The sequence below is a fragment of the Streptomyces sp. NPDC005483 genome (assembly GCF_040606035.1).
GTDB lineage: Bacteria > Actinomycetota > Actinomycetes > Streptomycetales > Streptomycetaceae > Streptomyces.
Window position 1 is genome coordinate 54921 of sequence record NZ_JBEXEA010000015.1, and the last position, 208351, is coordinate 263271.

Annotated in this window: 170 protein-coding genes, 1 tRNA gene and 7 pseudogenes (1 of these 178 running past the window's edge); 72 read left to right on the forward strand and 106 right to left on the reverse strand. The window is 70.8% G+C overall.

All coding sequences use genetic code 11. From position 1 onward, the window contains the following. Positions 1-474, reverse strand: partial view of an FAD-dependent oxidoreductase gene (locus ABZT06_RS27385; protein ID WP_355746209.1) — the 5' end (the start) only. It extends 1326 nt beyond the left edge of the window; the window shows 474 of its 1800 coding nt (coding positions 1-474); the start codon lies at positions 472-474; its stop codon lies off the left edge, out of view. Between the two features lie 140 nt (positions 475-614). Between ABZT06_RS27385 and ABZT06_RS27390 the strand changes: the two genes are divergently transcribed. Next, a complete protein-coding gene (locus ABZT06_RS27390; RefSeq protein ID WP_355746212.1) occupies positions 615-1574 on the forward strand; it encodes an LLM class F420-dependent oxidoreductase in 960 nt (319 codons plus the stop codon). Positions 1575-1629: 55 nt separating this feature from the next. Here ABZT06_RS27390 and ABZT06_RS27395 read toward each other — a convergent pair whose 3' ends face one another. Together ABZT06_RS27395 and ABZT06_RS27400 are read right to left on the reverse strand one after the other, a co-directional pair. Continuing rightward, a complete protein-coding gene (locus ABZT06_RS27395) occupies positions 1630-2646 on the reverse strand; it encodes an SDR family oxidoreductase (RefSeq protein WP_355746215.1) in 1017 nt (338 codons plus the stop codon). Between the two features lie 33 nt (positions 2647-2679). Beyond that, positions 2680-3186, reverse strand: coding sequence for a phage holin family protein (locus tag ABZT06_RS27400; protein WP_355746218.1), 507 nt, complete (start codon positions 3184-3186; stop codon positions 2680-2682). Between the two features lie 125 nt (positions 3187-3311). On the opposite strand from ABZT06_RS27400, the gene ABZT06_RS27405 reads away from it, so the two are divergent. Further along, positions 3312-3662, forward strand: coding sequence for a VOC family protein (locus ABZT06_RS27405; protein WP_355746221.1), 351 nt, complete (start codon positions 3312-3314; stop codon positions 3660-3662). 14 nt (positions 3663-3676) lie between these two features. Here the strand turns inward: ABZT06_RS27405 and ABZT06_RS27410 are convergent, their stop codons facing one another. Together ABZT06_RS27410 and ABZT06_RS27415 are read right to left on the reverse strand one after the other, a co-directional pair. Further along, a complete protein-coding gene (locus tag ABZT06_RS27410; RefSeq protein WP_355746224.1) occupies positions 3677-5596 on the reverse strand; it encodes a DUF5107 domain-containing protein in 1920 nt (639 codons plus the stop codon). Positions 5597-5636: 40 nt separating this feature from the next. After that, the gene (locus ABZT06_RS27415; protein ID WP_355746227.1) at positions 5637-6536 is read right to left on the reverse strand and encodes an arginase family protein; all 900 of its coding nucleotides are present in this window, start codon (positions 6534-6536) and stop codon (positions 5637-5639) included. A 59-nt stretch (positions 6537-6595) separates the two neighbouring features. Between ABZT06_RS27415 and ABZT06_RS27420 the strand changes: the two genes are divergently transcribed. After that, positions 6596-6943, forward strand: a complete 348-nt coding sequence (locus ABZT06_RS27420; protein ID WP_355746230.1) for a DUF6204 family protein — start codon at positions 6596-6598, stop codon at positions 6941-6943. Here ABZT06_RS27420 and ABZT06_RS27425 read toward each other — a convergent pair. The 5 genes from ABZT06_RS27425 to ABZT06_RS27445 are packed head-to-tail and all read right to left on the reverse strand — an operon-like array spanning position 6915 to position 12530. Beyond that, the gene (locus ABZT06_RS27425; RefSeq protein WP_355746233.1) at positions 6915-7478 is read right to left on the reverse strand and encodes a GNAT family protein; all 564 of its coding nucleotides are present in this window, start codon (positions 7476-7478) and stop codon (positions 6915-6917) included. The genes ABZT06_RS27420 and ABZT06_RS27425 overlap by 29 nt on opposite strands. Positions 7479-7513: 35 nt before the next feature. Next, positions 7514-8437 carry an LD-carboxypeptidase gene (locus ABZT06_RS27430; protein ID WP_355746236.1) on the reverse strand — a complete coding sequence of 308 codons (924 nt, stop codon included), beginning with the start codon at positions 8435-8437 and terminating at the stop codon, positions 7514-7516. Next, entirely contained in the window at positions 8434-10395 is a 1962-nt protein-coding gene (locus ABZT06_RS27435; RefSeq protein ID WP_355746239.1) for an LpqB family beta-propeller domain-containing protein, read from the reverse strand. Before ABZT06_RS27435 ends, ABZT06_RS27430 begins: the two co-directional genes overlap by 4 nt. A 4-nt stretch (positions 10396-10399) precedes the next feature. Then, positions 10400-11704: a M20/M25/M40 family metallo-hydrolase gene (locus ABZT06_RS27440; protein ID WP_355746242.1), complete on the reverse strand. Its 1305-nt coding sequence runs from the start codon at positions 11702-11704 to the stop codon at positions 10400-10402. Beyond that, positions 11697-12530 (reverse strand): M55 family metallopeptidase, encoded by an 834-nt coding sequence (locus ABZT06_RS27445; protein WP_355746244.1) that lies wholly within the window; start codon positions 12528-12530, stop codon positions 11697-11699. Before ABZT06_RS27445 ends, ABZT06_RS27440 begins: the two co-directional genes overlap by 8 nt. 185 nt (positions 12531-12715) lie before the next feature. On the opposite strand from ABZT06_RS27445, the gene ABZT06_RS27450 reads away from it, so the two are divergent. Further along, the gene (locus ABZT06_RS27450) at positions 12716-13792 is read left to right on the forward strand and encodes an acyltransferase family protein (protein WP_355746247.1); all 1077 of its coding nucleotides are present in this window, start codon (positions 12716-12718) and stop codon (positions 13790-13792) included. A gap of 21 nt (positions 13793-13813) precedes the next feature. On the opposite strand, the gene ABZT06_RS27455 is transcribed toward ABZT06_RS27450, so the two are convergent. From ABZT06_RS27455 to ABZT06_RS27470, 4 genes are all read right to left on the reverse strand, one after another. Next, positions 13814-14539: a class I SAM-dependent methyltransferase gene (locus ABZT06_RS27455; protein ID WP_355746250.1), complete on the reverse strand. Its 726-nt coding sequence runs from the start codon at positions 14537-14539 to the stop codon at positions 13814-13816. Between the two features lie 137 nt (positions 14540-14676). Beyond that, complete coding sequence (locus tag ABZT06_RS27460) at positions 14677-17169, reverse strand: SpoIIE family protein phosphatase (RefSeq protein ID WP_355746253.1); 2493 nt, start codon at positions 17167-17169, stop codon at positions 14677-14679. A gap of 132 nt (positions 17170-17301) precedes the next feature. After that, positions 17302-19656 (reverse strand): MFS transporter, encoded by a 2355-nt coding sequence (locus tag ABZT06_RS27465; RefSeq protein ID WP_355746675.1) that lies wholly within the window; start codon positions 19654-19656, stop codon positions 17302-17304. A gap of 160 nt (positions 19657-19816) precedes the next feature. After that, entirely contained in the window at positions 19817-20260 is a 444-nt protein-coding gene (locus tag ABZT06_RS27470) for an SRPBCC family protein (protein ID WP_007385839.1), read from the reverse strand. Between the two features lie 134 nt (positions 20261-20394). Between ABZT06_RS27470 and ABZT06_RS27475 the strand changes: the two genes are divergently transcribed. The 5 genes and pseudogenes from ABZT06_RS27475 to ABZT06_RS27495 all read left to right on the forward strand — a co-directional run. Continuing rightward, entirely contained in the window at positions 20395-21432 is a 1038-nt protein-coding gene (locus ABZT06_RS27475; RefSeq protein WP_355746257.1) for an Rv2578c family radical SAM protein, read from the forward strand. 135 nt (positions 21433-21567) lie between these two features. Continuing rightward, a complete protein-coding gene (locus ABZT06_RS27480) occupies positions 21568-23154 on the forward strand; it encodes an alpha/beta hydrolase (RefSeq protein ID WP_355746259.1) in 1587 nt (528 codons plus the stop codon). Between the two features lie 57 nt (positions 23155-23211). Beyond that, a complete protein-coding gene (locus ABZT06_RS27485; RefSeq protein ID WP_355746262.1) occupies positions 23212-23610 on the forward strand; it encodes a RidA family protein in 399 nt (132 codons plus the stop codon). Positions 23611-23651: 41 nt separating this feature from the next. Beyond that, the gene (locus ABZT06_RS27490) at positions 23652-24182 is read left to right on the forward strand and encodes a GNAT family N-acetyltransferase (RefSeq protein ID WP_355746265.1); all 531 of its coding nucleotides are present in this window, start codon (positions 23652-23654) and stop codon (positions 24180-24182) included. Positions 24183-24259: 77 nt separating this feature from the next. Next, positions 24260-24412, forward strand: a pseudogene (locus ABZT06_RS27495) (LysR family transcriptional regulator); the annotation flags it as partial. Positions 24413-24573: 161 nt separating this feature from the next. On the opposite strand, the gene ABZT06_RS27500 reads toward ABZT06_RS27495, so the two are convergent. Beyond that, positions 24574-25149, reverse strand: a complete 576-nt coding sequence (locus tag ABZT06_RS27500; RefSeq protein ID WP_355746267.1) for an adenylosuccinate lyase — start codon at positions 25147-25149, stop codon at positions 24574-24576. A 376-nt stretch (positions 25150-25525) separates the two neighbouring features. Here ABZT06_RS27500 and ABZT06_RS27505 point away from each other — a divergent pair, with 376 nt between their 5' ends. The 10 genes from ABZT06_RS27505 (at position 25526) to pssA (ending at position 37135) form a co-directional block, all read left to right on the forward strand. Beyond that, on the forward strand, positions 25526-27331 hold the full coding sequence (locus ABZT06_RS27505) for a 3-hydroxybutyryl-CoA dehydrogenase (RefSeq protein ID WP_355746270.1): 1806 nt from the start codon (positions 25526-25528) through the stop codon (positions 27329-27331). A gap of 142 nt (positions 27332-27473) precedes the next feature. Then, on the forward strand, positions 27474-28307 hold the full coding sequence (locus ABZT06_RS27510) for a TetR family transcriptional regulator (RefSeq protein WP_355746273.1): 834 nt from the start codon (positions 27474-27476) through the stop codon (positions 28305-28307). A 167-nt stretch (positions 28308-28474) separates the two neighbouring features. Next, positions 28475-29047, forward strand: coding sequence for a hypothetical protein (locus ABZT06_RS27515; RefSeq protein ID WP_355746276.1), 573 nt, complete (start codon positions 28475-28477; stop codon positions 29045-29047). 342 nt (positions 29048-29389) lie between these two features. Beyond that, positions 29390-30727, forward strand: a complete 1338-nt coding sequence (gene ccrA / locus ABZT06_RS27520) for a crotonyl-CoA carboxylase/reductase (RefSeq protein ID WP_355746678.1) — start codon at positions 29390-29392, stop codon at positions 30725-30727. 10 nt (positions 30728-30737) lie between these two features. Next, positions 30738-32786 carry a protein meaA gene (locus ABZT06_RS27525; RefSeq protein ID WP_355746278.1) on the forward strand — a complete coding sequence of 683 codons (2049 nt, stop codon included), beginning with the start codon at positions 30738-30740 and terminating at the stop codon, positions 32784-32786. Further along, positions 32783-33748: a CoA ester lyase gene (locus ABZT06_RS27530; RefSeq protein ID WP_007385825.1), complete on the forward strand. Its 966-nt coding sequence runs from the start codon at positions 32783-32785 to the stop codon at positions 33746-33748. The genes ABZT06_RS27525 and ABZT06_RS27530 overlap by 4 nt, the downstream gene beginning before the upstream one ends. Before the next feature lie 2 nt (positions 33749-33750). Then, a complete protein-coding gene (locus ABZT06_RS27535) occupies positions 33751-34257 on the forward strand; it encodes a MaoC family dehydratase (protein WP_355746282.1) in 507 nt (168 codons plus the stop codon). Between the two features lie 4 nt (positions 34258-34261). Then, complete coding sequence (locus ABZT06_RS27540) at positions 34262-35467, forward strand: acyl-CoA dehydrogenase family protein (RefSeq protein WP_355746285.1); 1206 nt, start codon at positions 34262-34264, stop codon at positions 35465-35467. A 170-nt stretch (positions 35468-35637) separates the two neighbouring features. Continuing rightward, positions 35638-36294, forward strand: a complete 657-nt coding sequence (locus tag ABZT06_RS27545; protein WP_355746681.1) for a phosphatidylserine decarboxylase — start codon at positions 35638-35640, stop codon at positions 36292-36294. Positions 36295-36316: 22 nt separating this feature from the next. Beyond that, positions 36317-37135: a CDP-diacylglycerol--serine O-phosphatidyltransferase gene (gene pssA, locus ABZT06_RS27550; RefSeq protein ID WP_355746684.1), complete on the forward strand. Its 819-nt coding sequence runs from the start codon at positions 36317-36319 to the stop codon at positions 37133-37135. Positions 37136-37241: 106 nt separating this feature from the next. Here the strand turns inward: pssA and ABZT06_RS27555 are convergent, their stop codons facing one another. Beyond that, positions 37242-38360 carry a glycerate kinase gene (locus ABZT06_RS27555; protein WP_355746687.1) on the reverse strand — a complete coding sequence of 373 codons (1119 nt, stop codon included), beginning with the start codon at positions 38358-38360 and terminating at the stop codon, positions 37242-37244. A gap of 168 nt (positions 38361-38528) precedes the next feature. Here ABZT06_RS27555 and ABZT06_RS27560 point away from each other — a divergent pair, with 168 nt between their 5' ends. The 3 genes from ABZT06_RS27560 (at position 38529) to ABZT06_RS27570 (ending at position 41000) form a co-directional block, all read left to right on the forward strand. Next, the gene (locus ABZT06_RS27560; protein WP_355746287.1) at positions 38529-39602 is read left to right on the forward strand and encodes an ADP-ribosylglycohydrolase family protein; all 1074 of its coding nucleotides are present in this window, start codon (positions 38529-38531) and stop codon (positions 39600-39602) included. 111 nt (positions 39603-39713) lie between these two features. Further along, a complete protein-coding gene (locus ABZT06_RS27565) occupies positions 39714-40208 on the forward strand; it encodes an NUDIX hydrolase (protein ID WP_355746291.1) in 495 nt (164 codons plus the stop codon). A gap of 57 nt (positions 40209-40265) precedes the next feature. Further along, positions 40266-41000 carry a Sir2 family NAD-dependent protein deacetylase gene (locus tag ABZT06_RS27570; RefSeq protein ID WP_355746294.1) on the forward strand — a complete coding sequence of 245 codons (735 nt, stop codon included), beginning with the start codon at positions 40266-40268 and terminating at the stop codon, positions 40998-41000. Between the two features lie 77 nt (positions 41001-41077). Here ABZT06_RS27570 and ABZT06_RS27575 read toward each other — a convergent pair whose 3' ends face one another. The 3 genes from ABZT06_RS27575 to ABZT06_RS27585 all read right to left on the reverse strand — a co-directional run bounded on the left by ABZT06_RS27575 (position 41078) and on the right by ABZT06_RS27585 (position 42891). Continuing rightward, positions 41078-41602, reverse strand: coding sequence for a hypothetical protein (locus ABZT06_RS27575; RefSeq protein ID WP_355746297.1), 525 nt, complete (start codon positions 41600-41602; stop codon positions 41078-41080). 220 nt (positions 41603-41822) lie between these two features. Further along, a tRNA-Trp gene (locus tag ABZT06_RS27580) sits at positions 41823-41899 on the reverse strand. A 263-nt stretch (positions 41900-42162) separates the two neighbouring features. Next, on the reverse strand, positions 42163-42891 hold the full coding sequence (locus ABZT06_RS27585) for an SDR family oxidoreductase (RefSeq protein WP_355746299.1): 729 nt from the start codon (positions 42889-42891) through the stop codon (positions 42163-42165). 76 nt (positions 42892-42967) lie between these two features. Here ABZT06_RS27585 and ABZT06_RS27590 point away from each other — a divergent pair. Next, a pseudogene (locus ABZT06_RS27590) lies at positions 42968-43136 on the forward strand (MerR family DNA-binding transcriptional regulator); the annotation flags it as partial. A 155-nt stretch (positions 43137-43291) separates the two neighbouring features. On the opposite strand, the gene ABZT06_RS27595 reads toward ABZT06_RS27590, so the two are convergent. The 3 genes from ABZT06_RS27595 to ABZT06_RS27605 all read right to left on the reverse strand — a co-directional run bounded on the left by ABZT06_RS27595 (position 43292) and on the right by ABZT06_RS27605 (position 47297). Then, positions 43292-43774 carry a methylated-DNA--[protein]-cysteine S-methyltransferase gene (locus ABZT06_RS27595; RefSeq protein ID WP_355746302.1) on the reverse strand — a complete coding sequence of 161 codons (483 nt, stop codon included), beginning with the start codon at positions 43772-43774 and terminating at the stop codon, positions 43292-43294. Between the two features lie 9 nt (positions 43775-43783). Then, positions 43784-45253 carry an AlkA N-terminal domain-containing protein gene (locus tag ABZT06_RS27600; protein ID WP_355746690.1) on the reverse strand — a complete coding sequence of 490 codons (1470 nt, stop codon included), beginning with the start codon at positions 45251-45253 and terminating at the stop codon, positions 43784-43786. Positions 45254-45314: 61 nt separating this feature from the next. Further along, positions 45315-47297, reverse strand: a complete 1983-nt coding sequence (locus ABZT06_RS27605; RefSeq protein WP_355746305.1) for a heavy metal translocating P-type ATPase — start codon at positions 47295-47297, stop codon at positions 45315-45317. A gap of 35 nt (positions 47298-47332) precedes the next feature. Between ABZT06_RS27605 and ABZT06_RS27610 the strand changes: the two genes are divergently transcribed. Together ABZT06_RS27610 and ABZT06_RS27615 are read left to right on the forward strand one after the other, a co-directional pair. Continuing rightward, the gene (locus ABZT06_RS27610; protein ID WP_057608409.1) at positions 47333-47695 is read left to right on the forward strand and encodes a metalloregulator ArsR/SmtB family transcription factor; all 363 of its coding nucleotides are present in this window, start codon (positions 47333-47335) and stop codon (positions 47693-47695) included. Between the two features lie 16 nt (positions 47696-47711). After that, the gene (locus ABZT06_RS27615; protein ID WP_355746693.1) at positions 47712-48845 is read left to right on the forward strand and encodes an MFS transporter; all 1134 of its coding nucleotides are present in this window, start codon (positions 47712-47714) and stop codon (positions 48843-48845) included. 183 nt (positions 48846-49028) lie between these two features. On the opposite strand, the gene ABZT06_RS27620 is transcribed toward ABZT06_RS27615, so the two are convergent. Next, positions 49029-49520 carry a MarR family winged helix-turn-helix transcriptional regulator gene (locus ABZT06_RS27620; RefSeq protein ID WP_355746309.1) on the reverse strand — a complete coding sequence of 164 codons (492 nt, stop codon included), beginning with the start codon at positions 49518-49520 and terminating at the stop codon, positions 49029-49031. A gap of 105 nt (positions 49521-49625) precedes the next feature. On the opposite strand from ABZT06_RS27620, the gene ABZT06_RS27625 reads away from it, so the two are divergent. Together ABZT06_RS27625 and ABZT06_RS27630 are read left to right on the forward strand one after the other, a co-directional pair. Then, positions 49626-50852, forward strand: coding sequence for an amidohydrolase family protein (locus ABZT06_RS27625; protein ID WP_355746312.1), 1227 nt, complete (start codon positions 49626-49628; stop codon positions 50850-50852). A 122-nt stretch (positions 50853-50974) separates the two neighbouring features. Then, positions 50975-51699, forward strand: a pseudogene (locus ABZT06_RS27630) (leucine zipper domain-containing protein); the annotation flags it as partial. A 30-nt stretch (positions 51700-51729) separates the two neighbouring features. Here ABZT06_RS27630 and ABZT06_RS27635 read toward each other — a convergent pair. From ABZT06_RS27635 to ABZT06_RS27660, 6 genes are all read right to left on the reverse strand, one after another. Next, positions 51730-55593 (reverse strand): glycoside hydrolase family 2 TIM barrel-domain containing protein, encoded by a 3864-nt coding sequence (locus ABZT06_RS27635; protein WP_355746315.1) that lies wholly within the window; start codon positions 55591-55593, stop codon positions 51730-51732. 217 nt (positions 55594-55810) lie between these two features. Continuing rightward, on the reverse strand, positions 55811-56149 hold the full coding sequence (locus ABZT06_RS27640; RefSeq protein ID WP_355746318.1) for a hypothetical protein: 339 nt from the start codon (positions 56147-56149) through the stop codon (positions 55811-55813). A gap of 423 nt (positions 56150-56572) precedes the next feature. Further along, a complete protein-coding gene (locus ABZT06_RS27645) occupies positions 56573-57082 on the reverse strand; it encodes an O-acetyl-ADP-ribose deacetylase (RefSeq protein WP_355746321.1) in 510 nt (169 codons plus the stop codon). 52 nt (positions 57083-57134) lie between these two features. Then, positions 57135-58547, reverse strand: a complete 1413-nt coding sequence (locus tag ABZT06_RS27650; protein WP_355746323.1) for an NAD(P)/FAD-dependent oxidoreductase — start codon at positions 58545-58547, stop codon at positions 57135-57137. A 711-nt stretch (positions 58548-59258) separates the two neighbouring features. Then, positions 59259-60104: an inositol monophosphatase family protein gene (locus ABZT06_RS27655; RefSeq protein ID WP_355746326.1), complete on the reverse strand. Its 846-nt coding sequence runs from the start codon at positions 60102-60104 to the stop codon at positions 59259-59261. A 149-nt stretch (positions 60105-60253) separates the two neighbouring features. After that, positions 60254-62083 carry a gamma-glutamyltransferase gene (locus ABZT06_RS27660; protein ID WP_355746329.1) on the reverse strand — a complete coding sequence of 610 codons (1830 nt, stop codon included), beginning with the start codon at positions 62081-62083 and terminating at the stop codon, positions 60254-60256. A gap of 287 nt (positions 62084-62370) precedes the next feature. Here ABZT06_RS27660 and ABZT06_RS27665 point away from each other — a divergent pair, with 287 nt between their 5' ends. Next, positions 62371-63363 carry a phospholipase D-like domain-containing protein gene (locus ABZT06_RS27665; protein WP_355746332.1) on the forward strand — a complete coding sequence of 331 codons (993 nt, stop codon included), beginning with the start codon at positions 62371-62373 and terminating at the stop codon, positions 63361-63363. 26 nt (positions 63364-63389) lie between these two features. Here ABZT06_RS27665 and ABZT06_RS27670 read toward each other — a convergent pair whose 3' ends face one another. From ABZT06_RS27670 to ABZT06_RS27680, 3 genes are all read right to left on the reverse strand, one after another. Continuing rightward, positions 63390-64211, reverse strand: a complete 822-nt coding sequence (locus ABZT06_RS27670; protein ID WP_355746335.1) for a class I SAM-dependent methyltransferase — start codon at positions 64209-64211, stop codon at positions 63390-63392. Between the two features lie 43 nt (positions 64212-64254). After that, positions 64255-64917 carry a response regulator transcription factor gene (locus ABZT06_RS27675; protein ID WP_355746338.1) on the reverse strand — a complete coding sequence of 221 codons (663 nt, stop codon included), beginning with the start codon at positions 64915-64917 and terminating at the stop codon, positions 64255-64257. Positions 64918-65002: 85 nt separating this feature from the next. After that, positions 65003-66121 carry a sensor histidine kinase gene (locus tag ABZT06_RS27680; protein ID WP_355746341.1) on the reverse strand — a complete coding sequence of 373 codons (1119 nt, stop codon included), beginning with the start codon at positions 66119-66121 and terminating at the stop codon, positions 65003-65005. Positions 66122-66288: 167 nt separating this feature from the next. Here ABZT06_RS27680 and ABZT06_RS27685 point away from each other — a divergent pair, with 167 nt between their 5' ends. Then, the gene (locus ABZT06_RS27685) at positions 66289-67293 is read left to right on the forward strand and encodes a carboxymuconolactone decarboxylase family protein (protein ID WP_355746344.1); all 1005 of its coding nucleotides are present in this window, start codon (positions 66289-66291) and stop codon (positions 67291-67293) included. A 151-nt stretch (positions 67294-67444) separates the two neighbouring features. After that, positions 67445-68110 (forward strand): hypothetical protein, encoded by a 666-nt coding sequence (locus tag ABZT06_RS27690; protein ID WP_355746347.1) that lies wholly within the window; start codon positions 67445-67447, stop codon positions 68108-68110. Positions 68111-68153: 43 nt separating this feature from the next. On the opposite strand, the gene ABZT06_RS27695 is transcribed toward ABZT06_RS27690, so the two are convergent. The 9 genes from ABZT06_RS27695 to ABZT06_RS27735 all read right to left on the reverse strand — a co-directional run bounded on the left by ABZT06_RS27695 (position 68154) and on the right by ABZT06_RS27735 (position 80342). Then, positions 68154-69704, reverse strand: a complete 1551-nt coding sequence (locus ABZT06_RS27695; protein WP_355746350.1) for an NCS1 family nucleobase:cation symporter-1 — start codon at positions 69702-69704, stop codon at positions 68154-68156. Positions 69705-69867: 163 nt separating this feature from the next. Beyond that, complete coding sequence (locus ABZT06_RS27700; RefSeq protein ID WP_355746353.1) at positions 69868-70887, reverse strand: TIGR03842 family LLM class F420-dependent oxidoreductase; 1020 nt, start codon at positions 70885-70887, stop codon at positions 69868-69870. A gap of 12 nt (positions 70888-70899) precedes the next feature. Beyond that, positions 70900-72300: a dihydropyrimidinase gene (hydA, locus tag ABZT06_RS27705; RefSeq protein WP_355746355.1), complete on the reverse strand. Its 1401-nt coding sequence runs from the start codon at positions 72298-72300 to the stop codon at positions 70900-70902. A 99-nt stretch (positions 72301-72399) separates the two neighbouring features. After that, positions 72400-73242, reverse strand: a complete 843-nt coding sequence (locus tag ABZT06_RS27710) for a nitrilase-related carbon-nitrogen hydrolase (protein ID WP_355746358.1) — start codon at positions 73240-73242, stop codon at positions 72400-72402. A 327-nt stretch (positions 73243-73569) separates the two neighbouring features. Further along, entirely contained in the window at positions 73570-75126 is a 1557-nt protein-coding gene (locus ABZT06_RS27715; protein ID WP_355746361.1) for a PucR family transcriptional regulator, read from the reverse strand. A 23-nt stretch (positions 75127-75149) separates the two neighbouring features. Beyond that, a complete protein-coding gene (locus tag ABZT06_RS27720; RefSeq protein WP_355746365.1) occupies positions 75150-76439 on the reverse strand; it encodes an aspartate aminotransferase family protein in 1290 nt (429 codons plus the stop codon). Then, positions 76436-77278 (reverse strand): nitrilase-related carbon-nitrogen hydrolase, encoded by an 843-nt coding sequence (locus tag ABZT06_RS27725; protein ID WP_355746368.1) that lies wholly within the window; start codon positions 77276-77278, stop codon positions 76436-76438. The genes ABZT06_RS27720 and ABZT06_RS27725 overlap by 4 nt, the downstream gene beginning before the upstream one ends. A 181-nt stretch (positions 77279-77459) precedes the next feature. Then, positions 77460-79955, reverse strand: coding sequence for a hypothetical protein (locus tag ABZT06_RS27730; protein ID WP_355746371.1), 2496 nt, complete (start codon positions 79953-79955; stop codon positions 77460-77462). 135 nt (positions 79956-80090) lie between these two features. After that, on the reverse strand, positions 80091-80342 hold the full coding sequence (locus ABZT06_RS27735; RefSeq protein ID WP_355746374.1) for a helix-turn-helix transcriptional regulator: 252 nt from the start codon (positions 80340-80342) through the stop codon (positions 80091-80093). 32 nt (positions 80343-80374) lie between these two features. On the opposite strand from ABZT06_RS27735, the gene map reads away from it, so the two are divergent. Both map and ABZT06_RS27745 read left to right on the forward strand, forming a co-directional pair. Continuing rightward, positions 80375-81142, forward strand: a complete 768-nt coding sequence (gene map / locus ABZT06_RS27740; RefSeq protein WP_355746377.1) for a type I methionyl aminopeptidase — start codon at positions 80375-80377, stop codon at positions 81140-81142. A gap of 212 nt (positions 81143-81354) precedes the next feature. Continuing rightward, a complete protein-coding gene (locus ABZT06_RS27745) occupies positions 81355-83868 on the forward strand; it encodes an ATP-dependent Clp protease ATP-binding subunit (RefSeq protein WP_355746380.1) in 2514 nt (837 codons plus the stop codon). A gap of 69 nt (positions 83869-83937) precedes the next feature. Here the strand turns inward: ABZT06_RS27745 and ggt are convergent, their stop codons facing one another. Beyond that, on the reverse strand, positions 83938-85734 hold the full coding sequence (gene ggt / locus ABZT06_RS27750) for a gamma-glutamyltransferase (protein ID WP_355746383.1): 1797 nt from the start codon (positions 85732-85734) through the stop codon (positions 83938-83940). A 144-nt stretch (positions 85735-85878) separates the two neighbouring features. Here ggt and ABZT06_RS27755 point away from each other — a divergent pair, with 144 nt between their 5' ends. Then, positions 85879-86640, forward strand: coding sequence for a hypothetical protein (locus ABZT06_RS27755; RefSeq protein ID WP_355746386.1), 762 nt, complete (start codon positions 85879-85881; stop codon positions 86638-86640). A gap of 116 nt (positions 86641-86756) precedes the next feature. Then, a complete protein-coding gene (locus ABZT06_RS27760) occupies positions 86757-88322 on the forward strand; it encodes a CocE/NonD family hydrolase (protein ID WP_355746389.1) in 1566 nt (521 codons plus the stop codon). Positions 88323-88489: 167 nt separating this feature from the next. Here ABZT06_RS27760 and ABZT06_RS27765 read toward each other — a convergent pair whose 3' ends face one another. The 10 genes from ABZT06_RS27765 to ABZT06_RS27810 all read right to left on the reverse strand — a co-directional run bounded on the left by ABZT06_RS27765 (position 88490) and on the right by ABZT06_RS27810 (position 101738). Beyond that, the gene (locus ABZT06_RS27765) at positions 88490-89236 is read right to left on the reverse strand and encodes an amino acid ABC transporter ATP-binding protein (protein ID WP_355746391.1); all 747 of its coding nucleotides are present in this window, start codon (positions 89234-89236) and stop codon (positions 88490-88492) included. 126 nt (positions 89237-89362) lie between these two features. Beyond that, complete coding sequence (locus ABZT06_RS27770; protein ID WP_355746394.1) at positions 89363-89770, reverse strand: DUF6278 family protein; 408 nt, start codon at positions 89768-89770, stop codon at positions 89363-89365. A 538-nt stretch (positions 89771-90308) separates the two neighbouring features. After that, positions 90309-91088, reverse strand: coding sequence for an exodeoxyribonuclease III (locus tag ABZT06_RS27775; protein ID WP_355746397.1), 780 nt, complete (start codon positions 91086-91088; stop codon positions 90309-90311). Positions 91089-91118: 30 nt separating this feature from the next. After that, positions 91119-91754 (reverse strand): MBL fold metallo-hydrolase, encoded by a 636-nt coding sequence (locus ABZT06_RS27780; protein ID WP_355746400.1) that lies wholly within the window; start codon positions 91752-91754, stop codon positions 91119-91121. A 33-nt stretch (positions 91755-91787) separates the two neighbouring features. Next, positions 91788-93086, reverse strand: coding sequence for a 4-carboxymuconolactone decarboxylase (gene pcaC, locus ABZT06_RS27785; RefSeq protein ID WP_355746402.1), 1299 nt, complete (start codon positions 93084-93086; stop codon positions 91788-91790). A 135-nt stretch (positions 93087-93221) separates the two neighbouring features. Then, the gene (locus ABZT06_RS27790) at positions 93222-95342 is read right to left on the reverse strand and encodes an SWIM zinc finger family protein (protein WP_355746404.1); all 2121 of its coding nucleotides are present in this window, start codon (positions 95340-95342) and stop codon (positions 93222-93224) included. An 839-nt stretch (positions 95343-96181) separates the two neighbouring features. After that, on the reverse strand, positions 96182-99043 hold the full coding sequence (locus ABZT06_RS27795; RefSeq protein WP_355746406.1) for an SNF2-related protein: 2862 nt from the start codon (positions 99041-99043) through the stop codon (positions 96182-96184). Positions 99044-99155: 112 nt separating this feature from the next. Beyond that, the gene (locus tag ABZT06_RS27800; RefSeq protein ID WP_355746409.1) at positions 99156-99740 is read right to left on the reverse strand and encodes a sugar kinase; all 585 of its coding nucleotides are present in this window, start codon (positions 99738-99740) and stop codon (positions 99156-99158) included. After that, complete coding sequence (locus tag ABZT06_RS27805; protein ID WP_123763956.1) at positions 99737-100885, reverse strand: ROK family glucokinase; 1149 nt, start codon at positions 100883-100885, stop codon at positions 99737-99739. Before ABZT06_RS27805 ends, ABZT06_RS27800 begins: the two co-directional genes overlap by 4 nt. Before the next feature lie 115 nt (positions 100886-101000). Continuing rightward, entirely contained in the window at positions 101001-101738 is a 738-nt protein-coding gene (locus ABZT06_RS27810) for a GntR family transcriptional regulator (RefSeq protein ID WP_355746696.1), read from the reverse strand. Positions 101739-101868: 130 nt separating this feature from the next. Between ABZT06_RS27810 and ABZT06_RS27815 the strand changes: the two genes are divergently transcribed. Next, positions 101869-102891 carry a Gfo/Idh/MocA family oxidoreductase gene (locus tag ABZT06_RS27815; protein ID WP_355746414.1) on the forward strand — a complete coding sequence of 341 codons (1023 nt, stop codon included), beginning with the start codon at positions 101869-101871 and terminating at the stop codon, positions 102889-102891. Positions 102892-102921: 30 nt separating this feature from the next. Here ABZT06_RS27815 and ABZT06_RS27820 read toward each other — a convergent pair whose 3' ends face one another. The 3 genes from ABZT06_RS27820 to ABZT06_RS27830 form a co-directional block, all read right to left on the reverse strand. After that, positions 102922-104109 carry a cytochrome P450 gene (locus ABZT06_RS27820; RefSeq protein WP_355746417.1) on the reverse strand — a complete coding sequence of 396 codons (1188 nt, stop codon included), beginning with the start codon at positions 104107-104109 and terminating at the stop codon, positions 102922-102924. Positions 104110-104148: 39 nt separating this feature from the next. After that, positions 104149-104838, reverse strand: a complete 690-nt coding sequence (locus tag ABZT06_RS27825; RefSeq protein WP_355746421.1) for a response regulator transcription factor — start codon at positions 104836-104838, stop codon at positions 104149-104151. Between the two features lie 82 nt (positions 104839-104920). Beyond that, entirely contained in the window at positions 104921-106180 is a 1260-nt protein-coding gene (locus tag ABZT06_RS27830; RefSeq protein WP_355746424.1) for a histidine kinase, read from the reverse strand. Positions 106181-106348: 168 nt separating this feature from the next. Here ABZT06_RS27830 and ABZT06_RS27835 point away from each other — a divergent pair, with 168 nt between their 5' ends. Continuing rightward, positions 106349-106549: a hypothetical protein gene (locus ABZT06_RS27835; protein WP_355746427.1), complete on the forward strand. Its 201-nt coding sequence runs from the start codon at positions 106349-106351 to the stop codon at positions 106547-106549. A gap of 54 nt (positions 106550-106603) precedes the next feature. Here the strand turns inward: ABZT06_RS27835 and ABZT06_RS27840 are convergent, their stop codons facing one another. Next, the gene (locus tag ABZT06_RS27840) at positions 106604-106993 is read right to left on the reverse strand and encodes a ribonuclease domain-containing protein (protein ID WP_355746430.1); all 390 of its coding nucleotides are present in this window, start codon (positions 106991-106993) and stop codon (positions 106604-106606) included. Between the two features lie 179 nt (positions 106994-107172). Here ABZT06_RS27840 and ABZT06_RS27845 point away from each other — a divergent pair, with 179 nt between their 5' ends. The 3 genes from ABZT06_RS27845 (at position 107173) to ABZT06_RS27855 (ending at position 112717) form a co-directional block, all read left to right on the forward strand. After that, on the forward strand, positions 107173-107928 hold the full coding sequence (locus ABZT06_RS27845; RefSeq protein WP_355746434.1) for an SDR family oxidoreductase: 756 nt from the start codon (positions 107173-107175) through the stop codon (positions 107926-107928). A 418-nt stretch (positions 107929-108346) separates the two neighbouring features. Next, on the forward strand, positions 108347-109405 hold the full coding sequence (gene galE, locus ABZT06_RS27850) for a UDP-glucose 4-epimerase GalE (RefSeq protein ID WP_355746437.1): 1059 nt from the start codon (positions 108347-108349) through the stop codon (positions 109403-109405). A 135-nt stretch (positions 109406-109540) separates the two neighbouring features. Beyond that, on the forward strand, positions 109541-112717 hold the full coding sequence (locus ABZT06_RS27855) for an EAL domain-containing protein (protein WP_355746440.1): 3177 nt from the start codon (positions 109541-109543) through the stop codon (positions 112715-112717). A gap of 58 nt (positions 112718-112775) precedes the next feature. Here ABZT06_RS27855 and ABZT06_RS27860 read toward each other — a convergent pair whose 3' ends face one another. The 5 genes from ABZT06_RS27860 to ABZT06_RS27880 form a co-directional block, all read right to left on the reverse strand. Further along, the gene (locus ABZT06_RS27860) at positions 112776-114605 is read right to left on the reverse strand and encodes a glycoside hydrolase family 15 protein (RefSeq protein WP_355746443.1); all 1830 of its coding nucleotides are present in this window, start codon (positions 114603-114605) and stop codon (positions 112776-112778) included. An 85-nt stretch (positions 114606-114690) separates the two neighbouring features. Beyond that, entirely contained in the window at positions 114691-114906 is a 216-nt protein-coding gene (locus ABZT06_RS27865; protein WP_355746446.1) for a hypothetical protein, read from the reverse strand. A gap of 178 nt (positions 114907-115084) precedes the next feature. Then, positions 115085-116062 (reverse strand): UDP-glucuronic acid decarboxylase family protein, encoded by a 978-nt coding sequence (locus ABZT06_RS27870; protein WP_355746448.1) that lies wholly within the window; start codon positions 116060-116062, stop codon positions 115085-115087. Between the two features lie 17 nt (positions 116063-116079). Further along, complete coding sequence (locus tag ABZT06_RS27875) at positions 116080-117405, reverse strand: UDP-glucose/GDP-mannose dehydrogenase family protein (protein ID WP_355746450.1); 1326 nt, start codon at positions 117403-117405, stop codon at positions 116080-116082. A 760-nt stretch (positions 117406-118165) separates the two neighbouring features. Further along, positions 118166-119389: an ATP-grasp domain-containing protein gene (locus ABZT06_RS27880; protein WP_355746453.1), complete on the reverse strand. Its 1224-nt coding sequence runs from the start codon at positions 119387-119389 to the stop codon at positions 118166-118168. A gap of 149 nt (positions 119390-119538) precedes the next feature. Between ABZT06_RS27880 and ABZT06_RS27885 the strand changes: the two genes are divergently transcribed. The 3 genes from ABZT06_RS27885 (at position 119539) to ABZT06_RS27895 (ending at position 122800) form a co-directional block, all read left to right on the forward strand. Next, a complete protein-coding gene (locus ABZT06_RS27885; protein WP_355746456.1) occupies positions 119539-120600 on the forward strand; it encodes an aminoglycoside phosphotransferase family protein in 1062 nt (353 codons plus the stop codon). 107 nt (positions 120601-120707) lie between these two features. Then, the gene (locus tag ABZT06_RS27890) at positions 120708-121985 is read left to right on the forward strand and encodes an NAD(P)-binding domain-containing protein (RefSeq protein ID WP_355746459.1); all 1278 of its coding nucleotides are present in this window, start codon (positions 120708-120710) and stop codon (positions 121983-121985) included. Continuing rightward, entirely contained in the window at positions 121982-122800 is an 819-nt protein-coding gene (locus ABZT06_RS27895) for a glycoside hydrolase family 16 protein (protein WP_355746462.1), read from the forward strand. The genes ABZT06_RS27890 and ABZT06_RS27895 overlap by 4 nt, the downstream gene beginning before the upstream one ends. A gap of 40 nt (positions 122801-122840) precedes the next feature. Here ABZT06_RS27895 and ABZT06_RS27900 read toward each other — a convergent pair whose 3' ends face one another. From ABZT06_RS27900 to ABZT06_RS27930, 7 genes are all read right to left on the reverse strand, one after another. Next, on the reverse strand, positions 122841-123656 hold the full coding sequence (locus ABZT06_RS27900; RefSeq protein ID WP_355746465.1) for a polysaccharide deacetylase family protein: 816 nt from the start codon (positions 123654-123656) through the stop codon (positions 122841-122843). Beyond that, positions 123653-124660: a glycosyltransferase family 2 protein gene (locus ABZT06_RS27905; RefSeq protein WP_355746468.1), complete on the reverse strand. Its 1008-nt coding sequence runs from the start codon at positions 124658-124660 to the stop codon at positions 123653-123655. The genes ABZT06_RS27900 and ABZT06_RS27905 overlap by 4 nt, the downstream gene beginning before the upstream one ends. Next, entirely contained in the window at positions 124657-125928 is a 1272-nt protein-coding gene (locus tag ABZT06_RS27910) for a hypothetical protein (RefSeq protein ID WP_355746471.1), read from the reverse strand. Before ABZT06_RS27910 ends, ABZT06_RS27905 begins: the two co-directional genes overlap by 4 nt. Positions 125929-126013: 85 nt before the next feature. Then, positions 126014-127300 carry a glycosyltransferase gene (locus tag ABZT06_RS27915; RefSeq protein WP_355746474.1) on the reverse strand — a complete coding sequence of 429 codons (1287 nt, stop codon included), beginning with the start codon at positions 127298-127300 and terminating at the stop codon, positions 126014-126016. After that, the gene (locus ABZT06_RS27920; protein ID WP_355746478.1) at positions 127297-128064 is read right to left on the reverse strand and encodes a glycosyltransferase family 2 protein; all 768 of its coding nucleotides are present in this window, start codon (positions 128062-128064) and stop codon (positions 127297-127299) included. Before ABZT06_RS27920 ends, ABZT06_RS27915 begins: the two co-directional genes overlap by 4 nt. A 219-nt stretch (positions 128065-128283) precedes the next feature. Beyond that, complete coding sequence (locus tag ABZT06_RS27925) at positions 128284-128715, reverse strand: hypothetical protein (RefSeq protein WP_355746481.1); 432 nt, start codon at positions 128713-128715, stop codon at positions 128284-128286. Beyond that, a complete protein-coding gene (locus tag ABZT06_RS27930) occupies positions 128712-130544 on the reverse strand; it encodes a glycosyltransferase (protein ID WP_355746484.1) in 1833 nt (610 codons plus the stop codon). The genes ABZT06_RS27925 and ABZT06_RS27930 overlap by 4 nt, the downstream gene beginning before the upstream one ends. Positions 130545-130829: 285 nt before the next feature. Between ABZT06_RS27930 and ABZT06_RS27935 the strand changes: the two genes are divergently transcribed. Continuing rightward, entirely contained in the window at positions 130830-131636 is an 807-nt protein-coding gene (locus ABZT06_RS27935; protein WP_355746487.1) for an alkaline phosphatase family protein, read from the forward strand. Positions 131637-131648: 12 nt separating this feature from the next. Here ABZT06_RS27935 and ABZT06_RS27940 read toward each other — a convergent pair whose 3' ends face one another. Further along, a complete protein-coding gene (locus ABZT06_RS27940) occupies positions 131649-132734 on the reverse strand; it encodes a GNAT family N-acetyltransferase (RefSeq protein ID WP_355746490.1) in 1086 nt (361 codons plus the stop codon). Between the two features lie 323 nt (positions 132735-133057). Here ABZT06_RS27940 and ABZT06_RS27945 point away from each other — a divergent pair, with 323 nt between their 5' ends. Beyond that, positions 133058-133786: a TetR family transcriptional regulator gene (locus ABZT06_RS27945; protein WP_355746493.1), complete on the forward strand. Its 729-nt coding sequence runs from the start codon at positions 133058-133060 to the stop codon at positions 133784-133786. Positions 133787-133929: 143 nt separating this feature from the next. Here the strand turns inward: ABZT06_RS27945 and ABZT06_RS27950 are convergent, their stop codons facing one another. The 5 genes from ABZT06_RS27950 to ABZT06_RS27970 all read right to left on the reverse strand — a co-directional run bounded on the left by ABZT06_RS27950 (position 133930) and on the right by ABZT06_RS27970 (position 138547). Continuing rightward, the gene (locus ABZT06_RS27950) at positions 133930-135192 is read right to left on the reverse strand and encodes a glycoside hydrolase family 16 protein (protein WP_355746496.1); all 1263 of its coding nucleotides are present in this window, start codon (positions 135190-135192) and stop codon (positions 133930-133932) included. Between the two features lie 367 nt (positions 135193-135559). Continuing rightward, positions 135560-135721, reverse strand: coding sequence for a hypothetical protein (locus ABZT06_RS27955; protein WP_355746499.1), 162 nt, complete (start codon positions 135719-135721; stop codon positions 135560-135562). A 102-nt stretch (positions 135722-135823) separates the two neighbouring features. Further along, the gene (locus tag ABZT06_RS27960) at positions 135824-136414 is read right to left on the reverse strand and encodes a hypothetical protein (RefSeq protein WP_355746502.1); all 591 of its coding nucleotides are present in this window, start codon (positions 136412-136414) and stop codon (positions 135824-135826) included. A 143-nt stretch (positions 136415-136557) separates the two neighbouring features. Continuing rightward, entirely contained in the window at positions 136558-137556 is a 999-nt protein-coding gene (locus ABZT06_RS27965; RefSeq protein WP_355746505.1) for a GNAT family N-acetyltransferase, read from the reverse strand. A 223-nt stretch (positions 137557-137779) separates the two neighbouring features. Next, positions 137780-138547: a hypothetical protein gene (locus ABZT06_RS27970; protein WP_355746508.1), complete on the reverse strand. Its 768-nt coding sequence runs from the start codon at positions 138545-138547 to the stop codon at positions 137780-137782. 284 nt (positions 138548-138831) lie between these two features. Here ABZT06_RS27970 and ABZT06_RS27975 point away from each other — a divergent pair. Beyond that, positions 138832-139043: pseudogene (locus ABZT06_RS27975) on the forward strand (IS21 family transposase); the annotation flags it as partial. Between the two features lie 496 nt (positions 139044-139539). Here ABZT06_RS27975 and ABZT06_RS27980 read toward each other — a convergent pair. The 10 genes from ABZT06_RS27980 to ABZT06_RS28025 form a co-directional block, all read right to left on the reverse strand. Then, entirely contained in the window at positions 139540-141081 is a 1542-nt protein-coding gene (locus ABZT06_RS27980) for a GGDEF domain-containing protein (protein ID WP_355746511.1), read from the reverse strand. Between the two features lie 59 nt (positions 141082-141140). Further along, a complete protein-coding gene (locus ABZT06_RS27985) occupies positions 141141-143930 on the reverse strand; it encodes a response regulator (RefSeq protein ID WP_355746514.1) in 2790 nt (929 codons plus the stop codon). A gap of 554 nt (positions 143931-144484) precedes the next feature. Further along, on the reverse strand, positions 144485-146584 hold the full coding sequence (locus tag ABZT06_RS27990; RefSeq protein ID WP_355746517.1) for an ATP-binding protein: 2100 nt from the start codon (positions 146582-146584) through the stop codon (positions 144485-144487). 22 nt (positions 146585-146606) lie between these two features. Then, the gene (locus tag ABZT06_RS27995; RefSeq protein ID WP_355746521.1) at positions 146607-148073 is read right to left on the reverse strand and encodes a glycosyltransferase family 2 protein; all 1467 of its coding nucleotides are present in this window, start codon (positions 148071-148073) and stop codon (positions 146607-146609) included. After that, positions 148070-149170 (reverse strand): HEAT repeat domain-containing protein, encoded by a 1101-nt coding sequence (locus ABZT06_RS28000; protein ID WP_355746524.1) that lies wholly within the window; start codon positions 149168-149170, stop codon positions 148070-148072. Before ABZT06_RS28000 ends, ABZT06_RS27995 begins: the two co-directional genes overlap by 4 nt. After that, positions 149167-149541 (reverse strand): response regulator, encoded by a 375-nt coding sequence (locus ABZT06_RS28005; RefSeq protein WP_355746527.1) that lies wholly within the window; start codon positions 149539-149541, stop codon positions 149167-149169. The genes ABZT06_RS28000 and ABZT06_RS28005 overlap by 4 nt, the downstream gene beginning before the upstream one ends. After that, positions 149541-149906 (reverse strand): response regulator, encoded by a 366-nt coding sequence (locus tag ABZT06_RS28010; protein WP_355746530.1) that lies wholly within the window; start codon positions 149904-149906, stop codon positions 149541-149543. The genes ABZT06_RS28005 and ABZT06_RS28010 overlap by 1 nt, the downstream gene beginning before the upstream one ends. Before the next feature lie 335 nt (positions 149907-150241). Continuing rightward, complete coding sequence (locus ABZT06_RS28015) at positions 150242-151030, reverse strand: leucyl/phenylalanyl-tRNA--protein transferase (RefSeq protein WP_355746533.1); 789 nt, start codon at positions 151028-151030, stop codon at positions 150242-150244. Then, positions 151027-154302, reverse strand: coding sequence for an amino acid adenylation domain-containing protein (locus ABZT06_RS28020; protein ID WP_355746536.1), 3276 nt, complete (start codon positions 154300-154302; stop codon positions 151027-151029). Before ABZT06_RS28020 ends, ABZT06_RS28015 begins: the two co-directional genes overlap by 4 nt. A gap of 72 nt (positions 154303-154374) precedes the next feature. Further along, positions 154375-157611: an EAL domain-containing protein gene (locus tag ABZT06_RS28025; RefSeq protein ID WP_355746539.1), complete on the reverse strand. Its 3237-nt coding sequence runs from the start codon at positions 157609-157611 to the stop codon at positions 154375-154377. A gap of 550 nt (positions 157612-158161) precedes the next feature. On the opposite strand from ABZT06_RS28025, the gene ABZT06_RS28030 reads away from it, so the two are divergent. Next, the gene (locus ABZT06_RS28030) at positions 158162-158398 is read left to right on the forward strand and encodes a hypothetical protein (RefSeq protein ID WP_355746542.1); all 237 of its coding nucleotides are present in this window, start codon (positions 158162-158164) and stop codon (positions 158396-158398) included. Between the two features lie 103 nt (positions 158399-158501). Here the strand turns inward: ABZT06_RS28030 and ABZT06_RS28035 are convergent, their stop codons facing one another. From ABZT06_RS28035 to allB, 3 genes are all read right to left on the reverse strand, one after another. Next, entirely contained in the window at positions 158502-158750 is a 249-nt protein-coding gene (locus ABZT06_RS28035) for a hypothetical protein (RefSeq protein ID WP_355746545.1), read from the reverse strand. 116 nt (positions 158751-158866) lie between these two features. After that, positions 158867-159982 carry an allantoicase gene (alc, locus tag ABZT06_RS28040; protein WP_355746548.1) on the reverse strand — a complete coding sequence of 372 codons (1116 nt, stop codon included), beginning with the start codon at positions 159980-159982 and terminating at the stop codon, positions 158867-158869. Between the two features lie 39 nt (positions 159983-160021). Next, positions 160022-161359 carry an allantoinase AllB gene (gene allB, locus ABZT06_RS28045; protein WP_355746551.1) on the reverse strand — a complete coding sequence of 446 codons (1338 nt, stop codon included), beginning with the start codon at positions 161357-161359 and terminating at the stop codon, positions 160022-160024. A gap of 263 nt (positions 161360-161622) precedes the next feature. Between allB and ABZT06_RS28050 the strand changes: the two genes are divergently transcribed. Next, positions 161623-162417, forward strand: a complete 795-nt coding sequence (locus ABZT06_RS28050) for an IclR family transcriptional regulator (protein WP_355746555.1) — start codon at positions 161623-161625, stop codon at positions 162415-162417. Between the two features lie 45 nt (positions 162418-162462). On the opposite strand, the gene ABZT06_RS28055 is transcribed toward ABZT06_RS28050, so the two are convergent. Further along, positions 162463-162747, reverse strand: a complete 285-nt coding sequence (locus tag ABZT06_RS28055; RefSeq protein WP_355746558.1) for a DUF5955 family protein — start codon at positions 162745-162747, stop codon at positions 162463-162465. 205 nt (positions 162748-162952) lie between these two features. Between ABZT06_RS28055 and ABZT06_RS28060 the strand changes: the two genes are divergently transcribed. Both ABZT06_RS28060 and aceB read left to right on the forward strand, forming a co-directional pair. Then, positions 162953-163552 carry a nucleotidyltransferase family protein gene (locus ABZT06_RS28060; protein WP_355746561.1) on the forward strand — a complete coding sequence of 200 codons (600 nt, stop codon included), beginning with the start codon at positions 162953-162955 and terminating at the stop codon, positions 163550-163552. A gap of 184 nt (positions 163553-163736) precedes the next feature. After that, positions 163737-165362 (forward strand): malate synthase A, encoded by a 1626-nt coding sequence (aceB, locus tag ABZT06_RS28065; protein WP_355746564.1) that lies wholly within the window; start codon positions 163737-163739, stop codon positions 165360-165362. 12 nt (positions 165363-165374) lie between these two features. Here aceB and ABZT06_RS28070 read toward each other — a convergent pair whose 3' ends face one another. Together ABZT06_RS28070 and ABZT06_RS28075 are read right to left on the reverse strand one after the other, a co-directional pair. Next, positions 165375-165644, reverse strand: a complete 270-nt coding sequence (locus ABZT06_RS28070; RefSeq protein WP_355746567.1) for a SelT/SelW/SelH family protein — start codon at positions 165642-165644, stop codon at positions 165375-165377. Beyond that, entirely contained in the window at positions 165641-166546 is a 906-nt protein-coding gene (locus ABZT06_RS28075; protein WP_355746570.1) for a HipA family kinase, read from the reverse strand. Before ABZT06_RS28075 ends, ABZT06_RS28070 begins: the two co-directional genes overlap by 4 nt. 176 nt (positions 166547-166722) lie before the next feature. Between ABZT06_RS28075 and ABZT06_RS28080 the strand changes: the two genes are divergently transcribed. Both ABZT06_RS28080 and ABZT06_RS28085 read left to right on the forward strand, forming a co-directional pair. After that, the gene (locus ABZT06_RS28080) at positions 166723-168408 is read left to right on the forward strand and encodes a ribonuclease J (RefSeq protein WP_355746573.1); all 1686 of its coding nucleotides are present in this window, start codon (positions 166723-166725) and stop codon (positions 168406-168408) included. A gap of 106 nt (positions 168409-168514) precedes the next feature. After that, positions 168515-169243, forward strand: a complete 729-nt coding sequence (locus ABZT06_RS28085) for a spermidine synthase (RefSeq protein ID WP_355746575.1) — start codon at positions 168515-168517, stop codon at positions 169241-169243. A 3-nt stretch (positions 169244-169246) separates the two neighbouring features. On the opposite strand, the pseudogene ABZT06_RS28090 reads toward ABZT06_RS28085, so the two are convergent. Then, positions 169247-169600, reverse strand: a pseudogene (locus ABZT06_RS28090) (flavoprotein); the annotation flags it as partial. Between the two features lie 2 nt (positions 169601-169602). Here ABZT06_RS28090 and ABZT06_RS28095 point away from each other — a divergent pair. Next, positions 169603-169908: pseudogene (locus tag ABZT06_RS28095) on the forward strand (phosphotyrosine protein phosphatase); the annotation flags it as partial. Here the strand turns inward: ABZT06_RS28095 and ABZT06_RS28100 are convergent. Together ABZT06_RS28100 and ABZT06_RS28105 are read right to left on the reverse strand one after the other, a co-directional pair. Then, positions 169899-171533: a multicopper oxidase family protein gene (locus ABZT06_RS28100; protein ID WP_355746578.1), complete on the reverse strand. Its 1635-nt coding sequence runs from the start codon at positions 171531-171533 to the stop codon at positions 169899-169901. The pseudogene ABZT06_RS28095 and the gene ABZT06_RS28100 sit on opposite strands and share 10 nt — an antisense overlap. Before the next feature lie 451 nt (positions 171534-171984). Then, entirely contained in the window at positions 171985-173502 is a 1518-nt protein-coding gene (locus tag ABZT06_RS28105) for an IucA/IucC family protein (protein WP_355746581.1), read from the reverse strand. Positions 173503-173575: 73 nt separating this feature from the next. Here ABZT06_RS28105 and ABZT06_RS28110 point away from each other — a divergent pair, with 73 nt between their 5' ends. The 3 genes from ABZT06_RS28110 (at position 173576) to ABZT06_RS28120 (ending at position 177209) form a co-directional block, all read left to right on the forward strand. Next, positions 173576-175060, forward strand: a complete 1485-nt coding sequence (locus ABZT06_RS28110) for an IucA/IucC family protein (protein WP_355746584.1) — start codon at positions 173576-173578, stop codon at positions 175058-175060. 68 nt (positions 175061-175128) lie between these two features. Continuing rightward, complete coding sequence (locus ABZT06_RS28115) at positions 175129-176394, forward strand: VWA domain-containing protein (RefSeq protein WP_355746587.1); 1266 nt, start codon at positions 175129-175131, stop codon at positions 176392-176394. Then, on the forward strand, positions 176394-177209 hold the full coding sequence (locus ABZT06_RS28120; RefSeq protein WP_355746590.1) for a hypothetical protein: 816 nt from the start codon (positions 176394-176396) through the stop codon (positions 177207-177209). Before ABZT06_RS28115 ends, ABZT06_RS28120 begins: the two co-directional genes overlap by 1 nt. Before the next feature lie 212 nt (positions 177210-177421). Here the strand turns inward: ABZT06_RS28120 and ABZT06_RS28125 are convergent, their stop codons facing one another. Further along, the gene (locus ABZT06_RS28125) at positions 177422-178048 is read right to left on the reverse strand and encodes a winged helix-turn-helix transcriptional regulator (protein WP_355746593.1); all 627 of its coding nucleotides are present in this window, start codon (positions 178046-178048) and stop codon (positions 177422-177424) included. Between the two features lie 87 nt (positions 178049-178135). Between ABZT06_RS28125 and ABZT06_RS28130 the strand changes: the two genes are divergently transcribed. The 6 genes from ABZT06_RS28130 (at position 178136) to ABZT06_RS28155 (ending at position 184021) form a co-directional block, all read left to right on the forward strand. Beyond that, on the forward strand, positions 178136-179344 hold the full coding sequence (locus ABZT06_RS28130) for a pyridoxal phosphate-dependent aminotransferase (protein ID WP_355746597.1): 1209 nt from the start codon (positions 178136-178138) through the stop codon (positions 179342-179344). Positions 179345-179447: 103 nt separating this feature from the next. Further along, positions 179448-181748 (forward strand): hypothetical protein, encoded by a 2301-nt coding sequence (locus ABZT06_RS28135; protein WP_355746699.1) that lies wholly within the window; start codon positions 179448-179450, stop codon positions 181746-181748. 8 nt (positions 181749-181756) lie between these two features. Beyond that, positions 181757-182152, forward strand: a complete 396-nt coding sequence (locus ABZT06_RS28140; protein ID WP_355746600.1) for a hypothetical protein — start codon at positions 181757-181759, stop codon at positions 182150-182152. 104 nt (positions 182153-182256) lie between these two features. Beyond that, entirely contained in the window at positions 182257-182856 is a 600-nt protein-coding gene (locus tag ABZT06_RS28145) for a histidine phosphatase family protein (RefSeq protein ID WP_355746603.1), read from the forward strand. Positions 182857-182925: 69 nt separating this feature from the next. Further along, complete coding sequence (locus ABZT06_RS28150; RefSeq protein WP_355746606.1) at positions 182926-183549, forward strand: hypothetical protein; 624 nt, start codon at positions 182926-182928, stop codon at positions 183547-183549. Between the two features lie 55 nt (positions 183550-183604). Then, a complete protein-coding gene (locus ABZT06_RS28155; protein WP_355746609.1) occupies positions 183605-184021 on the forward strand; it encodes an acyl-CoA thioesterase in 417 nt (138 codons plus the stop codon). A 1-nt stretch (position 184022) separates the two neighbouring features. Here ABZT06_RS28155 and ABZT06_RS28160 read toward each other — a convergent pair whose 3' ends face one another. Next, positions 184023-184418, reverse strand: coding sequence for a helix-turn-helix domain-containing protein (locus ABZT06_RS28160; protein WP_355746612.1), 396 nt, complete (start codon positions 184416-184418; stop codon positions 184023-184025). Positions 184419-184528: 110 nt separating this feature from the next. On the opposite strand from ABZT06_RS28160, the gene ABZT06_RS28165 reads away from it, so the two are divergent. After that, positions 184529-185959 carry an MFS transporter gene (locus ABZT06_RS28165; protein WP_355746615.1) on the forward strand — a complete coding sequence of 477 codons (1431 nt, stop codon included), beginning with the start codon at positions 184529-184531 and terminating at the stop codon, positions 185957-185959. A gap of 124 nt (positions 185960-186083) precedes the next feature. On the opposite strand, the gene ABZT06_RS28170 is transcribed toward ABZT06_RS28165, so the two are convergent. Then, positions 186084-186947 carry an NAD(P)H-binding protein gene (locus tag ABZT06_RS28170; protein WP_355746702.1) on the reverse strand — a complete coding sequence of 288 codons (864 nt, stop codon included), beginning with the start codon at positions 186945-186947 and terminating at the stop codon, positions 186084-186086. Between the two features lie 87 nt (positions 186948-187034). Here ABZT06_RS28170 and ABZT06_RS28175 point away from each other — a divergent pair, with 87 nt between their 5' ends. Together ABZT06_RS28175 and ABZT06_RS28180 are read left to right on the forward strand one after the other, a co-directional pair. After that, positions 187035-187832: a helix-turn-helix domain-containing protein gene (locus ABZT06_RS28175; protein WP_355746618.1), complete on the forward strand. Its 798-nt coding sequence runs from the start codon at positions 187035-187037 to the stop codon at positions 187830-187832. A 97-nt stretch (positions 187833-187929) separates the two neighbouring features. Then, positions 187930-188742 carry a chitosanase gene (locus ABZT06_RS28180; protein WP_355746621.1) on the forward strand — a complete coding sequence of 271 codons (813 nt, stop codon included), beginning with the start codon at positions 187930-187932 and terminating at the stop codon, positions 188740-188742. A gap of 209 nt (positions 188743-188951) precedes the next feature. Here ABZT06_RS28180 and ABZT06_RS28185 read toward each other — a convergent pair whose 3' ends face one another. Beyond that, the gene (locus ABZT06_RS28185) at positions 188952-189107 is read right to left on the reverse strand and encodes a hypothetical protein (protein ID WP_355746624.1); all 156 of its coding nucleotides are present in this window, start codon (positions 189105-189107) and stop codon (positions 188952-188954) included. Between the two features lie 68 nt (positions 189108-189175). Between ABZT06_RS28185 and ABZT06_RS28190 the strand changes: the two are divergent. Beyond that, positions 189176-189757 (forward strand): annotated as a pseudogene (locus ABZT06_RS28190) (IS200/IS605 family accessory protein TnpB-related protein); the annotation flags it as partial. 228 nt (positions 189758-189985) lie between these two features. Here the strand turns inward: ABZT06_RS28190 and ABZT06_RS28195 are convergent. The 6 genes from ABZT06_RS28195 to ABZT06_RS28220 all read right to left on the reverse strand — a co-directional run bounded on the left by ABZT06_RS28195 (position 189986) and on the right by ABZT06_RS28220 (position 193973). Then, positions 189986-191362: an 8-oxoguanine deaminase gene (locus tag ABZT06_RS28195; RefSeq protein ID WP_355746627.1), complete on the reverse strand. Its 1377-nt coding sequence runs from the start codon at positions 191360-191362 to the stop codon at positions 189986-189988. Between the two features lie 116 nt (positions 191363-191478). Next, a complete protein-coding gene (gene pucL / locus ABZT06_RS28200; protein ID WP_355746630.1) occupies positions 191479-192372 on the reverse strand; it encodes a factor-independent urate hydroxylase in 894 nt (297 codons plus the stop codon). 4 nt (positions 192373-192376) lie between these two features. Beyond that, entirely contained in the window at positions 192377-192766 is a 390-nt protein-coding gene (gene uraH, locus ABZT06_RS28205) for a hydroxyisourate hydrolase (RefSeq protein WP_355746633.1), read from the reverse strand. 2 nt (positions 192767-192768) lie between these two features. Further along, complete coding sequence (gene uraD, locus ABZT06_RS28210) at positions 192769-193281, reverse strand: 2-oxo-4-hydroxy-4-carboxy-5-ureidoimidazoline decarboxylase (RefSeq protein ID WP_355746637.1); 513 nt, start codon at positions 193279-193281, stop codon at positions 192769-192771. A gap of 84 nt (positions 193282-193365) precedes the next feature. Further along, complete coding sequence (locus ABZT06_RS28215; RefSeq protein ID WP_355746704.1) at positions 193366-193674, reverse strand: helix-turn-helix domain-containing protein; 309 nt, start codon at positions 193672-193674, stop codon at positions 193366-193368. Between the two features lie 47 nt (positions 193675-193721). Further along, positions 193722-193973 carry a hypothetical protein gene (locus ABZT06_RS28220; RefSeq protein ID WP_355746640.1) on the reverse strand — a complete coding sequence of 84 codons (252 nt, stop codon included), beginning with the start codon at positions 193971-193973 and terminating at the stop codon, positions 193722-193724. A gap of 139 nt (positions 193974-194112) precedes the next feature. Here ABZT06_RS28220 and ABZT06_RS28225 point away from each other — a divergent pair, with 139 nt between their 5' ends. From ABZT06_RS28225 to ABZT06_RS28235, 3 genes are all read left to right on the forward strand, one after another. Further along, positions 194113-194934 (forward strand): TIM barrel protein, encoded by an 822-nt coding sequence (locus tag ABZT06_RS28225; RefSeq protein WP_355746643.1) that lies wholly within the window; start codon positions 194113-194115, stop codon positions 194932-194934. 25 nt (positions 194935-194959) lie between these two features. Further along, positions 194960-195850: a 2-hydroxy-3-oxopropionate reductase gene (locus ABZT06_RS28230; RefSeq protein WP_355746646.1), complete on the forward strand. Its 891-nt coding sequence runs from the start codon at positions 194960-194962 to the stop codon at positions 195848-195850. A 380-nt stretch (positions 195851-196230) separates the two neighbouring features. Further along, the gene (locus tag ABZT06_RS28235) at positions 196231-196470 is read left to right on the forward strand and encodes a hypothetical protein (protein WP_355746649.1); all 240 of its coding nucleotides are present in this window, start codon (positions 196231-196233) and stop codon (positions 196468-196470) included. A gap of 224 nt (positions 196471-196694) precedes the next feature. Here the strand turns inward: ABZT06_RS28235 and gcl are convergent, their stop codons facing one another. After that, complete coding sequence (gene gcl, locus ABZT06_RS28240; protein WP_355746652.1) at positions 196695-198479, reverse strand: glyoxylate carboligase; 1785 nt, start codon at positions 198477-198479, stop codon at positions 196695-196697. Between the two features lie 157 nt (positions 198480-198636). Between gcl and ABZT06_RS28245 the strand changes: the two genes are divergently transcribed. Further along, positions 198637-199326: a hypothetical protein gene (locus tag ABZT06_RS28245; RefSeq protein ID WP_355746655.1), complete on the forward strand. Its 690-nt coding sequence runs from the start codon at positions 198637-198639 to the stop codon at positions 199324-199326. 717 nt (positions 199327-200043) lie between these two features. Here the strand turns inward: ABZT06_RS28245 and ABZT06_RS28250 are convergent. Together ABZT06_RS28250 and ABZT06_RS28255 are read right to left on the reverse strand one after the other, a co-directional pair. Further along, positions 200044-201630 carry an AMP-binding protein gene (locus ABZT06_RS28250; RefSeq protein ID WP_355746659.1) on the reverse strand — a complete coding sequence of 529 codons (1587 nt, stop codon included), beginning with the start codon at positions 201628-201630 and terminating at the stop codon, positions 200044-200046. Next, the gene (locus tag ABZT06_RS28255; protein ID WP_355746662.1) at positions 201627-203294 is read right to left on the reverse strand and encodes an AMP-binding protein; all 1668 of its coding nucleotides are present in this window, start codon (positions 203292-203294) and stop codon (positions 201627-201629) included. The genes ABZT06_RS28250 and ABZT06_RS28255 overlap by 4 nt, the downstream gene beginning before the upstream one ends. 116 nt (positions 203295-203410) lie before the next feature. Between ABZT06_RS28255 and ABZT06_RS28260 the strand changes: the two genes are divergently transcribed. The 3 genes from ABZT06_RS28260 (at position 203411) to ABZT06_RS28270 (ending at position 208227) form a co-directional block, all read left to right on the forward strand. Next, on the forward strand, positions 203411-204241 hold the full coding sequence (locus tag ABZT06_RS28260) for a helix-turn-helix transcriptional regulator (protein ID WP_355746665.1): 831 nt from the start codon (positions 203411-203413) through the stop codon (positions 204239-204241). Between the two features lie 162 nt (positions 204242-204403). Beyond that, the gene (locus tag ABZT06_RS28265) at positions 204404-207220 is read left to right on the forward strand and encodes an AAA family ATPase (RefSeq protein ID WP_355746668.1); all 2817 of its coding nucleotides are present in this window, start codon (positions 204404-204406) and stop codon (positions 207218-207220) included. 215 nt (positions 207221-207435) lie between these two features. Then, positions 207436-208227: a serine protease gene (locus ABZT06_RS28270; protein ID WP_355746671.1), complete on the forward strand. Its 792-nt coding sequence runs from the start codon at positions 207436-207438 to the stop codon at positions 208225-208227. Positions 208228-208351: the final 124 nt, after the last annotated feature.

Sequence of the window (208351 nt, forward strand, 5' to 3'; positions counted from 1 at the left end):
GGCGCAGGTCGCGGGGTCGCCGGCGGCCGCGGCGAGTTCCACCTGCCGGGTCACGTGGTCGCGCAGGTACAGCGCCTCGGGAAGGCCCCGGAAGCCGTGTGCGTGCTCGGCGACGCCGGGGATGGGCAGCAACTTGTTGACGCTTCCGGCGGCCAGCACCAGCCGGTCGTAGCCGAGCGTGCCGGCGGTGCCCTCGGGGTCGGTGTAGTGGACGGTGCGCCCGTCGAGGTCGATGCCGTCGGCCTCGCCGAGCACCAGCCGCACCTGGGGCAGAGTGTCGGAGAGGGAGACGGTCACCCGTCGGGGTTCCAGGATCCCGGCCGCGACCTGGGGCAGCAGGGGCAGATACAGGAAGTAGTCGGTCGGGTTGAGCAGGGTGATGTCGGCCTTGCCGCGGGCTTTTCGGGACAGTTCCTTCGCCGTCCGGTACCCGGCGAAGCCGGCACCGACGATCACGATGCGGGGTCGACTCACGGTTCGCCTCCGGGGCTGTCGCGTACCTCGGGAGCCTTCCGCGTCCCCCTGGCCAGGGCGCCCAAACGCCGGTTTCCGAACGGGCCGCCGGGTACTCGGGCGGGGCCCCTCTCATCACGGAACCGCCGGAGGTACCCCCCATGCCCGAATACGGCTATTTCCTGTCGTGCGAGGAGTTCGGTCCCGCCGACCTCGTCGAACAGGCGCGCATGGCCGAGCAGGCGGGCTTCAGCTCGCTGTGGATCTCCGATCACTACCACCCGTGGAACGACGCGCAGGGCCAGAGCCCCTTCGTGTGGTCGGTGATCGGCGCGCTCTCGAAGGCGGTGTCCCTGCCGATCGAGACGGCCGTGACCTGCCCGACCGTGCGGATCCACCCGGCGGTGGTGGCGCAGGCCGCGGCGACGTCGGCCGTGATGACGAACGGCCGTTTCCGCCTGGGCGTCGGGTCCGGCGAGGCCCTGAACGAGCACGTCCTCGGCGATGCCTGGCCGCCCGCGCACATCCGGCTGGAGATGCTGGAGGAGTCGATCCAGGTGATGCGCCGCCTCTTCACGGGTGAGGAGGTCAACCACCACGGCACGCACTACACGGTGGAGAACGCCCGCCTGTACACGGTCCCCGACGAACCCGTCCCCATCGACATCTCCGGCTTCGGCCCGGCGGCCACGGCGCTCGCGTCCCGGGTCGGCGACGGCTTCATCACGATGATGCCCGACGAGTCGATGGTGGAGCAGTTCCGCAAGGGCGGCGGCGCCGGCAAGCCGGTCATCGGCGGTACGAAGGTCTGCTACGGCATCGACCGCGACGAGTGCGTCGCCACGGTCCGCAAGCTGTGGTTCAACCAGTTCCTGCCCGGCGAGATGGCCCAGATCCTGCCCTCGCCGCGTCATTTCGAGCAGCTTGAGCCGCTGGTCACCGAGGAGATGGTGAGCAAGCAGGCGGTGTGCGGGGACGACGTCGACGAGCATGTCTCCGCGCTGAGCGCGTTCGCCGACGCGGGCTTCGATCGGGTCTACGTCAACCAGATCGGCCCCGACCAGCGCGGCTTCTTCGACTTCTACCGCACGAAGGTGCTGCCGCAGCTCCAGCAGGGGTGAACGAGTACGGTCCTCCGCGCTCCAGGACCTGGCCCGTTCCCAGGTCCTGGAGCGCTCAGCCCCGGCGCCGCAGCCCGGAGGCCACCGCGACGCCCAGTCCACCGGCTGCGGCGGCCACGAGCCCCATGCCCATCCGGGCGCGGTTGCGGGAGACCCAGTCCTGCGGGCTCTTGGAGACGGCTTCCTCGTCGAAGCGCCCGTGTGCCCCGAAGTCCCGCCCGTGCGGCCCGTCCAGGGGCGCCCACAGGTTCCCGGGACCGCCGTGCTCCCCCTCTTCCTGCTGTGCCTCGAAGTTGGTGCGGGCGAGGTAGCGGTCCAGCACTCCCGGAGCGATCGCGTTGGCGAGGAGGGTGGCCGCCGTGGACCCGCCGACCCAGTACTCCCGCCGCCGCGCGTGGAAGGCCGCATGGACGACCGCGCGTGCGGCGACCTCCGGCTGGTACACCGGCGCCACCGGACGGGCTTTCCCGGGCATCCGGTTCAACACCCAGTCGAACTGGGGGGTGTTGACACCCGGCAGCTGCACCATCGTCGTCCGGACGCCGCTGCCCGAGTGGAGCAGCTCGCACCGCAGGGACTCGTTGAAGCCCTGGATGGCGTGCTTGGCCCCGCAGTACGCGGACTGCAGGGGGATGCCCCGGTAGGCCAGCGCGGACCCCACCTGCACGACGGTGCCGCGGTCCCGCGGCAGCATGTGGCGGAGGGCGGCCCGGGTGCCGGACACATAGCCCAGGTACGTCACTTCGGTGACCCGCCGGAACTCGTCCGCGGTGATCTCCGTGAACGGTGCGAAGACCCCGGTGAAGGCGTTGTTGACCCAGACGTCGATGTGCCCGAAGGCGTCGACGACCTGCTGGGCTGCGTCGTCCACGGCTTTGGGGTCGGCCATGTCGACGCTCACGACGAGCGCCTCACCGCCTGCCTGTTGCACGTCGTCGGCGGCGGCCGCCAGGCCCTCGAGGCCCCGGGCCAGCAGGGCGACCCGGGCCCCGCGTTCGGCGAAGGCCCGGGCGGTGGCCCGTCCCACGCCGCCGCTGGCCCCGGTCACCACGACGACTTTGCCGACCTTCACGCGTGCTTCCTTCCATGCGTCGCGCACCACGCGTCAGGCCCGGTGGTGCGGCTGCTCGGGGTCGATGTCGTCCTTCCGCGGCGCCGCGCCGGATTCCGGCGTGCCCGGTGTTCCGGGGGCGACCGGCGGCATGGGCGGATACGGCGTCCCGAGCCCGTTCGGCGGCGCGGCCACCGGTGCCGCTCCTGCGGTGGCCCGGTCCGGCTGGGCCGCCGTCTCCGCCTCCTGCGCGGCCGACGGCCGGGACGCGGAAGGCCTGGCCGCACCGCGCAGCGCGTAGGCGACGGCCGCCAGGATCGCGGCGGTGATCAGCGCGGCGGCCCAGTCGGGCAGCCCGAGGGCGAGAGCGAGGCCTATGGCGAGTGCCACGGCCGCTCCCGCGTACAGCGCGACGGCGCCGGACGCGGCGTACAGCATGGCCGTACGGCGCTGCTTGCGCGTCTGTTCGCGCAGCTCGTCCCGTACGGTCTCGCGTGCCACCTGCGCCAGCTCGTCGACCAGATGCCTGTCCAGATGCTCCAGGTGATCCAAGCGCTCCATGGCCGCCGGGTACCCGTACAGGCGTGCGCATAACGCCCGGTCCACCTGTGCGGTGCGGACGGGCGGGTCGGGAGGATCGCGTGAACGATCTCCATGTCCCGGCCGCCGCAATTAGGCTCCTCCACATGGACATTCTGGGAACCACGCTGCGTGTCTGTGTCGACGATCTTGAGGCCGCGGTCGTCTTCTACGAACGGCTGGCGGGCGCCACGGCTCTCCGTTTCGAGCGCGGCGGCGTCCAGGTGGCCGCGGTGGGCTGCTTCCTGCTGATGAGCGGCCCCGAGGCCGAGCTGGAGGTGCTGCGCAAGGTCGCGGCGACCATCGCGGTGAAGGACGTCGACGAGGCCCACCAGCTCCTCAGCGAGCTGGGTGCCCGTGTCATCGCGGGCCCGGTGCCCACGCCGGTGGGCCGCAACCTGATGGCGATGCATCCGGACGGCGTGGTGTACGAGTACGTCGACCGCAACGTCACCTAGCGGGACCGGCTCCGTCAACTCTGCGGCCGCATACGGAAGTCGTAGTGCGGCGGCAGCGGTCCCTCGCTGAGCCGGCTCCACAGTTCGCCGATCGCCTCGGCGCCCTCCCGCAGGTCGGCGACCTCGAAGCCCTCGTCGAAGACGGCCCGGGCCGACTCGGGCCGTCCCTCGGCGAGCAGCAGTCCGGCCTCGATCAGCCGGAACCTGCCGCGCGCCCGGATCGCCGGGTACAGGCGCTCCCACACGGCACGCGCCTCGGCCGTACGTCCTGCCGCGACCAGCGCCTCCAGCGTCTCGCGGCCCAGCGCGGCGGTGGCGGCCGTCCACGACTCGCCGTCGTCGCGCCGCTCGTGGCACAGGTCGTCGAACGCGTCGGCGTACCGGTCGGCGGCCCGCTCGCGGTTGCCGGTCCCCTGGTCGGCGACGGCGAGACAGCGCAGCAACGGCCAGCGGGACGGCGCCAGTTCGAGTCCGCGCTCCCAACTGCGCACGGCCTGCGCCCGGTCACCGGCGTGCCACTGGGCCACTCCCAGGTGGTACTCGGTGAGCGGGGTGGCGGGCGCGGTCTCCAGCATGTCCCGCCAGTGCGGGGCGACCAGCGTCTCGCCGGGCGGCCGTACCCGCCGCGGTTCGGAGAAGGACCCGGCCCGCAGCAGCTCCAGCCAGGGCGCCTGCGCCTGCCCGAGGGTGTTCTCCTCGAAGGGCGTGCCGGGCAACTTCCAGTCGGTGCGCAGCACTTCGAGGGCGCCCCAGCCCGAGCCGGCGGCGAGGGTCTCGCCGGGTTCGGTGTCGGCGTACGGCTTCCAGGCGGCGTACGCCTCGTCGACGGCGGCACGCGGCAGTACGGTCTCCAGGCGCGCCTCCGCCTCCGCCGTCACCGGCGCCGCCGCCAAGGGCCCGTACGCCTCCAGCCACGTCACCTCGCTCTCGGGGGCCAGCCGGACGTGCTCCAGCTGGGTGCGGGCGAGCCCGGCCTGGATCTCGCAGTAGCCGCCGGTGCCGGGTTCGGTGAGCCACTCCTGCCAGCGCCGGCCTCCGCTGCCGGTCCCCCACACGAACAGCTTGCGGCCGCGCAGGAGATCGGTGGACGTCTGCACCAGCCCGTGTCCGTCGGGGTCGAGGGCGGCGATCCAGCGGCGCCGGGCGTCGGGCAGGTCGTAGAAGTAGTCCGCGGCATGGGGGCTGTCCAGCGGGTCCGGTGGGAGGGGCACCCTGCGCAGGTGGCGCTCATAGCCGAACTGCCACGCCTCCTCGGCCGGGGCGAGCACCCTGCGGCCCTCGGGCACGGCGATGTTCGACCACCAGTAGCCCGGCACCGGCCGTTCGTGCGGATTGCGGATCCGTACCCCGACGTACAGGAAGTCCGACCCGTCCGGCAGCCACAGGTCCACCTGGAAGGGCAGGTCCCGCAGTCGTTCCCACTCCCAGAGGCGGAGCATCTCCCCGCCGTCCGGAGCGGGTACGCGGGCCGCGTGCAGGGGTGCGCAGGACAGGGTGGTGTGACCGGTGGCGCCGATGTTCCACTCGATGCCGCCGGAGAACCAGGCGCCGTTCAGGGCGAAGTTCGCGGGCTGGAACACCGGGTTGCGGTACAGGAGTTCACGCCCGGTCGGCTTGTGAAACAGGGCGGCGACCCGGCCGCCGAGACCGGGCAGGACCGTGGCCCTGAGCCGGTCGTTCTCGATCACGATCGTCTCGAGCTCGCGGGGTGCGCGGTCCCTGCCGTAGCAGTCCCGGACACGGACCGGCAGCAGGCTCCCGAGCTGCCCGTAACCGGCCTGCCGGGCCATGTCCCGGGGCAGGTCGTCCCGGTCCCGTACGTCGATGCTGTGAACCTCCTGCGGGAGCAGCAGCGGGGGCAGCGGGTTGTCGGGGCCCAGCTGTGCGGCGGGCAGGGTGAGTACGTCTCGCCGGATCGTCGTCACGATCACCATGGAAACCGCTCGGCGGTGAGTCGGCCAGGGGAGCTGCCGGTCAGGATTGCGCAAAGGCGTCCACGACGATGTCGGTGAGCAGCGCGGCCGCCGTGCCCTCGGGGTCGAGATCGGGGTCGTAGATGGTGATGTTGAGGCCGGCGCAGGAGGGGGAGGCGAGCAACGGCCGTAGCAGCGCGACGAGTTCGGCGGGCAGGAGGCCGTCCGGGTCGGGGCTGTCCACGGCGGGCATGACGGCCGGGTCGAGACAGTCGGCGTCCAGGTGCACCCAGAAGCCGTCGATCTCCGGGGTCTCGAAGGCCTGCGCGGTGGCCCGGGCGAGGGCGTCCGCACCCCACTCGCGGAGATCGCCGACGGTCACGACCGGGATCTTCAGCGCGGCCAGTTCGGCGCGGTCCTCCTCGAACGCGTCGCGGATCCCGAAGAACCGCACGTCCTCGTCGCGCAGGTAGGGCTTCAGCCCCTCCAGGTCCGTCAGGTCCTCCTGCCCCCGCCCGGTGCCCAGCGCGACCTCCTCGCCGCCCGCCGCGCCGATCCGGTCGGAGTTGCCGGGGTGCCGGAAGTCGGGCGAGGCGTCGACCGCGGCCAGTCCGTAGCGCCCGACGCGGCGCAGGGCGAGCGAGGCGCCGAGCTGGATGGAGCAGTCGCCGCCGAGGACGACGGGGAAGTCCCCGGCGCGCACATGGCGCTCGATGCGGTCCGCCAGCCTGACGGTGTAGGAGGCGATCGCGGTGGCGTTGAAGACGCCGTCGCCCTCCTGCCAGTCCCCGCGGTCGTAGCGCGGCGGCACCACCACCCCGCCCTCCAGGGCGTGCAACCGCTGCACGATCCGCTGCTCACGCAGGGCCCCGGCCAGCTTGTAGCAGCCGGGGACGGTACCGGGGGCGGGCGGACGCAGGCCGAGGTTGGAGGGGGCGTCCAGCACGACGATATTCCGCATGCGGATCATCCTCGCCGACGTACCCTCGACCGTCCACGGAGATACGCGAGGGAGCGACAGTGAGTGAGCAGCACACCTACCGGGTGATCGTCCGCGGCACGTGGGAGGGGCTCACGGAGGAGGCCCGCGCCCGGCTGCTCGCCGAGGCGGCGGACCACGGCATGGTGAGCATGCGGTTCTCCGAGGAGGGCTCCCTGTCGTACGAACCGGCTCCGCTGAAGCACTTCTCGATGCGCTATGTGGTGGTGTCGGACGCGGCGGACGGCGAGGAGATGGCGGGCGCGATCGCCGAGGACCGCGCGGAGACGGCACTCAGCGAGCTCGGCTACGGCTTCCGCGACCTGAAGTCGACGGTCACCGACCTCGACACCATGAAGATCAACCGGAAGCCCGCATCTCGACGGTGAGCGCCCAGCGCTCGTGGTCCCGCCACTCCCCGTCGATGTAGAGCATCTTCGGGGAGAACCCCTCGAGGCGAAAGCCGCAGCTGCGGGCGAGGGCGAGGGAGGCGGTGTTGAGGGGCTGCGCGTTGATCTCCAGGCGGTGCAGCCGCATCGGCCCGAAGGCGTGGTCGACCACGAGGTCAAGCCCCTCGCGCATCAGCCCGCGCCCGACGGCGTGCGCGAAGGCGCCGTAGCCGAGGGCCCCGCATCGGAAGCCGCCCTCGACGATGTTGTTGATGTTGATGAACCCGGCGATGGCCCCCTCGCCCCGCTCCCCGTCCTTCTCGCAGACCAGGAACCCCGCCTTGGTCCGGTCCTCGATCAGCCGGCCGGCATACGCGAGATACGCGCTCTCGCTGTCCGGCGGGAACAGCCACGGCTGGTGCAGTTCCTTGCTCTCCCTGGCCCGGGCGGTGAACTCGGCGGCGTCCTCGTAGGTGAAGTGGCGTATGCCCACGCGGGGGCCTTCGGCGAGGTAACGGGAAGCGGTGTGCGGCATCCCGCCACCCTACGACGCGAGCCGCGGCCCCCTCGTCAGCACAGTGCGGGTTCGTCGAGGGTCAGGGTGCCCGCCTCCGCGTCGAGTTCGGCGGCTACCCCGAACGGGATCGTCAGCGCCCCCGCGCAGTGCCCGAAGCCGAACTCCTCGACGACGGGTACACCGAGGCCGCCGAGCCGGTCGAGGAGCAGCGCGCGCACCCCCTCGTACGGTTCGCACCTTTCCCACGACCCGAGGAGCACCCCGCGCACCCCGTCGAGCCAGTCGGCGCGCAGGAGTTGGGTCAGGTAACGGTCGAGGCGGTACGTCTCCTCGCCGACGTCCTCCAGGCAGAGCAGTCCGCCGCGCGCTCCCGGCCGGGCGTGTGCGGAGCCCAGTTCGGAGGCGAGCAGGCAGAGGCAGCCGCCCAGGGTGACACCGCGGGCCCGGCCAGGGACGAGGGCCGTGCCGGCGGAGGCGATCGTGCGGACCGTCTCCGGCGCGAACAGCGTGGCCTTCAGATGTTCCTGGGCCCGCGCGTTCTTGATGAAGTCGATGCCGGCGGCCATGGGACCGTGCAGCGTGACCAGGCCGAGCCGGGCGGCGAACGCCTCATGCAGCGTGGTGACGTCGCTGAACCCGACCAGCACCTTGGGTCCGGCCGCGCGCAGGGCGTCCCAGTCGAGCAGGTCGACCATGCGCATCGCGCCGTATCCGCCGCGGGCGCACAGCACGGCGTCCACGGTGGGGTCGCACCAGGCGTTCTGAAGATCGGCCGCCCGGTTGGCGTCCGTGCCCGCCAGGTAGGTGAACTCGCCGTGGCGGTCGAGGACATGGGGTGCCACGACCAGTTCCAGATCCCAGCCGCGCAGGACGTCCAGGCCGGCCTGGACGCGCTCCTCCGGCACCGGTCCGCTGGGGGCGACGACGGCCACGCGAGCTCCGGGCGCGAGTCTGGGCGGCCGTACGAGTTCTTTCACCTGGTGAGCTCCAATGTCGGGACGCCGGGCGGGTTCAGCCCGAACACCTGGGCATACAAAGACAGTTCGGCCTCCAACGCGCGGATCATCGTGTCGGCCCTGCGGAACCCGTGCCCCTCCCCCTCGAAGGCGAGGTAGGCGTGCGGCACCTGCCGGCCGGCGATCCGGGCGAGGAACCGCTCGCACTGCGCGGGCGGGCAGATCACGTCGTCCAGGCCCTGGAGCAGCAGGAAGGGCGCGGTGACCCGGTCGGCGTGCTCGACGGGCGAGCGTTCCGCGTACCGTCCGGGGACCTCGGCGAGCGGTCCGACCAGGCTCTCCAGGTACTGGGACTCGAAGTCGTGGGTCTCCCCCGTGCCCCAGCCGGCCAGGTCGAGGATCGGGTAGATGATCGTGCCGCAGGCGTAGACGTCGGTCGCGGTGAGCGAGGCGGCGGCGGTCCAGCCGCCCGCGCTGCCGCCGCGGACGGCGAGCCGGTCGCGGTCGGCGGTGCCCTCGTCGGCGAGGGCGAGCGCGACGGCCGCGCAGTCCTCGACGTCGACCACGCCCCACTGTTCACGCAGCCGGTTGCGGTACTCCCGCCCGTATCCGGTCGAGCCGCCGTAGTTGACCTCGGCGACGCCGATGCCGCGCGAGGTGAAGTACGCGATCGAGAGGTCGAGGACGAGGGGCGCGTGGCCGGTGGGCCCGCCGTGCGCCCAGACGACATACGGCGGCAGCTCGTCGGCCGGCGCCCGGTGGCCGGGGTGGTGCGGCGGGTAGACGTGGGCGTGGACGTCCCGGCCGTCCGGCCCGGTGAAGACGCGGATCAGGGGCTCGGGATAGTACGCGGGGTCGACCGGGTCGTCGTGCTCGGCGCCGATCACCCGAGCCCGGCCCGTGCGGGTGTCCACCTCCACCACCTCGTAGGCGGTGCGCGGGCTGGCGCCGACGGCGACGACCCGCTCTCCGTGCACGGCGAGGGTGGGGGCGAACTCGGTCCAGGGGCCTGCCGCGTCGACGAGTTCGCCGGTCTCGGGGTCCAGGATCCCGAGGGCGGTCGAGCCGGTGCCGTGCACCACCGCGATCAGTCCGCTGTCCAGCGGGGCGAACCAGCGGTGGCCGAGCTTCCACAGGGCGCCGCCGAACTCCTCCTCGCGCGGGCAGAGTTGCTCGCCGTCGCGGTAGAGGTTCCACCAGCCGGTGCGGTCGCTCGCGTACAGGAGCCTCCCGTCGGGCGACCAGTCGGCCTGGGCGATGGACTCCTCCGGGCCGCCGGCCACGGCGCGGGGTTCCCGGAGCGTGCCCTGGTGGACCTCGGCGACGATCAGCTCCGTGCCGTCCCAGGGCATCCGCGGGTGGTCCCAGGCGAGCCAGGCCGCGCGGGTGCCGTCGGGCGAGATGCGGGGCCCGGTGACGAACCGGTGCCGGTCGTCGGTGAGTTCGCGCACCGCGTCGCGGTCCTGCACGGCCGAGCCGTCCAGCGGCACAGCGGCGAGCACCCGGCGGACGTCGGTGGGCCCGTCGCCGGTGAACTCCTCCAGGACGCACCACACTTCACCGAGGTCGAGTCTCAACTGCGGCTCCGCCCAGCGCAGTCCGACGCCCACCGGGGAGACGGGCGTGAGGGGACACGGCTCGCTCCCGGGCTCGTACCGGTACAGCCGCTGGTCGGCGAAGTGCACGAACACGACGAGCGGTTCACCGGCCGGCACCGCCCCGGCCCAGGGGTGGCCGCCGTACTCGATGACCCGGCTGCGCACGTTCCACGGCGCGGGCAGCACCGACTCCTCGGTCCCGTCGGTGCGTCTGCGCACCAGGGTGCGGCGGCCGCCCTCGGCGGGCCGGGGTTCGGTCCACCACACCTCGTCCCCGACGAAGCCCAGCCATTCGGGATGCCCGTCGTGCGCGGCCGCGAGCGCCGCGTCGATGGGCGAGGGCCAGGAACCGTATGCCGACGTCTGCACGTTCTCCCCCACTTGCTCAGGCTGTTCGCAGGAAGCGGTCGAGTACCCGCACGCCGAAGTGCAGTGCCTCGACGGGGACGCGCTCGTCGACCCCGTGGAAGAGCGCCTGGTAGTCGAAGCCCTCCGGGAGCTTCAAGGGCGCGAACCCGTACCCGGTGATGCCGAGCCGGGAGAACTGCTTGGCGTCCGTGCCGCCGGACATGCAGTACGGCACCACGTGTCCCTCGGGCGCGAACTCCTCCACGGCGGCACGCATCCCGGCGTAGGTCGGTGAGTCGACCGGCGCCTGGAGGGCGACCTCGCGATGGCTGAACTCCCAGTCCACGTGCGGTCCGGTGAGCTGGTCGAGGGTCGCGCGGAACTCGTCCTCGCCGCCGGGCAGATAGCGGCCGTCGACGTAGGCCACGGCCTCGCCCGGGATCACGTTGAGCTTGTAACCGGCTTCCAGCATGGTCGGGTTGGCGCTGTTGCGGACGGTCGCCGCGACCAGCTCGGCCGCCGGGCCCAGCTTCTCCAGCAGCCCGTCCACGTCGGTGAGGTCGGTCTCGATGCCGTAGAGCGCGGCGAGTTCGGTGAGGGCGGCGCTGACCGTCGGGGTGAGCCGCAGCGGCCATTCGTGCTCGCCGATGCGGGTGACGGCGGCGGCCAGCCGCGTGACCGCGTTCTCCTTGTTGACCTTGGAGCCGTGTCCTGCCCGGCCACGCGCGGTGAGCTTCAGCCAGCCGGTGCCGCGCTCCCCCGCCGCGATCGGATAGATCTGCCGCCCGGAGCCGTCGTGGAAGGTGAACGCCCCCGACTCGCTGACCCCCTCCGTGCAGCCCTCGAAGAGCTCGGCGTGCTCGTCGGCGAGGAACCCGGAGCCGTCCACGGCGCTGGCCTCCTCGTCCGCGGTGAACGCGATCACGAGGTCACGCCGGGGCCGTACGCCCTGTCGCGCCCAGCCCCGCACGACGGCCAGGATCATCGCGTCCATGTTCTTCATGTCGACCGCGCCGCGCCCCCAGACGACGCCGTCGCGGATCTCCCCGGAGAACGGGTGCACGCTCCAGTCGGCGGCCTCGGCGGGCACGACGTCCAGATGACCGTGGACGAGCAGGGCGTCCGCCGACGGGTCGGTGCCCTCGATCCGGGCGACGACGTTCGTACGGCCCTTGGTGCGCTCCAGCATCAGGGGCTCCAGACCCGCCCCGGCCAGCTGTTCGGCCGCGTACTCGGCGGCCGGGCGCTCCTGGCAGTCGCCGCCGCCCCGGTTGGTGGTGTCGATACGGATGAGGTCGGAGGTGAACCGGACGACCTCGTCCAGTCCCTGCTGGTCAGCCATACTGCTCCTCCACGGCGGCCGAGACGATGGTGGTGACCGCTTTGAAGGTACGGATTCCCGCGTACATGGTCTCGTTCGTGTACGCCACCTTCCGCACCCCGATCCGCTCCACACCCGGCACCACGGTGGCGGCCATCGCCAGGTGCTCGGCATCGAACTCGACCGCGATCGTGAACGGCCCTGCCTGTACCGGTTCCTGACGGACCGCCAGCGACGCGGCCTCCTTGGCGGCGGCCCTGATGTCGGCGGCGGTACGGGCGGGTGTGCGGCACACGGCCGCGTACCGCGAGACATGGTCCTTGACGGCGACCTTCAGCGCCTCGGGGGCGTAGCCGAGGGCGTCCTCGCAGGCCACGTCGTCTCCGGTGACCAGGACGACGGGGACGCCGTACTCCGCGACCACGTGCGCGTTCAGGTGTCCCTCGCTCGCGGGGACGTCGTTCAGCCACACCCCGGTGATGGAGTTGGCGAGGTAGGTGTGGGCGAGGACGCCCTCCTGGCCGGCGCCCGCGTGGTAGCCGAGGAACGCGATGCCGTCGACGTCGCCGTGCTGGACGCCCTCGACCATGGACAGCGACTTGTGCCGCCCTGTGAGCATCTGCGCGCGCTCGTCGAGCCGCTCCAGGAGCAGGTTGCGCATGGTCCAGTGGGCCTCGTTGACGAGTACCTCTTCGGCGCCCCCGTCGAAGAAGCCGAGCACGGCGGCGTTCACGTCCGAGGTGAACATCGACCGGCACCGCTCCCACTGCGGTGTGCCCGGCAGCACGTCGGCCGGCCAGGTCACGCCGGTGGCGCCCTCCATGTCGGCGCTGATCAGGATCTTCATGGTGCGCCACGTTACGCGTCGCGGAGGTTTACGTCGCCCGTGAGTGGTGAGGCGAGCCGAATGCCGCTCACCCCCGCTTCACAGGTGGCTCATGGAAGACGCGTATCCTCCCTCGCGGGTTCCACAGGAGACGGCCAAGGAGAAGAGTGAGCGACACCGCACAGCCCGTCCGGTCTGCAGGACCCATGACGGCGACCACCGCGCCGGGGAACCCGCCCGGACGCCCGAAGCAGCGCGACGCGTTCTTCGACAACGCCAAGTACCTGGCGATCGTGCTGGTGGCCATGGGCCACGCCTGGGAGCCGCTGCGCTCCGACAGCCGTGCCGTCACCGCGCTCTACACGTTCGTCTACGCCTTCCACATGCCGGCGTTCATCATCATCTCGGGCTACTTCTCCCGCTCGTTCGACGCGAGTCCGGCGAAGATCAAGCGGCTGGTCACCGGGGTCGTCGTCCCTTACGTCGTGTTCGAGACGGCGTACACCTATTTCACCCGGTGGTCGGACGGTGTGCCGGACCGTGCGGTCAGTCTCCTGGACCCGCTGTACCTGACCTGGTTCCTGGCCGCCCTGTTCATCTGGCGGCTGACCACGCCGATCTGGCGCAGCGTGCGGTGGCCGCTGCCGATCGCCCTCATGCTCGCCGCGCTCGCCACCCTCAGCCCGTCCATCGGCCACGACCTGGACCTCCAGCGCACCCTGCAGTTCCTGCCGTACTTCGTGCTCGGCCTGTGCCTGCGCCCCGAGCACTTCTCGCTGGTACGGCAGTGGCGGGTGCGTCTGCTCGCGGTGCCGGTCCTCGCGGGCTCGCTGCTGTTCTCGTACTGGGCGGTCCCGCGCATGGACTACGCCTGGTTCTTCCACCGCGACGCCGCCGAGCACTTCGGTGTGCCCGACTGGTACGGGCCGCTGATGACGCTGGCCCTCTTCGCCTGCTCGCTCGTCCTGGTCGCCTGTTTCCTGTCCTGGGTGCCGGGGCGCCGGATGTGGTTCACGACCCTGGGCGCGGGCACGCTCTACGGCTACCTGCTGCACGGTTTCGTCGTCCAGGCCGGCAACCACTTCGACTGGGCCGGACACCGCTGGCCGCACACCCCGCTCGGCGAGATCGCCGCCACGCTCGTCGCCGGCGCGGTGGTGACCGCGCTGTGCACCGCTCCCGTGCGGCGGGTCTTCCGGTGTGTGATGGAGCCACGGATGGAGTGGGCGTTCCGGAAGACCCCGCCCGTCACGGGCGGGGTGCCCGCTCAGGTACGCCGATAGGACGCGCTGACCTCCGGGCTGTCAGGCGGTGCGGCCCACCACCCACCACTTCGACGGCAGTTCGATCCGGGTGCCGTCGGCCCGGTACTCGGTGGTGATGAGCGGCAGCTCACCGCTCGCCGCGATCGTCAGCCCGGCCGCCCCGAGGTACACGGGCACCGCTTCGTCGGCGACCTCGCCGGGTGCGATGCCGTGCCGGAAGACGGGGGCCAGCTTGGCGGGCGGTCCGTCGGGGCTCTGTGCCAGGCCCACCAGGATCGACTTGGCGGCCTCGGAGAGCTCGACGAGGAAGGCCCGGCCGCGCTCCCCGACGAGCGTGGCGATCCCGTCGACCAACTGCTGCCGGTCCTCGGGCGCGGCCTGGTGCAGCACACCCCGCATGTAGACGTTGGTGTCCCCGAGTTCGGCGTGCAGGTTCTCCGGTTCGCTCTTGTCGGAGGCGTCCAGCAGCTGGTACGTCACCTGTCCGTCGGGGTCGGCGTCGCGCGCGCGGTCGAGGGCGGCGGCGGACAGGTCGACGCCGATGACCTGGGTGAAGTGCGCGGCGAGGAAACGGCTCTGGGTGCCGTTCCCGCAGCCCAGGTCCACGAGGGGCAGGCCGGGATCGACCAGGAGCGGCTCGAAGTGGGCAAGGTGGACCCCGGCGGTCAACACCGGCTCCGCGTCCCAGAACACGGCCCCCTGCCGCCCCGGGGCCTCCCGCCAGAAGCCCTCCCAGGACTCCCGGTACCGACCAGTCACGCTCATGCCCAACTCCCCAGGATGCGACACAAACCCGCCACACTTGACGGGCCAGTACGGTGTATCGCGCCAAGGTCACGCGGACAAGCGCATGGCGCATTCCTTCACTGCCAGTTCGAGAGACACGCGCCCCCAGGCGCCCCTCAGCGACGCGGCAGGGTCAGTTCGAACCAGACGGTCTTCCCGTCCTTCGTACGGCTCGCACCCCACTCCCGGGCAAGCGTGCTGACCACCCTGAGCCCTCGTCCTTGCTCGTCGGTTGGCCCCGCGCTCAGCAGGTTCGGCAGATCATGGTCGTCGTCGTCCACCTCGCACAGCAAGGTGTCCCCCCGCACGAGCCGCAGCTGGACGGGACGGCCGTGGGAGTGCCGTACGGCGTTGGTCACCAGCTCGCTCACCATCAGCTCCGTGCCGTCGGCCAGCTTCGCCAGCCCCCAGTCGTGCAGCTGCTCCCGCACCACCGCGCGGGCGCGCCCCACCTCGACCGGATCGAGGGAGATCCGCCACTCGGCGACGTCGTCCGGCTCGATGCCGTTGAGGCGGGCCATGAGCAGCGCCACGTCGTCCTTGCGGCCACCGCGCGGGTTCAGCGCACGGATGATCGCGTCGCAGGCGTCGTCCATGGACGCGGCCGGATGCGCGGCGGACTCGGTGAGCGTCGCGAGACCCACCCCGATGTCCTCGCCCCGCACCTCCACCAGCCCGTCGGTGCACATCAGCAGCCGGTCTCCGGGCTCCACACGCACGCGTACCGCCTCGAAGGGCACCCCGCCGACGCCGATGGGCGCCCCGGTGGGCAGGTCGAGCAGCTCACTGCGCCCGTCCCGGGCCCGCACGATCACCGGCGGAATGTGCCCCGCGTTGGCGAGGTGGAGTTCGCTCGCGATCGGGTCGTAGACCGCGTAGAGGCAGGTCGCGAGGTAGGTGTCGCCGAGCCGCTGGGCGAGGTCGTCGAGGTTGCGCAGCAGCTGGGCCGGCGGCAGGTCGAGCGCGGCCATGGTCTGTACGGCGGTACGCAACTGGCCCATCATGGCGGCCGAGTTGAGCCCGTGCCCCATGACGTCCCCGACGACCAGGGCCGTCCGTGCGCCGGGCAGCTTCACGGAGTCGAACCAGTCGCCACCGACCCGCCCCAGGAGCGTGCCCGGCAGATAGCGGGTGGCGATGTCGCAGCCCGCCATGCGCGCCGGGATGTGCGGCAGCATGCTGTCCTGGAGGGTCTCGGCGACGGACTCCTGGAAGGTGTACATGCGCGCGTTGTCGAGGACGAGGCCCGCGCGGGCGGCGAGTTCGGCGCCGGTGACGCGGTCCATGTCGTTGAACTCGACGCGCTCGGGGTGCCGTAGCAGGATCATGAACCCGAGGACCACGTGGCGGGCCTTCAGCGGTACGACGAGCATGGAGCGGCCGGTGATCAGCGGCCTGATGTCCCGCTTCTCGAACTGCGAGGCGATCGCGTGCCCCATCTGTTCGCTGATGCGCGGCACGAGGACGGGCTCACCGCTGGTCATGCACTGGAAGAACGGGGTGTGCGCGGGGAAGGGCATGGCCTCGCCGACCGGCACTACGTCGTCCCAGCGGCCGGGTTCGTCGGTGTGCTCCAGGGCCACCCGGTGCCACATGGTGGTGGTGTCGGGGACACCGTCGGGGAACCCCTCGCCGGCGACGACCTGTTCACGCAGATAGGTGCCGGCGACGTCGGTGAAGCGGGGCACGACGGCCCTGCTGACCTCGACGATGGTCCGGGACAGATCGAGGGAGGTACCGATCTTCCCGCTGACCTCGTTGAGGAACTCCAGACGCTCGCGTACGGCGACGTACTCGAGGTCCTCGCCCTCGTCCGGCTCGTCCTGCGGCAGCGGGAGGCCCGCCGCGACCGCCCGGGCCGCCCGCTCGCGGCGGGCCCTGCGCTCGGCGCGCCGGGGCACGCCCCAGTCGGGGGTGACGGGCACCCGGTCGTTCTGGCTGAACTCCAGGATCGGATAGCCCAGTTCGAGGATCTGCGCGACGATGCGGGCGCTCTCGCCGACGCTCATGCTGGGCAGGATCTCGGGAAGCCCGCGGGCGAGTGCGTCGGCGCCCGGGAAGTCGGTGTGCAGGGCGAAGGCGGGCGCGATCCGCTCCACGCCCGTGCCGCCCTCGTCCAGGTCGCGATCCTGGTGATGGTTGTGGTGAAGGTCCTGCTGGAGTCCGCCCGCGTCGGCGGCCAGGACCAGCAGACGCTCCCGGCCGGGGCCCACCAGCGGGTAGGCCCACCACAGGACGTCGACGCGGTCCGCGCCGGGCACGGTGAGACGGGCACGGCCGGCGGCCGGGTAGGACAGCCCGCTGTAGAGGGAGGACTCGAGGTCGGGTCCGAGTCCGTCGTAGGCCGCGTACCCGCCGTAGGCCGGGGTGTCCTCCTCGGCGGGGAGTGCTCCGGAGACGGGCAGCAGGTCCGCCGCCGAGCGGCCGATGGCCTCCTCCTTGGCGGCGCCGAACAGCCGGCTCGCGCCCCGGCTCCAGTGCGAGACCAGGCCGTCGCGGTCCACCACGACCACGGCCAGCGGGACACGTCCGGCCGCGGCGGCTCCGTCCGCCGTGCCGTTCCCAGCTCCGCGGCTGGGAGGTGCGCCCCTCTCGGTGCCATGGTCCATGGCCCAGGCCCTCTCTCCGCAAGATCTGTGCCGCCTGCTCCACCGTACGGCGCCGGTCGGTCACGGTGTGCGGCAATGCGGGAATTGGCCCGGACCGGAGAGCCCCGGCGCACGCCCCTCACTGACGCTCCGTCAGTTCTCGTGCCCGAGCTGGAGATCGCGCTCCGTCCGACCGCCGCCGGCCACCTGGAGGACGGTGGCGACCGGCGGGTAGCCCGTGGCGATGACGGTGTACTCGCCGTGGGACAGGTCGGCGAAACGGAAGGTGCCGTCGGGGCCGGTCGTGAGGGAGCGCACCACGTTGCCCGCGACGTCCAGGAGCGTCACGCGCGCGTCCTCGACGGACCGTCCGCCACCGGCCCGCACGGTTCCGTGCAGTACCGCGCCGCCCGCGAGTTCGACGTCCTGCCTGGTCTCCCGGGAGGCCCGGACGGTGACGGGGAGCGCGGCGGGGCGGAACGCGGGCGCGCCGGCGGCGAGGGTGTACTCCCCCGCGACCAGTTCGGTGACGGCGTAGGAACCCTCGAGCGAGCTGCGGGTGGTGGCCACCACCTCGCCGTGCGCGTCGGTCAGCGTGACGGTGGCGTCCGGTACGGGTGTGCCGTCGGCGGTCCGTACCCGGCCCGTGAGCCGTCCGGCGCCGCCGAGGACGATGTCCAGGCCGACGGGTCGCTCGCCGATCGTCACGGCGACGGCCTGCGGCTGGTGGCCGCTCGCGGCGGCGATGAGGACGTACGACCCCGGCCCGGGCGCCGACAGCGCGTACCGTCCGTCCTCGCCGCTGGTACCGCGACCGATCTGTGCTCCGGCCACGTCGATGAGGGTGAGTGCGGCCCGGGGCACGACGGTCCCCTCGGAGTGCTGCACCGTGCCGCACACGGGGATTCCGGCGGTGCGCGGAGAGCGGGCCTGCGGGATCGAGGTGGTCTCCGTGTCGGCGGTGTGGTGGGACACCAGCGGTTTCTCCTCGAGGAAGAAGGCGATCAGCAGGCCGAGGAGGAGCACCGGCACGAGGTAGAGGAAGATCCTCGGCATGGCGTCGGCGTAGGCCCGGATGTAGTCGTCGCGGAGCGCCGCGGGCAGGGCGTGGACGAGCTGCGGGGTGATGGACTCGGGGTCGGGCAGCCCTTCCCTCGCGGGCAGCCGCTGCCTCAGCGATTCAGCCAGCCGGTCGGCGAAGAGCGTGCCGAAGACCGCCGCTCCGACACTGCCGCCGATCTGCCGGAAGTAGTTGTTGGCGCTGGTGGCGGTGCCGAGGTCGGCCGGGCGGACGGAGTTCTGCACGGCGAGGATCAGCACCGGCATCACCATGCCGATCCCGGTGCCGAGGACGGCCATCCAGATGCTGTAGTGCAGCCGGGGCGTGTCGACTTCGAGCCGGGACAGCAGCCACATGCCGACGACGGAGAGGGCGCTGCCGAGGACCGGCCAGATCCGGTACCGGCCGGTGTGGCTGATGAGCTGTCCGGCGATCACGGAGGCGCCGACGATACCGGCCATCATGGGCAGCATCAGCAGGCCGGACTCGGTGGCGCTCGCGCCGTCGACCATCTGGAGGAAGGTCGGCAGATAGCTCGCCGCTCCGAAGAGCGCGACGCCGGTCACCAGGCCCACCAGGCCGGTGACGGTGAAGACGGGGTCCCGGAACAGCCGGAGCGGGATGAGGGGTTCGGCGGCGAAGTGCTCGGCGACCAGGAAGAGGACGGTGGAGGCCACCGCTCCGGCCCCGAGGCCGAGGATCACCCGTGAGTCCCAGGCGTACTCGGTGCCGCCCCAACTGGTGAGCAGCACCAGGCAGGTGGACGCCGCGGCGAGCAGCAGCGCGCCGAGCACGTCGAACCGGGGCCTCACCGACGGCTTCGGAAGCTTGAGCACGGCGGTGACGACGGCCAGGGTCAGCAGCCCGAAGGGCACGTTGACGTAGAAGCACCACCGCCAGGAGAGGTGGTCGGTGAAGTAGCCGCCGAGCAGCGGGCCCGCGACGGAGGCGAGTCCGAAGGCGGCGCCGATCAGGCCCATGAAGCGGCCGCGCCGCCGGGGCGGCACGATGTCGGCGATGATCGCCTGCACGCCGATCATGAGGCCGCCCGCGCCGACGCCCTGGACCGCGCGGAAGGCGATCAGCTGGTCCATGGTCGCGGCCCGGCCGGCCAGCGCGGAGCCGGCGACGAAGACGAGGATCGCGAACTGGAAGACGCCCTTGCGGCCGAGCAGGTCGCCGAGCTTGCCGTAGACGGGCAGGCCGATCGTGGCGGTGAGCAGGTAGGCGGTGATCGCCCAGGACATCCGGTCCAGGCCGTGCAGCTCACCGACGATCTTCGGGAGCGCGGTGGCGACGATCATCTGCTCCAGCGCGGCGAGGAACAGCGCGAGCATCAGCCCGAGGAAGATCAACCGCACCTGGCGCGGGCCGAGTCGGACGGCCGGCGCAGGGGCCTCCGGTGGCGCTTCGACCCGTTCCCCGTGCGTCGCAGTCGTCACGTCCACTCCCACGCCCACGTCCCGCTCCCCTCGTCGCGCCCGCCACGCATTTCCCGCACAAGGCGACAACTACGAGCAAGCGCGACGAGTTACGGCACGCCGGTGGGCCGTGCGGAGATCCACTCGATCAGGTGGACGAGATCAACTTCCGCCCGGTACCGGGGACTTACTTCTCGACCTCGGCGGCGAGCCGGTCGAGGAGGGAGTCGTAGATCCGGCCGAGACCCTTGGGCGCGAAGGTCTTCTCGAAGAAGCCGCCGATGCCGCCGGCGCCCTGCCACGTGGTGGTCACGACGACGCGGGACTTGCCCTCGCCTGCCGGGGTGACCCGCCAGGTGGTGACCATGGAGGAGTTGCGGTCCTTCTCGACGAGCTCGCCGTCGGTGGGCTCGGTGACCTCCAGGAGGCAGTCGCGCACGCGCTTGCTGGTGGCCTGGAGCTTCCAGTGGACGAGGGTGCCCTCGCCGTCGCCGCCCTCGCGCACCTCGTACTCGCTGAACTGCTCGGGCAGCACCTTCGAGCGCGTGCCGCTGTAGTCGGCGACGGCGTCGAACACCTTCTCCGCGTCCGCCGCGACGATCCGCTCCGTAGTGGCCTCGACCTGCGCCATCGACTTCCTCCAGGACTTCAAGTTCTCGGGCTTGGAGCAAGCCAACCACCCCCGCCCACGGGCGCCCAAATCGGGGTTGCGCAGAAAATCGAACAAGTGTTTCACTCAAGGGGCAGTGCTACCGAGGAGGCCTCATGCGCTGGGAGAACCTCACCGAGTCCGCGGAACACGGACGGGCCGACGCCGCCCTCTTCGGCGCCGACGCGGTGGTCAGCCGTACCTTCGACACGCCCGAGTTCGCCGGGATCACGTTCCACGAGATCCGGGCCCGCTCGATCATCAACCGGGTGCCGGGCGCCTCCCGCATGCCCTTCGAGTGGACGGTCAACCCCTACCGGGGCTGCTCCCACGCGTGCGTGTACTGCTTCGCCCGCAAGACCCACAGCTATCTCGACCTGGACACCGGTCTCGGCTTCGACTCGCAGATCGTGGTCAAGGTGAACGCCCCCGAGTTGCTGCGCCGCCAGCTGGGCTCACGCCGCTGGACCGGCGACCACATAGCGATGGGCACCAACGTCGACTGCTACCAGCGCGCGGAGGGCCGCTACCGCCTGATGCCGGGCATCCTCGCCGCCCTGCGCGATCACGCGAACCCCTTCTCGATCCTGACGAAGGGCACGCTGATCCTGCGCGACCTCGACCTGCTCCGGCAGGCCTCCTCGGTGACGGACATCGGCGTCTCGGTCTCGGTCGGCTTCACCGACCCGGACCTGTGGCGCACGGTGGAGCCGGGCACCCCCGCTCCGGAGCGGCGCCTGGACGTCGTACGGACCCTGGGCGAGCACGGCATCGGGTGCGGGGTGCTGATGGCGCCGGTGATCCCGTTCTTGAGCGACCGGCCCGCGCAGCTGCGGGCCACCGTGCGCGCGATCGCCGCCTCGGGCGCCACGTCGGTCACCCCGCTGGTGCTGCATCTGCGGCCGGGCGCCCGCGAATGGTTCATGGCCTGGCTGAACCGGGAGCACCCGTATCTGGTACGCCGTTACGAGCGGCTCTATGCGGACGGCGCCTACGCCCCGAAGTGGTACCAGCGCCGGATCACCCGTCAGGTACATGAGCTGGCCCAGGAGTACGGCATCGGTCCCGCGGGCGCGGGGATGCCCCGGCGGATCCGGGAGCCGGAGCCCGAGGTCGAGACGGCGTCCGAACCGACCCAACTCACACTGATCTGAGCGCATTCGAGCGCTTCGGACTGACTAATCGGGTCAACTATCGTCATAACACGTTCTTCCGGGCGTACTTTCCGGGACGATGCGGCGTGGGCCGTGACCCTCACGGTCCACCACCCTCCGTCCGGGGAGGACCCCATGAGAAAGCGCGCAGCCGTGCTGTGCGGTGCCGCGGTCGTCGTGGCGGGCACCTTCACCGCCGTGCCCGCCGACGCCAGTGCCTCGCAGACCACGCACCCCACGCAGACCGCTCCAGCCGCGAAACCCACCTGGAAGAAGTGCGGCACCACCGACCACCCCACGCTTCAGTGCGCGTCCCTCAAGGTGCCGCTCGATCACGCGAACCCGCGCGGGCGGCAGATCACCCTCGCGCTGTCCCGTGTCCCGCACACGGCGAAGAAGTACCAGGGCCCGCTGCTGGTCAACCCCGGGGGTCCCGGCGGCAGCGGCCTGACGTTCGCCGGGTTCATCGCCTCCGGGCTACCCAAGGCCGTCGCGGCGCAGTACGACGTCATCGGCTTCGACCCGCGCGGAGTGGGCGCGAGCAAACCCGCCCTCGACTGCGAGCCGGGCCACTTCAAGCCGGTACGCCCGGACTCCGTGCCGAGCACACCCGCGATCGAGAGGGCCAACCTCAAGCGCGCCAGGTCCTTCGCCGCAGCCTGCGGCCGCAAGTACGCGAGCGTGCTGCCGTACATCGACACCATCAGCGCCGTGCAGGACATGGACTCGATCCGTCAGGCCCTCGGCGCCAGGAGGATCAACTACTTCGGTTACTCGTACGGCACCTATCTGGGCGCGGTCTACGCGAAGCTCTTCCCGCACCAGGTGCGCCGCCTGGTCCTGGACTCGATCGTGGACCCGACCGGCGTCTGGTACGACGACAATCTCACCCAGGACCACGCCTTCAACGACCGGCACCGGGCGCTGATGGCCTGGATCGCCAAGTACGCCTCGACGTACAAGCTCGGCACCGACCCGGAGAAGATCGAGGCCCGGTGGTACGCCATGCGGGCGGCCCTCGCCAAGAAGCCCGCGGGCGGCAAGGTCGGCGCCTCGGAGCTGGAGGACACCTTCATCCCGGGCGGCTACTACAACGGCTACTGGCCCTACCTGGCCGAGGCGTTCGCGGCGTACGTGAACGACAAGAACGCCGACCCGCTGGTCGAGGCGTACGAGCACTTCGGCGCCGTGGACGCGTCCGGCGACAACGGCTACAGCGTCTACACCTCGGTGCAGTGCCGCGACGCCTCCTGGCCGCGCGACTGGCGCCAGTGGCAGAAGGACAACTGGGACGTGTACGAGAAGGCGCCGTTCATGACCTGGAACAACGCCTGGTACAACGCACCGTGCGTGTTCTGGCCCACGAGGTCGCTGAGCCCGGTGAACATCGCCAACGGCAATCTGGCACCGGCGCTGCTCTTCCAGGCGACGAACGACGCGGCCACCCCCTACCAGGGCGGCGTCACGGTCCACCGGCTGCTGGCGGACTCCAGTCTCGTCGTCGAGCAGGGCGGCGGGAACCACGGCATCACGCTGAGCGGGAACAAGTGCCTGGACAAGTACCTGACCGCATATCTGACCGACGGCAGGGTGCCGAGGGGCGGCGGCGAGGCCGACGCGGTGTGCAAGGCACTGCCCGATCCGAAACCGCTGGCCTCCAAGGCGGCGTCGGCGTCCTCGCGCGGCGCGACGCTGCACGGGCTGCTCGGCACCCGCGGCTGAGCGCCTGACGCTCCGTCGGGGACGGGCGTTGTCAGTGCCGTGGTCCACCATGGACGCATGAGCGAATTGACCAGGATTCCCGCCCCCGAGGGGGTCGCCCCCGCGGCCCAGTACTCCCACGTGGTGCTGGGCCGCGGCCGTTTCGTCGCGGTCTCGGGCCAGGTCGCCCTGGACGAGGACGGCAAGCTCGTCGGGGACGGCGACGCCACCGCCCAGGCCCGCCAGGTCTTCGAGAACCTCCACCGCTGCCTGGCCGCCGCCGGAGCGACCTTCGACGAGGTCGTCAAACTCACCTACTTCGTCACGGACATGGCCCACATGCCGGCGATCCGCGCGGCCCGCGCCGAGCACATACCCGACGACCGGCTGCCGGCGGCCTCCGCCGTGCAGGTGGCGGCGCTGGTGCGGCCGGAGTTCCTGATGGAGATCGAGGCGTTCGCGGTGACCGGCGGATAATTCGGAGGTCTGAGCGGGGGGACGGTGCCTAGGGTGCGGCCATGGACGACGACCGCCTCCTCATCCGCCCTATGGCCCTCGCCGACTGCGACTGTGTGGCCGAGATCCGCGTCCGCGGCTGGCAGAGCGCCTACAAGGGCCTGATTGCGCAGTCGTACCTCGACGCGATGAGCGTGGCGCGGGACGCCGAGCGGCACCGCGGCCGCTTCGGACAGGCGGACGGCAGTGTGGTGAACCTCGTGGCCGAGCGGGACGGCGAGGTCGTGGGATGGGCCTGTCACGGCCCCTACCGGGACGGCGAAGTCCGCACCGCCGACGCCGAGTTGTACGCCGTGTACGTGGACCCGCGGCGCTACGGCACCGGCATCGGACACGCTCTGCTGCTCGAGGCACTGCGGAACCGCACCGCCCTGGGCCACGACCGGATGTACCTGTGGGTCCTGAGGGACAACACCCGGGCCCGCCGGTTCTACGAGCGGGCGGGCTTCGAGGCCGACGGCACCGAGGAGCCCTTCGAGGCGGACGGCGTCCCGGTGCCGGAGGTGCGGTACGTACGGCCGCTCAACGCCTGAAGGTCTTCCGCCGGCGCGGTGGGGACGGGCGGCAGGACGCCGAGCGGCGGGCGGGCCCCGGCCCACGGCCCGGGTAGTCGCGAATCGCGGGATGCCTGCGCTCCCGCGGCCAGTCGGTCGAGGTGTACGAGAGCGCCGACTTCACGCCCTGCATCGACTACCCGACCGGCGACCACCCGGCCGTGGTCGGCCCGGTGGGCGCCGGGCTCCGCGTCGCTGTCCCTCCTCGCCACCACCCACCGACCGCGCTCTCACCTCTCCGCACCTGGAAGCCACGACCGCCACCAGCACCGTCGATGAACGCCTCAGCGCCAAGCACCCGCCACTCGGCAGCACGCCGTCCGACACCGCCCCCTCGCACCCAGCCCTCAACACCTCCCCGGCCGCCCCCTCACCGCTGCCTCGGAATCCGCGCCAGCGCATGCACCGCCGCCTCCGCCAGCGAAGGATGCGCGAGGGCCTCCTTCAGTACGGGTCTGGCGCGGGCATCCTCCAGGGTGCCGAGGCCCTCCACGCAGGCGAGCGCCACGCGGCGGTAGGGGTCGTGCGGGCGCAGTCGGCGTTCCAGGGTGGTGATGAGGGCGGGGACGGACTCGGGGGCGCGCAGTTCGGCCAGGAGCCGGACCGGGTGCAGGGCGTAGGCGACCCGCAGTTCGTTGGTGGCGAGGGCCGCGGCCGCGCGGGCCGTGCGCGGGTCGTCGAGCCGGGCGAGGGCGTACGCGGCGGCGGCGCAGCGCGGCGGATCGCGGTGGTTGAGCAGCAGGACGAGCGACTCGAAGGCCCGGCGGTCCCCGGCGAGGCCCAGCCGGAACGCGGCCAGCTCCCGGGCCCACAACGGTTGTCCGGGCTCGGTGAGGACCCCGGCCAGCTCGTCCGGGTCCTCGGTCGCCACCAGACGGTCGAAGGCGGCCGACGCTCCCGACTCCTGCCGTAAGCGCTCCGTGAGTGATCGCAACTCTTCGTCCATGAACCCGAGGTTAGGGGGCTCGCCGGGGGCGCGGGACGTACATCACAAATCCGGGGGCTGGCGCGCTCGTTACCCACCGGTTAAGCTCAGACGAGCGAGTTACCCACTCGTGGAACTCCTTGCGGTGGCCTGGTGACGCAGCCGCCGCGAGAGCAGTCGGTTCGGTACCTCGGGTACCACCAGTACGACCCGGCCTGGGACAGGGCCGGTCGGATCCACCGTTCTCCGGGCCTGTGCAAGGCCCGCGACGACGGCCCGGGCGTGTGCGCTCGCAGCCCGGCAACACCCGCACTCAGCAGCTCCTCACGCACCCGGTGCGCCTCTCGGCGTACCGGGTCGCGCTCCCAGTCGTCACCCTCATTCCTGGAGTTCCGCGATGGCCACTCCCCTGTCCGACCCCTCTCTGTCCCCGCTCAAAACGATCGCCGTCGTCGGCCTCGGCACCATGGGCACCGGTATCGCCGAGGTCCTCGCCCGGGCCGGCCGCGAGGTCGTCGGCATCGACATCAGCGAGGCGCAGGCCGCCAAGGCCGTCGCCGCCCTGGAGACCGCGACCGCCCGTGCCGTGGAGCGCGGCCGGCTCACCGAGCAGGAGCGCGCCGGCCTCCTGGCCCGCGTCCGCACCTCCACCGACCTGCGCGCGGCGGCCGACGCCGACCTCGTCATCGAGGTGGCTCCGGAGTCGTACGAGATCAAGCACCAGATCTTCCGGGAGCTCGACGGGATCGTGCGGCCCGAGACGATCCTCGCGACCGGCACCAACGCCCTGTCGGTGACCCGCCTGGCCGCCGACTCGGCCCGCCCGGAGCGGGTGCTGGGCCTGCACTTCTTCAACCCGGCGCCCGCCATGAAGCTGGTCGAGGTCGTCTCCTCGGTGCTCACCGCGCCGACGGCCGTCGCCGCGGTCACCAACCTCGCCCTCGACCTGGGCAAGGAGCCGGTCGCGGTCGGCGACCGGCCCGGCTTCGTCGCCGACGGGCTGCTGTTCGGCTACCTCAACCAGGCGGCCGCGATGTACGAGGCGAAGTACGCCTCCCGCGAGGACATCGACGCGGCGATGCGGCTCGGCTGCGGTCTGCCCATGGGCCCCCTCGCCCTGCTCGACCTGATCGGCGTCGACACCGCGCGCACCGTCCTGGAGGCCATGTACGCCGAGTCCCGCGACCGGCTGCACGCCCCCGCCCCGATCCTCAAGCAGCTCAGCGAGGCGGGTCTGACCGGCCGTAAGTCGGGACGCGGCTTCTACACGTACGAGGCTCCGGGCAGCGCGACGGTCGTGCGGGACGCGCTGACGCCCTTGGAGAACTCCGCGCAGCTCACGGGCCGCGAGATCCGCTCCGTCGGTGTCGCGGGCTCCGGGACCATGGCGTCCGGTATCGCGGAGGTCTTCGCCAAGGCGGGGTACGAGGTCGTGCTCGCCGCCCGCAGCGAGGAGAAGGCGCAGACGGCGAAGTCCCGTATCGGCAAGTCGCTTTCGCGCTCTGTCGACAAGGGCCGTATGACTGCCGAGGCGGCCGCGCAGACCCTGGACCGGATCACCGCGGCGGGCTCGTACGAGGCGTTCGCGGATGTCGACCTGGCCGTCGAGGCCGTCGCCGAGGACCTGGAGATCAAGCAGCAGCTGTTCCAGGCACTGGACAAGGTCTGCAAGCCGGGTGCGGTCCTGGCCACCACGACCTCCTCGCTGCCCGTCGTCGCCTGCGCGCGTGCCACCTCGCGTCCGCAGGACGTGATCGGCATGCACTTCTTCAACCCGGCGCCGGCGATGAAGCTGGTCGAGGTCGTCCGTACGGTGCTCACGGCCGAGGACGTCCACGCGACGGTCCGCGAGGTCTGCGTGAGGATCAAGAAGCACGCGGTGGACTGCGGGGACCGGGCGGGATTCATCGTGAACGCCCTGCTCTTCCCCTACCTCAACAACGCGATCAAGATGGTCCAGGAGCACTACGCGTCCCTCGACGACATCGACGCGGCGATGAAGCTGGGCGGCGGCTACCCGATGGGCCCCTTCGAGCTCCTGGACGTCGTCGGCCTGGACGTCTCGCTCGCGATCGAGAAGGTCCTGCACCGCGAGTTCCGCGACCCGGGCCTGGCTCCGGCCCCGCTCCTGGAGCATCTGGTGGCCGCGGGCTGCCTCGGCCGCAAGACCGGCCGTGGCTTCCGCGAATATGCCCGCCGCTGAGCACGTCGGGGACTGGTTCGCAGGCGGCGAGGACTGGGGCGGACTGCTCGATCCGGGCGGTCCTCCCCCGCCGACGAGACCCGGCGGCTCCCCGCCGGTCCCGGGCGGGACAAACCCCGGACACGCGCACCAACCTGCGCACATGCAGTACGTTCGGGTCATGCCCCAGCCCGCCAAGTCGTCCCGTACACCAGCCACGTCCGACGTGCCGGAGAGCGCCGCAGGCAGTCGCGCGGCCGCCCAGCGGCTCAAGATGCGCCGAGAACTGGCCGCCGCCGCGATGGAGTTGTTCTCCACCAAGGGGTACGAGGCGACGACCGTCGACGAGATCGCGGCCGCGGCCGGTGTCGCCCGCCGCACCTTCTTCCGTCACTTCCGCTCCAAGGAAGAGGCGATCTTCCCCGACCACGACGACACCCTGGTCCGGGCGGAGGCGGTGCTGAACGCGGCCCCCGCGCACGAGCACCCGCTCGACACGGTGTGCCGCGGCATCAAGGAAGTCATGAAGATGTACGCGGCCCGGCCGGAGATCTCGGTCGCCCGCTACAAGCTGACGCGCGAGGTGCCGACGCTGCGGGAGGCGGAGATCGCCTCGGTGGCCCGCTACGAGCGGCTGTTCACGCGGTATCTGCTCGGGCACTTCGACGAGCACGCGCACGACGACGACGCGAACGACGATCCGCTGCTGGCGGAGGTGGCGGCGTCGGCCGTGGTCACCGCGCACAACCACGTGCTGCGGCGGTGGCTCCGGGCCGGTGGGCAGGGGGACGTCGAGGCGCAGCTGGACCACGCCTTCGCGATCGTGCAGAAGACCTTCGGGACGGGGATCGGGGCGGGCCGCACCACGACCGCCCAGCCACCGTCCGCCGCGACGGTCTCCACCCAGGGCGAGGTCCTGGTCGCGCTCGCCCGCACCGACGCCCCGCTGGACGAGGTCATGCGCACCATCGAGCAGGCGCTCAAGGAGCATTCCTGACGTACATGTCAAGGGCCGGTACCGGGAAAACCCCGGTACCGGCCCTTTTTCGCGTTCGAAGAAATGTTTCTCTTCGAACTCTTCGCCAAGGATGATCCAGCTCCTCCGTCGAGTTCGCGTACTGGCACCCCGACGCCCCCGGCGCGCACCACTCCCCCGACTGGACCATGACCAGCGGCTCGCTGTTCGGGCTCGGCGGCGCGGGCTGGTCGGGGCATCCCGACGGCGACCGTCCCGACACCGAGTCCGCCCGGGCCACGGACTCGGCGGTGTTCCGGCCGGCCTCGCGGCGCCGGGACTTCGGTGACACCCGCGTCTTTCTGCGGCTGCGTCTGACCGGCCTGGTGACGACAGCGCGGACCCCGGCACAGCCGTACGACGGTGTCCATCTGTGGCTGCGGTTGCACAGCGAGCAGGAGTGCTACGCGGTCAGCGCGGTCCGGCGCGACGGGCAGGTCGTGGTGAAGCGCAAGACGCCCGGTGGCCCGGTCAACGGCGGCACGTATGTGACCCTCGCCACGACGTCGGCCGCCTTCCCGCCGGACGCGTGGACCGAGGCCGTGGCCACCGCCACCGACCTCCCGGACCGCCGGGTACGCATCACGCTGGAGCTCGCGGGCCACCGGGTGCTGGGCGTGACCGACGCCTCGCCGGGAGGCCTGTACAAGCCCGGCGCAGTCGGCATCCGGGGCGACAACGCGGAGTTCCTGTTCCGTGACTTCACGGCAGGGCCGGATTGACACAAACAGGACGAACGACCTACTCACCGGTAGCTTTGATCGATCATCGCTCATTTGTTACGTAAAGATTTCATCTGAGAGCAATCTCTGGCACTCAGTGCCTTGCACGGTGGCACGCGGTGTCTTACGTTGAAGGAAGTCCGGGCGGCCGGCGTGCAGAGACCATACGTACGCCGGCTGTCCCAGCAAGTCATCGACCTGCCCGCCCGGACGCCTGCGTCACAGGCAACCTCCCGCGCCACAAAGCGCTGCCGAACAAGCATGACCGCCGAACCGACGGCACCGACGTAACCCTCAGCGTCTCCCCTCAAGACGCCATTCGCCGGAGGCAACACCGTGACCGTGAAGGACATCCTGGACGCGATCCAGTCGCCGGACTCGACGCCGGCCGACTTCGCCGCCATGCCGCTCCCCGAGTCGTACCGCGCCATCACCGTGCACAAGGACGAGACGGAGATGTTCGCGGGCCTTGAGACCCGCGACAAGGACCCGCGCAAGTCGATCCACCTCGACGACGTGCCGCTGCCCGAACTCGGCCCGGGCGAGGCCCTGGTCGCCGTCATGGCATCGAGTGTCAACTACAACTCGGTGTGGACCTCGATCTTCGAGCCGCTGTCGACCTTCGGGTTCCTGGAGCGCTACGGCCGCACCAACGAGCTGGCCAAGCGGCACGACCTGCCGTACCACATCATCGGCTCCGACCTCGCGGGCGTCGTCCTGCGCACCGGCCCCGGCGTCAACGCCTGGAAGCCCGGCGACGAGGTCGTCGCGCACTGCCTGTCCGTCGAGATGGAATCCTCCGACGGCCACAACGACACCATGCTCGACCCCGAGCAGCGCATCTGGGGCTTCGAGACCAACTTCGGCGGCCTCGCCGAGATCGCGCTCGTCAAGTCCAACCAGCTGATGCCCAAGCCCGACCACCTGTCGTGGGAGGAGGCGGCCGCTCCCGGCCTCGTCAACTCCACCGCCTACCGGCAGCTCGTCTCCCGCAACGGCGCCGGCATGAAGCAGGGCGACAACGTCCTGATCTGGGGCGCGAGCGGCGGACTCGGCAGTTACGCGACACAGTTCGCGCTGGCCGGTGGCGCCAACCCGATCTGTGTCGTCTCCTCGCCGCAGAAGGCGGACATCTGCCGGGCGATGGGCGCCGAGGCGATCATCGACCGCAACGCCGAGGACTACAAGTTCTGGAAGGACGAGACCACCCAGGACCCCAAGGAGTGGAAGCGCTTCGGCAAGCGCATCCGCGAGCTCACCGGCGGCGAGGACATCGACATCGTCTTCGAGCACCCCGGCCGCGAGACCTTCGGCGCGAGTGTCTTCGTCACCCGCAAGGGCGGCACCATCACCACCTGTGCCTCGACCTCGGGCTACATGCACGAATACGACAACCGCTACCTGTGGATGTCGCTGAAGCGGATCATCGGCTCGCACTTCGCCAACTACCGCGAGGCCTGGGAGGCCAACCGGCTCATCGCGAAGGGCAAGATCCACCCGACCCTGTCGAAGGTCTACTCCCTGGAGGAGACCGGCCAGGCCGCCTACGACGTGCACCGCAACCTGCACCAGGGCAAGGTGGGCGTGCTGTGCCTGTCCCCCGAGGAGGGCCTGGGCGTGCGCGACGAGGAGAAGCGTGGCCTGCACATCGACGCCATCAACCGCTTCCGGAACATCTGAGGAGCGCTGAATGACTGAGCGTCAGCCCGCCGAGGGCAAGCGGGAGAAGGACCGGCCGTGGCTCATGCGCACGTACGCCGGTCACTCCACGGCCGAGGCGTCCAACGAGCTGTACCGGCGCAACCTCGCCAAGGGCCAGACCGGTCTGTCGGTGGCGTTCGACCTGCCGACGCAGACCGGCTACGACTCCGACCACATCCTCGCCCGCGGCGAGGTGGGCCGGGTCGGCGTGCCGATCGCGCACCTCGGTGACATGCGCCGGCTGTTCCAGGACATCCCCCTGGAGCAGATGAACACCTCGATGACGATCAACGCCACCGCCATGTGGCTGCTGGCGCTCTACCAGGTCGTCGCCGAGGAGCAGGGTGCGGACATCACCCAGCTCCAGGGCACGACCCAGAACGACATCGTCAAGGAGTACCTGTCCCGCGGGACGCACGTCTTCCCGCCGGGGCCGAGCCTCCGTCTGACGACCGACATGATCGCGTACACGGTCTCCCACATCCCGAAGTGGAACCCGATCAACATCTGCAGCTACCACCTGCAGGAGGCGGGCGCCACGCCGGTCCAGGAGATCTCGTACGCGATGTCGACGGCGATCGCGGTCCTGGACGCCGTCCGGGACTCGGGCCAGGTGCCTCAGGAGCGCATGGGCGATGTCGTCGGCCGGATCTCCTTCTTCGTGAACGCGGGCGTCCGGTTCGTCGAGGAGATGTGCAAGATGCGCGCCTTCGGCCGCATCTGGGACCGGGTCACGCGCGAGCGCTACGGCATCGAGAACCCCAAGCACCGCCGGTTCCGGTACGGCGTCCAGGTCAACTCCCTCGGGCTGACCGAGGCGCAGCCGGAGAACAACATCCAGCGGATCGTGCTCGAGATGCTGGCCGTGACCCTCTCCAAGGACGCACGCGCGCGTGCCGTGCAGCTGCCGGCCTGGAACGAGGCCCTGGGGCTCCCCCGGCCCTGGGACCAGCAGTGGTCGCTGCGGATGCAGCAGGTGCTGGCCTACGAGAGCGACCTGCTGGAGTACGCGGACATCTTCGAGGGCTCGCACGTCGTCGAGGCGAAGGTCGCGGGGCTCGTCGAGGAGTCCCTCGCGGAGATCGACCGGATCCAGGAGATGGGCGGCGCGATGGCCGCCGTCGAGTCGGGCTACCTGAAGTCGCAGCTGGTCTCCTCGCACGCCGAGCGGCGGGCTCGTATCGAGTCCGGTCAAGAGAAGATCGTCGGCGTCAACATCTTCAACACGACCGAGCCCAATCCCCTGACCGCGGATCTCGACACAGCCATCCAGACAGTCGATCCGGCCGTCGAGGCCCGGGTCATCGCCTCGCTCCAGCACTGGCGCGACACCCGCTACCAGCCGCCCTTCAACCACCCGCGCCCCTGCAAGGCGCTGGAGAAGCTGAAGGAGGCCGCCAAGGGCACGGACAACCTCATGGAGGCCACCCTGGAGTGCGCCCGCGCGGGCGTCACGACCGGGGAGTGGGCGGGGGCCCTGCGGGAGGTGTTCGGGGAGTTCCGGGCGCCCACGGGCGTCTCGTCGGCGCCGGTCGCGGTGCCCGCGGAGGAGGGCTCGGCGATGGCCGACGTCCGCCGCCGGGTCGAGGTGACCGCCAAGGACCTCGGCGTGGGCAAGCTGCGCTTCCTGGTCGGCAAGCCTGGCCTGGACGGGCACTCCAACGGGGCCGAGCAGATCGCGGTGCGCGCGCGTGACGCGGGCTTCGAGGTGGTCTACCAGGGCATCCGGCTCACTCCGGAGCAGATCGTGGACGCGGCGCTCGCCGAGGACGTGCACGCGGTCGGCCTGTCCATCCTGTCCGGCTCGCACGCCCAGCTGGTTCCGGACGTCCTGGAGAGGCTCCATGTGGCAGGCGCCACAGATGTACCTGTCATCGCCGGTGGGATCATCCCCAATGGAGACGCCGAACAGCTCAGGGCTGCCGGCGTGGCCGCGGTCTTCACCCCGAAGGACTTCGACATCACCGGAATCATCGGCCGCATCGTCGACGAGATCCGGAAAGCGAACAAGCTCGACCCCCTGGAGGTCCCCGCATGACCACGCCCGTCAACCGTCTGCGTCCGCGACGCTCCTGCCTCGCGGTCCCCGGGAGCAACCCCCGCTTCCTGGAGAAGGCGCAGGGCCTCCCCGCCGACCAGGTCTTCCTCGACCTGGAGGACGCGTGCGCCCCGCTCGCCAAGCCCGAGGCGCGGCACACCATCGTCAAGTTCCTCAACGAGGGTGACTGGACCGGCAAGACGAGGGTCGTGCGGGTCAACGACTGGACGACCGAGTGGACGTACCGCGATGTCGTCACCGTCGTCGAGGGGGCCGGCCAGAACCTCGACTGCATCATGCTGCCGAAGGTGCAGACGGCCGAGCAGATCGTCGCCCTCGACCTCCTGCTGACCCAGATCGAGAAGACGATGGGCTTCGAGGTCGGCAAGATCGGCATCGAGGCGCAGATCGAGAACGCGCAGGGCCTCAACAACGTCAACGAGATCGCGACCGCGTCCCAGCGCGTCGAGACGATCATCTTCGGCCCGGCCGACTTCATGGCGTCGATCAACATGAAGTCGCTGGTCGTGGGCGAGCAGCCGCCCGGCTACCCGGCGGACGCCTACCACTACATCCTGATGAAGATCCTGATGGCCGCCCGCGCCAACAACCTCCAGGCGATCGACGGCCCCTACCTGCAGATCCGCAACATCGACGGCTACCGCGAGGTCGCCCAGCGCGCCGCGGCCCTCGGTTTCGACGGCAAGTGGGTGCTGCACCCGGGCCAGGTCGAGGCGTCCAACGAGATCTTCTCGCCCTCCCAGGAGGACTACGATCACGCCGAGCTGATCCTGGACGCGTACGACTACTACACGTCCGAGGCGGGCGGCAAGAAGGGCTCGGCGATGCTCGGCGACGAGATGATCGACGAGGCCAGCCGCAAGATGGCACTGGTCATCTCCGGCAAGGGACGCGCGGCCGGTATGCAGCGCACCTCCAAGTTCGAGATCCCGGAGGCTTGAGCATGCAGTTCGGACGCACCTACGAGGAGTTCGAGGTCGGGGCGGTCTACAAGCACTGGCCCGGGAAGACGGTCACGGAGTACGACGACCACCTCTTCTGTCTCCTCACCATGAACCACCACCCGCTCCACATGGACGTCAACTACGCCGAGAAGACGACGGACTTCGGCAAGAACGTCGTGGTCGGGAACTACATCTACTCCCTGCTGCTCGGCATGTCCGTGCCGGACGTCTCCGGCAAGGCGATCGCCAACCTGGAGATCGAGTCGCTCAAGCACGTGGCGCCGACCTTCCACGGTGACACGATCTACGGCCAGACGACCGTGCTCGACAAGTGGCCCTCCAAGTCGAAGAACGACCGCGGGATCGTGTACGTCGAGACCAAGGGCTACAAGCAGGACGGCACGCTGGTCTGCGTGTTCCGCCGCAAGGTCATGGTGCCCACCGAGACCTACATCAAGGTGCGCGGCGGCGAGCAGCCCAGCCGCCCGGAACTTCAGGAGGGCTGACCCCATGGCACGCCTCGCCCAGACCCACGGCCTCACGGACGTCCAGCAGGAAATCCTGTCCACCGTCCGGGACTTCGTGGACAAGGAGATCATCCCGGTCGCGACCGAGCTGGAGCACCGCGACGAGTACCCGCAGCAGATCGTCGACGGGCTCAAGGAACTGGGCCTGTTCGGTCTGATGATCCCCGAGGAGTACGGCGGTCTGGGCGAGTCGCTCCTGACCTACGCGCTGTGCGTGGAGGAGATCGCCCGCGGCTGGATGTCGGTGTCCGGCATCATCAACACCCACTTCATCGTGGCGTACATGCTCAAGCAGCACGGCACGCAGGAGCAGAAGGATCACTTCCTGCCGCGGATGGCGGCCGGCGACGTCCGAGGCGCCTTCTCGATGTCGGAGCCGGGTCTGGGTTCCGACGTGTCGGCCATCACGTCGAAGGCGGTCAAGGACGGCGACGAGTACGTCCTGAACGGCCAGAAGATGTGGCTGACGAACGGCGGAACGTCAACTTTGGTCGCCGTTCTCGTCCGAAGTGACGAAGGACACCCTGAGGGCACCGCGCCCCACAAGTCGATGACGACCTTCCTGATCGAGAAGGAGCCCGGCTTCGGCGAGGTCCGTCCCGGCCTCACCATCCCCGGGAAGATCGACAAGATGGGCTACAAGGGTGTCGACACCACCGAGCTGATCATGGATGGCCTGCGACTTCCGGCCGATCGCGTGCTCGGCGGGGTCACCGGCCGAGGTTTTTACCAAATGATGGACGGCGTGGAAGTGGGCCGCGTCAATGTGGCGGCACGTGGATGCGGTGTCGCTCAGCGTGCCTTCGAGCTGGGCGTCCAGTACGCCCAGCAGCGCCACACCTTCGGCAAGGCGATCGCCCAGCACCAGGCGATTCAGTTCAAGCTGGCCGAGATGGCTACCAAGGTCGAGGCCGCGCATGCGATGATGGTCAACGCGGCACGCAAAAAGGACTCCGGGGAGCGAAACGACCTTGAGGCAGGGATGGCGAAGTACCTCGCCTCCGAATACTGCAAAGAGGTCGTGGAAGACGCCTTCCGGATCCACGGCGGCTACGGCTTCTCCAAGGAGTACGAGATCGAGCGCCTCTACCGTGAGGCTCCGATGCTGCTGATCGGTGAAGGTACCGCCGAGATCCAGAAAATGATCATCGGTCGCAGGCTGCTCGAAGAGTATCGGTTCCAGGGCTAGATGTCCGGATACGGGGTGTTTTCTTGGAGAAGAAGATCACACCCCGTCAAGTCGGTTCAGACGCCGACTCGGCTTCCTGGCTTGCCCAGTTGTGGCCCGCGACCGGTACGATCCCGGAAAGCCGCCGTCCCCCGTCAAGTGCGCGGCATCATCCGCTACGAAGGTCATCCATGCCCCACAGCCAAACCTCTGCACATCGCGACAGCCTGGCAGGCGTACGCCTCGCGCGCGGAGCATCGCCGTGGCTCCTCCCGACCGTCGCCACCGCAGCACTGAGCCTGGTACGCGCACGCAAGTCCGGCGCCGCCAAGGCCGTCGCCGTGCCCGCCACCGCGCTGGCGGCGGGCATGCTGTGGTTCTTCCGCGACCCCGAGCGCGAGATCGCCCCGGGCCGGGTCATCTCGCCCGCCGACGGAGTGGTGCAGAGCATCATGCCGTGGAAGGACGGTCGCACCCGCGTCGCGATCTTCATGAGCCCGCTCAACGTCCACGTCAACCGCGCGCCGCTCTCCGGCACGGTGACGTCGGTCGAGCACATTCCCGGCGGGTTCGTTCCAGCTTTCAACAAGGAGAGCGAGAACAACGAGCGCGTCGTCTGGCACTTCGACACCGAACTCGGTGACATCGAGATGATCCAGATCGCCGGCGCGGTGGCCCGCCGTATCGTCCCCTACATCCCGCAGGGCACGAAGGTCGAGCAGGGTGACCGCATCGGTCTGATCCGCTTCGGCTCGCGCGTCGACATCTACCTGCCCGAGGGCGTGGAGGTCGCGGTCGAGGTCGGCCAGAAGACGACGGCTGGGGTGACTCGCATTGACCGTGATTGATCCTGAGACCCAGGCGGGCTGGGTGCCCGGGGCCGACGAGGTCGACGACGAGGAGGAGATGCCTCTTTCTCTCCGCCTCTCGATAGCGGACACCCTCACCCTCGGCAACGCCACGTGCGGCTTCATGGCGGTGTACTTCACCACCACCGGCATCCTGATCCCGCACCTGACCGACAGCCAGGAGTCCGGCATGGCGCGCAACAGCGCGGCCACGGCGGTCATCCTGATGCTGTGCGCGGCGGTCTTCGACCTCTTCGACGGCCTGGTGGCGCGCAAGCTGCGCTCCTCGCCGATGGGCGCGGAGCTGGACAACCTCTCCGACCTGATCAGCTTCGGCCTCGCGCCGGCGTACTTCGTGCTCGTCTACGGCATGGTCGCCGACGACGCGTCGCAGCGGGTGGCGGCGGTGGGGGCCGTGGTGGTGCTGCTGGCCGTGGTGCTGAGGCTGGCGAGATTCTCCTGTGTCACGCCCGCGAACGGCATGTTCCAGGGCATGCCGTCCCCCTTCGGCGCACTCACGGTGGTCGCGATCGTGCTGCTGGAGCTGCCCTTCGTGGCGACGCTCCTCGCGATCCTGGGCACCGCGTGGCTGATGGTGAGCCGGGTGGAGTACCCGAAGCCGCGGGGGCGGCTCGCGGGGGCGATGCTCGCCTGGATCGTGCTGGCGATGGGTCTGCTCGCGGCGTGGGCCTTCGGCGCCCCCAGCGGACAGCTCCTGCTCCAGACCGGCTGCGCCCTGCAGCTCGTCACGGGCGCGGTGATCCCGCTGTTCGCCACGGCCCGCAGGGTGAACAACTTCCGCGGCAACCGGCGCGAGGCGCGGGCGGCTCAGCTGCCGTAGTGCTCCGCCGCAGTACGCCCGAGGGGCCCGAACCGATGACGGTTCGGGCCCCTCGTCGTCTCTTCAGCGCTGGGCGTCGGGCTCGGCTTCTCAGGAGACCGGTCGTTCAGATCAGGAAGTCCCGGCCGATCCGCTCCGCCACGTCCTCCAGGATCGGGCCCGCCTCGGAGATGCACTTCTGGATGTCGGGCTCGGCGTCGGTGAGCGGGTAGACGCGGCGGAAGCCCGCCCGGCCGAGCGCCTCGGGGGGCAGGGCGAGGCGGCCGCACACGGCGACGACCTCCTTGTCCTTCGCGCGGGCGGCCGCGGCGACACCGGCCGGGGCCTTGCCGTGCAGGGTCTGCTCGTCCAGGGAGCCCTCGCCGGTGATCACCAGGTCCGCCCACTCCAGCGCGGGCGCGAAGCCCAGGACGTCGAGCATGACCTCGATGCCGGGGCGGAACGCGGCGCCGAGCAGGAGGGCGCCGTAGCCGATGCCGCCGGCCGCGCCAGCACCCGGCGAGGCGGCGTGCTCGGCGGCTTTCGCGCCCACGGCCTCCTCCAGCGCCTTCGCGTAGTGGGCCAGCGCGGCGTCCAGGGCCTCGACGTCGTCCGGGGAGGCGCCCTTCTGCGGCCCGTAGACCGCTGGGGCGCCCTTGGGGCCGGTCAGGGGGTTGTCGACGTCGCTGGCCAGGATGAACTCGACGGAGGCGAACCGCGGGTCCAGGCCCGACAGGTCGGCCGAGGCCAGGTCGGCGAGACCTCCGCCGCCGGGGGCCACGGGCTCACCGTCGGCGTCCAGGAAGCGGGCGCCGAGCGCGGAGAGCATCCCGGCGCCGCCGTCCGTGGTGGCGCTGCCGCCGACCCCGAACACGATCGTGCGGGCGCCGGCGTCCAGCGCGGCGCGCAGGAGCTCTCCGGAGCCGTACGTCGACGCCGTGAGGGGCGCGAAGACACCCGTCGGCAGCCGCTGCAGCCCGCTGGCCTCGGCCATCTCCACGACCGCGGTCTCCCCGCGTACCGCGAAGGCGGCCGTGATCTCCTGGCCCAGCGGCCCGGCGACCGCCACCTCCCGGCGCTCGAAACCGGCCGCGACGGCCGCGGCGACGGTGCCGTCCCCGCCGTCGGCGACGGGCAGCGACTCCACCTCCAGGCCCGGCACGACCCGGCGCAGCCCGGCCTCCACCCGCTCGGCGACCTGCACGGCCGTCAGCGAGCCCTTGAACTTGTCCGCGGCGATGAGCACGCGCTGTGTCACGTCTTCCCCTTGCTCTCCGGGCCTCGCGCACGTCAAGGCCAGTCGCGCCGCTGTGACCTTAACCGGAGACGCCCCCCGCCGTCATGCACCGACCCGACCCTGAGAAGGCGTTGCGAACCCTCTGTGCGGCGCTCCGGAATGGGGTAAACCGGAGCTATGACCCTTGTGGGCACTGAGCCAGAGCTAGCCGACCGCATCCATGGGGGCTGGCTCGGCCGGATCGCGGGCAACATGCTCGGCAAGCCGGTCGAGCAGGGCGACCTGTGGACGCGGGACCGGATCGACCGCTATCTGCGGCAGGCCGCCGCGCTTCCCCTGACCGACTACCTTCCCGAGCCCGTCGGCGAGAGCGACGGGCTCGAGCTGCGGCCCGAGTGGCGCGAGTGCGTGCGCGGCCGCATCCACGGCAGCTGCCGCGACGACGACGTCGACTACGCCATCCTCGGCCTCGACCTCCTCGAGACCCACGGCTTCGGCTTCAGCACCGAGCAGGTGGGTGACCTGTGGCTGCTGAGGCTGCCGTATCTGCAGACGTTCACCGCGGAGCGGGCCGCCTATCGCAACCTCGCCAACGGGCTGAAACCGCCGCTGACGGCGACGTACGACAATCCCTGCCAGGAGTGGATCGGTGCCCTCATCCGCGCCGACATCTACGGCTGGACCTGCCCCGGCGTCCCCCGCCGCGCCGCCGCCCTGGCCCGCCGGGACGCGGTGCTCTCGCACACCGGGAACGGCGTGTACGGGGCGATGTGGGCGGCGGCCCTGATCTCGGCGGCGTTCACCGTCGACACCGTGCGGCAGGCCGTGGACCAGGCGCTCGCGGTGATCCCCGCGAGCAGCCGCCTCGCCCGCACGGTACGCCGGGTGACCTCCCTGCACGACACCCGGATGACCTGGGAGGACACACTGACGACGGTCGCGGAGGAGACCGCCGGGCTCGGCTGGATCCACACCGTCCCGAACGCGGCCGTCCTGACCGCCGGACTGCTCTACGGCGACGGCGACTTCACCCGCTCCATCACGCTCACCGTCCGGGGCGGCCTGGACACCGACTCCAACGGCGCGACCGCGGGTTCGGTGGCCGGGGTGCTCACCGGGGCGGACGCGATCCCGGACCAGTGGAAGGAGCCGTTGGAGGACCGGGTGCGCAGTGCGGTCTTCGGGTTCGACGGCGTGCACATCACCGAACTGGCCGAGCGGACGATGCGGTTGGCGGGAGCGGAGGCCTGAGGCGACGAGCCTGGGCGGGCACGATGCCGGGGGGAGAGTACGGGAGGACCTGGGCGTGACCGACTGCTCAGCCGTCCCGGGGAACCCCGTCGTCTGGTTACCCTTCGAAGGATGACCACCACCCAAGACTTCGCCACGTACATCGCTGGTCTCCCCCGTGTCCTCGCCGCAGCCGCCGCCCTCTTCCAGGACGCGGACGGCCGGGTGCTGCTCGTCGAGCCCAACTACCGTGAGGGGTGGGCGCTTCCGGGCGGCACGGTCGAGTCCGACGAGGGCGAGACACCGCGCCAGGGCGCGCGCCGTGAGACCGCCGAGGAGATCGGCCTGGACCGTGAGCTCGGGCGGCTGCTGGCCGTGGACTGGGTACACGGGACGGCCCGCCCGCCGCTGGTCGCGTACCTGTACGACGGCGGGGTGCTCGCCGAGGACGACTTCAAGGCGATCCGCCTCCAGGAGGAGGAGCTGCTGTCCTGGCGGCTCGTGCCGCGCGAGGAGCTCACCGAGTACCTTCCGGGCGCCCTCGGCCGCCGGGTCCTGGCCGCACTGGACGCACTGGCGGACGGCTCGGGCACGGTGGAGCTGGAGAACGGCCACCGGGTGGGCTGACGCGCGGGGCGGATATCTGTTCGCCTGATCCGGATCACCCGCCCTACCCTCGACGCCATGACCAAGCCCCTCGTCGCCCTCCTCAGCGGCGCCGGTATCTCCACCGACTCCGGGATCCCCGACTACCGCGGCCCGAACGGCCTGTGGCGCAAGGATCCCGAGGCCGAGAAGCTCGTGACGTACGAGTACTACATGGGCGATCCGGAGATCCGCCGCCGCTCGTGGCAGATGCGGCGGGCGAACCGCACGCTGAAGGCCGAGCCCAACGCGGCGCACGTGGCGGTGGCCGAGCTGGAGAGGTCCGGGGTGCCGGTGCGGGTGATCACGCAGAACGTGGACGGGCTGCACCAGCTCGCCGGGATGCCCGCCCGCAAGGTCCTCGAACTGCACGGCACCGCACGGCAGGTGGTCTGCACGAAGTGCCACGCCCGCGGCCCGATGGAGGACGCGCTCGCCCGGGTCGAGGCCGGCGAGGCGGACCCGCCGTGCCTGGACTGCGGCGGCATCCTCAAGTCGGCGACCGTGATGTTCGGCGAGCGTCTCGACCCCGTCGTGCTCGGCGAGGCCGTCGCCATCACCAAGGCGTGCCAGGTCTTCATCGCCGTCGGCACCACCCTCCAGGTCCAGCCGGCGGCGGACCTCGCGGGCGTCGCCGCCGACCACGGCGCCCGGCTCGTCATCGTCAACGCCGAGCCGACCCCGTACGACGACCGTGCCGACGAGGTGATCCGGGAGCCGATCGGCACGGCACTGCCCGAGCTGCTGCGCAGGCTGGGCGCCGGGAACGACTGAGGTCTCGTCTCGGCGAGGGGCCGGTCTCACCCCGGAGGAGCAGACCGGCGCCCACGCCGAGCGGACGGGACCAGGGATCAGTTCAGGCCGAGGTTCGTCAGTGCGGTCGTCCAGTCCGTGACGATCGCGTCCTGGGCGTCGGCGAGGGTGACGGTGCCGGCGCAGACGGCCTTCTTGAGCTTGTTCTCGACGGTGTCCTTGTTGGCGGCGGTCGTGGTGCCGTACTCCGGCTCGGGCCAGAGGTTGAGCGCACTCTTGGGAGCACCGCCGAGTTCGAGGGGGACGAAGTGGTCCTCCTCGTAGTCCGAGGTGCTGGTGTCCGTGTAGCCGTACTCGACGATCTGCTTCTTTTTCAGCGCGGTGGTGTAGGAGCTCGACGGCCGGACGGTCGCGGTCCATCCGGAGACGCAGATCGTGGAGCCGATGGTGGACTGGGTGACGTCCGGGTTGAAGTCGCCGGGCTGGCAGCTGGAGTCGGGGAGGGGGAGGTAGTCCTGGCTGCAGCTCTGCGCGTGGGCGGTGCCGGCTGCGACGGTGAGGCCGGCGGTGGCGAGGGCGAAGGAGGAAAGTGCGGTGACCAGCGAGCGGGATATTCGGGGCATGGGGGCTCTCCCGGAGCGGTGCCCGGCAGGAATTCCGGGCGGTCGCGAGCATGACAACACCGGGAGCGTCTATGCGGGTAGAGCTGTTTGCCGACCGCAGAGATTCCTTGCTGAACGTTTGAGTACGGCGGGGCGGGCGGAGAGCAGGTCATGGACCGCGCTTGGTTGTCGGCACCGCGCGCCGGGCCCGTCGACGGCCCCCTCACCGGGGTCTTCACCTTGGCAGGGGCGGCAGGACTCGAACCTGCGGCATCCGGTTTTGGAGACCGGCGCTCTGGCCAGCTGAGCTACGCCCCTTCGGTAGGAGACAGCGTGGCATGCACGACCTGCTCTTCTCCAAGGGTTTTCTCTTCCGAGGGGGCGGCATTGTCGCCAGGGATCGGCTCGAAGGGCGGGTTGTGCGGCATGAGCCACACCTGACCGTCCTGTCGCCGGCGACGCGTGCTGACGCGCCCGGCGTGGACGGCACCGCACTGATCGTCGAGAACGTCGACCAGCCATCGGTACCCGCCCACCGATGGAGAAGCAGCCGACCGGAGTCCGTGCGGTCCGAGGGGCCCTCAGGCCGCCATCAGCGCCGCCAGTGCGCGATCCATCGCGGCGTTGAATTCTTCCGGCGTCAGCGGCAGACGGGACTTGACGTCCCGACTCCACTGGTCGGCGAGGACTTCGGCGGAGCCCGCCTCGACACCGTCGAGCGCCGCGTCGGCCAGGTCCGACGGAGCGATCTTGGCCACCGGCCAGCCCGCCGCCATGTCGGTGTCGGCCATGCCGAGGTGTACCGCTGTGACCAGCGTGCCCTGCTCGGCGAGCTCCAGACGGACGCCGTTGGTCATGGCCCAGGCGGCGGCCTTGGTCAGGTGGTACGCGCCCGCGCCCTTGCCCCCGAACCACGACATGGCGGAGAGGACGTTGACGATCGCTCCCCCGCCGTTCCTGGCGAGCGCCGGCGCGAACTCCCGGATCATTCCCAGGTGGCCGAACGTGTTGGTCTCCAGCTCGTGCCGCACCGCGTCCAGTGACCCGGTCACCAGGTCGGTTCCCGTGCTGATTCCCGCGTTGTTGATGAGCAGCGAGACGTCCGGGGCGGCCTCGGCGGCAGCCCTCACGGATGCGGGATCGGCGATGTCGAGGTGCAGCACCTCGGCCCCGGGCAGGTCCACGGTCTCCGGTCGGCGGGCCGTCGCGTAGACCTTGCGGGCGCCCCGTTCGAGCAGGCGCTGGGCGAAGGCACGGCCCAGGCCGCGGTTGGCTCCGGTGACAAGGGCTACGGAGTTGTTGATGTCCATGGCCGGTACGCTAAAACCTGACGCTGGCGTCAGAGGCAAGTGCTGGTCGTCAGGGCCAGGGGTGAGAGGAATCACCATGGCGGTCGCAGAGACCGCAGCCGAGCGGTTGATCCGCATCGGAGAGGTGGCACGAAGTGCCGACGTCTCAGTGCGCGCCGTGCGCCACTACCAGCAGCAAGGGCTGCTCATCGCGGAGCGCGTCCGCCCGGCGCCTGTACCCGCAGGACGCCCTCCCCCGGGTCCGTGCCAGGACTCCAGGACCCGGTCTCGCCGCAGCCCGGCCAGGGCCTTCAACCCGTCCTGCGACCAGGCATTGCGCCCACGCTGACCGACCGGACGCTGACCCGCAGGTCGTGAGCGATGACCGTCGGGCAAGGCAGGGCCGCTAGGACAGGGACCGCTAGAACAGCGCCGCCCCCCGCTCGAAGTCCAGCAGCCGCTGCTTGCGCTCCACTCCGCCGCCGTAGCCCGTGAGGCTGCCGTCGGCGCCGACCACGCGGTGGCAGGGGACGATGATGCCGATGGGGTTTTTGCCGTTGGCGAGGCCGACCGCGCGGGAGGCCTTGGGGTTGCCGAGGGCGTCGGCGAGTTCGCCGTAGGTGCGGGTCTCGCCGTGCGGGATCCGGCGCAGCTGGTCCCAGACCGTGCGTTGGAACGGTGTTCCGTGCAGGCGCAGTTCCAGGGTGAACTCCTTCAACTCGCCCTTGAAGTAGGCCTTCAGCTGGTCCTCGGCCTCCTTGGACCACGCGTCGTCCGGCTCGCCGAAGGTCTCCTCCGGCGGGCGGTGGCGCTGGTCGGTCATGTAGAGGCCGCACAGGACGCCGTCGTCGGCGACGAGGGTCAGAGGGCCGTAGGGGCTGTCGATCAGGGTGTGCTGTTTCACGGAACGTCCTTACACGGGAAGGAAGTTGATCGGGTGGCTGTCGGTCGCCCACAGGTACTGGACCGCGTAGGCCCGCCAGGGCTGCCAGGCGGCCGCACGGGCCGTCAGCGCGGCCGGGGTCGAGGGCAGGCCCAACTCCTGGGCGGCGCGGCGGATTCCGAGGTCGGTCGGGAGGAAGGCGTCCGGATCGCCGAGGGCGCGCATGGCGATCACGTCGACCGTCCAGGGGCCGAAGCCGGGGAGGTCGAGGAGGCGGGCCCGGGTCTCCGACCAGTCACTCTCCACGCCCAACCGAAGGGAACCTTCGGCCAGTTGGTGCACCAGGGTGGTGAAGGTCGTACGGCGGGTGCGGGGCATCGCGAGCGAGGCGGGGTCCACCGCGGCCAGGGCCTCGGGGGACGGGAAGAGGTGCGTCAGGCCGCCCTCGGGGTCGTCGACGGGTTCGCCGTGGGCGGTGACCAGGCGAGCGGCGTGGGTCCGGGCCGCCGCGGTGGAGACCTGCTGGCCCAGCACGGCCCGTACGGCGAACTCCGCCTCGTCGACCGTGCGCGGGACACGTCGGCCGGGCGCCTTGTCGACCAGGGGCGCCAGGAGCGGGTCCGTGCGCAACTGGTCGTCGATCGCGACCGGGTCGGCGTCCAGGTCGAGCATGCGGCGGCAGCGGCTGATGGCGACGGTCAGGTCGCGCAGGTCGCTGAGCGTCAACCGGCAGGCGATGTGGTCGGGTTGTGGTGTGAGGGCCACGATGCCGTGTCCGTACGGCAGCCGCAGCGTGCGCCGGTACGCGCCGTCCCGCCACTCCTCCACCCCCGGCACGGCGGTGGCCGCGAGGTGGCCGAAGAGGTTGTCGGGGTTGAGGGGGGCGCGGAACGGCAGGCGCAGGGAGAGGAAGCCCGGGGCGTCCGGCGCGGACCTCTTCGCGGCGCGGGTGCGCAGGTCGCTCGGTGAGAGCGCGAAGACCTCGCGCACGGTGTCGTTGAAGGTGCGGATGGCGGAGAAGCCGGCCGCGAAGGCGATGTCCGCCATCGGGAGCGCGGTCGTCTCGATGAGGATCCTCGCCGTCTGGGCGCGCTGGGCTCGGGCGAGGGCGAGCGGGCCCGCGCCGAGTTCGGCGAGCAGCTGGCGTTCGATCTGCCGGGTGCTGTAGCCGAGGCGGGCGGCGAGGCCGGGTACACCCTCGCGGTCGACCACGCCGTCGGCGATCAGCCGCATCGTGCGGGCCACGAGATCGGCGCGCTGGTTCCACTCCGGTGAGCCCGGGCTGGTGTCGGGCCGGCACCGCTTGCAGGCGCGGAAGCCCGCCTGCTGGCAGGCCGCCGCGCTCGGGTAGAAGGTCATGTTCTCGGGCTTGGGCGGAACGACCGGACAGCTCGGCCGGCAGTAGATGCGGGTCGTCAGGACGGCAGTGAAGAACCATCCGTCGAACCGCGCGTCCTTGGACCGCACGGCGCGCACACAGCGCTCGGTCTCGGTGTACATCCCCGTCTGCATGCGTCCAGCATCGGCCACCTGCGGCACCCGGGCTGGCGAGAATCCGACATCAACCTCGCGTGCCCTGGAGCGGGACCTGGCCCGGCCGCCACGCGGACGCGCGCAGCAGCCGCAGCCCGTTGAGGCCGACGAGGACCGTCGAGCCCTCGTGCCCGGCGACGCCGAGCGGCAGCGGGAGGTGACCGAGGAGGTCCCACAGGACGAGCCCGGTGATGAAGGTACCCGCGATCACCAGGTTCTGCAGGACCAGCCGGCGGGCGGCCCGGGACAGCCGTACGACCGCGGGAACGGTCGCGAGCTCGTCCCGTACGACGACCGCGTCCGCCGTCTCCAGCGCGAGGTCGGCGCCCGCACGGCCCATGGCGATGCCGGAGTGGGCGGCGGCGAGCGCGGGTGCGTCGTTGACGCCGTCCCCGACGAACAGCACCTTGCGTCCGGCGTCCTGGAGCTCCCGTACGGCGTCTACCTTGCCCTCCGGCAGCAGGTCGGCGCGGACGTCCACCAGGCCGGTGGCCTCGGCGACCCTCGCGGCGGCCCGCGCGTTGTCGCCGGTGAGCAGGACGGGGGCGGTGCCGGTCAGGGCGGTGAGCGCGGCGGTGGCGGCGGGGGCGTGCGGGCGGAGGCGGTCGGTGAGGGCGAGGGTGCCGAGGGGAGCACCGTCGCCGGTCACGAGGACGACGGTGGCGGCCTCGGAGCGGCCCGCGCCGGCGTCCGGGAAGTCGAGGTCCGCCCGCCCGACCTCGATGACCCGCCCCTCGACCACTGCCGTCACCCCGCGCCCGGGCACGGCGACGAAGTCCCGCGCCTCCGCGATCCGCAGCCCCCTCTCCTTCGCCGCCCTCACCACAGCGCGCCCCAGCGGATGCTCGCTGGGGTGCTCGGCCGCCGCGGCCAGCGCGAGAAGGGCGTCCGGGGTCAGCCCGGAGCCCGGCAGCGGCCGTACGGCCGAGATCTCCGGGGCGCCCTCCGTCAGCGTCCCCGTCTTGTCGAGGGCCACGGCGTCCACCTCGCCCAGCCGCTCCATCGCGACCGCCGACTTGACCAGGACGCCGTGTCGTCCGGCGTTGGCGATGGCGGACAGCAGGGGCGGCATGGTCGCGAGGACGACCGCGCACGGCGAGGCGACGATCATGAAGGTCATCGCAGGCAGCAGCGCTTCCGTGAGGTCGGCGCCGAACAGCATCGGCACACCGAACACGGCGAGTGTGGCGATCACGATGCCCACCGCGTACCGCTGTTCGATCTTCTCGATGAACAGCTGCGTCGGCGCCTTGGTCCGGGACGCCTCCTCGACCAGGGTCACGATGCGTGCGATCACGGAGTCGGCGGGGTCGCGCTCGACACGCACGCGCAGCGCGCCGGTGCCGTTGAGGGTGCCGGCGAAGACCTCGTCGCCGGGACCCTTGGCGACCGGGAGGGGTTCGCCGGTGATGGTGGCCTGGTCGGCCTCGCTCGCGCCGTCGAGGACCCGGCCGTCGGCGCCGATCCGCTCGCCCGGCCGGATCAACAGGACGTCTCCCACGGCGAGTTCACTCGTCGGGACCGTCTCCTCGCCGTTCTCCGTCACCCGGGTCGCCAGCGCGGGCGCGAGGTCGAGCAGGCCGCGTACCGAGTCGGCGGTGCGGGCGGTGGCCAGCGCCTCCAGGGCGCCGGACGTGGCGAAGATGACGATCAGCAGGGCGCCGTCCAGGACCTGGCCGATCGCGGCCGCACCGAGCGCCGCGACGATCATCAGCAGGTCGACGTCCAGGGTCCTCTCGCGCAGCGCCCTGAGCCCTACGAGGGCCGGTTCCCAGCCTCCGGTGGCATAGGCGAGCGCGTACAGCGGGCCGTACGCCCACCACGGCAGGCCGGCGAGGTCCAGCGCGAGAGCGAGCAGGAACGCGGCGGTCGAGGCCAGCGCCCAGCGGGCCTCGGGGAGGGCGAGCGCCCGGGTGCGGTGACTCGGTGCGGGATGCGCGGGCGCAGGGGAGCGAACGGGGGTGAGAGTCGTGGACACCCCAGCACCATACAGGAACACATGAAGACTCATTCATCTGTTCATGTGCGATGGGTAAGATACCGCCCATGGGTCATGGAGCCGTCACCACCGCGCAGGAAACCGCCGAGCGCGTACGTCTGGACGCGGCGAACGTGGCCAAGGTGGCCACCACCCTCCAGGCCCTCTCCACCCCCTCCCGCCTGCTGATCCTCGCCAGGCTGCGCGAAGGACCGCTGCCGGCCACGGAGTTGGCCGCCGAGGTGGGGATGGAGCAGTCGGCGTGCTCGCACCAGCTGCGGTTGCTGCGCAACCTGGGCCTGGTCGTGGGCGAGCGCCGGGGCCGCTCGGTGGTGTACGCGCTGCACGACCACCATGTCGCCGAGCTGCTCGACCAGGCCGTCTACCACGTGGAACACCTGCGGCTGGGGCTCAGTGACGCCACCGAGTGAGCCGCGCCGGCAGGTGATGTGGCCGCTGTACGCGGCCGGTTTCACCACGGCCTTCGGCGCGCACGGCATCGCCGCGAACCTCGGCGCGGACTCGGCGGACGCGGTCACCTCACTGCTCGTGCTGGGCGGTCTGCTCGCCCTGTACGACGGTGCCGAAGTCGTGCTCAAGCCGCTGTTCGGCACGCTCGCCGACCGGATCGGGGCGCGCCCCGTGCTCCTCGGCGGACTGGTGGCCTTCGCCGTGGCGTCCGCGCTCTACGCCCTCGCCGACAGCCCCGGCTGGCTGTGGGCCGCGCGGCTCGGGCAGGGCGCGGCCGCCTCCGCCTTCTCCCCTGCCGCGTCCGCGTTGGTGGCCCGGCTGAATCCGGCCGCCAAACGGGGGCGGGCCTTCGGGAGTTACGGCTTCTACAAGTCCGTCGGCTACACCCTGGGCCCGCTGCTCGGCGGGGTGCTGGTGTGGGCGGGCGGGCTGCGGCTGCTGTTCACGGTGCTGGCGGTGCTGGGCGCGGCCGTGGCGGTGTGGGCGCTGCTCGCCGTACCCGTCGTGCCGCCCCTCCCCCGGGCCCGGCAGACCGTCCTCGACCTGGCGCGGCGGCTGGCCGACCCGGTGTTCCTGGTCCCGACGGCCGCGCTCGCCGGGGCGACGGCCGCGCTCTCGGTGGGCGTGGGCTTCCTTCCCGTGTCGGGCAGGGTGGCGGGACTCGGCACGGTGGCGACGGGGGCCGCGGTGTCGGTGCTCGCGGCCTGCGCGGCGGTCGTACAGCCGCGCGCCGGGCGGGCGTTGGACGCGGGGCGGATCACGGTACGGGGTGGGCTGAGTGCCGGCTTGCTGCTGGCGGCGGCCGGTCTGGGCTGCGCGATGCTGCCGGGACTGACGGGTGTGCTGTTGGGGGCCGCCCTGATCGGCGTCGGAACGGGGCTGATCACCCCCCTCGGATTCGCGGCCCTCGCCTCGTCGACTCCGCAGGAACGGCTGGGGCAGACGATGGGGGCGGCCGAGCTGGGACGCGAACTGGGTGACGCCGGCGGTCCGTTGCTGGTCGCCGGGGTCGCCGCAGCGGCGACGCTGACGTACGGGTACGGGGTGCTGGCGGTGCTCCTCGCGTGTGGCCCGCTGGTGGCGGTGGGGCTGCTTCGCCGACGCGAGTGAGGCGTTTCCACGCGGACACAGGGATGCCTCACCCACGCAGTGAGCCAGGTGTATTAACCACGAGCGTTGTTGACAGTGATCAAGGTCCAAGCGTCATCCACTGTTCGGGGTCTTACCCGAGGGTGATGTGGGGGCAGGCACGGGTCCTGCACTTGGGCTTGCGCCACATCACTGCGGGGATGCTCAGTCTCGCGCGCAGGCACTCGGGTCATCCTCACTGCTGCGGATCTGGCGGGCGGACCAGGCGCCGGCGTCCTGGCTGTAGCGGATGAGGAACCGGGCGAACTGCATGCGCTCGGCCGGCTCCCATGCAGCGGTGATGTGTTCAAAGGTTTCGCGCTGCTCGGAGGCGAAGCGGTGGCGCTCGTTTTCGCCGGCCTGAGTGAGTTCAAGGACGGTGCGCCGGCCGTCTGCTTGCGATGCGGCTCGCTGCAGCAGTCCGTCGGCGATACAGGCCGCGACGGTGCGGCTGGCGACGGGCTGGGTGACGCCCATCTCGGCGGCGATGCCCCCCACTGTCATCTCGCCTGACGCGTCCGCGACCACGTTCAGGACGAGGTTGCGGGTCAGATCCCCGCGCCCGCCCGAGGTGCGCCGCCTGAGCCGCGACAGAGCGGGTCCTACCTGATCAAGGAGAGCCTTACCGCTTCCCGTGGGCGTTGATGAGCTGCTCATGCCGCCATCCTAGGGAGTTCAAGTCGCAATGCATAACCATGCCATTACGCATGTACATAGCTTTAGGTATATGTTGAGGGTCGTACTCCAGGATCGAGGTAGGCCATGTCCATGACCGTTATTACCGGTGCCCGGGTCTTCGACGGTGAGAAGACGCTGGGGGTGACCAACGTGCTCATCGAGGACGGGCAGATCGCCCGCCTCGGCGGCGACACCCCAGGAGGGGCCGAGATCGTCGACGGCAGCGGCGCGACGCTGCTGCCGGGCCTGATCGACGCCCACGTCCACACCAACCGGGACGCGCTGGCGCTGGCGCTGCGGTTCGGTGTGACGACCGAGCTGGAGATGCAGGGCACCCACACCAGAGGCAGGCGGTCCCACATCAGCGAGGACGACGCCCTCGCCGACGTGCGGTCCTCCGGTTTCGGTATCACCCCTCCAGGCGGCCACCCCAGCGAGTTGTTCCCCGAAGGCTTCCGCCCCGGCCCTCCTCCCGGTACCAGGCCCGCAGGCGAGCCGCCGCTGATGCCGTTCTCCACCACCCCTGAAGAAGCCGTCGCGTTCATCCCACAGCTGATCGAACGCGGCTCGGACTACATCAAGTTCATGGTCGACGACGGCAGCATCGAAGGGCACCCCGGCCTGCCCATGCTCGACCAGGCCACCTTGGACGCCGGCGTGGCCGAGGCCAAGAAGCACGGCATGCTCACCATCGCCCACACCCTGACCGCGGACGCCACCCGCATGGCCATCGAGGCGGGTATCGACGGCCTGGCCCACCTGTTCATGGACCAGCCCCACACCGACGAGATCATCAACCAGGTCAAGGACGCTGGGGTGTTCGTCGTCCCCTGTGTCGTCCTGAACGCCTCCATGATGGGCATCACCGGCGAAGACCTCGCCGACGACCCGCGCGTCGCCTCCCGCCTCGATGCCGACTGGGACAAGGCCCTGCGCTCCAGCTTCGGCCACTACCCCCAGGGCAAGATCGAAGACGTCCTGGCCACCGTCAAAGCCCTCGCCGACGCAGGGGTGGACCTACTGGCCGGCACCGACGCCTCCCTACCCCTTCCCTTCCTGGGGGGGCTCGCCCACGGCGCCAGCGTCCACCACGAACTGCAGTACCTGACCCGAGCGGGACTCACCCCCGCCCAGGCCCTGCGCGCAGCCACCGCCACCACCGCCCGCCGCTTCGGCCTCGAAGACCGCGGCCGCATCGCCGAAGGCATGCGCGCCGACCTCTTCCTGGTCGACGGTGACCCCACCGACATCATCTCCGACACCCTCAACATCCGCTCCGTCTGGCGCCGCGGCACCCGCCTCGTGGCCTGACCCCGCCGCCCACCACACGACGCCCTCACCCACCGCCATGAGGTCGACTGCCCCATGCGTGGCCGCACTCCCCGCCTGAGCCCAGATGGCTGATCAAGTTCCGCACCACAGCAGAGGTCCTCGTGTCTCACCTCAATGCCCGGCTGACCGTTCATGGCCGTCGACTCCTGGTCGACCGGATCCAGGCCGGCAGGCCCGTCGCCTACGTGGCTGACGAAATGGAAGTCGCCCGCTCCACAGCCCACAAGTGGGTCCGCCGCCGGCGAGCCGAAGACGCCGCCGCCTGTACGACCTCCCCAGCCGACCCCGGACAACGCCGCCGCACCGCTGCCGACATCGCGACCCGGATCTGCTAGGTGCGGCGCTGACGGAAACCCGGTCCCGCCCGCATCGGCCTGATCCCGGCGATGCCCGCCTCGACGGTCCACCGCGTCCTGACCCGTCACAACATGGACCGGCTGCAACGGATGGACCGGCCCACCGGCCAGATCATCCGCCGCTACGAACGAGCACGCCCCGGCGGACTAGTCCTCGTCGACATCAGGAAGCGATATCCCCGACGGCGGAGGCCACCGCGCCATGCCCCGGCAGCAAGCCCTCGCCAACCGGCAGACCACGACCGACGCGCGCAAGAGCGGCAGCCCCGTGATCGGCTGCAGCTTCGTCCACACCGCCGTAGACGACCACTCCCGGCTCGCCCACGGCATCATCCACAAGCGCACGCGACCCTATGCTCCGCAGACGAACGGCAAGGTGGAGCGGCTGAATCGCACCTTGCTCGACGAATGGGCGTACGTGCGCCCCTACTCCAACAACGCCGAACACCGACGCCCTGGCGGACTTCCTTCCCCCATGCAACTGCCACCGGTCGATACGGCTAGGCGGAGGCTGTCGGCCGTCGCGAGGCCGCCGTCGCCCGGGTCACGCCCGTCAGCGGCCGCAGCCGATACGTGTACGTGTAGTCGCGGTCGGCGAACAGCTTGTACTCGTCGTGGGTGTGCGCGCCCCAGCTGTTGTCGCCGCCGACGCCCATCTGCCGGTGGTTCACCCTGAGGACGACCGCGTCGCGCGGGGTGAGCTGGTAGTCGTGGCGCACCCCGTTGGACAGGTCCTCGGGCGTGAAGTGCGAGGCGTTGACCTCCAGCAGCGGCTCACCCGCCACCAGCAGTCCCACCCCGTCGCGGTCGGTCAGGGCCGCCCAGCGCACATCCGTCTTGTTGCCGTTCTCCTGCGGGCGGATGTAGGAGGTCCACTGCTCGGCGACGGTCCCGGACCAAAGGCCCACGTCCGTACCGTCGTTGCGGTCCCAGTGGTTCTCCTCGGGGCCCCGCCCGTAGTAGTGCAGCCGGTCCAGGCGGCGCGGCAGGAACAGGATCGTGCCGACCTCCGGGATGTACGGCAGTGAACTCGCCCCCGGGTGCAGGGTGTTGTCGACCTTGATCTCGCCGTTGCCGAAGACCGTGTAGGTGGTGGTGTACGTCGACTCGGTCGTCGTCGGCAGGGTGCCGCTGACCTTGATCTCGACCGCCCGGTCCCGCAGTGCCCGCACGCTCACGTCGGTCACCTTGCGATGCGCGCCCGCGTCGCGCCAGGTCTGGTTGCGGGTGTGCTGCCCGTTGCCGTGGTCGTTGTCGGTGGGCGCCCGCCAGAAGTTCGGCACGGGGCCCGAGGTGATCAGACGGGTGCCGTGGGCCTTGTACGACGCGAAGGTCCCGCTGCCCTTGTCGACGGTGACGGAGAAGCCCTTGCCGTTGACGGTGACCTGGCCGGAGGCGTCCTTGTAAGTCAGCGCCGGGATCTTCGCGAGCGGCACGAGCGTCACCGCCGGGGTGTCTGCGTCGACGGCGAGCTGCTGCTTGGCCACCTCGAAACCGGCCTTCGCCCAAGGGGTGGACTCCCGGGTGGTGAAGGAGAGTTGGAGGAAGTACTCGGTGCCGGGCGCGGGGGCGCTCGGGAGCTTGTACGGCACGGTGATGTTCTTGCTCGACAGCGGTGCCAGGTTCAGCTGGTCCCGTGCCAGCTTCCCGTGCCGCACCACCTTCCCGTCGGCGAGCAGTGTCCAACTGCCGTCGAGTTCACGCAGGTTGGTGAACAGGTACTCGTTGGTCAGGGTCACCGAGCCGTCCGGGGCCCAGGACGCGTTGACCGCCTGGTATATCTGCTTGACCTCGGCGGCCTTGCCGGTGTGGCCGCGGTCGGCGGTGACGATGCCGTCCGCGACGAAGGCGCCGTCGTTCGGGTTGTCGCCCCAGTCTCCGCCGAACGCGAAGAAGGTCTTCTGGGCGGACCGCTTCTCGGTGAGCCCCACGGTCGCCGCGTCGAACCAGAACCGCACGCCCTCGTCACCGGGGCCCCGGCTGCCGGAGGCCAGTTCGGCGGCGCTCAGGGGGCGGGCGTACACGCGCGCCTTCCTGATCGTGCCGCTGAACTCCCTTGTGGGGTTGTCGACATCGACGGCCAGCGCGAGCGGCGCGGTGTTGCCGCTCGGCCGCTGCGTCGTGCTCTTGGTCGCCCTCACCTGGCCGTCCACATGAAGGGTCAGCGTGCCCGCGGCCGCGTCGAACACACCGGCGACGTGGTGTTCCTTACCTGTCCAGTCGTCCGGGAGCGCCCAACTGGCCGTGATCCACTGACCGCCGCCGTAGACGAAGAACTCCAGTGTCCTTCCGGACTGTTTGAGGGCGTAGTGGGTGTCACCCTTGGCGATGATCGGCTGGTGATACCCCGTCACCTTCGGGGTGATCCATGCCTCCAGGGTCAGCGAGCCGGTGAGGTCCAGGCGTGCGTCGCGGGCGAAGACGGTGCCACCGGAGACGCCCCTCTCCCGGTCGAACCTGGCTCTGGCGGGCAGGACTTCGCCCTTCAGGGCGCCGGGGCCGCTCTCGGTCAGCAACTGGCGCACCGGGACGGGCTCACTGAGGGACTGGTCGACGAAGTCCCAGATCCAGCCGCCCTGGAGGACGGGGTAGCGGCGGACGATGTCCCAGTACTTCCTGAAGTTGCCGTTGGAGTTCCCCATCGCGTGGCAGTACTCGATCATCACGTACGGCCGGGTGTCGGCGGTGTCCTTGGCGCGCTGCTCCACGCGTGCGGGGCTCTCGTACATCGCCGAGCGGATGTCGCTGATGGTGGGCCGGTCGTCGCCCTCGTACTGGACGACGCGGGTGGTGTCGTACGACTTGATCCAGTCGCGCATGTTCACGAAGGTGCTGCCGCCGCCCGCCTCGTTGCCCAGCGACCAGATCACCACCGAGGCGTGGTTCTTGTCGCGGTGGACCATGTTCTGGGCGCGGGCCACGCAGGCCGCGCTCCAGTCGGGGTGGTTGCCGGGGTACTCGCCGCGGATGCCGTGGGTCTCCAGGTTGGTCTCGTCGACGAGGTACAGGCCGTACTCGTCGGCGAGTTCGAGCCACAGCGGGTTGTTGGGGTAGTGCGAGGTGCGGACCGAGTTGATGTTCATCCGCTTGATGATCGTGATGTCCTTCACGAGGTCCGCGCGGGTGAGCGCGGTGCCGCGGTCGGGGTGCATCTCGTGGCGGTTGGTGCCGCGGAAGGAGACCGGCTTGCCGTTGATGCGCATCAGCCCGTCCTTCAGGGCGAATTCACGCAGGCCGACGCGGTGCGAGAGTGTCTCGATCACCTTGCCGGCGGGGTCGCGAAGCCGCAGGACGGCGGTGTAGAGGTACGGATGCTCGGCCGACCACAACTTCGGCGTGGGCACGGCCTTCGCGGCCTGTACGGTCGTCTCGTCGCCGGATGCGAGGGCGACGGCCTGCTGGAGCGGGCGGGGCCAGACCGCGTGGCCGCCGGAGTCGTAGAGCTGGGTCTCGACCGTGTAGCGGCCCTGGTTGCCGCCGCCGTAGTCGCGCACGCTCGCGGTGACCGAGAGCTCGGCGGACGTGTGGTCGTCGCCGAGCGGGGTGTCCAGCTTGAAGTCGCGCAGGTGGACGGCCGGGGTGGAGTACAGGTAGACCGAGCGGAAGATGCCGCTCAGCCGGATCATGTCCTGATCCTCCAGCCAGTCGCCGTCGGAAAAGCGGTAGACCTCGACCGCGATCTGGTTGGTGCCCGGCTTGAGGTGCGGGGTGATGTCGTACTCGGCGGGCGTGTAGGAGTCCTCGTGGTAGCCGACGAGTTCACCGTTGATCCACACGTAGTGGGCGGACTTGACGCCCTCGAAGTGCAGGAAGGTCCGCCGCCCCGACCAGTCCTTCGGGACGGTGAAGGTGCGCCGGTACTGGCCGACGGGGTTGTAGCGGGTCGGGGCGGCGGGCGGCTGGGTCTCCTCGCCGAGGCCGTTGGGGCCCCACCACGGGTAGGTGATGTTGACGTAGATCGGGAAGTCGTAGCCATGCACCTGCCAGACCGAGGGGACAGGAATCGTGTCCCAGTCCGTGTCGTCCACGTCGGTGCGGTAGAAGTCCGTGTCCCGGTCGGCGGGGAGGTCGGCGTAGGCGAACTTCCACTTGCCGTCGAGGCTCACGCGGTACGGCGAGCGGGTGCGGTCGGCGGCGAGCGCCTGGCCGACGTCGGCGTACGGCATGAGGGTGGTGTGCGGGGGCTGGGTGCCCACCTGGAAGAGGTCGATGGCGCCGTTCCACTCCGGGGCCGGGGTGCCCTCCGCCCCGTGACCACGGCCGGCCAGGGGACCTGAGGAGAGGGCGAGAGCGCCGAGGACGGCGGCCCCGGACTCCAGCAGACGCCTGCGGCTCATGGGGGCAGGCTGGTGCGGGTGGGGCATCGGTGGAACCTTCCTCGGGACGACAGTGCGGTGTACGTACTGAGGGAGCGTCAATTCCTGTGCGCTATTGGTGACTTCGGGACACAGGATGCGACTCAACCTAGATCCCGAAGACGTGCGAGGCAATGACTCTGTCGTTCTTTGTGTGGTCCTGGGGACATGAAGACATGCGGCACCCCCGCGTGCGTTCACGCGGGGGTGCCGAGGTGCCGTCGTGTCAGCTTGCCGGCACGGCGGGCAGTCCGCCGCCGAGGAGTCCGGTGACGGTCCCGACCACGGTGCCGAGGAGGCCGGTGACCGCGCCCACCACACCGTTCAGATCCAGCGAGGTCAGCGACTTGAGCAGGTCGTCGATCGTGGACTGGAGGGAGTCCAGGAGGTCGGAGACCGGGTCGGCCGCGGCGGACCGGTCCGTGGCGGTGACGCTGCCGCTCAGCTGCCGCAGCTTTTCCCGGACCTCGGTGTTCGCCGCCTCGACGGCCTTCGCGTGGGCAGCCGCCTCGCTCGCGTCGAGCCGGCTGCCGTCCAGGGCCGGGATGTCGGTGACGGCGTCCACGAGGGGCCGGAGGACCTTGCGTGCTCGGTCCGGTCCAGTGCGTCGAGGCGGTCCGTCACGGTGCCCGCGTCAGCGGTGCCGTGTCCGGAGATCGCCTGGGCCACACTGTGGTCCGACGCGGCCGCGGTGCCGACCGGGCCGAGGATCAGCGCGGCACAGACCAGGGACGGCAGGAGGAGGCCGCGGGAGACGAGGGGGCGATGCTGGGTCCTTTCGAAGAGCTTCTTAGGGCCCACCGTGAGAACCGCCTGGGTGTCCCGCAACCGGTCCCGCAACCGGTCCCCGGACCGGTGACCGGCCGGCCACTGCCTCAAGACCGCTCTGAACAGGCACTTGTCCCCGCGTGCTCGTCCTTTGCAGCGCCCGGGACGTTCGGCCGTCAGGGTAGAGGACGTACGACGTCGGGCTACGGGCCCTGCGAGGTCAGCCGACCTGCCGCGCGAACGCCTGGTACGCCTGCTCGTCGAACAGCACGAACCGGGCCTCCTCGACCGCGGTCTCCGTCTCCCGTACGGTCTCCACCGCGATACGGGCGGCGTCGTCGACCGGCCAGCCGTAGATCCCGGCGGAGACGGCCGGGAAGGCGACCGTCCGGGCGCCCAGTTCGTCGGCGACGCGCAGTGACTCGCGGTAGCAGGAGGCCAGCAGGTCCGAGCGGTCCTCCTCGTGGCTGTAGCGGGGGCCGACGGTGTGGATCACCCAGCGCGCGTCCAGAGCGCCCGCGGTGGTGGCGACCGCCTTTCCGGTGGGCAGCCCCTTGCCGTAGTGAGAGGCGCGCAGCTTTCGGCAGTCCGCCAGGATCGCGGGACCACCGCGGCGGTGGATGGCGCCGTCGACCCCGCCTCCGCCGAGGAGGGAGGAGTTCGCGGCGTTGACGATCGCGTCGGCGCTCTCCCGGGTGATGTCGCCCTGGACGAGCCGGATGGTGGTCATGCCCACCACTCTTCCAGCCCGCGCCGCCGGGGGCAGCCTGGTTCCGATCCCCTCAGGTCTGCTGTCGCAGCCGCCGCCATACGGCCTTGGCGGCGTTGTGCCCCGACATGCCGTGCACGCCCGGTCCCGGCGGGGTCGCCGACGAGCAGATGAAGACGGCCGGGTGCGGGGTGCCGTACGGGGACAGGGAGAGCTTGGGGCGCAGCATGATCTGGAGTCCGCTGACCGCGCCGGAGGCGATGTCGCCGCCGACGTAGTTGGCGTTGCGGGCGGCCAGTTCGGGTGGGCCCGCGGTGGCACGGGCCAGGACGCGGTCGCGGAAGCCCGGGGCGAAACGCTCCAGTTGGCGCTCGATGGCGTCGGTGAGGTCGCCCGTCCAGCCGCTGGGGACATGGCCGTAGGCCCAGAAGACGTGCTTTCCGGCGGGGGCCCGGCCCGGGTCGACGACACTCGGCTGCACAGTGATCATGAACGGCCTGTCGGGTGCGCGGCCCTCCCGGGACGCGGCGCGCAGGGCGGTGCCGATCTCCGCGGTGTCGGCGCCGATCTGCACGGTGCCCGCGTCGCGCGCCTCCCTCGCGGTCCACGGCACCGGGCCGTCGAGGGCGTAGTCGACCTTGAAGACCCCCGGGCCGTAGCGGTAGCCCTCGTAGTAGTTGCCGAAGCCGGCGATACGGGCCAGGGCGGTGGGCGAGGTGTCGAAGACGTACGCGCGGGCGGGCGGCAGGTCGTCGAGCCGCTTCACCTCGTAGTCGGTGTGGACGGTGCCGCCGAGGTCCTTGAGGTAGGCGGCGAGCGCGTCGGAGATGGACTGGGAGCCGCCGCGCGCCACGGGCCAGCCGCGCGCATGTGCCGCGAGGGCGAAGACCAGGCCGATGGCGCCGGTGGCGAAACCGCCGAGCGGGGCCATGACGTGCGCCACGAGTCCCGCGAACAGGGTCTTCGCGCGCTCGTCGCGGAAGCGGCGCATCAGCCAGGTCGACGGGGGCAGGCCGACGAGACCGAAGCGGGCCAGGGTGACCGGGTCGCGGGGCAGCGCGGTCGCCGGCAGGGACATGAAGTCGCGGGCCAGGGTGTCCCACTTGGGCAGGAACGGTTCGACGAGCCTCCGGTACGTCCCCGCGTCACGCGGCCCGAACGAGGCGGCCGTCTCGGCGACCGACCGCGACAGCACGGCGGCGGTGCCGTCGGTGAAGGGGTGCGCCATGGGCAGTTCGGCGTGCAACCACTCCAGGCCGTAGCGCTCCAGGGGCAGGGCGCGGAACGCCGGGGAGTTGATGCCGAGGGGGTGGGCCGCGGAGCACGGGTCGTGCAGGAAGCCGGGGAGGGTCAGCTCCTCGGTGCGGGCTCCCCCGCCCACGGTGCCGCGCGCCTCGAAGACGGCCACGGAGAAGCCGCGACGAGCCAGCTCCACGGCAGCCGTCAGTCCGTTCGGCCCCGCACCCACCACGACCGCATCGAGCATCGACGGCACCTTCGGACCCCTTCGTCAGCCGATGGCCAGAGGATCAGGATATGCCGGGGGACCGACAGTCTTGGGGTGCGGGGGTATGTGGGGGGCGGGGTCCGTCGAGGGCGGGGTTCGTGGGAGGGGGGAGCTGGGGTCCGTCGGGGCGGGGTCGGCGGGAGCCGGGTCCGTGGTAGGCGGGAGCCGGGGTACGCGGGAGTCGGGTCCGTCGGAGGCGGGGTCCGTCGGAGGCGGGGTTTGCGAAAGCCGGGTCCGTGCGAGGCGAGGTCCAGGGGCGAGCCAAGGTCTATCGGAGGCGGGATCTGCGGGAGCCGGGGTTAAGGGAGGGGCGAGGTTCGTGGTAGCCGGGTCCCAGAGGAGGCGGGGTCCAGGGGCGTGGGCCACCCTGCCTCGCCCCTGCCCGGCTCCGACCGACCCCGACCGGCCCCGGCCGTTCCCCGGCTCGACCGGCCCGGGCCACGCCCCCTTCCATGCCCCGGCTCGGAAGCCGGTTCATCCGACCCTGCCGCGGCTCGACCGTGCCCCAGCTCCGACCCCGACCGGCCCCAGCCCCGACCCCGATTCCGCCCGGCCCCGGTCATACCTCGACCGCGCCCCCACAGCGATCCCGATACCGTCCGCCCCCGCCAAGCTCCCACGCTGCCGCAGCCCCGGCCCGAGTCCCCTCGTCCCTCCCCGCCCTCGGCCACACCCAGACCGGCCGTCGCGTCAGCCCGCGCCCGCCAGCAGCCCCCGCACCCTCCCGGCCGTCGCCGTGTCGCGGGCCGCGGTGAAGGGGAGGGTGTTTCCGCCCTTGATGCTGAACGGTGAGCCCGTGAGGGTCAGATGGGCGCCGCCCGCCTCCTCGACCAGCAGCAGTCCCGCCGCATGGTCCCAGGCGGCCTCCCAGGAGAACGCCACGGCGTCCAACTCGCCCCGGGCGACGGCGAGATACTCCAGGCCGGCCGATCCGCACGGGCGCGGCGCGACGCCGTCCGTCCACAGGCCCAGCAGGCCGCGCTTCTGTTCGTCCGTCGTGTAGTCCGGGTGCGACGTGGCCACTTGGAGGTCACGTCCCGGTACGGGAGCGCCCGCGTGCAGCCGCTCACCGTCGAGGAACGCACCCCGGCCCCGTATCGCGGTGGCCAGTTGGTCCCGGACCGGTGCGTAGGTCCAGGAGGCGAGCAGGACGCCACTCCTCGCGAGCGCGACCAGTGTGCAGAAGCCGGGATCGCCGTGCACGAACTGCCGGGTGCCGTCGACGGGGTCGACTATCCAGACCGGGGTGTCGCCCTGCAGCGCCTCGTACGACGCCGGATTCGCGTGGACCGCCTCCTCGCCGACCACGACGGAGCCGGGCAGCAGGGCGCCGAGCACTTCGGTGAGGTACCGCTCGGCCAGCCGGTCGGCGTCCGTGACCAGGTCGTGCGGGCCGGCCTTCTGGTCGACCTCGTGCGCGGCGAGCCGCCGGAAGCGCGGCATGATCTCGGCCGCGGCAGCCTTGCGCACCGCCTCTTCCACGTCGCCCGCGTATCGGTCGAGAAACTCGTCGATGGTTTCCGTCTCTTCGATCATGACTCCATGAGAGCACGCGGGTCTGACAATCCACACCCGCCTGGTGGAGGGTGGGTGGAATCGCCGTGAACACCGGGATCAGAGGCAACTGGCGCCCAATCGCGACAAATAACGCGATGTACACCAACGTCCTGTCCCGTCACCCCCCGTCACCTCCCCACCGCATACCCCTGCATCCCCCGAGGATTCGCCCCGGCCGACAGCACCCCCGTCTCCGGATCCCGCGCCACCGCGCACAACCGTCCCTCCGACCACGACTCCCCCACCGTCACGTCGTGCCCCCGCCGCCGTAGCTCCTCGACCACGCCGGGATCCGTCCGCGCCTCCACCGTGACGCTCCCCGGCCGCATCCCCCGCGGGTAGAACGACCCGGGGAAGCTGTCGTTGTGCCAGTTCGGGGCGTCGATCGCGCCCTGGAGGTCGAGGCCGCCGCGGACCGGGGGGCGCAGGGCGACGGCCAGGAAGAAGTGGAGCTGCCACTGGTCCTGCTGGTCCCCGCCAGGCGTCCCGAAGGCCAGGACGGGGACCCCGGCGCGCAGGGCGATCGAGGGCGTCAGGGTGGTGCGGGGGCGACGGCCGGGCGTGAGGGAGTTCGGCAGCCCGTCCTCCAGCCAGGTCATCTGGAGCCGGGTGCCGAGCGGGAAGCCCAGTTCGGGCACGACCGGGTTGGACTGGAGCCACCCGCCGCTGGGCGTGGCGGCGACCATGTTGCCCCAGCGGTCGACGACGTCGAGATGGCAGGTGTCGCCGCGGGTGGTCCCGTCAGGACCGGTCTCGGGCTCCCCCGGTACCGGGGAGGTGGGGTTCTTCGCGACCGTCGGCTCCCCGACCCCCATCGGGCTGAACCCGGGCTCGTCGGTGACCACCACGCGCGCGTGTGCGCTGAGCTGCGGTTCGCGCCCGCCGGGACTGCCCGGTCGCAGGTCGTACGAGGCCTTGTCGCCCACGAGTTCACGCCGCACCGCGCTGTACTCCGGCGACAGCAGCTGGCCGAGAGGCACCTCGGCCGCGTCCCCGTACCAGGCCTCCCGGTCGGCCATCGCCAGCTTGCAGCCCTCGATCAGCAGATGGACGTACTCGGCGGACCCGTACCGCGGCAGCTCGGGCGGCAGCAGCGCGAGTTGCTGGAGAAGGACCGGGCCCTGGCTCCAGGGGCCGGCCTTGCACACGGTCCAGCCGTTCCAGTCGTACGTCGCCGGCGCCTCGTAGGTCGCGGACCACCCGGCGAGGTCGGCGGCCGTGAGCGTGCCGGTGTGCCGGGTGCCACTGGTGTCCATGGTGGGTCGCTGCGCCTGCCGTACGAGCGCCTCGGCGATGAATCCGGTACGCCACACCGCGCGCGCCGCCTCGATCTGCGCGACCCGGTCACCCGCCCTGGACACCTCGGCGATCAGCCGCTTCCAGGTGGCGGCGAGGGCGGGGTTGCGGAACAGCGAACCGGGCCGAGGCGCCTTCCCTCCCGGCAGGTACACCTCCGCCGACGAGGTCCACTCCGTCTCGAACAGCTCCCGTACGCTCTCGACGGTCGCGCCGACGTTCTCCACGGGCGCGTGCCCGTCCTCGGCGTACCCGATGGCGAACTTGAGGACGTCGGCGAGGGACTTGGTGCCGTGGTCGCGGAGCAGCAGCATCCAGGCGTCGAAGGCGCCGGGGACGGCGGCGGCGAGGGGTCCGGTGCCGGGGACGAGGTCCAGGCCCAGCTTTTTGTAGTGGGCCACCGTGGCCCCGGCCGGTGCGACACCCTGCCCGCACAGCACCCGGACCTGTCCTCCGGCGGGCGCGAGCAGGATCGGCACCTCTCCCGCCGGGCCGTTCAGGTGCGGCTCGACGACGTGCAGCACGAAGGCCCCGGCCACCGCGGCGTCGTACGCGTTGCCACCGTCCTCCAGTACCGCCATCGCCGACTGCGAGGCCAGCCAGTGGGTGGAGGACACCATGCCGAAGGTGCCCTGGAGGGTCGGTCGGGTGGTGAACGACATCTCTCACCTCGCTGGTGGGGCGCGCCTCGGCCGGTCCGAAGCGGGCGCGTCCACGGATCCTTTCATTGCGCACCGATCGGCCGGCCACTGGACCGCACGAAGATTTTGCGATCACACGAGAACTCCATGAACCGCGTTCCACCTGCAGGAAGTCCCCTTTGCCCGACTGTGCGGACCGTCGGTAACCCCGAGTTCACCGGCCTTCTCTTCCTCCGCCTTCTACGCGCGTGGTGCCATGCGGATGCCCGCGCCCCCCACGCGGGCGCCAACTCGACCAGGAGTCACGCATGTTGTGGAAGGTCCTCACCTGTACCGGTGTCGCTCTCGCCGCCGGTGCCGCCGTACTCGCCACGTCCGTCCCCGCCAGCGCCGCGAGCTACACGGCCTTCGCCTTCTCCCAGGGCGGCGGTCAGCCGACGATCTACGACTTCATCAACTCGGCGACCACGTCCCTCGACATGACCATGTACGAACTGGAGGACACCACCGCCGTCAACGATCTGATAGCCCTCAAGAACAAGGGCGTCACCGTCCGGGTCGTCCTGGACCGCGCGCACCAGAGCGCCAACAGCTCCGCGTACACGGCGCTGACGAACGCGGGCGTCGGCGTGGTCTGGTCACCGTCGAGCTTCGTCTACACGCACCAGAAGACGATCACCGTGAACGGGGCCAAGTCGCTGGTCCTGACCGGCAATCTCACCTCCCAGTACTACGCGACCGGCCGCGACTACGGCGTGTTCACCGACGACACCCGCGATGTCGCCGCGATCGAGAAGGTCTTCGCCGCGGACTACGCCGGCACCGCGGTCACCCCCACCGACGGTGACCACCTCCTCTGGTCGCCCACCGACTCGCGCAACCGTCTGCTGTCCGTGGTCGACGCCGCCACCAAGACGCTGGACGTCGAGGAACTGGAGTTCAGCGACAGCACGGTGGTGGACGCCATCGCGGCGCGCGCGAAGGCCGGCGTGAAGGTGCGCGTGGTGCTGGAGACCCCGGGCGACTACGCGAGCGAGGTCTCCGAGATCGAGGCGGCGGGCGGGAGCGTCGTCGGGTACTCCGACCCGAACGGCTTCTACATCCACGCCAAGGCCATGGTCGCCGACTACGGCCTCACCACCCAGGAGGTGGAGGCGGGCTCCATGAACCTCAGCAGCAACTCGCTCTCCAGCAACCGTGAGTTGGGCATCCTCCTCACCGGCACCGGGGTGGCCCAGTCCGTGGCCACCACCGTCGAGACCACGTTCAACGGCGACTACACGGGCGGTACGGCCGCGTAGTCGCCCGCCGGGCGGAGGCCGCCCTTTCACACCGACGGCCGTCTGCCCACCGTGAGCAGATGCCCGCTCACGCCCAGCAGCGTGGGCTCCGACTCGATGTGCCGGCACGCGGCCAGCACGGTCTCGCGCCGGTCCGGGTCGTCCAGCCAGTCCTCTACGCCGCCCATCAACCAGGCGACGCCCTCGATGCCGTACCGGCCCGCCACGGCCAGTCGCGCGTCGGTGAACTCCGCTGTCACCTCGTCCGGCGCGGCGAAGTGGGCCACGGTGAAGAAGCCCTCGTCGTGGTAGGGGTGCCGGCCGTCCACGAGGACGGCATCGGTGCGTTCACGGTGCTCGGGGGTGAAGTAGCGCTCCTCGCGCAGCAGGTCGTGCAGTTGCGCGTACCGGTTGATGGTGGCGGCGACCAGGAGCCCGCCCGGCCTGAGGACTCGTCGCGCCTCGGCCAACGCCCTGATCCGGTCGGCCCGTTCCGGAAGGTGGTACAGCGGGCCGAGCAGGAGCACCACGTCGTACGAGGCGTCGGCGGCGGCCAGTTCGCGCGCGTCCCCGAGACGGGCGCTCACCCCCGGCAGCCGCGAGGCCTGTTCCACGTGGAGCGGTACGGGGTCGACGAGTTCGACCGCGTATCCGTCGTCCGCCAGCCATTCCGCGTGCACCCCGCTGCCGCCGCCGACGTCCAGTACCCGCGCGGGTGCGTCGGGCAGCAGCCTGCGCAGGACGTCCTGGGTGCGCCAGAACTCCAGCCGTCCGGCGGGCGCTCCACCCTCCCTGAGCCGGGCGTCCTCCTTGCCCCGGGCGTAGTAGGCGAGGATCTCCTCGTGCATCCGCGGTGGCGTCTCGGTCATAGCCCCAGAGTGCTGATCCGTGTCCTGTGCCGGCAACGGAATTTCAGGTGCCGCGTGCCGTCACCAGCCCCGACTCGTAGGCGAACACGACCAGTTGGGCGCGGTCCCGGGCGCCCAGCTTGGTCATCGCGCGGCTGATGTGCGTCTTGGCGGTGAGGGGGCTGATCACCATGTGCTCGGCGATCTCCTCGTTGGTCAGACCGCGGGCGGCGAGGGCCGTGACCTCGCGTTCGCGGCGGGTGAGGCACTCCAGGCCGGGTGCGGTGGACCGGTCCGGGGGGCGCGAGACGAACTCGCCGATCAGGGTGCGGGTGACCGCTGGGGAGAGTAGCGCCTCGCCCCGGGCCACGACCTCGATGGCCTGGAGGAGGTCGGCCGGCTCGGTGTCCTTCAGCAGGAATCCGCTCGCACCCGCCCGCAGCGCCTCGAAGACGTACTCGTCGACGCCGTAGTTGGTGAGGATCACCACGCGGACCCCCGCCAGTTCCGGATCCGCGGCGATCCGCCGGGTCGCCTCGATGCCCGTCATCACCGGCATCTGCACGTCGATCAACGCGATGTCGGGCGCGTGCGCGCGCACCAGCTCCACGCCCCGCTCCCCGTCCGCCGCCTCCCCGACCACCTCGATGCCGTCCTCGGCGTCGAGCAGGGCCCGGAACCCGGCCCGCATCAACGCCTGGTCGTCGACGAGCGCCACCCTGATCACGCCGCCACCTCCCCGTGCACGGCACAGCCACACTCCGCCCCGATCGCGCCGGCTCCCCCCACCCCGAGAAACCCGCCGGCCCCGCTCATCCCAACTCTCCTGCTGCCAAGGGCAGTTGGGCCCGCACCGAGAAGCCGCCCTCCTCCCGCGGCCCGGTGTGCAGGGTTCCGCCCAGTGCCGTGACGCGTTCGCGCATGCCGGTGAGACCGTGGCCGGGCTGCGGTGGGCAGTCGGGGTGCGCGGCCCCGTCGTCGTCGACGCGTATCGCCAAGTCGTCCTTGCTGTAGGCCAGTTCGACCCGCACCTTCGCCGGTCCCGCGTGCCGCGCCGCGTTCGTCAGGGACTCCTGGACGATCCGGTAGACGGCTCGGTCGAGGGGCGCGGGCAGGGCGCACTCCTCGCCCGTCACGTTCAGTTCGACGGCGAGGCCCGCCGCCCGCGCCCGCTCCACGAGCAGCGCCGGGGTGCCGGTCGGCTCGTCGGTGCGCAGGATCTCCAGCGTGGCGCGCAGCTCCCGCATGGCCTCGCCGCCCGCCTCCTGGATGGCGAGCAGGGCGGGCGGCACCTCCTCACCCCGCTTGCGCGCCAAGTGCACGGCCACGCCCGCCTGGAGCTTGACGATGGAGATGCTGTGGGTGAGGGAGTCGTGCAACTCCCGGGCTATCCGCAGGCGTTCCTCGCCGGCGCGGCGCAGCGCGGCCTCCTCCCGGGTCCGCTCGGCCTCCAGCGCACGCTGTTCGGTCTGGCGCAGATAGGCCTGCCAGTTGCGGCCGGCCAGGCCCGTCACCACCGCGCACACGAACCAGCCCGCGAGCAGCGCGGTCTTCTCGACCGACTCCTGGACCGTATGGCCCGTGATCGCGTACGCCGCGAGGAAGACCCCGCTCGCCCCCGCGGCCCAGCCCCGGTGCCCCAGCTGGGACGCCAGGTGCACGGCGGCGAAGACGGACAGCGCGCCGAGGGGCCCCGGGTGGGCGTGCAGGACGTAGGCCGCCCCGCTCACCGTGGCGACGGCCAGCATCACCAGCGGAACCGCTCGGTACAACGCGAGAGCGCCCGCGCTCACCACGAGGAGTCCGTAGTCGAGGGTGGCCGTGTCCGCGTCGAGAGCCGCCACGGTCACGACGACGGCGCCGATCACGACCACGAGGGCCAGATCGGCGAGCCGCTTGGAGGTGGCCGGGTCGACCGGGTGCCCGCTCATGCCCACACGCTAGACCGCCGTACCGACACCGGCGTCAGCCCTGTGGACAACTACTCCGCTACTCCCCCGGTAGTAGTCCCCGGCCCGGCCCGCGCTCACGGACGCAGCGCCAACTCCCTTCGGCCGTAGGACGACCGTGCCCGCGGCCGCGGCGCACGCTGCTGTGCATGTCCACACCCTTCCGTTACACCCGGCCCCTGCCGCCCAAGTCCGCCACCGGTCGTGTCGCCGAGGTCTACGAGCAGATGTCCCGCGACTTCGGCATCGACGAGCCCGTCACCTTCGTGGTCCTCTCCTCCGCACCGGAGCTCCTCGCCTCCGCGTGGGCGCTGATGCGCGAGTCCCTGATCGCCGGCCCCGGTAACCGCACCGGAAAGGAGCTGGCGGCGCTCGGCGTCTCACTGGCCAACCGGTGCCCGTTCTGCGTGGACGCGCACACCATGCTGCTGCACGCCACCGGCGACCACGCACTGGCCGAACGCGTCGCCCGAGGAGAGCGGCCGGAGAACGAGGCACACGCGCGCGTGCTGGAGTGGGGCAGGCACACACGCGTGCCGGGCGGTCTCGGAGCGGCGCCGTACCCCTTCCCGCGTGAGCACGCTCCGGGTTACCTCGGCACCGCGTTCGCCTTCCACTTCATCAACCGGATCGTGTCCGCCCTGCTCACCGAGAACCTGCTGCCGGGCAACGCCCAGCGCTTCCGGGCCGTGCGCAGTCTCGCGGGCCGCACGCTCGCCCGGACCGTGCGCCGACCCGCCCGGCCCGGCGCGTCCCTCGCGCTGCTCGACCTGCCCGACCCCGGGGAAGCGCCCGCGTGGGCGGACGGCACGCCCGTCGGGCTCGCGTACGCGGCGCTGCTCCGGGCGGCCATGGCGGGCGCCGGCCTCCTCGGCATCGACGACCAGGACCTCGTGGAGGAGACCCTGCTGGACTGGGACGGGTCGCACCCGCCGCTCGACCTGAGCGGCCTCCCCGACCGGCGGGAGCGTCCCGGTGCGCGTCTGGTGCTGCTGGCCGCGCTCGCGCCGTACCGGATCACCGACGACGACGTGGCGGCCTGGCGACGGCCGGAGCACACCGACCACTGTCTGGTGCACCTCGTGGCATACGGAGCGTTTCTCGCCGTGGACCGCATCGAATCGGCCCTCTACCGCCCCATCGCCCGGACATAAACGGACACATGACGCATCGACGGCGGGGCTCGGTGACGGCACCGGTACGGAGCGAGTTCGCACTTCCGCCCCACAGGGAGACATGTGAAACTGGCGACCCGTCCGCAGTGCGGACCCGTCCGCACCGTCCGTCCCCCACGAAAAGTGCGCCGTGCGAACTCTTTCCCTGCCGCTCGCGCTCACCGCGCGCATCTCGCCCGTCGTCGTGCTCGCCGCCGCGGGCTGGTCGCTGACGTCGGGCCCGGCCACGACGCCGGCCACACAGAAGGAGTCGGCACCGCAGTCCGCCGCCGAGTCCCCGTCGGGCTCCTCCACGGCTGCCGCCGCGAAGAAGTACACCGCCGCGCCCGCACCCTGCGGCAGCATCAGCGCGGCGACCGTCAAGTCACTCGTGCCGGGCGCCAAGACGGCCGGCAAGGAGATCCCCTCGACGGACACGTCACTGCGCCGCACGTGCTCCTGGAACGCGCTCAAGGGGTACGACTACCGCTGGCTGGACGTGTCCTTCGAGATCACGGAGTCCGACGACGCGGCCGCCAAGTCGTACAAGGAGAACATCGCCGAGAAGAGCGGCGGCGGCACCGTCCCCGGGGTCGGCGACGCGGGGTACTCGGTGGTGAACCTCACCACCGAGGACAAGCAGCAGACCCGTGAGGGCGTGGTCATGATCCAGGCGTCCAACGCGCTGGTGACCGTGACCTACAACGGCAGTGACTTCGAGTCGAAGAAGGCGCCCAGCACGGACGAGATCAACAAGGGCGCCATCAAGGCCGCCAAGGAGGCCGTGGCGGCGCTGCAGAGCGGTCAGAAGGCCTGAACGGGCAGCTTCCGACCGCTCTCCACGCACGCGTAGCGACCTGTCAGGCCGCGATGCCCTCCTGTTCCCTTCCCTTCGGCAGCATCAGCGCGATGTACAGCAGCAGGGACGCGCCCAGGCCCACCGCCCAGCCGTAGTCGGCCAGCGGCTTGAGGAACGGGATCAGACCGTCGGTCGGGAACGGCCCGGACTTCTTGCCGTCCGCGCCCACGGCCGAGTACGAGCCGCCGACCGCGAGCAGACCGCCGACCACGAAGGCGACGATCGCCCGCCAGTTCCAGCCGTTGGTGTACCAGTAGCGGCCGCCGGGCGTGTAGAGGTCCGCCAGGTGCAGGACCGTGCGCCGGACGATCCAGTAGTCGGCGATGAGGATGCCCGCGACCGTGCCGAGCAGACCGCCGACCACCCCGAGCCAGGTGAAGATGTAGAACTCCGGGGTGGAGATCAGCTTCCACGGGAAGATCAGGATGCCGACGACGCCCGTGATCAGCGCGCCCGTACGGAAGTTGATGAACTTCGGCGCCAGATTGGACAGGTCGTACGCCGGTGAGACCACGTTCGCCGCGATGTTCACGGAGATCGTGGCGACCAGCACGATGACGAGTGCGAAGAGCAGACCGAAGGCGTTGTCCGTCTTGGCGGCCAGCGCGACCGGGTCCCAGATGGCCTCGCCGTAGACGGCCTCGGAGCCGGAGGTGACGAGCACGGCGAGGACCGCGAAGAGGGTCATCGTGGTCGGCAGCCCCAGGGACTGTCCCCAGGTCTGCGCCTTCTGGCTGGCACCGAAGCGGGTGAAGTCGGGGATGTTCAGCGACAGAGTGGCCCAGAAGCCGATCATGCCCATGAGCGAGGGGAAGAAGACAGGCCAGAAGTCGGCGCCCCAGCCGAGCTTGGACGGCTGGTCGAGCAGCGCGCCGAAGCCGTCCGCCTTGACCGCGATCCAGATCAGCAGCACGAGTGCGCCGGCGATCACGAAGGGCGCGGCCCAGTTCTCGAAGTGCCGCAGGAAGTCCATGCCGCGGTAGATGATCGCGATCTGGAGGGCCCAGAACAGCAGGAAGCACAGCCACAGGGGCCAGGGGTTGCCGGCGATCTTGGCCGCGTCCTCCCAGTGGCCGCCGGTGAGCTTGGAGCCCAGCGCGAAGATGCCGCTGCCGCCGATCCAGGTCTGGATGCCGAACCAGCCGCAGGCCACCGCGGCCCGGATCAGCGCCGGGATGTTGGCGCCGCGCAGCCCGAAGGAGGCGCGGGCGAGCACCGGGAAGGGGATGCCGTACTTGGGTCCGGCGTGCCCGGTGGCCAGCATCGGCAGCAGCACGATGATGTTGGCCAGGGCGATGGTGAAGACGGCCTGCTTCCAGTCCATGCCGAGCGCGACCAGGCCGGAGGCCAGGGTCCAGCTGGGGATGCAGTGCGCCATGGAGATCCACAGGGCCGCGAAGTTGTACGTCGTCCACTTGCGCTCGGAGACCGGTACGGGGCGCAGGTCCTCGTTGGCGAAGGGGCTGTCGGCGGGGAATGCCTCGGGGGCGAGCTCGACGCGGCCGCCGGCTGAGTGCGGTATCGGCGACCCCGTGGGGACTGTTTCGGTCATGGGCAGGCCAATCGATCAGGACGGGACGGGATAGGCCGTGCGGGGGCCTCGGGCGGGACCGGGGACGGGCGGGGAGGCCTTTCCCGGTCCCGCCACCCCTCCCCGGGACGACGGGGAGGGGGGACAAGGAGTGGGGGGTCGGTCGAGCGGTGTGCGATCCGGGTCAGGAGGTGAGGGCGGGGATGACCTGGGAACCGTAGGCGTCGATGGTCGCTTCCTGCGCGTCGTGCATGTCGTAGACGGCGAACTGGTCGACGCCGAGCTCACGCAGCGCGTTCAGCTTCTCGATGTGCTTCTCGACCGGTCCGATGACGCAGAACCGGTCGACGATCTCGTCGGGCACGAAGGCGGTGTCCGGGTTGTCGGTGCGCCCGTGGTGCGAGTAGTCGTACCCCTCACGTGCCTTGATGTAGTCCGTCAGCTCGTCGGGGACGGCGGCCGAGTGCTCGCCGTACTTGGAGACCAGGTCGGCGACGTGGTTGCCGACCATCCCGCCGAACCAGCGGCACTGCTCGCGCGCGTGGGCGAGCGCCTCGGGCGAGTCGTCCTCGGTGACGTAGGCGGGGGCGGCGACGCAGATCTTGACCTCGGCAGGGTCTCGCCCCGCGGCGACGGCCGCGTCCTTGACGGCCTTCACCATGTACTCGGTGAGGTACAGGTCGGCCAGTTGGAGGATGAACCCGTCGGCCTCCTCGCCGGTCATCTTCAGCGCCTTGGGCCCGTACGCCGCCATCCATACGGGAAGTTCGGCGCCCTCCTTGATCCACGGGAACCTGATCACCGTGCCGCCGAGGTCGGCCTCCTGGCCGGAGCCGAGCGCCCTGATGACCTTCATGGCCTCGCTGATGCGGGCCAGCGTGTTGGGCGTACGGCCCGCGACGCGCATCGCGGAGTCGCCGCGGCCGATGCCGCAGACCGTGCGGTTGCCGAACATGTCGTTGAGGGTGGCGAAGGTGGAGGCGGTCACCTCCCAGGTACGGGTGCCCGGGTTGGTGACCATCGGGCCGACCTTCAGCTTCGAGGTGTTGGACAGGATCTGGCTGTAGATCACGAACGGCTCCTGCCAGAGCACGGCGGAGTCGAACGTCCACCCGTACGTGAAGCCGTTGCGTTCGGCCCGCTTCATCAGGCTGATGACCTTCGAGGCGGGCGGATCCGTCTGCAGGACGAGTCCGAAGTCCATGTGGCGCCACTCCTAGTTGAGGTACTGACAGGTGGAGCGGGGGGTGTAGGCGCCGTGCCCGGCTTGCCCGGTGTACTCCCGCTCGGTGATGACGAGTTCGCCGCGCGAGAGAACCGTCTCGACCCGGCCGGTGAGGCGCCTGCCCTCGTAGGCCGAGTAGTCGACGTTCATGTGGTGGGTCTCGGCGGAGATGATCTGCTCGGCGTGCGGGTCGTAGATGACGACGTCGGCGTCGGCGCCCGGGGCGATGGTGCCCTTCTTCGGGTACATGCCGAACATCCGGGCCGGGGTGGCGCAGGCGATCTCGATCCAGCGCCGGCGCGAGATGTGTCCGTCGACGACGCCCTGGTGGAGCAGGTCCATGCGGTTCTCGACGCCGGGAAGGCCGTTGGGGATCTTCGAGAAGTCGCCGCGGCCGAGTTCCTTCTGCCCGACGAAGCAGAAGGGGCAGTGGTCGGTGGAGACGACCTGGAGGTCGTTGGTCCGCAGGCCCTGCCACAGCTTGGCCTGGTGCTCCTTGGGCCTGAGCGGGGTGCTGCACACGTACTTCGAGCCCTCGAAGTCCGGCTCGGCGAGGTTGTCCGTCGACAGGAACAGGTACTGCGGGCAGGTCTCGCCGAAGACGTTGAGCCCCTCGTCACGCGCGCGTGCCAGCTCGGCCACCGCCTCCATGGCCGAGACGTGCACGACGTAGAGCGGGGCGCCGGCGACCTGCGCGAGCTTGATGGCGCGGTGGGTGGCCTCGGCCTCGAGGAGGGCCTTGCGCACCTCCCCGTGGTAGCGCGGGTCGGTCTCGCCGCGGGCCAGCGCCTGCTCGACCAGGACGTCGATCGCGATGCCGTTCTCGGCGTGCATCATGATCAGGCCGCCGTTCTCGGCGGAGCGCTGCATGGCGCGCAGGATCTGGCCGTCGTCGGAGTAGAAGACGCCCGGGTAGGCCATGAACTGCTTGAAGGAGGTGACCCCTTCCTCCACCAGCAGGTCCATCTCCTTGAGCGTGTCCTGGTTCACGTCGGAGACGATCATGTGGAAGCCGTAGTCGATGGCGCAGTTGCCCTCGGCCTTGGCGTGCCAGGCGTCCAGGCCCTCGCGCAGGGAGTGGCCGACGCTCTGCACCGCGAAGTCGACGATGGTCGTCGTACCGCCCCAGGCGGCGGCCCGGGTACCGGTCTCGAAGGTGTCGGAGGCGAAGGTGCCGCCGAAGGGCAGCTCCATGTGGGTGTGGGCGTCGACGCCACCGGGGATGACGTACTTTCCGGTGGCGTCGATCGTGCGGTCCGCGGTCCAGCTCTGGGTACCGGGCACGGCGAGGGCGGCGATGCGGCCGTCCTCGATCAGCACGTCGGCGTGGATCTCGTCGGACGCGGTGATGACGAGGCCACCGCGGATGACGGTACGGCTGCGGCTGCTCATACTCCCTCTCCTGCAAACGGTGATCGGATGAGTTCCGGTCGTCTGTGGCTGGTCGCGCAGTTCCCCGCGCCCCTGAGGGCGCGGGTGTGCGCGTCGTGATTACGGAGCGGTCAGCGGGGGGTACGCGTCCGGGCGGCGGTCCCGGTAGAACTGCCAGCGGTCGCGGACCTCCCGCAGCTTGGCCATGTCCAGATCGCGGACGACCAGTTCGGTCTCCTTGTCGCTCGCCACCTCGCCGACGAACTGGGCCTCCGGGTCGACGAAGTACGTCGTCCCGTAGAAGTCGTTGTCGCCGAGTTCCTCCACGCCCACCCGGTTGATCGCGCCGACGAAGTACTCGTTGGCGACGGCCGCGGCCGGCTGTTCCAGCTGCCACAGGTAGGCCGACAGTCCGCGCGAGGTGGCCGACGGGTTGAAGACGATCTCGGCGCCCGCGAGGCCCAACGCCCGCCAGCCCTCCGGGAAGTGGCGGTCGTAGCAGATGTAGACGCCGATCTTCCCGACCTTGGTGTCGAAGATCGGCCACCCCAGATTGCCGGGGCGGAAGTAGAACTTCTCCCAGAATCCAGGCACTTGGGGAATGTGGTGCTTGCGGTACTTGCCGAGGTACGAGCCGTCCGCGTCGATCACGGCGGCGGTGTTGTAGAGGACGCCGGGTTGCTCCTCCTCGTACATCGGCAGGATGAGGACGATGCCCAACTCCTTGGCCAGCGACTGGAATCGCTTGACGATGGGCCCGTCCGGGATCTGCTCGGCGTACTCGTAGAACGCCTTGTCCTGGACCTGGCAGAAGTACGGCCCGTAGAACAGCTCCTGGAAGCACAGGACCTGAGCACCCTGCGCGGCCGCGTCCCGGGCCGCCTGCTCGTGTACCTGGATCATCGACTCCTTGTCGCCCGTCCACGCGGTCTGGAAGAGGGCGGCACGAATCACTCTGCTCATCGGGACCTCCGGTCGCTCGGTGTGCTGGGGCGGGCGTCGGAAGTGCCCTCGTCCGCCCGCGGGCACTGCGGCGTCCGGTGCGTGCTCTCGGCGTGCCGCGCGCAAGCCCTCGTACTGGATGTACTTGGGCTTGTGCGCGGTGCGGCGAGAGGGCGTGCCGGGCGTCGCGGGGCAGAGGGCACTTCCGACGCCCGCCCCAGAAGACTAGGAAGTCCGAAAACTGGCTTTGAGTTGCAGCGTGTCACGTCTGCGGGCATGCGGCGTGCCACGGTGTCACCCTCTCGTGAGCCCATGTTTCACCGCCGTTTTCCCAGGTCGTGGCATGTTTCAGCCCTGTTGCGCGTCGTGTGCGAGGAGCGCGATGTGCACGGAGGCGGCCTGCTCGAAATCGTCCAGGTCGACACCCAGCCGGCCCTGTATCGCTTCCAGCCGGCGGTAGAGCGCGGGCCGGGAGACGTGGTGGAGCTGGGCGGTGCGGGACTTGTTGCGGCCGGTGGCGAGATAGGTGCGCAGGACGGCCAGCAGGCCCTCCCCCGGGCCCGAGTCGCACAACAGCCCGTCCAGCTCGCGCTCCGCGAAGGACTGCACGTGCGGGTCGTCGCGCAGCAGCCGGATCAGGCCGCGCAGGTGGACGTCCTTGAGGCGGACGACGGCCGGGAGGTCGAGTACCCCTGAGGCGACGGCGTCCGCGACATGCCGTGCCTCACGCATCCCGGCGGGCACGTCGTCCCAGGCGCTCCTGGGGTCGGCGGCGGCCACCACCGTCCCCGTCAGCCGGGCCGCGAAGTTGGCCGTGAGCACCGTGGCGTCCTGGTCGCGGGCCAGGCTCAGCAGGACGGCGGTGGCCCCGTCGGCGAGTTCGGCGACGATTCCGGGCAGCCCCAACAGCCGTAGCACTCGGTCGAGTTCGGCCGGATCGCCGTCCCGTACAACGAGTGGGACGAAGGTGCGCCGGTTGACGGGCAGTCCGGCCGCCCGCGCGCGGGGCAGCAGCTGCCGGGCCGGTACGACGCCGCTGACCAGGTCGGTGAGCAGGCTCTGGGCGGACTGTTCCTCCCAGGTGTGGGCGGAGGCGCCGCCGAGCATCCGGTGCAGGACGAGGGACTCGGCGGCGCGGTCGGCGAGCAGGCGTCCGGTGGCGGTGTCACCGCGGTAGCCGCACAGCATGATCTGGCCCCAGCGCTCCCCGCGCCCGCCCAGTTCGGCGCGGATCCAGCCGTCGCCCTCGCTGCCGCCGGCCTGACGGGCGATGCGCTCCCAGTCGCGCAGCACGTCGTCCACCGCGGACCGCTCCCCCGCGGTGGCGAGGACGCGGTGGGCGAGGTTGGTGACGACGACCGGGCAGCCGCTGTGGCGGGCGATCTCGTCCAGCATCCGCTGGAGCGGGGCGCCCGCGGTGATGAGGCCGGTGAGGGCGGTGCGTACGGCCTCGGACATGCTGACGGCGGCGAACTTCCGCCGTACCAGCCGGGCCTGGACCTCCTCCGTCAACTCGGCGAAGGGGAAGGGCCGGTGCAGGACGACCATGGGCAGCCCGCACCGCTCGGCGGCCCGGCGCATCACGTCCGGCGGGGTGGGGAAGGCGCGACCGAGTCCGAGCACCACGGCCGCGGCCTCCGCGCGGTGCAGGGACCGGATGTACTCGGCCTGCTTGTCGTCGTCACCGGCGAGCAGCACACCGGTGGTGAGGACCATCTCGCCGCCGCTGAGCATCACGCCGACGTCGGCGGCCTCGGCCACGTGCACCCAGCGCACGGCCCGGTCGAGCTGGCTCGCACCGGCCACCACCTCGGGCTCCCCGGCGAGGACCCGTTCCAGCATGAGGACCTGGCGGACCGACAGGGTCGGCTCCAGGGACTCCAGGGGCTCCAAGGTGGTGCTCATGACGGTGTTCCCTTGCTGTGGACCTACTGGCTGGTGCTCCTCAGAGCGTGTTCGAGGATCGCGGCGCCCTCTTCGGCCTCCGCGACGGTCAGGGACAGGGGCGGGGCGATCCTGAGGGCGCTGGTGTTGTGCCCGCCGCCCTTGCCGAGGAGCAGCCCCTCGGCGCGGGCCGCCTCGAGGACGGCGGACGCGGCCTGCGGGTCGGCCTCGTCGGTGCCGGGCTTCACCAGCTCGACGCCGAGCATGAGCCCACGCCCGCGCACCTCCCGTACGCCCGGAATCTGCGCGGAGACCGCCCGCAGCCGCTCGAGGAGCAGTCCGCCGACGCGCCGGGCGTTGCCCTGGAGGTCGTGTTCCAGCAGGTACGTGAGGTTCGCGAGGCCGGCCGCCATGGTGACCTGGGTGCCGCCGAAGGTCGAAATGCTGTTGGAGTCGAGGCAGTTCATGATGTCGGCGCGGGCCACCACCCCGCCGATGGACATGCCGTTGCCGATGCCCTTGGCGAAGGTGAGGATGTCCGGCGGGCCGTTCTGGTCGTGTGCCTGCCAGCCCCAGAAGTGGTCGCCGGTGCGGCCCCATCCGGTCTGCACCTCGTCGGCGATCCAGAGGATGCCCCGCTCCTGGAGCACCTCGCGGAAAGCGGCGTAGAGGCCGTCGGGCGGCGAGGTGAAGCCGCCGACGCCCTGGATCGGCTCGGCGATCAGGGCGGCGGGCGGCCGGGTGTGGCCGAGGAGGTCCTTGAGGTCGTCGACGCAGGCGGCGATGAAGTCGTCGTCGTTCAGGGACGCGTACGGGCCGCGGGTCCGCACGCCTCCGTGGACGTACAGCGTCTGGAGCGGGGACAGCGAGGTGGGGGACCAGCCGCGGTTGCCGGTGATGCCGACCGCGCTGAAGGAGCGGCCGTGGTAACTGTTGCGCATCGCCAGGATCGTGTTGCTGCGGCGATAGGTCGTGGCGAGCAGCAGGGCCGTGTCGTTGGCCTCGGTGCCGGAGGTCGTGAAGAACACCCGGGCGTCCGGGATGCCGGACAACTGGCTGATCCTCTCGGCCATTTCGACCATGGGCCGGTTGAGGTACAGCGTGGACGAGTGGATGATCCTCCCGGCCTGCTCGCTCACCGCTTTGGTGACCTCGGGCAGGGCGTGCGCGGTCATCGTCGTCAAGATGCCGCCGAAGAAGTCGAGGTACTTGTTGCCCTCGGAGTCCCACACGTGCCGGCCCTCGCCGTGCGTGATCTCCAGCGGCTCCTCGTAGTAGAGGGCGAGCCAGTCGGGCAGCACGGCCCGGTGACGTCCCAGCAGGTCCTCGGTCACGGCTGCACCAGCCCCTCGTATGCGTCGGGGCGGCGGTCGCGGTAGAAGGCCCACTGCTGCCGCACGTCCTCGATGAGGTCGAAGTCCAGGTCGCGGACGACCAGTTCCTCCTCCTTGTCGCTCGCCGTCTCCCCCACGAACTGGCCGCGCGGGTCGACGAAGTACGACGTCCCGTAGAAGTCGTTGTCGCCGTACTCCTCGACACCGACCCGGTTGATGGCGGCGACGAAGTACTCGTTGGCGACGGCGGCCGCGGGCTGCTCCAGGCGCCACAGGTGGGAGGACAGGCCCCGGTGGGTGGCGGACGGGTTGTAGACGAGCTGGGCGCCGTTGAGGCCGAGCTGGCGCCAGCCCTCCGGGAAGTGGCGGTCGTAGCAGATGTAGACGCCGACCTTGCCGACGGCGGTGTCGAAGACGGGCCAGCCGAGGTTACCGGGCTTGAAGTAGTACTTCTCCCAGAAGCCCTTGACCTGCGGGATGTGGTGCTTTCGGTACTTGCCGAGGACGCTGCCGTCGGCGTCGATCACGACCGCGGTGTTGTAGTAGAAGCCGGACTGCTCGACCTCGAACACCGGCACGACGATCACCATGCCGGTCTCGCGGGCGAGTTCCTGCATACGACTGGTGGTGGGGCCGTCCGGCACCGGCTCGGCCCAGCGGTAGTGCTCCGGTTCCTGGACCTGGCAGAAGTAGGGGGCGTTGAACACTTCCTGGAACCCGATGATCTTCGCGCCCTGTCGGGCCGCCTCGCGGGCGTGCTCCTCGTGTTTCGCCACCATGGACTCGGTGTCGCCGGTCCAGGTGGCCTGGACCAGAGCGGCACGTACGACGTTGGCCATGAGCTGCTCCTTCGGCGGGGACGTCAGAGCCTCTACGCCCGTAGAGGGGGCCGTAGAGGGACGAACGTAAGCCTCCTGGAGAGGCTTGCCAAGACCATCGTCGTTAACCGGCGAAGTCGATCACGTTTCACACTCCAGTGGAGGAGTGACGTGCCCGGTCAGCGGGCTTGTGAGGGACCTGTCAGGCGGAGAATCCGGCGACGCGCAGGGCGTGCACCAGGTCCCAGTGCCGCTCGTCCGAGACGCCTCGCGCGGCGGCCAGGAGGAGCGGTACGAGGGTCCCCGGGCCGGGCTCGGCGCTGCGGGCCGCCTCCTCGGGGGTGCGGACGCGGACGTAGGCGTCGAGAAGCGCGGTGACCTCACGACGGCGGCCCTCGGCGACCAGCCCGAGCACGGCCGCGCCGATCTCGCCGGCGGGCCGTGCGACGCCCTGCCGCAGGATCTGCTCCCCGTCCGTGTCCCGCCCGGCCGCGACCAGCGCGTCCGCGGCGGCCACCAGTCGCTCGGCGGGCAGCGAGGCGGCCTCCCACAGCAGGGTCACCCAGTCGGCGCCGAGCCCGGCGTGCTGGAGCTCCGCGGCGAGCAGCGGAAAACGGTCGGCGGGCCAGTGGGCGACCTCGGCGAGCACGGCGTGCGCCTCGCCGGTACGCCCCTCCGAGCGCAGCCGCACCAGCGCCGCGACCGTCTCGGCGGTCTCCCGCCGCGCCACCACGTCCGACGGCTCGGCACCCTGCCCCGTACTCGCCTCCGGTGCTCGCGCGGCCCCGGCGAAACGAGCCCCGCGCGGGCGCCGCCCCTTCGCCACGGGCGCGGTGGGCAGATCGGGCACGGCAGCCGGGGGTACGACGACGGGGGCACCGCCCTCCTCGGCCACACCGGCGAAACGAGCACCGCCTCGCCGACGCTTGCGCTTTGCCTCCGGCGGTGGGGCGGTGGGGGTGGGCTGCTGCGGGGGATCGATGTCGGGGCGGGTGGCCTGGGCGGGAGCCTGCGGATACGGGGCGTAGGCCGGGTGGGGGTCGTCGGGGCGGCGGAGCTGGTGCGGGCCGGGGTGGGTCGGTTCGGCGGGGGCTGTGGGGTGCGGGGCGTGTCCGGGACGGGCGACTTCGGCGGGGCCGGGATGTCGCGGCGCGCGTCCGCGGGTGTCGGCCTCTGCGGGAGCCGTCGGCTGCGGCGCGTGTCCGGGACGGGCCGCTTCTGCGGGGCCGGGGCGCTGGGGCGCGTACCCGGGGGCTTCCTCCCAGGCAGGAGTCAGGGGCTGCGGAGCGTGTCCTGGACGCGCCGCTTCGGCTGGACCGGGGCGCTGCGGCGCGTGTCCCGATGCATCCGCCCAGACGGGAGCCGTCGACTGCGAGGCGTGTCCGGGGCGGGCCGCTTCGGCGGCGCCAGGGCGCTGGGGCGCGTGTCCGGGGGCTTCCTCCCAGGCAGGAGTCAGGGGCTGCGGAGCGTGTCCTGGACGCGCCGCTTCGGCTGGACCGGGGCGCTGCGGCGCGTGTCCCGCTGCGTCCGCCCAGACGGGAGCCGTCGACTGCGGGGCGTGTCCGGGGCGGGCCACTTCGGCTGGGCCGGGGCGCCGCGGCGCGTGCCCGGGGGCTTCCTCCCAGGCAGGAGCCGTCGGGTGCAGAGGCTGTCCCGCGCGGGCCGCTCCGGTCGAGGTGGGCCATTGCGGTGCGTGTCCTACGTGGGGCGCTTCGGCGTCCGTGGCCGACGTGGCGTCGCGCTGCTGTGGCATGTTCGGGAACTCGACGCTTCCGCCGCCGGCTCCGCGGGCGCCGGTCTCGTGGCCGCCGCGCCCATGCCGTGCGGTCTCGTGGCTGTGGCCCCCGGTGGCGGCATCCTCGTAGCCGCCGGGCTCCCTCCCACGGCCCCCTGTGTCCGCGGCTCCATGACCGCCGACTCCGGCGGGGCCGCCCCCGTAGCTTCCGGCACTCCTGCCGCCCCCGGCGCCGCCCGCTGCGTGCTCTCCGCCCTCGGCGGGGCCCTCACCGTAACCACTACCGAGCCCGTGCCCGCCGACCTCAGAGCCACCGGCCCCATGTCCGTCGCCCTCAGCGGCCCCGCTCCTGTAGCCACCGAGCCAACGCCCACCGACCCCACGCCCGCCGCCCCCGAACGCCCCACCCTCCGCGCCCTGCCCCCGTCGGATGGCCCGGGCCTGGTCGTCCAGCGCGCGGTGGTCCAACTCGGTCATCCGGGACTGGAGTTCGGCGCACCGCCGGACCGCGCGTTCGTGGTCGTCGCGGGCCCAGGCGAGGTCCAGGCGGATGGCGTCGGCCTCCTCCTGGGTGGTGGCGGTGGCGATCCTGCGGCCCAGTTCGGCCTGCCGTTCCGCGGCGTAGCGCTGTTCGCGGAGCATGACGTCGAAGCGGTCACCGAGGGCGTCCCGGCCGCCGGGGCGGGCGTCGTGGGCGGCCTGGGCGGCGGCGTGCAGGGGGCGGGCGCGCTCCGCCTCGGCGTGGGCCACCTCGGGGCCGTACTCCGCGGCGAGGTCTTGCAGGAGCGCCTCCACCACGTCCCAGGGCGGCACTTCACGGCCGTCGAGGCAGGCCTGCATACCGTCCGGGTCGCGCTGCCAGAACACCGCGCACCAACCGGCGCCCTGATCCAGCCGCGCCAGCACACCCTCCAGGTAGGCCACGAACTCCCGCATCCGACCCGGGAGTTGATCCACTGCCATCGCTCAACTCCCGTTAGACCGGAGCACTCCGGTCCGTAAGGCAACACCAGCAGTGTTACGAACGGGCTACAGCCAGTTTGCAAAGGAGCAGCAGGAGTCTCCTGGCGCCACTGCCGGCCGGTGAGCGAACTCCCGTCACACGCCCGCCGGCTCGCACAGTTGGGCCAGTTCGTCCATGGACAGCCCGAGCGCCCGGGCGAGCGCGGCCACCGTGAAGAACGCCGGGGTCGGAGCCCGCCCGGTCTCGATCTTCCGGAGGGTCTCCGGAGAGATCCCGGCGCTCGCCGCGACCTCGGTCATGCTGCGGCCGCCGCGGGCCTCGCGGAGCAGCCGGCCGAGCCGCTCGCCGCGTTCGCGTTCTTCGGGAGTGAGAGGGGTGCGCACCATGCCCCCATTCTAATACCGGTATAGTAATTGGCATGGTGGAGCTGAAGACGAACACATCGATCGATGCCATGTACGAGGCCGGACAGGTGGTCGGGCGCGCCCTGACCGCCGTACAGAAGGCCGCTGACGTGGGTGTTTCCCTGCTGGAACTGGACGAGGTGGCGCGGGAGGTGCTGCGGGAGGCCGGGGCGGCCTCCCCCTTCCTGGGCTATCGCCCCTCCTTCGCCTCCACGCCCTTCCCCGCGGTCATCTGCGCCTCTGTGAACGACGCGATCGTGCACGGCATCCCGACCGGCTACCGGCTGCGCGACGGCGACCTGGTCTCGATCGACTGCGGTGCCCAACTCGGCGGCTGGGCCGGTGACTCGGCGATCAGCTTCAGCGTGGGCAGGCCGCGCGCCGACGACGTACGGCTGATCGAGACCGCGGAGCGGGCCCTCGCGGCCGGGATCGCGGCGGCGGTCGTGGGCAACCGCATCGGCGACATCGCGCACGCCATCGGCACGGTGTGCCGGGACGGCGGCTACGGCATCATGGACGACTTCGGCGGACACGGCATCGGTCGTCGTATGCACGAGGACCCCCCGGTGCCGAACGAGGGGCGCCCGGGGCGGGGGCTCGCGCTGCGGCACGGCATGGTGCTCGCGATCGAGCCGATGCTCATCGCCGGCGGCACGGACGAGTACCACACGGCCCCGGACGGCTGGACGCTGAAGACGAACGACGGCTCGCGCGCGGCGCACACCGAGCACACCGTGGCCATCACCGACGCGGGACCACGGGTCCTGACGGCGCGCTGAGCGGGTCCCCCGTGAGGTGGTCGGTGGACCGGTGTCGCCCGCCGACCGCTGAAAGTGCCCCGCTCCCCCATCCGTGCGAAGGTGTAACCGGCTGACACCCGGGTTACCCGGCCCCCGCACGTCGATCAGCGAGGGTGTCCCCGGCCCTCCCCCAAGCCTCGAACGGGCTCAGCCCGGGGGGACCCCCATGGGGATGCCGGATGGGAACGCCCATGACCAGCGGATTCAGCGGACCGGAAGGCTATGACGCCTTCGGAGAGTTCCTCGCCCGTTTCTTCGGCGGACCGCGCCCCGGCCCCCGGCAGATCAACATCGGCCAGTTGCTGAGCCAGCCGGCCAGAGAGCTGGTGCGGGGCGCCGCGCAGTACGCCGCCGAGCACGGCAGCCGGGATCTGGACACCCAGCACCTGCTGCGGGCCGCGCTCGCCGCCGAGCCGACCCGCACCCTGCTGAGCCGGGCGGGCGCCGATCCCGACTCGCTCGCCTCGGAGATCGACGAACGCTCCGGCCCGGTCCAGCACCAGCCGGAGGAGGCCCCTCCGCCCACGTCGCTGTCCCTCACCCCGGCCGCCAAACGCGCCCTGCTCGACGCGCACGAGCTGGCCCGGGCCCGGGGCGCCGGTCACATCGGCCCGGAGCACGTGCTCAGTGCCCTGGCGGCGAACCCCGACTCGGCCGCCGGGCACATCCTGAACTCGGCCCGGTTCGCCCCCACGGGTCTGCCTCCCGAGGCGAGCCCGGATGCCGGGCAGCCCCGCGGTGAAGCACCGCGTAGTACGGGCACGCCCACCCTCGACAAGTACGGCCGCGATCTCACCGACCTGGCCCGACAGGGCCGTATCGACCCGGTGATCGGCCGCGACGAGGAGATCGAGCAGACCATCGAGGTGCTGTCCCGCCGCGGCAAGAACAACCCGGTGCTCATCGGGGACGCGGGCGTCGGCAAGACCGCCATCGTGGAGGGCCTGGCCCAGCGGATCGTCGACGGGGACGTGCCCGACGTGCTGATCGGGCGTCGGGTCGTCGCCCTCGACCTGACCGGCGTGGTAGCGGGTACCCGCTACCGGGGTGACTTCGAGGAGCGCCTGACGAACATCGTGGGCGAGATCCGGGACAACTCCGACCGGCTGATCGTCTTCATCGACGAGCTGCACACGGTCGTCGGCGCGGGCGGGGGCGGCGAGGGCGGCTCCCTGGACGCCGGCAACATCCTCAAGCCCGCCCTGGCCCGCGGCGAACTGCACATCGTGGGCGCGACCACGCTGGAGGAGTTCCGCCGGATCGAGAAGGACGCGGCCCTGGCCCGCCGCTTCCAGCCGATCCTGGTCCCGGAGCCCACCGCGCCGGACGCGATCGAGATCCTGCGCGGGCTGCGCGACCGCTACGAGGCCCACCACCAGGTCCGCTACACCGACGAGGCGCTGGTGACCGCCGTGGAGCTGTCCGACCGCTATCTCACCGACCGCCGTCTGCCGGACAAGGCGATCGACCTCATCGACCAGGCAGGAGCGCGGGTACGACTGCGGGCTCGCACCAAGGGGACAGATGTACGGGCCCTGGAGCGCGAGGTCGAGCAGCTGACCCTCGACAAGGATCAGGCGGTCGCCGACGAACAGTACGAGCAGGCCACCCAACTACGGGACCAAATCGCCGAGTTGAAGCAGCGGATCGAGGCGGCCGGGGACCACGACGCGGCCGACGAGGGCCAGCACCTGGAGGTCACCGCGGAGGCCATCGCCCAGGTGGTGTCCCGGCTGACCGGCATCCCGGTCAGCAGCCTCACCGAGGAGGAGAAGGACCGCCTGCTCGGCCTGGAGAACCACCTGCACGAACGAGTCGTCGGCCAGGACGAGGCCGTACGGGTCGTCTCGGACGCCGTACTGCGTTCGCGCGCCGGCCTCGCGAGCCCGGACCGGCCGATCGGCAGCTTCCTCTTCCTCGGCCCGACCGGCGTCGGCAAGACCGAACTGGCCCGCGCCCTCGCCGAGTCCCTGTTCGGCAGCGAGGAACGCATGGTCCGCCTGGACATGAGCGAGTACCAGGAACGCCACACGGTCAGCCGCCTGATCGGCGCCCCGCCCGGATACGTCGGCCACGAGGAGGCGGGCCAGCTGACCGAGGTGGTCCGCAGGCATCCGTACTCGCTGCTGCTCCTGGACGAGGTGGAGAAGGCCCACCCGGACGTCTTCAACATCCTCCTCCAGGTCCTCGACGACGGCCGGCTCACCGACTCCCAGGGCCGCACGGTCGACTTCACCAACACGGTGATCGTGATGACCAGCAACCTCGGCTCGGAAGCCATCACCCGCAGGGGCGCGGGCATCGGTTTCGGCCCGGAGTCCGGCGAGGAGGCCCGACGCGAACAGATCCTGCGTCCGCTGCGCGACCACTTCCGCCCGGAGTTCCTGAACCGCATCGACGAGATAGTCGTCTTCCGCCGGCTGACCGACGAGCAACTACGCGAGATCACCAAGCTGTTGCTGGAGAGCACCCGCCGCCTGCTCCGGGCCCAGGGCGTCACGGTCGACTTCACGGACAGCGCGGTGGACTGGCTGGCGGAGCACGGTTACCAGCCGGAGTACGGCGCCCGACCACTGCGCCGCACGATCCAGCGGGAGGTGGACAACCAGCTGTCCCGAATGCTCCTGGACGGCACGATCGAGGATGGCGGCCAGGTGACGGTAGACACGGCAGCAGGCAAACTGACGTTCACGAAGACTCCCTAGGGGCGCGGGGCTGTATCGATCTGCGGCTCCGCCGCGGGGCGCGACCAGCCCCCACGCGCCCGCAGGCGACTACGAAGCGGGACGGACCACCTGCGCAGACCCCCCACCCCGCCGGACAGTTTCAGCAGCCGCAAGCCACTTTCCACCCGGCAACCGCTGTACCCCCGTGGCCGCCCCGATCTCCGGGTTCAGCTTGAACGAATGCCCGATCGCCTCCAGCTGAGACCTCTCCCCACTGCTGTACAGCGCCGGCTCCAGCTCGGTCTGCGCGGCATTCCGCTGGCTCGCCCGAGGCGCGGCGATCGCGTCCACCAACGGCAGCCCGCGATCGACGAACTCGGTCAACACCTGGAGCACGGTCGTGATGATGGTCGCCCCACCGGGCGAACCAAGCGCTACCACGGGCTTGTTCTGCCGGTCGAGCACGATCGTCGGCGAAATGGACGACCGCGGCCGCTTGCCGGGACCAGGCAGGTTCGGGTCATGCACAGCGGGGTTCGCCGGAACGAACGAGAAGTCCGTCAGCTCGTTGTTGAGAATGAACCCGCGCCCCGGAACGGTGATCGCACTGCCCCCGGTCTGCTCGATGGTCAGCGTGTAGGAGACGACGTTCCCCCACTTGTCGGCCACCGTCAGATGCGTGGTGTTCTCCCCTTCGTACGTCGTGGGAGCCGCTGTACCGCCGGAGGCACACGCCCCCGGATGACGCGGGTCTCCCGGCGCCACCGGACTCGTGAGCACCGCCTCGTCCTTGATCAGGCAGGCCCGCGAGTCGGCGAACCTCTGCGACAGCAGCTCCTTCGTCGGTACGTCCTCGAAGGCGGGGTCGCCGACCCAGCGCCCCCGGTCCGCGAACGCGATCCGGCTGGCCTCGATGTAGTGGTGCAGGTACTGGACCTCACTGGCCTTCGAAAGGTCGGTGTGCTCAAGGATGTTGAGGGCCTCACCGACCGTCGTGCCGCCGGAGGAGGAGGGCGCGATGGAGTAGACGCCGAGCCCGCGGTAGGAGGTCTTGGTGGGCTTCTGCAGCTTGGCCCGGTAGGCGGCGAGGTCCTTCTCGGACAGCGCGCCCGGCCGCGCGTTCCAGCCCGAACCCGGGTCCACCGGTGGTTTGTTCACGGTGTCGACGATGTCGTCGCCGAGGTCGCCGTGGTAGATCGCGCCGACACCCTTGCGGCCCAACTCCTGGTAGGTGCGGGCGAGATCGGGATTCCTGAAGGTGGAACCGACGACCGGCAGCTGCCCGCCGGGCAGGAACAGCTTCGCGGTGTCGGGGAAGTACCGGAACCGCGTCTCGTTGGACGCGGTCTGCGAGCGGAAGGTGTCGTCGACCGTGAAGCCGTTGCGGGCGATCCGCTCGGCGGGCTTCAGGACGTTGCCGAGCGTTCTGCTGCCCCACTCGTCCAGGGCCGTGGCCCACGTGGCCGGCGTGCCGGGGGTGCCGACGCTCAGCCCGCTGCTGACGGCGTCGGCGAAGGCGAGCGGCTTGCCGTTCTCCACGAACAGGTCGGAGTCGGCGGTCAACGGTGCCGTCTCGCGGCCGTCGATCGTGTGCACGGTACGGGACTTGGCGTCGTAGTAGACGAGGTAGCCGCCCCCGCCGATGCCGGAGGAGTACGGCTCGGTGACGCCGAGCGCGGCGGCGGTGGCGACGGCCGCGTCGACCGCGTTGCCGCCCTTCCTCAGGACCTCGATGCCAGCGGCGGAGGCGTCCGCGTCGACGCTGGAGACGGCGCCGCCGTAGCCGACGGCGACGGGTACCTTCTCGGGTGTCGAAGTGGCCCCCGGCGGCGCTGCCGCGCTCACCGACACCACGGCGGCCGAGACCGCCAGGACCGACAGCTTCCGTGCGACAGGGCGACGCATCCGTACCTCCAGTCCAGGACCGTCCGCGCAGCGTAACCACATCGCGGGAGCCCCGACAGCCCTCTTCGGGTCAGGTGTCATACGAATGCCACACTTCGAACACCGGTACGTAGGAGTCGTGTCGGCCCGCTAGCATGCGCGCACATGACAGACGACGTGCGCAACATCGTCCTGGGCGTGGTGGCGGCGGGCATCAGCGCCGCGCTCGGCTGGCTCGCCCGGACATATCTGTGGAGGCGGAAACTCCGCCGCAAGCAGGCGTTCTTCGGGCTGCCGAACAACTCCGAGTCGCTGCTGGTGGTCAACAGGGACGCCGGCAGCTCCGATCTCGCGGTGCACCGTTACGACGTGTTCGCGCTGCTGGAACTCTCCGCCCTCATCAAGGACTGCGGCGCGCACGCCGAGGTGATCACCCAGGACGCGGCACGCCAGGGCTTCGGGGAGCGCACGGAGTTCTGCGTCGGCGGCCCCACGTCGAACCGGCGCATGATGGCGCACATCGCCGCCATGCTGCCCGGGGTGCTGGTGCAGGTCGACTCGTCGGAGCCCGGCCCGGTCCGCATGACGTACCAGATCGGCAGCGAGCGCTTCCTCCTGGAGAAGGGGGTGTCCGAGTACGTCCTGCTCGCCCGCCTCACCGCCGGACAGCCCGGTCAGAGCCGGCCCGTCTTCCTGTTCTGCGGCCAGACGGCCATCACCAACCAGGCCGCGACCCGCTACCTGGCGCGCAACCACGAGCGGTTGACCCGCAAGTACCGCGACAATTCCTTCGTCCTCCTGCTCAAGGTGGTCAACTCGCACGCCTACGGCCCCGATGTCGCCGAACTGGTCGCGGACGTGACCCGCGCGGCCCAGGCTCCGCTGCCGGCAACCACGGCTGCACGTAACTCACACCGCGCCTCCTGAATTGATTCACACCACAACAATCGTTACTCCCACGTAACTTACCGACGGGTTACCTCCGGTAAAGCGTCGAGGTTACCGTCTGGTCACTTTGCATTGACACGAGTAGGGAGTGACCCGTGGGACACCCTCGCAAGGCCCTGCGTACGACCACCGTGGGCGCCGTCTCCGCGACCCTGATCGCCGGTAGCGCCCTCGGACTCGCCCCCACCGCCCAGGCGGCGGACGCCGTCCGCTTCGTCGACATCGTCGGTGACGGCGGCACGGTCCTGAAGGCGAACGTCGTCACGCCCGCGGGAGCCGACGGTTCACGGCGCTACCCGCTGCTCGTCCTGCCCACGAGCTGGGGCCTGCCCCAGGTCGAGTACCTCGCCCAGGCCCAGAAGCTCGCCAACTCCGGTTACATCGTGGTTACTTACAACGTCCGCGGCTTCTGGCAGTCGGGCGGGGAGATAGAAGTGGCGGGCCCTCCCGACACCGCCGACGCCTCCAAGGTCATCGACTGGGCGCTCGCCAACACCCCTGCGGACGCCGGGCACATCGGCATGGCGGGTGTCTCGTACGGCGCCGGCATCAGCCTCCTCGCCGCCGCGCACGACAAGCGCATCAAGGCCGTCGCCGCCCTCAGCGGCTGGGCCGACCTGATCGACTCGATCTACTCCGGCCGCACCCAGCACGTCCAGGCCGCGGCCCTGCTGGACGGGGCGAGCCTGGTCACCGGCCGTCAGAGTCCCGAGATCCGGCAGATCTTCGACAACTTCTACGCGTCGAACCTGTCGAAGGAACAGGAGATGATCGACTGGGGGAACAAACGTTCGGCCGCCACATACGTGGACCAACTGAACCAGAACGGCGCGGCGGTCATGATGGCCAACGCGTGGGGCGACACGGTCTTCGCGCCCAACCAGTACGCGGACTTCTACGAGAAGCTGACCGGCCCGAAGAGACTGGAGCTGCGCCCCGGTGACCACGCCACGGCCGAGCTGACCGGCCTGTTCGGCCTGCCCAACGACGTGTGGACCGACACCGGGCGCTGGTTCGACCACTACCTCAAGGGCGAGGACAACGGGATCGACCGCGAGGAGCCGGTCCGGCTCAAGTCCCGTTCCACGGGCGGCTACGAGGGCTACCCGGACTGGAAGTCCGTCGGCGCCACGCGGAAGAAGATCGCCCTCTCGGGCACCACCACGATCCACACCAACGTCGACTCGGGCGCGGACGGCGGGATCGTCTTCCTGTCCAGCATCCTCGACCAGATCGCCCAGGCTCCCCCGGTCGCCTCGATCCCCCTGCTCCCCCGCCGCTGGGCCGCCGTATGGCAGTCGGAGAAGTACGCGAGCGCCCAACAGGTGCGCGGTACCGCGAAGTTGCACACCACGTTGACCCCCACCAAGGAGAGCGGCACCCTCGTCGCCTACCTGTACGACGTGGGGCCGCTCGGCCTCGGCAAGCTGGTCTCCAACGCGCCGTACACCTTCCACGGGCGGACACCCGGGAAGCCGTTCGACGTCGACCTGGAGCTGTTCTCCACGGCCTACGACGTCCCAGCAGGGCACCGTCTGGCCCTGGTGGTCGACACCGTCGACCCGCTCTACATCGAGCACAACCCGTCCGGCGCCCAGCTGACCTTCTCCTCGCCGGCGAACGACCCGTCGTACGTGTCGATTCCGCTGCGCGAGCAGTGATCTCCGGCCGGCGCCGGGCGGGTATGGCTCTGTGACTGCTGCCCCCTACGGTTGACAGGCCGTGGGGGGACCTCCACCCGGCAGCGTCGTCGGAGGCTCGGCCGCCGTCACCGTGGGGGTGAGCGGACCATCGTAGTCGAGGCTCGATGACATGGCCTTCGCCCCTCTCAGTGCTTGAGGATCTTGGAGAGGAAGTCCCTGGCGCGCTCGCTGTCCGGGTTGGTGAAGAAGTCGTCGGGGGCGCGGTCCTCGACGATACGGCCGTCGGCCATGAACACCACGCGGTTGGCGGCCGAGCGGGCGAAGCCCATCTCGTGGGTGACGACGACCATGGTCATGCCCTCCTGAGCCAGTTGGCGCATGACCTCCAGGACCTCGTTGATCATCTCCGGGTCGAGGGCGGAGGTGGGCTCGTCGAAGAGCAGGGCCTTGGGCTCCATGGCGAGGGCACGGGCGATGGCCACGCGCTGCTGCTGACCGCCGGAGAGCTGGGCCGGGTACTTGTCGGCCTGGTCGGCGAGGCCCACGCGGTCGAGGAGTTGGCGGGAGCGCTGGTCGGCCTGGTCCTTCTTGCGTCCGCGGACCTTGACCTGGGCCAGCGAGACGTTCTGCAGGACCGTCTTGTGGGCGAACAGGTTGAAGGACTGGAAGACCATGCCGACCTCGGCACGGAGCTTCGCGAGGGCCCTGCCCTCCTCGGGCAGCGGCTTGCCGTCGAGCGTGATGGAACCGGACTTGATGGTCTCCAGGCGGTTGATCGTCCTGCAGAGCGTGGACTTGCCCGACCCCGAAGGGCCGATGACCACGACCACCTCCCCCTTGCCGACAGTGAGGTTGATGTCCTGCAGGACATGCAGCTCCCCGTAGTACTTGTTGACGTCACGCAGTTCGATCAACGGATCGACGACGGCCATACCCAGCCCTACTCACTCTCAGCTGTGTCGTGGTTGCCGCAACTTATCGAGGCAAGATCGCCCTTGAGGAACGACACGCACCTTCCGGTCATTAGCCGTATTTACGCCGCACTTACGGCCATGGATTCACTCCTCGGCGACCTCTGCGTAGAGCTGCGACAGCTCGGGCACCCCGCTCGCGGCCCACTCGTGACCGGAGGCCACGACGTCGAACTCGCGGCCGGATTCCAGCCGGATCACCGGCTGGCCGTCCGAGCGCAGATCCCAGGCCGCCCCGGGGACGGTCCGTACGATGACCGTACCCAGGTAGAGCCCCGCGTCGTTGCCGAGCCAGAGCAGGACCTCCTCGTCGTCCCGCCAACCCGGCACCAGCTGGTCGAGCGCCTCCAACGAGGCGGCCGTGTCGTCCAGTTGGACACCCGAACGGGAGGCGTGGGAGCGCAGGAGTTCGCACTCGGAGAGGAGTTCGGCGATTCCCTCGGGATCACGGGTCCCCGGTTTCTCACTCCAGCCGCCCAGAAAAGGGATCTTCATACCCCCAGCGTGTCACTCACCCGGCCGCGTGCACCACAGGCGCGCGGGCTGTGGTTTCCGCTCGGCTGCGCGCATGGTGCGTCGACGTGCCGCCGATGTCTCGTTGGCTGCGTGATGCGTCATTCGTCCCGCGTGAGCAGGGGAGCCGTGTGTGCACTTGTGTGTCGCAAGGCGTGCGGTGGTCCTCGGTCCGTTCGCGGCACTCGCACCGGTTCGGGCCCGCGGGCACCCTAGGGGGCGGGTACGGCCGCATCCTGGTCGGAGCTCCTGCGCCGGGGGCCTCGACGGCTCGAGCACCGCGCTGTCGGCACAGGACCTCACGGCGTGGACCGGACGCCGGGCCGCACCCTCTCCGTGCGGGCGGCGGGCTCACTGGGTCGGACCGGCGGGCGGGCACTCCCGACGACATGCGGGCCGCCCGGCTGGACGTGCGCCTCGACGGTCGCGGGAACGCGCTCGCGTCCTGATGGCGGGCACGGCAGGCTCCCCGCGCTCGCGGAGTCGGTGGACCGGACACCACGGTGAGGACCGGGCCGGGTCAGACGTCCAGGTCGACGATCACCGGCGCATGGTCGGACGCGCCCTTGCCCTTGCGCTCCTCACGGTCGACGTACGCGTCGGTGACCGCCTTCGCGAAGGGCTCATTGCCGTACACCAGGTCGATGCGCATGCCGCGGTTCTTGGGGAAGCAGAGCTGGCGGTAGTCCCAGTACGTGAACGGGTGGTCGTACTTGAGGGGCCTCGGGACCACGTCCGACAGGCCCGCCTCGCGCAGGGAGGCGAGGGCGGCGCGCTCGGCCGGGGTGACGTGGGTGAGGCCCTCGAATGCGGCCACGTCGTAGACGTCGTCGTCCGTCGGCGCGACGTTGTAGTCGCCCAGGACCGCGAAGGGGCGGCTGCCCGCCGCGTCTCCGGCGACGGCGGCCTTGAGGGCCTCGAACCACTGGAGCTTGTAGACGTAGTGCGGGTGGTCGACCTCGCGGCCGTTCGGCACGTAGACCGACCAGACGCGGACCGGCCCGCACGTCGCGGAGATGGCGCGGGGCTCCGTGGCGCCGTCGTAGCCGGGGTCGCCGGGCAGGCCCTTGACGACGTCCTCGAGGCCTGCCCGGGAGATCACCGCCACGCCGTTCCACCGGCCCGTCGCGTGGACCGCCGCCTCGTAGCCCGCCTCGCGCAGCTGGTCGAACGGGAACTGCTCCTCGGCGAGCTTGGCCTCCTGGAGGCACAGCACATCGGTGCCGGTGCTCCCCAGCCAGGCCAGCAGCCTCGGGAGCCGGGCGGTGATCGAGTTGACGTTCCAGGTCGCGATGCGCATGGCTCACAACCTACCGGGCGGCACTGACACTCAGAGAGCCGTGCTCTCCCCCGGCTTCAGCCGCAGGTGCTCCGCGCCGCCGAGGGCGCCGATCTGGTTGTCGTAGATCGGACGGGCGAGGTCCGTGAGGAGGGCGTCGTGGATGTCGTAGGCGCGCTGCGGCTTGAGCTCACGGACGTAGTCGATGACCTCGGAGATCTTGCTCCAGGGGGCCATGACGGGCAGCATCAGCGTCTCGACGGCGTGGTCGGGGACGGTGAGGGCGTCGCCGGGGTGGAAGACCTTGCCGCCGTCGACGAGGTAGCCGACGTTGGTGATGCGCGGGATGTCCGGGTGGATCACGGCGTGCAGTTCGCCGTGGACCTGGACGTCGAAGCCGGCGGCGGTGAAGGTGTCGCCGTGGCCGACGGTGTGCACGCGGCCGGGGAAGGCGGCCGAGATCTTCTCGGCGACCGACCTCAGGGTCCAGATCTCGGCGGCCGGGTTGGCGTCCAGGGCCGTCCGCAGCCGCTCCTCGTTGAAATGGTCGAGGTGTTCGTGTGTGACGAGGATCGCGTCGGCGCCGAGGGCGGCGTCCTCCTCGCTGAACGTCCCGGGGTCGAGGACGAGCGTCTGTCCGTCCTTCTCCAGACGGACACAGGCGTGCGACATCTTCGTGAGCTTCATGGATCCATCCTGCCTCTCGGCGAAACGCCCGGGTCACTCGGTGGGGGTGGTCTCCTCGCGGATGACCTGCTGGGCCACCTTGAACGCGCTGTTGGCCGCCGGGACACCGCAGTAGACGGCCGCCTGGAGCAGCACTTCCTTGATCTCGGAGGGGGTGAGGCCGTTGCGCAGGGCGGCCCTGGTGTGGACGGCGAGCTCGTCCAGGTGCCCGCCCGCCACGAGCGCGGTCAGGGTGGCGACGCTGCGGGAACGGCGGTCGAGCCCTGGCCGGTCCCAGATCTCGCCCCAGGCGTAGCGGGTGATGAGCTCCTGGAAGTCGCCGGAGAAATCGTCGGCCTGCGCCAGCGTCCGGTCGACGTGCGCGTCGCCGAGCACCTCGCGGCGCACCTTGATGCCGGCGTCGTACGGGTCGGCACGGCCCGCCGTCTGGGGGTCCGCCGCGGCCGGGGCGATCTCGGCGATCGGCACGGGGTGCGGCGGCGCGGACATGAGGACCGGCGTGACCGGGGCGGCGGGGATCGCGGTCTGGCCGGTGCTGGAGTCGAAGGCGGGCTGCCAGGCGGTGGAGAAGTGTCTGACGAGCAGGTCGGTGACGGCGGCCGGCTGCTCGACGGGCACCAGGTGGGAGGCGCCGGGCACGACGGCGAGCCGGGCGTCCGGGATGCCCGCGACCAGGGTGCGGGCCTCGGCCGGGCCGGTGACCTGGTCGTCGGAGCCGACGAGGACCAGCGTCGGCACCCCGACGCTCGCCAGGTCGGGCCGCACATCGAACGAGGCGAGCGCCTCGCAGGCCGCGATGTAGCAGCCGGGGTCCGTGGTGCGCACCATCTGCACGGCCCACTCGGTGATCGCGGGCTGGGCGGCGGCGAAGCCCGAGGTGAACCAGCGGTCGGGCGAGGTGCGGGCGATGGGATCGAGTCCGTTCGTCCGTACGATCACCCCGCGCTGACGGAACTCGTCGGCCGTGCCGAAGCGGGGCGAGGCGGCGATCAGCGCGAGCGAGGCGAGCCGCTCCGGGTGGCGCAGCGCCAGCTCCATGCCGACCGCGCCGCCGAGCGCACAGCCCGCGTAGCCGAAGCGCTGCACCCCGAACCGGTCCAGCGTGGCGAGCAGCCGGTCGGTGAGGTCGCCGACCGAACCGGCCGGGTAGGCGGGCGCGCCGCCGTGTCCCGGCAGGTCGAACCGGAAGACGCGCCACTGCTTGACCAGTTCGGGGACCTGGCGGTCCCACATGTGCCACGTGGTGCCGAGCGACGGCCCCAGGATGAGCACCGGGGCGTCTTCCGGGCCGTCGAAGCGGTACTGGAGGGCGGGGGTCTTCGTCTCACTCACGGCCCCCACGCTAACCGCCTTTTCTTACGGTTCGGACCCTTGGCCCCTACTCCTCACACCTGGCTCCCGAACATCACCGGCGAACTCTCACACGGCCTTCACGGCGCGGCCTGGGTGGGGTCGGGGTCGGTCGGGTCAGAGGTCGGTCGGTGCGCCCAGGCCCGTCAGGGCGCCGACCGGGTCCAGGTCGGGGGTGCCGCGGGGCCACCAGTCGTCGTGGCCCGGTTCGGACTCGTAGGCGTACCACAGGCCGTCGCGGCCGAGGCGGAGTTGGATATGGCCGCGGGGGTGGGTGAGGTGGTTGCGCCAGGGCCGGAAGGCGGGGAGGTCGGCGGCGAGGAGGAGGGGGCGGGCGCGGTCGAAGCGGCCGGCCGGTGGGTCCCAGGGTTCTTCGAGGACGGCGAGCCCCTCGAGCCCGCCCTGTCTCCAGGCGGCGACCGCGCGGGCCAGGTCGGCCGCGGTGCGGTCGGTGGCCGCGGCGAGCGAGGCGTAGAGGGCGCGGGTGCCGGCGGTGAGACCGGAACCGGGGCGGGCGGCGGCGAGCCGGACCGCGTCCTGCCAGAGAGTGAGTTCGCCCACCGGGTCGCGTCCGGTGGCGAGCAGGGCGTGGGCGCGGGCGGCCGCGTCGGTGGCCAGCTGGTCCAGGGCGAAGGGGTCGGGGCCGCCCGGGGAGGCGGGGTACGCCGGGGGCTGCTCGGGGTGCGCAGGGACGGGCAAGGGGGCCGGAAGCGGCGGGAGTCGGCGCGGCGCGAGGGCTTCGCTCGCCCGTACGCCCGGCAGCGGCGCCGGCTCCTGTTCCTGGGCGGCACGGGCCGCGCGGGCGGCGCTGAGGCGGGACAGGGCGTCGAGCAGCTCGCGTTCGCCCTGGCCGCGCAGCAGAAGCAGGACGAAGGGGTCGGCGTCGAGCAGGCGTGCCGTCTGATAGCACAGGGCGGCGGCGTGTTTGCAGGGGTGGCCTCGGTCCGGGCAGCTGCACTGCGGTTCGAGATCGCCGGGACCGGGAAGCAGGGGCACTCCGCACTCGGCCAGTGCCTCGGGCATCACCTTGTCGAGCAGTGCGGCGATGTGTCCGGTCCGGTCGGCCGCGAGGTCCAGGAACCGGTCCCAGTCGGCGTCCCCCAGCGTTCGCAACCGCACCTGCACGCGGTACGGCCGGGCACGGCTCCCCTGCACGTAGGCGAGCACCAGCCCAGGCGTCACGGTGATCGCGTCCACATGCCCCTGCTCGGCGTAACCACGGCCCCGCGCAAGCCGCTTGGCGTCCAGTGCGCCCTCCTCGAGCGCGTCGACCCAGGCGTTGCCCCACCAGGTGGCCGCGAACCGGGCGTCCTCGGAAGCGTGGGGAGGGAAGGCGGGGAAGGTACGACGCAGGTCGTTGTCCCGGTTGGGGGCGGCCATGGAGTGGGGACGGCGGGGGGTGGACGGGGCGGGGGCGGCCGTCGGGGGGAGCGAATGCCCGTCGGGGGCGGTTGCCGCGGGGGCTTCGCCGGACGGGACGGAGTCGCTGGTGCCGGTGGGCGTGGGGGTTTCGGCGGCGGGGGTCGGTGCGGCGGTGTCGACGCGGTCGGCGGTGCCGGTGTTCAGGGTGCCGCCTTCAGACACGGGGGTTCCCTGAGAGGAACTGCCTTGCTGCGTAAGGCAGTTGCCCTCATCCCTGTCCTCGTACTCCTCCCCCGGCAGGGCCACGTCGTCGGGCATCCGGAAGGCGTCGGCCAGCAACTCCCGTACGTCACGCGCCCGGACGCCGGCGGCGGAACTCGGCGACGTACGGTCCCGGTTCGGGGAGGCGGTCGGGGTGGTCCTGCGCGACCGGCGCGAGAGGGCGCCGTCCGCTTCCGCTGCCTCGGCGTCCGCGCGCCTCCTGCGTGCCGCATGGAGCGCTTCACGGGCGGCATCCGCGGGGCGTGCGCCGGGACGGCCCATGGGTGGGGCATCGGGGGCATCCGCACCGGGCGGAGCTGCCTCGGTGACGCGATCCGTTTCCTGGCGCGTGCGCTCGACGGAGGTGGGCACCGTGGGGGCGGCGTCCTCGTCGGACCGACCGGTGGCACCGGCCGCGTCCCCCGTCGCCGCTTCGGGTTGTGGAGCGCGGGACCGCGTGGGCGCGACGGAGCCGGCGTTAGCATCCCCCGCGCCCGTGCCGGACCGGCCCGTGTCACCGTCCGCGAGTGCGGCACGCCGCGCCGCGACGGCTTCCCGCAGGGCCGCGCGGGCCGCGTCACCCGGCCGGGGCTCGGCCGGGGCGGGACGGTTCACGGCCTTCTCGGGCGCCGTGCCCTCCCTGTCCTCCCCGCCGGCGGTACCGGACTCATCGGCGTCTGACCTGACTTGGTGAGCCGCACCCTCAGCCGCGGAACGGTGCACCCCCGCGACCGCAAGGCTTACAGCGCCCTGCGCTGCAGGCTTTCCCTCCTGCCCCGCGAGACTGCCACCCCCCGCGACGGCAAGGCGCTCCTCACCGTGCACCACGCCTTCTCCCGCACCCTGCACCGCAGAGCCCCCGCTCCTCCCGGCCGCGCGGCTCTCCGAATCCCGCGCCGCGTCGGGGCCCGTCCCCTGCGCCGCCGAACCACCACCCCCGTCGCCCGCGAAGCTCCCCGCACCCGACGCCGAAGAGCTCCCGCTCCCCCCGTCCGCGCAGCTCTCCGTACCCTGCGCCGCGTCGTGACCCATCCCGTGCGCCACCGCGTTACCGCTCTCCTCCCCCGCGCAGCTCCCGGCATCCGACGCCGCAGAGCCCCCGGCCTCCCACACCGCCCGGCCCCCACCGCCCTCGCCCGCGCAGCCCCCCGCACCCGACGCCGCGTCGTGACCCATCCCCTGCGCCACCGCGTTACCGCTCTCCTCCCCCGCGCAGCTCCCGGCATCAGACGCCCCAGAGCCTCCGGCCTCCCACACCGCCGAACCCCCACCCCCCTCGCCCGCGCAGCCCCCCGCACCCGACGCCACGGATTCGCCCCCCGGCGCTTCCCCGCTGCTCACCCCCGTGACCGGCTCCCCGCCCGGCTCTCCGTCCGCGTCCCCCTGCGTCTCCCGGCCCGCCCGCTCCCGTGCCGCCCGCAGGGCGCGGCGGGCCTCGTCGGCGGGGCCCGGGGTCATGACGGCCTCCGGAGGGAGACCAGGTCGGTCAGTTCGCGGTCGGTGAGTTCGGTGAGGGCGGACTCGCCGGAGCCGAGGATCGCGTCGGCGAGGGCGCGCTTGGCTTCGAGCATCTCGGCGATGCGGTCCTCCACGGTGCCCTCGGTGATGAGGCGGTGGACCTGGACGGGCTGGGTCTGGCCGATGCGGTAGGCGCGGTCGGTGGCCTGTTCCTCGACGGCCGGGTTCCACCAGCGGTCGAAGTGGACGACATGACCCGCGCGGGTGAGGTTGAGTCCGGTGCCCGCCGCCTTCAACGACAGAACGAGCACCGGGATCGCGCCGCTCTGGAAGCGGTCCACCATGCGCTCACGCTCCGGCACCGGCGTCCCGCCGTGCAGCAGGTCCACCGGGACCGCGCGGGCGGCGAGGTGGGCGGTGATCAGGCGGGCCATTCCCACGTACTGGGTGAAGACGAGGGCCGAGCCGTCCTCCGCCAGGAGGGTGTCCAACAGCTCGTCCAGCAGGGCCAGTTTGCCGGAGCGGGCGACCAGGCGCTCGCCGGCCGTGGGCGGGACCTCCTCCTTCAGATACAGCGCGGGGTGGTCGCAGATCTGCTTCAGCGCGCCCAGCAACTTCAGCACCAGGCCCCTGCGCGCGATGCCCTGCGCCGTCTCGATCGCCAGCAGCGACTCGCGTACCACCGCCTCGTACAGCGAGGCCTGCTCGCGGGTGAGCGGGACCGGATGGTCCGTCTCCGTCTTGGGCGGCAGCTCGGGGACGATGCCCGGGTCGGACTTCTTGCGGCGCAGGAGGAAGGGCCGCACCAGCCGCGCCAGCCTGGTCACCGCCTCCTCGTCCTCGCCGTTCTCCACCGCGCGCGCGTGCCGGGCGCGGAAGGACTTCAGCGGGCCGAGGAGTCCGGGGGTGGTCCAGTCGAGCAGGGCCCAGAGCTCCGAGAGGTTGTTCTCGACCGGGGTGCCGGTCAGGGCCACGCGTGCGGGCGACGGGATGGTGCGCAGGGCCTTGGCGGTCGCCGAGTAGGGGTTCTTCACGTGCTGGGCCTCGTCCGCGACGACCATGCCCCAGCGCTGCTCGGCAAGCCTCACCGCCGCCGCCCGCATGGTGCCGTACGTGGTGAGGACGAAGCCGCCGTCGAGGTCGTCCAGGCTGCGGTCCGTGCCGTGGAAGCGGCGGACGGGGACACCGGGCGCGAAACGGGTGATCTCCCGCTGCCAGTTGCCCAGCAGGGAGGCGGGGCAGACGACGAGGGTCGGCTCGCGGCGGGCCCGGCGCAGGTGCAGGGCGATGACGGTGATGGTCTTGCCGAGGCCCATGTCGTCGGCGAGGCAGCCGCCGAGGCCCAGGGAGGTCATGAGGTCCAGCCAGGCCAGGCCGCGCAGTTGGTAGTCGCGGAGCGTGGCGTGCAGGCCCGCGGGCGGTTCCGCCGGACGCACTCCGGTCGTCAGGCGGTCGCGCAGGGCGGCGAGCGCGCCGACCGGTACCGCCTCCACCGACTCGCCGTCGACCTCCGCGCTGCCGGTCAGCGCCACGGAAAGCGCGTCGACGGGGTCGAGCAGGCCCAGTTCGCGTTTGCGGGCCTTGCGGACGAGGGCGGGGTCGACCAGGACCCACTGGTCCCTGAGGCGTACGACGGGACGGTGGGCCTCGGCCAGCGCGTCCATCTCAGCCTCGCTGAGCGGGTCGCCGCCGAGCGCCAACTGCCAGCGGAACTGCAGGAGTTCCTCACTCTCGAAGAAGCCGGTGCCGTCGGTGGCCGAGCCCGGCGCGGGTCGTACGACCGCCGCCGCGGTGAGGTCCTGCGCCAGGTCCCGCGGCCAGTGGACCGCCACCCCGGCAGTCGCGAGCCGCGTCGCCGCCACGCCGAGCAGGTCGCCCAACTCCTCGTCGGACAGGGCCAGTACGTCGGGCACGTCCTGCTCGGAGAGCCGGTCCAGGGGCTGCCAGACCCTCGCGGCGCGCCGCACCGCGAGGGCCGCGTCCACGCGGGCGCGTGGCCCGAAGACGGCGTCGGCGTCACCCGCCCACAGGGCCGCCGCGTCCGTCACCAGGGTCGGGTCGGCGAGGCTGTGCACCTGGACGATCGCGGCGCCCGCGCTGCGCACACCGTCGGCGTCGGCGTTGAACAGGTTGTACGCCGACAGGTCCAGGCGGAGTGAGATCCGCACGCCCGCGTCCATGCCGGCGGCGACTTCGGCGGCCCAGTCCTGGGCGTGCGGCAGCCGCTGCGGGGCGCGGGCGGCGAAGGGCTTGCCGGAAGCGTGGGCGGCTGCGGGGGTGCGGGGCAGGGTGTCGGCGACCGCGTCCAGGAAGGAGCGCATCAGGGCTTCCGGTTCCGGCAGCCGGAGCGGGCCGGCGCCGGGCAGCGGGACCGCGTGACCCTCGTGGGGCAGGGCGGCCGCGACCGCGCGGAGGTGGGCGATGTCGTCGGGGTCCAGGGGGCCGGCCCGCCAGGCGTCGTGGCCGGTGGCGGTGAGTCCGGGCAGCAGGCGCCCGCGGGCGGTGAGCCGCAGGGCGTGCAGGGCGGCCGCGCCCCAGCAGGCGGTGGCGGGATGGGCGGCGGGATCGCGCCGGGCCCGGACCAGCAGGGGCAGTGCCTCGGCGACCGGGAGCGAGAGGGCGGGGGCGGTCCGGCGTCGGACGCCGGCTCCGTGCGGTCGTACGACGGTGAGCTCGGTGAACTCGGTCGACGCGGCGTCGGGTCCCTCGGTCGGCAGGGGCGCGCCCTCCGGGTCCCAGAACGCGATGCGGCCCTCTCGGGGCAGGGGCGCGGGCAGGAAGACGGCGGCGAGCCGGACGGGGACAGCCGCCTCCTGCTGCTCGCCGCTGCGCTCGGCCACCGTGGCCGTGTAGCTCATACGTCCTGTCACCTCCCGTCCCGCGTGTCGGATCAGTCGTCTTCGACTCTACGGGCGGGGTCTGACAATCGGCTCCGGCGCCCGGCCTGGGCCGCTCGCCGGGCCGGTCGGGTCAGGGAACCGTTCGCGAGACGACGTACACCTTCGGGGCGTTCGGGACGGTCAGGTTGACCATGACGTCCTGGGTGGGCGCCGGGTCCTTCTGGGGGTGGGTCAGGCCCCACCAGGAGCGCGGGCCGTCGAACTTCCAGCCGCTGACCTTCTGGTCGCGCTCGCTGATGGAGACGTCGCCCTTCTTCAGGTCGGCGCGGCTGACGCCCATGGCGGTGAGGAAGGCGGCCAGACCGGCGTCGGTCGTCCGGAACTGGACGTAGAGGCGGCTGGTCCTCCAGTTGTTGGTCTCGTAGGAGGCGACCAGGTCCGCGGGGTGCGGGACGGGAACCTGGTAGAGGCGGCGCTGGACCTTGGACGGCCAGTCGGGCGTGAGGCCCGTCGCGGAATACTTCGCCTCCTTGTCCTTGCCGCTGTCACGGCTCTGGTTGGCGGAGATCACCAGATAGCCGGCCGGGACGCCGATGAGCAGGCCGATGATGAGGAGCGTGATCGCCCTGCGGCGGATCATGTGGCGGCGGTCCTCGGTGGGCCGCTCCGGCTCGCCGGGCGGCGCCGAGGCCTGGCGGGGCAGGGAGGCCGTCATGCGGTGTCCCGGGACGTGCGGCGGGCCTCCACGTACCGTTCGTAGCGCTCGTGCCGCTCCACGCGCCGCCGGTTGGCGCGCCGGAAGCGGCGGGCGACCAGGCGGGCGAGGTCGGCGGCGCCGACCATGCCGGCCTCGGGGCCCAGCTGGGCGCGCGCGATGCGGGCCTCGGGGCGGTAGCCGCGGCCGGTGAGCTGGCGCTTGAAGGCGTCCCGCGCGGGGCCGATCAGCAGGTCGTCGGCCGCGCTGACGCCGCCGCCGATGACGAAGCAGGACGGGTCCAGGGCGGCGGCGAGGTTGGCGATGCCGACGCCGAGCCACTGGCCGATGTCCTGGAGCAGTTCGATGCACATCGCGTCGCCCTCGCGGGCCAGCTCGGTGATCATCGGGCCGGTGATGTCGCCGATGTTGCCCTTGACGTGCTCGATGATCCCGTACGCCACCGGGGAGTCGGCGGCCGCCAGCTCCCTGGCCTCCCTGACCAGCGCGTTCCCGGAGCTGTACTGCTCCCAGCAGCCGCGGTTGCCGCACGGGCAGCGGTGGCCGCCGGGGACGACCTGCATGTGGCCGAACTCGCCGGCGACGCCGTACTTGCCGCGCTTGACCTGGCCGTCCTCCAGGATCGCGCCGCCGATGCCGGTGCCGAGCGTGATCATGACGAGGTGGTCCTCGCCGCGGCCCGCGCCGAAGCGCCACTCGGCCCAGGCGGCGGTGTTCGCGTCGTTGTCCACCAGGACGGGGACCGCGAGACGGCCGGCGATGCGGTCGCGCAGCGGTTCGTTGCGCCAGGACAGGTGAGGTGCGAACAGGACGCGGTTGCGGTCGGCGTCGACCCAGCCCGCCGCGCCGATGCCGACCGCGTGGACGTCGTGGCGGTCGGACAGGTCCAGGACCAGTTCGACGATGGTGTCCTCGACGACCTTGGGGCTCTTGGACTTGTCCGGGGTCTCGGTGCGGACCTTCTCCAGGATGTTGCCGTCGGCGTCGACGACACCCGCCATGACCTTGGTGCCGCCGATGTCGATGCCCACTGTCGGCACACGGGGTGCGGTGAGGTGTGAGCGGCGTTCCCTCGTGCCGACGGTCCGCAGGGCGGGGGCGCGGCGGGAGCCTATGGGGGCGCTGAAGTTGCCGTAGGTGCTCATCGGCCCCGATTCTGCCGCACGCTCACCCGAGGTGCCGAACGGGGCAGCAAAGGGGGTGCGCGATTCGTGGCCGCGTGCGGGTGCGTGGGGGCCGAGCGCGCAGTTCCCCGCGCCCCTAAGGGCGGACCAGCAGCTGGAATTCGAATGAGTAGCGCGTCGGGCGATAGGTGTGCGTGCCGTATTCGACCGCCCTGCCCGTGTCGTCGAAGGTCACGCGCTGCATGGTGAGCAGGGGGGCGCCCGCCTCCTCGGCCAGGCGCTCCGCCTCAGCCGCCGTGGCCGCTCTGGCGCCGATGGACTGCCGGGCGCTGTGCAGGGTGATGCCCGCGGCGCGCATCATGCGGTACAGGCCGGTGGCCTCCAGCTGGGCGGTGTCCAGGTCGAGGAGGGCCGGGGGCAGGTAGTTGCAGAGGTACGCCATCGGCTCGCCGTGGGCCATGCGCAGGCGTTCCACCCGGTGCACGTCGCTGCCCTCGGCGACGCCGAGCGCGGCGGCGATCTCGGCGGTGGCGGAGACGACGGTGTTGACGAGGACCTTCGTGGCGGGGCGCTGGCCGGCCGCCTCCAGGTCGTCGTAGAGGCTGCTGAGTTCCAGCGGGCGTTTGACCTGGCTGTGCACGACCTGGGTGCCGACTCCGCGGCGGCGCACGAGCAGGCCCTTGTCGACGAGCGACTGGATGGCCTGGCGGACGGTGGGCCGGGACAGGCCGAGCCGGGCGGCGAGCTCGATCTCGTTGCCCAGCAGGCTGCCGGGGGTGAGCGTTCCGTGCTCGATCGCGGCCTCCAACTGCTGGGACAGCTGGAAGTACAACGGCACGGGGCTGCTGCGGTCCACACTGAGCTCGAGCGTCACGGTCGGGTCCACTTCTGGTTTCGGCACGGGCCCGAGCGTAGCTCCGTGCGCTGTTGACGGGAAGTCGTGTAGTCAGATTGTCCGGACATACGGATTGACAGCACGGGGTTCGCGACCACACTTTGTTCACATGCGCATCGGGGTCATAGGGACGGGCCGCATCGGCACCATTCATGCGAACACGCTCAGCCGCCATCGGGAGGTCGGTTCCTTAATCCTCACGGACGCGGACGGCGCACGGGCCCAGGAGCTCGCGCACCGCCTGGGGGAGACGGCTGCCCCCGGCGTCGACGAGATCTTCAAATGGGGCGTGGACGCCGTGGTGATCACCACGGCGACCTCGGCCCACGCCGAGCTGATCGGCCGGGCGGCACGCTCGGGACTGCCGGTGTTCTGCGAGAAGCCCATCGCGCTCGACCTGCCCGGCACGCTGCAGGCCATCGCCGAGGTGGAGACCGCCGGGACGATTCTGCAGATGGGCTTCCAGCGCCGCTTCGACACGGGCTACACCGGCGCGCGGGAGGCCGTGCGCTCGGGCCGGCTCGGGCGGCTGCACACCGTGCGGGCGCTCACCTCCGACCAGGCGCCGCCGCCGGCGGAGTGGCTGCCGCTGTCCGGGGGGCTGTACCGGGACACCCTGATCCACGACTTCGACATCCTGCGCTGGGTGACCGGGCACGAGATCGTCGACGTGTACGCGGCCGGGTCCGACGCCGGTCCCCCGATGTTCCGGGCCGCTGGGGACGTCGACACCGCGGCGACCGTGCTCACCCTCGACGACGGCACCCTCGCGACGGCCACGGCCACCCGGCTGAACGGGGCCGGGTACGACGTGCGCATGGAGCTTGCCGGGGAGCTGGACCAGGTCGTGGTGGGCCTGGACGACCGCACGCCGATCGCGTCCACGGAACCCACCGGGCCGCCGGCGGCGGACAAGCCGTGGACGGGGTTCCTGGAACGGTTCGGACCGGCCTACGAGGCCGAACTGGCCGCCTTCATCGAGGTGGTCCGGGGCGAGAGGGCGAACCCCTGCGACGGGCGGGAGGCGTTGCAGGCGCTAAGGGTCGCCGAGGCGTGCGAGGTGTCCCGCCGCGAGCGCAGGGCCGTACGGCTGGCGGAGATCCAGGGCGGGGCGAGCGCGACCGTGCTCTGAACCTGCCGAACGTGCCGAACCCGCCGGGCCCTACCACCGCACCGGCAGGCTCCGCACGCCCCTGATCAGCATCCCCGGCAGCCACTCCCCCGTGGGCCCGTCGAGCGCGAGGGCGGGGGCGCGGTCCAGCAGGGTCCGGATCGCCGTGCGCGCCTCCAGGCGGGCCAGCGGGGCGCCCAGGCAGTAGTGGATGCCGTGGCCGAACGCGAGGTGGCCGCGGGGGTCGCGGCGGATGTCGAAGCGGTCCGGGGCCGGGTAACGGGAGCCGTCGCGGTCGGCCGCGCTCAGGCAGATCATCACCGGGTCGCCCTTGGCTATGGCCCGTCCCGCTATCTCCAGGGGCTCGGCGGCGTACCGGAACGTCGCGTTCTCCACCGGGCCCTCATAGCGCAGCGTCTCCTCGACCGCGCCGTCGACGAGGCTCATGTCGGCGCGCAGGGCGGCGAGTTGGTCCGGGTGGGTGAGCAGGGCGCGCACGCCGTTGGTGATGAGGTTGACGGTGGTCTCGTGGCCCGCGATCAGCAGCAGGAAGGCCATGCCCCGCAGTTCCGACGCGGAGAGCCGGTCGCCGTCCTCGGCCGTGGTGCGGATGAGGTCGCCGAGCAGGTCGTCGCTCGGTCCGGCGCACCGCTTGTCCTCGACGAGCTCCGTGAGGTACTCGCCGAGGCGCAGGACGGCGTCGTACGAGCTCACCGGGCTGGTGGGTGCCACGACTTCCGTGGACAGCTTGCGGAACTCGGTGCGGTCCATCTCGGGTACGCCGAGGAGCTCACAGATCACGGTGATCGGCAGCGGGTAGGCGAGGGACTGCACCAGGTCGGCGCGGCCGTGCGGCAGCATCGCGTCGAGGAGGTCGTCGGTGATCTCCTGGATCCTGGGCCGTAGTCGCTCGACCCGGCGCACGGTGAAGGCACGGGACACCAGGCCGCGCAGCCTCGTGTGCTCGGGCGGGTCACTGCCCAGCAGATGGCGGCCGATCAGCGCCTCGTCGTCGAACATCATGCCGATCCGGCGGCCGTCCTTGGACAGTCTCGGATCGGCGAGGGCCGCGCGCGCCTCCTCGTGCCCGACGACGAGCCAGGTGGTGTAGTCGGCGTCGGAGCCGGGCGGTCGTACCCGGTGCACGGGGCCGAGGCCGCGCAACTCTGCGTACACAGGGTGCGGATCGATGCGGAACGCGTCGCCGTACTCCCCGAGATCGATCACTGCTTCGGTCATGGACTCCCCCTTCACCCGCCCAACGCCCGGCAGCCGCGCCTAGTGCCCGTCCGGCTCAGGTTCCCCGGACTGCTCCAGCAGTCCCGCGTCGTACGCCAGCAAGGCGATCTGCACCCGGTTGTTGAGGTCGAGCTTGGCCAGGACGCGGGACACGTGGGTCTTGACGGTGGCGACGCTCATGTAGAGCGCGGCGGCGATCTCGGCGTTGGACAGGCCCTGACCGACGGCGACGGCGACCTCGCGTTCGCGGTCGTTGAGGGCGGCGATGCGCTCACGCGCGCGTGCCCGTCTGGTGTCGGCGGCGGCGCCGGCCGCGTGGTCCATCAGCTGGCGGGTGACGGTGGGCGACAGGACGGGGTCGCCGGCCGCGACCCGGCGCACGGCGGCGAGGATCTCGGCGGGCGGGGTGTCCTTGAGGACGAATCCGGCGGCGCCCGCGCGCAGGGCGCGCAGAACCTGCTCGTCGGCGTGGAAGGTGGTCAGGACGACGACCTCCGGAGCGTCGGGGCGGCCGCGCAGCCGCTCGGTGGCCGTGAGGCCGTCCACCGCCGGCATCCTGATGTCCATGAGGACGACGTCCGGGCGGGTCCGGTCCACGGCGGCCTCGACCTCGGTGCCGTCCGCCGCCTCGCCGACGATCTCGATGTCCTCGGCCCCGCCCATCATCAGGGACAGACCGGCCCGCACCAGGGGGTCGTCGTCGACCAGGAGCAGTCTGATCACAGTCATGGGCCTTACGTAATCACGCGGAGGCAGGATGCAATCACCCTTGCGGGCGGGCGAGTTGCACTGTCGGCGGCATCGAGGACCGTCACCCCCAGGGCAGCCACGCCCGGACCCCGAACGCCCCGTCCTTCTCCATCCCGTGCTCCAGCCGCCCGCCGGCGAGTGTGGCACGCTCGGTGAGCCCGATCAGGCCCTGGCCCGAGCCGGGGACCTGCGGCACCTCGCCCTCGGGCGCGGGGTTGCGGACGGTCACGACGAGGCCCTCGCCCGGGCCGCCGGTGACGGTGACCGTGACCTCCGTGCCGGGGGCGTGTTTGCGGGCGTTGGTGAGGCTCTCCTGGGCGATGCGGTAGGCGGTGCGGCCGACGGAGGCGGGCACGGCGTCGGGGTCGGCGACGCGGCTGTCGAGGATGACCTTCGTGCCGGCCGCACGCGACTCGGCGACCAGGGTGTCGAGCGCGGCGAGGGTCGGCTGGGGGCGGCCCGTGTCGTCGTGGTCCGCGGACCGCAACACCCCGATGATCTCGCGCAGGTCCTGCAGCGCCTCGTGCGCGCTCTCCCGGATGACGCCGGCCGCCCGCGCGACCTCCTCCTGGGGCGCGTCCGGCCGGAACTCCAGGGCGCCCGCGTGGACGCTGAGCAGGGTCAGCCGGTGCGCGAGGACGTCGTGCATCTCGCGTGCGATGGCCTCGCGGGCGAGCCGCTGCGCCTGTTCGGCCCGCAGTCGCGCCTCGGTCTCGGCGCGCCGGGCGCGGTCGCGCAGGCTGAACATGAGCTGCCGTTTGGCCCGCACGAGCAGACCCCAGCCGACGACCGCGGCGACCAGCACCACGGTGACCACGACCGAGACCAGGTACGGCAGGTCCGCGTCGGGCCGCAGCCGGTAGGCGAGGGGAACCGCGGCGATGTTGATGCCGGCCACCCAGGCGACGTACCGGAAGGGGCGGTGCACGGCGAGGGTGAAGACGGCGATCATGCAGGCGCCGCCGGCGGTGTCCGAGAGCACGCCGAGCGGGATCGTGGCCAGGGCGAGGCCGAGCGGCCGACGGCGGCGCAGCCACACGGCCGCGCAGGCGAGCGCGCCGAGCAACTGGTCGAGGCCGGCCGCGGCGTGTGACACATGCGGGTTGTCGCCGACCGCGTCCGCCGCGATGAGGCCGATGAGGACGGCCAGGAGGAAGCAGGAGAAGTCGACGAGCCAGTCGCGCGCGGTGCGCCGGGGACGCCGTCCGGGCCGTACCCCGGCCGGGTCGAACTCGTGGATCACGGCGGACGGCAGCAGCCAGCGCCGACCGGGGAAGGCCGGGGGTTCGGGAACCGCCTCGTCACTGCTCACGGTCGACAAATCTACGCAGTGCGGGTCAGCCGCACCCGTCCGTGGACGGCATCCGCGACCAAAGTCGCGGCACCGCAGACTTTCGGCGTGGGCGGCCGCTGGTTCCGATGCTTTCGGGCGGGGAGTCTCGCCCCGCGGCCGATGTCCGTGGGGGGTCCGCGGGGCGAGGGTCCACCTATGAAGCAACTGCTGGAACTGCTCGGTTTCGTCGCTCTGGTGCAGGGCGGGATGGGCCTGCTGCACGAGTTCACCGACTGGCACGTCGGCCTCGTCCAGCGGATCGGTCTCCTCGACGGCTACGAGGTCTACGCGAGCGTCGCGCTGATCGCGCTCGCGTTCGCGCTGTTCGCCGCCGCGGAGAGCCGGAGGTCCGGCTGAACGCGGACCGGACCTCCGGCTGGTCGCGCCGTTCCGTCGGTCGCTACGGCCCGGTCAGCAGCCGTAGTTGACCAGGTTGAACGTGGCGTAGTGGTCCGCCGTGTAGTAGTCCTCCTGGCTCTTCTCACCGGTGACGATCCGGCGCGCGCCGCGTGTGGAGGAGCCCGGCGTGATGACCGTGTACTCGTGGTAGTAGCCGGTCGTCCGGCTCGGCAGGACGCCTTCCCGGTTCTGGAAGACGACCCCGTCCTGCGAGTAGGGGTAGGGGCCGCCCTGCTCGATCAGGTCCAGGGTGTCGTACGCCTGGGAGGGCAGCTTGGTGTAGCAGATGCTGCCGACCGCGGCGGCGGCCGGGGTGGCGGTGGTGACGGTGCCGCCGACGAGAAGGGCGGACAGGACGGCGGCCGCGGCGCCGATGCGAGTGATCCGTGGGGGGAATCTCATGCCCTCATGATGACGCGCGTAGACAGTGGCATGTCAATGACAACTATGCAGATTTTCCCGTCAAGTCCGATGAGTTTTCGGGGAGTTAACCTGCCGCCCGGCGCCTTCACGAACACCGGGCGGCCGGGCCGAGATCCGCGTCCGTTCGCCGCCAGCGGTCCGGGGGCCCGGCCGGTGGGATGGGTGTCATGACAACGACTTACGGAACTCTGAACGGCAGGGTCGCGCTCGTCACCGGGGGCAGCCGGGGGATCGGTGCGGCTACGGCGGTACGGCTGGCGCGGGAGGGCGCGGACGTTGCCGTGACGTACGTGGACGGCAAGGAGGCGGCCTCGGACGTCGTACGGCGGGTCGAGGCGCTGGGGCGGCGGGCCGTCGCCCTGCGGGCGGACTCCGCGGACCCGGACGAGGCGACGGGTGCGGTCCCCCGTACGGCGGAGGCGCTCGGTGGGCTGGACGTCCTGGTGAACAACGCGGGCGTGGGGGTGCTCGGTCCGCTGGGCGAGCTGTCCCTCGCCGAGGTCGACCGGGTGCTGGCCGTCAACGTGCGCGGGGTGTTCCTGACCTCTCAGGCGGCGGCCGCCCGGATGCGGGACGGGGGCCGGATCATCACGATCGGCAGCTGTATGACCCAGCGGGTGCCCGGCCCCGGCGGGACCCTTTACACCACGAGCAAGTCGGCCCTGATCGGGCTGACGAAGGCCCTCGCGCGCGAGCTGGGGCCACGGGGGATCACGGCGAACATCGTGCATCCCGGGCCCGTCGACACGGACATGAACCCGGCGGACGGGCCGTTCGCGGCGGGGCAGGCCGCGATGACCGCGGCGGGGCGGTTCGGGACGGCGGAGGAGGTGGCGTCGATGGTGGCGTATCTGGCGGATGCGGAGTACGTCACCGGTGCGGAGTTCTCGGTGGACGGGGGGCACGCGGCGTGAGGTGAACGCATCACCCCCTGCAGCGTTCGAGGAGCAGGGATCTCCTCCTCGAACACCGCAGGGGCACCGACCTCAGCCGCCCAGCTCCTGGTGCCTCGCCGACAGCGCCACCGCGCCGCCCTCCGTCAACGAGCCGAGCAGTCGCAGGCGCGCGATGCTCCGCCTCCGCATCTCTCCAGTGATGTCTTCTCGCCCACGACCCTTGACGCCAGGGAACAAGGAGCCCAGAGTTGTATGTATACGCCGTAAATGTACGGTGCCCACACTTGCATGGCACTCAGGAGGGTCACGCCATGACGCACAGTGAGCTGGTTTCGGCGATCTTCCCGGGGTGAGGTGCCGGCTTACTCCAACGCCCTCGGCTGGGGAGGTGCGCTGAACACGGACCGACCGCCGCGCGCACAAAGGAGCCACGCGCATGAGTGCACCGTCCACGATCCTGGTCACCGGCGGAGCCGGCTTCATCGGCAGTCACGCTTGCGTCGAACTGCTCGACCACGGCTACGAGTTGATCGTGGTCGACAGCTACTCCAACAGCACACCAGAGGTCTTCGCCCGCGTGGAACGGATCGCCGGCCGTTTCGTCGGTGCCGTCTACGAGCTGGACATCCGTGATCGACATGCCCTCTCGGCCGTGTTCGACCGCCACTCTGTGGACGCCGTCGTGCACTTTGCCGCGCACAAGTCGGTGGGCGAGTCGACACGGATGCCCATCGAGTACTACGACACCAACGTCGGCGGCACGACCGCCCTGTTGCGGACCATGCACGAGCACGGCGTGCACCATCTTGTGTTCTCCTCCTCCTGCTCGATCTACGGCGACGCCGGACACGGACCGCTCGACGAAGCCACCCCCGCCCGGCCCGCCAATCCGTACGCGGCCTCCAAGTGGGCCTGCGAACAGATCCTCGCCGACGTCTGCCGCCGGCGTCCCGAATACACCGTGCTGTGCCTGCGGTACTTCAACCCGGTCGGCGCCCACCCCAGCGGACTGCTCGGCGAGGACCCGCGGGGGACGCCCGAGAACCTGATGCCGTACCTGGCGCAAGTGGCCGTCGGCCGACGGGAACAGCTGCGCGTGTACGGGGGCGACTACCCCACGCCCGACGGGACCGCGATCCGCGACTACATCCACGTCCTGGACACCGTCGAGGCACACCGCGTCGCGCTCGACCACCTCACCGACGCCCCGGGCATGCACGTGTACAACCTCGGCCTCGGCCACGGCAGTTCGGTACTCGACATCGTCGCCGCGTTCTCCAGGGCATGCGGCAGACCCGTTCCGTACGAGGTCGCGCCGCGCCGCCCCGGCGACGTCGCCGAACTCGTCGCCGACGCCTCCGCCGTGGCGCGCACGTGGGGCTGGCACCCCCTCCGGAACCTCGACGACATGTGCCGGGACGCCTGGCGCTTCCAGCGGCTCAATCCCCACGGCTACGCAGGGTCTCCCCGGCGGCCCGGGCCGAAGGAGTGCTGACCGACCGGTGCCGAGATGCAGCCGACGCATCCCGTGCCTAGGATCGTAAGAAGGCCCAGGTCGACGCGTAGTTCGCGCCCGGCCTCCTCCGAGGAGGGGAGGCTCGCTTTGCGATGGCTGCTGTCCCACCGGCTGATGGTTGTCTACGTCACGTCGGCCGCGGGCGCCACCACGCTCTACATGACCATTCCCAGCGTGCGTACGCCCATGTGGGCTCTCATAAGTCTGGCAGGCGCCGCGGCCATTCTGACCGGTGTCCACGTCAATCGGCCGGCGCACCGATGGCCCTGGCTGATGCTCGCCGCCGGGCTGCTGGCCTTCGCGGCGGGCGACACCTACGACAACGTGCAGGGGCAGTACTTCCGGGCTTCCGGTCCCTTCCCCTCGCCGGTGGACGCGTGCCACCTCGCCGGGTATGCCCTCCTGGCAGTGGGCTTGTTCGGCCTCGTCCGGTACCGCTGGGTGGACCGTGACCTGCCCGGCCTGCTGGACGCGTTGATCATCACGGCCGGGCTCGCGCTGCCCGTCTGGGTCTACCTGGTGCAGCCTCTCACCGTGCTGGAGGGCCTGACCTGGGGGCAGCGCGCGATCCGCATCGCCTACCCGCTGGGCGACGTCCTGGTGCTGGCGATGCTCGTCCGACTGCTCGTCCCCGGCCCCGTCCGCGGCCTCGAACGCTCTCTGCAACTGCTCGCCCTGGGCACCGTCACGCTGTTCGGCTTCGACGTCTCCTACGAGATCCTGCAGCTCGACGGCTCATGGGAAGCCGGCACGCCGCTGGACTCCGGCTGGATCGTCTTCTACACGGCCTGGGGACTGGCCGGGCTGCACCCCTCCATGAGGGACCTGACCGAGCCGGAACGCCAGCCGCAGCCTCCCCTCCCGCCCTGGCACCGCCTCCCGCTGCTCGCCGCGGCCACGCTGGTCGCGCCCGCGGTCCTGCTCTTCGAGGAACGGCTGGGCACCGTAAACGACGCGACGGCGACGGCGGTCTTCTCCAGCCTGCTGTTCGTGCTCGTGATCCTCCGTCTCGCGGCCATGATCGTGGCGCACCGCAAGTCCGTGGCGCGTGAACTGACACTGCGCATGGCGACCGCCTCACTCGCCGCGGCAGAAGGAGTGCAGGAGATCGAACAGTCCTGCAACACGGCGGTCACGGCACTGTTCGGACCGAAGGTCCGGCACGCGAGCGTGCTGCTGTCGGCCCAGCAGGCCCTGCGGCTGTACACCTTCCTGGCACGGTCGCCAGTCGAACGGCGCAGCACCGGCACCGGCTCGGACGGCAGCCCGCACGGCGACCCGGCCGACGCCACACTGTCCGGCACCCTCATCGTCACGGTCCCGGAGCTCGGGCCGGACTTCGCCGGCCGGCTCGGCGACCTGCCGAGCGCCCTGGTGTGCCCCATGGTCCAGCCCGACCGCCCGCCCGACGGCGAGCTCCCTGGCGTACTGCTGGCCGCGGGACCCGGGCAGCAGCTCACCGAGATACGCGGCACGCTGGAGATCCTGGCCTCGTACGCGGGGCTGGCGGCGGAACGCGCGGCGCTCCGGCGGGAGATCTCCCGGAAGGAGAGCGAGGCCTACTTCCGCACTCTGGTGCGCAACGCCTCGGACGTCATTCTCATCCTCAACGACGACACAACCGTGCGTTACGCCAGTCCGTCCGCCCAAGCCGTCTTCGGCAACGCCGCACTGCGGGGTACAGCACTGCGGGAACTGGTGGATGTGCGGGATCGCAGCCGGGTGCACCGGACGCTGACGGTCCTGCGCAGCAACAAGCAGGAGGAGGCCCACGACTACTGGAGGGTGCTCAAGGACGGCAGCCACATCGAAGTGGAGGTGCGGTGCCGTGACCTGCGACATGACAAGACCGTCGAAGGACTGGTGATCACACTCCGGGACGTGACCGAACAGCGTCAGCTGGAGCACGAACTCACCCAGCGGGCCTTCCACGATCCACTGACCGGTCTGCCCAACCGGACACTCCTGCTGGAGCGGACCGAGCGCGCCCTGCTGCGCGGCCGCCGGGAGTCGACTCTCACCTGTCTGCTCTTCATCGACCTGGACGATTTCAAGATCGTCAACGACACACTGGGCCATTCAGGGGGCGACCAGCTCCTAGCCACGGTGGGAGAGCGCCTGTCGAGGACGCTGCGCCGCAGCGACACCGCGGCACGTCTGGGTGGTGACGAGTTCGCGGTGCTGATGGAGGGGGCGAGACAGCCCGTCGATGCCGAACTTCTCGCCGCACAGGTGATCCAGAGCCTCAACCGGCCCTTCCAGCTGTCCGACGACTCGGTGAACGTCTCCGCCAGCGTGGGCGTGGCCACGGCGTGGGACAGCGTGGACCCCGAGGAGCTGCTGGCCCTCGCCGATCTGGCCCTGTACTCGGCCAAGAGCGCGGGAAAGCACCAGTGGCGCCGCTTCCAGCCGGATCTGCGCGACAACATGGCGGAGCGCCACGACCTGCGGGCGCGCCTGGACCGGGCGATCGCCGACGAGGAGTTCAGCCTGCTCTACCAACCGGTGGTGGACATCACCGTGGGCGAGGTCGTCGGCTTCGAGGCACTGGCCCGCTGGCCGCACACCCGACGTGGGACGGTCCCGCCGCTCCAGTTCATCGCGCTCGCCGAGGAGACCGGGCAGATCACGCCGTTGGGCGCCTGGGTACTACGGAACGCCGCGGCCGGCATCGCCCGACTGCAGAACCGGACCCCACGGCCCGTACCGCCGCCGTACGTCAGCGTCAACGTGTCCGCCCGCCAATGGCAGGACACGGGCTTCCTGAACGAGGTGCGCAGGTCCCTCGACACCGCCGGCCTCCAGCCGGACTCACTGCAGTTGGAGCTGACCGAGTCGGTGCTCGTACGGCGGGACGACCACATCGACGCACTCCTTCGGACGCTGAAGGACCTCGGGGTTCGCATCGCGGTCGACGACTTCGGCACAGGGTTCTCCTCGCTGCGCTATCTGCGGGATTTCCCCATCGACGTACTCAAGATCGACAAGACGTTCATCGATGACATCCCGGAGGACCGGAAACAGGTCGCACTCGTCGAGGGAATCGTCCACCTGGCCGACAGCCTCGGCCTGCAGGTGATCGCCGAGGGCATCGAGGAACAGGCACAGCGCGAGCTGCTCGCCTCCATCGGCTGCCGGTTCGGGCAGGGATACCTGTTCGCCCCGCCGATGAACCTGGAGGAGAGCGAGATCATCCTGCGCCGGCCCGACCACGCCCCTCCGACCGGCGCGGCAGCACCACTGCGGCCTGCGGACTCGTCGGAGTCCGGCCGCGAGCGGCGCCAGGCCTGATCCCGGTGATCCCGTGGTCGGTTCACGCCACTGAGCGACCGGCCGGCGGTGACCCGGATCAACGCCGATCCGACGCCTCCCGGCTACGGGGACTCCGGGATGGTGGTGCTGACAGGGCGAATGCCGTCTCCGCAAGGGCGATGTGGCTGAACGCCTTCGGTGCGTTGCCCATCTGGCGTCCGGCGTCCGGGTCCCACTGCTCCGACAGCAGTCCGACGTCGTTGCGGGCGGCGAGCACCCGCTCGAAGGCCTCGCGTGCCTGTTCCGCGTGCCCGGTCGCGGCGAGGGCGTCGGCGTACCACAGGGAGCACGACAAGAACGCGCCCTCGCGGCCGTGCATGCCGTCCACGCCGTGTGCGCCGTCACCGCCCGGCGCGTACCGCCGTAGGAACCCCCTGTGGTCCAGCCGCTGCATCTCGCGGACGGTGCACAGCACCCTCGGGTCCCCGGCGGGCAGGAAGCCGAGCCGGGGCATCAGCAGGGCCGAGGCGTCCAGGTCGGCGGAACCATAGGACTGCACGAAGGACCGCTGCTCCACGTCCCAGCCCTGACGGAGGACCTGCCGGTGCACCTCGTCCCGCATGGCCCGCCACTCGGCCGAGGATCCGTTGCGGCCCAGCAGCTCCCCCATGCGCAGGGCGCGATCGGCGGCCACCCACACCATGACCTTGGAGTGTACGAACTGCCGCCGCGGTCCCCGCACCTGCCACAGGCCCTGGTCGGGTTCCCGCCAGTGCCGCTGCAGGAAGCCCATCATCTCTCCGACCAGGTCCCACACATGGGCGGGCATGGGGATGCTCGCCCGCAGGGACAAGTACAGCGCGTCCAGGACCTCGCCGTACACGTCCAGCTGGAACTGGCCGACGGCGGAGTTCCCGAACCGTACCGGCTGCGAACTCTCGTAGCCGGGCAGCCAGGGCGCCTCGGTCTCCGGCAGCAGCCGCTGTCCACCGAGGCCGTACACGGTCTGCAGGTCGGCCGGGTCACCCGCTATGGCCCGCACCAGCCAGTCCAGCCAGGCCGTCGCCTCGTCCCGGTAGCCGCTGCGCAGCAGGCAGGACAGGGTGAGGGTGGAGTCGCGCAGCCAGCAGTACCTGTAGTCCCAGTTACGTTCGCCCCCGAGGCACCCGGGCAGCGACGTGGTCGGCGCGGCGACGATGCCGCCGGTGGGCGCGAAGGTGAGTGCCTTCAGGGTGATCAGGGAGCGCACCACTGCGTCCCGCCACGGCCCCTGGTAGCGGCAATGGCCCGCCCAACTCCGCCAGAAGTCGCTGGTCTCCCTGAGCATCTTCTCCGCCGGGACGGACACCGCCGCGGGCGGGCCGGGGCGGTGCGAGGGCGACCACACCAGGGTGAGGGCGAGCCGCTGGCCGGCCAGGACGGTGAAGTCGAGGACCGTGGAGCCCTCTTTGCCGAGGGCTTGCACGGGGCCGTCCGCGCCCAGCCAGACGGAGTCCGGCCCGGCGACCGCGACGGTGGAGTCTTCGGTGACCCTGACCCAGGGCACCACGCGGCCCTGGTGGAAGCGCAGGCGCAGTTCGCTGCGCACGGGCACGGAACCCGACACGCCCTCGATCACGCGGACGATGCACGGCAGTTGGGCGCGGGGCGGCATGAAGTCGGTGACCCGGACCGCTCCCTCCGCGGTCTCCCACCAGGTGTCCAGGACCAGCGTGTCGGGTCGGTAGGCGCGGCGGGTACAGGTAGCGGGTGCAGCAACCGGAGCGACCCGCCAGAAGCCGTTGTCCTCCGTACCCAGCAGCGCGGCCAGACAGGCCGGCGAGTCGAAACGGGGCAGACACAGCCAGTCGATGGACCCGTTCCGGCCGACCATGGCTGCGGTTTCCAGATCGCTGAGGAGAGCGTAGTCCTCGATGGGTGCGCTCATGATCGATGTCTCCGTTCCCACACTTGGGTGGCAGATCGCGCGCGGGTCGGAATCCGGGCAGCTCCCGCCGCAGCAGCGACTCCCATCAGGAGTGGTGCGTGCGGTACCAGCGGGCGGTCGCCGTGAGCCCCGTGACCACGGCGCACCCTTCGCGAGCCCGGTCGAGCCGGAGCGGGATCGGGAGCGGGAGAGCATCGGTGATCTTCAGCTCGCCGTGCCGAGACGGCCGTACGGCCTTGTGCACGACGGGGGTGAAGAGACAGACCGGCGCCGGCCCGCTCGTCGGGTGCCGCGGTGTCACGTCCGGGCCCACCACCCGGCCCGCCCGGTCCGACGATGCCGACGGCGGTCGGTTCGGGCACCTCGGTCGACAGGATGCGGGCGCCGGCTGTTAGCGGCGGAAGTCGTCGACGGCGCCGGGGATGTCTCCGACGATGTGCGGAGGCGGGTTGCAGCTCCGCCGCACAGGACGAGCGCTTTCATGATGACCGTCCCACCGGGGAGCGCTCCTGGCGGCGTACGGATGTGTCCGAGTTGGCCGCGAACCACTCGACGGTGCGGCGCAGCCCCGCTTCCAGCGGCACCGTCGGGTGCCAGCCGAGCCCTTCGCGGGCACGCGTGATGACGGGGCGTCGACGGACCGGGTCGTCGACGGGCAGGGGCAGGAAACGCAGTCCGCTGTCCGAGCCGGTGATCAGCAACACCAGCGCGGCGAGTTCGTGCATGGTCCGCTCGCCGGGGTTGCCGAGGTTGAACGGACCCGGCACATGGGTGTCCACCATGGCCAGCAGGCCGCGGATCAGGTCGTCCACGTAGCAGAAGCTGCGGGTCTGGCTGCCGTCCCCGAAGATGGTCAGCGCCTCCCCGTCCAGCGCCTGCCGGATGAAGGTGGAGACCACCCGGCCGTCGTGCGGCCGCATGCGCGGACCGTATGTGTTGAAGATCCGCACGATGCCGGCGTCCGCGCCCTCGCTGCGCCGGTACGCCATGGTGAGGGCCTCGGCGAAGCGCTTGGCCTCGTCGTAGACACTGCGCGGACCTATGGGGTTGACGTGCCCCCAGTAGTCCTCGTCCTGCGGGTGCACCTCCGGGTCGCCGTAGACCTCACTGGTGGAGGCCAGGACGAAGCGGGCCTGGTGCCGGAGCGCCAGCCTCAGCAGGTTCTCCGTGCCCCGGCTGCCGGCGGCCAGCGTCTGCAGCGGGCGCCGGGAGTAGTCGCACGGTGAGGCGGCGCTCGCGAGGTGGACGACGGCGTCTACGTCCCCGGTGACTCTGATCTGCGCCGTGACGTCGCACGGGACGCACTGGAATCCGGGCTCGAGCAGGAGGTGTCCGACGTTCGCCGCGCGGCCCGAGGAGAAGTCGTCCAGGCAGCAGACACGGTCTCCTCTGCGCAGCAGGGCTTCGCACAGATGCGATCCCAGGAAGCCGCTTCCACCGGAAATCACCACACGCATTGGGCTCCTCCTGCCGATCAGCCGAGCCGCGGACGGCCCGGAGCACACAGTTGCCAGCCCGCCGAGTGCCAGGCCTGGACGTCAAGGGTGTTGCGGGCGTCGACCATGGCCGGGTTGCGCACCACAGTGGCGAGGGCCGCGGGGTCGAGTTCCTGGTACTGGGACCATTCGGTGAGGTGCAGGACGACGTCTGCCCGCTCGCAGGCCTTGGCCACGTCCAGGGCGTACTGCAGTGCGGGGTGTGCGGCCCGGGCGTTGTCGACGGCTTCGGGATCGTGGACCCGGACCCGGGCTCCGCGGCGGCGGGCCTCCTCCGCCACCGCGAGCGCCGGCGAGTCCCGTACGTCGTCGCTGCCGGGCTTGAAGGCGGCCCCCAGGACCGCGACGCTGCGACCCTCGAAGGTCCCGCCGACGAGCCGCTGCGCGAGGTCGACGATGCGCCGGCGCTGCCGTGTGTTGATCTCGTCGACCTGGCGGAGGAACGCCACCGAATCGCCCCGGCCGATTTCCTCTGCCCGCTCGGCGAAGGCCCGGATGTCCTTCGGCAGGCAGCTGCCGCCAAAGCCGAGACCGGGGGCCAGGAAACGGGGTCCGATACGGGAGTCGGCGCCCATCGCCTCGGCCAGGGTGAGCACGTCGGCGCCCACGACGTCGCAGATCTCGGCCATGGCGTTGATGAAGGAGACCTTGGTGGCGAGAAAGGAGTTCGAGGCCACCTTGACGAGTTCGGCGGTGGCGGTGTCGGTCGCAATGAACGGCGTTCCGGCGGCCAGGAGTGGCGCGTAAACCGCGCGCAGCCGCGCCTCGGCGCGCGCCGAGTGGACGCCCGCCACGATGCGTTCCGGTCGCAGAGTGTCCTGGATGGCACATCCCTCGCGCAGGAACTCCGGGTTCCAGGCGACGTCGGCGTCGGCACCGGCCGCGCGCAGCCGTTCGGCCAGCCGGTCCGCCGTACCGACCGGCACGGTGGACTTGCCGACTACCAGGGCCCCGTTGTGGCCGGCACGGCGCAGCCCAGGTGCCAGTGCGTCCACCACGCCCTCGACATGACGCAGGTCGGCGGCGCCCGAGTCGGGCCGCTGCGGCGTGCCGACGCAGACGAAGTGCGTGTCGGCGAAACGGGCGGCCTCGACCGACGAAGTGGTGAAGCGCAACCGGCCCGTCGTCACCGCCCGTTGGAGCATCCGGGACAGGCCGGGCTCGTAGAACGGGGGGCGTCCGGCGGCGAGCACGGCGACCCGCTCCTCGTCGACGTCGAGGCCCAGGACCTCGTGCCCGATCTCCGCCATGCAGGCGGCGTGGACTGCTCCGACGTATCCGGTGCCGATGACTGTCAGACGCATGCCGTTCTCCAGGGGTAAATATGTATATTTACGATGTATACGTACATAGTCACCCCGAGGAGGCGCCTGGTCAACATGTAGCCCGGAGGGGTTCGCGGCCGCCGAGCGGTCCCGCCGCCCGGGCGACCGCAGCCGGGAAGCGGGCCGCCATGGAAAAGATCTTCCGAAGTAGGACGGCCGGCCACCTTTGCCGTCCGGCGGGCGCATTCGTCGCGGATCTGCCAGAGGCAGCCCGCCCCGCCGACACCACCCTGGTGAGGCCTGGGGAGAGCCCGTGCCACACAGCGCTCCACACACGTCCTGCCGTGTCGGTCGGAGGGGCGTCGCCCCGAGCATCAACGGACAATCGCCTGGAGGCCCTGAGGCCCTGGGCCGCAACGGCGAGGGACACGTCTGGAGCGCGAGCCTTCCGCCCCCATCGCACGGGATCTCACAGCACGGAAGGGCACCCCGGCGCCCGACCGCCGCCGGTCGCAATCGCCGTACGCCGAGGTACAGCAGACCGCGGCGGCCAGGACTGTTGCGGGAGCCTCGCCGGGTGGACGTGCCCAGCGCACGACTGTCTGCACGCGCCGCGAACACGCGGTTCGAGATGGAGCATATCGATCAAGGTCCGGCCCCGGCGGCACGATGTTCGTCGACGACATCAGCACGCGCCAGCGACTGGATACGCGTCTCCGCCGGTGCACGCCGATCTGTCCGTCCCCCGACGGAGAAGGCCTGTTCGACATGGCGCGCAGGCAGCCCACCTAACGCCCGGTCAGGGCGACTTGAGCCGCCTCTGACGCGCCGACTCCATCAGACGACGCGTCACCAGCCCGGTGAACCGGATCGCCTCGGCCATGGCCGGCAGGGGGTCGTCCCGGCAGAGCCAGGCCCGCTCGGTGGGTCGCTCGCTCAGGAGGTCCGACGGTAGTCTGCACTCCTGCGCGAGCCACGCCGCCACCGACGGAAAGTCCAGTTGGCCGGCGACAAAGACCCGCCCCTCGACCTGAGCACCATCGGGCACTTCACGGCCGGTGAGGTCCAGATGCATGGCACGGATGACATCGACTCCGTGGAGGTTCTCGAAGAGGCGAAACTGGGCGCCGGTACGCGGATTGAAGTCCACGAGCTTGTACTGCCCGTCCCGACGGTCGTAACGCCAGTCCAGATCCGCCAGTCCGCTGTAGCCGATCCGGCGGCACAGCCGCTCCGTCAGCAGTGCCAGTTCGGGGTTGCGCAGCGCCACGGCCCGGGCGGTCATCCCCGCGTACGGAGGCCAGGATCGCAGTTTCAAGCCGGTGAACAGGACACGCGGCACACCACCCCGACCACAGTAGAGGTGGGTGATCCAGTCCTCTGCCTGCCGTCTCGGGATGTACTCCTGCATGAGGACCGGCGGGGGCTTGGCCTCCGGAAAGCGGCAGAGCAGTTCCCGTTCGTCGCGCACCACGGTGGTACTACCGCTGACGGCGGGGGTGCGGAGCCTGCTGAACGGCTCCAGGTTCTTGAGCACCAACGGGTAGCCGAGCTCGCGCCCCGTGTCAGCCAGTTCGTCGCGGTTCTCCGGTGCTCGTGACCGCGGCGCGGGAACGCCGTTCTCGGTGCAGATCCGGTGCAGGCTCGCCTTGCAGGCCAGCACGCGCGGCAGGTGGGCCGGCCCGGGCGGGAGCAGGAAACACTCCTTCAGCCGGTCGGCGTACTCGGCAAGCACGATCGCCGCCTCGTCGTCGGTCGGCACCGCCACACACCGGGCACCGATCGCCCGGCCGATGGACAGCAGTCCGTCCGCAAGCCGCTCCGTTTCCTCCCAGCCGGTCGTCGGCCAGACGATCCTGCGTGTCACATAGCGCGAAAGGGCAACAGGCGTGAAGCGGCCCTCGACGACGGCATGGACCGGCACGCCCAAGCGCCCGACCGTGCGCACCACGCCCAGACTGCCATGGTGCAGCGGATAGTTGCCGATCCTGACGAGGAGGACAGGCACCTCGTTGTCGAGCAAGGAGACCACCCGTCCCTCTCTGGGAGAAACTCCCCGTAAGGAACTAATATGAATGAAGCTCTAGAATCAACCAAGTAGTGACATATCCCCGATATTCATTATCCAGAGCAGCGCGGGTCGTGCCCGCGGACCGTCCAGCAAGGCCTGGTATGAAGACTTCCGTCAAAATGTCCTCGCTCTCCGGTTTGCTGCCCCTCTACTTCCCCCGCGCGCTGGGCGGCCTCGACGACCGTCTCCGGGCCCACTGGCTGATGCGCGGCGCCGGTCCCTGCGACATCAGCGTGGTCCGGCGTCCCTCCTTGCCCAAAGCGGGTCTCCTGGTGTTCGAGCTGCGGCGCGGCGGCGCTGAGAGCCTGGTGGTCAAACACCCCAGGAACGAGGCCGGGGCCGCCGTCGCGGCGCGGGAGCGGGAAGTCCTGCAACAGCTCGACGCCGACGGCCGGCTCGACCCCTGGCGTCCTGTGCTGCCCCGAGTGGTCGGCTCACCATCCCCCGGCGGGACACTCGTTCAGAACAAGCTCCCGGGAATCCCGGCGGAACGACTGATCCGCAACACCCCGGACGACCCGTACGCCGCCGTCGCTCCCGCACTGCGCCTGCTGGCGGACCTCCGGACCGCGACCGGACGTCGCCGCAAGGCAGCCGACCGGGCCCTGCCCTGGTGCGAGTCGCAGTTGAGGGATCTCTTTGCCGGAATCCCCAGTTACCGGTCCGGCCGGAGAGCGGCCGAATTCCAGGCGCTGCGCCACCGGCTGGACGCGGCCCTGGCGGGCGCCGTCCTGACCGAGGGCTGGACCCATGGCGACTACCACCCCGGCAATGTGCTGCTCGGAGGCGACCCCCTCCAGGTCACCGGTGTCTTCGACTGGAGCAGCGGTCAGGCGGACGGGCCGTGCGAGATCGACGCCTACACCCTCGTGCTGGCCCTGCGCAGTACCCTGAGCGGCCGCCCACTGGGTGGCCTGGTCGCCGAGACCTTGCGCACCGGCCAGGTGCCGGATGCCGACCGTGCCCTGCTCGCACTCGCGGGGCTGGACCAGGACGACCACGGTGTCCACGATCCGGTGGCGATTCCCCTGCTGACCTGGCTGTGGCATGTGGCGAACAACGTCCGCAAGTCCCCGAGGTTCGGCCACAGCTACGGCTGGCTCACCGACACGGTCGCACCCGTACTCAGGGAGGCCGCCCGTTGGGCCGGTTCCCGGCCGTGACGGCGTCGGCACCACGCGCCATGGAGCCTCCGGGCCCGCGGCCGGGGACCATACGGGATACACAGTGACGGCAGAGCCAATTTGTGGGCCCTGGGGAAGGAGCGACCATGCCCGCGAACACCGGTTTCATCGCCCGGCACAGAGCGGCCAGGAACGGAGGGACCAGTGACTCCGGTCAGCGGCTGCCCACCGTCGTCATCGGAACCGGCCCCTACGGGCTCGCCACAGCCGCCTGGCTGAGCGCGGCAGGAAGACCACGGCGGGTCTTCGGTGAACCCATGGAGTGCTGGGACAGCAATATGCCCGCAGGCATGTATCTGAAGTCGGTGCCGGCCGCCTCCTCCATTTCCGCACCAGAGCCCGGATACCGCCTGGAGGACTTCCGGGCCGCGCGGGGACTCGGACCCGTGGGCGACCTGTACCCCATTCCGGTCGAGGAGATGATCGCCTACGGACGGTGGTTCCAGGAGCGACGCGTGCCCGAAACCGAGCGGCAGAGGGTACAGACCGTTGAGGCGTTGGACGGGCTGTTCGCGGTCACCCTGGACTCCGGAGAACAGTTCCTCGCCGAGAACGTGGTGATGGCCACCGGGCAGGTCCCGTTCGCCCACGAGCCGCCCGAACTGGGCGGCCCCTTCCCCGACGACCTCGTCTCCCACACCAGTCGGCACCGTGATCTGACCCGATTCTCGGGGCAGCGGGTCGCCGTCCTCGGTGCCGGCCAGTCGGCCCTGGAGAGCGCCGCGCTGTTGCACGAGAACGGTGCCCGTCCCACCGTGATCGTCCGCGCCGAGTCCGTCACGTTCGGCGGCCCGCCGGACACCGACCGCCTGGCCGACCGGCCACGCCCCGTACGCATCGTCAAGCCGGGTTCGCCGCTCGGACCGGGCTGGTCGCTGCTGGCGTGCAGCTACGGGGGCGGGGCCTACCGCCATCTGCCGGAGGGGCTGCGGATGCGTCTGCTGCACTCCGTGCTCGGGCCGTCCGGCGGCTGGTGGCTGCGACACCGCGTGGACGACCGCTTCCCGGTGCTGTGCCGCCGTACAGTCAGTTCCGCTGCGGTCGAGGACGACACGATGCGCATTGAGGTCGTGGACGCCGACGGAAGTACGGAGGTGCTGCAGGCCGACCATCTGCTGCTGGCCACGGGGTACCGGGTGAATGTCGACCGTCTTGGGCTGCTGGCACCCGGACTCCGCCGGGATGTACGGACGTACCGCGGTGCCCCGCGGCTGTCGTCCGGGTTCGAGTCCTCCGTGCCCGGACTGTTCTTCACCGGACTGGCCGCCGCTCCCACCTTCGGCCCCGTGCTGCGGTTCGTCGCCGGCACCGGATTCGCCGCGCGCAGGGTGGCCGCGTCGACCGGGACTCGCGCAGACCCATGACGTCACGAGGCGCGGTGCTCGGTGTGCTCACGCTGCTGCTGATGGCGTGCTGCGCCTGCGGTTCCACGCCCGGCACCCCTGCGCCCAAGCCTTCGGTGTCCGGGGACTGGCGACTCGTCTTCCATGACGACTTCGACGGCTCACGACTCGACAAGGACCGCTGGACCACGTGCTACGACTGGAACGAGGACGGCTGCACCATCAGCTCCAACAACGAACTGGAGTGGTACCAGCCGCGTCAGGTCTCCGTGGGCGGGGGGAAACTGACCATCACCGCCCAGCGCCGTGCCATCCGCGGCAGCGACGGGGAGGTCTACCCCTGGGTGTCCGGCATGATCTCCACTGGCCGGGACCACTGGTACGCGAAGCCACGAGAGACCTTCACCTATGGCTACTTCGAGGCGGCGATCCGCATCCCGGCGCAGGGCGGGATGGCACCCGCGTTCTGGATGATGCCCGCGAGCCGCTTCACCCCGCCCGAAATCGACATCATGGAGTTCCTCGGCACCACGCGTGAGCCCTCCATGTTCGTGCACTGGCGGAACGCGGAGGGCGCCAAGAGAAAGCAGGGGGAGATCTTCACGGCGGCCGATTTTTCCGATGACTACCACGTCTTCGCGGTGCTCTGGGAGAAGGACAAACTGGTCTGGTACGTGGACGGGGTCGAACGGTTCCGGGTGACCGCCTCCGAGCGGATTCCGCACGTGCCCATGGAGGTTCTCATCAACCTGGCCGTCGGCCTTCCCCACGCCCCGCCCTCTGGGACCGTCTCGGCGCGCATGCTCGTGGACTGGGTCCGGGTCTGGCAGCGTTGACGCACCGTCAGAGCGGCCTGTGCATCCGCGGCGCCCGGGGTCAGGCGGGAATCGCCCGGTACGGCCGTCCGGTCGCCGCTCTTGCCCGGCGGTACGCCCGCCAGCCCCTGGTCCGCAGGCTCTCGGCGAACGGTGCCACGGGGGCCCCCTCACCGCTCGTCCAGAGCGCGAAGCGTTCTCGGCCGGTGTCGGCCCGGACCATGAGCCGGGCGAACCACAGCGGGTCGTCCCCATCCGAGCTGAAGGCCGAGGCTGCCCTGATGGCGGCGGCCGAGGTCCAGCCGGACTCCCGCACCAGCGCGCGAACGGAGCGGCTGGAATAGCCGTGCGGGTAGGCGAACGAGACGACGGGATGCACGAGTTCGTCCTCGATCTCCCGCTTGCAGCCGGCCACTTCCTCCCTCGCCGACTTCCGAGGCAGAGTGTCCAGTTGCGGATGGGTCATGCTGTGTCCGCCGATCTCGACCCCGGCCGCGTCCAGCTCCCTGACCTGGGCCCAGCTGAGCATCTCCACGTATGGGAACGGTCCGCCGCCCGACGGCCGTCCCGCAGCCCTCAGGGCGCCCGTGGTCACATACAGAGTGGAGGGAAGTCCACGTGCAGCGAGCAGCGGTGCCACCGTGGAGGCGAAGTCCGCGTATCCGTCGTCGAAGGTCAGCACCGCGGAGCGGGGTGGCACCGGAGGACCGCCGTGCAGTGCCGCGACCAACTGCCGCAGTGGGATCACATGGAGTCCACTGTCGGCGATCATGTCCAGGTGCTCCACGAACGTGCGTGGAGTCACCGTGAACGGCGCGAGCCACTGCGGTGAGTCGTCGGACACCGCGTGGTAGAGGAAGACGTGTACGGCCGTCATGAGCGAACCGTCTCCCGGGGCTGCGCCGAAGTGCGGGGACGCCAGGAGAAGCCCTGCGAATACAGCGGCCGGAACCATCCGACGAGGTAACCGGTGGCGGTGGCGCACGTCCCCGCGGACAGTGCCCCGATCGTGCGCAGCGCGCCGGGGCGCCGGATCCGGGTCAGGTTCCGGGCGAGGGCCCGCGAAATGGTCGACCGCACATACGTGCGCTCGTTGGCCAGCGCCGGCCCGCTGCCGCAGCGTCGCGCCACCAGCGCCTTGGACAGCCCTTCCACGTAGCAGCGGTTCTGGAAGTAGGCCCAGCTGGCACGAGACTTGGGGACCCGGTGCCGTACCTCGGCGGCAGGCTCGTACAGCAGCACGGCCTCCGGGTTGCGAGCCGCGATACGCAGGCACAGGTCCGTCTCGTCGCAGCTCGCCATTGGACGGGTGCCCACACGTCCCAGCTCGTCGAGAAAACCGCCGACGGCGAGCAGTTCCCTTCTGCGGAAGGACATGTTGGCGCCGATGAAGTTGCGGACCGGGGCCGCCCGTTGGGGCTGTCCCCGGTAGGAGCAGCCGACCACCCAGTCGAACTCCGGCGGGAACCACTCGGGACGCCCGGCCGCCCACCAAGGCCGGACCAGCCCGCCGACGCCCACCACCCGGGGATCGCCGTAGGGCGCCAGCAGACGGCCCGTCCATCCCGATTCGGCGGTCGCGTCGTCATCGAGGAAGGCCACCACGTCGCCGTGTGAGACTGCCACCCCGGTGTTGCGCCCCCCGGACAGACCGCGCCGCCTCTGGTTGGACACCACCAGGACACCGGACAGCTCCTGCTCGGCCCGCTGCAGTAGTGCCTGGTTGTGGTCGACCACCAGCACGACCTCGTGGGCGGGAGGGTCCTGGGACTGCACCGACCGGATTGCGGCCCGCAGGTCCTCCCAGCGGTCGAGGGTGTAGGCACAGATGACGACCGACAAGGTGGGGACGGCGCGTTCGGTGGAGCGCGTGTCGTTCATGATGACCTTTCCGTCACTAGGACGAGCCAGCGGGACCAGGACACGAGCAGGAAGACGGCGATCACGCACTGGGTGACGAGCCAGGCGACGCCCGCGCCCACGAGGCCGAGTTCAGGCAGCAGCAGCTTGGTGAGCCCGAGCACCATCACGCACATCGCCACCTGCAGCGCCACCGCCCAGCGCAGGCGTCGCCGCGCCCGGGCCACGTCGATGGCCACGCTCAGCAGAAGGTTGGGCAGCGCCGACAGAGCCAACAGCCGCAGCACCATGGTTCCCTCGGCCGAATACGCGGCACCGAAGAGCGACAGGATCTGCGGGGCGAACCCGACCAGGACGACCGTGACGCCGGCCAGCAGCAGACCCGAGTGGCGCAGGACGCGCAGAGCGTGTTCCACGAGTCGTTCGGGCCCGCGCATCGACTCCGCAAGCAGGGACGTTCCCATGTTGCGGGCGATCAGGTAGGGCACGTAGGCGACATTCCAGGCCACTGAGAAGTAGGCGCTCTGCTCAGCGCCGAGGTTGTTCAGCACGATCAGCGGGGGAATGGTGTAGGAGGCGATCCGGAACAGGGAGCCGACCCAGTCGGCCGCGGCGTACCCGAGCAGGCGGGGCGGTGGTGGGGTGGTCTTCGTCTCCTGCTCGTGCCGGGGAATGGCCCTGCCCATCAGGACGAAGTTGGCCACGAGCAGCGAGACCACGAGAGCTCCCGCCCACGAGAGCAGGATCCCGGAGAAAAGGCCCAGGGCGGCGCCGAGAGCAAGCAGCAGCATCTTCGTGACGGCGAATATCACGTTCTCGCCCACGACCCAGCCTGGGCGGCGGACCGCGGTGAGCGCGCCGTCCTGCAGAACGAAGACGGCGTAACCGGCGGTTGCCACCACGAAGCAGACCGCGGTGACCGGTGTCAGCAGGACTTCGAGCCTTGGTGCGACCACCGGCACCACCGCCAGGAACGCCACGGCCACCACCAGGCTGAAGGACGTGCTCGCCGCATAGCAGGTGAGGACCAGGCGGCGTGTCCGCCGGCCGGCGGCCGGCACGAACCGCACCAGGAAATCGTTCAGGTTGAGCTGCCCGATGCCCGTGAGCAGCAAGGACGCCGAGATCGCCGAGTAGCTCAGGCCCACGGTCCGCTCGTCGTACCAGTGCGTTGCGAAGATCCAGAAGACGAAGCCGAAGCCCGAGTTGATGAGGGAACCGACCGCGAGAAGGTGCCCTGTGCGCAGTACGGGTTCACCGGGGAGCGCTGCTGCGACACTGGCGCGCATCACTGCAGGGAGGGAGCGTCGTCGCATACCGGTGGCCCTCGCAGCCGAGTCGGTCATCGAATTGCTGTCCAAGCCACCCACCTCGTCAGGTTCCGACGCCGACGCCGGTGAGACGTCCGCGGAGATAGCCGAAGGCGCCGTAGACAATCCCCCGCATTTCCAGAAGCGCCAGGCGCCTGGACCAGTCGGCCTCGGGCTCGGCGCTGCGGTCGCGCGATCTGGTCATGAGGTAGCGGATGCCGCGGGGCAGCCGCCGCAGCAGGGCGGGCAACCGACGGGGGTTCTTCAGCAGCGCGCCGGTGAGATAGGCACCGAGCCCGGCGCCATAGCCGAACACCTGGCCGGCCACTGCGTCCCACGTACGGCGATGACAGTGCCAGACGATGGCGCTCGGCTGGTAGGCGAGCATGTGACCGGCCGTCAGGACCTCGAAGAAGGCGAGCAGGTCGTCGCCGCCCCGGCCCGGTGTACCGGCACCGGTCGCGGGGTCGAAGCCGCCTAGGGAGCGGAGCACGTCGGTACGGAAGGCCATGTTGGCACCGGAGCCGAAGCGTCCCGCGGTGAAGGGGAACAGCGGGTCCGCCGGCGGATCGACCAGCGACCAGGTGCGCGGCACGTACCCCTTCGCGAAACCGCCCTGCCGCTCCAGGACGGCCTGGGCCGGGGTCTCCAGTTCGGCGGGCACGATCAGCCCGGTGACACAGCCGATCCGCGTGTCGTGCGCGAAGGTCTCGGCCAGGGCCGACAGCCATCCGGGGTCGACGAGCGTGTCGTCGTCCGTGAAGGCGACGACGGAGCCGCGGGCCCGGGCGAGCCCCAGGTTGTGGGCGCGGGCCAGCCCGGCGACAGGTTCACGGACGTACCGGACCTGCCCGGTGAAGGCTCCGCGGACCAGGGCTTCGGTCGCGCCGTCGGCCGGGGCGTTGTCGACCACGACGATCTCGAACTCCGGGTATTCCGACCGCAGGAGCGAGCGCAGACAGTGGCGCAGCTGCTCCGGCCGGTTGCGGGTGGCCACGACCACGCTGATGAAGGGTGACTTGTGGAGTACGTGGCCCCGTTCGGCCCCGTCGGTGCCACCGTCCGATGTTCCGGTCCGGTCCACGGCGCGGCGCCGGGCGATCTCGCCCGCCAGTTCGCGGTGGGCAACGCCGGACACCGCCCGCCAGAGACCCTCGGGCCCGGAGGTGTTCGCGGCGCTGACCATGCCCAGGGGAAGACCGTCCAGTCGCACGAGAGCACGAACCTGCCTCTGCGGGCGGACCGGCCCCCGGTCGCCGGGCAGGCGGAACTCACCGGGACGGGCCAGGTCGATGTCGACCACCGGCACCGGGGGCCGGACGGGGGCGGAGCGCATAGGGACGGAGTTCATGATGCGCTTCGCTCGGACCGGGCGGTGGAGGAACGGCCGGTGAAGGACCGGGCACCTGGCCGTTCCGAGAACAGGGTGCGCAGCACCCGGCGCCCGTCGGATATGGCATGGAGGTTCGAGCGGCCGCTGCGGCGGGGCAGTTCCAGGCTGGGGACCTCGGCGATGCGCAGGCCGGAGCGCAGGGCGTGCGCGATCATCTCGGCCTCGATCTCGAAGCCGGCGGCGTGCAGGTCGAGCTGGTCCAGGAAGCTGCGCCGGAAGGCGCAGAAGCCGTAGCACAGATCGGTCAGGGAAGCATGGTAGAGCCGGTTGGTGGCGAGCAGAAGCACATGGTTGCCCATCCGGCGGATGAGGGTGATGTCGAGCGAGCCACCGCCCGCCACAAACCTCGAACCCTTGACGAAGTCGTAGCCGTACTCGAGAAAGTGCAGGAAGTGGGGGATTTCCGCCGGCGACATGCTGCCGTCGGCGTCCATCATCACCACGTAGTCGCCCTTCGCCTCAAGGAAGCCGGTACGCAGGGCGTTGCCCTTGCCGGGGCCGCTCTGCTTCACGTTGCGCACGGTCGGCAGGCAGTGCTGCGCCATGGGGACCGTGGCGTCGACTGACTCGCCGTCGACGAGGATCACCTCGTCCACACACCCCGGGATCTGCTCGAAGACCCACGGGATGTTCCGCGCCTCGTTGCGGGCCGGGACGACCAGGCTCACGAGGGCGGACGAGCGGGCTTTGCCCTCGCTGCTAAGGATCGGATCGCTGTACATGATCACATGTCTCCCAACACCTACGCCATACGTTTACGGTGTATATATACACCCTTGCCCGATTTGCGAGCGACGTCAAGTGGGCAGCGCGGTTCTTTCGAAACTCGGACACACCCCGGCGGGCAGGCAGGGGTGGAGCAGGTGTTTCAAGGGGCGCAGGACTGCTGCGACGCCCATGTGGACCGGTGCGGCACCTCGGAGCGAGGCCGCCGCGGCGCCTCACTCCGAGGTGTGCGGCTCGGGCTGATCGGCGGCGGCCGTCGGTGGATCCGCGCCCGGGACGGCCCGCGGCGCCCGATGACGACGTCCGCCGGACTTGGGCAGCAGGGCCAGGACGGATGTGGCGGCGGCGAGTGCGAGCAGCGCCCGGGTGACCGTGAACGTGTCACTCAGGAACATCGGCTCCACGACGAGCACCGCCAGCGACAGGCTGAGCACCACGGTCAGAACGCCGGTCTCGAGAACTGCCGCACGGTCCGTGGGGCGCGCCGAGCCCGGCCGGGCCCAGCGGGAGGCTGCCAGGCCAGGGCAGACGAGCAGGAACACCGTCGTCACCACGACGCGCAGGTCGTCGGCGTCCGGCAGCAAGGTGACTGCCGCCAGGGCTGACCAGCCGGACAGTGCGAGTCCCCAGCGAAGAAGGAGGGTCATGGTCCCCCTCCGTGCTTCGGGTTCTGATACCTGTAGACCACCGCGTCCTTGGTGCGGTAGACGGGAATGTAGCCCCGCGTCTTCGACAAGGCCGACTCCATTCGTCCCATGGTGTCGGCGGGCAGGATCCCCCTGAGGTAGACATCGGCGGACTGAGCCCGGCTCAGGATGATGTAGGCGGGTCGTACCGGCGTAGCCCCCTGGACGAACGGTTCCAGGCCCTTCGCCGGGTCGCTCACCAGTCGCCGCCTGTCGCTGAGGTCCTGCTCGTCCAACTGCACCTGGACGTTCTCGTCGTAGCGCAGGTACAGGCCGGGCACGGCCGAGGTGAGGGAGACGATCGTGGAACCGGGAGGAGCGGTGGCCGCGACGAAGCGCCCGGCGGCCACCTCGCCCTTCGTGAAGTAGTCCGCCGATTCCTTGCCGTAGTAGCCGAAGACCAGTCCCCCGAGCAAGGCGAGCAGCAGCGGAAAGACGGCAAGTGCGCGAAGTCGCGGCCGCCTACCCCATCTGAAGAGCAGGGCCGCGATCAGGAAAGCGGCCGGAGGCAGTGCGAACAGATAGGCGCGGAGGATCATCTCGCCGCCGTAGGCATTCGCGGTCAGGACCGGCAGCGGAGCCAGGACGAGCAGGGGAAGGCCGGTGCGACGGACCCAGGGGCGGGCCAGGAAAGAGATGCCCGCCAGCAGGAACACGGCGGCGGACAGGCCCCGGTCGACCCAGGCCACCACGGCTTGGCCCGGTGCTGCGGTACCGAGCTCGGTCAGCCCGGATGCGACGTTGGAGTCGGGTTGCAGCAGCGCGCCCAGGAAGTCGTTCAGGTTTTCCGAGATGTAGGAGCGGGCGATGGTGGCATCCCAGGCCACGGTCAGCAGCAGCGCACTGGCCAGGACCGGCAGCACGACCCGGCGGTTTCGGCGCGGAAGCCACAGCACCACCAGCGCACTGATCAGCATCAGCGGTGTCAGCGGGTGCGAGGAGATGACGACGGCTTGAACCAGCACGACCAGCACGAACCGGCCTACGGGCCATCGGTCTGTGCGGATGTCGCCCGTACGGTACAGCACCGAGGTGGGCAACCGCCCCATGACCAGGGCGATCACCGTCACGAAGAGCAGGAACGCGAAGGCCTGGGGGGCGAAGTAGTCCTGACCCACCCAGGAGCACGAGTAGTAGATCCATGCTGCCCCCCAGATCAGCCGGCGGTCACGCGTCACCGACCGGTAGAGCAGCAACAGGGGGGCGAGCAGCACGGCGTTGAGGACGGGCGGGGTCCAGGTCGCGTAGCCGAGCGCCGAGTCCAGGCCGGTGGCCTGCAGGAAGAACGCGTTGAGGTCGAAGAAGCCGGGCCACTGGTTGTAAATGGCGAGCTTGTCCGCGTGGGGTACCTCACCATGGTTGCGGATCACCGCGTCGACGACTGCGACGTGCTTCCACGCCCAGCTGTAGCGCAGTGTCGGGTAGAGCAGTGTGGGGGTCGCGTGGATGACCGCGATCAGCCCAAGGACGTAGCCCGCGAACCATCCACCGGCGGTACGTCGGTCGGTCAGCGCCAGACAGAAGCCGAAGGTCAGCAGGCCGAGGGCGACCCAGAAAAGCACCGGCAGCACCTGCAGCAGCCCGTAGTCGCGCATCTCGCCGAGGTGCACATGACGAAGGGACAGCAGCCACAGGGTGAGGGCGGACGGGAGTACGAAGCGTGCCGTCCACTGGCGTGCCGTGGTCCGGGTCGAGCGGCGCCGGTCAGCGGCTGCGGAACCGGGCCACCGTGTCACCGTGCCGGCGAAGGACGCCACGCGCCCGTTCGTCAGCGTCTGACGCTTGCCCATGAATACGTCTCCCGGGGAGCGGGGTGCTCCGACGTCGGCCCTCGTGTCACCGCACCGGCTGATGGCACTCCCGGTCGTCGGCCCACGTCGGCAACCCAGGCCGACCGATATGAGGTATTAATAACGATTGTGACGGTACTACCGATCACTGCACGTGGCAGCGCGGCGACACGGAAGCTGCGCGTCACAAACGTTCCCGGAGGGAGAGCGGTGAAGCCACGAGTGAGGAGCCCACGACCGGGGCCGCGACGTCGTCCGGGGAGGGGACTCGTCGCATGGGCGGGCATGATGGCGATGCTCCTGACGGCAGCGGGCTGTGACCATTCGGCTCAGGGCGGGATCCCCCGTCCGGACCACATCGTCGTGGTGATCGAGGAGAACCGGCCGTACAACGCCGTCATGGGGAACGCGGATGCCCCGTACCTCAACGAACTTGCCCGACAGGGTGCCTCACTCACCCAGTTCTACGCCATCACCCATCCGAGTCAGCCCAACTACCTGGCACTCTTCTCGGGCTCCGCCCTGGGTGTAAGCGGCGATTCCTGCCCGCACACGCTTACGGCCCGCAATCTCGGCTCTCAACTCCTGCAGGCCGACCTGACGTTCGCAGGCTACGCACAGAGCATGCCCCACGTCGGCTACACCGGCTGCACCCACGGCGCCTACGTGCGCCGGCACAACCCCTGGGTGAACTTCAGCAACCTTCCTGCCTCCCTCAACCGCCCGTGGACCGACTTCCCTCGCGACTTCAACGATCTGCCAACCGTCGCGTTCGTCGTCCCGGACCTCAAGCACGACATGCATGACGGCAGCGTGCGGCAGGCAGACAACTGGCTGCGCGACAGTCTCCGCGACTACGCCAACTGGGCGATGACCCACAACAGTCTGCTGATCATCACCTGGGACGAGGACGATTCAGAAGGGCCCAATCGCATTCCCGCCATTCTGGTGGGCGAGCACGTCCAGCCGGGCAACCATGCCCAACCGAACAATCTGTACGGACTGCTGCGCACCCTGCTGGATGCATACGACCTGGAGCCGATCCACCACAGCGCCGACGTAGACCCCATTGACGTGTGGAGCAACGACTGAAACGACGGAACGTCAGGCGTCCTGAAAGCGGATCACGCGTTTGACGGCCGTCCGCAGCCGGCGCTCGACCGCCGAGACGGGAAGCCGTTCACGGAGGTAGCGGGGGGAGGAGAAGCTCTCCGCTCCGAAGCCCTCCTTGAACGCGGCGAGGGAGGATCCAGGGCTGGACTCCCCCATGTCGAATGTCCGGCAGCCCGCGGCACACGCTTCCTCGATCGCCAGCCGGTACAGCAGGGGAACGGCATGGACCGGGTGGGCCCGTTCCCGAACCATTGCCGCACGCCACAACTTGGCGAGGTGACCGTGGCGCAGGACGACGAGCGCCGCGGCGGGCTCCCCTCCCCGCCAGGCCATCCAGATCGCGCATTCCTCGCCGAATTGGGCAGCCACCGCTTCCAGTCGCCGCATGGGGAAAGCTCGCGTCCGGCGCCAGCGGGCCAGGGCGAGCGGCTCGTGCTGCTGTCCGGCCCAGCGCACGATCGACTTCTGGTACAGGTGGTAAAAGACGGGGACGAGCCGGCCGGTACGGTCCACCTCGACGTCGACGTCCGAGCGCTCGGCGCGGCGGACCTCGCGCCGCACATGACGACTGAAGCGGTGCTCCCAGACGGTGCCGAAGCCGCCGTCGAGGTTCAGTATCTGTGTCATGTGCGGCTCGGGCCGGAAGCCCGAGGGTGCGGCGTTCACCCATACGGCTTGGTCGATGGGCCGGAAGCGCACACCGACCCGAAAGGCGGGCCGGAGCGCGAGGTCATCGAAGACCACGCATGCCTCCGCCGGGCTCACGCCTCCAGGGTCCACCGGTCCTCCGATGCCCCACCCGGCCGGCCAGGACTCCTCCGCGTCCAAACGCTGCGGGCGATGCCTCCTGCCAACGAGGGGAAGCACGAGCCGGCGGCCTCCCTCAAACTCGTACAGACGGCTCGCGTCCCGGTACGGCCCTGTGGCGCACAGGCTCTCCAGCCAAGCCGGAGTCTGGGAGGCACAGGTGTTCGTGTCCTCGTCGGCCAGTTCCCACCAGACATCACGTGGCGCCGGGGTGGTGATCTGCGCAAGTCCGGCCGGGGTGTCGATCAGGAGCACAGCAGGTGCGTTCACGGGCTTCTCCTGCCGGGCGTACGGGTCCCGCAAGGACGACGCTCGCGGACCGAGGACCCACGTGCCCACGTCCGATGCTAGGCCGGGCGCGCGAGCCAGGCATCTCGGCCCGGTGTCCCGCCGGATCGTGCCCGAACGGCTCGCCTGCGAGCCGGCAAGCGATCAGGAAATCCACGGCAGGTCAGCGGCCGCTCTCTGTCAGCCTTGGGCGAGTTGACATCCCTGATCCCCAATCTGCTGAGATCCTGGACCCGTCAGGTTGCGGACTGTATATTTACGACGTATGCATACAGTCGCTTGTGGTGGGGCGGTGAGGAGACGGGATGACGGAGAAAGCCTCAGGGGCCGACCCGGCCCGGCGCGCGAGCGACCGCGGGCGGTACGGCAGACTCACTCAACAACGCGTCCTGACAGCCGCCCTGGAACTAGTGGACCGCGAAGGACTCTCGGCGTTGAGCATGCGCCGACTCGGCGCCGAACTCGGCGTGGAGGCCATGGCGCTCTACCGGTACGCGGCGAGCAAGGACGCCCTCCTGGACGGCCTGGTCGAGGCCCTTTATTTGGAGCTCGAGGAACGCCTGGCCGCGAAGCCCGAACCCGCCGCCGCGGCCGAGGGCGCCTGGCGCTCGGAGCTCCACCGCGTCGCACGAGCGACGTACGACGTCTGCCTCGCACATCCGCATGCGGTGCCTCTGCTCGCCACGCGCATGCTGGCGGTCCCGCTGGCCCAGCGGCCGCTCGCCGTCCTGCGGGACCACGAGCGGGTGCTCGCGCTGCTCAGGGAGGCCGGCCTGGACGAGGCCCACACCTCCGCCGTCTTCCGGGCGTTCACCGCCTGGCTTCTCGGCTACGCGTCCGTGGAACTGCGCCCACTGGTGGACAACCCCGAGGAGACAGACCCCGCCTTCCGTCTCGGCCTCCACCGCCTGTCACCCCAGGAGCTGCCCATACTGCGGGAGACCGCCGCCGCCCTCGCCGAGCCGGGTGGACCGGAGGGCCTGGCCGCCGGGCTGGATGCGCTGCTCGACCGATTCGCGGGACCGGAAGCCTGACGGCCCTCAGCACTCTGAGCGCCGCCGTCCCACCGGGCCCGGGCTCCTCGGTCCGTTGCTGAGGCATCAGGGAGGGTGCCGGACAACTCACAAGGAGATGCGATGACAACCATCACGGTGACGCCCAGGCGGATTCGGCAGGTTCAGTGCTGCCAGACCCTCACATAGTCGACCATCATGTCGGCGGGAGTCAGCCTCGGCCCGCCGTGCTGATCGCTGACCCCGTTGTTGAGAATCAGGTACATCGGCTGTGCCGTGATTCCCGTGGTGATCTGTCCGACCTGCTTTCCGTCGTAGTAGTAGGTGACCGAACCTGCTTTCCATTCAGCACCGTAGGTGTGCCATCCAGTGAAATTGCCGGAGGCGCAGCCGCCGGGGCCACCCGCATTGGAATGGAAGTGGTAGCAGGCCTGCCCGCCCAGCCCTTCCAAGACGTCCATTTCACCGTCGGCCGGCCAGGTCTGCCCGTCGGTCCAGAACGCGGGCCAGTTGGCGATCTGAGTGCCGGAGGCCGGCGAGTAGATCCTGGCCTCGAAGGCGCCGTAGGTGAACTGGGCCTTGCCGTTGCTCTCGACCAGGCCCGAGCGGTACGGGTAGGTCGTGCCGTTGCTCGCCGTGGTCTGCTGCTGAATGGCTGTCAGGTGAAGTGAGCCACCACTGACGCTGACCTGGGACGGGGCATAGGCGCCGATCTCGGCCGAGTTGACCGGCTTTGTGATGCAGGTGGGGCAGCCCAGCCAGTTCGGGTTCCACTTGGCGGAGTCGAGCGTGGTGCCGCTGAACTCGTCACTGAACACCTTCCGCCAGGTACCGGGGACGCCCAGCGGGGCGTCCGCGCTGGTCGGCGCGGGCTGGGTTGGCGTCGATGTCGGCGTGGGAGTAGGCGTGGGTGTGGGAGTAGCCGTGGGTGTGGGAGTAGGCGTGGGCGCGGGGCTCGGACTCGTGCCGCCGGACGTGAAGCTCTTCACCGGGGCGAGGTTGTGCCACGTGCCCTGCACCTTGTACGCAACGAAGTAGGTGTACGTGCCTGCAGGGAACGTGCGGCTACCGGAGGTGTAGGTGTTCCCTGAGGGGCTCAGCCTCGCCGTGCGCGCACCGGGAAAGTCATAATTCGAACCGTTCACCGAGCGTGCCGCGACGGTTACCGCATCCACCTTCATATAGCGGTCGGAATGGAGTTTCGCGGTGGCCGTGAATTGTCCGACGCCGACTGCCGGCGCGACCGACAGGGAATCGACGGTCACGCCGGTCGACGTCGATGCCGACTGACTCGCCTGCGCCGTGGTGGCGGCGCCGATGATCGCGGCGGCGAGCACAAGCGGCGACAACTTGTGGGCCAAGGTGAGCCGGGGGCGGCGCCTGTTTCCTTTGGTCATGTGCATGTAGTGGTGGACCTTTCCCCGCATGTCTGGCAGTGGGTCGCGTCGGGAGCGCCCCGAACGGAGTGGACTTTGCGCGAGCCAATTCCGGTGCGCAACCACCATGCGTGCCTAAAGGACCAGCCGATAAGGCGTTTGACTCTCAAATACGTATGCCGCGAGGGAAGGTTGAGGGAGTGGAACCGTTCCCTGTGATGTGTGCCATAGCGAATTTCCGATCGCCCCGTTTGGGATAAAAAAAATGAGCAAATGACGACAATTCGGACGTGTCGGTCGGATTGCGGAGTCCGGCCTCGCTTTCGTGCCCGTGCTAGCTGGCGCCCTCGCGTCCCGCACTTGGCAGGTCTTCGAAGTCAGTGGGGATGCTCGTCGGCCGACCAGCGCGTTCGACGGTCTATCGGCGCGCACCGAGGTGCCGGCGGTCGCCTCGCCACTCGATCAGCAGTGCCTGGGCGGCGTGGGGGAAGCGGACTTGACCGGTGGCGAGGTGCTGGACCCGGACGGGGTGGATCTCGCGACGGGTGGAGTTCTCCTCCTCGGTGTGGTGCACGCGCATGACGGGGCACCGGCTCGCTCGTCGCACTCGAGGGCCGTCGAACTTGGCAAAGAGGACGGGGCGGTTCTGTTACGGGAAAGAGCCCGTAGGCACCTCGGGAGTTCAGGTAGCAGGCGTGGCCGGCGACGGTGTGCAGTGCGTGGCACTCACGATCGGGCCGATGATCTCGGCGACCATGTTCAGGGCGGCGCTGAAGTGCAGGGCGTCGTGGGGCTTGTGGCGCATCTCGCGCTGGGCGAGCATCACGCCGGGGTCGGTCAAGCAGACGCCGAGCAGGCGCACCTGTTGTCCGTCGGGATCCTTGGCGCCGCGCACGGTCATGCCGGCGACCGCGAGCTGGGGGACGGATGGATCCCCTGCGACGTCCGCCAGCGGGTCGGCGGTATGGGCCTGGACGAAACGGCCGACGGCTGCGTCCAGAGCGTCACCATCCACCCGTGCCAGAGCCTTGGCCAGGTGGCCACGGGCAGGAATTCGGGGGCTGGCGCCGGCTACTTCGAGCGCGGCGATGATGCCGGCGCCCTGGCCGTGGGCCCGGCGCAGCACGCCGCGTACGGAGCGGGTGCCGTAGAGCATGGCGCAGGCGACCAGGCCCAGCAGCATCGGCCAGGAGTGCGTGACCAGGTGTGCGGTGCGCGGGTGGGGTACTTCGCGGACCGCGTCGAGCAGCGGGGGAAGCCGCGCGGAGCGCACCTCTTCAAGCCGGTGAGACCGTGTTGATCGGCGAGTTGACGGGAGGCGAGCAGGGTGGGGCAGGATTGCGGCCACTCGGCAGAGGCACCTCGGGGCTTTCGGGAGTACTCACCTTGGCATGAAAGCCCCGGCGGGTTCGGGCCTCACTCGTCCTTGAAACCGATGAGATGCTTGGCCACACTGCGCAGGCGCTGGTCGATCGATGTCAAGGGAATCAATTCCCTGCGGTAGCCGAAAGATGTGTAGCCGCGAGCGCCGAGCCGTTCCTTGAAAGCGCTGACGGAAGAACCCGGGGGCGAGTCGCCCATGTGATAAAAGAGGCAACCGGCCTCACAAGCATCCTCGATAGCGAGCTTGTGCAGAAGCGTGGTGGCACGACTGGGATTAGCCAATTCCTTGACCATGCCACTGCGCCAATACTTCACGTGAGGACCGTGACGGAGCACCATGAGGGCCGCCGCATGCTGACCCTGATACGAGGCCAACCACACAGTGCAGGAATCGGCGAAAGTCTCCGACACAGCTTGGAATTTACTCAGCGGGTCAATCCGATGCCTGCGCCACCGAGCGAGAGCCAGCGGCTCGTGCTGCTGCCGCGCCCAACGAGCGATCGAGTGCTGGTAGAGCGCGTAGAAGGCTGGTACCAGACGCCCGGTGCGGTCTACCTCTACCTCCACCCCCACCTTCTCGGCCTTGCGTACGGCAGTCCTGACCGGTCCGGTGAACCGCCGCTCCCAGACGTCGCCGAAGCCCCCGACGAGGTCCAGGATGTACGTCGTATGACGCAAAGTGGTGAAGTCAGATGGCACTGCTGACAGCCACATGGGGTCGGCATTCGGCCCGAACCGTACGGACACGCGATTGGCCGGAAGGCGGACCAGGTCCCCGAAGACGGCACGCGCTTGCTCCAGGTCGGGCTCCCCGGAAGCGACAGGGCCTCCGATGCCCCACTCGGAAGGCCAGGCGTCTCGGGCGATCAGATGAGCAGGCCAATGGCGTCGGCGTACCAGCGGCACGACGATCCGGCCGCCCTCGTCGAACTCGTAAAAACGACTGGCATCCTCATAGGGTCCGGTCGCACAAATGCAGTCCAACCAGCGCGGAGTTTGGGTGATCAGCGCCTCAGCGCTCCCGTCGATCAATCGCTGCCATTGGTTCCGAGGAGCCGGACTCGTTACATTGAGATGAGCCGAGGTCCACACAGGAACTTTCATAATTACCCCTCAGCCAGGCCGGGGATCTTGCAAAGAATGGCAAGTGCCGGGACCCGACTCGGCCGACCTGTTGCCACCCCGATCCGGGCTGCTGTCCCGACCACGTGGTGGCCGATAAGTCACACCGTTCCCGCGTGCTTGGCGCCTGTCTCTACGAGGGTTCCCGTATCACGGCAAAGAGCGCCCGGTCCGTCGGGAGACCGGCGGCGTCGAAGGCGCGATGGCGGCCGAGATGTTCGATTCGCCCCCCGGCGCAGTTCTTCTGCAGGTACCCCCCGAGCCAGGCATCCGGCGTCGGCACCATGCGAGGAAGACCGAACGACTGGGGCATCTCGTCCTCGCCGGTCTCGAAGAACATCACCATGCCGGTCCGGGCCCAGAGTTCCCGAAGCAAGTGTGTGGCGCTGTCCAGGCCCCGCTCTCGCACCAGGTGATGCCAGACGGACAGCAGGAGGGTGCAGTCGGTTGCCGGCAGAAGGTCGAGCGTGTCGGGTCGAAACTCGAGTTCCATCACGGCCACGTTGTCCAGCTGGTTTCGTCGGACGGCTGTCGTCGTCGTCCGGACGCATCTCGGATCCGACTCGAGCGCGACCGCGGGTATCCCACGACTGGCAAGCTTGATCGGGAAATAGCCGACATTCGCGCCGACATCCATCGCGCTCTTCACGCCCAGACGCTCGACGACCGGCTCCATCACCTCCCATCGCGACCCGCTGCCGACCGCTCGCTTCGCCGTTCGCACGCGCAGACCCGGGACCGGCTGGTAGACGCCGTCGGGCAGGGAATCGAGCCTCAGGCGGACCAGATCGATCGCGTCGTCGAGTGCGCGACGCACGCGCCGCATCAGTCGAAGCGACGGGACGGCCTGGTGGAGGCGCACCACGCGCGTGGAAGCCTGAGCAGTGTCCAGTCGGCCCACGGGTCACCCCTATTAGCCCGGGAACCAGCCACACATGTCGCCACGGACGTTAAGGTGACTGATCCCACCTATTTCCTGCCCCTACCGTAGCTTTTAGTCGGATATCTCACCATCGCAGCTGCCCTGGCAGAGAGGTCCAAGGCCCACGCTCGTCCGGGAGCGCCGGGATGGATGGCGCTGGGCCGAGCTGCGGGTCGTCGAGGATCCTTCGCGAAGGGCGAGCCTCACGCCACGCGATTCACACCCTCGAAGGCACCGCATGGCGCCTCGTTCTCGGGACTTTTCTGCGGGCCGGTGTCCTGACGAAGGCGCCGGTGTTCCATGAGCGGCCAGGCACTGAGCAGGGGTTCACCGGCTTCTGCCCGGCGCATCAAGTTCTAGGTTCAGGAGGCCCGCCCGAGAATCGCCCAGGAACTCGGCATCACGCCGAAGGAATTGGCCGGCGTTCACCGCCGGTTCCAGGGCGCAGGCCCAGGTGGACTGGCGCGACGAGGGCACGTACCGTCCGCGATGACCGCCGACTTCGAGCAGGGAGACGTTCGGCGGGACATCGCGCCTACGCGGCGGGGGCCGGGACCCCTGCGGCCCGCTGGGCCCGGTTCTCTCCGATGCGGTGACCGCCGTACGGCAGGGAGAACTCACGGCCGTCGAGGGGCTGGACGGCGCGCAGGGCGGGGAGGACGGCATGCGGGCGCGGCCTTCACGATCATGCTGAGTGATGTCGACGTGATCATGAACGTCGCGCCCTTCGCCGGGTGGGCGCAACTCCACCAGGGCGACGCCGAAAAGGCCGCAGCCCACAGCCTGCGATGTCGTCACGATCATGGATGCTCCCGCGCCTCCTGAGCACGAGCCAGGGCGCGCCGCATCCGAACCGAATGGAGTCGGGGGTGAACGACCTGCGTTTCCTCCAGCACGGAGGCCACCCCCGAGCACTTCCGGTAGGTGCTCATCGACGTACACGCCCCACGCCGGCCCCCGGTTGAGGACCGCTACGGGGATTCGAAGAACGCGGCCCGGTTCTTGCCTGCGGTTTTGGCTCGGTACAGGGCGATGTCAGCGTCCCGCAGCGCTTCTGCCGGCGTGGTCGGCCTGGTGATGCTCAGTGCTCCGATGCTTGTCGTCACGTGGACCCGATGGCCATGGGCGAGGATGAAGGCGTCATTGAAGGTGTCGAGGATGCGCATGGTGTAGTCGCGCAGTGTGCTCGCGTCCACGCCTTCCACGAGGAGGGCGAATTCGTCCCCGCCGAGCCTGGCCACGATGTCCTGCTCACGGACCCGGCCCGTCAGCCGCCGGGCGACGTCAACGAGCAGTTCGTCGCCGGCCAGGTGCCCCAGCGTGTCGTTGACGTCCTTGAAGCCGTCGAGGTCGAGCATCAGCAGCCCGGCGGAGAAGGAGGCGGAGCACCGGCCGAGAGCGGACTTCAGGCGCTCGTCCAGCAGCGCGCGATTGGCCAGACCCGTCAACGGGTCGTGGGTCGCCTGATGGCTCAACTGCTTCTGGAGCTCTTCCTGCTCTCGTAGTGATGCCGCGAGGTCAAGAGCCTTCGTCCGCGCTTCGGTGGCCCTGCTCTCGGCGTACTGGGCCAGGAACGCGATGCGCACCACCAGCAGCAGCGCCAGGCTCGCCATTAGGCCGACGATCACCGTGACGTTCACCGGCTCGTCCCGGATGCCACCGACATCGGCCAGCACGATCAACGGCCCCATCAGGATGAGCCCGATCAGGATCGACAGTCGTCGCCGGGGCAGCCTCTCCTGGTCCTCCGCCAGCTGGGCCGGCTGGGCAACGGACGAGTGCAGCGCCGCCGCCCCCAGCAGGAGGGACGAGACCATCCACCCCACTTCGGACACGTTCTCCGCCATCGCGGTCCCGGTCGTCGCCAGCGTTCCGTAGTAGAGGCCGTCGGCAGCGAGCAGGACCACCAGCCATCCGACGCACAGGAGAAACGACGGCGTGCGCGTGCCGGTGGTGAGCACCAGCCGCGCGGCCACGGACAGCAGGATCAGGTCGGTGACGGGATAGGCGATGGACACGGCGAGCGGCCACGCGGACAGATCGCTGCGCAGGTAGGGGGCGACGATCAACGCCCACGACAGAATGCCGAACCCCAGCGTGACGATTCCCGCGTCCAGCAGCCCCGCCCAGTGCAGGCGGCCTTCCTGCTGCCGGGCCAGCGTCACCAGGCCCACGGCGAACAACAGGTAGCTGCCCAGGTAGAGCATGTCGGCCACACCCGGGAACGGAACCTCGGCGTCGCGGACCTGGTACAGGCCCCAGATCGTGTCCGCCGCCGCGTACGGTGCCATGCCGGCCGCCAAGAGGTACCACGGAAGGACCGATTGCGGCCTGTTCCTGGTCACTCCCACCGCGATAGCGAAGACGACCGACGCGGATACCAGCACGGGCAGCAGGTAACGCGCCTCGTAGGGGACGACCAGATAAGTGACGACCACGACGATCCCGGCTGCCACGTACGCCCAGGGCGCCGCCCCAGGGCGGGAGAGCGACCGGTCCCGAACCTTGTCCACAGGCTCTCCTTCCCTCCTGCGGCCCGCACGCTCCCAGGCGGCGGCAGGCGGGCGGATCCTCATCCGGGTTCGTGGCCGGGAGGGCGGGAACGGAGCGTCTCGAGGGTGCGACAGGTGCGGTCGAGTTCGTCCTGGAGACGGGGAGCGGTCTCGGCCAGTGAGGCCGGGTTTCCGGCCCGCGCGTGCTCTTCCAGATCCTGGCAGCGGGCGGCGAGGCCCTCAGCGCCCATGTTGCCGGCAGCGCCTTTGAGGCTGTGTGCCTGATCTGCGATCTCCTGCGTGTCGTGGCGGTCGAGCGCGTGGAAGAGCGCGCTGGTCATCTCGGGGGCACGGACGAGGAAGTGGTCCACCAGCCGGTCCACCAGTTCGTTATCGGCCGGGGTGCCGACGCCGCGTAGTTCGTTCAGCCGCTGCTCGATGGAGACGAGCAGGTCCTCGTTGTCCGCTTGTGGGCGGGTGGGGCGGACCCAGCGGGTGAGGGCTTGCTGCAACTCGTCGGCGGTGACGGGTTTGGAGACGTAGTCGTCCATGCCCGCGGCCAGGCACCGTTCCCGGTCCTCGGCGAGGGCACCGGCGGTCATGGCGATCACCGGCAGGTGACGGCCGCCGTCCCGTTCCCGGCGACGCAGTTCCCGGGTGGCGCTGTAGCCGTCCATCCGGGGCATCTGGCAGTCCATGAGCACCGCCTGATAGGTGTGTTCCTCGGCCATGCGCAGCGCCTGGACACCGTCGGCGGCGGTGTCCGTGCTGTAGCCGAGCCGAGCGAGCATTCCCTGGGCGACCATCTGGTTGATCTCGTTGTCCTCGACCAGCAGGAGACGACCCCGGTGTGCGGGCCGGGGCGTGGTGGGAGCCATCGGTGCCGGAGCCGCCGTGGCCACCGACGGTGTCCGGGTGGCGAGCTCGACGAGGGCCTCCAGAAGCTGGGACTGGTGGACGGGCTTCGGCAGGCTGCGAGCGATCCCGGCTGCCTGCAGTTCGGCGGCGGGCGGAGGGGAGCCGGAGGTGAGCAGCAGCAGCTGTGCGCGGGCGAGGTTGTGGTCGGTGGTGATCCGGCGGGCGAGTTCCAGGCCGTCCATGTCAGGCATGTACATGTCGAGGAGGATCACGGCGAAGGGACGGCCCGCGGCCGCTGCCTCGTGCAGGGCCACCAGGGCCTGGGGGCCGCCGGTGACCATGGTCGGCTGGATGCGCCATCTGCGCAGCTGCGTGTCGAGGATCAGCCGGTTGGTGTCGTTGTCGTCGACGACCAGGACGCGCAGCCCGCGAAGAATGTCGGGGTGCGGTGCGGCCGGAGGCTGTTCGGGCGTGTCCGGTGTGCGTACTGGCACGGAGAAGAAGAACGTGCTGCCCTGGCCGGGCCGGCTGCTGAGGCCGATGGAACCTCCCATGGCCTCGGTGAGCCTGCGGCAGATGGCCAGGCCCAGACCGGTGCCTCCAAAGCGGCGGGTGGTGGAGGCATCGGCCTGGGAGAAGGCGTCGAACATCCGCCCCTGATCGGCCGCGGCGATACCGATGCCGGTGTCGGCCACCTCGAACTGCAGCCACGGCGCCTGCTCGGCCGGGGGCCGGGACGGGGCAGGGCAGGCACGGAGCAGGATCTCGCCGGATTCGGTGAACTTCACCGCGTTGGACGCCAGATTGAGCAGGATCTGCCGCAGTCGGCCGGAGTCCCCGAGCACCATCGCGGGCAGGTCGGGATGGCAGTCGCTGAGCAGTTCCAGGCCCTGCGCCTGGCCGGTCTGCGCCACCAGCGAGACGACCTCCTCCACCAGCACCTGCGGACTGAAGGCGACCTCGTCCAGTTCGAGCTTGCCCGCCTCCAGCTTGGAGAAGTCCAGGATGTCGTTGATCAGCGACAGCAGTGCCGTGCCGGCGGCCCGAATGCCCTCCGCATAACGTCGCTGCTCGGCAGCCAGTTCGGTGCCCAACAGCAGGTCGCTCAGCCCGATGACGCCGTTCATGGGGGTGCGGATCTCGTGGCTCATGGTGGCCACGAACTGCGACTTCGCCTGGGCTGCGGCGATCGCCTGGTCGCGGGCCTCCGCCAGAGCGACTTCGGCCTGCTTGCGCTCGCTGATGTCCCGGATGAAGGCGTTGAAGCAGCGCGCCTTCGCCGACTTCAGCCGCCACACCGCCAGTTCGACCGGGATCTCGTGGCCGTCGTGATGCAGGGCGGTGAGTTCGATCTGACGGCCCAGCACATGAGCCTCCCCGCCGGCCAGCACCCGTTGCAGACCGGCCCTGTGCGCGGCGTGGTACCGCTCAGGAATGATCGTCTCCGTCAGCGGACGGCCCATCGTCTCGCGGTGGCTGAACCCGAACAGCCTCTCGGCGCTCAGGTTCCAGTCGATGACCAGGCCGTCCTCGTCGATGGAGACGAAGGCATCCCGGGCGGTCTCGATGACCGAGCGTGCCTGATCCTGCAACAGCCGTAGTGCTTCCTCCCTGCGCCGCTGGCCCTCCGCCTCACGGATGAACCCGCGCACTTCGAGCGGCTCGCCTGCGGGGTCCCGCACTACCCAGGACGTCGTCTCCGTCCACATCCAGTGGCGGTCGGCATGCCGCAGACGCAGACACACCGCGACCCGGCCGTCGCGGAGCAGGTCCCGCTCCGCCCACTCGAATTCCTCCACATCGCCCGGATGCACCCAGGACTCCACCGACGTCCCTACGACCTTCTCGACCGGACGGCCCAGCAATGCCTCAGCCGCGGCTGACACCTCCTGGTAGACACCCTCGACCGTCCGGCGGAAGACCATGTCCGGGGAGTTCTTCAGCAGGAGCCGGAAACGCTCCTCGTCGTCTGCCGCGTACTGCCCCGGCGTGGTTGGGGGCTCCCGATGCATCGTCCGCCTCCCTATGTACTTCCGACAGACCGCCGTGACGGGTGCGGTGCGGATACTTCCAGGAACTTTTTCCAGGGCATTGCAGGACATTGCAGGACAACTTCCAGCCAAGAACGAACCGTCGAAGATCGCAATTCGAGCCACCCGCCGGATGCGGCATTCGCGCGACCCGGTTACTCGGCGCCACCGCACCCGCATGTCCGTCCGCGACAACGTTCTGACGCCACGTCAGCCAACCCGCCTGGCTGGACCCTGAAGCCGGGTCAGGGTGGTCCGGGGATGCGCGACTCCACCTGGAGGCCGCAGAACATCCCGGTTTCCGGGCCGGACAGAGATGTGGTGCGGACGTTCTCCGACCCTGGCAGGCCATGGACATCAGCACCCCGGAGCGCGCGAGCTTCACCGACCGGCACGACCCGGTCATCTCGGTCGACGTCGAGCACATCACCCACCACTTCGCCGGCGGGCTCTTCGCGACGCACCAGGAGCCTTTCGTGCCCGAGACGACGGTGCCCCTCCGCTTCGACCACTGTCTGAACCCACGGCATCGTCGTTCACACGGAGTCCGCCGCGTCGTCCGTGTCGGCGAGCGGCAGCCGGGCGGTGATCGTGGTGCCCCGGCCCTCCACGGAGCGCACCTCCGTCTCACCGCCGTGGTTCGCCACGATCGTGTGCACGATGGTCAGCCCCAGACCGGTTCCCGGGATGGCCGCGTCGGTGGCGTTCGAGGCGCGGAAGAACCGCTGGAAGAGTTTCTCCTGTTCTTTCTCGGGGATGCCGATGCCGGTGTCGCTGACACTGAGGATCACCTCACCGTCCTGCCGGTCGGCACGGACGCTGACCTTCCCGCCCTCCGGTGTGAACTTGACCGCGTTGGACAGCAGGTTCATCAGCACCCGGTCGAGTTGGTCGCCGTCCGCCTGCATGACCAGCGGCCGTTCGTCGCACCGCGTGTCCAGTGAGACCGAGGCGGCCTCGGCGGCCGGCCTGATCGCGTCGACGGCCGAGGTCACCAGCCGGCGCAGGTCGACCGGTGCCTTGCGGGAGGTGAACGCCCCGGACTCGATCCTCGAGAGAGTGAGCAGGTCCTCGATCAGTGCCCGCAGGCGGTTCGCGTTGCGGTCGACGACGTCCAGCATGTGCAGCTGGGGCTCGGCGAGCGGTCCGGTGTCCTCGTCCTTCAGCAGCTCGATGTATCCCACGATGCTGGTCAGCGGGGTGCGCAGCTCATGGGAGACGGTGGACAGGAAGTCGCTCTTGGCCTTGTCCAGGGCGCGCAGCTTTTCCACCAGGCTGGACTCCTGCTCGTAGAGCAGGGCGGTGTGCAGCGCCCTGCCGACGCCGCTGGCCATGGACTCGGCGATCTCGATGTCCACTTGACGCCAGGGCCGGTCGGCGCTGGTGCGGGCCACGGACACGGCACCGATGGGTTCCCCACCCACCCCTATGGGGGTGATCACTGCCGAGTCCAGGTGCAGCGCCGCCGCGGCGGCTCGGTTCTCGGCAGCCATACCGGTCTTCCCGAAGGAGCCCGGAGCACCTGGCATGGGCGTGCTGTCGGCCACGTACCGGGGCAGGTCGGTGGCCAGCCAGACCGCTCCGCGCCGGTAGTGGTCGCGGACCACCTCCGCCGGGAGCGGCGGTATGGCCCTGCGCTCCTCCTCGGAGAGCAGGCCCCGCTCCGCGGACCACACCCGGGCCACCGGAAAATCGGCGCCGTGGTTCTCCGTGAGCAGGATGAAGACGTAGTCGGCGGCCAGGGCCTCGCCGATGCCGCTGCACGCCGTGTCCAGGACGTAGTCGACCTCGAGGCTGCCCCTGATCCGGATGCCTGTCTCCCTCGCGGCCTTCGACAGCCGCTGCCGCTCCTCCTCGACCCCGCGCAGCCGCTCGCTCTCGTCCGCGAGCGAGTTCACCGACCGGGCCACTGCCCTGATCTCCTCCGGCCCCGTCTCCCGGGCGCGCGCCGAGTGGTCTCCCACGGTGAGCCGGCCGAGCGCCCGCTCGACGTTGCCGAGCGGACGCGTCAGGCCGCGAGTGGTCCGTAGGGAGGCGTACACGGCCAGGCACAGGGCCAGGACCACTGTGGCGCCGAGACCGGCCATGCCGCCCCGGAACACCGTGTCGCCGTGCCGGTCCATGCGTTTCTCGTCCGCTGCCAGTCGGCGGTTCAGGCGGTCGTTGACCAGCTCGAACGCCCTGAAACGCCGGGCCGCCTCTCGGGTGAGCGCGGCGGCCTGTTCGCTTCTGGGAGTACTGCGCGCCTGCTCTTCGGCGACACGGAAGTAGGCATCGAGAGCTCGCCCCTGCGGTGCGATGTCACTCTCGTCCACGATGTCGTGCCCGCGGAGGTCGTCGATGACCGGCGGAATGCGGCCCCGGGACACGCGGAAGGCAGCGAGCTCGCTCTCGTCACCGGTGATGAGATAACCCCGGATCGACCGCTGCGCACTGATGGCCTCGGTGCGCAGGCGCCGGTTGTCGTCTTCGGCGGGATGGATCCGGTCGATGATCCGGTCGTACTGGTTCTGCAAGAGCTGCGCACCGATCAACGTGCCGGTTCCGCACAGTGCGATCAGAAAGGTCAGCAGCCCGAACGTGTACCCGAGCCGGCGCCCCACGGAGCCGGTGCCCCGGCCTGCTGTGCCGTTCACGCGCGATCACCTCCGCCTTCATTCACCTCGGCCGGACGAGTCGAATCCCGTGCGGGTCAGCGGCGTCCACACCTGGGGGGGTCCGGTGCAGCGCGTCCCACATGCCGCGCAGCCGCCACCATGCCGTGAGCTGGCGGTAGCCCAGATTCTCGGCGACCACCCCGACGAAGGCGCCCCAGACGTCCCGCCAGTGCGTGAACCGGTGGAAGGCGTATTCCTCCACCGCGACCGACACGAGGCTGACCACCGCCGCATAGGCGTAGGCGGCGAGGAGGAACTTCCACAGGAAGTCCACGTTCACCGCGCCGATCAGGACGCTCAGCGGAACCAGCACCAGACCCGAGAGTTCCACCAGCGGTGCCAGCAGTTCGAAGAAGAGGTAGAAGGGCAGTGCCAGCATGCCGACGACGCCGTAGCGGGGATTTCCGATCATGCGCCAGTGCTTGAGCATGATCTCGGTCAGCCCGCGGTGCCACCGACGTCGCTGGGATGCCAGGTCGGCAAGTCGCGTGGGCGCCTCGGTCCAGGAGATCGGCTCGGTGACGAAGGCGATGCGGTACGCGCGGCGCTGCCGCCGCATGTCCCGGTGGAGCCGGATGACCAGCTCGGCGTCCTCGCCGATGCAGTTGGCGTCCATCCCGCCCGCCGCCACCACGGCGTCCCGGCGGAAGAGTCCGAAGGCACCGGAGATGATCAGCAGACCGCCGATCTTGGACCATCCGGTGCGGCCCAGAAAGAAGGCGCGCAGATACTCGACGACCTGAATGCGTGCGAGCAGTTCGGCGGGGACGTGCGGCTCGACCACACGCCCGGCGACCACACGGCAGCCGTTGGCGATGCCGATCACACCGCCGGTGCCCACCATCCGCACCGGGTCGTCGCCGAACGGTTTGGCCACGGTGAGCAACGCCTCCGCATCCAGGATCGAGTCGGCGTCCACCAGGCACACCAGCGGATAGCGCGCCAGGTTGATCCCGGCGTTGAGCGCGTCGGCCTTGCCCTTGCCGTTCTCCTTGCGGGCCACCACCAGGGGCACCGGGCCGCCCCTGGGCAGGTTGACCGAAAGGATCTCACCGCGGGTGGGGACGTCGTACGACACCACGTACTCGACCTCGGTGAGGTCGAAGGCCTCCTGCAGGACGTCCAGCGTGCCGTCGGTGGATCCGTCGTCGACGACGATGACCTCGAACATCGGATAGCGCAGTAGCAGCATGGAGCGCACCGCCTCGACGATGCCGGCCGCCTCGTTGTAAGCAGGCATGATCAATGACACGGGCGGAGTGAAGGTGCTGGTCGCGGCGTCGTCGTAGCCCGCGAAGGATGCGCGGCGCAGCCGTCTGACGAACTCCCCGAGGGCGATGAGGATCAAGACCAGCTGGCCGGTGTTGATGACGAGGAAGTAGCTGATGATCACGTTGTCGCAGATGGAGACCATCGTGTGCGCCGCGCCCAGCAGCGACTCCCACGGCTCGGCGGACACGGTGCTCACAACGGCACCTCCACGCGGACGTCGTGCCGGGAGCCCGCGACCGCGGCCTCGGCGAGCGCGGCCCTGGCCTGCGCGGCGACCTCCTCGCCCCGGGCGCCCGCCGCGGCCGTGTGCAGCGCCGTCTGCCCGGTCGGACCGAGCCGCAGCAACGAGCGGGCCGCTGTCGACGCCACATGCCGGTTGGAGTCGCCGAGCAACTCCGCCAGCCGGTCCGTCGCGGAGACGGCGCCGAGACTGCCCAGGGCTCCGGTAGCCACGACGCGCAGGGCGAGCGGCTGACCGGGCCTGACGGCCTGCAGAAGCGGTTCCAGGCCGTCGGGCATGCCCAGTCTGCCGAGCGCGCGGGCTGCTCTGATCCGTACCTCGTCGGAAGGGTCCGCACGCAGGGCGCGGGCGATCTCGGACGTACGGGAGACCACGCCGGTCGCGCCGAGGACCTCGACGGCCACAGCTCTGGCGAGTGGTTCGGGGTGGTCCAGCCCGGCCGCGACACTCCGCTGCGCCTCCGGGCCCAGCGAGACCAGAGCGCCGGTGACCGCTCCGGGCGGCACGGTCCGCGATCCCTTGAGCGAGTCCAGGAGGTGCGGCACGGCCGCCGGGCCCCCGCAGCGGCCCAGCGCCCTCACGGCGGCAAGGCGGACTTCGCGGTCGCGGTCGGCCAGCAGACGGCACAGCGACCGCTCCGCGGCTCGGTGCGAGAGCTGGCCGAGCACCTGTGCGGCACGCCCCCGCCCGGCCGCGCTGCGGCTCTCGAGGTCGGCGACGGCCTCCACGGCGGCCCCGCGCTCCTCGTACAGCCGGACCAGTGCCGTGCGGGCGGCGCCGGAGACCTTGCCCAGCAGCGCCGTCACAGACGGTTCGAGGGCGGTCCAGGTCCGTTTGTCGACCTTCGCCAGCCGTCGCAGCAGTTCGCTCTGCTCGTCCTCCTCGGCGCACAGGAGCTGCAGCAGCACACCGCGCACGGGTTCCGCTCGCCGCTCACGTCGTCGCAGCCTCAGTCTGCGGACGCAGCGGTTGGAGACGATCAGCAGGCTGAGCGCCAGGATGACAGCCGGCAGGCACAGCAGCGCGCTGCGGACAATCCCGTTCGGGATCACCGTTCCACCCGGTTGAGCACCGCGGTGACCCGGCTGGACAGCTCCCGCGGGCTGAACGGCTTGATGATGTAGTCGTCGGCGCCCGCCGCGAAACCGACCTCGACGTCGCCCTCCTGGGAGCGGGCGGTGATCATGATGACGGGGAGGGTCGCGGTCTCGGGTGCCTCGCGCAGCTCCCGGCAGACGTCCAGGCCGGACATCCCCGGCATCCGTACGTCGAGCAGCGCGAGGTCCACCGGCTGCGTGCGGGCCACCTTGAGGGCGGCCATGCCGTCCTCGACGGCCGTGACCTCGTGACCGCTCTGGGTCAGCTTGAAGGCCACCAGATCCCGGATGTCCGAGTCGTCGTCGGCTATCAGGACACGAGCCATTAATCCTCCTGGGACTCCTGGGCCACGGAACTCCGGTAGGAATCCAGAAGCCGCGCCACCGCAGACTGCCTGAACGGCTTGGCCAGCACCTCGTCCCCAAGGCCGACCAGGTCCTCCGGGTCGAGCACCGAGGAGACGACCAGCCGGCATCCCTTCGTACGCTCGTCCGCCCGCAGGCTCCGGAGTACGTCCCGTCCGTCGATGCCGGGAAGCATCACGTCGACGACCGCGATGTCCGGCGGGTCGGCGAAGGCGAGTCCCAGGCCCTCCTCCCCCGAGGACGCGACGACCACGGCGCATCCCCGCTCGCGGAAGTGCCGCGCCAGCAGGGCGCTCACGTCGGGGTCGTCATCGATCACGAGCACGCGAGGTGGGTACATCACCGTCCTGTTCACGAAGTCAGACCGTCAGTCACAAATTAGAATCAATAGGGCACTTTCGCCACATATAACCCATCAACCCCAGCCGGACGCCGCGCGGCCGCGGACCCGGCGGGCCCGGGCCGAGGCATCCGCCGTGACCACGTGAACCCGGCGCCCACCGGTGACGACGACCGCCTCGAAGCGGGCCTCCGGCACCACGTGCCGGCCGAGGCCTGCGACTACCGCGCCTCACCCGTACGGAACCTCGGGTCGCCACCTCTCCTGGTGACGCTCGCGCACCTCGCACGGTGCGGGGGTGAGCAAGGCGACGAAGGCGATCAGCTCGATCCCGTCGGACGGGCGAGGCGGCGGGCGGGCAGGATGGCGGTGGGCATCGGGCGGCTGTCGCGCGTGGCGTGCCGGAGGTGCTGCACGTACTGCTCCCGCGGTACGAGAATGGCGCCGAGGTCGCGGACGTGCGGGCTGTCCCGCTGCGCGTCGAGCAGCTCGCCGCCGGCCTGTGCGAAGCGCGCGGCGAGGTCGGTCACCGCGACCTTCGCGGCACCGGCACGGTGGAAGAACATCGAGTCCATGCTGAAGACCGATCCGACCCGCAGGCCGAAGACGCCGCCGATCAGATCGCCGTCCTCCCACACCTCGACGCTGTGGGCATGACCCAGATCGTGCAGGCGGACCAGGCTCGCGATCAGCTCGTCGGTGAGCCACAAGGGGGCGCGGCCGGCACGGCATTCGCGGACGACCCCCTCGAACCGCCGGTCCAGGCTGGTCGACCACTGCAGCCGGTTGCGCAGCCGCCGGGCGAGGCTCCGGCTGAGGTGCGTGGCCGAGACGGGCAGCACCGGCCTGGGGTCGGGCGACCACCAGGAGACGGCGTAGGGATCGGCCAATTCCTCGCCGACGAGCGGGATCCGGCCCTCCTGGACCTGATCGGCGAAGACAACCTCGTTGAGGGCGCGGGTGTAATCGTCGGAAGCCGGGAACGGATAGGCCCCGGCGCGGTACGCCGCCAGGAGGCCGGCGGGACTCAGGTCGGCGCCGAAGGCCACCGGACCACCGGGCGCCGCCTCCAGTACGTCCAGCGCGTCCCAGCGAGGGCATTGGCTCACCACTGTGCCGCTCCCTGCCCCTGGCTCTCCACCGGCCGGAAGTCGTCGGCCTGCTCGAGGAAGTCGATGTAGCGGTCCATCATCTCCGCGTCCACCGGCGGGATGTCGATCCCGGCCTCCACCAGCGCCCGTTGGGCGTTGCAGCGGGTGAACTCGGTGAAAACGCCCTGGAAGTACATCTCGCTCACGGTGATGTCGGCGCGCGCGCACCGGTCGACGAAGAGCGGGACGAACGGGGTGATCGGGTCGGTGGGGTGCCCGGCCGCGTACTTCACCAGAGCGGCGATCCACTCTGTGTACGGGATCTCCTGGACCGGGTATCCCCGCCGACGCAGACGCTCGGCGAGCGAATTCAGCATCGTGGGACGGGGGTTGGTGAGGTGGTAGACCTCGCCGCGAGCGGGATGGCGGGTGGAGATGTGTCCGATCGCGCGGACGAGGTGGTCGGCAGGCAGGAAGTCCAGCGGCAGCCGGACGTCCGGGCACAGCCCGGTCCGCGCGATGAAGTCGAAGAGGGCGGCCAGCTCGCTGCTGGTGTTCATCACGCCTGTTCCATTGCGGCCCGTGATGTCCATCAGGCGGTAGACGGCGACCGGCAGGCCCGCGTCGGATGCCTTCTTCAGCAGCGCTTCGCCGACCCATTTGGTCTCCACGTATCCCACCGACAGATACTCGGGGAAGCGCAGCGGCGTGTTCTCCGTCACCTCGCGCACCCCGGCCGGCCCGAATCCGGCGAGCACGGCCATGCTGGAGGTGAAGTGGACGGGGACGGCCCGGCCGGCGGCGAGGCGGATGATCTCGTATGTTCCGTCGACGTTGGCCGCGCGCAACTCGTGGTACGGATAGATGAAGTTGACCTGGCCGCCGAAGTGGTAGACGGCGTCGATGGTCGAGGCCAGCTCCTCGAACCGGCTTGGGGACAGCCCCAGTCCGGGCTTGCCCAGGTCGCCTACGACCGGCTGGACGCGCTCGCTGGACAGATCGCTGAGGACGTACCGCCGGTGGCTCGCGCGGATCCGTTCCATGCCGCGCTGCTCGTCGGAGGCCCTGACCAGGCAGAGGATCCGCCCCGTCGTCCTGCGCAGCAGCTCGTCGATCATGTGCGCGCCGCAGAACCCCGTCGCCCCGGTGAGGAGGACATCGCCGGGACGCCGGTGGTCCGCAGCCGGCGCGTCACGGCCCACTGCCGGAACGTGCCGATCGGTCTCGGCGGTGAAGTCGACGCTCCCGCCGTCCGGCTGAGCCAGTGTGCCGCCACGCGCCTGGCGCACGGACTCGGCGAATGCGGCGAGCGTCGGATGGCGCAGCAGGGAACGGGTCAGGTCGCGGATCTGTGTGACACCGATGCCGAACACGACACGGGTCCGGGCGAGCATCTCCATGGCCAGCAGCGAGTTGCCGCCCAGCTCGAAGAAGTCGTCGTGCGGACGGACATAGTCCACATCCAGGATCTGGCCCCACAGCTGGGCCATCCCCTGCGGTACCGGACGGTCGTCGGCGCCGGTCGTCGGCGCCGCGGTCACGGGTTCCGGCACGGCCCTGCGATCGAGTTTTCCGCCGGGCGTGACGGGCAGCCTCTCCACCGCGTGGAAGGCCGCCGGGATCATGTGGCCCGGCAGAACCTCGGCGAGTGCCGACCGCAGCCGTGCGCGCAGCACCTCCTCGCCGCCGGCCGGCGGCGAGGTCGGCGTGAAGTACGCGACGAGGTCCCGGTCGCCGCCTGCGCGCGTCCGGGCCACCACCATCGCCTGGCCGATCTCCGGGAGGGAGACGAGCGCGGCCTCGACCTCTGCCGGGTCGACCCGGAACCCGCGGATCTTCATCTGATCGTCGACCCGGCCCAGGACTTCCAGGTTGCCGTCCGAGCGCCAGCGGCCCAGATCCCCGGTGCGATACATCCGGTCCCCGGGCGCCGAGCCATGCGGGTCGGGCAGGAACTGCTGTGCGGTCAGGGCGGGTTGGCGCCAGATACCGCGCGCCAGTCCCGGGCCGCCGAGGTATATCTCGCCGCGCTCACCCGGTGGCACCGGGCGCAGTTCGGCGTCGAGCAGGTGGACGCGATTCCCCTCCAGGGGCCTGCCGATCGGGGCAACGGCGGTGTCCGGCGCGGCGAGCACTTCCTCGTTCAGGTCGCAGAGCGTGGAGGTGATGGTGGTCTCGGTGAGTCCGTAGGCGTTGACGAGCCGCGCGCCGGGGATCCGGTGCAGAATGGCGCGGCAGTCCTTCGCGGTGACGATCTCGCCGCCGACGATGATGAGCCTGAGCGACGCGAGGCTCTCGTCGCGGTCCGGGACGGAGACGATCCGATGCCAGTACGCGGGGGTCAGGTCGGCGACGGTGATCCCGTGCTCCGGGAGGCGGTGCAGCAGGTCGGTGGGCGCCCACGTATGCGTTCCCGCGAGGACGAGTGTCGCGCCGCTGATCAGCGTGGCGAAGATCTGCTCCAGCGAGGTGTCGAAGCCGAGCGCCGCGGCGTGCAGCACCCGGTCGCCAGGCCCCAGTTCGTATGCCCGGGCCGCCGCGGTGAGGGAGTGGGCCAGCGACCGGTGGGTGATCATCACTCCCTTGGGAGATCCGGTGGATCCGGAGGTGTAGATCACGTAGGCGAGGTCGTCCGGCCGGGGGCCGGTTGCCGGCCACGCTCCCTCCGGTGGCGCCTGCGTGGCCCGTTCCCCGGCGTGGACGATCCGCGCATCGCACCCGACGAACATCGGGGCGTGCTCGCGGCTCGAGACGATGAGGCGTGAACCGCTGTCCCCGACGAGTCCGGCCATCCGATGCCGCGGAGTCGCCGGGTCGAGAGGCAGGAGGGCGCCGCCGGAGCTCAGCACCGCCAGCAGCGCGACGATCAGCTCGGGCACGCGGTCGAGGCACACGATGACGACGGACTCCGCCTCGGCGCCCGCCTCCCGCAGCCGGCAGGCAAGCCGGTCCGCGCGGCCGGTCAGCTCGGCGTAGCTGAGCCGGCCCTCGTCCGAGAGCACCGCGAGAGCGGACGGCTCGCGCCGCGCCCACTCCCGGACCAGCTCGGGCACGGTGCCCCGCCCGGGTCCCGGGGGCCGCCCCTTGGCGCGGGCACTCGCGGGCCGCATGTCGGTCCACAGGCGGTCGAGCAGATTCCCGCACCACCTGGCGGACGCCGGTGCGCCGAGCTGACGCCACCCGGCCGGAATCCGGCGGTCGGCGGGCCAGATCGCGTACTGCTCCTCGTCGTTGCGCAGCACGACACACCGCGCAGCCGACTCTGCCGACAGGCGCTCACGTTCCGTCACCTCGGGCCTCCTACCTCGCACGGCGTCCTACGGAGCCCGACCTGCGTCCCTCGAGGGAGAGGGCCGCCGCCATCACCGCTTCCTCTCCGCGGGCGCCCCGGGCGATCCTGCCAGGCGGCCGAGCGGCGGCGCGAGGATGAGCTGCTCCGCCTCCTCGGCACTGACCGGCTCGGCGAAGAGATACCCCTGGCCGAGTCGGCAGCCCATGGAGATCAGCGATTCCTGCTGCCTCACGTCCTCCACTCCTTCGGCGATCACCGTGAGGCCGAGTGTGTCGGCGAGATGCGTGATGCCCTCGACCAGTGCGTACTGTTCGGGCGAGCGCGCGAGTTGGTCGACGAACGACTTGTCGATCTTGAGTATCGAGATCGGGAACTCACGCAGATAGCTCAGCGACGAGTAGCCCGTTCCGAAATCGTCGATCGCGAAGCGTATCCCGAGGTCGGTCAGCGCACTCATCTCAGCCAGGATGCGCTCGTCGTTGTACATCAGCACATTCTCGGTCAGTTCCAGTACGAGAGACGACGGTTCGATGCCGGAGAGTTGCAGAGCACGCCGCACCACGTTGTAGAACTCGTCGTCCCGGAACTGACGCGGCGACACATTCACGCTGACGTAAGGTGCCTTGCGGTCGGCCGTCCCGTGGTGCAGCACGGAGTCCTCCCACCGGACAGCCTCGGCCGCGGCCTGATCAAGCACCCAGGCGCCGAGCGGGACGATCTGCCCGCTCTCCTCGGCCAGCGTGATGAACTGCTCCGGCAGCACCATGCCGCGCGTGGCATGAGGCCAGCGAACGAGCGCCTCGAAGCCGGCGATCCGCCCACTGGTCAGCTCCACGATGGGCTGGTAGAGCACCATGAACGACGTCTCGATCGACGAACTGTCGAGGCCCTCCTGCAACTTGGCCCGCTCGGCCATGCCGCTCTGCAGCTCCGGGTGGTAGCGGCGCCACTGGCGCTTGCCCGCCGTCTTCGCCGCGTACAGCGCGAGATCGGCGTGAGTCAGCAGTTCGACCGAGTCGATGCTGTCCTCCGTCGTCGCGACGCCGACACTGGCGTACGTACTCACCGGCCCCACACTGAGCCGGAACGGCTCGGCGAACGCTGTCATCACGTGTTCGGTGAACCGCTCCACGCCTTCAGGCGTGACGGAGCCCTCCACCAGCAGTGCGAACTCGTCGCCGCCGATACGCGCGGCGGTGTCGGAGGCGCGGACGGTGGTCTGCAGCCGGAGTGACAGCGCGACCAGGAGTTCGTCGCCCACACCGTGGCCGTGTATGTCGTTGACGACCTTGAAGTCGTCCACGTCGACGAAGAGCACGCCGACCACCGTGCCCTCGCGCTGAGCCTGCACCAGGGCGTGGTTGATCCGCTCCTGGAAGAGCACGCGGTTGGCCAGGCCGGTGAGCGAGTCATGGAACGCCTGGTGGGTGAGTTCGCGTTCGAGCTTGCGCTGCTCGGTCACGTCCCGCAGGGTGAGCACCACCCCACCAACGGTGGCCTCCTCACGCAGGTCGCTCCACCTCACCTCGACCTCGATGGTCGCCCGGTCGGTGCGGACCATGCGCCAGTGCTCGCGCCTGGTCTGGTACTCGCGGCTCCGTATCCGGCCGAGCGTCTCGACCACCTCGCGGCTGTCCTGCGGGGGAACCAGTTCGATGAGCTGGGTGCCCTCCAGGTTCGGAACGCCCAGTATCTGGTCGGCGGAGGGGCTGGCGTAACGGACCCGGTCGTCGTCGTCGAGTATCAGGATGACGTCGGAGGCGTTCTGCACCAGCGTGCGGAAGTACATCTCGCTGTTGCGCCGGTTGACCTCCTGGGCGAGGCTGACCCGCGCGGCGGCAAGTGCCGTCTGCGCGGCGAGAGTCGCCAGCGTGTCGCGGAACACGAGCAGGTCATGCTCGTTCCCGGCCACGATCAGCGCGCCGATCAGCGGATCAGCAGAGGGGTGATCCTGCGAGGCGAGCGGGCAGACCAGCACGTGGCCGGCGTGGGCCGGCTCCTCGTCCGGGGCGGTGAGACAGGCGGCAAGATCGGATCCCGCACCGTCGAGGGTCACCAGGCGGCTCTCGCCGGACGCGATCAGTCCCCGTACGCCGGCGGTCGCCCGCGCGGACAGGTGCCTGTGTACGCCGCCGTGCTCGCCGTTCGTCCAGAGCGTGTTGTCCGGCAGGGTGAGCAGCGCGGAACGCTGTGAGCCGTGCGACATCAACTCCGCCACCGCGCAGTGGACGGCGGCGGCCAGATCCCGCAGATCGCTCGCTCCGCCCAGCGACGACACCGCGTTGCGCAGCACCTTCTCCCGGCCGACGGCCCGCCGGTGGGTTGCCACCACGCCCGCCAGGCGGTAGAGCACGAGGAGGAAGAGCACCGCGGAGAACACCCCGATGACACCGGCGTTGGACCTCACGCCACGCACCGCCTCCGTCAGGAGGATGGCCGGCGCGATCAACGACGCCAGGGCGAGCAGGCTCAGCCGCCCCATGCCGGTCTCGGCGCGCCATGCCACCGGCTGAGTCAGCGACCGCATGGTCGGGTCGAGCGCGGCAGCCGCCCAGGCTCCGTACAGAACGGCCCAGCCGAGATCGATCGCGGTACCCGTGCGCCAGGTCCCGTTCAGTTGGATCAGGCCGTAAGCCACGTCGGCGGTGAGCAGGCCGAGGGTGCCCGCGGTGAGGAGCATGAGCGAGCGGCTCTTGCCGCCATGGCCGGCGAGCAGGCGCAGCAGCATCGCCAGTACGAGGATGTCGCCGAGCGGATAGGCGATGGAGAACGCCTTCTGCACCCAAGTGAGGCCCTCGAGGCGGGCATACGGATCGATGAGGAAGAGCCACGACAGCAGCGCCAGACCGGCTGTCAGCGTCAGCGCGTCGACGAGGCTCGCGCGGTCGCGCCAACTCGTGCGCCAGTGGACGAAGCTCAGCAGTCCGGCCGCATACAGCGGATATGCCGCGAGATAGAAGCCGTCGGCGATCGACGGAAACGAGATATCCTCCTGTCGCAACTCGATGAGGATGATCTGCGTGGCCTGGCCGGCGGCGAAGGCGCAGTTTCCCGCGGCGAGCAACAGCCAGGGGAGTCGGTGCGCAGGGTGGTTGAGAAAGATACCGAGGACAATACCGATGACGCCGGTCGCTCCAATGGCGACGAAGATCATCCGATGTTGCGGGAATGTGTAGTAGAACCCTGTCAGTACGACGACGCATGTGCTGACAACAGCCATCGCAGCCTGGCTTCGAAGTCGCGCGTTCATCCCAACTAACCTCCTGAGAGGGCCACTTGTCGGGCGGCCTAGCCGGGCGAACGGCACCGGGCGGCGGAGAAGCCCGTGGATCGGGCCGCCAAAGGAGAATTCTTCGGGCCGGGAGCCGGCCCTGGTCGCCTGTGAACAGGATCGCGGTGTACAAGTTCGCCGGCATACACGGTCGCCGTTATGCGGGCTTCTCCTCGCCGAGACATCGACGTGTCTTTTGACCAGCTTACCCGGGTTGCCATTCTCCGCACGCGCGGAGAGATACCGCGACGCCTCGCGGGATACCGCGCCATGCGTGAAAATGGGCATAGGGAGGACGGGGTAACCGGACCGCGTCCGCCCAGCGACAATCGGCTCCTGACGGAGCATGGAGTCCATGCTCTGCGATTACTGCCGGATCTCCTCGCCTGCAGGCAGTCTGCTTTTCTCCACCGCAGCCTTCCTGTCACGCCTCCGCAGTCGATGATCGGCGTCGGCATCGTCGCCCTGTACACCGCGCCGGACTGGACGCTTTACGTCGCGGCGGCGGCAGCGGGCTGCATGCCCAGCGTGGGCGCGCTCGTCAGGTCGCGCTGGGCGGAGCTTCACCGGGAGTCACCGCGACTGTTTGCACACGTACGCGCTGGAGTCGGTGCTCGACGAGGTGGTCTACGTCGTCGGCCCAGCCCTGGCGATCACGCTGTCGACCAGCGCCTGCTCTGCGGCAGGACCGCTGACGGCCGCGGTCCTGCTCACCGTCGGCGTCCTGCTGTTCACCGGCGTACGGAACCGCCGGTGCACCCCGGGCCGCAACGCGCCCGGGGCTGGGCGCTACGCATCCCGGGGCTCGGCCTGCTGGCGCTGACGGCGACCTCGGTGGGCGCGTCTTTCGGTTCGGTGGAGGTCCTGCCGGTGGCGTACGCCGACGCACACCATCACAAGGCGCTCTCCGGTCTGCTGCTGGGCGTTTACGCGTTCGGCTCGGGCCTGGCGGGCGCGGTCTTCGGCCCGATCAGACCCCGGGGGCGATCACGCGGCGGTTGCTGGGTCAGCGTCTGGGCGATGGCGGTGACGATGACACCGCTGTTGCTCGCGCCGGATCTCGCGGCACTGGCGGGGATGCTCTTCATGGCGGGCATGGCCATCGCGCCGACCCTGATCAGCACGATGGGACTGGTGGGCCACCTGGCGCCACCCTCCCAGCTCACCGAGAGCATCACCCGGATCGTCTCAGGCCTCTCCGTCGGAGTGGCGCTATGCTGCGCCACGTCCGGGTGGGTGGTCGACGCGGTGGGGGCCTCGGCCCGCTCCTCGAACGCCGGAGGAGCTGACCTCAGCCGCCCAGCTCCTGGTGCCTCGCAGACAGCGCCGCCGCGCCGCCCTCCGTCAGCGAACCGAACAGCCTCAGGCGCGAGATCCCCCCGTCCGGGAAGATGTCCACGCGCGCGTGCGTGCCCACCGCCGGGGCCGGCAGCACGAAGCGGTGGTTCGTGTCGGGCTGCAGACGGGTGCGCGGGAGGATCTCGCGCCAGTCGCCGTCCTCGCCGTCGCGCACCGAAACCGACGCCCAGCCCGCGCTGTTCCCCTTCAGATACGCCGTGTCGATCTCGACGGCCCGGATCTGGGACTGGGCCACGAGACGGTAGCGGATCCAGTCGTTGCCCCGGTCACGGCGGCGGCGGGTCTCCCAACCGTCGTCCATCTTGCGGGAACGCCCCGGCTGGATGGTGTTCGAGGCCGGTGAGTAGAAGAGGTTCGACGCGTCCTCCGCCTGGCCGCCGTTCTCCAGGGCGACCACGTCGAAGGTGCCGAGGACCTCCAGCCATGCCGGGTCCGGGACGACCTCGCCGTACACGCGCAGGCGGGCGATGCCGCCGTCGGGGTGCTGGTTGACCCGCAAGTGCGTGAAGCGCTGTTCCAGCGACACCGGGAAGCCGTTCGCCGCGTGGCCGCCGACCGGCGTACGGGGGACCAGGGTCGTCCACTTCACGTCGTCGCCCAGCAGTTCCTGCGGGGACGGGGAGCCTGCCACGGACGCGCCCTCGACCGACACCGCCTGCGGGTAGTTGCCGCGGAAGTGCGCCGTGTCGACGACGATCCCCCGGATCACGCCGGGCGCGCCGAGCCGCACCAGCGCCCAGTCGTGGTCCTCCGGCGTCGGCCAGGGGTGGTCGGCCGAGGCACCGCGGCGGCGCCGGGTCTCCCAGCCGTCCATGATCTTGCCCTTGTGTCCGAAGTGCTCGGGGTCGAACTCGGCGCGCCCGGGCATGAGCAGGTTCTCGCGCTGGGCGAAGAACTCGTCGTTGGCGGCGATGACTGCGGCACCGAGCGTCCGTGCGGCGAGGTCGGCGTACCGGGTGAAGGGGAAGTCGGCGGTGCGGTAGTCCGCGTACGGGTCACCGCCTCCGTACGGATTCGCGTCGCCGGTGAAACTCGGGATCGCCGTCACGTATGCGTGCCTTTCAGGAGTGGGCCGGTGCGGGTGGAATCAGGGTGTACGGGTGAGCAGTTGGCCCTTCGGGGCCGTGAACTCGCCGTCCGCCACGATGCGTTCGCCGCGCAGCCAGGTCGACTTGACCACGCCGTACAGGGTCTTGCCCGCGTACGCCGTGACGCGGTTGCGGTGCTGGAGGGCCGCCGGGTCGACGGTGAAGGTGTCGTCGGGTGCGAGGACCGCGAAGTCGGCGTCGCGGCCGGCCTCGATGGCGCCCTTTCGGTCCAGGCCCACGAGCTGGGACGTCCGCGCGGACATCCAGCGGACCACGTCCTCCAGTGAGTGACCGCGCTTGCGGGCCTCGGTCCAGACCGCCGCCAGGCTCAGCTGGAGGCCCGAGATGCCGCCCCACGCGGTGGCGAAGTCGTCCGTCTTGAGGTCGGCGGTGGACGGGGAGTGGTCGGTGACCACGCAGTCGATGGTGCCGTCGGCCAGCGCCTGCCACAGCAGGTCCTGGTTGGCGGACTCCCGGATGGGCGGGCAGCACTTGAACTCGCTCGCCCCGTCCGGGACTTCCTCGGCGGTGAGGGTGAGGTAGTGCGGGCAGGTCTCGACGGTGACGCGGACGCCGTCCGCCTTGGCCTGGGCGATCAGCGGGAGCGCGTCGCTCGACGACAGGTGCAGGACGTGCACGCGCGCGTCCAACCGCTTCGCCTGGGCGATGAGTTGGGCGATCGCCGTGTCCTCGGCGTCACGCGGACGGGATGCGAGGAAGTCGGCGTACCTGGGTCCGGCCTGCTGCGGGGCGGCCTCCAGGTGGTGGGGGTCCTCGGCGTGCACGATCAGCAGGCCGCCGAAGGAGGCGATCTCGGCCAGGGAGCGGGCGAGCCCGTCCTGGTCGAGATGCGGGAACTCGTCGACGCCCGACGGTGACAGGAACGCCTTGAAGCCGAAGACACCCGATTCGTGCAGCGGACGCAGGTCCTTGACGTTGTCGGGCAGGGCGCCGCCCCAGAATCCGACATCGATGTGGGCCTTGTCGGCGGCGACCTCCCGCTTCGCGCGGAGGTGGTCGACCGTCGTCGTGGGCGGGAGGGAGTTGAGCGGCATGTCGACGAGGGTGGTGATGCCGCCGGCCGCCGCCGCGCGCGTGGCGGTCCAGAAGCCCTCCCACTCGGTGCGGCCGGGGTCGTTGACGTGCACGTGGGTGTCGACCAGGCCGGGCAGCAGGACGTCGTCGCCGAGGTCCTCCAGGCGGGCGCCCTCGGTCACGGGAGCCTCGTACGGCAGTACGGCCGTGATCCGCCCGGCGGCGACCGCGACGGACGCGGGCCGCGTCCCCTCGGGTGTGATGACGCGCGTCGAGCGCAGCACCAGTTCGATGTCGGACACCCGGACCCCTCTCTGCCGCCGTTAACTTCCGCGTAACGGAATTCAACTTTCTGTTGAAGGAGTCTTCACTCCCGGTCGAGCGCCGTCAAGGGCACACTTCCTCACGATGCACCACACGTTGCCGCTCTAGACGTTTCCACAAAGCGGAATTAGACTTCCGACAAGCAGAACGTAACTATGCACCAGCGGGGAGTCAACCGACTGCCGGGTAGGCTTCTGCCCTCCTGCCCAGACCCGACAGGCAGCCCCGAAAGGAACGCGCCGTGCCGACGTCCAGCGCCAGCACCACCGACTCCGCCAAGTCCGCCGGTGGCGGGGTCCAGTCCCTCGAGCGCGCCTTCGATCTGCTGGAGCGGATGGCGGACGCGGGCGGAGAAGTCGGACTGAGCGAACTGTCCGCGAGCAGCGGACTGCCGCTGCCCACCATCCACCGCCTGATGCGGACCCTCGTGACCTGCGGATACGTCCGCCAGCAGGCCAACCGGCGCTACGCCCTCGGCCCGCGCCTGATCCGCCTCGGCGAGTCGGCCGCCCGACTGCTGGGCACCTGGGCCCGCCCCTACCTCGCCCGCCTGGTCGAGGAGACCGGCGAGACGGCCAACATGGCGCTGCTCGACGGGGACGAGATCGTCTACGTCGCCCAGGTGCCGTCGAAGCACTCGATGCGGATGTTCACCGAGGTCGGCCGGCGCGTCCTGCCGCACTCCACGGGCGTCGGCAAGGCCCTGCTCGCCCACACCCCCGACGACGAGGTGCGCGCCCTGCTCGCCCGGACCGGTATGCCGGCCGCGACGGAGAAGACGATCACCACGCCGGACGGCTTCCTCGCCGCCCTGCAGGACGTGCGCGGCCAGGGCTACGCGGTCGACGACAACGAGCAGGAGATCGGCGTCCGCTGCCTCGCGGTCTCGGTGCCCAACTCCCCCACCGCGGCGGCGATCTCGATCTCCGGCCCGGCGGGGCGGGTCACCGAGGCGGCCACCGAGAAGATCGTGCCGGTGCTCCAGCAGGTGGCGGCGGAGCTGTCGGAGGCACTGGCCAGCCAGAACCCGGCGTGACGGTCCCGCCCCAGGCCGGGGCGGTACACCGACCGACAACCTGACCTAGCGCCGCGGCTCCCCGAACAACTCCACGGCCCTGCGTACGTCGGTCAGCCCCCGCGACAGCGCGCTCACCGACCCGATCGCTCCGGCGATCAGCAGTAACGACCGCCGCAGACGCGGGACTTCGGGCGTGCCGTCGATCGCCATGGCGGCCAGCGCGGCGAGTTCGTCCTCGGCGATGCCCCGGTCGGGGAACTCGGCCGGGTGCGCGGCGAGTTCACGGCGCAGCCGGGACACGGCGGTCCGCAGTTCCGCCACTCTCTGATCGTTCTCGCTGCCGGTCACTGGCCTCTGCCCCAAGCTCCGCAACACAGCTCTCCCCCTTGCACGCCTTCGTGCGCCCCCACCGTCGTGAAGCCCCTTGGCGGCGGTCAGACCCCGAGGGACGCGGGTCAGTAAACGCCACGCAAGGCGCCGCGCGCCACCGTACGGACCGAAATTCAGCCCGTGGAAACCCGGCGCACGCCGGCGCGTCAGGTATGCAGGACGCATGACGGAGAACGAACAGCAGGTCGCCGGACTGCTCCTTGCTGCAGGCGGCGGGCGACGGCTCGGGGGGCGGCCCAAGGCACTGCTCGAACACCGGGGCCGCCCGCTCGTCGAACACGCGGTCGGCGTCCTGCGCACGGCCGGCTGCACCCGTGTGCACGTGGTCCTGGGAGCGGCCGCGGCGGCCGTACGGAAGCGGGCCGAGCTCGGTGGCTGCGTGCTCGTGGAGAACCCGGAGTGGGCCGACGGCATGGGGTCGTCACTGCGGGCGGGGCTCGACTCGCTCGCCGGCACGACAGCGCGGGCCGCGCTGGTCTCGCTCGTCGACCAGCCCGGTATCGGAGCGGACGCCGTTCGCCGGGTGCTCACCGCGTACGAGGACGAGACTTCGCTCGCCTCGGCCGCCTACGACGGCGTACGCGGCCATCCCGTCCTCTTCGGTGCCGCGCACTGGGCCGGGATCGCGGCGACTGCGACCGGTGACCGGGGGGCACGCGCCTACCTGAAGGAGCACCAGCGTGCCGTCACCCTCGTCGAGTGCGGGGACGTGGCCGAGCCCTACGACATCGACACGCCGGAGGATCTGGCGCACCTTGAGTGAACGCGGTGGCACGCAGAGCCACTTTCGCTCGACCCGGAGAATCTCGACATCAACAAACCATTGAACTTCCACGATGAGGAAACTAGTATCCACTGTTCAGAAGCGCCCTACCTCTGCGAGGGGCGCCGCTCGCGTACCCGGTTCGACTGGCACCCGGTGCCACCGCTGAAGGAAGTGACAGCTCATGTCCGCACCAGCGCCGTCCCCGCTGGCCATCGTCGACGCCGAGCCCCTGCCGCGGCAGGAGGAGGTCCTCACCGAGGCGGCCCTCGCCTTCGTGGCCGAGCTGCACCGCCGGTTCACGCCCCGGCGTGACGAGCTCCTCGCCCGCCGCGCCGAGCGCCGCGCCGAGATCGCCCGCACCTCCACGCTCGACTTCCTCCCGGAGACCGCCGCGATCCGCGCGGACGACTCCTGGAAGGTGGCCCCCTCCCCCGCGGCCCTGGACGACCGCCGGGTCGAGATCACCGGCCCCACCGACCGCAAGATGACCATCAACGCCCTGAACTCCGGCGCCAAGGTGTGGCTCGCGGACTTCGAGGACGCCTCGGCGCCGACGTGGGAGAACGTCGTCCTCGGCCAGGTCAACCTCGCGGACGCGTACACCCGGAACATCGACTTCACCGACGAGAAGTCGGGCAAGTCCTACGCGCTCAAGGCCGGCGAAGAGCTCGCCACTGTCGTCATGCGTCCCCGCGGCTGGCACCTGAACGAACGCCACCTGGTCGACGCGAACGGCGCCCAGGTCCCCGGCGCACTCGTCGACTTCGGCCTGTACTTCTTCCACAACGCCCAGCGGCTGCTCGACCTCGGCAAGGGCCCGTACTTCTACCTCCCGAAGACCGAGTCGCACCTCGAAGCCCGCCTGTGGAACGACGTGTTCGTCTTCGCGCAGGAGTACTGCGGCATCCCGCAGGGCACCATCCGCGCGACCGTCCTGATCGAGACGATCACGGCCGCGTACGAGATGGAGGAGATCCTCTACGAACTCCGCGACCACGCCTCCGGGTTGAACGCGGGCCGCTGGGACTACCTGTTCTCCATCGTCAAGAACTTCCGTGACGGCGGCGCCAAGTTCGTCCTCCCCGACCGCAACGCGGTCACGATGACCGCCCCGTTCATGCGCGCGTACACCGAACTCCTCGTCCGTACCTGCCACAAGCGGGGCGCGCACGCGATCGGCGGCATGGCGGCCTTCATCCCGTCGCGCCGGGACGCCGAGGTCAACAAGGTCGCCTTCGAGAAGGTCCGCGCCGACAAGGACCGCGAGGCCTCAGACGGCTTCGACGGTTCCTGGGTCGCCCACCCCGACCTGGTCCCGATCGCCATGGAGTCCTTCGACAAGGTGCTCGGCGACAAGCCCCACCAGAAGGACCGCCTGCGCGAGGACGTCCACGTCGAGGCGGCCGACCTCATCGCGATCGACTCGCTGAAGGCCAGGCCGACGTACAACGGCCTGGTCAACGCCGTCCAGGTCGGCATCCGGTACATCGAGGCCTGGCTGCGCGGCCTCGGCGCGGTGGCCATCTTCAACCTCATGGAGGACGCGGCCACCGCGGAGATCTCCCGTTCGCAGATCTGGCAGTGGATCAACGCGGGCGTCGAGTTCGAGAACGGCGAGCGGGCCACCCCGGAGCTGGCCCGCAAGGTCGCCGCCGAGGAGCTCGCGAACATCCGTGCCGAGCTCGGCGAGGAGGCGTTCGCCGCCGGTCACTGGCAGCAGGCCCACGACCTGCTGCTGGAAGTCTCGCTGGACGAGAACTACGCCGACTTCCTCACGCTGCCGGCGTACGAGCAGCTGCGCGGCTGATCTTCACCAGGCTCACTTGTCCGAGTGGCCCAGGGACTTTCCCGGGGCCACTCGGTCGCGTACGGCCTGCTTGACCGCCGTGGGCTCCGGGAAGCCCTGCTCACGCCGGTCCCAGACCACCTCGTCGTCGACGCGCACGACGAAGATCCCGCCCTTGCCGGGCTTCAGGGCCAGTTCCGTCAGCTCGGTCTCGAAGGTCGTGAGCAGTTCCTGCGCCAGCCAGGCCGCGCGCGGCAGCCAGCGGCACTGGGTGCAGTACTCGATCTCGACACGGCCACTCATTTCAGGTGCACCGACCAATCCTGTTCCGCGGCCGGTTTGCCGTGCAGGTCGGGGACCCGCTTCAGCCACTCGGGCCGGCCTTCCTGTGTTCTCTCCGCCCGCCGGGCCTCCTCGGCGGCGAGTTCCTCCCGGGTGGGGAAGTCGGTGGGCAGCCATGACTCGGAGGCCCGCACGCGCGTGTGGAGGTACGTCACATAGGCCTCGCGCGCCTCGGCCGGGGTCGCGAAGTCGGTGAGCCAGGCGTCGGGGACCGCCGCGGTGACCTCACGCAGGAGATCGGGAGTGACGCGGGGCGCCAGTTCCGCGTCGGCGGCGCGCACGTCCGGGCCGTAGTGGCCGAGGGCGTGGTGGCGGAAGTCGTAGGACTTCGCCGGGTCCGTGCCCTCCCAGCGGTGGTGGAAGACGAGGGCGGCACCGTGGTCGATCAGCCATAGCCGCGGGGGCGCGATGCCGAGCGTCGGCCAGACCATCAGGTTCGAGCTGTGGACCGTACGGTCGACGTTGACGGTCAGCGCGTCGAGCCAGACGACCCGGCCGGCCTCCAGCGGATCCACCGGGAAGGTCCTGGCGATCTCGGGGGTGAAGTCACGCGCACCCGGCAGATAGTCCATGCCGAGGTTCACGCCGGCGCTCACCGCGTGCAGGTCCCGCACCTCCTGGTGCGGCTCGCTGTCGGCGATCTCCGGGTCGAACTGCACGAGCACCAGCTCGGGGAAGCGCAGCCCCAGTGCCCGCGCCAGCTCGCCGACGATCACCTCGGCGACCAGCGCCTTCCGGCCCTGGGCGGAACCGGTGAACTTCACGACGTAGGTGCCCAGGTCATCGGCCTCGACGACGCCGGGCACCGAGCCGCCGGAGCGCAGGGGCTCGACGTAGCGGGTCGCGGTGACCTCTCTCAGCATGTCTCAGGCCATCCGATTCATCGACCTTGGTCCACGGTTGGTTCGGAGGCGCCCCGTACCGCCGGCCTCCGGCATGAAGAGAGCATAGTAACCGAGGGTGACCGACGAGGAGCGTCCGACCCGTCACACGGCAGGCAGTGGATCAACCCGTCCCACTCTCCGGGTAACGTCAAGGTATGAGCCACCCACACCCCGAACTGAAAGCCGCCCCGCCGCTTCCCGAGGGAGGGCTGCGCGTCGTCGCCCTGGGCGGCCTGGGTGAGATCGGCCGCAACATGACCGTCTTCGAATACGCCGGCAAGCTGCTCATCGTCGACTGCGGCGTGCTGTTCCCCGAGGAGACCCAGCCCGGCGTGGACGTGATCCTGCCGGACTTCACCTCGATCCGGGACCGGCTGGACGACGTCGTGGCCATCGTCCTCACCCACGGCCACGAGGACCACATCGGCGGCGTGCCGTACCTGCTGCGCGAGCGGCGCGACATCCCCGTCGTCGGTTCCAAGCTGACGCTGGCGTTCCTGGAGGCCAAGCTCAAGGAGCACGGCATCCGTCCGCGCGCGGTGCGGGTGCGGGAGGGCGACCGGCGCGGGTTCGGGCCCTTCGACTGCGAGTTCGTGGCGGTCAACCACTCCATCCCGGACAGCCTCGCGGTCGCCATCCGCACCGGTGCCGGGATGGTGCTGCACACCGGCGACTTCAAGATGGACCAGTTCCCGCTCGACGACCGCATCACCGACCTGCGCGCCTTCGCCCGCCTCGGCGAGGAGGGTGTGGACCTGTTCCTCACCGACTCCACCAACGCCGAGGTACCCGGCTTCACCACCTCCGAGCGTGAGTTGAACCCGGCGATCGAGCAGGTGATGCGCACCGCGCCGCGCCGGGTCATCGTCTCCAGCTTCGCCAGCCATGTGCACCGCATCCAGCAGGTCCTGGACGCCGCCCACCAGCACGGCCGCAAGGTCGCCTTCGTCGGCCGTTCGATGGTCCGCAACATGGGCATCGCCCGTGACCTGGGCTATCTGAAGGTCCCGTCCGGTCTGGTCGTGAGCACGAAGGAGCTGGAGAAGCTCCCGGACCACAAGATCACTCTGGTGTGCACCGGCTCCCAGGGCGAACCGATGGCCGCCCTGTCGCGGATGGCCACCCGCGACCACCAGATCCGCATCGGCAAGGGCGACACCGTCCTGCTCGCCAGCTCCCTCATCCCCGGCAACGAGAACGCCATCTACCGGGTGATCAACGGACTGACCCGGTGGGGCGCCCACGTCGTCCACAAGGGCAACGCCAAGGTGCACGTCTCCGGGCACGCCAGCGCCGGCGAACTCGTCTACTGCTACAACATCGTCAAGCCCCGCAACGTCATGCCCGTACACGGCGAATGGCGTCACCTGCGGGCCAACGGCGACCTCGCCATCCGTACCGGTGTCGACCCGGACCGCGTCGTCATCGCCGAGGACGGTGTCGTCGTGGACCTCGTCGACGGGCGCGCGTCCATCACCGGCAAGGTTCCCGCCGGGAACGTCTACGTGGACGGCATGGAGGTCGGCGGCGCCACCGAAGCCTCCCTCAAGGACCGCCTCACCCTCGCCTCCGAAGGCGTGGTCACGGTGGTGGCGATCGTCGACGCGGACACCGGCGCCCTCGCCGAGGCCCCCGACTTCCTGGCCCGTGGGTTCGTCCACGACGACGCCACCTTCGAGCCGGTCGTCCCCGTCATCGAGAAGGCCCTGGCCACCGCGGCCGAGGAAGGCGTCGGGGATCCGCATCAGCTCGAACAGCTCCTCGCCCGCGCCGTGGCGAACTGGGCGTTCCGCACCCACCGCCGCAAGCCCCTCATCATCCCGGTCATCATCGACGCCTGACCGCCCCCGGCCCCGGGTCCTCCACCGCGTCCAGGCGGGGACACACCCGGGGCCGCCCCGCCGGATGCCGGCACCAGGACGCCAACGACGCCGGAAAGGTGAACGGATGAGTCTGCGTTTCGAGGAGATCGACTGGCAACCGACGCCGATCGGCGAGATCAGCCTGCGGCGGCGGCGCCATCCGGAGTCGGGCGAGGACGTGTACGAGGTGAAACTCGGCGACGAGTTCCTGATGTCCAGCCTCTTCACCAGCGGCGAGATCGCACTGGCGGAACTCGCCCTGGCCGAGCTCCCGGGCGCCGAACTGGACGTCGCGGTCGGCGGCCTCGGACTCGGCTACACCGCCCGGGCGGCGCTGGACGACCCCCGGGTCCGCTCGCTGACGGTGATCGACGCGCTCGCCGAAGTCATCGACTGGCACCGGCGCGGCCTGGTCCCGCTCGGCGCCGGGCTGGCGTCGGACACCCGCTGCCGTCTGGTGCACGGCGACTTCTTCGCCTTGGCCGCTGATCCCGGCGGCCTGGACCCGGAGCGGCCAGGCCGCCGCTTCCACGCCATCCTGCTGGACGTCGACCACTCACCGCGCCACGTTCTGCACCCACGCCACGCGGCGCTCTACCAGCCGGCCGGGCTCCGCGCCCTGGCCGCACACCTCCACCCCGACGGCCTGTTCGCCCTGTGGTCGAACGATCCGCCCGATGACCAGTTCACCTTCGCACTCAAGGGGGTCTTCGCCCAAGTGGCGGCGCACGTCGTCGAGTTCGACAACCCGCTGCAAGGCCGCACCGCGACCAACACGGTCTACCTGGCCGGCAAGGCGCTGGTCACCCCGTAGGGCTCAGCAGCCGCCGGCCGGGGCGCCGACGCCGATCCGCAGGGTGGCCGGAGCCGCGCAGCAGCCCCCGGCCTCGCCGCTCGCGGCGGCATCGGTCTCGTCGAACAGACCGGCACCGCCGCAGACGCCCGTCTCCGGCAGCGTCAACTCGACGCGCTCCGCCGCCTCCTGGTCGCCGGCGATCGCGGCGGCGACGGACCGGACCTGCTCGTGACCGGTCATGGCGAGGAACGTGGGAGCACGGCCGTAGGACTTCATGCCGACCAGGTAGACGTCCTTCTCCGGGTGGGAGAGCTCGTTGACCCCGTGCGGGCGGACGGTGCCGCAGGAGTGGACGTTCGGGTCGATGAGCGGGGCCGCAGGTCAACCCCGCCGCGGTCGAGGCCATGAAGGGGCTCGGCATCGACATCTCCGAGGCCCGGCCGAAGATCCTGACCACCGAAGCCGTCCAGGCGTCCGACTACGTCATCACGATGGGCCGCGGCGACGCCTGCCCGGTCTTCCCGGGAAGGAAGTACCTCGACTGGGCCCTGGAGGACCCGGCGGGCAAGGGCGTCGAGTCCGTCCGCCCGATTCGCGACGAGATCAGGACCCGCATCGACGCCCTGATCACCGAGATCGATGCCCGGCCTCACACGCCCCGCCCGGGGGCCGGTCAGGCTTGATAGGCCAGGTTCGCCATCATCCCGGCCTCACCGTGGTAGGCGTTGTGGCAGTGCAGCATCCACTGGCCCGGGTTGTCGGCGTCGAGGAAGACGGACACCTTGTGCCGGGGCAGCACGATCGCGGTGTCCTTGCGGGGCCCGGAATCGCCGATCTGGTACGTGTGGCCGTGCAGGTGCACCGGATGCCACATGTCGGTGCCGTTGATGAAGTCGAGCCGTACGCGCTGCCCCTCGTGGACGACGATGGGATGCGCCCCGGGATCGTTCATGTCGAACGGCATGCCGTTGATGGCCCAGTTGTACTCCGTCATGTTGCCGGTGAACCTGATCCGGTGCGTGACGTCGGTCCCGGCGGCCTTCAGGCGCACGTCGTCGACGGCGCGCAGCTCGGACGCCGTCATGATCATGCCGTCGAGTTCCGTCGGGCGGACGCTCGCCGAGGGCTTGCCCCCGGCGCCGGTACGCACGAGGGCCAGGCCGTTCGCGTCCTTGCCCTCGGCGAGCGCGACGAGCGGGAAGACGCCGTCGCCGAGGGTGACCAGGACGTCGTACCGCTCGCCCATGCCGATCAGCAGGGCGTCCACCTCCTGCTGCTCGACCGGGAAGCCGTCGGTGTGGGTGATGGTCAGCCTGTGGCCGCCGAGGGCGACCCGGTAGGCGGTGTCCGAGCCGGCGTTGATGATCCGCAGTCGTACCTTCTTGCCGGGCCGGCTCGTGTAGACGTCAGGGTCGGTCGCCACGCGGCCGTTGATCAGGTGGTACGGGTACTTCACGTCGCCGGCGTCACCGCCGAGCAGGTCGCTGGTGGCACCCATGAGCATGAACTTCGTCGGCATGCTGCCGGCCGAGGAGGCCGAGGCGGAGGGGGGCGCGGAGCCGCCTCCCATGCCCATGCCGCCCATGTCCCCCATGTCGTGGCTCCGCGTGCCACTGGAGCTGGGGGCGCTCCCGCCCGTCTCCGTGCCGCCCATGCCCATGCCGCCCATGCCGTGCCTGAGTTCCGCGAAGACCTCGTCCGGCGTGCCGGTGACACCGTCGAGCCAGTCGTCGAGGAGGACGACCCACTCCTCGTCGTAGCCGAGGGCCTCGTCGGGGTCCTCGACGATCAGCGGGGCGTACAGGCCGCGGTCGAGCTGGACTCCGACGTGCGGGTGCAGGAAGTAGGTGCCTGGGGTGTCGGCGACGACCCTGTAGGTGAAGCTCTCGCCGGTCCGGACGGGGCTCTGGGTGACCGGCGGGGCGCCGTCCATGTCGTTGCGCAGGGCGATGCCGTGGCAGTGGACCGACGTGGTGGTCCCGGCCGGGAGCTGGTTGGACAGCTCGGCGACCAGGGTGTCACCGACGGAGAGCCGGACCTCCTTGCCCAGGGGGCGTCCGTCGAAGGCCCAGGTCTCGGGCGTGACCCCATCGCCCAGGTCGATGATCGTGGGTACGGCGGCCAGGGTGAGCTGCTGCTGCTGTCCGGTGCGGGGCCGCTTCTTCTCGGGGGCGGCGACCGCGGATCCGGAGGGGCCGGCCAGGGTGTCGCCCTCGGCGCTGGAGCCGCTGCCGCAGACGGTGAGCGCGCCGGCGCCGACGGCTCCCAGTCCGGCGAGCAGGACGGAGCGGCGGTTGATGCTGTCCATTTTTCGTTGTCCTCTGCTGTGCACCTGCGGATGGGGGACGCGGCGGCACGGCGCATCGAGCGCCGTGCGGGCGGCCTATATGCACAGCTGCGGCAGGACGGACAGACCGGGCCGAGTTCGGCTCACCACAGCGCCGGGAGCATGCCCGGACAGGGCCGACGGAAGACTGCTGGAGAAGGACGGTTCCTCCTTGCCGGACATGCCGGGCGCGGCGTGGCCCGTGGCGGGCAAGGCAGCCTGCGCCATGCCGGGCAGCGAGGAAACACACGCCCGGCGGGCGGCCCCGCCTCCGCTGCGCCCCGCTCGCCTCGCCATGGGATCACCTGTGCCGTTCTCGCCGATCAGTGATTACGCACCCTACCCCCAGGGGGTACTGATGGGAGGACAATGCCGTCCGGGGGTTCACCGGACGGCGGATGCTGAGGAGGCCTTTACCAGAGGGCGCCTCGGATCACGTGCCGGCCAGTGGGTTCGGCAGCGGCAGGTAGCGGGCGTCCGCCCCGTCGGCCCCCGTCCACCTCAGGAGCAGGTTCGTCTTGCCCGGCAGGGTGGGCGCGGTGAGGAGGGCGGTGGCTTCGGGGAGGTCGTGGCGGGACAGTTCGCGGCGGGCGGCGGGCCAGGGATCGAAGCCCGGCCGGCGTTCGGCGAGGGCCGCGGCGACCTCGCACAGGTGGTTCACGACCAGGCAGTACACCAGCCGCTCCCACCCGGCCGCGCGCGGGACGTCCGGCAGCAGCTTCACGCCCTCCGCGTCCCGGAACAGCGCCTGCACGGGCGTACCGTCGGCGTCCACGGCGACCAGGGTGTTCTGGAGATGCGCCTCGAGTACGACGCCGTGGTCGGCGAAGGCCGCGAGGGCGGGCGGGACGACCACGCCCAGGTACGCCTCCCACCAGGCCGCCGGATCCTCGGCGGCGTCGAGCGGGTTGCCCTCGAAGCCCTCCACCAGGGCCGCGGCGAGCAGCGGGGTCGTCCCGGGCCGTACATGGTCGCGCAGACCGTCGCGGACCAGTACGGCCAGCTCCTCGAAGGCGAAGTCGGCGGTGCGGTAGCCGCGGTCACTCAGCCAGGCGGCACTGCCGGGGCTCGCGTCGAAGGCGGTCACGGCCGCTTCATCCGTACGGCGGAGTTTGAGCAGGTCGTGGCGCCAGAGCCGCCGGATGTCGTTCGTGATGCGGACGTCGAGACTGAACTTGAGGAAGAGATCCCGCGAGGGGGCGTACACCGTGCGGATCGCCGCGGTCGGCCAGGTCTCGAAGCCGGTCGTGCCGAGCCGGACCAGGCGGCCGTCCTCGAAGGCCTCCGCACAGTCCACCAGGTCGAGCTGCCAGGGGTGGGCGGGCAGCAGCCGGTAGCCGGGCGGGGCCTCGCCGAGGGCGTCGAGGGCCGCGGTGTCGCCCTCCTCGACGACGGCGTCCTCGCGCACCCCGAGCAGGACCAGCGGGAAACGGGCATGGGCCTCGGGGGCGTACGGCAGCCAGGTGGCGACGGGGCCGCCGCCGCGGGCCTTGGGGGCGGGGTGGTGGGGATGGCCGGTGATGAGGCACTGCTCGGAGCGCTGATACGGGTCGCCCGGCGCCGTCGCCCGGTCCCGGGCCGTGAGCAGCGCGGCCACCGCGTCCCGGCTGTCGATCATCTCGGCGGGCAGCTCGTGGTTGGACCCACCGGTGTGCCGGGTCAGTTCCTCGACGGTGAGCTTCACGAGTTCGGGGTGACCGACCCGCCGCCAGCCACCCTCCGCGTACACCTCGGGCTCGGCGGGCCGCCGGTGGCCCCGCACCCTGAGCAGTCGCCCGCCGGGCAGCCGGTACACCGGGCGCTCGCCGGGTTCCGGGAGCGGCACGGCCACCTCGCGCAGCAGGCAGTTCAGCAGGGGCGCCGCCGCGTACGCGTCGGCGCGGTGTGCGACGGCGGTGCCGGCCGGCGGGGGCAGGAGATCCACGCGGTTCACTCGTTCTCTACGGTTCATCTGGTGCGATGACGATCAGTATGTCTGCCGTCACCACCCACCGTGACACCAGTCGTACCCGAGGAGTCCCCCCGTGCACCGTCCCCGCGCCGCCGAGGCCGAGTTCGCCGACGAGCTGGCCGTCGTACGCCCCGAGCTCCTGGTGCGGTACACGGCCGAGCTGCCCGGCGCCCGCGCGGCCGTGCTGTCGCGGCTGTGGCGGGGGCTCACGCACGAGCCGCTGCCCTGGGTCACGGCGCGGGAGGCCGGCCGGGAGGGCCTGACCCTGCGCCTTTGGGACGGCCGGCGGCTGCACGGCCCGCACCCGGACCCGTTCGCCACCGCCGCCCAGGTCGGCGTCGTACGGCTCGACGAGGTCGCCCACGACGATCCGGCGCGTTTGATCGCCGACCTCGGCGTGCCGCACGGAGCGGACTTCTCGTCCGAACTCGCCGACAGCGTCGCCTCGTTGGCGCTGTCGAGGGCAGGACAGCCGCCCCGGTCGAAGGAGTGGCCGGAGCGGGACTGGGAGTGGGAGCAGCGGATCGTCGACGGGCACCCCTACCACCCCAACTGCCGCTCCCGGCCCGGCTTCTCGGTGGCCGAGCAGCTGGCCTACGGCCCCGAGCACCGGCCGGTGGTACGGCTGGGGTTCGTGCCGGTGCCTGCCGAGGAGTGCCTGGTGACGGGCGCGTGGCCGGTTCAGATGCGGGACGGGGGGCGGCTGTTGCTGCCCGTGCACCCGTGGCAGGCGGAACATGTGCTGAAGCGACCCGTCACGGAGGGCCTCGACGCGCACCCGTTGATGTCCCTGCGTACCCTCGCCCTGAGCGGCGGACCGCATGTGAAGACCGCGTTGAGTGCCCGGATCACGTCTTCGGTGCGGGACATCTCCGTCTACTCGATCAGCATGTCGGCGATCCTTTCGGAGTTCGCGGAGACGCTCGCGGAACGCATGGACGGCCTCCTGCACTTCACCCGTACGCTGGGGGCGGTGACGGCCAACTCCCCTGATCTGGCGGCCGTGTTGCGGGAGTCGCCGCAGGCGTACGGCGACCGGGTCCTCCCCGTGGCGGCCCTCGCCACCACCGGACTGCCCGAATCCCCCGCATGGCTGGCGGAGTTCGCCCGACTGGCCCTCACCGCCGGGCTGCGGCTCCTGGAGCTCGGCGTCGCCCTGGAGGCACACGGCCAGAACCTCCTCGTCGTCCTGTCCGAGTCGGGTGCGCCGCTCAGCCTGGTCTACCGGGACCTCGCCGACATCCGGGTCAGCCCGGCCAGGCTGGCACGGCACGGCATCCCGGTCCCGGCACTGTCCGGGCGGGTCGTCACCGACGACGTGACGACCCTGCGGCGCAAGCTGTTCGGCTCCCTGGTGGCCGGAGCCCTCGCGGGTACGGCGGGTTCGGCGACGGCGTTGCGAGGGGCGCTGGAGACGGCCGTACGGGACCTTCCGCGCACCCCCGATCTGGCCGCGCTGCTCGAACAACCGCTGCCCGCGAAGGCGTTGACGCTGATGCGGCTCTCACCGGCGACGCCGGGCGACCAGTGGACCCACCTGCCCAACCCCCTGCTCTGAGCTGCCGTTTCGCACTCCGGTGAGCGGCCGTTTTGGAGCCCGGCGCACCTGATCAATAGGATCCGGCGATGATCACAAGAAAACGGCCGGCGGCAGGAGTGTGCGCCCTGCTCGCCGCCCTGACGGCCGGGATCGTCTTCCCGGTCGCGGCGTTCGCCGGTGAACCCACGAGCGGTACCGCGCCGCAGGTCGATCTCGTCCTCGACGTGAGCGGCTCGATGCGGACGGCGGACATCGACGGCGGCACCCGGATGGCGGCGGCGAAGCGGGCCTTCAACGAGGTGCTGGACGCGACGCCCGAAGAGGTCCAGCTCGGCATCCGGACCCTCGGCGCCAACTACCCGGGCGACAACCAGAAGACGGGCTGCAAGGACACCGCGCAGCTCTACCCGGTCAGCACGCTGGACCGCACCGAGGCCAAGACACAGGTGGCGACGCTCTCGCCCACCGGCTGGACCCCGATAGGCCCCGCCCTGCTGAAGTCCGCCGGCGACTTCACCGACAGCGCCTCCTCCAAGCGGATCGTGCTGATCAGCGACGGCGAGGACACCTGCGCCCCGCTCGACCCGTGCGAGGTGGCCCGTGAGATCGCCGCCAAGGGCATCGGGCTGACCATCGACACCCTCGGCCTGGTCCCGAACACCAAGATGCGGCAGCAGCTGAGCTGCATCGCGGAGGCGACCGGCGGTACCTACACCTCGGTCGAGCACGCCGACGAACTCACCGACAAGGTCAACCAGTTGGTGGACCGCGCGGCCGACCCGGTGGTGACGCCGGTGGCCACTCAAGGTGCCGGCACGTGCGCCACGGCGCCCACGCTGAAGTCCGGGTTGTACACCGACCGCGAGGAGTTCACCCAGCAGCGCTGGTACCGGGTGGACGTCGACCCGGGCCAGGAGCTGCGGGCCTCGGTGAGCGTGGGAGCGGACCGGGCCGTGAACCCGTCGTACGGGGTGCTGCTGCGGGCGGTCACCGTGCACGGGCGCGAGATCGTGCGCGGCGAGGGCGCGGGCAACGGCCGTACGGACGTGCTCTCCACGGGGCTCAGGTACCCGAAGGCGGAGAGCGACGACGAGGACGCCCCCGCCGAGACCGTGTGCCTCCAGGTCACCAACTCCTTCTCGGCGGCCTCCGGGGTGAAGACCACTCCGGGTCTGCCTCTCGAGCTGAACGTCGATGTCGTGGACGGGCCGTCGAAGGCGAGCGACGTGGCCTCCTTCGGCCTCGGGCGCGGCTGGTGGCTGCTCGGTGCGCTGATCCTCGCCGGCTTCGTCGCCGGTCTGCTCTGGGGCTGGCTGTCACGCTGGCGGGTCGCGGTCTGGAGGACCAACTGATGCGGATCACACGCGCGTTCAGCGCTTCCCTGCTGATGCTCGGGCTGGCCGTCGCACCGGCCGCGGCCGACTCCTCGCCGACGCCCACGGGTTCGGCCTCGGCGGACGGTGACGCGCCCACCCAGGCGGGCACGTCCTTCCGTACGGCGACCGAGGTCGAGCAGGGGCAGACGGCCACGGCGAGCGGTTCCACGGGCGACTACCTGTACTGGTCGTTCCCCGCGGACAGCGGACAGCGGCCCACCGTGAAGGCGACGGTGAAGCTGCCCGAGACCCATGCCGCGCAGACCTGGCAGATCGACGTGTACGACGGCCTGCGCCGCCGCCAGTCCTGCCAGTACGGCGCGCAGACCCGTACCGCCGCGGCGGACTCCTCCTCGGTGGAGCTGGCCTGCACCCTGCGCACGGTCCGGGCCTGGTCCGAGACCTGGGCCAACGACCCGCTGCCGGGCACGTACTACGTCCGTCTGACGGCAGTCGGTCTCACCACGGCCGACCTGGGTCTCCCGGTGAGCACCGAGGTCCGGGCCGACTCCAAGGACATCGGTGGGTCCGCCGCGGTGGACGGTTCACTGGCCGAGCCGCTGGTGCCGGGCGTCGCGGTGAAGTCCCAGGCGGAGGACGACGGTTCGGAGAAGTCCTCGTCCGCCGTGCTGTCCGCCATCGAGCCCGAGGACGGCTGGTCCTCCGGCTGGTGGTCCGACCGGTGGGTGTGGACCGCGATCGGCGGTGCGCTCGCCGCGCTGGCGGGTGTCGGCGGGTATGCGCTGACGCGCGGGTCGGGACGCCCGCACCGGGTGCCACCGAGCGCCTGACGCTCCGTCGAGGGCCCGCCGCGCTCAGGCACGGCGGGCCATTCTCACGCCTCGCGCAACACCCTGGCGGTCGTGCTGCCCGACGCCCCCTCGACGGACCCGCCCCGCACAGACACGGCAGGCCTCTCCCACGCCTCCCGCAACACCCCGGCGACCGTGCCGCCCGACGCCCCCTCGACAGACCCGCCCCGCACAGACACGGCGAGCCATCCTCACGCCTCGCGCAGCACCTTGGCGATCGTGCCGTCCCCCGTCACCTCGACCCGGCCGTCGCGCACCGCGTGCGGCAGGGTCAACTCGCCGCGGCTGAGGGCCTCGCAGGTCCCGGCGTCCAGGACCAGCCGGGCGTCGGGCTCGCGGGGGGCCCGCCCGTCGCCGTACGCGGGACCGTCCTGTGCGCCGACGTACACATGGAAGTCCCCCTCCTCCAGCCGCACTTCGACGAGCCCGTCCCCTTCCAGCGAGCGCAGCAGGGGCAGCGCGAACCAGTGCGCGCGTACGGCGTCGGTGGGCCGGCGTTCGCCGAGTTCGGGTCCGCCCCAGGCGCCGAGGGCCTGGAGCACGGGCAGCAACTCGCGGCCGCGGGCGGTGAGTTCGTACACGTAGGCCGCGCCGGGCGGGGGCAGCCGGCGTCGCGTGGTCAGGCCGTCGCGCTCCATGTCCTTCAGCCGTGAGGCGAGTACGTCGGTGCTCACGCCGGGCAGGTCGGCGTGCAGGTCCGTGTAGCGGCGCGGACCGGCCAGCAGTTCCCGGACGATCAGCAGGGTCCAGCGGTCGCCCACGACGTCGAGGGCACGGGCCGCGGAACAGTACTGGTCGTAGCTTCGGCGAGGTGACATGCGACGCAGTCTAGACAAGTTGTTGGACTTTCCAAGCTCCTGCTTGGTAAAACCAAGCAACACAGGAAACCGGAGAGGCAGCAGCGCATGGAGTTCCGGCAGTCGAGCAAGCTCAGCGAGGTCTGTTACGAGATCCGCGGCCCGGTGATCGAGCACGCCGACGCACTGGAGGAGGCGGGCCACAGCGTGCTGCGCCTCAACACCGGCAACCCCGCGCTGTTCGGCTTCGAGGCGCCGGAGGAGATCCTCCAGGACATGATCCGGATGCTCCCGCAGGCGCACGGCTACACGGACTCCCGGGGCGTCCTCTCCGCCCGCCGCGCGGTCGTCCAGCGCTACCAGACCCTGGGCCTGGAGGTCGACGTCGACGACGTCTTCCTCGGCAACGGCATCTCCGAACTGATCTCGATGGCCGTACAGGCACTCGTCGAGGACGGCGACGAAATCCTCATCCCGGCCCCCGACTTCCCCCTCTGGACGGCGGTCACGACCCTCGCCGGCGGCAAGGCGGTCCACTACCTCTGCGACGAACAGGCCGACTGGTACCCGGACCTGGACGACATGGCCTCGAAGATCACCGACCGCACCAAAGCCGTCGTCATCATCAACCCGAACAACCCCACCGGCGCGGTCTACCCGAAGGAGATCATCGAGGGCATCCTCGACCTCGCCCGCCGGCACGGCCTGATGGTCTTCGCCGACGAGATCTACGACCGGATCCTGTACGACGACGCCGTGCACCACTCGGTCGCCGCGCTCGCCCCCGACCTGGTCGTCCTGACCTTCTGCGGCCTGTCGAAGACGTACCGGGTGGCGGGCTTCCGCTCGGGCTGGCTGGTGATCACCGGTCCCAGGCAGCACGCCAGGAACTACCTGGAGGGCCTGACCATGCTGGCCTCCATGCGGCTGTGCGCCAACGCTCCCGCGCAGTACGCCATCCAGGCCGCGCTCGGCGGCCGCCAGTCCATCCACGAACTGACCGCACCCGGCGGCCGGCTGCACGAACAGCGCACCGTGGCCTGGGAGAAGCTCAACGAAATTCCCGGTGTGACGTGCGTGAAGCCGAAGGGCTCGCTCTACGCCTTCCCGCGCCTCGACCCCAAGGTCCACAAGATCCACGACGACGAGAAGTTCGTCCTGGACCTGCTGCTGCGGGAGAAGATCCAGGTCGTCCAGGGCACCGGTTTCAACTGGCCGGCCCCGGACCACTTCCGCATCCTGACGCTGCCTCACGCGCAGGACCTGGAGGCGGCGATCGGGCGGATCGGACGGTTCCTGAGCGGGTATCGGCAGTAGCTGGTGGTGTTGATGGGATTCACGGTCGCCGGGAGAGGGGATGCCCTAGGGTACGGCCACTGATCCCGGGGGCCGGGGGGATCGGGGGATGGGGGAACCCCAGGTGTTCATGTCTCGTCGGCGTGCGTCGGGCACGCCCTCGGTCTCACGCGGGCGCCCCGCGCTGCTCGTCGTGCTCGTTGTGCTCGCGGGCAGCCCGTGGGTGCAGCGGCCGCTCTCGGACTACTACACCGAGAAGTTTTACATAGAGCTGTCCGACGACAAGCTCCTGCGCTGGCTCGTGGAGGCTGCGTTCCTGCCCCGCTGGGAGGTGTCCGCCGACCGGTACGGCGGCACGTCCTCGCTGGTCGTGAACGATCTCGCGGTCCTGGTCCTGCTCGCGGGGCTCGCCCTCTTCGCCCGGCGACTGTCGGGCGGCGGGGCGGCGCGCCGGCTCCGCTGCCTCGCGGCGGGCGTGCTGGTGGCGGCGCTGGCCAACCTGGTCTGGTGGGGTCTGCACGAGGCCTTCGCCGACGACGTGCCGATCTCACCGGCCGACGTGCTGGTCAAGGACCTGTTGCGCAGCGCTCTCCTCTTCGGTCTCGCGGTCGGCGCGCTGCTCGCCCTCCTGACCACCGGTGCGCCGGGAACAGTCATCAAGGACTCTGCCACGCGGCTGAGCCGCTGGAGCAAGGGAGGGCTCGGCATGACCACCGCTCCGGTCCACATGCCGGTCGGGAGCGCGCCGGGTGACGTCACCCGGTACCTGTGCGCCGCGGCCTACCTGGACGAGGAATTCGCCGACCGCGTGGTGGAGGACGTCCTGGCCGACGAGGCCGGGGCGGTGGCCCCCTCGCCCGACGTCGACCTGGTGACGGTCGTACGGCACTGTCTGACGGCACAGGAGCTGCGGCACCGCCGGGACCTGCGGCTGACCGGCGCGTTCGCCCTCGTGGCCGTGTTCGCGCCGCTGTGGCTGCTGTTCGTCTCGCTGTTCCTGTCGATCACCCGGCAGGCGGGCGGCCGCCCCAGCCTGGCCACCCGCGGCCGGCACCAGCCCGAGGGCAGGGTGTTGGTGGGCACGGCGGTCGCGGCGGGCATCGCGGTGCTCTTCGCGTTCTCCTTCGGCGTCGCCCTCTCGTCGCTGCCCAGCCCCGCGTTCGTGAGCTGGCTGCTGGGCTCCTACCTGGCCGGGGTGCCGGCCGCGCTGGTGTCCGTCACGGCGATGGCGCTCGCGTACGTGACGGTCGTACGCCATGATCTCGCCGTCGACCAGGTGCTGCGCACGACCATGACCCGCGAGGCGTTCTCCCGGCAGCCCCGCCCGAACGTGCCGCCGCGCAAGTGGATGGCCGAGCGGCTCGCGGCCATCCGGGAGGCGCAGGACGGGAACGTCACGGTGTACAGCGGGTACACGCCCTTCCTCGGCTATGCGGCGGCCGCCTCGCGGTGGTCGATCGCCGTGCCGCTGCTGCCCGCCGAGAATCCCGCCGGAAGGGCTTCGCGGCCCGCCGGACCGGAACCGTTCACCGTCACCGAACTCATCGACCACACGCGCGCGCGGTTGCGGGCGACCAGCACGCGCGGCGTGGCCGACGCGGCGGCGGACGGTGAGGCGGCCCTCGGCTCCCTCGTCGTGGCGGACCGGGTCTTCGCCGGCGGCACGGCCGTCGGCGAAGACGAGCGGTTCATCAGGGCCACGAGCCTCGCCCCGGTCGCCCGGCTGTCGGCCGACCAAGTCGAGCGGATCATGGAGCGTCCGACCGGTGCCGTCCGGCACTGTCTGGCGATCCATGTGCCGCTCTGGGGCGGGGACGTGGTGCCGACCGTGTTCCTGCACTTCTCGACCGAGGGCAGAACGCTCCATCTGCACTGCAGCAACCACGTGCTCGGCCCGGTGAGAGCCGACTTCCACCTCGTGGACCGGCTGCGCGGCCCCCTCTCCCCCGCCGCGCGCCGGGGGCTGCTGCTGGACGCCGTCCCGGGCACCGCCAGGGCCTTCTTCGCCGCCCCGTTCCGGGCGCTGCGGCAGGCCCGCTTCGAGAAACGGCACACCAGACGCATGGTGGACGAGCTGAAGGCTCTGGAGCAGGACCCGGTCTACGACTTCGGCGCCCGGCTCAGCGTCCGGGAGCTGGCGGTGAGCCCGGACTACCAGAACTACTTCCAGGTCGTGGACGCCGCACGGATCACATCCCTGGTGGAGCGCCACACCTTCGCCGCGATCCGCGAGTTCCTCGACATGCGCGGTTACGACATCACCGACTTCCGCGCCCAGCAGCAGACCATTCTCAACCAGGGCCTCATCCAGCAGGGCGGCACGAGCATCATCGGCAACCAGGCGATCGGCACGGGCGCGACCGCCACCCAGCAGGTCCCGCAGCAGTCCGGCGCGGCGGCGCCCGTCGCCGGCTCCGGCAAGTAGGAGGTCTCATGACGGGCGACGACGACAGCCGGCAGGACCCGCCGGTCAACAACGGCGTCATGATCAGCGGCGGCACCCACTACATCGGCAACCAGGCCGTGGGGCACCGCGCCCAGGCGTTCTCCGGCTCGGTCTCCTTCCAGCCGCAGGACGCCGAGCGTACGACCGAACTCCTCGCGTACGTCGAGCGGTTGCTGGAGGAGCACCGGGCGGCGCTCGCCGACCCCGACGCGACCGGCAGGGAGCTGCGCCGTCTGCGCGAGGAACTCGAGGAGGCCGAGCCGCAGCCGACGGTCCTGCGACGGGCCCTCGACCGCCTCAACGACTTCGTGCAGCCGGTGACCCCGCTCGTCGTCGCGGTGGGGCAACTCGCGCAGTCGGTACAGGGCCTGCCCGGGCTCTGAGGGGGTCGGGGTCCAGGGGGCGGCCGTCCGGCCCAGTCCGTCCTGCGGGGCCCGGGGGCCGTGTGGCACTGTGCTGGGAGGCGGCGAGCGGGAAGGCTGCGCGCATGGGTGATCTCTTTCTGGTCCGGCACGGTGAGACCGAGTGGTCGCGGTCCGGGCGGCACACCGGCCGGACGGACGTACCGCTGACCGAGCGCGGCCGGGAGGAGGCGCGCCGCCTGGTGCCGCTGATCCGCTCCCACCGCATCGGGGCCGCCTTCGTCAGCCCCCTCCAGCGGGCCCGGGAGACGGCGGAACTCATCGGGCTGCACGACCAGCGGGTCGACGTCGATCTGCGCGAGTGGGACTACGGCGGCTACGAGGGCGTCACCACCGTCGAGATCCAGCGGGAACTGCCGGAATGGTTCCTGTTCACGGACGGGGTGGCGCCCGGTCCGCCCGACCACCCCGGGGAGAGCCCGGAGCAGGTCGGTGAACGGGCCGACCGGGTGCTGGCCAAGGTGGACGCGGCGCACGCGAACACCGAGGGGTGCGTGGTGCTGGTGGCGCACGGCCATTTCCTGCGCGTGCTCACCGCCCGCCGGCTCGGGCTGCCCGCGTCGGCCGGGGCACTGTTCCAGCTGGCGACGGGGACGCTGTGCCGGCTGGGGACCGAGCACGGGCGGCCGGTGATCGCCGGGTGGAATGTCAGACCCCCGACGTAGCCTTCGAAGCGGACGGGGTCAGTGATCCGTACGGCCCTCGTACGGCCCCTGCCGTGGAAGGAGCACGCCGTGACGCGACCGCCCACCGCCGCGCAGCGGCGTGTCATCGACGCCGCCGATCCCGTCACCGGCCGGCTGAAGGGCACCGAGGCCCAGCTGGACGCGCTGGTGAAGCGCGGGCTGGCCTTCCGGCATCCGCGGCCGCCGCACGATCATTTCCTGACACCGGCCGGGCACCGCGTCCGGGAGACCGTCGAGAAGGAGCCCGAGCAGGCCGCCGCCCCGGCCACCGGTGTGTTCGCCGCGCACATCGGCGGCACGGAGCAGGCCGCGGTCACCGGTCCGGCCCGGGTGCGTGAGGTGCACAGCGCCTGGCAGGGGCTGCTGGAGCTGCGCCGGATGACCAACCCCGACGGGGCCACGGACCGGCCCTGCGGCTGGGAACGCGCCCACCTGGTGCAGGCGGCCGCGCTGGCGCTGGAGACGGCCGGGCACCCGCCGGAAGCGGGGGGCTCGCCCGGCTACCGGGTGCGCGCGACCCCGCAGCCCGAGGCCGTGGCCGTGCACGCGCCCGAAGGCGAGGCACTGCGGGCCTGCGCGATCACCCTGGAGGAGGCCGGCTGGCAGGTCGGCGAGTACACGCAGCCGCGGACCAGGGCCCGGTACCTGCTGGCCTCGCCGCGCCGGGTGTAGGGGGCACATGTCAGGATCGGGTCCAGCAACTGCCATGGCGTGAGAGGGGATTGACGTGAGCGAGCCGTTTTCCGTACCGGTGACCGTCCGCGGGTACGAGACGGACGTGCAGGGCCACCTCAACCAGAGCGTGTACCTGAACTACGCGGAGCACGCCCGCTGGTCGCTGCTCAGGGCCGCCGGGATCACCCAGGCCGAGCTCATCGGCAGCGGGGTGGGCCCGGTGGCGCTGGAGACCACCATCCGCTATCTACGCGAGCTGCTGGCGGGCGACGAGGTGGAGGTGACCTGCGGATTCGAGTGGGGCGAGGGCAAGACGTTCCGCATACAGCAGACGATCCGCAAGAAGGACGGCACCGTGGCCGCCGAGATCACCGCGGTCGGTGGGCTGATGGACCTCGAAAAGCGGCGCCTGGTCGCGAATGCGGGCGAGGTGCTCAAGGGCCTGGCCACGGACCCGGGCCTGCTGTGACTCAGGCCGGCTCCGGTTCCCGCTCGGCGTCGTAGGTCGCCCGCGCCTCGGCGATGTAGACCCTGTTGCGCTCGGCCCAGTCGGTCAGGCGTTGCAGGGTCTCGTGCAACTCACGGGCGACCGGGGTGAGTTCGTATTCGACCCGGGGTGGCACCGTGGGGTGGACGGTGCGGGTGACGAGGCCGTCGCGCTCCAGGTTGCGCAGGGTCAGGGTCAGCATGCGGCGGCTGATGCCCTCGATGCTGCGCTCCAACTCGGTGAAGCGGATGGGCCCGTGGGCGGCCGCGACGAGGATCTGGACGCTCCATTTTCCGGAGACCCTGTCAAGAACCTCCCGCACCGGGCACGCGTGCGCGTTCACGACCTGGACGGTTACACCGGTGTTCCTCTGGGACATCGGACTGCCTCCTTACGCCGCTCTCCATGGTCACTGACGATGTTCCCCGTTACAAGTCGTGCACCAAGGCCAGTAGTCGTCACCCATGGAGAAAGCGGAGGCCCGCCGCCATGACGGCCGTTGTCGAGAACCCGACCCGAACGCTGCATCGAACCTACTCCCGCTGGACGGCCCTGGTCGTCCTGTGCGCGGGAACGCTCATGACGATCCTGGACGGCAACATCGTCACGGTCGCCATGCCGGCCATCCAGAGCGACCTGGGCTTCTCGGGGCCGGGGCTCGCGTGGGTGGTCAACGCCTATCTGATCCCGTTCGGCGGGCTGCTGTTGCTGGTGGGCCGGCTCGGCGACCTGGTCGGCCGCAAGCGGATGTTCGCGGCGGGGCTCGCCCTGTTCACGGCGGCGTCCGTGCTGTGCGGAGTGGCCACCGGCCAGGGCACGCTGATCGCGGCGCGTGCCCTGCAGGGCGTGGGCGGGGCGATGACCTCGGCGGTGGTGCTCGGCATGCTGGTCGCGCTGTTTCCCGAGCCGCGTGAACAGGCCCGTGCGATCGCGGTGTTCAGCGCGGTGGGTGCGGCGGGCGGGGCGCTGGGCACCTTCCTCGGCGGGGCACTGACGCAGGCGCTGAACTGGCACTGGATCTTCCTGATCAACCTGCCGATCGGGATCGTCGCCCTGCTGGCGGCGGTCCGGGTGCTCGACGCGGAGGAAGGCGAAGGCCTGGGCCGGGGTGCGGATTATCCGGGGGCCGCGCTGGTGACGGGGGCGCTGATGCTGACGGTGTACGTGATCGTCGGCTCCGGCGACCGCGAGCCGGCCACCACGCTGCTCCTGGCCCTGGCCGCCGCCGCCCTGTTCACCGCGTTCACCCTGCGCCAGGCGCGTGCCGCCCGCCCGCTGCTGCGGCTGCGCCTGTTCGGCTCCCGACTGCTCTCCGGCGCGAACGCCGTGCAGATCCTGATGATCGCCACGATGTACGGCTTCCAGTTCCTCGGGGCGTTGTATGTCCAACGCGTCCTGGGATTCGGCGAGTTGCTCACCGGAACGGCGTTCCTGCCGGCCCCGATCGCGATCGGGGCGCTGATGCTGGGGCTGTCGGCCCGGACCATCGGGCGGTTCGGCCCGTACCGGGTGCTGCTGGCGGGGCTCGTCCTCATCGTCGCCGGGATGGCCCTGCTGAGCCGTGCGCCCGCCGACGGCTCGTACGTGGTCGACGTCCTTCCGGTGCTGCTTCTGCTCGCCGCCGGGTTCGCCGCCGCGATGCCGGCGCTGACCGGGCTCGCCATGTCGGGGGCCCGCGAGGAGGACGCGGGGCTGGCGTCCGGGTTGTTCAACACCACCCAGGTGGTGGGCGGTTCGCTGGGGCTGGCGGTGCTGTCCGTGGTGGCGGCGAACCGGACGGAGGGGCTGCTGGAGGGCGGGGCGGGTCTGGTCGCGGCCACGGCGGAGGGGTACCAGTCGGCGTTCCGGGTGGGGACGGGGATCGCGGTCGTGGCGTTGGGGTTGGCCGCGGTGGTGCTGCGGCCGCGCGCGAGGGGGTGAGCCGCCTTCAGAGGTGCCACGCCCTGCCGTCCGGCGGCCGCGGCACGTCGTGGCTGGTCGCGCAGTTCCCCGCGCCCCTGCGGGGCACGACCAGCCCCTGACGCCCCGCAGTCGGAACCCGGCCTCAGCCCCCGCCGAACGCCTCCGTGTGATCCCGAGCCCACTCCCGGTACGTCCGCGCCGGACGACCCAGCACCTTCTCCACGTCCCCGGTGACCGCCGCGTTGCCGCCCTCGGCCACGAAGCGGACGCTGCGCAGCATCCCCTGCGCCAACTCCTCGCTCCACCCGGAGGCCACCAGCAGTTCGCTGGTCTCCAGCGGGGTCAGCCCACGAAGCTCCACCCGCCTGCCGAGCACCTCGCCCAACGTCGCCGCCTGATCCTGGGGACTGAGCGTCTCGGGTCCGGTCAGGGTGTACGTCCGCTCGACGTGCCCCGGACCGACCAGCGCCGCGACCGCGATCTCGGCGACATCCCGCGGGTCGACCACACCTTGCCGCCCCTCCCCCAGCATGTTCGGCACCGACTCACCCGCCCGAACCGCCTGCGCCCACCCCAATGTGTTCGACGCGAAGGCCGAGGGCCGCAGAATCACCCACTCCAGGCCGCTTTCCCGGACCGCCTCCTCACCGTGTCCGTGCGCGATGCCGCCCAGCCCCGCCCTGGGGTCCCCCGCGCTGATCGCGGAGAGCTTCACCACGCGCCGTACCCCCGACGCCCGGGCCGCCGCGACCATCCCCCGGTCGCTGTCGGCGTCCTCCGGGCCGAAGACGCCCACGAGGAAGGCGGTGTCGGCGCCCGCCATGGCCGACGCCACGGAGTCGAGATCGCGATGGTGCCCCCGGGCCGCCTCCACTCCCGGGGGCAGTTGGGCCCTGCCCGGGTCCCGCGTGAGCGCGCGCACCTTCTCGCCGCGCGCCACGAGCCGTCGTACGACATCACTTCCGATGGTGCCCGTGGCACCCGTGACCAGAATCATGACCACCACGGTGGGCGCCGCACCGGCCCTGCCGATAGGAAATTCCGGCACGTTTCGCGCCCCCGAACCCCCCGTTCCCCCGCTTACGGTGGATGCGTGACCAACTCCGTTTCCGAGCGGGCCCTGCGCACCCCCGACGCGCCGGGTCCGTGGATCGCCGGGATCGGGGTCCCGGCCGTGGTGGCGGATCCCCGGGAGCCGTTCGTCCAGCTGCCGGACCCCACGACCAAGGTGATCGTCCGCAGCGAGGCGCGCGGCCGGCCCACCCTGCTGGTATCGGGGCCCCGCGTCCGGGCCACTTATCACGAGGGCAAGACGGACGTGTCCTGCGTGGAGGTGCGGCTCGCGCCCGGCTCCGTCCGCCCGCTGCTGGGCGTCCCCGCGGTCGCCCTCGTCGGACGGATCGTGCCGCTGGCCGCACTGCCCGGCCCGGCCGCGCGGCGACTTGCGTACGAGCTCGCCCGGCTGGAGCCGGAGGAGGTGGCCGTCCGGCTCGCGGACGTTCTCCCGGACCGGCTGCCCACGGCGGCCGACGGGGCACGCGCCGAGCTGCTGCGGGCCGCGGTCGCCGCGCTGTCCGTCCGCTCGGGTCGCACACCCGGTCCTGTCGGCGAAGTGGCCCGTGAACTCGCCGTCAGCGAGCGCCAGTTGCGCAATCTGTTCAGCGAGGGGGTGGGGCTCTCGCCCAAGCACTACGCCCGCATCGACCGCGTCCGCGCCGTGCTCGCCCATGCCGGCGAGCTGGCCTCGGCCGAACTGGCCGCCGTCACCGGCTACTACGACCAGTCCCACATGACGGCCGACTTCCGCACCCTGATGGGCGTGCCGCCGCGCTCGTACTTCACCGGACGGCTTCCCGCCCCCCGCGCCTGCCAGGTGATCGACAGCCAGTGACCCGACTTCACAGTGTCCTGCCGTCGGCCACCCACGGCATTCCCAAGTCGGCCCGCAACCCTCAACTGCCCATCACAGCGCCTGGTTTGGAGACGACGTGGGCTTCCTGTCCGGAACAGCCGCCCGCCGCACCCTGCTCGCCGCCCTCGGAGCCGGAGTGCTGAGCTGCTCCCGGTGGCCGTCCGCCGGGGCCGCGGACGCGGCCGGGCTCGACGACCCGGTCAAGAAGGACCTCGCGATGCGGCTGGTGTCCAGCGCGGAGAACTCCTCGCTGGACTGGCAGGCGCAGTACGCGTACGTCGAGGACATCGGGGACGGCCGCGGCTACACCGCAGGCATCATCGGTTTCTGCTCCGGTACGAGCGACATGCTGGCGCTGGTCGAGCTGTACACGGAACGGGTCCCCGGCAACCCCCTGGCCCCGTATCTGGCCGCCCTGCGCGCGGTGGACGGCACCGCCTCGCACGACGGGCTGGACCCGGGCTTTCCGGCGGCCTGGCGGACCGCGGCGAAGACCTCCGCGTTCCGCACGGCACAGCGGGACGAGCGGGACCGCGGCTACTTCGATCCGGCGGTCGCGCGCGCCAAGCGGGACGGTCTCGGCACGCTCGGCCAGTTCGTCTACTACGACGCGATGGTGATGCACGGCCCCGGCACCGACCCCCTGAGCTTCGGCGGCATCCGCGGCCGGGCCCGGCAGGGCGCGGACACCCCGGCGGACGGCGGTGACCAGACCGCCTATCTGCACGCCTTCCTGGACGCCCGGGTGTGGGCGATGCGCCAGGAGGCGGCCCACCGTGACGTGAGCCGGGTCGAGACCGCCCAGCGGGTCTTCCTGGAGCAGGGCAATCTCGACCTGGACACGCCGCTCAAGTGGAAGGTGTACGGGGACAGTTACGAGATCGGCTGAGCGGAGACGGCCTCCATGGGGTGGGTGACGCCCTGGGCGTCCGCGCCCCGGCCGAGGTGGATTTCCGCGAGTGTGAGTAAGGGGCGGGGCTGGATGCGGTTGTTCCTCGTGTGTCAAGGGGTCTCCTCCACACCGGGGCGTGGTGGGGACCTTGGTTCTATGGGAGGGGAACGGGAGTTCCCGGATCGAATGGGTGACCTTTGCGCAGGCTACTCGTTGACTGCCGTGACGGGAATCTTCGGCTGAACGGGGGTACGAGTGGGCGGGCTGCGGGAGTTGTCGGCGTCGTTCGTGGTGCCCGGCCCGGCCGGAGTGGCGATCCGGGACCGGTTGCGGGTGTCGGATGCGGACGCGGCGGTGCTCACCGAGGTCGGCGTCTACTTGGGGTCGCTGGCCGCGGGTGATCTCGCGGAGCGCTCCCGGCAGGGGCTGGCGGCACGCCCTGACCCGGCTGCTGCACCACGCCCGACGCTGCGGGGCCGCCGCGATCGCCATCGAGGACCTCGACTTCACCGACGGCAACAGCCGCGAGAAGCACGGCCGCAACAAACGCTTCCGCCGCCTCATCTCCCGCTTCCCCACCGCCAAACTCAAAGCGCGCCTCGTCTCGATGACCGCCGAACAGGGCATCGCGATCGTTGCGGTCGATCCGGCGTACACCTCCCGCTGGGGTGCCCAGCACTGGCAGAAACCCCTGACCACCCCACAACGCAAGACGTCCCGGCACGATGCGGCGAGCATCGCGGTCGGGCGACGCGCCCTCGGACACCCGATCCGGCGACGGACGGCACCGCCCCACCCCGACCAGAGTGATCGTGGTGGGCATCGGACCATCCAGGCCCGACCGAAGGCCCGGTGGCGGGAGGAACCCCGCCCCCACCTTCCCGGATCGCGCACCGGATGCGCGCCGCCTGGTAGTGGAGCGAAAGCGGGCGACCAGGATGCCCAACACCGTTCGGGGCACCCGGCTGAGCACGAGTTCTGGCAACAGGACTCGCTCCCACTCAGCCTTTAAGAACGGTGGACTGACACTGCGGCTCGCCTCCGGGCGGTTACACGTCGGCACTGACGTGGGTTTCATGGAGGTGGTGCGAGTGGTCGTGCGGGACCGGGAACGGAGACCGTTCCGGGGCGCGTGCGTCCAAAACGCGCCCCGGCCACGGCCGCCGTGGACACCACGGGGCGTCCACGGCTGCCGACCAGGAGCCGTCCCTCCCGGCCGGAGATCGATGCCGTACGAGACTCAGTGCCCGGCGATCCGGGCCAGCCGCTGGGCCTGTTCCCGCGTCGAGCGGGCGATCTGGTCCTCGTCGACGTGCAACAGGCGGCCGCCCTCGACGATCTGACGGCCGTTCACGAACGAGGCCGTGACGGGCGCCGCCGCGCCGAAGACCAGGGCGGTGACCGGGTCGGCGATGGAGGCGTGGGCGAGGGTGTCGAGCTTCCACAGCACCAGGTCGGCGAGCTTCCCCGCCTCCAGGGAGCCGGTCTCCGCCGCGCGGCCCAGGACCTGGGCGCCGCCGTACGTGCCGAGGCACAGCGCCTGCCGAGCGTTCAGAGCCGCTTCCCGGTGCGCGCCCAGGCGGTTGATGAGCAGGGCGTTGCGCAGTTCGGTGTGGAGTTCGCCGGACTCGTTGGACGCCGTGCCGTCGACGCCGAGGCCGACCGGGACACCGGCCGCGAGCATGTCCGGGACCCGCGCGATGCCCGCGGCCAGCCGGGCGTTGGACGAGGGGCAGTGGGCCACGCCCGTCTTCGTGCGGGCGAAGGCGGCGATGTCGGAGTCGTTCATGTGGACGCAGTGCGCCATCCACACGTCCTCGCCGAGCCAGCCGGTGGACTCGAAGTAGTCGGTGGGGCCCATGCCGAACAGTTCCTTGCAGAACTGCTCCTCCTCCACGGTCTCCGAGCCGTGGGTGTGCAGCCGTACGCCGAGTCGTCGGGCCAACTCGGCGCCTTGGCGCAGGAGTTCGGTGGAGACGGAGAACGGTGAGCAGGGGGCGACGGCGACCTGGGTCATCGCGTCGAAGGAGGAGTCGTGGTGCTCCTTGACGGTGGCCTCGGTCGCGGCGAGGGCACCGTCCAGGGTCTCGACGGCGAAGTCCGGGGGCAGGCCGCCGTCCTTCTCGCTGCGGTCCATGGAGCCGCGGGCGAGGGTGAAGCGGACGCCCGTCTCGCGGGCCGCGCGGATGATCGCGCCGGACAGGTCGCCGGAGCCGGCCGGGAAGACGTAGTGGTGGTCCATGGCGGTGGTGACGCCGCCGCGGGCCATCATCGCCAGCGAACCCTGGGCGGCCGCGTAGACCATCTGCTCGTCGATGCGTGCCCAGGTCGGGTAGAGGGCGACGAGCCAGTTGAAGAGGTTGTGGTCGGTGGCCAGGCCCCGGGTGATCCACTGGTAGTAGTGGTGGTGGGTGTTGACCAGGCCGGGGGTCACGAGGTGGCCGGTGGCGTCGATACGGCGGTCGACGTTCTCCAGGCCCTCGGGGGCCCTGCCCGCGCCGAGCGACTCGATGCGGTTGCCGGCGATGACGACGTGGCCGCTCGGGTATTCGGTGTCGTGCGCGTCCACGGTCGCGATCGAACAGTTCTCGATGACGATGCGCCGGTCTGCTGCCATGGTTCGTCCTTTGCGCTGTGGTGGAGAGGGCACGGCAGGACCCCGGGAGTTTGAGTGCCGCGGCCGGAGGGCCTGTCCGGAGCCCTTGCCCGGCCGCGGGTGCCGCGATGGAGTTGCTAGAGGTTCGTGAGGTCCACCGGGATCCTCGGCTCGACGCCGTCCCGCAGGACGGTCGCCTCGATCAGGCCGTAGGGCCGGTCGGCGGCGAGGTACACCTCGTTGTCGTTCTTGAGGCCGAACGGCTCCAGGTCCACCAGGAAGTGGTGTTTGTTGGGCAGGGAGAAGCGGACCTCGTCGATCTCGCCGCGGTTCTCGATGATCCGCGCGCCCATCTGGTACAGGGTCTGCTGGAGCGAGAGCGAGTACGTCTCGGCGAAGGCCCGCAGCATGTGCCCCCGCACCTGCTCGTAGGACTCCTCCCAGTCCGGCATCTCCTGCTCGTCGCCGGACCAGTTGAAGCGCCAGCGGGCGGAGACCTCGGTGGCCAGGATGCGGTCGTACGCCTCGGGCAGGGTCGTGTACTTGTCCTTGACGTAGCCCCAGAACTCGGAGTTGGTCGAGTTCATGACGGTCAGGTCCTTGAGCCCGGAGACGACCTCCCAGGAGGAGCCGTCGTACGTGATCTGGGTCAGGCGGGTCTCCTGGCCCTGCCGGACGAAGGAGTGTTCCTCCTCGCCGGCCGCCTCGATCCGCTCCCAGGCGTACTCCTCGATGCGGATCCGCGCGGTCCTGATCGGTTCCTGCGAGGCCACGAAGTGCCGGGCGAGGTGGATGCCGAACTGCTCGGCGGACTCGATGCCGTGCTCCTTGGCGAACGCGTACACCGTGTTCTTGGTGGTGTCGGTCGGCAGCACGTTGGCGTTGGAGCCGGAGTAGTGGACCTCGTCCATGTCGCCGCTCAGCGACACGGAGACGTTGAGGTCCTTGATGTGGTGGGTGGCGCCGTCCCGCGTGATCTTCACGACTCGGTTCTCGGCCTTGCCGTACTGGTTCTGTCCCAGGATGGGCATGTAGCTAGCTCCCTCGGTATACGGAGTAGCCGAACGGGTTGAGCAGCAGCGGTACGTGGTAGTGCTCGCCGGGCTTGACGGCGAAGGTGATCGCTACCTCTGGAAAGAACGCATCGCTGTCCCGATTCGCGGGGGCGTCCTGCTGCGCATCGGCTTGCTTCTTCAGGAAGTACGGTTCGACCTCGAAGTCGAGCCGCACATGGGTGGTTCCCTCCGGCAGCGCCGGCAGGTTCTTGCACCGACCGTCCGCGTCGGTCGCGCTGCCGCCGAGCGCCTGCCATTCGGCGTCCCGGCCACTGCGGGCCGCGAGCTGGACGGCGACGCCCTCGGCGGGGCGGCCGACGCTGGTGTCCAGGATGTGCGTGGACACGGATGCGGTGGTGCTGGTGCTCATGGTCAGGCGTCCTCTTCGACGATGCGGGCGAGCCGGATACGGTTGATCTTGCCCAGCTCGGTGCGGACGATCTCGCGTTCCCGCTCCGGCGCGTTGCCGATCCGCTCCTTGACCGCGTCGCGCATCTGCTCGCCGGTGAGACCGGTCGCGCAGATCAGGAAGACATGGCCGAACTTCTCCTGGTACGCCAGGTTCAGTTCCAGCATCTGCGCCTTCAGCTCCTCGGAGGCGCCCGCCATGCCGCGCTGCTCACGGGCGGAGGCCGGGTCGCCGGGCTTGGGGCGGCCGATCGGCGGGTGGCCGGCCATGGCCTCCGCGAGGTCGTCGGCGGTCAGCTCGGCCATGGCGGCGTCACTGGTGGCGTAGAGGTCCTGCGTGGTCGCGTAGGGGCGGGCAGCGAGCAGACGCCGAACCCACGCCGTCGAGGCGCACGCCTCAAGGAGGGCCGCGTGGGCCGCGTGCTCCTCCAGGACGTTGAACCGGGCCAGGCCGGGGGACGTGGAAGTCGAAGTCACGGGAGTCAGCTAACGCCTCCGCGCGACATCGCGTCAACACTTTGTTGAAAATTCGGGGTTACGAAACCCGCCGGGTCTCGCCGCTTACGCTTTGTCCCGGTTCAGGTAGTTGTAGACCGTGAAGCGGCTGACCCCGAGGGCACTCGCCACGGTCTCCACGCCGTGCCGTACGGAGAAGGCGCCGCGCGCCTCCAGTATGCGTACGACCTCCTGCTTGGCCTTTCGGTCCAGGTCGGCCAGCGGCTTGCCCTGCTTGCGCTCCATGGCGGCCAGGATGTGGTCGAGTGAGTCCGCGAGCTGCGGCAGCCGTACGGCGACCACGTCGACACCCTCCCAGCAGAGCACGACGTCCTCGGGGCCTGCCTCGTCCGGCGGCAGCAGCTCACCGCCCATGGCGTCGACCAGCGGCTTGACCGCCGTGATGAACGGCTCGTCGGTGCTCACGCGCCGGCCTCCCCGACCACGTTGACCTGGAGGGAGATCCGGGTGGCGCCGGAGGCAAGGGTCCTGCGCAGCAGGGCGTCCACGGCGGCGAGCACCTCGTCGGCGCCGCCTTCCGCCGTGTTGCCGAACGGGCCGACGTCCACCGCGTCCAGTTCGGCCGCCTCGATGACCTCGCGGGCCACGAGCGCGTGCGCCGGGGCCTCGTCCAGGTCGAACGGCTCGGTCGTGAACTCCACTCTCAATCGCACGCGCACAACCTAACCCGCGGTGCCGTTTTCCGTCGGGCCCTCTTGACAACGCCTTCGACCCGACGGCAATCTTCCAATAAGCAGAAATCAACTTCCACATTACGGAAACACTTGCCACGGAAGGGAGCGCCAGGACCCCATGGGCTTCACGGAGCAGCGCTTCAACGTCAACCTGTCGATCCTCTTCACGGAACTCCCGCTCCTGGAGCGCCCCGCTGCGGCCGCCGCGGCCGGCTTCACCGCGGTCGAGCTGTGGTGGCCCTGGGTCGACACCCCCACCCCCGAGCGGTCCGAGCTCGACGCCCTGAAGCAGGCGATCGAGGACGCGGGCGTCCAGCTCACGGGCCTGAACTTCTACGCCGGCGAGCTGCCCGGCCCGGACCGCGGCGCCCTGTCGATCCCGGGCGAGGAGTCGGACCGGTTCCGCGCCAACATCGACGTGGCCGCCGACTTCGCCGGAGCCCTGGGCGCCAAGGCGCTCAACGCCCTGTACGGCAACCGCGTCGACGGCGTGGACCCGGCCGAGCAGGACGCGCTCGCGCTGGAGAACCTGGTCCTCGCGGCCCGCGCGGCCGACCGGATCGGCGCGATCCTCCTGATCGAGGCCCTCAACCAGCCGGAGTCGCCGCGGTATCCACTGGTGAGCGCGCCCGCGGCGGTGGGGATCGTCGACAAGGTGAACCAGGCGACCGGCCTGGACAACGCGCGCTTCCTCATGGACCTCTACCACCTGTCCATGAACGGCGAGGACCTGCCGGCGGTGATCGAGGAGTTCACCCCGAGGACCGGGCACGTCCAGATCGCCGACAACCCCGGCCGCGGCGCGCCCGGTACCGGATCGCTGCCCCTCGAAGACCTCCTCGACCAGCTGAAGAAGGCGGGCTACGACGGCTGGGTCGGCCTCGAGTACAAGCCGGGCGACCGCCCGAGCGCCGAGGCCTTCGACTGGCTGCCCCGCTGACCCCTTGCCTGAGAGGCACCCCATCATGAGCAACCTCCCCAAGATCGCCTGGATAGGCCTCGGCATCATGGGCTCCCCCATGTCCGAGAACCTGGTCAAGGCGGGCTACGACGTCACCGGCTTCACCCTCGAACAGGACAAGCTGGACCGGCTGGCCGCCGCCGGTGGCACCGCGGCCGGTTCGATCGCCGAGGCCGTGCGGGACGCCGACGTGATCATCACGATGGTGCCCGCCTCTCCGCACGTGGAGGCCATCGCGTACGGCCCCGAGGGCATCCTGGAGACCGCCCGCTCCGGCGCCCTGCTGATCGACATGTCCTCGATCACCCCGCAGACCTCGGTGGACCTGGCGAGGGCGGCGAAGGAGAAGGGCATCCGTGTTCTGGACGCGCCCGTGTCCGGCGGTGAGGCCGGTGCGATCGAGGCCGTGCTGTCCATCATGGTCGGCGGTGAGCAGGCCGACTTCGACGAGGCCGAGCCGCTCTTCGAGGCACTCGGCAGGACCATCGTGCTGTGCGGTCCGCACGGCTCGGGCCAGACCGTGAAGGCCGCGAACCAGCTGATCGTCGCCGTGAACATCCAGGCGTGTGCCGAGGCCGTGGTCTTCCTGGAGAAGTCGGGCGTGGACCTGAAGGCCGCGCTGGACGTCCTGGGCGGCGGGCTCGCCGGCTCGACGGTACTGACCCGCAAGAAGGACAACTTCCTTCAGCGCGACTTCAAGCCGGGCTTCCGGATCGACCTGCACCACAAGGACATGGGCATCGTCACCGACGCCGCCCGCAATGTCGGCGCGGCCCTGCCCGTCGGCGCCGTCGTCGCCCAGCTGGTCGCCAGTCTGCGTGCGCAGGGCGACGGGGGCCTGGACCACTCGGCGCTGCTGCGGGCCGTGGAGCGGCTGTCGGGTGCCCAGGTCTGACACCTCCGAAGACTCCGGGTGGCGCCATCGCTGACATCTGTCCTGTCGCGCCCAGGCGGTGGCGCCGCCCGGAACCACATCGGTACTGAGACTCCCCGAGCGCGCCCGACGCGCCGGGCGACCCGGATGAGGGGTGGTCGCCCGGTACGGGGTGCGGTCCGGGGAGGACCGCGGCGGCGTGCGAGCCAGTGCGGTGGTGAAGGTCCCGGCCCTCCTTCTTCGACCTGAGGGAAGGAGCGCGTTCCCGGTTCCGTCGCGGCCGCCGCGGTCCCGGCAACACCCGGCAGGAAGGCAGAGCGCCGGATACGGACAGTCCCGTATCCGGCGCTCAGTCGCGTTCCCGGGGTGCGCATCTCCGCGGATCGCAGGACTCTGAAGGCATGGCAGCACATCCAGCACAGCATCCGCACGTCGTGGTGCACTCCCCCGCCCTGGACGGGTCACGGCGCGTCACCGCGAACGACGAGAACCTCGGCGTCGCCTCACACCTGGACGACGTCGTGGAGTTGCTCCGGCTCGCCGACCTGGACCGGATCGAGGTCGAGGACGAGGACATCGTGGAGTGGCAGGGCGGCGGTCCCGACGACTGGCCGGGACTGTCCGAGCACATCGAGCGGTGAGCGGGCGTACGGCAGCGGTCGTAGGCCGCCTACGGAATCCTCAAATCAACCTCTGAACCTGATGCAGGGGCTTCTCCGGACCCGTTCCCGGGCGCATTCTCATCACACGAGGTTCGCCGGCACGGGGGCGGCGGGCATCGCGACGGGGGACGGCTTCGGGGGAGCCGTGCACGGGAAAGGGCGGTCCGACCTTCACGGTGGGACCGCCCTTCAGCTGTGCGGGGTCAGACCTTCAGCGGCTTGACCGACGTCGGCGCGTGACCCGGCTCCGTCGCGATCTCCTCGAACTCGACCACGTTGCCGATGTCGTTCGTCGTCGACATCGAGATGTTGGTGACCCGCTCCAGGATGGCCTCGACGACGACCGGGACCTGGAACTCGGCGGCGAGCTTCTTCGCCTGTTCCAGGGCCGCGCCCAGTTCCGCCGGGTCGGTCACCCGGATCGCCTTGCAGCCGAGGCCCTCGGCGACCTTGACGTGGTCGACGCCGTAGACGCCCAGTTCCGGGGAGTTGACGTTCTCGAACTCCAGGTTGACCTGGAAGTCGAGGTCGAAGGCGCGCTGGGCCTGGCGGATCAGGCCCAGGTAGGAGTTGTTCACGAGGACGTGGATGTACGGGATCCGGTGCTGGGCTCCGACGGCCAGCTCCTCGATCATGAACTGGAAGTCGTAGTCGCCCGAGAGGGCCACGACCTGTGCCTCGGGGTCGGCCTTGGCGACGCCCAGCGCGGCCGGGATCGTCCAGCCGAGGGGGCCCGCCTGGCCGCAGTTGATCCAGTGACGCGGCCTGAAGACGTGCAGCATCTGGGCGCCGGCGATCTGGGAGAGGCCGATCGTGGAGACGTACCGGGTCTCCGGCCCGAAGGCCTTGTTCATCTCCTCGTAGACGCGCTGCGGCTTGATGGGGACGTCGTCGAAGTGCGTACGGCGCTGGAGGGTCGCCTTCTTCTCCTGGGCCGCGGCCGCCCACGCCGAGCGGTCGGGGAGCCTGCCCGCCGCCTTCAACTCCCCTGCCACCTCGACGAAGAGAGCCAGGGCCGCCTTGGCGTCGGAGGCGATGCCGTAGTCCGGCGCGAAGATCCTGCCGATCTGGGTCGGTTCGACGTCGACGTGGACGAACTTCCGGCCGGCCGTGTAGACGTCCAGCTTGCCGGTGTGGCGGTTGGCCCAGCGGTTGCCGATGCCGAGGACGAAGTCGGACTCCAGGAAGGTGGCGTTGCCGTAGCGGTGCGAGGTCTGCAGGCCGACCATGCCGGCGTTCAGCTCGTGGTCGTCGGGCAGGACGCCCCAGCCCATGAGGGTCGGGACGACCGGGATGCCGGTCAACTCGGCGAACTCGACGAGCAGTTCGGCGGCGTCGGCGTTGATGACCCCGCCGCCGGCGACGATCAGCGGGCGCTGTGACTCGTTGAGGAGACCCAGCGCCTTCTCGATCTGCGCGCGGCTCGCGACCGGCTTGTAGACCGGCAGCGGCTGGTACGTCTGCGGGTCGAACTCGATCTCGGTCAGCTGGACGTCGATCGGCAGGTCGATGAGGACCGGGCCGGGACGGCCGGAGCGCATGAGGTGGAAGGCCTGCTGGAAGACGCCGGGGACCTGGGCCGCCTCCAGGACGGTGACCGCCATCTTCGTCACCGGCCGCGCGATGGAGGCGATGTCGACGGCCTGGAAGTCCTCCTTGTGGATCACGGCGGTCGGGGCCTGGCCCGTGATGCACAGGATCGGGACGGAGTCACCGGTCGCGGAGTACAGGCCGGTGATCATGTCGGTGCCGGCGGGCCCTGACGTGCCGATGCAGACGCCGATGTTGCCCGCGTGGGTGCGGGTATAGCCCTCGGCCATGTGCGAGGCACCCTCGACATGGCGCGCGAGGGTGTGGTGGATGCCCCCGGCGGCCTTGAGCTCGGCATAGAAGGGGTTGATCGCCGCGCCGGGGACACCGAACGCGTCCGTGACACCTTCGCGCCTGAGGATCTCAACTGCCGCGCGGGCAGCGGTCATACGAGCCATCGAGTACTCCTGCTTCGACTGTCGGATGCGTACTCCCGTCGCGCCCCGCGGTAAGCACTTCCGTAATGCGGAATAACTTTTCTGCTATCTGGAAGCAATGTAGGTGTGCGGGTGAAGACCGTCAAGGGGAAGACAACCGGGCGCGCACTGGAGGACGATGTGGGCCATGTCCGAAAGCGTGTCGGTGCGCTGTCCGGTCTGCCGGTGCGATCACCTCTATGCCGCGCCCTCGTACCCGTGCGCGTGCGGCGCCCCGGTCTGCCCGCCGCTGGACCGGCACGGCGCACCCCTGGCCGTCACCCACCAGATGTGGGACGAGGCGTGGGTCGCGGTGGCGTGCGCGGTCTGCGGCCGCGAGGCCGAGTGGCCGCACCCGGAGCTGGGCTGTGACTGCGGGACCGTCCTGCGGATTCCGGTGGCCGGGGACACCTGCCCGCGGGCGGAACCGGAGGTTGCCGCCCCCGTTCCCCCGCGCCGAGCCTTCCAGCCGATCACGATCCGCACCGCGCGCGACGCGGTCACCGCCACCGCGCTGTATCTGCGCCGGCTCGGCTACCAGGACATCCGTCGCGCTGACCAGCGGCCGCCGTCCGGCATCGGTCTCGCGGCCCGCGGGCTGCTGGCCCAGGTGGACCCGACCGTGCGGCGGGCTTCACCGCGGGACGTGGAGTGCCTGTGGCTGACGGCCATGACGGAGTCCGCGCACTGTGTGTACTTCTCGCTGGCCGGCTACACCACCGAGGCCCGCACCAGCGCCGACACCCTCGGCGTCCCCCTGTTCGTCCTGGACCTGACGGGCACACCGCGGCCGGTGAACAGCCTGGCGGACGAACTGGACGGGGCGTAGGCCTTCGGCGGTTCGGGGGCGGCCCACTGGGTCGGGCACCTGGCGTATCGACAGCACGCCGTCCAGGTCCCCGCGGGCGGACCCTCGTCGAGCTGTGCTCGCGGCCCGCACCCGGCGCGGCCGGACCGCCGGCGCCAGTCCCTCGCGCCGCTTCGCCTGGCCTGGAGATGCCCGCACCAAGCACGCCTCGCCGGACCGCAGACGTCGGTTCCTCGCGCTGCTCGCGCCACCCGGTCGGGCTGGGGGCGCCCGCAGCAGCGCCGGGCCGGACCGCGGGCGCGCCAGCTCTCGCGCCGCCGCGCGCGGCGGCGAGATGACGATCCGCCGACCGGCCCGCGTACGTGCCGGGAGTCGAGGGGTGCGTCCCCCTCGTCGCGTTCCCGGCCGAACCGGCTCGTCGCGTTCCCGGCCGAACCGGCTGTGCAGATGGCCTGTCCCCGGTGCACATCCGCACGGGGCTGCCCCGGTGACCCGAGCACCCCCGAGACCGCGCACGGCCTGCCGGACCTGACAGTCCGGGCCGCGCTCACGGACGGCGAAAGCCGTCGCGGGCATCGCTCGGTGCCGAAGCGCCTGCGCCGCCGGACACGGGCGCCGCACCCGCGAAGCGGCCGGCGCCTCGCGGACACACCAGAGAGCGACACCCCCACCGGCGCCCCCCTCATCAGCGCCCGCACCACCGGTCAGACAACCGACCCCGCACCGAACGGCGAGCGCTCACCCCTCCGCGTACGTCTGCCGCAGCTCCACCTTGCGTACCTTCCCGGACACCGTCATCGGGAAGGACTCCAGAATCCGCAGCCGGCTCGGGATCTTGTAGTGCGCCAGCCGTCCCTCGCAGAAGCCGCGCAGTTCCTCGAGGCTCGGCGGGTGCTCCGGGTCCCGTGGGATGACGCAGGCCAGCACCTCCTCGCCGTAGCGCTCGTGCGGGACGCCGACCACCTGGACGTCCGCGATCTTCGGGTGGCCGTAGAGGAACTCCTCGATCTCGCGCGGGTAGATGTTCTCGCCGCCCCGGATGATCATGTCCTTGATGCGGCCGACGATCTCGACGTACCCGTCCTCGCGCATCATCGCCAGGTCGCCGGTGTGCATCCAGCGCCCCTGGTCCACGGCCTCCGCCGTCTTCCCGGGCTCGTTCCAGTAGCCGAGCATCACGCTGTAGCCGCGAGTGCACAACTCCCCTGCCACGCCCCGGGGTTGGGTGACCCCGGTCGCCGGGTCGACGACCTTGACCTCGATGTGCGGCAGGACGCGGCCGACCGTGCCGGTGCGGTGCTCCAGGTCGTCGTCCCTGCGGGTCTGCAGGGACACCGGGGACGTCTCGGTCATGCCGTAGCAGATGGAGACCTCCGCCATGTGCATCTCGGCGACCACCCGCTTCATCACCTCCACCGGGCAGGGCGAGCCCGCCATGATGCCGGTGCGCAGGGTGGAGAGGTCGTACGTCGCGAAGTCGGGGAGGTTCAGCTCCGCGATGAACATGGTCGGCACGCCGTAGAGCGAGGTGCAGCGCTCCTGCTGGACCGCGCGCAGCGTCGCCGCCGGGTCGAAGGACGGGGCCGGGATGACCATGCAGGCGCCGTGCGAGGTCGCCGCCAGATTGCCCATCACCATGCCGAAGCAGTGGTAGAAGGGAACGGGGATGCAGACCCGGTCCTGCTCGCTGTAGGAGATCAACTCGCCGACGAAGTAACCGTTGTTGAGGATGTTGTGGTGGGAGAGGGTCGCCCCCTTGGGGAAGCCCGTCGTGCCCGAGGTGTACTGGATGTTGATCGGGTCGTCGCAGGACAGGTCCGGGTACGCCGTGTCCGGTACCGCCCTTCCCAGCAACTCCCCCCAGCTCGGGTCCCCGATGTAGACGACCTCCCGCAACTCCCGGCATCTGCCCCGCACTTCGTCGACCATCGCCCGGTAGTCGCTGCTCTTGTGGCTGAGCGAGGCGAAGAGGAGGGAGATCCCCGCCTGGCCCAGGACGTACTCGACCTCGTGCGTGCGGTAGGCCGGGTTGATGTTCACCATGATCGCGCCGATGCGGGCGGTGGCGTACTGGACGAGCACCCACTCGGGGCAGTTGATCGCCCAGATCCCCACCCGGTCGCCCTTGACCACCCCGGAGGCGAGCAGCGCGGACGCCAACTCGTCGACCTCGGCGCCGAATTGCGTGTAGGTCCAACGCCGTCCGGACGGCACGTCGACGAGCGCCTCGCGCTCCGGCCAGGTGGCCACGGCCCGGTCCAGGTTGGCGCCGATGGTGTCGCCGAGCAGCTCCGTCGTGCCCACCCCGTGCGTGTACGAGTTCATCGGAAGTCCTCCTCGCGGTACTCGGCGTCCGACCCCGCCGCCGTCGCCTCACGCAGTTCGATGCGCCGGATCTTGCCGGACACCGTCTTGGGCAGTTCCGCGAACTCCAGCCTCCTGATCCGCTTGTACGGCGCCAGTGCCTCCCGGGAGTGCTCGAACAGCACCTTGGCCGTGTCGGGGCCGGGCTCCCAGCCCTCCGCGAGCACGACGTACGCCTTCGGGACCGCGAGCCGCAGCTCGTCCGGCGCGGGCACGACGGCCGCCTCGGCCACCGCCTCGTGTTCGAGGAGCGCGCTCTCCAGCTCGAAGGGGCTGATCTTGTAGTCGGAGGCCTTGAAGACGTCGTCGCTGCGGCCGATGTAGGTCAGGTAGCCGTCCGCGTCCCGCGAGGCGACATCTCCCGTCCGGTAGTAGCCGCCCGCCATCGCCTCCGCCGTACGGTCCGGGTCGCCGTGGTAGCCGGTCATCAGGCCCACCGGCCGGGCCGAGAGGTCCAGTGCGATCTCCCCCTCGGCCGCGCCGGGCGCGCCGGACACCGGGTCGAGGAGCTCCACCTTGTAGCCGGGGCTCGGGCGGCCCATGGAGCCGGTCTTCAGGACCTGCCCGGGGCTGTTGGAGACCTGGACGGCCGTCTCGGTCTGGCCGAAGCCGTCCCGGATGGTGATGCCCCAGGCCCGCCGGACCTGCTCGATGACCTCGGGGTTCAGGGGCTCACCGGCCGCGACCACCTCCCGGGGCGGGGTGCGCAGCTGGGTCAGGTCGGCCTGGATGAGCATGCGCCACACGGTCGGCGGGGCGCAGAAGGTCGTGACCCCGGCCCGGTCCATCTCGGACATCAGGCGGCCCGCGTCGAAGCGCGTGTAGTTGTGGATGAAGACGGTCGCCTCCGCGTTCCACGGCGCGAACAGGTTGGACCAGGCGTGCTTGGCCCAGCCGGGCGAGGAGATGTTCAGGTGCACGTCACCGGGGGTCAGCCCGATCCAGAACATGGTCGCCAGGTGGCCGATCGGGTACGAGGTGTGGGTGTGCTCGACGAGCTTGGGGCGGGCCGTCGTCCCGGAGGTGAAGTACAGCATCAGCGGGTCGTCGGCGAGGGTCGGCCCGTCGGGCAGGAACTCCGCGGAGGCGACGTACGCGTCCTCGTACGGCTGCCAGCCCTCCGGGACGCCGCCGACCGCGATGCGGGTGTAGTCGCCGGGCACCTCGTCGAACTTGGCGGCGTCCTCGGCGCGCACCAGGACGTGCCGCACCCGGCCGCGCTCGACGCGGTCGCGCAGGTCGGCGGGGCCGAGCAGCGGGGTCGCCGGGATGACGACGGCGCGCAGCTTCATGGCCGCGAGGGCCGTCTCCCACAGCTCGGCCTGGTTGCCCAGCATGACGAGGATCCGGTCCTCGGCCTCCACCCCGCGCTCGCGCAGCAGGTTCGCGACCCGGTCGGAGCGTTCGGCCATCTCGGCGAAGGACAGCCGGACCTCGCTGCCGTCCTCCTCGACGATGTGCAGGGCGATGCGGTCGTTGCCCCGCGCGATGACGTCGAACCAGTCGAGCGCCCAGTTGAAGTGTCGCGGGCGGGGCCAGGTGAAGCCCTCGTACGCCGTGGCGTAGTCCTCGCGGTGCTGGAGCAGGAAGTCCCGCGCCCCGCGGAAGTCCTCCGTAGCCGTCATCTTGCGTCCTCCTCGTACCGGACCATTGCCGGGCGGCTCTCTGCCATCGTGTAATCCGTGATGCAGGTCTCACTACCCCCGAACGGGGGTGTGTGCCGCGGTGAGGGGACGAACAGGTGACAGTGGACGCGGTCGGCGCGGTGGAGATCCGGCGTGCGCTCGCGCGGCTGCGGCGCACCACGGGCCTTCCGGTCGCCTTCGGCGGACTGGTCGAGTCAGGGCGCCCGCAGATCCGGATCAGCGAACTGAGCGGTACGGCCACCACCTCGCTCCTGGCCCTCGCGGTGACCTCGGGCAACGGCCTCGGCGGCAGGACCGTCGCGCTGGCCCGCCCCTGCGCCGTGGCGGACTACACCCTGTCCCGGCAGATCAGCCATGAGTACGACGCCGCGGTCGCCGCGGAGGGACTGCGCTCGGTGCTGGCCGTGCCCGTGGTCGTACGGCGCCGGGTGCGGGGCGTGCTGTACGGCGCCCTGCGCGACGCCCGCCCTCTGGGTGACCGCACCCTGACGGCGGCGGTGGACGCGGCACGGGACGTGGAGCAGGCCCTGGTCGTCGGCGACGAGGCGCGGGAGGTGCTGGCGGCGGCGCGGGCCGAGCCCGGTCACGGTGACGCCTCGGCGTGGGAGCAGGTCCGGGAGGCGCACACGGCGCTGCGGGCGCTGGCCCCGCGGATCGGCGACCCCGCGCTGCGGGCCGAGCTGCTCGACGCCTGCGCGCTGCTGACCACGGAGCCCGTGCCCGCGAAGGGGGTCGCGCTGGCGCCTCGTGAACTGGATGTCCTGTCCTGCGTGGCGGCCGGGGCGACGAACGCGGTGGCGGCGGACCGGCTGGGCGTGAGCGCCGAGACGGTCAAGGCGTACCTGCGGTCGGCCATGCGCAGGCTCGGGGCCGGGACGCGTGGCGAGGCGGTGGTCGCCGCACGCCGGGCAGGACTGCTCCCGTGACATCCCGGCCGCTCCCGTAACATTCGTAGACATCTCATTCATTCACGGGCGCTTTGAATTTCTCCATGCGGAACGGTTGTTATTTCCCTCACCGCATCTTCTCGCCGAATTTCGAAGCACCTTGCCTAATATTGGCCAGGACACGACACAGGGAGGGGAGCGGTGACCGTGCCACGCGACTTCCAGGAGCCTGCGAGATGCCGCCCCGACCTGGTCATCGGCCGGGACGAACTGTTCGGCCAGGCCCGTGAGCAACTGGCCCGCGGCGGCAGCGTGCTGCTGCACGGCCCCGCCGGAATAGGAAAGTCGACCGTGCTGCGGGCCCTGGCCGCGGAATACGGTGAAGCGGCCCACACCGTGTTGCGCTGCTCGGCCACCGAGTCGGAATCCCACCTCCCCTTCCTCGCCCTGGCCGACCTCTTCGGCCTGGTCCTCGACGACATCTCCGACAAACTGCCCGCCGCCCAGCGCACCGCGCTGGAGTCGGCCCTGACCGGACGCGGCGAGTCCACCCTCCAGCGCGACGGCCTCGCCCTGCGCCTGGCGGTGCTGTCGGCGCTGCGCGCCCTCGCCGCCGAGGGACCGGTCCTGGTCGTCGCGGACGACGTGCAGTGGCTGGATCCCGCGAGCCTGGAACTGCTCGGCTTCGCCGCCCGCCGGCTCGGCGACATCCCCGTCCGGATGCTGTGCGCGGTCCGGACCGACGGTCCCGAGTACGACCGCCATCTACGCGCGTTGCCGCCGGACGCTCTCGCCGTCCGCTTCAACCCGCTCACCCGCGCCCAGGTGGCCGCGCTGCTCGACCACCGCGGCTACACCGGCCTGCAGCGCTCCACCGTCCGGGACATCCACCGCACCAGCGGCGGCAACCCCTTCTACGCCCTGGAACTCGGCCGGGCGCTCTCCGAGAACCCCACCCCGCCCCGGCCCGGTGAGCCGCTCCCGGTGCCCACCTCACTGCGGGCCCTGGTGCTCAGCCGTCTGCAGATGCTGTCCGAGGAGGCCCGGCGCACCCTCCTGGTGGCGAGCGCGGGTGCCCGTCCCACCCCGGCCCTGCTGCACGCGGCCGGCCGCGGGGACGCCGAGGCCGAGATGGCCCAGGCGGCCGCGCTGGGCCTGCTCGCGACGGAGGCCGAGGGGCCCGCCGTACGGTTCGCGCATCCGCTGATCTCGGCCGCGCTGTACGCGGAGGCACCCGCGCAGGAACGGCGGGACGCCCACCGGGCGCTGTCCACGGCCGCCTCCGACCCGATCGAGCGGGCCCGCCACCTGGCCCTCGCGACCACCGGCACCGACCCGGAGGTGGCCGCCCGGCTCGCCGAGGCCGCGGCCCTGGCCCGGGACCGGGGCGCGCCATCGATGGCCGCCTCCCTCGGACTGCTGTCGGCCCGGCACACCCCGGCCGACAGCGTGCCCGCGCCCGACGTACGCCGGCTGACGGCGGCCGAGGACGCGATCACCGCCGGTGAGCTGGACCTCGCCCGGGACATCGCCCGGGACGTGCTCACCCGGGCCACCGTGCCCGCGGACCGGGTGCGGGCCTGGATCATCGTGATCGACACCGCGGGCCACGCCATGACGGAGGTCGACGCGGTCTTCCCGCAGGCCCTGGCCGACGCGGGCGACGACCCCGAACTGCTCGCCCTGATCCGCTACCAGCTGGCCTGGCGGGCCCTGCTCGTCGAGGGCGACTTCGACGAGGCCCGCGAGGAGGCCGCCCACTCGGCGGCGCTGGCCGCGCAGGGCGGCGACCGGTACAACGAGCTGATGGCGCTGGCCTTCCAGGCCCAGATCGAGACCCTGATGGGCCACCCGGACGCCCCCGCGACCATCAAGCGCGCTCTGAAGGAACCCCAGGACCCCCGGGTGGCCATCCATCACAACGGCGCCGGCTACTCCCGCTTCCGCTGGCTGATCATGAGCGACCAGCTGCCCGAGGCCCGCGCCACGGTCACCGCGCTGCTGCGCGAGGTGCGCAGGCGCGGGTCGGTCGAGAGCGAGGTGCACTTCCTGCGCGGGGTCGCCGAGACCGAACTGCGCTCCGGGCACTGCGGGCGGGCGCTCGACCTGGCCCGGGAGAGCCTGATGATGGCCCGGGACACCGGGATCGGCGAGGTGGCCTCGGCCGTGCTCGCCTCCCTCGCCGAGGCCTCGGGCGGCCAGGTCGAGCGGGCCCTCGAACTGGCCCGGGAGGCGGTCGACCACGCCGAGGAGAACGGCGACCAGATGTACGAGTCCCGGGGCCTGGCCGCCCTCGGGTACGCGCAGCTCGTCGCCGGGGACGCGCAGGGCGCGGTCCGTTCGCTGCGCCGGGTGCGCGAGCTGGAACACGGGCTCGGCATCACGGACCCGGCGCGCGGCCGCTGGCAGGGCGACCTCGCCGAGGCCCTCGTACGCACCGGGGAGACCGGCGAGGCGCAGGACGTCGTCGACGTGACGCGGGTGAACGCGCTCCGGCTCGGCCGCGAGAGCGTGCTCGCCGTACTGGACCGGGCCGAGGCACTGGTGCGGGCGGCGCGCGGCGAACACGAGGCGGCGCTGGTCCAGTTGACGTCGGTGCAGGATCGTCTCGCCAAGCTGGGCTACGGCCTCGAGGAGGCCCGAACCGCCTTCGTCCTGGCCCAGTTGCGCACCCGACGGCCCGGTCCGACGTCGTACGACGAGGCGGCCCGGCTGTTCAGGCGCTGCCGGGCGCTGCCGTGGCTGCGCCAGGTGGAGGCGGCCGCGCTGGCCCGGCCGGCGGATCCGGAGCCCGCGCCCACCATGGCGACGAACGGACCGGACATCCTCGAAGGGCTCGCCTCGATGGAGCGTCAGGTGGCCGCGCTCGTGATGGAGGGCGCCACCAACCGGGAGATAGCCGCGCGGCTGTTCATCAGCGTGAAGACGGTCGAGGCGACGCTCACCCGGGTGTACCGCAAACTCGGCATCCGCTCCCGCGTGGACATCGTCCGTCTGGCGGCGGGCCGCCGACCGTAGCCGAGGATCCGTCAGAACAGCTTCCCACCGGGCCGACCGAGGGTTTTCCCTGCCCAACTCCCTTAGGGGGTTCCCTCATTGGGGAGGGGAACTTCCGCGTTCTAGCTTATGAACATGCCGCTCGCCCGGGCATACGGGGGTCGGTCCCGCGACCCCCGTGTACCAACCCCCACACCCGCGCGACCCCCCACCGGCAACCCTGAGGAGACTCACCGATGTTCGGTCTCACCCGTGCGAAGAAGGCCGGCGCGGTGGCCCTGGCGGCCTCCGCTGCCGTCGCCACCGCGTTGCTCGGCGCCCCCACCGCCGTCGCCGCTCCCCAGCCCATCGTCGGCGGTACGACGACGACCACGACCTCGTACCCGTTCATGATGCAGATCACGGACGCCTCGCAGAACCAGTTCTGCGGCGGCACCCTGGTCTCCGCGACCAAGGTCGTCACCGCGGCCCACTGCATGGTCGGCGAGACCACCAGCAGCGTGAGAGTCGTCGGCGGCCGCACCTACCTCAACGGCACCAACGGCACGGTCAGCAAGGTCAGCAAGATCTGGATCAACCCGGGCTACACGGACGCCACCAACGGCGACGACGTGGCCGTGCTGACCCTGTCGACCTCGATGCCGTACACGACGGCGTCGTACGTCTCCTCCTCCCAGACCAGCGTGTACGCGGCCGGCACCACGGCCCGCATCGTCGGCTGGGGCACCACCTCGGAGAGCGGCAGCTCCTCCAACCAGCTGCGGACCGCGACCGTGCCGATCGTGTCCAACTCCAGCTGTGCCAGTTCCTACGGCTCCGACTTCGTCGCGAGCGACATGGTTTGCGCCGGATACACATCCGGCGGCGTAGACACCTGCCAGGGCGACAGCGGCGGTCCCCTGCTCATCGGGGGCGTCCTGGCAGGGATCACTTCTTGGGGAGAGGGCTGTGCGGAGGCCGGTTACCCGGGTGTCTACACCCGGCTGACCACCTTCTCCAGCCTCGTGACCGCGCAGGTCAACTCATAGGTCCCCAGAGGTTCTCCTGAGCATCCCTCAGGTGAGAGACCGGGGGGGGGGGGGGGGGGGGGGGGGCGCCCCCCCCCCCCCCCCCCCCCCCCCCCCCCCCCCGCGCCCAGGACCCCCCGCGGGG

Coding starts and splice junctions, on each gene's coding strand:
- ABZT06_RS27985 (WP_355746514.1), bottom strand. CDS start 143,930: ATGCATCGGGAGCCCCCAACCACGCCGGGGCAGTACGCGGCAGACGAC.
- ABZT06_RS27505 (WP_355746270.1), top strand. CDS start 25,526: ATGGCCACTCCCCTGTCCGACCCCTCTCTGTCCCCGCTCAAAACGATC.
- pucL (WP_355746630.1), bottom strand. CDS start 192,372: ATGCCCATCCTGGGACAGAACCAGTACGGCAAGGCCGAGAACCGAGTC.
- ABZT06_RS27605 (WP_355746305.1), bottom strand. CDS start 47,297: ATGAGTCTTCATGTGTTCCTGTATGGTGCTGGGGTGTCCACGACTCTC.
- ABZT06_RS27575 (WP_355746297.1), bottom strand. CDS start 41,602: ATGCCCCGAATATCCCGCTCGCTGGTCACCGCACTTTCCTCCTTCGCC.
- ABZT06_RS28230 (WP_355746646.1), top strand. CDS start 194,960: ATGAGCAACCTCCCCAAGATCGCCTGGATAGGCCTCGGCATCATGGGC.
- ABZT06_RS27890 (WP_355746459.1), top strand. CDS start 120,708: ATGCCCGCGAACACCGGTTTCATCGCCCGGCACAGAGCGGCCAGGAAC.
- ABZT06_RS27765 (WP_355746391.1), bottom strand. CDS start 89,236: ATGGCCGTCGTCGATCCGTTGATCGAACTGCGTGACGTCAACAAGTAC.
- ABZT06_RS27545 (WP_355746681.1), top strand. CDS start 35,638: ATGCCCCACAGCCAAACCTCTGCACATCGCGACAGCCTGGCAGGCGTA.
- ABZT06_RS28245 (WP_355746655.1), top strand. CDS start 198,637: ATGTGGGCCATGTCCGAAAGCGTGTCGGTGCGCTGTCCGGTCTGCCGG.
- ABZT06_RS28105 (WP_355746581.1), bottom strand. CDS start 173,502: ATGAACCGTAGAGAACGAGTGAACCGCGTGGATCTCCTGCCCCCGCCG.
- ABZT06_RS27815 (WP_355746414.1), top strand. CDS start 101,869: ATGCGCATCGGGGTCATAGGGACGGGCCGCATCGGCACCATTCATGCG.
- ABZT06_RS27425 (WP_355746233.1), bottom strand. CDS start 7,478: ATGCCGCACACCGCTTCCCGTTACCTCGCCGAAGGCCCCCGCGTGGGC.
- ABZT06_RS27700 (WP_355746353.1), bottom strand. CDS start 70,887: ATGGACTTCGGACTCGTCCTGCAGACGGATCCGCCCGCCTCGAAGGTC.
- ABZT06_RS28080 (WP_355746573.1), top strand. CDS start 166,723: ATGAGCCACCCACACCCCGAACTGAAAGCCGCCCCGCCGCTTCCCGAG.
- ABZT06_RS27825 (WP_355746421.1), bottom strand. CDS start 104,838: ATGACTGTGATCAGACTGCTCCTGGTCGACGACGACCCCCTGGTGCGG.
- ABZT06_RS27475 (WP_355746257.1), top strand. CDS start 20,395: ATGCGCTGGGAGAACCTCACCGAGTCCGCGGAACACGGACGGGCCGAC.
- ABZT06_RS27515 (WP_355746276.1), top strand. CDS start 28,475: ATGACCAGCGGCTCGCTGTTCGGGCTCGGCGGCGCGGGCTGGTCGGGG.
- ABZT06_RS27710 (WP_355746358.1), bottom strand. CDS start 73,242: ATGAGCAGAGTGATTCGTGCCGCCCTCTTCCAGACCGCGTGGACGGGC.
- ABZT06_RS27615 (WP_355746693.1), top strand. CDS start 47,712: ATGTGGCCGCTGTACGCGGCCGGTTTCACCACGGCCTTCGGCGCGCAC.
- ABZT06_RS27510 (WP_355746273.1), top strand. CDS start 27,474: ATGCAGTACGTTCGGGTCATGCCCCAGCCCGCCAAGTCGTCCCGTACA.
- ABZT06_RS27485 (WP_355746262.1), top strand. CDS start 23,212: ATGAGCGAATTGACCAGGATTCCCGCCCCCGAGGGGGTCGCCCCCGCG.
- ABZT06_RS27600 (WP_355746690.1), bottom strand. CDS start 45,253: ATGTACACCGAGACCGAGCGCTGTGTGCGCGCCGTGCGGTCCAAGGAC.
- ABZT06_RS27820 (WP_355746417.1), bottom strand. CDS start 104,109: ATGACCGAAGCAGTGATCGATCTCGGGGAGTACGGCGACGCGTTCCGC.
- ABZT06_RS27645 (WP_355746321.1), bottom strand. CDS start 57,082: ATGACCACCATCCGGCTCGTCCAGGGCGACATCACCCGGGAGAGCGCC.
- ABZT06_RS27415 (WP_355746227.1), bottom strand. CDS start 6,536: ATGCGGAATATCGTCGTGCTGGACGCCCCCTCCAACCTCGGCCTGCGT.
- ABZT06_RS27610 (WP_057608409.1), top strand. CDS start 47,333: ATGGGTCATGGAGCCGTCACCACCGCGCAGGAAACCGCCGAGCGCGTA.
- ABZT06_RS27655 (WP_355746326.1), bottom strand. CDS start 60,104: ATGATCGAAGAGACGGAAACCATCGACGAGTTTCTCGACCGATACGCG.
- ABZT06_RS27780 (WP_355746400.1), bottom strand. CDS start 91,754: ATGAAGCTCACGAAGATGTCGCACGCCTGTGTCCGTCTGGAGAAGGAC.
- ABZT06_RS28160 (WP_355746612.1), bottom strand. CDS start 184,418: ATGTCCCAGAGGAACACCGGTGTAACCGTCCAGGTCGTGAACGCGCAC.
- ABZT06_RS27715 (WP_355746361.1), bottom strand. CDS start 75,126: ATGAGCACCACCTTGGAGCCCCTGGAGTCCCTGGAGCCGACCCTGTCG.
- ABZT06_RS27390 (WP_355746212.1), top strand. CDS start 615: ATGCCCGAATACGGCTATTTCCTGTCGTGCGAGGAGTTCGGTCCCGCC.
- ABZT06_RS27915 (WP_355746474.1), bottom strand. CDS start 127,300: ATGAACTCCGTCCCTATGCGCTCCGCCCCCGTCCGGCCCCCGGTGCCG.
- ABZT06_RS28140 (WP_355746600.1), top strand. CDS start 181,757: ATGACGGGCGACGACGACAGCCGGCAGGACCCGCCGGTCAACAACGGC.
- ABZT06_RS27730 (WP_355746371.1), bottom strand. CDS start 79,955: ATGGCAGTGGATCAACTCCCGGGTCGGATGCGGGAGTTCGTGGCCTAC.
- ABZT06_RS28075 (WP_355746570.1), bottom strand. CDS start 166,546: ATGCTGAGAGAGGTCACCGCGACCCGCTACGTCGAGCCCCTGCGCTCC.
- ABZT06_RS28255 (WP_355746662.1), bottom strand. CDS start 203,294: ATGACGGCTACGGAGGACTTCCGCGGGGCGCGGGACTTCCTGCTCCAG.
- hydA (WP_355746355.1), bottom strand. CDS start 72,300: ATGAGCAGCCGCAGCCGTACCGTCATCCGCGGTGGCCTCGTCATCACC.
- ABZT06_RS27470 (WP_007385839.1), bottom strand. CDS start 20,260: ATGGCGCAGGTCGAGGCCACTACGGAGCGGATCGTCGCGGCGGACGCG.
- ABZT06_RS27795 (WP_355746406.1), bottom strand. CDS start 99,043: ATGAGCTACACGGCCACGGTGGCCGAGCGCAGCGGCGAGCAGCAGGAG.
- ABZT06_RS28120 (WP_355746590.1), top strand. CDS start 176,394: ATGCGGATCACACGCGCGTTCAGCGCTTCCCTGCTGATGCTCGGGCTG.
- ABZT06_RS28060 (WP_355746561.1), top strand. CDS start 162,953: ATGACGGAGAACGAACAGCAGGTCGCCGGACTGCTCCTTGCTGCAGGC.
- ABZT06_RS27775 (WP_355746397.1), bottom strand. CDS start 91,088: ATGCGCATCGCGACCTGGAACGTCAACTCGATCACCGCCCGGCTCCCG.
- ABZT06_RS28125 (WP_355746593.1), bottom strand. CDS start 178,048: ATGTCACCTCGCCGAAGCTACGACCAGTACTGTTCCGCGGCCCGTGCC.
- ABZT06_RS27875 (WP_355746450.1), bottom strand. CDS start 117,405: ATGCGTCTGACAGTCATCGGCACCGGATACGTCGGAGCAGTCCACGCC.
- uraH (WP_355746633.1), bottom strand. CDS start 192,766: ATGAGCACCAGCACCACCGCATCCGTGTCCACGCACATCCTGGACACC.
- ABZT06_RS27570 (WP_355746294.1), top strand. CDS start 40,266: ATGACCAAGCCCCTCGTCGCCCTCCTCAGCGGCGCCGGTATCTCCACC.
- ABZT06_RS27560 (WP_355746287.1), top strand. CDS start 38,529: ATGACCCTTGTGGGCACTGAGCCAGAGCTAGCCGACCGCATCCATGGG.
- ABZT06_RS27855 (WP_355746440.1), top strand. CDS start 109,541: ATGGTTGTCTACGTCACGTCGGCCGCGGGCGCCACCACGCTCTACATG.
- ABZT06_RS27835 (WP_355746427.1), top strand. CDS start 106,349: ATGAAGCAACTGCTGGAACTGCTCGGTTTCGTCGCTCTGGTGCAGGGC.
- ABZT06_RS28035 (WP_355746545.1), bottom strand. CDS start 158,750: ATGCTCTCGGTGAGCTGGGAGGGTGGCGCCAGGTGGCCCACCAGTCCC.
- ABZT06_RS27500 (WP_355746267.1), bottom strand. CDS start 25,149: ATGGACGAAGAGTTGCGATCACTCACGGAGCGCTTACGGCAGGAGTCG.
- ABZT06_RS27530 (WP_007385825.1), top strand. CDS start 32,783: ATGACCACGCCCGTCAACCGTCTGCGTCCGCGACGCTCCTGCCTCGCG.
- ABZT06_RS27660 (WP_355746329.1), bottom strand. CDS start 62,083: ATGTCGTTCACCACCCGACCGACCCTCCAGGGCACCTTCGGCATGGTG.
- ABZT06_RS27735 (WP_355746374.1), bottom strand. CDS start 80,342: ATGGTGCGCACCCCTCTCACTCCCGAAGAACGCGAACGCGGCGAGCGG.
- ABZT06_RS27945 (WP_355746493.1), top strand. CDS start 133,058: ATGACGGAGAAAGCCTCAGGGGCCGACCCGGCCCGGCGCGCGAGCGAC.
- ABZT06_RS28115 (WP_355746587.1), top strand. CDS start 175,129: ATGATCACAAGAAAACGGCCGGCGGCAGGAGTGTGCGCCCTGCTCGCC.
- ABZT06_RS27540 (WP_355746285.1), top strand. CDS start 34,262: ATGGCACGCCTCGCCCAGACCCACGGCCTCACGGACGTCCAGCAGGAA.
- ABZT06_RS27930 (WP_355746484.1), bottom strand. CDS start 130,544: ATGGGCAAGCGTCAGACGCTGACGAACGGGCGCGTGGCGTCCTTCGCC.
- ABZT06_RS27725 (WP_355746368.1), bottom strand. CDS start 77,278: ATGGCCAACGTCGTACGTGCCGCTCTGGTCCAGGCCACCTGGACCGGC.
- ABZT06_RS28225 (WP_355746643.1), top strand. CDS start 194,113: ATGGGCTTCACGGAGCAGCGCTTCAACGTCAACCTGTCGATCCTCTTC.
- ABZT06_RS27635 (WP_355746315.1), bottom strand. CDS start 55,593: ATGCCCCACCCGCACCAGCCTGCCCCCATGAGCCGCAGGCGTCTGCTG.
- ABZT06_RS27490 (WP_355746265.1), top strand. CDS start 23,652: ATGGACGACGACCGCCTCCTCATCCGCCCTATGGCCCTCGCCGACTGC.
- ABZT06_RS27685 (WP_355746344.1), top strand. CDS start 66,289: ATGTCCACACCCTTCCGTTACACCCGGCCCCTGCCGCCCAAGTCCGCC.
- galE (WP_355746437.1), top strand. CDS start 108,347: ATGAGTGCACCGTCCACGATCCTGGTCACCGGCGGAGCCGGCTTCATC.
- ABZT06_RS27895 (WP_355746462.1), top strand. CDS start 121,982: ATGACGTCACGAGGCGCGGTGCTCGGTGTGCTCACGCTGCTGCTGATG.
- aceB (WP_355746564.1), top strand. CDS start 163,737: ATGTCCGCACCAGCGCCGTCCCCGCTGGCCATCGTCGACGCCGAGCCC.
- ABZT06_RS27900 (WP_355746465.1), bottom strand. CDS start 123,656: ATGACGGCCGTACACGTCTTCCTCTACCACGCGGTGTCCGACGACTCA.
- ABZT06_RS27935 (WP_355746487.1), top strand. CDS start 130,830: ATGATGGCGATGCTCCTGACGGCAGCGGGCTGTGACCATTCGGCTCAG.
- ABZT06_RS27440 (WP_355746242.1), bottom strand. CDS start 11,704: ATGGCTGACCAGCAGGGACTGGACGAGGTCGTCCGGTTCACCTCCGAC.
- gcl (WP_355746652.1), bottom strand. CDS start 198,479: ATGGCTCGTATGACCGCTGCCCGCGCGGCAGTTGAGATCCTCAGGCGC.
- ABZT06_RS27410 (WP_355746224.1), bottom strand. CDS start 5,596: ATGGTGATCGTGACGACGATCCGGCGAGACGTACTCACCCTGCCCGCC.
- ggt (WP_355746383.1), bottom strand. CDS start 85,734: ATGCGTCGCCCTGTCGCACGGAAGCTGTCGGTCCTGGCGGTCTCGGCC.
- ABZT06_RS28270 (WP_355746671.1), top strand. CDS start 207,436: ATGTTCGGTCTCACCCGTGCGAAGAAGGCCGGCGCGGTGGCCCTGGCG.
- ABZT06_RS28165 (WP_355746615.1), top strand. CDS start 184,529: ATGACGGCCGTTGTCGAGAACCCGACCCGAACGCTGCATCGAACCTAC.
- ABZT06_RS27670 (WP_355746335.1), bottom strand. CDS start 64,211: ATGACCGAGACGCCACCGCGGATGCACGAGGAGATCCTCGCCTACTAC.
- ABZT06_RS27905 (WP_355746468.1), bottom strand. CDS start 124,660: ATGAACGACACGCGCTCCACCGAACGCGCCGTCCCCACCTTGTCGGTC.
- ABZT06_RS27950 (WP_355746496.1), bottom strand. CDS start 135,192: ATGCGGGGAAAGGTCCACCACTACATGCACATGACCAAAGGAAACAGG.
- ABZT06_RS27840 (WP_355746430.1), bottom strand. CDS start 106,993: ATGAGATTCCCCCCACGGATCACTCGCATCGGCGCCGCGGCCGCCGTC.
- ABZT06_RS27455 (WP_355746250.1), bottom strand. CDS start 14,539: ATGAGCGTGACTGGTCGGTACCGGGAGTCCTGGGAGGGCTTCTGGCGG.
- ABZT06_RS27860 (WP_355746443.1), bottom strand. CDS start 114,605: ATGAGCGCACCCATCGAGGACTACGCTCTCCTCAGCGATCTGGAAACC.
- ABZT06_RS28250 (WP_355746659.1), bottom strand. CDS start 201,630: ATGAACTCGTACACGCACGGGGTGGGCACGACGGAGCTGCTCGGCGAC.
- ABZT06_RS27565 (WP_355746291.1), top strand. CDS start 39,714: ATGACCACCACCCAAGACTTCGCCACGTACATCGCTGGTCTCCCCCGT.
- map (WP_355746377.1), top strand. CDS start 80,375: ATGGTGGAGCTGAAGACGAACACATCGATCGATGCCATGTACGAGGCC.
- ABZT06_RS28100 (WP_355746578.1), bottom strand. CDS start 171,533: ATGGACAGCATCAACCGCCGCTCCGTCCTGCTCGCCGGACTGGGAGCC.
- ABZT06_RS27585 (WP_355746299.1), bottom strand. CDS start 42,891: ATGGACATCAACAACTCCGTAGCCCTTGTCACCGGAGCCAACCGCGGC.
- ABZT06_RS27460 (WP_355746253.1), bottom strand. CDS start 17,169: ATGGACCATGGCACCGAGAGGGGCGCACCTCCCAGCCGCGGAGCTGGG.
- ABZT06_RS27925 (WP_355746481.1), bottom strand. CDS start 128,715: ATGACCCTCCTTCTTCGCTGGGGACTCGCACTGTCCGGCTGGTCAGCC.
- ABZT06_RS27445 (WP_355746244.1), bottom strand. CDS start 12,530: ATGAAGATCCTGATCAGCGCCGACATGGAGGGCGCCACCGGCGTGACC.
- ABZT06_RS27535 (WP_355746282.1), top strand. CDS start 33,751: ATGCAGTTCGGACGCACCTACGAGGAGTTCGAGGTCGGGGCGGTCTAC.
- ABZT06_RS28130 (WP_355746597.1), top strand. CDS start 178,136: ATGGAGTTCCGGCAGTCGAGCAAGCTCAGCGAGGTCTGTTACGAGATC.
- ABZT06_RS27755 (WP_355746386.1), top strand. CDS start 85,879: ATGACAGACGACGTGCGCAACATCGTCCTGGGCGTGGTGGCGGCGGGC.
- ABZT06_RS27400 (WP_355746218.1), bottom strand. CDS start 3,186: ATGGAGCGCTTGGATCACCTGGAGCATCTGGACAGGCATCTGGTCGAC.
- ABZT06_RS27770 (WP_355746394.1), bottom strand. CDS start 89,770: ATGAAGATCCCTTTTCTGGGCGGCTGGAGTGAGAAACCGGGGACCCGT.
- ABZT06_RS28195 (WP_355746627.1), bottom strand. CDS start 191,362: ATGGCAGCAGACCGGCGCATCGTCATCGAGAACTGTTCGATCGCGACC.
- ABZT06_RS27450 (WP_355746247.1), top strand. CDS start 12,716: ATGACGGCGACCACCGCGCCGGGGAACCCGCCCGGACGCCCGAAGCAG.
- ABZT06_RS27625 (WP_355746312.1), top strand. CDS start 49,626: ATGTCCATGACCGTTATTACCGGTGCCCGGGTCTTCGACGGTGAGAAG.
- ABZT06_RS27910 (WP_355746471.1), bottom strand. CDS start 125,928: ATGCGCGCCAGTGTCGCAGCAGCGCTCCCCGGTGAACCCGTACTGCGC.
- ABZT06_RS27955 (WP_355746499.1), bottom strand. CDS start 135,721: ATGCGCGTGCACCACACCGAGGAGGAGAACTCCACCCGTCGCGAGATC.
- ABZT06_RS27845 (WP_355746434.1), top strand. CDS start 107,173: ATGGGTGTCATGACAACGACTTACGGAACTCTGAACGGCAGGGTCGCG.
- ABZT06_RS27480 (WP_355746259.1), top strand. CDS start 21,568: ATGAGAAAGCGCGCAGCCGTGCTGTGCGGTGCCGCGGTCGTCGTGGCG.
- ABZT06_RS27800 (WP_355746409.1), bottom strand. CDS start 99,740: ATGACGGCCTCCCTGCCCCGCCAGGCCTCGGCGCCGCCCGGCGAGCCG.
- ABZT06_RS27885 (WP_355746456.1), top strand. CDS start 119,539: ATGAAGACTTCCGTCAAAATGTCCTCGCTCTCCGGTTTGCTGCCCCTC.
- ABZT06_RS28145 (WP_355746603.1), top strand. CDS start 182,257: ATGGGTGATCTCTTTCTGGTCCGGCACGGTGAGACCGAGTGGTCGCGG.
- ABZT06_RS28085 (WP_355746575.1), top strand. CDS start 168,515: ATGAGTCTGCGTTTCGAGGAGATCGACTGGCAACCGACGCCGATCGGC.
- ABZT06_RS28235 (WP_355746649.1), top strand. CDS start 196,231: ATGGCAGCACATCCAGCACAGCATCCGCACGTCGTGGTGCACTCCCCC.
- ABZT06_RS27650 (WP_355746323.1), bottom strand. CDS start 58,547: ATGCTCGATGCGGTCGTGGTGGGTGCGGGGCCGAACGGACTGACGGCT.
- ABZT06_RS27920 (WP_355746478.1), bottom strand. CDS start 128,064: ATGTACAGCGATCCGATCCTTAGCAGCGAGGGCAAAGCCCGCTCGTCC.
- ABZT06_RS27745 (WP_355746380.1), top strand. CDS start 81,355: ATGACCAGCGGATTCAGCGGACCGGAAGGCTATGACGCCTTCGGAGAG.
- ABZT06_RS27620 (WP_355746309.1), bottom strand. CDS start 49,520: ATGAGCAGCTCATCAACGCCCACGGGAAGCGGTAAGGCTCTCCTTGAT.
- ABZT06_RS28070 (WP_355746567.1), bottom strand. CDS start 165,644: ATGAGTGGCCGTGTCGAGATCGAGTACTGCACCCAGTGCCGCTGGCTG.
- ABZT06_RS27525 (WP_355746278.1), top strand. CDS start 30,738: ATGACTGAGCGTCAGCCCGCCGAGGGCAAGCGGGAGAAGGACCGGCCG.
- ABZT06_RS27680 (WP_355746341.1), bottom strand. CDS start 66,121: ATGAGCGGGCACCCGGTCGACCCGGCCACCTCCAAGCGGCTCGCCGAT.
- ABZT06_RS27870 (WP_355746448.1), bottom strand. CDS start 116,062: ATGCGTGTGGTGATTTCCGGTGGAAGCGGCTTCCTGGGATCGCATCTG.
- ABZT06_RS28005 (WP_355746527.1), bottom strand. CDS start 149,541: ATGGCTCGTGTCCTGATAGCCGACGACGACTCGGACATCCGGGATCTG.
- ABZT06_RS27805 (WP_123763956.1), bottom strand. CDS start 100,885: ATGAGCACCTACGGCAACTTCAGCGCCCCCATAGGCTCCCGCCGCGCC.
- ABZT06_RS27405 (WP_355746221.1), top strand. CDS start 3,312: ATGGACATTCTGGGAACCACGCTGCGTGTCTGTGTCGACGATCTTGAG.
- ABZT06_RS27695 (WP_355746350.1), bottom strand. CDS start 69,704: ATGACCGAAACAGTCCCCACGGGGTCGCCGATACCGCACTCAGCCGGC.
- ABZT06_RS28215 (WP_355746704.1), bottom strand. CDS start 193,674: ATGGGCGGTGAGCTGCTGCCGCCGGACGAGGCAGGCCCCGAGGACGTC.
- ABZT06_RS27665 (WP_355746332.1), top strand. CDS start 62,371: ATGTTGTGGAAGGTCCTCACCTGTACCGGTGTCGCTCTCGCCGCCGGT.